The sequence below is a fragment of the Aeromonas sp. OTU364 genome (genome assembly GCF_038440395.1).
Lineage (GTDB): Bacteria > Pseudomonadota > Gammaproteobacteria > Enterobacterales > Aeromonadaceae > Aeromonas.
This window is the reverse complement of the sequence record NZ_JASATR010000006.1, coordinates 1-184,042: the sequence shown is the minus strand read 5'-3', so window position 1 is coordinate 184,042 and position 184,042 is coordinate 1. Positions and strand designations below refer to the sequence as shown.

At 62.0% G+C, this 184,042-nt stretch carries 159 protein-coding genes and 2 pseudogenes; 82 read left to right on the top strand and 79 right to left on the bottom strand.

From position 1 onward, the window contains the following. Together AAHB08_RS09115 and AAHB08_RS09110 are read right to left on the bottom strand one after the other, a co-directional pair. A partial coding sequence (locus tag AAHB08_RS09115) for a cadherin domain-containing protein (protein ID WP_342058741.1) occupies positions 1 to 2,003 on the bottom strand: 2,003 nt, incomplete at its 3' end. 88 nt (positions 2,004 to 2,091) lie between these two features. After that, complete coding sequence (locus tag AAHB08_RS09110; RefSeq protein ID WP_202045592.1) at positions 2,092 to 2,418, bottom strand: PilZ domain-containing protein; 327 nt, start codon at positions 2,416 to 2,418, stop codon at positions 2,092 to 2,094. A 174-nt stretch (positions 2,419 to 2,592) separates the two neighbouring features. Here AAHB08_RS09110 and AAHB08_RS09105 point away from each other — a divergent pair, with 174 nt between their 5' ends. Beyond that, positions 2,593 to 3,264 (top strand): response regulator transcription factor, encoded by a 672-nt coding sequence (locus tag AAHB08_RS09105; RefSeq protein WP_202045593.1) that lies wholly within the window; start codon positions 2,593 to 2,595, stop codon positions 3,262 to 3,264. 155 nt (positions 3,265 to 3,419) lie between these two features. Here the strand turns inward: AAHB08_RS09105 and AAHB08_RS09100 are convergent, their stop codons facing one another. After that, complete coding sequence (locus AAHB08_RS09100) at positions 3,420 to 3,788, bottom strand: TraR/DksA family transcriptional regulator (RefSeq protein WP_202046188.1); 369 nt, start codon at positions 3,786 to 3,788, stop codon at positions 3,420 to 3,422. Positions 3,789 to 3,884: 96 nt separating this feature from the next. Next, positions 3,885 to 4,829, bottom strand: a complete 945-nt coding sequence (dusC, locus tag AAHB08_RS09095; RefSeq protein ID WP_342058740.1) for a tRNA dihydrouridine(16) synthase DusC — start codon at positions 4,827 to 4,829, stop codon at positions 3,885 to 3,887. Positions 4,830 to 5,006: 177 nt separating this feature from the next. Here dusC and AAHB08_RS09090 point away from each other — a divergent pair, with 177 nt between their 5' ends. The 4 genes from AAHB08_RS09090 (at position 5,007) to AAHB08_RS09075 (ending at position 9,230) form a co-directional block, all read left to right on the top strand. After that, on the top strand, positions 5,007 to 5,384 hold the full coding sequence (locus AAHB08_RS09090) for a YbaN family protein (protein WP_041205744.1): 378 nt from the start codon (positions 5,007 to 5,009) through the stop codon (positions 5,382 to 5,384). 132 nt (positions 5,385 to 5,516) lie between these two features. Then, a complete protein-coding gene (gene apt, locus AAHB08_RS09085; protein ID WP_042650168.1) occupies positions 5,517 to 6,062 on the top strand; it encodes an adenine phosphoribosyltransferase in 546 nt (181 codons plus the stop codon). 173 nt (positions 6,063 to 6,235) lie between these two features. Further along, positions 6,236 to 8,770: a DNA polymerase III subunit gamma/tau gene (gene dnaX / locus AAHB08_RS09080; RefSeq protein WP_342058739.1), complete on the top strand. Its 2,535-nt coding sequence runs from the start codon at positions 6,236 to 6,238 to the stop codon at positions 8,768 to 8,770. 130 nt (positions 8,771 to 8,900) lie between these two features. Next, positions 8,901 to 9,230: a YbaB/EbfC family nucleoid-associated protein gene (locus AAHB08_RS09075; protein ID WP_011706069.1), complete on the top strand. Its 330-nt coding sequence runs from the start codon at positions 8,901 to 8,903 to the stop codon at positions 9,228 to 9,230. Positions 9,231 to 9,345: 115 nt separating this feature from the next. Here AAHB08_RS09075 and ycaC read toward each other — a convergent pair whose 3' ends face one another. Genes ycaC through AAHB08_RS09060 form a run of 3 tightly spaced genes read right to left on the bottom strand, consistent with a single transcriptional unit; the run spans position 9,346 to position 11,573 of the window. Then, the gene (gene ycaC / locus AAHB08_RS09070) at positions 9,346 to 9,972 is read right to left on the bottom strand and encodes an isochorismate family cysteine hydrolase YcaC (protein WP_202045688.1); all 627 of its coding nucleotides are present in this window, start codon (positions 9,970 to 9,972) and stop codon (positions 9,346 to 9,348) included. A gap of 28 nt (positions 9,973 to 10,000) precedes the next feature. Beyond that, on the bottom strand, positions 10,001 to 10,678 hold the full coding sequence (locus tag AAHB08_RS09065) for a hydrolase (RefSeq protein WP_342058738.1): 678 nt from the start codon (positions 10,676 to 10,678) through the stop codon (positions 10,001 to 10,003). A 28-nt stretch (positions 10,679 to 10,706) separates the two neighbouring features. Next, positions 10,707 to 11,573, bottom strand: coding sequence for a pirin family protein (locus tag AAHB08_RS09060; RefSeq protein WP_342058737.1), 867 nt, complete (start codon positions 11,571 to 11,573; stop codon positions 10,707 to 10,709). A gap of 97 nt (positions 11,574 to 11,670) precedes the next feature. Here AAHB08_RS09060 and AAHB08_RS09055 point away from each other — a divergent pair, with 97 nt between their 5' ends. Continuing rightward, complete coding sequence (locus AAHB08_RS09055) at positions 11,671 to 12,561, top strand: LysR family transcriptional regulator (protein ID WP_342058736.1); 891 nt, start codon at positions 11,671 to 11,673, stop codon at positions 12,559 to 12,561. Between the two features lie 85 nt (positions 12,562 to 12,646). On the opposite strand, the gene AAHB08_RS09050 is transcribed toward AAHB08_RS09055, so the two are convergent. Beyond that, positions 12,647 to 13,969 (bottom strand): YjiH family protein, encoded by a 1,323-nt coding sequence (locus AAHB08_RS09050; protein WP_265435274.1) that lies wholly within the window; start codon positions 13,967 to 13,969, stop codon positions 12,647 to 12,649. Between the two features lie 452 nt (positions 13,970 to 14,421). On the opposite strand from AAHB08_RS09050, the gene AAHB08_RS09045 reads away from it, so the two are divergent. From AAHB08_RS09045 to AAHB08_RS09015, 7 genes are all read left to right on the top strand, one after another. Next, a complete protein-coding gene (locus tag AAHB08_RS09045; RefSeq protein ID WP_139434553.1) occupies positions 14,422 to 15,492 on the top strand; it encodes a helix-turn-helix transcriptional regulator in 1,071 nt (356 codons plus the stop codon). Positions 15,493 to 15,574: 82 nt separating this feature from the next. Beyond that, a complete protein-coding gene (locus AAHB08_RS09040; protein ID WP_106886806.1) occupies positions 15,575 to 15,997 on the top strand; it encodes a CBS domain-containing protein in 423 nt (140 codons plus the stop codon). 176 nt (positions 15,998 to 16,173) lie between these two features. Then, on the top strand, positions 16,174 to 20,088 hold the full coding sequence (hrpA, locus tag AAHB08_RS09035; protein WP_342058735.1) for an ATP-dependent RNA helicase HrpA: 3,915 nt from the start codon (positions 16,174 to 16,176) through the stop codon (positions 20,086 to 20,088). Between the two features lie 69 nt (positions 20,089 to 20,157). Next, a complete protein-coding gene (locus AAHB08_RS09030) occupies positions 20,158 to 21,000 on the top strand; it encodes a hypothetical protein (RefSeq protein WP_342058734.1) in 843 nt (280 codons plus the stop codon). 163 nt (positions 21,001 to 21,163) lie between these two features. Then, complete coding sequence (gene rplY, locus AAHB08_RS09025) at positions 21,164 to 21,451, top strand: 50S ribosomal protein L25 (RefSeq protein WP_041205748.1); 288 nt, start codon at positions 21,164 to 21,166, stop codon at positions 21,449 to 21,451. A 206-nt stretch (positions 21,452 to 21,657) separates the two neighbouring features. Beyond that, complete coding sequence (locus AAHB08_RS09020) at positions 21,658 to 24,828, top strand: hybrid sensor histidine kinase/response regulator (RefSeq protein WP_342058733.1); 3,171 nt, start codon at positions 21,658 to 21,660, stop codon at positions 24,826 to 24,828. Beyond that, positions 24,825 to 25,841, top strand: a complete 1,017-nt coding sequence (locus AAHB08_RS09015) for a response regulator (RefSeq protein WP_202045702.1) — start codon at positions 24,825 to 24,827, stop codon at positions 25,839 to 25,841. Before AAHB08_RS09020 ends, AAHB08_RS09015 begins: the two co-directional genes overlap by 4 nt. On the opposite strand, the gene AAHB08_RS09010 is transcribed toward AAHB08_RS09015, so the two are convergent. The 4 genes and pseudogenes from AAHB08_RS09010 to AAHB08_RS08995 form a co-directional block, all read right to left on the bottom strand. After that, positions 25,817 to 26,461: an MBL fold metallo-hydrolase gene (locus AAHB08_RS09010; protein WP_139434544.1), complete on the bottom strand. Its 645-nt coding sequence runs from the start codon at positions 26,459 to 26,461 to the stop codon at positions 25,817 to 25,819. The two genes, AAHB08_RS09015 and AAHB08_RS09010, sit on opposite strands and share 25 nt — an antisense overlap. Beyond that, the gene (gene mnmH, locus AAHB08_RS09005) at positions 26,455 to 27,585 is read right to left on the bottom strand and encodes a tRNA 2-selenouridine(34) synthase MnmH (RefSeq protein ID WP_342058732.1); all 1,131 of its coding nucleotides are present in this window, start codon (positions 27,583 to 27,585) and stop codon (positions 26,455 to 26,457) included. Before mnmH ends, AAHB08_RS09010 begins: the two co-directional genes overlap by 7 nt. 52 nt (positions 27,586 to 27,637) lie before the next feature. After that, on the bottom strand, positions 27,638 to 28,675 hold the full coding sequence (gene selD, locus AAHB08_RS09000; protein WP_342058731.1) for a selenide, water dikinase SelD: 1,038 nt from the start codon (positions 28,673 to 28,675) through the stop codon (positions 27,638 to 27,640). 368 nt (positions 28,676 to 29,043) lie between these two features. Next, positions 29,044 to 30,228: pseudogene (locus AAHB08_RS08995) on the bottom strand (acyltransferase family protein). Between the two features lie 262 nt (positions 30,229 to 30,490). On the opposite strand from AAHB08_RS08995, the gene AAHB08_RS08990 reads away from it, so the two are divergent. Continuing rightward, a complete protein-coding gene (locus tag AAHB08_RS08990) occupies positions 30,491 to 31,135 on the top strand; it encodes a glutathione S-transferase family protein (protein ID WP_342058730.1) in 645 nt (214 codons plus the stop codon). A gap of 418 nt (positions 31,136 to 31,553) precedes the next feature. Here AAHB08_RS08990 and AAHB08_RS08985 read toward each other — a convergent pair whose 3' ends face one another. Next, positions 31,554 to 32,747: a class I SAM-dependent methyltransferase gene (locus AAHB08_RS08985; protein WP_139434534.1), complete on the bottom strand. Its 1,194-nt coding sequence runs from the start codon at positions 32,745 to 32,747 to the stop codon at positions 31,554 to 31,556. A gap of 285 nt (positions 32,748 to 33,032) precedes the next feature. Between AAHB08_RS08985 and AAHB08_RS08980 the strand changes: the two genes are divergently transcribed. Next, positions 33,033 to 34,607, top strand: a complete 1,575-nt coding sequence (locus AAHB08_RS08980) for a flagellin N-terminal helical domain-containing protein (protein ID WP_342058729.1) — start codon at positions 33,033 to 33,035, stop codon at positions 34,605 to 34,607. A gap of 322 nt (positions 34,608 to 34,929) precedes the next feature. On the opposite strand, the gene AAHB08_RS08975 is transcribed toward AAHB08_RS08980, so the two are convergent. Next, positions 34,930 to 36,360 carry a methyl-accepting chemotaxis protein gene (locus AAHB08_RS08975; RefSeq protein ID WP_342058728.1) on the bottom strand — a complete coding sequence of 477 codons (1,431 nt, stop codon included), beginning with the start codon at positions 36,358 to 36,360 and terminating at the stop codon, positions 34,930 to 34,932. Positions 36,361 to 36,443: 83 nt separating this feature from the next. On the opposite strand from AAHB08_RS08975, the gene AAHB08_RS08970 reads away from it, so the two are divergent. Then, positions 36,444 to 36,716, top strand: a complete 273-nt coding sequence (locus AAHB08_RS08970) for an acylphosphatase (RefSeq protein WP_342058727.1) — start codon at positions 36,444 to 36,446, stop codon at positions 36,714 to 36,716. 19 nt (positions 36,717 to 36,735) lie between these two features. After that, on the top strand, positions 36,736 to 37,479 hold the full coding sequence (locus AAHB08_RS08965) for a CHAD domain-containing protein (RefSeq protein ID WP_342058726.1): 744 nt from the start codon (positions 36,736 to 36,738) through the stop codon (positions 37,477 to 37,479). 66 nt (positions 37,480 to 37,545) lie between these two features. Here the strand turns inward: AAHB08_RS08965 and metG are convergent, their stop codons facing one another. Continuing rightward, on the bottom strand, positions 37,546 to 39,579 hold the full coding sequence (metG, locus tag AAHB08_RS08960; protein WP_342058725.1) for a methionine--tRNA ligase: 2,034 nt from the start codon (positions 39,577 to 39,579) through the stop codon (positions 37,546 to 37,548). A 185-nt stretch (positions 39,580 to 39,764) separates the two neighbouring features. On the opposite strand from metG, the gene apbC reads away from it, so the two are divergent. From apbC to AAHB08_RS08940, 4 genes are all read left to right on the top strand, one after another. Then, positions 39,765 to 40,847, top strand: coding sequence for an iron-sulfur cluster carrier protein ApbC (apbC, locus tag AAHB08_RS08955; RefSeq protein ID WP_342058724.1), 1,083 nt, complete (start codon positions 39,765 to 39,767; stop codon positions 40,845 to 40,847). Positions 40,848 to 40,955: 108 nt separating this feature from the next. Next, positions 40,956 to 41,600 carry a uridine kinase gene (udk, locus tag AAHB08_RS08950; protein ID WP_139434523.1) on the top strand — a complete coding sequence of 215 codons (645 nt, stop codon included), beginning with the start codon at positions 40,956 to 40,958 and terminating at the stop codon, positions 41,598 to 41,600. A gap of 63 nt (positions 41,601 to 41,663) precedes the next feature. Continuing rightward, complete coding sequence (gene dcd / locus AAHB08_RS08945; RefSeq protein WP_139434521.1) at positions 41,664 to 42,245, top strand: dCTP deaminase; 582 nt, start codon at positions 41,664 to 41,666, stop codon at positions 42,243 to 42,245. Between the two features lie 350 nt (positions 42,246 to 42,595). Then, positions 42,596 to 44,068 (top strand): inorganic phosphate transporter, encoded by a 1,473-nt coding sequence (locus AAHB08_RS08940; protein ID WP_139434519.1) that lies wholly within the window; start codon positions 42,596 to 42,598, stop codon positions 44,066 to 44,068. 639 nt (positions 44,069 to 44,707) lie between these two features. On the opposite strand, the gene rne is transcribed toward AAHB08_RS08940, so the two are convergent. Next, positions 44,708 to 47,881 (bottom strand): ribonuclease E, encoded by a 3,174-nt coding sequence (gene rne / locus AAHB08_RS08935; protein ID WP_342058723.1) that lies wholly within the window; start codon positions 47,879 to 47,881, stop codon positions 44,708 to 44,710. A 413-nt stretch (positions 47,882 to 48,294) separates the two neighbouring features. Here rne and rluC point away from each other — a divergent pair, with 413 nt between their 5' ends. Then, positions 48,295 to 49,239 (top strand): 23S rRNA pseudouridine(955/2504/2580) synthase RluC, encoded by a 945-nt coding sequence (gene rluC / locus AAHB08_RS08930; RefSeq protein ID WP_342058722.1) that lies wholly within the window; start codon positions 48,295 to 48,297, stop codon positions 49,237 to 49,239. Next, positions 49,239 to 49,886 carry an HAD-IA family hydrolase gene (locus tag AAHB08_RS08925; RefSeq protein ID WP_247626136.1) on the top strand — a complete coding sequence of 216 codons (648 nt, stop codon included), beginning with the start codon at positions 49,239 to 49,241 and terminating at the stop codon, positions 49,884 to 49,886. Before rluC ends, AAHB08_RS08925 begins: the two co-directional genes overlap by 1 nt. A 77-nt stretch (positions 49,887 to 49,963) precedes the next feature. Here AAHB08_RS08925 and AAHB08_RS08920 read toward each other — a convergent pair whose 3' ends face one another. Continuing rightward, positions 49,964 to 50,545: a Maf family protein gene (locus tag AAHB08_RS08920; RefSeq protein ID WP_342058721.1), complete on the bottom strand. Its 582-nt coding sequence runs from the start codon at positions 50,543 to 50,545 to the stop codon at positions 49,964 to 49,966. Between the two features lie 172 nt (positions 50,546 to 50,717). Between AAHB08_RS08920 and AAHB08_RS08915 the strand changes: the two genes are divergently transcribed. The 16 genes from AAHB08_RS08915 (at position 50,718) to AAHB08_RS08840 (ending at position 63,824) form a co-directional block, all read left to right on the top strand. Next, positions 50,718 to 51,371, top strand: a complete 654-nt coding sequence (locus AAHB08_RS08915; RefSeq protein WP_342058720.1) for an START domain-containing protein — start codon at positions 50,718 to 50,720, stop codon at positions 51,369 to 51,371. 270 nt (positions 51,372 to 51,641) lie between these two features. Further along, a complete protein-coding gene (gene yceD / locus AAHB08_RS08910; protein WP_025326977.1) occupies positions 51,642 to 52,163 on the top strand; it encodes a 23S rRNA accumulation protein YceD in 522 nt (173 codons plus the stop codon). A gap of 20 nt (positions 52,164 to 52,183) precedes the next feature. Further along, positions 52,184 to 52,351 (top strand): 50S ribosomal protein L32, encoded by a 168-nt coding sequence (gene rpmF, locus AAHB08_RS08905; protein ID WP_005300935.1) that lies wholly within the window; start codon positions 52,184 to 52,186, stop codon positions 52,349 to 52,351. Between the two features lie 9 nt (positions 52,352 to 52,360). Continuing rightward, the gene (plsX, locus tag AAHB08_RS08900; RefSeq protein ID WP_041205769.1) at positions 52,361 to 53,380 is read left to right on the top strand and encodes a phosphate acyltransferase PlsX; all 1,020 of its coding nucleotides are present in this window, start codon (positions 52,361 to 52,363) and stop codon (positions 53,378 to 53,380) included. Positions 53,381 to 53,386: 6 nt separating this feature from the next. After that, complete coding sequence (locus AAHB08_RS08895; protein ID WP_139434511.1) at positions 53,387 to 54,346, top strand: beta-ketoacyl-ACP synthase III; 960 nt, start codon at positions 53,387 to 53,389, stop codon at positions 54,344 to 54,346. Between the two features lie 67 nt (positions 54,347 to 54,413). Further along, the gene (gene fabD, locus AAHB08_RS08890) at positions 54,414 to 55,349 is read left to right on the top strand and encodes an ACP S-malonyltransferase (RefSeq protein ID WP_205641755.1); all 936 of its coding nucleotides are present in this window, start codon (positions 54,414 to 54,416) and stop codon (positions 55,347 to 55,349) included. A 13-nt stretch (positions 55,350 to 55,362) separates the two neighbouring features. After that, positions 55,363 to 56,097, top strand: coding sequence for a 3-oxoacyl-ACP reductase FabG (gene fabG, locus AAHB08_RS08885; protein ID WP_025326981.1), 735 nt, complete (start codon positions 55,363 to 55,365; stop codon positions 56,095 to 56,097). Positions 56,098 to 56,254: 157 nt separating this feature from the next. Beyond that, entirely contained in the window at positions 56,255 to 56,491 is a 237-nt protein-coding gene (gene acpP / locus AAHB08_RS08880; RefSeq protein ID WP_005300909.1) for an acyl carrier protein, read from the top strand. An 82-nt stretch (positions 56,492 to 56,573) separates the two neighbouring features. Further along, complete coding sequence (gene fabF / locus AAHB08_RS08875; protein WP_025326982.1) at positions 56,574 to 57,815, top strand: beta-ketoacyl-ACP synthase II; 1,242 nt, start codon at positions 56,574 to 56,576, stop codon at positions 57,813 to 57,815. 67 nt (positions 57,816 to 57,882) lie between these two features. Continuing rightward, entirely contained in the window at positions 57,883 to 58,689 is an 807-nt protein-coding gene (pabC, locus tag AAHB08_RS08870; RefSeq protein ID WP_342058719.1) for an aminodeoxychorismate lyase, read from the top strand. After that, the gene (gene mltG, locus AAHB08_RS08865) at positions 58,679 to 59,680 is read left to right on the top strand and encodes an endolytic transglycosylase MltG (protein WP_247626140.1); all 1,002 of its coding nucleotides are present in this window, start codon (positions 58,679 to 58,681) and stop codon (positions 59,678 to 59,680) included. The genes pabC and mltG overlap by 11 nt, the downstream gene beginning before the upstream one ends. Further along, complete coding sequence (gene tmk, locus AAHB08_RS08860; RefSeq protein ID WP_342058718.1) at positions 59,680 to 60,306, top strand: dTMP kinase; 627 nt, start codon at positions 59,680 to 59,682, stop codon at positions 60,304 to 60,306. Before mltG ends, tmk begins: the two co-directional genes overlap by 1 nt. Further along, a complete protein-coding gene (gene holB, locus AAHB08_RS08855) occupies positions 60,291 to 61,238 on the top strand; it encodes a DNA polymerase III subunit delta' (RefSeq protein ID WP_342058717.1) in 948 nt (315 codons plus the stop codon). The genes tmk and holB overlap by 16 nt, the downstream gene beginning before the upstream one ends. Before the next feature lie 18 nt (positions 61,239 to 61,256). Next, positions 61,257 to 62,036 carry a TatD family hydrolase gene (locus AAHB08_RS08850; RefSeq protein WP_139434493.1) on the top strand — a complete coding sequence of 260 codons (780 nt, stop codon included), beginning with the start codon at positions 61,257 to 61,259 and terminating at the stop codon, positions 62,034 to 62,036. 287 nt (positions 62,037 to 62,323) lie between these two features. Next, positions 62,324 to 63,352, top strand: a complete 1,029-nt coding sequence (locus tag AAHB08_RS08845) for a site-specific integrase (protein WP_446699519.1) — start codon at positions 62,324 to 62,326, stop codon at positions 63,350 to 63,352. 214 nt (positions 63,353 to 63,566) lie between these two features. After that, the gene (locus AAHB08_RS08840; protein WP_202045724.1) at positions 63,567 to 63,824 is read left to right on the top strand and encodes a RepB family protein; all 258 of its coding nucleotides are present in this window, start codon (positions 63,567 to 63,569) and stop codon (positions 63,822 to 63,824) included. A gap of 195 nt (positions 63,825 to 64,019) precedes the next feature. Here the strand turns inward: AAHB08_RS08840 and rsmF are convergent, their stop codons facing one another. The 4 genes from rsmF to AAHB08_RS08820 all read right to left on the bottom strand — a co-directional run bounded on the left by rsmF (position 64,020) and on the right by AAHB08_RS08820 (position 69,418). After that, complete coding sequence (rsmF, locus tag AAHB08_RS08835) at positions 64,020 to 65,450, bottom strand: 16S rRNA (cytosine(1407)-C(5))-methyltransferase RsmF (RefSeq protein WP_342058716.1); 1,431 nt, start codon at positions 65,448 to 65,450, stop codon at positions 64,020 to 64,022. Between the two features lie 129 nt (positions 65,451 to 65,579). Beyond that, positions 65,580 to 68,132: an MlaD family protein gene (locus tag AAHB08_RS08830; protein WP_342058715.1), complete on the bottom strand. Its 2,553-nt coding sequence runs from the start codon at positions 68,130 to 68,132 to the stop codon at positions 65,580 to 65,582. 55 nt (positions 68,133 to 68,187) lie between these two features. Next, positions 68,188 to 68,796 (bottom strand): paraquat-inducible protein A, encoded by a 609-nt coding sequence (locus AAHB08_RS08825; RefSeq protein WP_342058714.1) that lies wholly within the window; start codon positions 68,794 to 68,796, stop codon positions 68,188 to 68,190. Next, entirely contained in the window at positions 68,774 to 69,418 is a 645-nt protein-coding gene (locus AAHB08_RS08820) for a paraquat-inducible protein A (RefSeq protein WP_342058713.1), read from the bottom strand. The genes AAHB08_RS08825 and AAHB08_RS08820 overlap by 23 nt, the downstream gene beginning before the upstream one ends. Positions 69,419 to 69,674: 256 nt before the next feature. Between AAHB08_RS08820 and AAHB08_RS08815 the strand changes: the two genes are divergently transcribed. The 4 genes from AAHB08_RS08815 to fabA all read left to right on the top strand — a co-directional run bounded on the left by AAHB08_RS08815 (position 69,675) and on the right by fabA (position 74,365). Further along, positions 69,675 to 69,980, top strand: coding sequence for a YebG family protein (locus AAHB08_RS08815; RefSeq protein WP_139434480.1), 306 nt, complete (start codon positions 69,675 to 69,677; stop codon positions 69,978 to 69,980). Positions 69,981 to 70,269: 289 nt separating this feature from the next. Continuing rightward, on the top strand, positions 70,270 to 71,547 hold the full coding sequence (locus AAHB08_RS08810; protein ID WP_342058712.1) for a tyrosine-type recombinase/integrase: 1,278 nt from the start codon (positions 70,270 to 70,272) through the stop codon (positions 71,545 to 71,547). 202 nt (positions 71,548 to 71,749) lie between these two features. After that, a complete protein-coding gene (locus AAHB08_RS08805) occupies positions 71,750 to 73,726 on the top strand; it encodes a Lon protease family protein (protein WP_202045767.1) in 1,977 nt (658 codons plus the stop codon). Positions 73,727 to 73,804: 78 nt separating this feature from the next. After that, a complete protein-coding gene (gene fabA, locus AAHB08_RS08800) occupies positions 73,805 to 74,365 on the top strand; it encodes a 3-hydroxyacyl-[acyl-carrier-protein] dehydratase FabA (protein WP_042648253.1) in 561 nt (186 codons plus the stop codon). Between the two features lie 83 nt (positions 74,366 to 74,448). Here the strand turns inward: fabA and rmf are convergent, their stop codons facing one another. The 14 genes from rmf to AAHB08_RS08730 form a co-directional block, all read right to left on the bottom strand. Then, positions 74,449 to 74,628, bottom strand: a complete 180-nt coding sequence (gene rmf / locus AAHB08_RS08795; protein ID WP_005315693.1) for a ribosome modulation factor — start codon at positions 74,626 to 74,628, stop codon at positions 74,449 to 74,451. Between the two features lie 158 nt (positions 74,629 to 74,786). Continuing rightward, on the bottom strand, positions 74,787 to 76,433 hold the full coding sequence (locus tag AAHB08_RS08790) for a DUF3466 family protein (RefSeq protein ID WP_342058711.1): 1,647 nt from the start codon (positions 76,431 to 76,433) through the stop codon (positions 74,787 to 74,789). An 8-nt stretch (positions 76,434 to 76,441) separates the two neighbouring features. Next, complete coding sequence (gene uup / locus AAHB08_RS08785) at positions 76,442 to 78,352, bottom strand: ATP-binding cassette ATPase Uup (protein ID WP_265435244.1); 1,911 nt, start codon at positions 78,350 to 78,352, stop codon at positions 76,442 to 76,444. Positions 78,353 to 78,420: 68 nt separating this feature from the next. Further along, entirely contained in the window at positions 78,421 to 78,651 is a 231-nt protein-coding gene (locus AAHB08_RS08780; protein ID WP_005329597.1) for a glutaredoxin family protein, read from the bottom strand. Continuing rightward, complete coding sequence (rlmKL, locus tag AAHB08_RS08775) at positions 78,651 to 80,822, bottom strand: bifunctional 23S rRNA (guanine(2069)-N(7))-methyltransferase RlmK/23S rRNA (guanine(2445)-N(2))-methyltransferase RlmL (protein WP_342058710.1); 2,172 nt, start codon at positions 80,820 to 80,822, stop codon at positions 78,651 to 78,653. The genes AAHB08_RS08780 and rlmKL overlap by 1 nt, the downstream gene beginning before the upstream one ends. Positions 80,823 to 81,107: 285 nt before the next feature. Continuing rightward, the gene (locus tag AAHB08_RS08770; protein ID WP_342058709.1) at positions 81,108 to 81,644 is read right to left on the bottom strand and encodes a cell division protein ZapC; all 537 of its coding nucleotides are present in this window, start codon (positions 81,642 to 81,644) and stop codon (positions 81,108 to 81,110) included. A gap of 85 nt (positions 81,645 to 81,729) precedes the next feature. Next, positions 81,730 to 82,740, bottom strand: a complete 1,011-nt coding sequence (gene pyrD / locus AAHB08_RS08765) for a quinone-dependent dihydroorotate dehydrogenase (protein WP_005329600.1) — start codon at positions 82,738 to 82,740, stop codon at positions 81,730 to 81,732. A 46-nt stretch (positions 82,741 to 82,786) separates the two neighbouring features. Next, positions 82,787 to 87,628 (bottom strand): NAD-glutamate dehydrogenase, encoded by a 4,842-nt coding sequence (locus AAHB08_RS08760; protein WP_342058708.1) that lies wholly within the window; start codon positions 87,626 to 87,628, stop codon positions 82,787 to 82,789. A 448-nt stretch (positions 87,629 to 88,076) separates the two neighbouring features. Next, on the bottom strand, positions 88,077 to 88,298 hold the full coding sequence (locus tag AAHB08_RS08755) for a DUF2835 family protein (protein ID WP_139434462.1): 222 nt from the start codon (positions 88,296 to 88,298) through the stop codon (positions 88,077 to 88,079). Positions 88,299 to 88,361: 63 nt separating this feature from the next. Continuing rightward, positions 88,362 to 90,986, bottom strand: coding sequence for an aminopeptidase N (gene pepN / locus AAHB08_RS08750; RefSeq protein ID WP_342058707.1), 2,625 nt, complete (start codon positions 90,984 to 90,986; stop codon positions 88,362 to 88,364). A gap of 139 nt (positions 90,987 to 91,125) precedes the next feature. Next, the gene (gene prc, locus AAHB08_RS08745) at positions 91,126 to 93,138 is read right to left on the bottom strand and encodes a carboxy terminal-processing peptidase (protein WP_342058706.1); all 2,013 of its coding nucleotides are present in this window, start codon (positions 93,136 to 93,138) and stop codon (positions 91,126 to 91,128) included. 8 nt (positions 93,139 to 93,146) lie between these two features. After that, positions 93,147 to 93,785 (bottom strand): RNA chaperone ProQ, encoded by a 639-nt coding sequence (gene proQ / locus AAHB08_RS08740; RefSeq protein WP_139434456.1) that lies wholly within the window; start codon positions 93,783 to 93,785, stop codon positions 93,147 to 93,149. Between the two features lie 101 nt (positions 93,786 to 93,886). Continuing rightward, positions 93,887 to 94,345, bottom strand: coding sequence for a GAF domain-containing protein (locus AAHB08_RS08735; protein ID WP_005329612.1), 459 nt, complete (start codon positions 94,343 to 94,345; stop codon positions 93,887 to 93,889). 111 nt (positions 94,346 to 94,456) lie between these two features. Further along, on the bottom strand, positions 94,457 to 94,915 hold the full coding sequence (locus AAHB08_RS08730) for a hypothetical protein (RefSeq protein WP_342058705.1): 459 nt from the start codon (positions 94,913 to 94,915) through the stop codon (positions 94,457 to 94,459). 282 nt (positions 94,916 to 95,197) lie between these two features. Here AAHB08_RS08730 and ccoN point away from each other — a divergent pair, with 282 nt between their 5' ends. From ccoN to ttcA, 11 genes are all read left to right on the top strand, one after another. After that, positions 95,198 to 96,622 (top strand): cytochrome-c oxidase, cbb3-type subunit I, encoded by a 1,425-nt coding sequence (gene ccoN / locus AAHB08_RS08725; RefSeq protein WP_106886751.1) that lies wholly within the window; start codon positions 95,198 to 95,200, stop codon positions 96,620 to 96,622. Between the two features lie 18 nt (positions 96,623 to 96,640). Further along, the gene (ccoO, locus tag AAHB08_RS08720) at positions 96,641 to 97,255 is read left to right on the top strand and encodes a cytochrome-c oxidase, cbb3-type subunit II (RefSeq protein WP_106886750.1); all 615 of its coding nucleotides are present in this window, start codon (positions 96,641 to 96,643) and stop codon (positions 97,253 to 97,255) included. An 11-nt stretch (positions 97,256 to 97,266) separates the two neighbouring features. Next, positions 97,267 to 97,446 carry a cbb3-type cytochrome oxidase subunit 3 gene (locus AAHB08_RS08715; protein WP_005329633.1) on the top strand — a complete coding sequence of 60 codons (180 nt, stop codon included), beginning with the start codon at positions 97,267 to 97,269 and terminating at the stop codon, positions 97,444 to 97,446. After that, entirely contained in the window at positions 97,446 to 98,423 is a 978-nt protein-coding gene (ccoP, locus tag AAHB08_RS08710) for a cytochrome-c oxidase, cbb3-type subunit III (RefSeq protein WP_319913519.1), read from the top strand. The genes AAHB08_RS08715 and ccoP overlap by 1 nt, the downstream gene beginning before the upstream one ends. Positions 98,424 to 98,548: 125 nt before the next feature. Beyond that, complete coding sequence (locus tag AAHB08_RS08705) at positions 98,549 to 99,037, top strand: FixH family protein (protein ID WP_139434448.1); 489 nt, start codon at positions 98,549 to 98,551, stop codon at positions 99,035 to 99,037. Positions 99,038 to 99,126: 89 nt separating this feature from the next. Further along, positions 99,127 to 101,511, top strand: a complete 2,385-nt coding sequence (locus tag AAHB08_RS08700) for a heavy metal translocating P-type ATPase (RefSeq protein ID WP_342058704.1) — start codon at positions 99,127 to 99,129, stop codon at positions 101,509 to 101,511. A gap of 136 nt (positions 101,512 to 101,647) precedes the next feature. Beyond that, positions 101,648 to 101,836, top strand: a complete 189-nt coding sequence (ccoS, locus tag AAHB08_RS08695; RefSeq protein WP_342058703.1) for a cbb3-type cytochrome oxidase assembly protein CcoS — start codon at positions 101,648 to 101,650, stop codon at positions 101,834 to 101,836. Next, positions 101,820 to 102,506, top strand: coding sequence for a sulfite exporter TauE/SafE family protein (locus tag AAHB08_RS08690; RefSeq protein ID WP_342058702.1), 687 nt, complete (start codon positions 101,820 to 101,822; stop codon positions 102,504 to 102,506). The genes ccoS and AAHB08_RS08690 overlap by 17 nt, the downstream gene beginning before the upstream one ends. A 68-nt stretch (positions 102,507 to 102,574) precedes the next feature. After that, complete coding sequence (locus AAHB08_RS08685) at positions 102,575 to 103,330, top strand: FNR family transcription factor (RefSeq protein WP_025327016.1); 756 nt, start codon at positions 102,575 to 102,577, stop codon at positions 103,328 to 103,330. 135 nt (positions 103,331 to 103,465) lie between these two features. Then, positions 103,466 to 104,413: a universal stress protein UspE gene (gene uspE / locus AAHB08_RS08680; protein WP_139434442.1), complete on the top strand. Its 948-nt coding sequence runs from the start codon at positions 103,466 to 103,468 to the stop codon at positions 104,411 to 104,413. Between the two features lie 67 nt (positions 104,414 to 104,480). Further along, positions 104,481 to 105,389 (top strand): tRNA 2-thiocytidine(32) synthetase TtcA, encoded by a 909-nt coding sequence (gene ttcA, locus AAHB08_RS08675; protein WP_025327018.1) that lies wholly within the window; start codon positions 104,481 to 104,483, stop codon positions 105,387 to 105,389. Positions 105,390 to 105,461: 72 nt separating this feature from the next. On the opposite strand, the gene AAHB08_RS08670 is transcribed toward ttcA, so the two are convergent. Next, positions 105,462 to 106,139 carry a DUF2987 domain-containing protein gene (locus AAHB08_RS08670; RefSeq protein ID WP_342058701.1) on the bottom strand — a complete coding sequence of 226 codons (678 nt, stop codon included), beginning with the start codon at positions 106,137 to 106,139 and terminating at the stop codon, positions 105,462 to 105,464. A 16-nt stretch (positions 106,140 to 106,155) separates the two neighbouring features. Continuing rightward, positions 106,156 to 106,914 (bottom strand): hypothetical protein, encoded by a 759-nt coding sequence (locus tag AAHB08_RS08665; protein WP_162519124.1) that lies wholly within the window; start codon positions 106,912 to 106,914, stop codon positions 106,156 to 106,158. Positions 106,915 to 107,192: 278 nt separating this feature from the next. Between AAHB08_RS08665 and AAHB08_RS08660 the strand changes: the two genes are divergently transcribed. From AAHB08_RS08660 to AAHB08_RS08630, 7 genes are all read left to right on the top strand, one after another. Further along, positions 107,193 to 107,810 carry a glutathione S-transferase family protein gene (locus tag AAHB08_RS08660; RefSeq protein WP_202045783.1) on the top strand — a complete coding sequence of 206 codons (618 nt, stop codon included), beginning with the start codon at positions 107,193 to 107,195 and terminating at the stop codon, positions 107,808 to 107,810. 208 nt (positions 107,811 to 108,018) lie between these two features. After that, on the top strand, positions 108,019 to 108,438 hold the full coding sequence (rbsD, locus tag AAHB08_RS08655; RefSeq protein WP_139434432.1) for a D-ribose pyranase: 420 nt from the start codon (positions 108,019 to 108,021) through the stop codon (positions 108,436 to 108,438). A 21-nt stretch (positions 108,439 to 108,459) separates the two neighbouring features. After that, positions 108,460 to 110,031 (top strand): ribose ABC transporter ATP-binding protein RbsA, encoded by a 1,572-nt coding sequence (rbsA, locus tag AAHB08_RS08650; RefSeq protein WP_342058700.1) that lies wholly within the window; start codon positions 108,460 to 108,462, stop codon positions 110,029 to 110,031. After that, positions 110,028 to 110,993, top strand: a complete 966-nt coding sequence (rbsC, locus tag AAHB08_RS08645) for a ribose ABC transporter permease (protein WP_025327024.1) — start codon at positions 110,028 to 110,030, stop codon at positions 110,991 to 110,993. The genes rbsA and rbsC overlap by 4 nt, the downstream gene beginning before the upstream one ends. A gap of 21 nt (positions 110,994 to 111,014) precedes the next feature. Further along, complete coding sequence (rbsB, locus tag AAHB08_RS08640) at positions 111,015 to 111,890, top strand: ribose ABC transporter substrate-binding protein RbsB (protein WP_342058699.1); 876 nt, start codon at positions 111,015 to 111,017, stop codon at positions 111,888 to 111,890. A gap of 105 nt (positions 111,891 to 111,995) precedes the next feature. Continuing rightward, positions 111,996 to 112,928, top strand: a complete 933-nt coding sequence (rbsK, locus tag AAHB08_RS08635; protein WP_342058698.1) for a ribokinase — start codon at positions 111,996 to 111,998, stop codon at positions 112,926 to 112,928. Then, positions 112,928 to 113,956 carry a substrate-binding domain-containing protein gene (locus AAHB08_RS08630; protein ID WP_342058697.1) on the top strand — a complete coding sequence of 343 codons (1,029 nt, stop codon included), beginning with the start codon at positions 112,928 to 112,930 and terminating at the stop codon, positions 113,954 to 113,956. Before rbsK ends, AAHB08_RS08630 begins: the two co-directional genes overlap by 1 nt. A 61-nt stretch (positions 113,957 to 114,017) precedes the next feature. Here AAHB08_RS08630 and AAHB08_RS08625 read toward each other — a convergent pair whose 3' ends face one another. The 13 genes from AAHB08_RS08625 to thrS form a co-directional block, all read right to left on the bottom strand. Then, positions 114,018 to 115,676, bottom strand: a complete 1,659-nt coding sequence (locus tag AAHB08_RS08625) for a GGDEF domain-containing protein (RefSeq protein ID WP_342058696.1) — start codon at positions 115,674 to 115,676, stop codon at positions 114,018 to 114,020. Then, positions 115,673 to 116,155, bottom strand: coding sequence for a hypothetical protein (locus AAHB08_RS08620; protein ID WP_342058695.1), 483 nt, complete (start codon positions 116,153 to 116,155; stop codon positions 115,673 to 115,675). Before AAHB08_RS08620 ends, AAHB08_RS08625 begins: the two co-directional genes overlap by 4 nt. A gap of 85 nt (positions 116,156 to 116,240) precedes the next feature. Next, a complete protein-coding gene (gene cobB, locus AAHB08_RS08615; protein ID WP_202045789.1) occupies positions 116,241 to 117,014 on the bottom strand; it encodes a Sir2 family NAD+-dependent deacetylase in 774 nt (257 codons plus the stop codon). Between the two features lie 72 nt (positions 117,015 to 117,086). Next, positions 117,087 to 117,701 carry a GNAT family N-acetyltransferase gene (locus AAHB08_RS08610; RefSeq protein ID WP_319917619.1) on the bottom strand — a complete coding sequence of 205 codons (615 nt, stop codon included), beginning with the start codon at positions 117,699 to 117,701 and terminating at the stop codon, positions 117,087 to 117,089. A 3-nt stretch (positions 117,702 to 117,704) separates the two neighbouring features. Beyond that, positions 117,705 to 118,955 (bottom strand): response regulator, encoded by a 1,251-nt coding sequence (locus AAHB08_RS08605; protein ID WP_342058694.1) that lies wholly within the window; start codon positions 118,953 to 118,955, stop codon positions 117,705 to 117,707. Between the two features lies 1 nt (position 118,956). After that, positions 118,957 to 122,880, bottom strand: coding sequence for an ATP-binding protein (locus AAHB08_RS08600; protein WP_342058742.1), 3,924 nt, complete (start codon positions 122,878 to 122,880; stop codon positions 118,957 to 118,959). Between the two features lie 54 nt (positions 122,881 to 122,934). Continuing rightward, positions 122,935 to 123,231 carry an integration host factor subunit alpha gene (gene ihfA / locus AAHB08_RS08595; protein WP_005300715.1) on the bottom strand — a complete coding sequence of 99 codons (297 nt, stop codon included), beginning with the start codon at positions 123,229 to 123,231 and terminating at the stop codon, positions 122,935 to 122,937. A gap of 3 nt (positions 123,232 to 123,234) precedes the next feature. Beyond that, on the bottom strand, positions 123,235 to 125,622 hold the full coding sequence (gene pheT / locus AAHB08_RS08590; protein ID WP_342058693.1) for a phenylalanine--tRNA ligase subunit beta: 2,388 nt from the start codon (positions 125,620 to 125,622) through the stop codon (positions 123,235 to 123,237). Between the two features lie 12 nt (positions 125,623 to 125,634). After that, positions 125,635 to 126,618, bottom strand: coding sequence for a phenylalanine--tRNA ligase subunit alpha (gene pheS / locus AAHB08_RS08585; protein ID WP_342058692.1), 984 nt, complete (start codon positions 126,616 to 126,618; stop codon positions 125,635 to 125,637). 323 nt (positions 126,619 to 126,941) lie between these two features. Then, positions 126,942 to 127,298, bottom strand: coding sequence for a 50S ribosomal protein L20 (gene rplT / locus AAHB08_RS08580; RefSeq protein WP_010674800.1), 357 nt, complete (start codon positions 127,296 to 127,298; stop codon positions 126,942 to 126,944). 14 nt (positions 127,299 to 127,312) lie between these two features. Next, positions 127,313 to 127,510 (bottom strand): 50S ribosomal protein L35, encoded by a 198-nt coding sequence (gene rpmI, locus AAHB08_RS08575; protein WP_005315535.1) that lies wholly within the window; start codon positions 127,508 to 127,510, stop codon positions 127,313 to 127,315. Between the two features lie 85 nt (positions 127,511 to 127,595). Continuing rightward, positions 127,596 to 128,126, bottom strand: coding sequence for a translation initiation factor IF-3 (gene infC / locus AAHB08_RS08570; RefSeq protein WP_205597183.1), 531 nt, complete (start codon positions 128,124 to 128,126; stop codon positions 127,596 to 127,598). A 21-nt stretch (positions 128,127 to 128,147) separates the two neighbouring features. Beyond that, the gene (gene thrS / locus AAHB08_RS08565; protein ID WP_342058691.1) at positions 128,148 to 130,076 is read right to left on the bottom strand and encodes a threonine--tRNA ligase; all 1,929 of its coding nucleotides are present in this window, start codon (positions 130,074 to 130,076) and stop codon (positions 128,148 to 128,150) included. 373 nt (positions 130,077 to 130,449) lie between these two features. On the opposite strand from thrS, the gene AAHB08_RS08560 reads away from it, so the two are divergent. Next, positions 130,450 to 130,665, top strand: a complete 216-nt coding sequence (locus tag AAHB08_RS08560) for a hypothetical protein (RefSeq protein ID WP_139434406.1) — start codon at positions 130,450 to 130,452, stop codon at positions 130,663 to 130,665. A gap of 4 nt (positions 130,666 to 130,669) precedes the next feature. Here AAHB08_RS08560 and AAHB08_RS08555 read toward each other — a convergent pair whose 3' ends face one another. After that, entirely contained in the window at positions 130,670 to 131,260 is a 591-nt protein-coding gene (locus AAHB08_RS08555; RefSeq protein ID WP_202045793.1) for a tetratricopeptide repeat protein, read from the bottom strand. Positions 131,261 to 131,435: 175 nt separating this feature from the next. On the opposite strand from AAHB08_RS08555, the gene AAHB08_RS08550 reads away from it, so the two are divergent. Further along, positions 131,436 to 132,491, top strand: a complete 1,056-nt coding sequence (locus AAHB08_RS08550) for a PA0069 family radical SAM protein (protein ID WP_342058690.1) — start codon at positions 131,436 to 131,438, stop codon at positions 132,489 to 132,491. Positions 132,492 to 132,500: 9 nt separating this feature from the next. Here the strand turns inward: AAHB08_RS08550 and AAHB08_RS08545 are convergent, their stop codons facing one another. Both AAHB08_RS08545 and gyrA read right to left on the bottom strand, forming a co-directional pair. Continuing rightward, the gene (locus AAHB08_RS08545) at positions 132,501 to 132,671 is read right to left on the bottom strand and encodes a hypothetical protein (RefSeq protein WP_342058689.1); all 171 of its coding nucleotides are present in this window, start codon (positions 132,669 to 132,671) and stop codon (positions 132,501 to 132,503) included. Positions 132,672 to 132,951: 280 nt separating this feature from the next. Next, positions 132,952 to 135,750 (bottom strand): DNA topoisomerase (ATP-hydrolyzing) subunit A, encoded by a 2,799-nt coding sequence (gyrA, locus tag AAHB08_RS08540; protein WP_342058688.1) that lies wholly within the window; start codon positions 135,748 to 135,750, stop codon positions 132,952 to 132,954. Positions 135,751 to 135,949: 199 nt separating this feature from the next. On the opposite strand from gyrA, the gene ubiG reads away from it, so the two are divergent. The 5 genes from ubiG to yfaE all read left to right on the top strand — a co-directional run bounded on the left by ubiG (position 135,950) and on the right by yfaE (position 141,897). Beyond that, on the top strand, positions 135,950 to 136,666 hold the full coding sequence (ubiG, locus tag AAHB08_RS08535; RefSeq protein WP_342058687.1) for a bifunctional 2-polyprenyl-6-hydroxyphenol methylase/3-demethylubiquinol 3-O-methyltransferase UbiG: 717 nt from the start codon (positions 135,950 to 135,952) through the stop codon (positions 136,664 to 136,666). Further along, positions 136,666 to 137,349: an HAD family hydrolase gene (locus tag AAHB08_RS08530; RefSeq protein ID WP_342058686.1), complete on the top strand. Its 684-nt coding sequence runs from the start codon at positions 136,666 to 136,668 to the stop codon at positions 137,347 to 137,349. Before ubiG ends, AAHB08_RS08530 begins: the two co-directional genes overlap by 1 nt. Before the next feature lie 669 nt (positions 137,350 to 138,018). Then, entirely contained in the window at positions 138,019 to 140,286 is a 2,268-nt protein-coding gene (nrdA, locus tag AAHB08_RS08525) for a class 1a ribonucleoside-diphosphate reductase subunit alpha (RefSeq protein WP_162519121.1), read from the top strand. Positions 140,287 to 140,369: 83 nt separating this feature from the next. Further along, the gene (gene nrdB, locus AAHB08_RS08520; protein ID WP_139434395.1) at positions 140,370 to 141,503 is read left to right on the top strand and encodes a class Ia ribonucleoside-diphosphate reductase subunit beta; all 1,134 of its coding nucleotides are present in this window, start codon (positions 140,370 to 140,372) and stop codon (positions 141,501 to 141,503) included. Positions 141,504 to 141,576: 73 nt separating this feature from the next. Beyond that, entirely contained in the window at positions 141,577 to 141,897 is a 321-nt protein-coding gene (yfaE, locus tag AAHB08_RS08515) for a class I ribonucleotide reductase maintenance protein YfaE (RefSeq protein WP_342058685.1), read from the top strand. A 115-nt stretch (positions 141,898 to 142,012) separates the two neighbouring features. Here yfaE and mltA read toward each other — a convergent pair whose 3' ends face one another. Continuing rightward, positions 142,013 to 143,164 carry a murein transglycosylase A gene (mltA, locus tag AAHB08_RS08510; protein WP_342058684.1) on the bottom strand — a complete coding sequence of 384 codons (1,152 nt, stop codon included), beginning with the start codon at positions 143,162 to 143,164 and terminating at the stop codon, positions 142,013 to 142,015. Positions 143,165 to 143,314: 150 nt separating this feature from the next. On the opposite strand from mltA, the gene AAHB08_RS08505 reads away from it, so the two are divergent. Then, positions 143,315 to 143,566, top strand: coding sequence for a DUF1289 domain-containing protein (locus AAHB08_RS08505; RefSeq protein WP_139434392.1), 252 nt, complete (start codon positions 143,315 to 143,317; stop codon positions 143,564 to 143,566). Positions 143,567 to 143,640: 74 nt separating this feature from the next. On the opposite strand, the gene fruA is transcribed toward AAHB08_RS08505, so the two are convergent. The 3 genes from fruA to fruB are packed head-to-tail and all read right to left on the bottom strand — an operon-like array spanning position 143,641 to position 147,463. Next, the gene (gene fruA / locus AAHB08_RS08500; protein WP_342058683.1) at positions 143,641 to 145,377 is read right to left on the bottom strand and encodes a PTS fructose transporter subunit IIBC; all 1,737 of its coding nucleotides are present in this window, start codon (positions 145,375 to 145,377) and stop codon (positions 143,641 to 143,643) included. Then, positions 145,374 to 146,363, bottom strand: coding sequence for a 1-phosphofructokinase (gene pfkB, locus AAHB08_RS08495; RefSeq protein ID WP_342058682.1), 990 nt, complete (start codon positions 146,361 to 146,363; stop codon positions 145,374 to 145,376). Before pfkB ends, fruA begins: the two co-directional genes overlap by 4 nt. Further along, positions 146,360 to 147,463: a fused PTS fructose transporter subunit IIA/HPr protein gene (fruB, locus tag AAHB08_RS08490; protein WP_342058681.1), complete on the bottom strand. Its 1,104-nt coding sequence runs from the start codon at positions 147,461 to 147,463 to the stop codon at positions 146,360 to 146,362. The genes pfkB and fruB overlap by 4 nt, the downstream gene beginning before the upstream one ends. A 306-nt stretch (positions 147,464 to 147,769) precedes the next feature. Between fruB and cra the strand changes: the two genes are divergently transcribed. From cra to AAHB08_RS08475, 3 genes are all read left to right on the top strand, one after another. Continuing rightward, complete coding sequence (gene cra / locus AAHB08_RS08485) at positions 147,770 to 148,768, top strand: catabolite repressor/activator (protein WP_342058680.1); 999 nt, start codon at positions 147,770 to 147,772, stop codon at positions 148,766 to 148,768. A 303-nt stretch (positions 148,769 to 149,071) separates the two neighbouring features. Beyond that, positions 149,072 to 150,265, top strand: coding sequence for an aromatic amino acid transport family protein (locus tag AAHB08_RS08480; RefSeq protein ID WP_342058679.1), 1,194 nt, complete (start codon positions 149,072 to 149,074; stop codon positions 150,263 to 150,265). Between the two features lie 205 nt (positions 150,266 to 150,470). Beyond that, positions 150,471 to 150,857 (top strand): MAPEG family protein, encoded by a 387-nt coding sequence (locus AAHB08_RS08475; RefSeq protein ID WP_342058678.1) that lies wholly within the window; start codon positions 150,471 to 150,473, stop codon positions 150,855 to 150,857. A 91-nt stretch (positions 150,858 to 150,948) separates the two neighbouring features. Here the strand turns inward: AAHB08_RS08475 and AAHB08_RS08470 are convergent, their stop codons facing one another. Continuing rightward, positions 150,949 to 152,349, bottom strand: a complete 1,401-nt coding sequence (locus tag AAHB08_RS08470; protein WP_139434368.1) for a DEAD/DEAH box helicase — start codon at positions 152,347 to 152,349, stop codon at positions 150,949 to 150,951. A 318-nt stretch (positions 152,350 to 152,667) separates the two neighbouring features. Between AAHB08_RS08470 and AAHB08_RS08465 the strand changes: the two genes are divergently transcribed. Further along, positions 152,668 to 153,480, top strand: coding sequence for a substrate-binding periplasmic protein (locus tag AAHB08_RS08465; RefSeq protein ID WP_404838538.1), 813 nt, complete (start codon positions 152,668 to 152,670; stop codon positions 153,478 to 153,480). Between the two features lie 83 nt (positions 153,481 to 153,563). Here the strand turns inward: AAHB08_RS08465 and aroC are convergent, their stop codons facing one another. Together aroC and prmB are read right to left on the bottom strand one after the other, a co-directional pair. After that, the gene (gene aroC / locus AAHB08_RS08460; RefSeq protein WP_319918159.1) at positions 153,564 to 154,652 is read right to left on the bottom strand and encodes a chorismate synthase; all 1,089 of its coding nucleotides are present in this window, start codon (positions 154,650 to 154,652) and stop codon (positions 153,564 to 153,566) included. A gap of 16 nt (positions 154,653 to 154,668) precedes the next feature. After that, positions 154,669 to 155,604, bottom strand: a complete 936-nt coding sequence (prmB, locus tag AAHB08_RS08455; protein ID WP_139434364.1) for a 50S ribosomal protein L3 N(5)-glutamine methyltransferase — start codon at positions 155,602 to 155,604, stop codon at positions 154,669 to 154,671. A gap of 65 nt (positions 155,605 to 155,669) precedes the next feature. Between prmB and smrB the strand changes: the two genes are divergently transcribed. Continuing rightward, complete coding sequence (smrB, locus tag AAHB08_RS08450) at positions 155,670 to 156,194, top strand: endonuclease SmrB (RefSeq protein WP_042650147.1); 525 nt, start codon at positions 155,670 to 155,672, stop codon at positions 156,192 to 156,194. 40 nt (positions 156,195 to 156,234) lie between these two features. Here smrB and AAHB08_RS08445 read toward each other — a convergent pair whose 3' ends face one another. The 7 genes and pseudogenes from AAHB08_RS08445 to AAHB08_RS08415 all read right to left on the bottom strand — a co-directional run bounded on the left by AAHB08_RS08445 (position 156,235) and on the right by AAHB08_RS08415 (position 161,600). Then, entirely contained in the window at positions 156,235 to 156,645 is a 411-nt protein-coding gene (locus tag AAHB08_RS08445) for an SRPBCC family protein (protein ID WP_202045810.1), read from the bottom strand. A 129-nt stretch (positions 156,646 to 156,774) separates the two neighbouring features. Continuing rightward, positions 156,775 to 157,374: a histidine phosphatase family protein gene (locus tag AAHB08_RS08440; RefSeq protein WP_342058677.1), complete on the bottom strand. Its 600-nt coding sequence runs from the start codon at positions 157,372 to 157,374 to the stop codon at positions 156,775 to 156,777. A 73-nt stretch (positions 157,375 to 157,447) separates the two neighbouring features. Then, on the bottom strand, positions 157,448 to 157,657 hold the full coding sequence (locus tag AAHB08_RS08435; protein ID WP_202045812.1) for a DUF4287 domain-containing protein: 210 nt from the start codon (positions 157,655 to 157,657) through the stop codon (positions 157,448 to 157,450). A 30-nt stretch (positions 157,658 to 157,687) separates the two neighbouring features. Next, on the bottom strand, positions 157,688 to 158,086 hold the full coding sequence (locus AAHB08_RS08430) for a GFA family protein (protein ID WP_202045813.1): 399 nt from the start codon (positions 158,084 to 158,086) through the stop codon (positions 157,688 to 157,690). Positions 158,087 to 158,243: 157 nt separating this feature from the next. Beyond that, complete coding sequence (locus AAHB08_RS08425; RefSeq protein WP_202045814.1) at positions 158,244 to 158,609, bottom strand: VOC family protein; 366 nt, start codon at positions 158,607 to 158,609, stop codon at positions 158,244 to 158,246. A 156-nt stretch (positions 158,610 to 158,765) separates the two neighbouring features. Further along, positions 158,766 to 160,211, bottom strand: coding sequence for a chitinase (locus tag AAHB08_RS08420; RefSeq protein ID WP_202045815.1), 1,446 nt, complete (start codon positions 160,209 to 160,211; stop codon positions 158,766 to 158,768). Positions 160,212 to 160,371: 160 nt separating this feature from the next. Next, positions 160,372 to 161,600, bottom strand: a pseudogene (locus tag AAHB08_RS08415) (methyltransferase). A gap of 156 nt (positions 161,601 to 161,756) precedes the next feature. Here AAHB08_RS08415 and AAHB08_RS08410 point away from each other — a divergent pair. Together AAHB08_RS08410 and AAHB08_RS08405 are read left to right on the top strand one after the other, a co-directional pair. Next, positions 161,757 to 162,335 (top strand): PhnA domain-containing protein, encoded by a 579-nt coding sequence (locus AAHB08_RS08410; RefSeq protein WP_319918164.1) that lies wholly within the window; start codon positions 161,757 to 161,759, stop codon positions 162,333 to 162,335. Between the two features lie 601 nt (positions 162,336 to 162,936). Then, positions 162,937 to 163,572: a LysE family translocator gene (locus AAHB08_RS08405; RefSeq protein WP_342058676.1), complete on the top strand. Its 636-nt coding sequence runs from the start codon at positions 162,937 to 162,939 to the stop codon at positions 163,570 to 163,572. A 122-nt stretch (positions 163,573 to 163,694) separates the two neighbouring features. Here AAHB08_RS08405 and AAHB08_RS08400 read toward each other — a convergent pair whose 3' ends face one another. Continuing rightward, a complete protein-coding gene (locus tag AAHB08_RS08400) occupies positions 163,695 to 164,564 on the bottom strand; it encodes a PhzF family phenazine biosynthesis protein (RefSeq protein WP_342058675.1) in 870 nt (289 codons plus the stop codon). A gap of 201 nt (positions 164,565 to 164,765) precedes the next feature. Between AAHB08_RS08400 and AAHB08_RS08395 the strand changes: the two genes are divergently transcribed. Further along, positions 164,766 to 164,969, top strand: coding sequence for a hypothetical protein (locus tag AAHB08_RS08395; RefSeq protein ID WP_106886705.1), 204 nt, complete (start codon positions 164,766 to 164,768; stop codon positions 164,967 to 164,969). Between the two features lie 187 nt (positions 164,970 to 165,156). Further along, the gene (locus AAHB08_RS08390; protein WP_342058674.1) at positions 165,157 to 165,747 is read left to right on the top strand and encodes a hypothetical protein; all 591 of its coding nucleotides are present in this window, start codon (positions 165,157 to 165,159) and stop codon (positions 165,745 to 165,747) included. 111 nt (positions 165,748 to 165,858) lie between these two features. On the opposite strand, the gene AAHB08_RS08385 is transcribed toward AAHB08_RS08390, so the two are convergent. The 9 genes from AAHB08_RS08385 to cmoM form a co-directional block, all read right to left on the bottom strand. Continuing rightward, positions 165,859 to 166,353, bottom strand: coding sequence for a SixA phosphatase family protein (locus AAHB08_RS08385; protein ID WP_342058673.1), 495 nt, complete (start codon positions 166,351 to 166,353; stop codon positions 165,859 to 165,861). 157 nt (positions 166,354 to 166,510) lie between these two features. Further along, entirely contained in the window at positions 166,511 to 166,834 is a 324-nt protein-coding gene (locus tag AAHB08_RS08380) for a putative quinol monooxygenase (protein WP_342058672.1), read from the bottom strand. Positions 166,835 to 167,038: 204 nt separating this feature from the next. Then, complete coding sequence (locus AAHB08_RS08375) at positions 167,039 to 167,506, bottom strand: GNAT family N-acetyltransferase (protein ID WP_342058671.1); 468 nt, start codon at positions 167,504 to 167,506, stop codon at positions 167,039 to 167,041. 35 nt (positions 167,507 to 167,541) lie between these two features. Beyond that, complete coding sequence (locus AAHB08_RS08370) at positions 167,542 to 168,015, bottom strand: cupin domain-containing protein (protein ID WP_342058670.1); 474 nt, start codon at positions 168,013 to 168,015, stop codon at positions 167,542 to 167,544. A gap of 177 nt (positions 168,016 to 168,192) precedes the next feature. Further along, entirely contained in the window at positions 168,193 to 168,591 is a 399-nt protein-coding gene (locus AAHB08_RS08365; RefSeq protein WP_247626203.1) for a septal ring lytic transglycosylase RlpA family protein, read from the bottom strand. A 132-nt stretch (positions 168,592 to 168,723) separates the two neighbouring features. Further along, positions 168,724 to 173,151, bottom strand: a complete 4,428-nt coding sequence (gene mukB, locus AAHB08_RS08360) for a chromosome partition protein MukB (protein WP_342058669.1) — start codon at positions 173,149 to 173,151, stop codon at positions 168,724 to 168,726. A 45-nt stretch (positions 173,152 to 173,196) separates the two neighbouring features. Next, positions 173,197 to 173,934 carry a chromosome partition protein MukE gene (mukE, locus tag AAHB08_RS08355; protein WP_139434340.1) on the bottom strand — a complete coding sequence of 246 codons (738 nt, stop codon included), beginning with the start codon at positions 173,932 to 173,934 and terminating at the stop codon, positions 173,197 to 173,199. Next, on the bottom strand, positions 173,915 to 175,234 hold the full coding sequence (mukF, locus tag AAHB08_RS08350; protein WP_202045826.1) for a chromosome partition protein MukF: 1,320 nt from the start codon (positions 175,232 to 175,234) through the stop codon (positions 173,915 to 173,917). Before mukF ends, mukE begins: the two co-directional genes overlap by 20 nt. A gap of 139 nt (positions 175,235 to 175,373) precedes the next feature. Next, entirely contained in the window at positions 175,374 to 176,150 is a 777-nt protein-coding gene (gene cmoM, locus AAHB08_RS08345) for a tRNA uridine 5-oxyacetic acid(34) methyltransferase CmoM (protein WP_342058668.1), read from the bottom strand. Positions 176,151 to 176,278: 128 nt separating this feature from the next. On the opposite strand from cmoM, the gene elyC reads away from it, so the two are divergent. The 4 genes from elyC to AAHB08_RS08325 all read left to right on the top strand — a co-directional run bounded on the left by elyC (position 176,279) and on the right by AAHB08_RS08325 (position 181,633). Beyond that, complete coding sequence (elyC, locus tag AAHB08_RS08340) at positions 176,279 to 177,049, top strand: envelope biogenesis factor ElyC (RefSeq protein ID WP_342058667.1); 771 nt, start codon at positions 176,279 to 176,281, stop codon at positions 177,047 to 177,049. Between the two features lie 135 nt (positions 177,050 to 177,184). Further along, a complete protein-coding gene (gene tpiA / locus AAHB08_RS08335; protein ID WP_139434336.1) occupies positions 177,185 to 177,940 on the top strand; it encodes a triose-phosphate isomerase in 756 nt (251 codons plus the stop codon). Between the two features lie 142 nt (positions 177,941 to 178,082). Next, positions 178,083 to 179,054 carry a 6-phosphofructokinase gene (pfkA, locus tag AAHB08_RS08330; protein ID WP_005326082.1) on the top strand — a complete coding sequence of 324 codons (972 nt, stop codon included), beginning with the start codon at positions 178,083 to 178,085 and terminating at the stop codon, positions 179,052 to 179,054. Between the two features lie 1,322 nt (positions 179,055 to 180,376). Beyond that, the gene (locus AAHB08_RS08325; RefSeq protein WP_319918181.1) at positions 180,377 to 181,633 is read left to right on the top strand and encodes an amidohydrolase; all 1,257 of its coding nucleotides are present in this window, start codon (positions 180,377 to 180,379) and stop codon (positions 181,631 to 181,633) included. A 72-nt stretch (positions 181,634 to 181,705) separates the two neighbouring features. Here AAHB08_RS08325 and yjjG read toward each other — a convergent pair whose 3' ends face one another. Both yjjG and AAHB08_RS08315 read right to left on the bottom strand, forming a co-directional pair. Continuing rightward, positions 181,706 to 182,386, bottom strand: coding sequence for a pyrimidine 5'-nucleotidase (yjjG, locus tag AAHB08_RS08320; protein WP_202045828.1), 681 nt, complete (start codon positions 182,384 to 182,386; stop codon positions 181,706 to 181,708). Positions 182,387 to 182,415: 29 nt separating this feature from the next. Further along, positions 182,416 to 183,900 carry a M17 family metallopeptidase gene (locus AAHB08_RS08315; RefSeq protein ID WP_342058666.1) on the bottom strand — a complete coding sequence of 495 codons (1,485 nt, stop codon included), beginning with the start codon at positions 183,898 to 183,900 and terminating at the stop codon, positions 182,416 to 182,418. Between the last annotated feature and the right edge of the window lie 142 nt (positions 183,901 to 184,042).

Sequence of the window (184,042 nt, the reverse complement as noted above, 5' to 3'; positions counted from 1 at the left end):
CCGTCGCTGGCCAGGACGCTGAAGCTGTAGCTGGACTGGGTCTCGTGATCGGGGTTGCCGAGCAAGGTGACCGCGCCGGTGGTGGCGTTGATGGTGAACTTGTTGGCATCGGGACCGGCGAGGCTGAAGGTCACGCCGGCGCTGATGTCGGCGCTGTCGTCGGCGGTGGCGGTGTAGACCACCTGGCCAGCGCCGCTGTTTTCATTGAGAGCGGCAGCGGTGCCGCCGGAGGTGATGGTCGGTGCGATCTCGTCGAGGTTGTTGACCGCGAGGGTGACGGCCTGCTCGGTGGCCGGGTTGACACCGTCGCTGGCCAGGACGCTGAAGCTGTAGCTGGACTGGGTCTCGTGATCGGGGTTGCCGATCAAGGTGACAGCACCGGTGGTGGCGTCGATGGTGAACTTGTTGGCATCGGTACCGGCGAGGCTGAAGGTCACGCCGGCGCTGATGTCGGCGCTGTCGTCGGCGGTGGCGGTGTAGACGACCTGGCCGGCGCCGCTGTTTTCATTGAGAGCGGCCGCAGTGCCACCGGAGGTGATGGTCGGTGCGACCTCGTCGAGGTTGTTGATGGTGATGGTGAAGGTCTGCGCCTTGCTGGAGCCATCGGCACTGGTGGCGGTGACCTCGATATTCACGCTGGCACCGAGGGCTTCACGGTCGATGGCGGCTGCGACGGTGATCACGCCGGTGGCGGGATCGATGTCAAACAGGCCGCCGGGATTGCCGGACAGGCTGTAGGTGACGGCGTTGGTGGTGGCGTCTGCGTCGCTGGCAAAGGCGGTGATGCCGGCCAGGGAGCCGATGGCGATGTTCTCGTCGATGGCATTGGCGGCAGAGTTGGTGTCGGTCGGGGTAGTGACATCGAACTCGTCGACATCGTTGATGGCGATGGTGAAGGTCTGCTCATCGAAGGCACTGCCATCGGAGACGCGCACCACCACTTCATAGGTGTTGTCGCCGTTGCTGTCGCTCGGATTTTCCCGGTTGGGCGCGTTGACAAACGACAGGGCGCCGGTGTTGGGATTTATGGTGAAGAGTCCTGCATCGGCGCCACCGACTATGGTGTAGGTCAGCAGCGCACCGACGTCCGGGTCACTGGCCGTCACTGTGGTGACCACAGTGGTGTTTTCGTCGATGGCCAGAGCAGCAGAGCTGCCGCCCCCGTCGGAGGTGATGGTGGGGCCGTTGTTCTGCACACCGAGGAAGTCGGTGTTGCTCAGGTCCTTGAGACCGTCGAGTTTGATCACCAGATCGGCCTGGCCATCGCCGTTGGTATCGGCCTTGATGTAGGTGGCATTCTGACCGGCGTTCTGCTCGTACCAGACACCGTTGATCAGGGAAGTGGTGCCTCCCCACTTGAGGTCGGTGGAACCCAGCAACGGACGCAGGTCGATCTTGTCGTTGTCCGAGTTGGCGTCACGCACACCGGAAAAGTCACGGATAGTATCCATCCCGCCACTATTGGATTCCATCGCGCTCTGGTAGACGAAGAGGTCATTGCCGCTGCCGCCGCTCAGCAGATCGGCGCCATTGCCGCCCTGGATGGTATCGTCACCGCCTTCACCGTAGACGGTGTCGTTGCCGTTGCCGGCATAGATAGAGTCGTTGCCACCACTTGCATGGCCATCGCCGTTGTCGCCATAGATGGTCTCCGAGCCATTGCCGCCGTAGATGGTGTCGCTGCCGGCGATGGCCCGGCTCTGCTGCCGGTAGTCATCCCAGCCGTCGCCGTAGATGACGTCGTTACCGTTCTCGCTGTTGACGAGCGATGTCCCGATGACGTCATTGCCGGATCCACCATAGACGAGGTCTTGGCCGTTTCCGCCGGAGAGGGTATCGTCCCCGAGCCCGCCGTAGAGGGTATCCTCGCCGTTGCCGCCCAGCAGGGTGTCGCTCCCGCTGCCGCCGTCGAGCATGTCACTGCCATTGCCTCCATCTATGAGGTCGGTTCCTGTGCCGCCAATGAGCGAGTCGTTTTTATTGGTGCCGCTGATGTCAGCCATGGGTCTGCTCCTTCAGAAAGCGGGAAGATGATTCGGTATGGAGACAAGATCGCCGTCCTGGCCATCTGCTCTTGTACCGCGTAACACTTCACCTGGTGCAACTGTCGGGGATCTCTTTCACCAGCAGTTGCAGGTCTTTGATTTTGATGGCCATACCGGTGAGAGGGCCGTCCCGGTCTCGCCGCACTATCTGCCCGCAACACCGGATCTTCATGGCACCGTGCGTCACCCCGGGATCGAGATCGAAGCAGACGTCACTCCCTTCGTTCTCAGGCGTGGCAGCCTCCTCGAGTTGCAGGTAGCAGCCCCCGATGCTGATGTCCCGGGTGAACCCTGTCTGGCCCGAGAGCCGGACAGGTATCACCGTCCTGATGCGATCATGCTGACGAGCATGGATATGTGTGGGTGTTGTCATGCCGATTAGCCTAGGCCAGAAGGGGAAGATGAAAAATGGAAGAATCAGACCGATTTATGTGGGACAAAGTGACGATCGACCCAGGACAAAACCAGGATATTTCGACTAATTTGAGAGGGGACCATTGTCAGGCAGGATGCCTGTCACGTTGTCGTAGGTGTTGGGGAGCGGGGTATGGATACCAGAATCAATGTCATCGTGATCTGCGACTTGCCGATAGTCGCATGGGGTTTGCGCGGGGCCATTAATGCACAGCCCAACGAGATGGACGTCATCGCCTGCGTGGCCGATCCCGTCGAGGCCGTGCAGTGGATGGTGCCAGGCAAGACATGTGTCGTCCTGTTTGATCTGGATGGTCGCAATGGCATCGACCAAATACCTTCCCTGCTGTGCGATACCCACGTGCGCGTGCTGGTGATCGCCACAGCGGAGGGCACTGAACTGCAGGAAAGAGCGGTATTGGCCGGGGCCTGCGGCGCCATCAGCAAGCGGGAACCGGTGGAGGTGCTGTACAAGGCCATCCGCAAGGTGCACGGGGGCGAGTACTGGGTCGATCGCGCCGCCACCGAGCGGATCCTGATGGCCATCGCGAGGGAAAAGGGGGCTCACCATGCCGAGCAGGCGAAGATAGCGCGGCTGACCCGCAAGGAGAGACTGACCATCGCGGCCATTACCCTGGGCGTTGATGCCAATACCCTCGAGATCGCGCGGCGCCTCAACATCAGTGAGCACACCCTGCGCAATCACCTGACATCCATTTATGCCAAGTTGGGCATTCGCAATCGAATGGGCCTCTATGCCTATGCACAGAAGCATGCGCTGACAGAGCAAGGCTCCCAGACCTGAAACGCCTGTCGGCCTCCCAAGGCAGCGATGCTCTTGCCGCAGGCCACCGGGGCCCGCGTGATGAAGGGGGCCGGGCGCCCTTGTCGGGTGGAGAGTCAGCTATGGCCTTGGCAAGAGGAGGAGGACATGGATGGCTGTGGGCAGGGGAAGGCCCATCAGAGTTCGTGGGCGTGGAATCCCTTGCGATAACGGGCTTCGCAGCGCGGGCAGCGTTGCAGGCTGGGATCCTGATCCAGCTGCTCGATGGCGAGCGGCTCCTCGCAATCGGAGCAGAGGCCATAGAGACCCAGTTCCATCTGGCAGAGCGCCGCGTCGAGGCGCTTCAGCCGTGCCACGCTCGACTCCACCTTGGGCAAGTCGAGGCGACCGGTCAGGTCCACCAGCTGATCCCGCTCGCAGGATGCCACCTTCTGTGCCCAGTCGTCACGTCGACAGGCCTTGAGCTGACCTATCAGCGCTTCTCTTGTTTGTGCCCAATCGGTCAGCAGGCGCTCACGCCATTCGGCCAACCGGGCTTGCGTCACTTCACACACAACAGCCCCCAAAGACGAGTGATAAAACTCGGCCAGTATAGGGAGGCGTGTGGATTATCAAGATGACATGAGTCAAGTAAAGGTCGGTTAGCTCACAGTTTTCGCGGCTTGCAGCAAGGCGTCCCGGATAGGTCCCGTCTCCTTGTGCAGACGAATATCCTGAAAAAGTACGGCTGCCTGGGGATATTCACGCTTGAGGTAGCTGAACCACTGCTTGATGCGGCTGGGGTAGTAGTCGGCCTTGTCGCTCGCCAGATCCTGCTCGGTATAGGCCACCATCAGCTGCAGCACCTCGGCCCAGTTCATGTGGGCACAGCCGGTTTTCATCACGTTGGCCAGGTTGGGCAGGGAGATGGCGCCGCGGCCCACCATGAGGGCGTCGCAGCCGGAGACGCTGGCGCAGGCGAGGGCATCCTTGTGATCCCAGATCTCGCCATTGGCGGTCACCGGAATGGGCAGGGCGCGGCGGATGAGATCCACGTATTCCCAGTGCGCCGGCGCCTTGTAGCCTTCCCGCTTGGTGCGGGCATGGACAGCGAGCTCGTTGGCACCCCCCTGATAGACCGCCTGGGCGTTGTCCATGTAGAGCGCCTTGTCGTCGTACCCCAGACGGATCTTGGCGCTCACCGGCAGGTGGGCAGGGACGGCTTCGCGCACCGCCTTGACGATGCGATAGACGGTCTCTGGCTCCTTGAGCAGCACGGCCCCTCCCTTGCTCTTGTTGACCGTGGGGGCGGGGCAGCCGAAGTTGAGATCGACCCCGGGGGAGCCCAGCTCGATGGCGCGCACCGCATTCTCTGCCAGCCATTCGGGGTGCTGGCCCAGCAGCTGCACCCGCACCGGGGTGCCGGCGCGGGTCTTGCCATCCTGCTTGAGTTCGGGGCAGAGGCGATGGAACACCTTGGCGGGCAGCAGCTGATCGACGACCCGGATGAACTCGCTGACACAGAGGTCGTAATCGTTGACGGAGGTGAGTACCTCCCGCATCAGGTGATCCAGCACCCCCTGCATGGGGGCCAAAATAACGCGCATAGCTGCTTCCGAAGACAAGGGGAGAAAAAAGAGCGCAGATTGTAGTGGCAATGGCTGGCGTTGTCAGCCGTCTGCCCACTCGATGAGCCTAATCGACTGCCGCTGCATGGGCCGGACTGTCAGCTTCCGGGCCAACTCTGTTAGGCTAAAGGCAGAGATGCATTCAGAGGAGTACCCATGAAACGCTGGTGTCTGATGGCCCTGGGCTGGCTCGCCTTCGCCACCGGGATAGTCGGGATAGTCCTGCCCCTGCTGCCGACCACCCCCTTCATGTTGCTGGCGGCGGCCCTCTTTGCGCGCTCGTCGCCCCGTTTTCACCGCTGGCTGCTGGCGCACCCCTGGTTCGGGCCCCCCATCCATGACTGGCAGTTGTATCGCGGCATTCGGCGCCATGCCAGACGCCGTGCCATCCTCTTCATCCTGCTCTCCTTCTCGGTGTCGCTGCTGGTGGTGCCGCTGCCCTGGGTGAGGCTGCTGCTGGTTGTCATAATGGTGATCCTGCTCACCTGGTTAATGCGTCTGCCAGTGCTGGAGCCGGTTGCAATGGAGAAGTGAAATCCCTAAGCTATTGCGGCAATAATGCTATGGAGTCGGCCTGTCATTTTTTGCATGACGGGCCTTTTTATTGCCCGCTGGCGGGCAGCGCAAGAGACGCCACGCCTGGGCTCAAAAATAAGCGGTCAAATAATGAATCCGGATACCCTGAAGTTTATCGAAGCGAGCATCAAGACCATTCCCGACTATCCGAAGCCGGGCATCCTGTTTCGCGACATCACCAGCCTGATCGAGAATGCCGAGGCCTTCAAGGCCACCATAGATCTGCTGGCCGAGCATTATCGTGATCAAGGGATCACCAAGATCGTCGGCACCGAGGCCCGCGGTTTCATCTTCGGCGCCCCTGTGGCCTTCGCCATGGGACTGGGCTTCGTGCCGGTTCGCAAGCCGGGCAAGCTGCCCCGCGCCATCATCGAAGAGTCCTATGCCCTCGAGTACGGCACCGACACCCTGCAACTGCACACCGACGCCATAGTGCCCGGTGACAAGGTGCTGGTGGTGGACGATCTGCTGGCCACCGGCGGCACCGTCGATGCCACCGTCAAGCTCATTCGCCGCGCCGGCGGTGAAGTCGCCGATGCGGCCTTCATCATCTCCCTGCCGTCGCTGGGTGGTGATGCCCGCCTGACCGCCGCTGGCGTCAAGGTGGTCTCCCTGGTCGAGCTCGCGGGCGAGTAAGGCCCTCTGGCAGGCGGGCCTCGTCAACCCGCCAATGCCCCGAACCGGTGCCTGAACGGGCACCGGTTTGAAAATCAAGCGATCCCTCCCACGGCGGCCGATAGCCAATACAGCCCGCCCTCCATTTGTGTTAGCATCCTGCCTCAATGCCTCGTTTTCCAGCATCGAGATCTATGAGCTATCAGGTTCTGGCGCGTAAATGGCGCCCCCATACGTTTGAACAAGTGGTTGGCCAGCAACATGTGCTGACCGCCTTGACCAATGCCCTGGATCAGGGACGGCTGCATCATGCCTACCTGCTGAGCGGCACCCGCGGGGTCGGCAAGACCACCATAGCCCGCATCCTGGCCAAGAGCCTCAACTGCGAGCAGGGGATCAGCAGCCACCCGTGCGGCGTATGCGACACCTGCCGCGAGATCGATCAGGGCAACTTCGTCGATCTGCTGGAGATCGATGCGGCGTCCCGCACCAAGGTGGAAGACACCCGGGAGCTGCTCGACAACGTGCAGTACCGCCCGGCCCGCGGCCGCTTCAAGGTGTACCTCATCGATGAGGTGCACATGTTGTCGCGTCACAGTTTCAATGCGCTGCTCAAAACCCTGGAAGAGCCGCCTCCCTATGTGAAGTTCCTGCTGGCCACCACGGATCCGCAGAAGCTCCCCATCACCATCTTGTCCCGCTGCCTGCAGTTCCACTTGAAGAGCCTGGATCAGACCCAGATCGCCAGGCAGCTCGAATGGGTACTGGATCAGGAGGGTCAGCCGTTCGAGCCCCGCGCCCTGCTGGCCCTGGCCAAGGCCGCCGACGGCAGCATGCGCGATGCCCTGAGCCTCACCGATCAGGCGCTGGCCCACGGCAACGGCAGCGTGCGGCTGGAGAGCGTGCTGACCATGCTGGGCACCCTCGACCATCACCACCTGCACCAGTTGCTGGAGGCTGTGCTGCGCCAGGATGCCCCGGCCACCATGGCCAAGATCACCGAAATCGCCACCCTGGGACCGGACTTCGATCAGCTCCACGCCGAGCTGGAAGCCTTGCTCCATCGCGTCGCCATGGCCCAACTGCTCCCTGCCAGCGTGCAGGAGCAGGGGGCGGATGCGGATGCCTTGCTGCAGCTGGCGGGGGCCATGAGCCCGGAAGAGGTGCAGCTCTGCTACCAGATAGTGCTGGGGGGCCGCAAGGACTTGCCCTGGGCACCCGATGGCCGCACCGCGCTGGAGATGACCTGCCTGCGGATGCTGGCGTTCTCGCCGCGCCGCGAGGCGGTGCACCCCGCCAATCTGAGTGCCTTGCCCGTGTCCATGGGCGCACAGCCCGGGGCGGGGAGGGAGGCCGTATCGGCCCTGCCGGGAAAGCCGTCAGGGGCTGAGCCAGCCCCGCATCAGGCCGTAACGGCGGCCAGCATGGCCGCGTCCGCAACCCTGGCGCCGACAGCGCCGCTCTTGGCTGTGCAGGCAGACGAGCCGGCTGCCGACAACGATGAGGCGAGCGCTGCCCTCTTTGCCGAGCAGCAAGAGCTGCTGCAAGCCGCCCAGCGGATGGGGTACGAGGCGCAGCCGATGCAGCCTGAGCCCGAGATCGGTGGCGCCCCCCGGACACAGGAAGCGCAGCCCCCTGAACCCGAGCCGCCGGTTGCCTCCCACGAGGAGGCCCTGCCGACGGCGGCTCCTGCCATAGCCCCTGAACCCGAGGCGGCCCCCTCGGCGGCCTCCAGCATGCAGAGCCTGCTGGGCAAGCGCAATCTGCTGCGCAGCCGGCTGCGGGGGGACGCCGGGGCGGCGACCGTCTCTGCGCCCCCCAGGGCGACGCCGAGCAAACCGGCTGCGCCCATGGCCATTCCCGCCGTGCCACCCGTGGCACCAGCACCCTCTGCGCCTGCCAGGCAGGCCGCTGCGGCGCCCGCCTATGCCGGGCCCATGACGGGCTATGAGGATCTGCCGCCCCTCGAGGCCTATGACGACAGCAGCAGCGATTACGAGGAGTATCTGAGTCAGGGCTTTGGCTACGGGCCGGCCAGTGCCCCCGCAGCGCAAGCGGCGCCAGCGCCCAGTGCAGCGCAGAAGGCCAATTCCGCCTCGGATGACCTGCCCCCCTGGGATCTGGATGGCGCCCCCGCTAGGGCTGCCGCTGCTACCGTCGCCGCGGCACCGGCAGCGCCGGTTGCGACGCCTCTTTCTGTGCCCGAAATTGCTGTGCCCGAAAATGCGCAGCCCACGACCGCCCAGGTGATGGAGACCATCGACTGGGATGAGCTGGAGAGTGACGCCCAGCCGGCGGAGGGGGAGGAGATCGCTCGCCTGATCCCCTCTTCCCTGCTGGTCAATTGCGGCGACGCTTGGGCAGAGCTCATCGCCCGCACCGGGGTCGGTGGCCGGTTGCGTCAGCTCGCCATCAACTCTGTGATGACCCGCCAGGGGGAGCTGGTGTCCCTGGTGCTCAAGCCGGAGCAGCGCCACCTGGTCAGCGACAGAGCCCTGGCCGATCTGGCCGGTATCATAGGCCCGGAGTTCGGACAGCCGGTGCGTGTCGAGGTGACCCTGGGCACGGATCCGGCGCGGGAGACGCCGCTCGAGATCGAGCATCGCCTCTATCTGGGGGTCCGTGAGCAGGTGAGCCGGGATCTGGCAGACGATCCCAATGTGCAGTTCCTGCAGCAGCGATTCGGCGCCGTGCTCCATCCCGAGAGCATCGAGCCCCTGAGCCGTTGAGCGCTATGAGTTAAATCCCATGCCGGGACCCGAGTCCCGGTTGAAAAATCTTTTGGCTGCCCCCATATCCGGGGTAGAACAAGCCCACAGCCCGGCGCTGGATGCCGGATTTCAAGACGAGAGACGACCTATGTTTGGTAAAGGTGGAATGGGTAACCTGATGAAACAGGCCCAACAGATGCAAGAGCGCATGCAGAAGATGCAAGAGCAGCTGGCTCAGATGGAAGTCGTCGGCGAAGCCGGCGCTGGCATGGTCAAGGTCACCATGGCCGGCAGCCACAGCGTGCGCCGTATCGAGATAGATCCGAGTCTGATGGAAGATGATAAGGAGATGCTGGAAGATCTGGTCGCCGCCGCCGTCAACGACGCAGTGCGCCGGGTGGAAGAGCAGAACAAGAGCAAGATGGGCGAGCTGACTGGTGGCATGCAACTGCCCCCAGGCTTCAAGATGCCCTTCTAAGGGCTGAACGCCTTTCACATCTGGATGCCATGTCCATGGCGATGACGCAGCTGACAGGGTGCCTGCCCTGTCAGCTGCGTTTTGTTTTTTCCGTCTCCCGGTTTCCCGGGGCGTATTACTTGCTGCTCTGGACTGTGGTGTAGCTGTTGATCAGATTGCGATAGTCGGGGATGTGGTTGGCGAACAGGGTGCCCAGGCCCTCCACGTCATTGCGCCAGTCGCGGTGCAGTTCACAGGCGGCCCCAAACCAGGTCATCAGCTGTGCCCCGGCGGATGACATCCGATCCCAGGCCGAGTGGCGGGTTACCTCATTGAAGGTCCCCGAGGCATCTGTGATGACAAACACCTCGTACCCCTCCTCGAGGGCGGAGAGGGCCGGGAAGGCCACGCACACCTCGGTGACGATGCCGGCGATGATCAGCTGCTTCTTGCCGGTGGCCTTGACCGCCTTGACGAACTCCTCGTTATCCCAGGCGTTGATCTGCCCGGGGCGGGCAATATAGGGGGCGTCCGGGAAGCTCTCCTTGAGCTCCGTCATCAGTGGGCCGTTGGGCCCGTTTTCGAAACTGGTGGTCAGTATGGTCGGCAGCTCGAAGTACTTGGCCAGCGCGGCCAGCGCCAGGACGTTGTTGCGAAACTTGTCCGGTTCGATGTCCCGTACCAGGGAAGAGAGACCGGCCTGGTGATCCACCAGCAGCACGGCAGCCTTGCTCTTGTCGAGTTTGACGTAGGGCTTGTTCATGACTTTTCTCCAGATTGATGGCTAAGCGTTAACGTTGGGAATCCAGCACTTCGTTGTGTTGCACCACGGCTTGTGCCTTGCCGTAGCTCTCGATCAGCAACTGATAGGCGGGGAAGATCTTCGTATAGATGGCGGCCCACTCCATCGCATCTGCCCGGTTCCAGCTGCCTTGCAGCTCGGAAGCCACCGCCGCAGTGTCCATGGGGACCACGCCCGCCTGAACCACGCGAGCCAGGGTGATCTCCTGGGCCATCTTGGAGTAGGTGCCCGAGGCATCGACGACCGCAAACACCTGATAGCCCGCATTGACGGCGCTGATGGCAGGGAAGGCCATGCAGACGCTGGTGATGGTGCCGGCGATGATCAGCTGCTGCTTGCCGGTGGCCTTCACCGCCGCGACGAAATCGGGGTTGTCCCAGGCGTTGATCTCGCCCTTGCGCGCAACATACTGTGCGTGCGGCGCATGCTCGTGGATCTCCGGTATCAGCGGGCCATTCGGCCCTTGCGGGACAGATGCCGTGGTGATCACCGGAATATTGGCCAGTGTCGCCATCCTGGCGAGGGCGGCCGCGCGCTGGCGCAGTTCCGGCATCGGCATGTCGCCCACGGTCTGGAACAAGCCGCTCTGATGGTCGATCAGCAGCATGGCAACGTCATCTGGGTTGAGGACGGGTCTGGCGCCGCCGAAATTGGCTGGATTGCTCATGATAGTCTCCATTTGTTGGGGCTGAGGTTCAGCGTCCGATCTGGCCAAAACGGCCACTGTTGTAGTCATTGATGGCCTGCACAATCTCTTCCTGGGTGTTCATCACGAAGGGACCGTGGCCGACGATGGGTTCATCGAGGGGGGCGCCATTGAGCAGCAGCAGCGTGGTCTCCTCCTCGACCTCGATCACCAGTTTGCTGCCACGGCGCTCCATGACGGCCAGCTCGGCGGTGCGGACCGCGTGGCGGTTGCCGAGTCGAATGGCGCCTTTGAGCACAAAGAGGGCCGTGGTGTGCCCTGGAGGCAGTTCCAGCGTCACCTGATGATGGGCCTTCAGGCGCATGTCCCAGACGTTCATCGGGGTGAAGGTGCGGGCGGGGCCGCGGGTATCGCCGAGTTGCCCGGCAATGATGCGAGCCTCTCCTGCGCCCTCTGGCAGTGCCACGCGAGGGATCTCGTTGGCTGTGATGCCCTGGTAGCCAGGAGCCGCCATCTTCTCTTTGGCGGGCAAGTTCACCCACAGCTGCACCATTTCGAAGGCGCCGCCCGTTTGGGCAAAGGCCGGGCTGTGGTACTCCTCGTGGATAAGGCCGGATGCGGCCGTCATCCATTGCACGTCACCCGGGCCTATGGTGCCGCCGCCCCCCGAGGAGTCCCTGTGGGAGACGCCCCCTTCATAGACGATGGTCACCGTCTCGAACCCGCGATGAGGGTGCTGGCCGACGCCAAGCTGATGGGAGGTGGCCGGGAAATTGGCCGGGCCCGCGTAGTCCATCAGCAGGAAGGGGGACATTTCCTCCGCGATATCCTGGTAGGAGAAGATGCTCCTCACGGGGAAGCCATCGCCGACCCAGTGCCTCTCGTTGCTGCGCTTGATAAATGCCAGTTCTTTCATCTCAATGCCTCCGTTGAATCAATGGACACAGTGTAGAAAGTCGCCATTTACCGGACTAGATGGTTAAATAAGAAAACACTTTCTAATGAGTTGGAAAATGGACTTCAATCAGGTCGTCGTATTCGTCAAGGTGGTGCAAGCCGGCAGCTTCAGCGCGGCGGCGCGTCTGCTGGGGTTGCCAACCTCCACCGTCAGTCATCGGGTGGCCATGCTGGAGAAGCGTCTGGGCGTCACCCTATTGCAGCGAACCACCCGTCGGTTGCACCTGACCGATGCCGGGCAGATCTATTTCGAGCACGCCTCGGCCGGGCTGGCGCATGTGTTCGATGCCGAGGCCGCCGTGACCGAAGCGCGGGAGGAGCCCTGCGGGCTGCTGCGGATCACGGCACCCGTGGACATCGGCAACCTGATCCTGTCGTCCATCCTGGGGCAAATGCGCAGCCAGTGGCCAAAGGTCGACGTGGAGCTGGTGTTGATGAACAGCTACGTGGATCTGGTCGCGGAGGGCGTCGATGTGGCCATTCGTACCGGCCCTCTCAAGGACTCGACGCTGATCGCCAAGCAGGTGGGCATTGCGCGCTGGGCCCTGTTTGCGAGCCCCGATTACCTCGCCAGCGCCGGGATGCCAGATGCACCTCAGGCGTTGCGGCATCATGCCTGCCTGCAGTTCACGCCACTGGGCAAGGAGGCCTGGGTACTCCACGACGGGGTCGCCAACAGTGTGACCGTCTCACTGGCCCGGCAGACACTGATCAACGATGTCGGCCTGATCATGACCATGGTGCAGGCCGGCGGTGGGGTGGCACTGTTGCCCTCCTACCTGTGTCGCCAGGCCTGCGAGGAGGGGAGGCTGGTGCCTGTCCTGCCCGAATGGCATGGCAAGGCGGATCCCATCCATCTCGTCTATCCCAGGCAGCGCTTCATGCCCCCCAGATTGCGCGCCTTTGTGGATCTTGCCACGCTGACCCTGCGACAATGGCTCGAATGACAGGTCGCCGATGTGGTGACGGCTGCCAGCCCGCACAAAGAAACAAAGCGCCTGATGGCGCTTTGTTTCTTGATATCACGTCAACCTAGCTGAGCCAGCCTGTCGCCATGGCCAGTCGGCCGCACAGGGCCGCCAGCAGGATGCCAAGCAGGGTGCGCAGCAGCCAGATCACCACCAGCTGCCCCAGGCTCACCGGGATCTTGGTGGCCAGGATGCAGGGGATGGAGGCGGAGAAGAAGAGCACTGAACTCACCGAGACCACGGCGGTCACATAGCGCACCAGCAGATCCGCATCCTTGAGCAGAATGGCGGGCAGGAACATCTCAGCGAGCCCCGCCGAGAGCGCTCTTGCTGTCTCCAGCGGCTCTCCCAGATCCAGCAGCCAGGTGAGGGGCCACAGCAGCCAGCCCAGCAGATCGAACAGCGGCGTGTGCTGCGCCAGCAGCAGCCCCAGCAGGCCGACGGACAAGATGGTGGGCACCACGGCGGCGGCCATGTAGAGGCCATCTTTGAGGTTGTCCTGCAACTGCCGCAGCACGGGATCCGCCTGGCTGGACTGGGTGAGCCCGGAGGCGAGCGCCGCTTGCCAGCGGCTCATGCCTGCCGGCAGCGGCTCGTCGGTTTCGCCCTGGTGCGCCATGGTGCTGATGGGGGGGACCCGGGCCAGGATGGCGGTGATGACGAAGGTGATCACCAGGGTGGACCAGAAGTAGAAGTTCCAGTGCCCCATCAGGTTGAGGGTCTTGGCCACAATGATCATGAAGGCGGCGGAGACGGTGGAGAAGCCGGTGGCGATGATGACGGCTTCCCGTACCGTGTACTTGCCCGCGAGGAAGACCCGGTTGGTGATGAGCAGGCCCACCGAGTAGCTGCCGACGAAGGAGGCGACAGCATCGATGGCTGAGTGGCCCGGGGTGCGCCAGAGAGGGCGCATCACCGGCTGCATCAGCACGCCGATGAGCTCCAGCAGGCCGAAGCCGAGCAGGAAGGTGAGGGCCATGGCGCCTATGGGCACGATGAGCCCCACCGACATGGCCAGCTTGTCAAAGAGGAAGGGCAGGCGATCCGGCGTCATCAACCAGGCGGGGCCCCAGCCTGCCACATACATGATGGCCAGCCCCAGCCCGAGCAGCTTGAACAGGCTCAGTACCCTGTCAATGGGGCGGGCGCGCCAGCGACCATCCAGCAGCGGACTGATGGCGCCATAGGCGATCAGCAGCAGGATGAGCCCCAGGGCGAGCGGGCGCTGCGCCATCAGGAAGCCCGCCAGGTGATCCACCAGTATGGTGCTGCGCCCCGCGAGCTCGAAGGGCACGAAAAAGATGGCGATGCCGAGCACACTGGTCAGCAGCAGTTTGATGCCAGCCCCTGAGCGGGCAGGGGCGGCAAGTGCGTGTTCAGGTTCCATTTCCTCTCCTTGTGATCCACATGGTTCAACTCCCTTGATGACTGCATTTGTATATACAATATCGACGCAAGCTCAAGATTGAAACAACAAATACACTAAAAAGCAACATTTGGCGGGGTGGAATCCGTATGAGGCTTTTCTATGGAAGAGGGTGATGGCGGCACCCTGGGCAGCTCTCTGGCCGCGACAGAGCGGCCGCACAGGGACCGTCATGGCAAGAGAGGCGAGGTGGCAGGAAGGGCAGAACGGGTAAATAAAGCTTTTTCATAACGACCAAAAAAGCGGAAAACCTGAGCCCGGATTTAAACATTTTCACGGCCCTCATCGAGGGAGGCTTTCTTATAACTATTTATGAAATGGTCATAAAGCCTTTGTTCATTTGACTACTTTTCGAGTATCTCATTGCGGAGTAAGATGCCACTTCAATAAAAATAAGAATTAGGAGTTCGGGTGTGAAGGCATTAGAGAAAGAAAGGATATCGCCCTATATCAGCCAGTTATACGAGTGCGGTATTAATGATTCTGACATTAAGTTGGTGGTGGACCAATTTCGCGCCGACCTGTCCGGCAGTTCATCCCTGTTTTTATTGCGGGATGATGACAAGAGCGACGGAATAAAGCTCTTCTCCAGCGGTCTGACCGAGGCCCAGCAGCAATTTTATGTGCAACACCATCGCCAGGATGTGTGGTTCAATCATTACCTGGACAAGGGCTGCCAGGGGATCGTCAGTGCCAATACCATCTCCAGCTCGGTGGGGCTGCTGGCCAGCTTCGGTGCCCAGTTTGCGGCGGGCGGCGTCTGCCGGGTGAAGGGGCGGGGTCTCAGCACCCTGTGCAGTTACCGCGGCGCCACCCAGGATGACTTCAGCAGCCGGGATCTCACCTCGTTGACAGAGATCTATTCTGGTCTGGCCGCCTGGAGCCAGCATTATTGGAACCTGCTGGCCCTGGAAACCCAGAACTATCAGCTGCAGCAACTGGTGAAAAACCATAATAAACCCAGCGCCATCATAGATGACAAGGGGCATATTCATTATTCCAATGTGGCGTTCAACCGCATCGCCGATGAAAACGTCGAGCTGCGGGCGGTCAATGGTATTTTCTCTTTGCAAAATAAGGAGCAGCAACGCCAGCTCAAGGAGACCTTGAATGGCTTTGCCTATTTGCTGCCGGGCGCCAGCGCCTATATGTCGATTCCCCGCCAGTCCAACCTCAGGCCCTTGCTGATCCAGTGCACCCTGATGAGCGGCCTCAGCCGCTTCGAGCGTTACGTGGAAGTGGTATTGCGCGATCCCGAGCACTCCTTCAACCCGGACATAGAGGCGCTGGCCAGCCTCTATCCCTTGACCATTGGCGAGAAGGAGCTGCTGGTGCTGATGAGCAAGGGCTACAGCAGCAACGACATCGCAGAACTACGGGGCGTCAAGGTGGAAACCGTGCGCTCCACCCTCAAGGGGGTGTTCAAGAAGACCGATTGCCACAGCCAGAACGAGCTGCTGCTGTTGCTGCAATCCATCTCCTGATAGGCACCAGCTATGCTTGGAGTGAGCCGGACATAGTGCCCGGCTCGCGCCTCCCGTCGGGAGGCATGTCGGGGGAAGCGTCATGGAATCACTCAAGGCAAGGGATTATATGCAGACCAAGCCCATCACGTTCAGCGCGGACATGATGGTGCAAAATGCGGTCACCAAGTTTCTCAACAGCCATCAGCTCGGCGGCCCCGTGGTGGACAGCCTGGGGCACCTGATTGGCTGGGTGTCCGAGCAGGACTGCATTGCCGTCATGTTGAAAGAGGCCTATCACTGCGAACAGGTGGCCCAGGTCAAGGATGTGATGCGCAAGGAGGTGCTGGCCGTGGGGCCGGACACCAGCATCCTGGATCTGGCGGAGATGATGATGGGCCAGAAGCCGAAGATCTATCCCGTGGTGGAGGAGGGTCGCCTGCTCGGGGTGATCAGCCGCCACAACGTGATGCAGGCCATTCACGCCCAGCTTGGTACCTGCTTCGTGCATCAGGCCAGGGTCTGATCCGGTTTCGCCGGATCATCGGGAGCAGGCCGGGTGCCTGCTCTTTTTATTGCCCGCCGCGGCTTTGAACCTGGCAGGTGCCGCTTTAAGGCTTGCACCGCCCCCGCTCGCTCTTTAGGATCGCTCCCAGCTAATCGATATGGCCCCTCTGGGCACTTATTTAAGGAATTCCTACCTTGTCTCTCTCTATCGAGGCGCTGCGCCGCCGTCTCTCTGCCTGCATGAACCTCGACGCCCGCCGCCTCTCCAGCCGTCTGCACGGGGTCAAGAAGCTGCCGGAAGGCAAACAAGCTGCCGTGCTCGAGACCATAGCCGCCGATCTGGATGTTGCCGAGGGGCGCTACCAGTCCCGTCTGGCGGGCGTGCCCAGGGTCACCTATCCGGACAACCTGCCGGTCAGCCAGAAGCAGGCGGAGATCGCCAAGGCCATCAGCGAGCATCAGGTGGTGATCATCGCGGGCGAAACCGGCTCGGGCAAGACCACCCAGATCCCCAAGATTTGTCTCTCGCTCGGGCGCGGGGTCAAGGGCTATATAGGCCACACCCAGCCGCGGCGTCTCGCGGCCCGCACGGTCGCCGCCCGTATTGCGGAAGAGATGGAGTCCGAGCTCGGCCACTACGTGGGCTACAAGGTGCGCTTTACCGATCAGGTGAGCGAGCAGACCCACATCAAGCTGATGACAGACGGTATCCTGCTGGCGGAGATCCAGCACGACCGCATGCTGACCCAGTACGACACCATCATCATCGACGAGGCCCATGAGCGCAGCCTCAACATCGACTTCATCCTGGGCTACTTGAAGCAACTGCTGCCAAAACGCCCGGATCTCAAGGTGATCATCACCTCGGCCACTATCGATCCCCAGCGCTTCTCCCGCCATTTCAACCAGGCGCCCATCATAGAAGTTTCAGGGCGCACCTACCCGGTGGAGGTGCGCTATCGCCCGCTGTTTGCTGATAAAAAAAGCGGCGACAAGAGCGAGGGGTTGGAGGAGCGCGACGAGCTGCAGGGTATCTTCGATGCGGTGGAGGAGCTGGCCCGGGAGGGGCTGGGGGACATCCTCATCTTCATGAACGGCGAGCGGGAAATTCGCGATACCGCCGATGCCCTGCGCAAGCTCAACCTGCGGGATACCGAGGTGTTGCCGCTCTACGCCCGACTCTCCAACGCCGAGCAGAACAAGGTGTTCCAGCAACACGCCGGACGGCGCATCGTGCTGGCCACCAACGTGGCAGAGACCTCGCTGACGGTGCCGGGCATTCGCTACGTCATCGATCCGGGTACTGCCCGCATCAGCCGCTACTCCTGGCGCACCAAGGTGCAGCGCCTGCCTATCGAGCCGGTCTCCCAGGCCAGCGCCAACCAGCGTAAGGGTCGTTGCGGCCGGGTGGCGGACGGTATCTGTATCCGCCTCTACTCCGAGGAGGATTTCAACAACCGTCCGGCCTTTACCGACCCCGAGATCCTGCGCACCAATCTGGCATCGGTCATCCTGCAGATGCTGGCACTCGGCCTTGGCAACATGGAGGCGTTCCCCTTCGTCGAGCCGCCGGAGTCGCGTCATATCAAGGATGGCCTGACCCTCTTGAAAGAGCTGGAGGCGGTCAAGGAACTGCCCGGTACCCGCGAGCAGGAACCCAGGTTGCAGCTGACCGAGACCGGTCGCCAGCTGTCGCGCATTCCGCTCGATCCGCGGCTCGCCAAGATGGTGATCACGGCTTCGCAAACCGGCTGTCTGAGCGAGGTGATGGTGATCACCGCGGGCCTCAGCATTCAGGATCCCCGCGAGCGACCCATGGAGAAGAAGCAGGCCGCCGACGAGCAGCACAGGCGCTTCGAGGACAAGGATTCCGACTTCCTCGCCTTCGTCAATCTCTGGAACTACCTGAAAGAGCAGCAGGATGCCCTCGGCAGCAACCCGTTCCGCCGCATGTGCCAGAAGGAGTTTCTCTCCTACCTGAGGGTGCGCGAGTGGCAGGATATCCACTTCCAGCTGCGCCAGACGGTGAAAGAGCTTGGTTTTAAAGCGAACCATGAACCGGCGGATTTCAAGACGGTGCACTGCGCCCTGCTGACCGGCCTCTTGAGCCATATCGGCAACAAGGATCTGGAGAAGCCCGAGTTCCTCGGCGCCCGCAACGGCCGCTTCCACCTCTTCCCGGCCTCGGGTCTGTTCAAGAAGCCGCCCAAGTGGGTGATGGCCGCAGAATTGGTGGAGACCTCCCGCCTCTACGCCCGCATCAACGCCAGGATTGAACCCGAGTGGGTGGAGCCGCTGGCGGCGCACCTCATCAAGCTGCACCACAGCGACCCCCACTGGTCGAAGAAAAACGGCGCCGTCATGGCCAAGGAGAAGGTGACCCTCTACGGCCTGACCCTGGTTGCCGAGCGCACCATCAACTTCAGCCGCATCGATCCGGCCCAGTGCCGCGAGCTCTTCATTCGTCGCGCCCTGGTGGAGGGGGACTTCGAGACCCGCCATCGCTTCTTTGGCGAGAACCGCAAGCTCCTGGCCGAGGTGGAGGCGCTGGAGCACAAATCTCGCCGTCGCGACATCCTGGTGGATGACGAGGATCTGTTCCGCTTCTACGACGCCCGCCTGCCGGAGGAGGTGATCTCCGCTCGCCACTTCGACAAGTGGTGGAAGGAGGCGCAAAAGCAGGATCCCGAGCGGCTCAACTTCGAGAAAGAGATGCTGATGAAGGGGGATGCCGCCCACATCAGCGATCTCGACTACCCCAACTTCTGGCAGCAGGGGCGCCTCAAGCTCAAGCTGACCTACCAGTTCGAGCCGGGGGAGGCGGCGGACGGTGTGACGCTGCATATCCCGCTGCCGCTCTTGAACCAGGTGGAAGTCAAAGGGTTCGAGTGGCTGATCCCCGGGCTGCGTCATGAACTCTTGGTGGCCCTCATCAAGTCGATGCCAAAGCCGATGCGCAAGAACTTCGTGCCGGCGCCGAACTACGCCGATGCGCTGCTCGCCACCCTCAATCCCGAGCAGGGGCCGCTGCTGGACGAGATGGAGCGTCAACTTCGCCGCATGACAGGTGTCACAGTGCCCCGGGAAGCCTGGGACTGGGCATCGGTGCCCGATCACCTGAAACTCACCTTCCGGGTGGTGGACGACAAGCACAAGCCCATCGCGGAAGGCAAGGATCTGGAGGCGCTGAAAGAGTCGCTGCGCGGCAAGGTACAGGAGACCCTCTCCCAGGTGGCGGACGATGATATCGAGCAGTCGGGCCTGACCCTCTGGAGCTTTGGCGAGTTGCCGAAGGAGTACAGCCAGAAGCGCAGCGGCTTCGAGGTGAAGGCCTATCCGACCCTGGTGGATCAGAAGGACTCGGTCGCCATCCAGCTGGTGGAGAGCCCGGTGGCCCAGCAGCAGCTGATGTGGGCGGGCCAGCGCCGGCTGGTGCTGCTCAACGTGCCGTCCCCCATCAAGTATCTGCAGGAGAAGCTACCCAACAAGGCCAAGCTCGGGCTCTATTTCAACCCCTTCGGCAAGGTGAGCGATCTCATCGACGACTGCATCGCCTGCGGCTGTGACAAGCTCATCGAGCAGCACGGTGGCCTGGCCTGGGACGAGGCCGGTTTCGAGGCGCTCAAGGAGTATGTCCGCGCCGAGCTAAATGATGCGGTAGTGGAGGTGGCCAAGCAGGTGGAAGCCGTGCTGACCCTCTCTCATGAGATCAAGAAGCGGCTCAAGGGCAAGATGCAGCTCGACACCGCCTTTGCCATGTCCGACATCCAGCAGCAGCTCGGCAACCTCATCCACAAGGGGTTCGTGACCGAGACTGGCTGGCAGCGGCTGCCTGACTTGCTGCGCTACCTGCGCGCCATCGAGCGGCGCCTGGAGAAGCTGGCCATCGATCCCAACCGGGACAGGGTCCATATGCTCAAGGTGCAGAGTGTCGAGAGCGACTACAAGGCGCTGCTCGCCAAGATCCCGAAATCCCAGCCGATCCCCCCCGAGGTGGCCAATATCCGCTGGATGATAGAGGAGCTGCGAGTCTCCTTCTTCGCCCAGCAGCTGGGGACACCTTACCCCATCTCGGATAAACGGGTGCAGAGCGCCATAGCCCAGTGCTAAGCTGCTATCTATCTGTTTTATTGGATAGAGTGAAAACAGACCGGGTTTGAAGGGAAGGGAGGCCGTCATATGCTGGGGATCTGGTTGGGGGTTGCGCTGGTCAACATCAGCGGCTATCAGCCCATTGCGGAGCAAACCTGGGTGCAGCTCAACCCGGAGTACTACCCGGTGCACAGGGCCGTGCCTCCCATCTTCGTGGCCTGGCGGGGCAACCAGTTCCCGCCGCTCGAACAAAAGAAGAAGAACGGCCACTGGCAGATCCTGTTTCCCGCCCGTCTGGTGCCCCCCTTCGATCTGTTCGAAGGGGAGGCCCAGCTCTCCAAGGCCTATCTGGCCAGGCTCAAGCGCATCGATGAGATGGCCTATGGCATGGCCCCCCATTCGGCCGTGCAGCCCGTCGCCAGTGGCTCTCTCGCCCCTGAGGATCAGGGAGGGGCGGCCTTTATCACCGAGTTCTCCTTGCCGGGTTCGAATGCGGGGAGGGGGCGGATGCCCCAGAGCGAGCCGCTGCTGGCCAACCTGATGGGGCGGGCTGCACCCATCCCCCTGGGGGCTTCAGCTCAGAGTGGTGCCGTGCAACTCGCCACCCTCGGCCAGGGCGCCGAGGGAACCACGTTGACCCTGTCCGCGACCGCGGCGGGAGGGGCGTCGCGAGTCTGTCACCAGGTGGCGGCGGGGGAGACGCTCTGGCGCATCGCCAGCCAGCTCCAGGCACAGGTGGGCAGCGGGTCTGATACCTACAGCTATCTGCTGGCGCTGGTGGAGGAGAATCGCCCCGGGATGGGCAAGGGAATAAGGGTACAGACGGGCCAGCGCCTCTACTGCCCCAAGGCCGAGACCCTGGCCCAGTTTGACGCCATGAGCCCGGCCCAGCGCCAGCAGCAGTTTGCTCGTCTGGAGCAGGGGCGCTGAGGCGCGTTCGGATAAGATCCGATGCCGCTGTGGGGAGGCGCGAATGGCGAGTCGCGCGTCCCTTGTATCCACCCCGGGCCCATGCTAGTATTCGCGCTCGTTTTGCGAGGTGCTGACCGGTCGCAGTCAACACCATATATTCATCTTAAAAGAGATAACCACTATGTCTTTCGTATTCCAAGCTGAAGTCCGTTCTGACCTGGGGAAAGGTGCGAGCCGCCGCCTGCGTCATGCTGACCAAGTTCCTGCCATCGTTTACGGTGCAGGCAAAGAAGCTGTGTCCGTTACCCTGGACCACAAAAAGCTGATCCTGGCCCAAGAGAAGCCGGAGTTCTACTCCTCCGAGCTGACCCTGGTCATCAACGGTGAAGAAGTCAAAGTGAACGTGAAGGCTATCCAGCGTCACCCGGTTCGCTACAAGCTGGTTCACCTGGATTTCGTTCGCGTCTAATCGACAACGAACTTTCCTGTAAAGAGGCCACCCAATCGGGTGGCCTCTTTGTTTTTACAGCATTTTTACCCACAAAAATAAAATACTCAAACAGCACTATTGGTCTTTACTTGAAGGCATGATTGACAGCAGGACACCCGTTGTGGTGCTCTGATGTCCACAAGGTACTCGGGCAAGTCCACTTTTTTGGGGTGATGTTGACCGTTATGAAGGGAATCGTACGGGCATATTTCCTGCTGTTTTCACCTATCCTGCTGCTGGTCCTGGCGGGGGGCTATCTGCTGGGCAATGCACTGATCGAGCGCGAGCTCTACCGTGTTCGCAGCGATGAGAGCACCTTCCTGGCGCTCGCCAGCGGTCGCCTCGACGACGAGCTGGCGGTGCCGCTGCGCCATGTGCGTAGCATGTCTGAAGAGCCTATCCTGCTCGAGGCGGCGGGTCGCGACGAGCGTGACAACATTGCCGCCCAGTTTACCGTTCTGATGAACCGCAATCCCGACTATGCCCAGGTGCGTTGGCTGGCGCCGGATGGCATGGAGCTGGTGCGGTTCAATCGTCAGGGCCAGCATCTGCAGCGTGTGGCTGACGACCAGCTGCAAAACAAGGGGGAGCGTTACTATTTTCGTGACGCCATGGCGTTGCCCTGGGAGCGAGTCTACGTCTCGCCGCTCGATCTCAACGTCGAGCAGGGGGTGATCGATCGCCCCTTCAACCCCATGATCCGTATTGCCAAGCGTCTGCGCCTGGGGGATCGCGATCTGGGCTTGCTGCTTATCAACGTGCAGGCCAGCCGTATGCTCAAGGTGTTCGCCAACAGCAGTGGCAAGGCCGCCGATCACACCATGTTGTTCAACCAGGACGGTTATTGGCTGCGTAGCCCGGATCCATCCCAGGAGTGGGGCTTCATGCTCGAACGCCCGGATCTCACCCTGAGGCACGCTTCCCCCCAGGCCTGGCAGGCACTCTGGGGCGCTTCCAGCGGCCAGATGGAGTCTGCCGACGGACTGTGGAGCTGGACCACCCTGTACCCGGCGCAGAATCACGATCAGCTGATCTGGAAAGCCGCTTCCCTGGTGCCGCGCAGCGAGCTGCTGGCCATTCGTACTCACATCTGGGGGATCATCTCGGCCACCTGCGCCATCTTGCTGTTGCTGTTCGGTGCCGGAGTAGCCTCGCTGGTGCGCAGCCGGCATCGAGAGCAGCTGGCGCAGCAGGAGGCGGCCAGGCTGGCGCAGGTCAAAGGGGATTTCATCGCCAACATGAGCCACGAGATCCGTACCCCCATGAACGCCATCATGGGACTGACCTACCTGCTCGAGCAGGGAAGGCTCGACGATGGTCAGCATGCTCTGGTGCGCAAGATCCACCAGGCCGGGCAGGCGCTGCTCGGGATCATCAATGACATCCTCGATTTTTCCAAGATTGAGTCGGGCCGGCTCGAGCTCGAGCGGGCGCCATTCAGCCTGGAAGAGGTGCTCGATCACGTGGCGGCCATCATGTCTACCTGTGTCGGCGACAAGCACCTCGAGCTGGTGGTAAGCAGCGCGCCCGAGCAGGCGGCCCATCTGATTGGGGATGCCCTGCGCCTCGAGCAGGTGCTGCTCAACCTGACCGGCAATGCCATCAAGTTCACCGAGCGCGGGGAGGTGGAGGTCAAGGTCGAGTTGGAGGCCGAGCAAGACGGCATGGCCACCTTGCTGTTTCGGGTGCGCGACACCGGGATCGGCATTCCCCCCGAGCAGCAGGCTCACATCTTCAATGCCTTCTCCCAGGCCGACTCCTCCACCAGCCGCCGTTTCGGGGGGACCGGGCTTGGCCTGACCATCAGCCGTCGTCTGGTGAACCTGATGGGGGGCGACATTGGCGTCACCAGCGAACTGGGCAAGGGGAGCGAGTTCTGGTTCCGCGTCCGGCTGGAGCAGGTGGAGCGCCCCGAGGCCTTCAATGAGCGACTGCAGCACGTTTCACTGCTGATTGCTGACGACAATCAGGTGACCCGCGACACCCTGGCGATGACGGTGGGCTCCCTCGGTTGGCAGTCACGGGTGGTGGAATCCGGTGAGCAGGCCCTGCACCATCTGCTGCGTCAGGGTGAGCGTTTCGACGTGATCCTGCTTGACTGGATCATGCCGGGCATGGACGGGCTCGAGACCTGCGTGGCGATTCGCCGTGCCTTCGAGCTACAGGAGCGCTCACCCATCATCATCATGGCGACCGCCTATTCCCAGGACGAGCTGATGCGTCGCCCCGGCTCGGAGCAGGTGGATCTGGTGTTGCACAAGCCGGTGACCGGCTCCAGCCTCTACAACGCGGTGGCACGCCTCATCCACGAGAAGCGCGAGCACGTGGAGCCGCTGGAGAGCGGTCAGCGCCGTCTGCGCCTGCCGGATGTACAGGTACTGCTGGTCGATGACAGCGACATCAACCTGGAGGTGGCGACCCGCCTGCTGCAACGGGAGGGGGCCGAGGTGATCACCGCCATCGACGGGGAGCGGGCCCTGGCTTGTCTCGCCGATCCGGCGCGGCGCATCGATCTGGTGCTCATGGACGTGCAGATGCCGGTGATGGATGGCTACGAGGCGACCCGTCGCCTGCGCCAGCTGCCGGGACGGGAGGAGACTCCCGTGCTGGCTCTCACCGCCGGGGTGTTCAAGGATCAGCGCGAGGCGGCGCTGGCCAGTGGCATGAACGATTTCATCGCCAAGCCGCTCGATGTGGAGCAGCTCATCGCGACCCTGCTGCGCTATCTCCCGGACAGCGTCTTGCCGCTCGCCGTGAGCGACGAGCCACTCGCCCAGGAGCCGGTGGCCGGCATTGATATCGATACCGGACTTCGCAACTGGGGTGAAGCCTCGGTCTATCTCAAGTACCTGCGCCGTTTTCGCGATGACTACATGACGGTCGGCACCGTGTTGCCGGACTACATCGCCCAGCACGAGACCGATGCGGCCGCGAGCCTGACACACAAGATAAAGGGGGTGGCGGGCAGCCTGTCGCTCACCGATGTGGCGCGCATCAGTGCCGAGTTGAACGAGGCCATCGAGCAGGGGGGCGACACCAGTCAGCTCATCGCTCCCTTCCTCGAGGCGCTGGAGCGGGCACAACACTCCATCGACACCTATGCCGGGCGCGAGCCGGGCGCCGTCAGCTCCCCGCTGGCCCAGGGGGAAGTGCGGGAGGTGTGTTTGCACGCCCTGCATCAAGCCTTGGTGAGCGAGGATCTGGATCTGATTGAGCCGGCGCTGAGCCAGGCCAGGAGTTACCTGCCTGGCGAGCTGGTGAGCGAGATAAGTGCGGCCCTGGAGCTGTTCGATATCCCGTTCGCCACCCGCAAGCTGGAGGATTATCTGGAGGATCGGGAGGAGCCTGCCCCATGAATCGACCGCGAGTGCTGATCATCGACGACGAGCCGAGCAACCTCGGGCTGCTGCGGCAAATCCTCAAGGAGGAGTACAACCTCTTCTTTGCCAAGGGGGGGGAGGAGGGGCTGGCCGCAGTGGGGCGCCACGAGCCGGCCCTGATCCTGCTTGACGTGCGCATGCCCGACATGGATGGCTACGAGGTGTGCCGTCGGCTCAAGGCCGATCCGGCCCACGCCGGGATCCCTGTGCTGTTCATCACGGCGAGCGACAACGCAGACAGCGAGAGCCAGGGGTTCGAGGCGGGCGGGGTGGATTACATCTACAAGCCGGTCTGCCCGAGCACGGTGCGTGCCCGGGTGCGCAACCACCTCTCCCTGGTGCGTCTCGATCAGCTCGAGCGCAGCTATCGCACCGCCATCGTGATGTTGAGCGAGGCGGGTCACTACAACGACACCGACACCGGGGTTCATATCTGGCGCATGGCCGCCTATGCCCGAGCCCTGGCCGATGCGCTTGGCTGGAGCCCGGAACAGTCGGATCTGCTGGAGCTGGCGGCCCCCATGCACGACATGGGCAAGATTGGTATCCCCGATCATATCCTCAAGAAGCCCGGTCCCCTCACCGAGGAGGAGTGGGTCATCATGCGCAGTCACCCGCGCATCGGTTACGAGATCCTGAAGCGCTCCGACGCGCCCATCTTTCGCATGGCGGCGGACATTGCCCTGCATCACCATGAGAAATGGGACGGCTCGGGGTACCCCGCCGGCGAGAGCGGCGAGGAGATCCCCGAGGCATCGCGGATCGTGGCCATCGCCGATGTGTTTGACGCCCTGAGCGTGCGTCGCCCCTACAAGGAGCCCTGGCCACTGGACAGGGTGCTGGCCACCATGCGCGATGGCGCCGGCCAGCACTTCGATCCCCGGCTGCTCGCCTGCTTTCTCGAGATCATGCCGGAGATCTTGCGCCTCAAGAGCCAGTGGGACACCCGCGAGGAGCGGGGGGATTACCAGATAGGCTGTGTCAGGTAGGGATTGCTCACCTTCTCGCGGCCCAGGGTGGAGCTGGGGCCGTGACCGGGCACGAAGACGATGTCATCCCCAAGGGGCAGCAGGGTCTCGGTGATCGACTTGATCAGGGTTGCGTGATCGCCACGGGGAAAGTCGGTGCGCCCTATGCTGCCGGCAAAGAGCACGTCTCCCACCCAGGCGAGTCGCTCGGCCTGGCTGAGCAGCACTATGTGCCCCGGGGTGTGGCCCGGGCAGAAATAGACCTCCAGCTCGCACCGCCCCACCTGCACCTTGTCGCCTTGCTCAAGCCAGCCATCCGGTGTAAAGGCCGGAGCATGGGCAAAGCCGAACATCTGGCTCTGCTGGGGCAACATGTCGAGCCAGAAGGCATCCTCCCTGTGGGGCCCAGTAATGGCCACGCCGGTTTTCTCGCGAAGCTCGGCCGCCGCCCCCACGTGATCCAGATGCCCGTGGGTCAGCAGTATATGGGTCAGGGTCAGCCCCCGCCTGGCGATGGCCGCCAGCAGCTTCTGTGCCTCGCCACCGGGGTCAATCAGCGCCGCCTGATGGGTCTCGTCACACCAGATGAGGGAACAATTCTGGGCGAAAGGGGTGACCGGGATCACCTCGAACTTCAACATGTGGGACTCTCCTGATGGGTCTGACGGGCGTGCAGCTCGGCGAAGTAGGCGAGGCAGGCCTGCTTGTCACCGCGAAACTGGATCCGCTCGCGCTTGTTGTTCAGCTGATAGAGGTACATGGGGTCATAGTATCGGGTCAGCAGCAGGCGGATCCAGGCGAGGTGCAGCGCCGTATCTCCCGTGCTGGCCTGCTCCTTGAGGGCGGCCTGCATCAAGCCATCCAGCTCCCGGTGATCCTTGTCCCCCAGGCGGCGTTTGAGCCGGGCAAGGGCATCGGTCAGGTAGCCGGCAAACAGCGGCCAGCCCGCCTCGCCGCCGTGCATCTCCAGATAGCGTTGCCAGAGATCCTGCACGTAATCCCCCCGGATCTGCTCGGCTCTCTCCTCCTGGGGTACCTCTACCACCACCAGGGGGGCCTGGCACATGGCCTCATAGAGGTTGAGAGGCAGGGCGCAGCGACCGATGAGGCGGCTCTCGTCTTCCACCACGAAGGCATGTTCACCCCTGTGCCGGCGCTTGAGCAGCTCTATGGCCAGCCGGTTCTCGAAGTTGATGTTGCTGGGCTGCCCCCCCGGCAACTGACCAAAGGAGGATCCCCTGTGGTGGGCGTGTCCTTCCAGATCCACCGACTGGGCAATGTCGGCCAGCATGTGGGTCTTGCCTGAGCCTGTCATGCCGGTCAGCACGTGCCAGTGGCACTGGGCGCTGGCGCTCTCCTGGGTATCGATGAGAAAGCGGCGCAGCTCCTTGTAGCCGCCGGCCACCCGCGGGCGGGTGACCCCGGCCTCATGCAGCCACAGCTGCACCGTCTGGGAGCGCAGGCCGCCGCGGAAACAGTAGAGCAGGGCATCGGGCTGCTGGCGCAACTGCGCCAGCCATCCTTCGATACGGGCGGCGCGCACGGCGCCCCCCACCAGCTTGTGGCCGAGTTCGATGGCCGCCGCCTGACCCTGCTGCTTGTAACAGGTGCCCACCTGGGCGCGTTCGTCATCCGTCATCAGCGGCAGACTGACGGCGTTGGGGAAGGCCCCTTCCTGGAATTCGACGGGGGCGCGCAGATCGATGAGGGGCACGTCTTCCAGGAAGATGCGCGCCAGGTTTGTTTCGAGCGGCAGCTCACTCATCGCGCATCCCCCTGAGAGATCAGACCCGTCCGGGCAACAAACCGCAGGGCACTCATTGGATGACCTCGATAAAGCGTGCGCCATCGCGTGCCTGCAAGCGGCCAATGGGGGAGAGGCTCAGCCCGGCCTGCTCGGCAATGGCGAGGAATTCGGCCTCGGTTTCCTGACCGACGGCCACCAGCAGGCCGCCGCTGGTCTGGGGGTCGCACAGTATGTTGCGGGTGCGATCGTCCATGGCATCGAGCTTGTGACCATAGGAGTCGTGGTTGCGCAGGGTGCCGCCCGGCACGCAGCCCTCATTCAGGTAGTGATCCACCTCGTCCAGCAGAGGCAGCGCCTTGAAGTCGAGGCGGGCGCACACCCCTGATCCTTCGCACATCTCCAGCAGGTGGCCGGCCAGCCCGAAGCCGGTGACGTCCGTCATGGCGTGCACGCCGGGCAGGGCCGCAAACTGCTGGCCAATCTTGTTGAGGGTGCACATGGCCTCGGGGGCCAGCTGCTCGTGCTCGGGTTTGAGCTTGCCCTTCTTCTGGGCCGTGGTGAGGATGCCGATGCCAAGGGGCTTGGTGAGATAGAGCACGTCACCCACCTGGGCTGTGTCGTTCTGCTTGATGGCACCCAGCGGCACTATACCGGTCACCGCGAGGCCGAAGATGGGCTCGGGGGCATCGATACTGTGACCACCGGCCAGGGAAATGCCCGCCTCGTGACACACCTGACGACCGCCGTCGATCACCTGCTGGGCCACTTCAGGCGCCAGCGTGTTGATGGGCCAGCCGAGGATGGCGATGGCGACGATGGGCTTGCCGCCCATGGCATAGATGTCGCTGATGGCGTTGGTGGCGGCGATGCGACCGAAGGTGAAGGGATCGTCGACGATGGGCATGAAGAAGTCGGTGGTGGAGACGATGCCCTGACCGTTGCCTATGTCCACCACGGCGGCGTCATCCTTGCTGCTGTTGCCGACGATCAGGGTCGGATCGTCAAAGCCCGGGATCTGGCTCTTCAAAATGGTGTCGAGCACCTTGGGGGAGATTTTGCAGCCACAGCCAGCGCCGTGGCTGTACTGGGTCAGACGAATGGAAGACATGCTTACCCCTTGTTTGTGCAAACAGTGCAGAGGCTCTGTGGAGCCGTCAAATGCGCGCTCAAGCGCGTGAAATTCGGGTGGCCCTGGTTGCCTTGGGAGGCTGCGATGTCACGCAAGGCTGCCGGACAGGACGGGGAAGGAGGGGCGACATGGTGCGCCAGCGCAGCCCCGCCAAGGGCCACAGGACGGGGCATTATGCCACAAATGCCCTCTCTGGTTCGAACTGGAATTCACACAAAACGCAGGGGATTGGTGGGCAAAAAAGAGAGGGATCGGCCTTATGCCACGAGCTGGCGGCAAGGCATCTCCCCCTGTGTTGCCCCGAGGGCGAGCCATGCTCAGGTCGGGGCCATCTTTATACCGGGCTCTTACCCGGCTTGCTCCATCGCTGGCGGGCGAGCCTTGCCGAGCCGGCGCAGACGCCGCTGCAGCGGCCGCTCCAGCAGGGTGTAGCTCAAGGACGAGAGGCCGATCAGCACGGCGAGCATCAGCAGGGTGGCCAGCACACCCAGCAGCGGGTTGGTCTGGGCATACCACCACTCGGTGAGCTCCGGCGCCAGATAGTGGATGAGCTCGCAGCCGGTGAGCAGCACCAGCGCGTGGAGCAGGTAGATGGAGTAGGAGAGATCCCCCAGCCAGTTGGTGAAGCGGTTATCAAGCAGGCGCAGCAGCGGGCTCTGGCGATCGCCCTGGCAGGCGGCAATCCAGATCAGCAACACGTAGGCGCTGATCAGCAGCAGGGTCAGCTGCGGCGTCATGGTGAACTGCATCAGCGCGAAGGGGAGCAGAAAGGCGAGCAGCAGCGGCAGATCCTGCTGCATCATGGGCCACTGGCGGGCAGCCTTGACCTTCGGCAGCAGCCAGAGCCCGAGCACGAATTCACTCACCCCGCGCCCGATGGCCAGCGCCCCGCTGGTGACATCCAGGGTACCCCGGCTGTGCACGATAAAGGCCAGCACCGTCAGGGCCAGCAAGGAGGCGAGGTTGCTCCAGCGGCTGCGGGTGACGGCGAGGGGAATGAGCAGCGGAAACAGCAGATAGCTAATCCACTCCACGCTCAGGGACCAGGCGGCGAAGTTCCAGGTCAATCCGTGATCGGTCACCACCTGCAGAAGCAACAGACTGCTTGGCAGCGCCTCGGCCGGGGTAAAGGGCGAGCCGAAAGGAGGCATCCCTTCCCACTCTCACATCTTGAACAGGGGGCCGGCGTAGAAGCCAATCCCATGGTTGGCCTTGTAGAGCTCCCAGCCAACCAGCAGCAGCAGAGTGACCAGATAGAGGGGATAAACCCGGGTCAGCCGCAGCCAGAGGAAGCGGCCATAACTTATGGTGCGGGGCGTGCGGGCGAAGGCTTCCCCGTAGACATGGGCCAGCACCAGCCCGCTCAAAATAAAGAACAGATCGACCCAGAGGTAGCCGTTCTCGATGAGTTGGGTGTGGCCTGCGATGGACTCCATCCACTGGGGAAAGAGCAACAGGCGGGCATGGAACAGCACCACCATCAGGGCAGCCATGCCCCGCAGCGGCGTCAACAGCGGCAATGATAGATTCATGGCGGGATCCTTGTGATGTTCAGCTTGGCCTGACATCGATTTTTTGTTGTGGTGCCGCCCCTCAACCCTGATGGGTCGGCTGCCTCGGCTTGGCTGCCGCAGGCGGGATCATCCTACCCAAAAGAGATCCATACGGGCGTGATTGTCGTCATGAATGTGCGTTTATCACGCAAAAATCGCCTGCTCTCTGGGGGAAGGTCAGGAGCAGACACGGGGATCTAGACTAGGAAGGTCGCCCACATGAATGCAAGGAGCACGCCCGATGAAACTCTATGCCCATCCCTTTTCGTCCTACAGCCAGAAGGTGCTGATCGCCCTCTACGAGAATGACGTCCCCTTCGATTACCTCAACCTGGAGGCGGCGACGGTGAAGGAGGAACTCGCCAGCCTCTGGCCCCTCAAGCGCTTTCCCGTGCTGGTGGATCAGGGGCGCACCCTGATAGAAAGCAGCACCATCATCGAATATCTCCAATGCGCGCATCCCGGCCCCCGTTGTCTGGTGCCCGCAGGGGAGGAGGGGATCGAGGTTCACATGCTCGATCGCCTGTTCGACAACTATGTGATGACGCCGATGCAGAAGGTGGTGCTGGACAGGATGCGCCCGGCGGGGGATCACGATGGTTACGGCGTCGCCCAGGCCAGGGAGCTGCTGGACAAGATCTACCCCTGGCTGGACCAGCGCCTCGCCGGACGCACCTGGGCGGTAGGGGAGGCGTTCACCCTGGCCGATTGTGCCGCCGCCCCTTCGCTCTTCTATGCCGATTGGGCCCATGAGATCCCGTACTCACTCACCAGGCTGCGTGCCTACCGTGCCCGTCTGCTGGGTCACCCCTCCATAGTCCGGGTGGTGGATGAGGCGAGGCCCTACCGCCACTACTTCCCCCTGGGGGCGCCGGCCCGTGACTGAGCCGGGCGCGAGATCCCGGCAGAAGGCAGCGAACCTAGCACAGAAACCGGACGGGGAATGGTCGGGAGGGGGGGGGAGGGGAAGAGTATTTTATGCAGTAAAATGAGTGTTGATGCGTTTGTGTCTGATATTTTCCCGAGGATTTTCCAAGTATCGTGATTTTATTTTCATGTTTTTGCATAAAAGCATCGCCATGTTCACCGCTGGTGAGTGCCATCTGCCGGTGAGCATGAAGCTTGGCTAAGGCGAGGGGGCGGGAGGAGTGGCGGCCAGTTGAGGAGGGCACAGACGGAGTGAGCCTCGTTATCTCTTGGGCGCACAAGACAGAGAAGGCCCGCTATCGCTAGCGGGCCTTCTCTAGGGTATGGCTTGTCATCAAGCCCTGGTCTGGCACTGTGCCAGCGCTGGTTGGCGCGGCTTAGCGGGCACGCACCACCAACCCCTTGAGGTAGAAGCCTTCCGGATAGGCGGTCCCTATGGGGTGATCGGAAGCCTGGGACAGGAGCTCCAGGATCTGGGCATCGCGACCGGCATCGAGCGCGGCATCGGCCACTATCTTCTGGAACAGGCTCTGCTCCATCAGGCCGGAGCAGGAGTAGGTCAGCAGTACGCCACCCGGCGCCAGCAGCTGGAACGCCAGCATGTTGATGTCCTTGTAGCCGCGGCAGGCACCCAGCAGCTGGGCCTTGCTCTCGGCAAACTTGGGCGGATCCAGCACGATCACATCGAACTTCTCGCCCTTCTCGCGGTATTCCCGCAGCAGCTTGAACACGTCGTGGCGCACGAACTGGGTGGTGCTGGTATCCAGGCCGTTCAGCTCGGCGTTCTGGCGGGCGATGTCCAGGGCGTTCTGGGAGAGATCCACGTTGACCACTTCCCTGGCGCCGCCCTTGAGGGCATAGACGCCAAAACCACCGGTGTAGCAGAAGCAGTTGAGTACCCGCTTGCCTTCGGTGTACTTGGCTGCCGCCTGGCGGTTGTCACGCTGATCCAGATAGAAACCGGTCTTGTGACCGTTGCGGATGTCCACCAGGATCTTGACGCCGCCGTTCTCCTCGATCACCACAGGTTCGGTCGGGGTCTCGCCATGGATGACGCCGGTGCGCTCTTTCAGCCCTTCCTTCTTGCGCACCGCCACGTCGGAGCGCTCATAGATGCTGCACTCAGGGTAGAGGGTACGCAGGGCCTGGGTGATGAGTTCCCGCTGGAACTCGGCACCGGCAGAGAGGATCTGGCACACCAGGAAGTTGGCGTAACGGTCTATGGTCAGGCCCGGCAGGCCGTCGGATTCGGCGGCGCACAGGCGATAGCCGGTGAGACCCTGACGCTTGATCAGCGGATCGCGAGACTCCTGCGCATATTTGAGGCGGCGGATGAAGAAGTCGAGATCGACGGTTTCGTCCTTGTCGAAGGTCCAGACCCGGGCACGGATCTGGGAGCTGCCTGACCAGGCGCCCCGGGCGAGCCACTTGCCATCGTTTGAGTAGATCTCGACGGTATCGCCATCGATGGGGTTGCCCTGCACCTTGTCGATCCCCTTGGAGAAGATCCAGGGGTGACGGCGCAGCAGGGATTTTTCGCGGCCTTTGACGAGATAGATGGAAGCGCTCATGGGAGTTGCCAGATGGTCAAAAGAAAAGGGGCCACATTCTATGTGCAACGGCCTCGCTAAGCCAGAGTTTGCTTGCAGGGTTAACGATCGGGTATTGCAGATGGTCAATAGCAAGGAAAATACGTGAGGAATCCTTCAAGGTACCAGCAAGGGTAGTACTGCTAGTCATGAGCACCTTTCATCTCGCCTCAGAGTGTCATGTACTTGAGAGTACGGACTTTTTTAACATCTTTCATCTTGTCAGTCAGTTTTTCATAAAGATTCATATGGTGATGTCGATAGTAATTGAAGACCAAATTGAATCTTATCTTCTCCGGTGGGCACATAATGTCACTCTCTGTTCGTACCAATGTTTCTGCGATGACGGCACAGCGCAATCTCAGTGGTGTATCGGGTACTTTTGACTCTGTATTCAAGCGTTTATCCTCGGGTCTGCGTATCAACAGTGCAGCGGACGATGCGGCGGGACTTCAGATCAGCAATCGTCTGACAAGCGAAATCAATGGTACCAATGGGGCTATTCGCAATGTCAACGACGCCATCTCCGTGATCAATGTAGCCGATGGAGCGATGGATGAATCGATGAATCTCATGCAGCGAATGCGGACGCTTGCTCTGCAAGCCGGCAGTGGCATCAATTCGACGGATGACCGCGCCGCACTCAATGCTGAATTCCAGCAGATGCGCCTGGAAATGGATCGCATCGCGACCAAGACGACCTTTGCCGGACAGAGTCTATTGGCCGGGACATATAAAGGGATATTTTCCGTCGGGGCTTATGCAGGCCAAAACATGGTCATCACGGATATGAATGCACAGACCAAAAATCTCGGCGAAATGGTGTGGCAGTCCCGCAGCCCGGCCAGCAGCAAACCCGGTGCTCACAGCATTGATGGTTTACAACTTGGGGCACAGCCTATCACGCTCAATGGCGTGACGTTTGACAAGAACTATCCGTCGCTGGAAGCTTTTATCTCTGACATCAATAGCACCAGCTTTCCCAATAATCAGGGCCCGGTAGAGGCTGTACAGCATCCATTTTCGGTAAGGTCGTCAATCGATCTGTCCACTCTTCCTTCCTATATCGATATCGAAGGACAGACGGTTGATTTGACGACGGGCATCGACATGACTGGCTGGGATCCTGTGAACCCGACATCGGAGAATAGTGGGTTGATGGCAACGGTTGTCCATCGGATCAACATGGCGGCACAATCCGCTGGTCTTGGATTTTCCGTCAGTGGTTCATATAACAACAATCCTGCCAATAATCAGCTCACTATCTTTAGCTCTCAGGGCAATAGTCTTACTCTGGCGAATGGCACTACTCATCCACCCCAACCACCCCAGCCACCTCCCCCAGCACCCCCAGTTCCACCTATCTCGGCCAACCCGTCACTCTCGGCCTTGCTCACGGATGTGAGCAGTACGACCTATATTGGACAACTTGAGCTCATCTCATCGGGTACTCAATATTCAAATATTGATATGGAAGGTAACACTTTGGGTTCCCTTGGCTTTTTCCTTCAAGACAAGCAGAAGTATACGGTCGACAACATAGATGTACTGAACGAGAGCAACGCCAGTCGTGCCATCAGGACACTGGATGCAGGCATGACGCAGCTCGGTGTACAGCGCTCTCAGATTGGTGCTCAAGCCAATTCACTGGAGGCGAGGGGACGTTATTTGAGCACGAGCAATGAAAGCCTGAGTGCTGCCCGCTCACGGATCCGGGATGCCGACATGGCGAGTGAGTCTGCGCGCATGGTTCGGACCCGAATCATGCAACAGGCCAGTACCAGCATATTGAGTCAGGCCAATAGCCGCCCCAAATTGGCGCTGAGTTTGTTGCAGTCCTGATTCTGCCGAATAAAAGCTGTAATACCCTAACCTCATTGGTATTGCTCTGGTTGTGAGCCTGATCGCGGCACAGTGACCTTAGTGTAATGTTTGGTGAGAGGCGATATCCAAAACGTGGGCTTAGTCAGGTGGTCAACCACGATCAAGAGCTCCAAAGATTCACGACTAAGGCGTCTGAAGACGCTCGGCCGAGCGGCTGAACGAAATACGGGGGATTGGGGGTTGCTGCAGGAGCTAAAAAAATTCCCCGATGCGGAACATCGGGGAATTTGATGACTCAGGGCAAGTTAAAAGAATGCAGGTCCATCCTAACTCAGAGCGTTCAGATCCGCAGGCCCGTCATGGCCTGGCCGAGTTCGGTGGCGGTGGCCTTGAGGCCAGTGGTGCCGGCGACTGAGGCGCTGGCGGACTCTTCCACCCGGCTGGCCTCGTGGCGCACCTGATCCAGGTTGCGGGTGATCTCTTCTGCTACCGAGCTCTGCTGTTCGCTGGAGGTGGCGATCTGGGTGCTCATCTCCAGCACGGCGTCGCTGTGGCTGCTCAGCTTGTCGATGTCCTGCCCCACTTCTGTGATGAGCTGCTGGCTGCTGGCGGCACGCCCGACCGTCTTCTCCATGATGTCGTTGAGCGCCCCTGTGCCGGCCTGCAACTCTTCAATCATCTGCTGGATCTCCACCGTGGCCTGCTGGGTACGGCTGGCGAGGGTGCGTACCTCGTCTGCCACCACGGCAAAGCCGCGGCCCTGTTCGCCGGCCCGGGCGGCCTCGATGGCGGCGTTGAGCGCCAGCAGGTTGGTCTGCTGGGAGATGGCGTTGATGACGTTGACCACCTCGTTGATGCGGTTGGCATTGTGGGTCAGCCGCTCGACGGCGCCTGAGGCGTTGCCTATCTCGTCCGCCAGGGTACGGATGGCGGCTATGGTGCGAGCCACCCGCTGGGCGCCGTTGGCTGCCTCTTCGCTGGACTGGCGGGTCTGCAGCAGGGTGTCGTTGGCGTTGCGGGCCACTTCGCGAATTGCCGCCGACATCTGCTCCATGGCGGCGGCCAGGGAGTCCATGTGCTGGCGCTGGGCGCGGGCCAGGGTCTCTCCGTCGCTGGCGTGCTCGCGGAACTCGTCGGCGGCCAGGGTGAGCGCCTCGGCGGACTCCTCCACCAGTCGCACTATCTTGTGCTGGCGATCGGTGAAGCGGTCTATGCTGCCCGCCAGGATGGAGAACTCGTCCCGCACCGGGAAGAAGTTGAGGCGGAAGGTGAGATCCCCGTTCGCCACCGTCTGCAGCGCCTTGTTGGTGGAGTAGAGGGCCCCGGAGACGAAGGTCATCAGATAGTGGGTGATGAGGGCAAGCAGGGCGGCCAGCACGGCTATGATGGTGAGGGTCGTCCCCTGTCCATCCCACATGGAGAAGTTACCGGCATCCAGGGTGCCACTGACAAAACCGGCCTGACCGGCCTGGGCACTATATTGAAAGCGATCGCCCTGCTGGGTCAGACCGGCACTGCCGGAGGGCGCCAGGGTGAGCTCGGCCGGCAGGGTGAGGGTGGGCTGCTGGGTGATCAGCTGGGCCGTGGTCTCTACCCGTTGCTTGAGTTGATCCAGCCGGATCTGCATCTGCTGATCATGGCCGTCGGCCAGCAGGTACCAGGTGAGAAAGGCGATGAACAACAAGGGGCACCAGAAGGTGATGAGAAATTTTTCGCTGATCGTGAGGTGAATGAGATAACGGTCAACCCACCGGAATTTAACTTCTTTCATAATGGTATTGCGTCCTGCAAGGGAGAGAGTGTCGTGCTCATTATCGCCTTGGGGGAAAATTTCTTAAGGGGAAGGTGTGATAAATGGGAGAGCAATCGTTTGTCGTGCGAGTGTGGGGCCAGGTACAGGGGGTGGGGTTTCGTTACTTCACCCGGGAGCGGGCACTGCAGCTGGGGCTCAGGGGGCATGCCTACAATCTGGAGGATGGCTCTGTGGAGATCCTCATCGCCGGCCCTGAGCAGAAGGTGCAGATGATGCTGGGCTGGCTGGAGCACGGGCCCCGAACGGCCACTGTGACCAAAATGGAGTGCACCCGGTCATTGCCCCCCACGGGCTCCGGTTTTCATACCAACTGAGCAGGCAGGAGGCCGGCAGATGATGGATCAGAGCAAGGGGCTAGAGCAGGCACGCCGTCTCATGGATCAATACTGGGCCGCTACCCTGGCCCTGCGCCAACGGGCAGGATCGGAGGAGGTCCATGGCTACCGGATTGCGACCCGTCGCCTGCTGGCCCTGCTCGCCCTCTGGCGTCCCCTGATCCATGACCCCGGGCTGGAGCGGCGACTGATGCGCGCTGTGGGTAGACTCTCCGCCCTGCGGGACGCCCAGGTCTATGCGGCGCACTTTGGCGGCAAGCCCCTCCCTTTGGCCATGCCCCGGGTGCCCATGCTGACGGTGCGACTGGCGCGCTGGCTGGATCGGCTGCTGCAAGTCCCTGCCGACTTCAATCCCCTGCCGTTTTTTCAGATGCATCTGGCGCTCGGTCTGGCGGATTGCCTGGCCGAGCCCGGACTGGAGCTACCGTCGGCCGGCAACAGGCTGCGGCTGCGCCACTGGCACAGGTTGCGGCTGGTCCTGAAGCAGACCCGTTATGGGGTGGAGCTGCTGGTGGGGCAGGGGGGGGGCGATCCGGCCTGGCTCTCCATGCTGATCGAGTGGCAGGACAGGCTGGGTCAGCTGCAGGATGCCCGGCAATGGCGCAGGCGGCTGCGTCGCCAGAAGGGGCGAAACAAGCAAGTGCGCGCCCTGCGGGAGGCGATACGCTGCCAGTTGCGCCAGCTGGACTGTCGGCAGGCAGAGCTGATTGGTCTGCGGATGGCGTTGCTGCGCCAAGATTAGCGGGAAGAAAAAGGGATAAAAAAGAGAGGCGCCGGGCCTCTCTTTTCAATGGGATGTCGGCTGCGCTTACTTGACGCGCATGCCCGGCTGGGCGCCTTCCTGGGGCTCCAGGATCCAGAGATCCTTGCCACCCGGGCCTGCGGCCAGCACCATGCCCTCGGACATGCCAAAACGCATCTTGCGCGGGGCCAGGTTGGCCACCATCACGGTCAGCTTGCCTTCCAGATCTTCCGGGTTGTAGGCGGACTTGATGCCGGCAAACACCTGACGGGTCTCACCGCCGATGTCGAGCTGAAGTTTCAGCAGCTTCTCGGCTTCCGGTACCGCTTCGGCCTTCTTGATCAGCGCGACGCGCAGGTCAATCTTGGCAAAATCCTCGTAGCTGATGGTGTCGCTGATGGGGTCGTCTGCCAGCGGGCCAGTCGCTTTTGGCGCCTGCTCCTTGGCGAGATCTTCCTTGGAGGCTTCCACCATGGCTTCCACCTTGGCAGGCTCGATACGGGAGAACAGCGCCTTGAACGGGGCCAGCTGGTGGTTGGTCAGCGGCTTGGCCACCCCTTCCCAGCTGAGGGTCTCGCCCAGGAAGGCTTCGGCGCGCTCGGCCAGGTGCGGCATGACGGGTTTGAGGTAGGCCATCAGCACCCGGAACAGGTTTATGCCGACGGTGCAGACGTCCTGCAGCTGTGCATCCGCCCCTTCCTGCTTGGCGATGACCCAGGGGGCCTTGTCGTCCACGTAGCGGTTGGCCTTGTCGGCCAGGGCCATGATCTCGCGGATGGCGCGGCTGAACTCGCGGGCCTCGTAGGCATCGGCGATGGAGGCGCTGGCGCTCGCGAACTCGCTATAGAGCTCGGGCTCGCTGCAGCTGTCGGCCAGCTTGCCGTCAAAACGCTTGGCGATAAAGCCGGCATTGCGTGAAGCCAGGTTGACCAGCTTGTTGACCACGTCGGCATTGACCCGGGAGACGAAGTCTTCGAGGTTCAAGTCCAGATCGTCGATGCGGCTGTTGAGCTTGGCGGCGTAGTAGTAACGCAGGCACTCGGGATCCAGGTGCTTGAGGTAAGTGGAGGCCTTGATGAAGGTGCCCTTGGACTTGGACATCTTGGCACCGTTGACGGTCACATAGCCGTGCACGTTGACCTTGGTCGGCTTGCGGAAACCCGCCCCCTCCAGCATGGCCGGCCAGAACAGGCAGTGGAAGTAGGCGATGTCCTTGCCGATGAAGTGATAGAGCTCGGCGTCGGAGTCTGCCTTCCAGTAGCTGTCGAAGTCGATGTCGCCGCGCTTGTCGCACAGGTTCTTGAACGACGCCATATAGCCGATGGGGGCATCCAGCCAGACGTAGAAGTACTTGCCCGGGGCACCCGGGATCTCGAAGCCGAAGTAGGGGGCGTCGCGGGTGATGTCCCACTGCTGCAGGCCGGATTCGAACCACTCCTGCATCTTGTTGGCCATCTCTTCCTGGATGGCGCCTGAGCCGCGCACCCAGTCGGCGAGCCAGGCTTCGAACTGGGGCAGATCGAAGAAGTAGTGCTCGGAGTCCTTCATCACCGGGGTCGCACCGGAGACGGCGGATTTCGGATCGATAAGCTCGGTCGGGCTGTAGGTGGCGCCGCACGCGTCGCAGTTGTCACCGTATTGCTCCGGGGACTTGCACTTGGGGCAGGTACCCTTGACGAAGCGGTCCGGCAGGAACATGGACTTTTCCGGATCGAACAGCTGGGAGATGGTGCGGATCTTGATCTTGCCGGACTCCTTGAGGCGGCCATAGATAAGCCCGGCCAGCTCGCGGTTCTCGTCGCTGTGGGTCGAGTGATAGTTGTCGAAGCTGATGTTGAAGCCGGCAAAATCCCCCTGATGCTCCTGGGATACGGCGGCGATCATCTCCTCGGGAGTGATCCCCATCTGCTGCGCCTTGAGCATGATGGGGGTGCCGTGCGCGTCATCGGCACAGACGAAATGCACCTGATGGCCACGCATTCGCTGATAACGAACCCAGATATCGGCCTGGATGTGTTCCAGCATGTGGCCAAGATGGATGGAGCCGTTGGCATAGGGGAGGGCGCAGGTTACCAGCATTCTACGAGGATCAGTTGCCATAATACGTTCTTGATGTGCCTGTTGGGATGATACAGTGCCGAGCATGTTACCCGAATTGGGGGCGGCCTGCCTAGGGTTGTGGCCCCCGGGGCCTTGGCTGACGGCATCAGCAAGGCGTCGGCAAGCCACTGATTTGTGTGCGGTAACCGTTCACCTCAGGATAACGACAACATAATGGGGAGTTAATGGTGATTGATTCAGTAAAACAGATCCTTGCCGAATTTAAGCCGGCTGGATGGGGCCAGGATCTGGTGGCGGCCGGTTTTGTGCGTGCCGTCGAGCAGCATGGGCAGAGCCTGACCATCAAGCTGGTGCTGCCCTTTGCCGGCCAGACCCTGTTTGAACAGATGAAAGAAGCGTTCGATGCGCAGATCAGGGCCGCCACGGGCGTCGCCATCGTCGACTGGCAGTGCGACATCGAGGTGGCGAGCATGCCCCGCGCCCAGCAACTGGCGGCGGTACAGGGCATTCGCAACATCCTGGTGGTGGCCTCCGGCAAGGGGGGGGTGGGCAAGTCCACCACCGCCGTCAACCTGGCGCTGGCCCTGCAAAAGGAGGGGGCGCGGGTCGCCATTCTGGACGCGGACATCTATGGCCCCTCCATTCCGACCATGATGGGGACCCTCAAGGAGCGCCCCCACAGCCTGGATGGCAAGTTGATGGAGCCCGTCATGGCCTGCGGTCTCAAGACCAACAGCATCGGTTACCTGGTGGCGGAGCAGGATGCCACCATCTGGCGCGGCCCCATGGCGAGCAAGGCGCTGGCGCAGATCCTCCACGAGACCCGCTGGGGCGAGGTGGATTACCTGGTGGTGGACATGCCCCCGGGCACAGGGGACATCCAGCTCACCTTGGCCCAGCAGGTACCCACCACTGCGGCGGTGATCGTCACCACACCGCAGGATGTGGCGCTGGCGGATGCCCGCAAGGGGATCGCCATGTTCAACAAGGTCAATGTGCCCGTGCTCGGCATCGTCGAGAACATGAGCTATCACGTCTGCAGTGCCTGCGGTCATCACGAGGCGCTGTTCGGTACCGGCGGCGGCCAGAAGATGGCAGAGCAGTATCAAGTGGCGCTGCTTGGCCAGTTGCCGCTGCACATCGACATCCGCCAGGACATGGACGATGGCTGTCCCACCGTGTTCGGATCACCGGAAGGCGGGCTGGCTGAGGCCTATCTGAAACTGGCTCGTCGGGTGGGGGCCGAGCTCTATTTCAGCGGTAAACCGATTGCGACCCCGCTCTACACGGTGGCACTGGACGAATAATCGGCTGTCGGCCGGTTGCAACAGATTTAGGGTGGGCATGGCCCACCCTTTTTTATATAATGGATCGGTTTAAACAATCCCCAGTGCTCTTCTCTTTAGGTATTTTCAATGTCTGATACTCAACATTCGTGTGTGATCATCGGTATTGCTGGTGCATCCGCATCCGGCAAGAGTCTTATCGCTCAAACCATCTACGAAGAGCTGGTGGCCGAGCTGGGCGCAGGTCAGATTGGTGTGATCACCGAGGATTGCTACTACCGTGATCAGACCCACCTGACCATGGAAGAGCGGGTCAAGACCAACTATGACCACCCCAATGCCCTGGATCACGATCTGCTGGTGCAGCATCTGACCCAACTGGTGCAAGGGGATGCCGTCAATATTCCCCAGTACTCCTATACCGAACACACGCGCATGAGCGAAGTCACCACCTTCGCACCTCGCCGGGTCATCATCCTGGAAGGCATACTGCTGCTGACCGACAGTCGTCTGCGTGAGCTGATGGATGCCTCCATCTTCATGGATACCCCGCTCGACATCTGCCTGCTGCGCCGTCTGGTGCGTGACGTGCAAGAGCGCGGCCGTACCATGGACTCCGTCCTCAAGCAGTATCAGAAGACGGTCCGCCCCATGTTCATGCAGTTCATCGACCCGTCCAAGCAGTATGCGGACGTGATCGTGCCCCGTGGCGGCAAAAACCGCATTGCCATCGACATGCTCAAGGCGCGTATCCGCCACATGTTGATTGGTTGATATGAAACAAGCCGGGTGATGCCCGGCTTTTTTAAATGAAACTTTTGTCAGGAGAGTCGCCGAATGCGTCTTTGTGATACCGATATCGAACGCCATCTGGATGAAGGCAAGATCGTCATTGAGCCGAGGCCCGGTGTTGAGCGGATCAGTGGCGTCAGCGTCGATGTGCTGCTCGGCAACGAGTTTCGGGTGTTTCGCGATCATACCGCGCCTTATATCGACCTCGGCGGTACCAGTGCCGAGATGGCCGATGCCATCGAGCGGGTGATGAGCGAGGAGATCCACATTCCGGACGGGGAAGCCTTCTATCTGCACCCGGGTCAGCTGGCGCTGGCGGTGACCTACGAGTCCGTGACCCTGCCTGCGGACATCGTCGGCTGGCTGGACGGACGCTCCTCCCTGGCACGGCTCGGCCTCATGGTCCACGTGACCGCGCACCGCATCGATCCGGGCTGGTCCGGTCGCATCGTGCTGGAGTTCTACAACGGCGGCAAGCTGCCGCTGGCGCTGCGCCCCAAGATGAAGATAGGGGCGCTGAACTTCGAGATGCTCTCCGGCGCCGCGGCCCGTCCCTACAACAAGCGGGAAAACGCCAAGTACAAGAGCCAGCAAGGCGCGGTGGCCAGCCGCATCAACCAGGACTGATGTCCGCCTTCATGCTGCTTATATAGAGGGTGCTTCGGCACCCTTTTGCCTTTTCTGCAAAGGGGAGGGGCGTGCGGTTACGGCGGCCAACGACCTGGGAACCTGATGGCAAAACGCGTGTAAAATCGCCAGCTTGGCGGTGCACTGAGGGATGGTTGGTGTTGATTGACACCTACCCATGAGGTCTGAACGGGCTTTAATTAATCCACGACAAGCCCGATCCCTGCTGGGCCTAAGTCATTTTCTGTCGGAATGCCCTTTTTTTTTCTTACTGAAATATTTCAACAACGGGTATGGCGCACCGAGCCTTCTGGCATAATCCGCCGCAACTCATAAACAGGTTCGTTTTTATGTTTGAAATGTTTAGTGGTTTGGGTTTGTGGTGGTCAATCGGTTTGGTATTGGCCGTTTTTTTTGTGCTGGCCTATGAGTTCATCAATGGCTTTCACGATACCGCCAACGCGGTAGCAACGGTTATCTATACCAAGGCCATGCCCGCGCACACCGCGGTAGTGGCTTCCGGCCTGTTCAACTTTGCCGGGGTCATGATGGGAGGATTGGGAGTGGCCTATGCCATTGTCCATCTGCTGCCCATCGATCTGCTGCTCGGGATGGATTCGACCCAGGGTCTGATCATGGTGTTCTCCCTGCTGTTCTCGGCCATCGTCTGGAATCTGGGAACCTGGTACTTCGGCATCCCGGCGTCCAGCTCTCACACACTGATCGGCTCCATTCTGGGGGTAGGCGGTGCCTATGCCCTGATCAGTGATCAGCCTCTGAAAGAGGGCATCAACGTCGGCAAAGCGATCGACATCATGCTCTCCCTCATCATCTCTCCCACTGTGGGCTTCATCATTGCCGCCTTGCTGCTGTTCGCCATGAAGCGAGTCTGGCTTGGCAGCAAGATCCACAAAACCCCGGAAGAGCGACTGCTGGTGGATGGCAAGAAGCATCCGCCGTTCTGGGCCCGCCTGACCCTGGTGGCGTCCGCCATGGGGGTGAGCTTCGTGCACGGCTCCAACGATGGCCAGAAGGGCATAGGTCTGGTGATGCTGGTGCTGATCTGCATGGCGCCCGCCTACTTCGCACTGGACATGAGCAGCCGCTCCTACGATCTGGACCGCACCCAGGATGCCAACCAGCGCATCATGGAGATCTACCAGCGCAACCAGGAGCAGGTCTCCACTGTCGTGAACTTCAGCGTGCCTGCCCATGCCCAGGAAGAGTTGATGACTCACTGCGAGGCCGGTGAGGCCCTCGAGGCCATGGCCACCCTGGACAACCGTCTGGGCCAGGTGCGTACCTACGAGGAGATGAGTCTGACCGATCGCCGCGAGGTGCGCCGTCTGCTGCTCTGTATCGACGACACTGCCCGCAAGGTATCCAAGCTGCCGCTGCCGGCCAAGGAGCTGACCGATCTCGCCAAATGGCGCAAGGACCTGACCGCCACGGCCGAATACGCGCCGACCTGGGTCATCGTCTCCATCGCCCTGGCGCTGGGTTGCGGCACCATGGTGGGCTGGCGTCGTATCGTCTACACAGTGGGCGAGAAGATAGGCTCTTCCGGCATGACCTACAGCCAGGGGATTGCCGCCCAGATCACGGCTGCTGCCTCCATCGGGGTGGCCAGCTTGACCGGCATGCCGGTATCCACCACCCATATCCTCTCCTCTGCGGTGGCGGGGACCATGGTGGCGAACAAGTCGGGCCTGCAGAGCCAGACCATCAAGACCATCTTGCTGGCCTGGGTGCTGACCCTGCCGCTTACCATGCTGCTCTCCGGCGGGCTGTTCCTGATCAGCAACAACCTGTTTGGTGGCTGATAGCCAACACATTGCATCAATGACAAAGGGCCTGCGGGCCCTTTTTTCATGGCTGGGATTCGGCTGATGCTAGCCGTCATGCTCGGCAACCGGCAAAACAAGCCTCATATGCCATCAAACAAGAATGCTGATCTACTGCTAGTTCCCTGCCAACTTTCATCTTCCTCATTTACCGTCCTTGTCAGCAGAAGGAGGTGAACGCAGCCCATCTCGCCTGTCAGGGGCTAAGCCATCGTCTCACCCTCTCATCTGGGCTTCGGCTCTCGTCCTTCATTCCTTGAATCCAGCAGCTCATGACGCTCGCCGTCGGTATGCCGACAATGGTTCCTGGCTGTGGTCCCGTGGCAGGCTGGGCTTTGACGATCCTTGCCACTAAGTTGTCACTAAGCATGGGGACCCGCATGTGGGGTGCAAGGGCGACGCTGCCTGACATGGTTCCTGGGGGCTTGGTTGCCCCAAGAGCAGAGGCGAGGGGGAGGCTGGCAGAGAGTACCGGCTCCCGCGTCGGCCTCGGCATGCCGCTTGTGGTCTCTGCAAGGAGGAAGTAGAGGAGGGGGAGAGGATTGAGGGGCCGACCCTAGTGGCAAAAAAAGAGCCACACAAGGTGTGGCTCTTTTATCAGACCAGACAGGCTAGGGATCAGGGACGACCCGCCGGGCTGGTTGCTACATTGACGGCGGCTGTGCTGCCACCGTGGCGGCCTGAGCTCGCAACTTCGCTACGCTCCAGCGGAGTCTGCTCAACCGGCTCACGGGGGGCCGGGGCGGGCACGGCTGCCGGCGTTGCCATGGGGGCAGAAGCCTTGCGGGCACGAGCCAATACGCCAGCGCCTTTGGCAACCGGTTTGGTGGCCGGGGCGACGACAGGCTCGGGCTGTGCAACCACAGGGGCAACAGGCTCGGCGGCAGGAACCACGTCCTCGGCTTGCGGGGCCGGAACCGGCTCCACCACAACGGGGGCGGCTTCTACCACAGCCTGGTCAGCGATGCTGGCCTCGACCACAACCGGAGTCTCCTCGGCAACCACTTCGATCACCGGCTCGGCAACGACAGGCGCTGCTTCGATTGCAACAGGGGCTGGCTCGATGGCGGCAGGAGCCGCTTCGACTGCAACGGGAGCCTCAACCACGTCGGCGACCACAGGGGCGGCGACCTCGGCGGCCACAGCCGCTTGAGCCTGCTCATGAGCCTCTTCGGCCACGGCTTCGGCGACCACGTGCTCGGTCAGGGCGGCAGAGGCTTGCAGCGCGGCGGCAACGGCCTCGGCACTCGGGATGGTGATGACAGGCACGGCGGGCTCTTCCACCTTCACCTGAGCAGCATCCGCCTGGGCGGCTGTCGTCAGTTGCACTTCGGCCTGAGGTTCATCATCACGCTGGCCACGGGCATCTTCATTGATGCGCTTGCGACGCTGCCCTTCGATCCGCTGGCTGCGCGGAGTGCGGCGAGAGCGGCGCTGACCTTCGGTCTGCTCCTCTTGCTCACCGACCACGGCCGCAGTCTCGACCAGATCAGGAGCCTGCTCGTCTACCGGCAGGGCAGGAGTGTCGGTGGCGGCGACATCGACCCGAACCTGCTTGCGCAGTTGGCGACGTTCGCGGCGCTCGGCCACTTTCTGCTCTTTTTCCTGACGCGGCTCGGCGCTGACGGCGGCGGTCTCGACGGTTTCTACCGCGTCAACCACGACCTCGGCACGGGGCTCGCGCGGAGCACGGGGTTCGCGAGCCGGGCGCGGGGCGCGGGGTTCACGTTCCTGACGGGGCTCACGGGGTTCGCGATCCGTACGCGGCTCGTTGCGAGCTTCGCGAGGCTCACGTTCCATGCGCTGTTCGCTGCGCACTTCACCACGGGCTTCACGCTCCTGACGAGGCTCGCGCTCTTTACGCGGACGACGGTTGCGGCTCTCGCCACCCTCGCGGTTGGCGGCGCCTTCACGCTTCTCGCCAGCGTCGGCCGGGTTGCGGTTGCCGCGGTTGTCATCGCGACGACCACGCTGGCCACGGCTGCGGGTTTCGTCACGTTGATGACGGTGACCCTCATCCTTGCGCGCTTCCCGTTGTGCGGCCGGTTTCTCGGCAGCAGCCTTCACGTCCGCAGGGGCTGCGTCTGAGCCGAACAGACCGGAGATGGCCTTGAACAGCTTGCCAAACAGACCCGCTTCGGCGGCGACAGGTGCAGGTGCTGCGACGGGGGCCGGAGCGGCAACAGGGGCGGCCGGTTGAGGCGCCTGGACGAAGCCTTGCAGCAGCGGTTGCTCGCGCTCGATGACCTGAGCCTGCTTGGGCTGGTAGACCGGCTTGGCAATCTCGGTTTTCAGCTCGTAGCTGGCCGCTTCCGGGATCTCGTTCTGACGGATGCGGGTCACTTCGTAGTGCGGGGTTTCCAGATGCTGGTTCGGAATGATGTAGACACGAACATCATTGCGCTGTTCCAGACTGGCGATGGAGGCACGCTTCTCGTTGAGCAGATAGGCGGCAACATCGACCGGCACTTGAGCATGAACCTGCTCTGTGTTGTCCTTCATGGCCTCTTCTTCGATGAGACGCAGGATGGACAGGGCGAGGGATTCGTTGTCACGGATGACCCCTTGACCCTGGCAACGGGGGCAGATGTGACTGCTGGACTCGTTGAGGGAGGGGCGCAGACGCTGGCGAGACATTTCCAGCAGACCGAAACGGGAGATCCGGCCCAGCTGGATGCGTGCCCTGTCCTGGTGGACAGCTTCACGCAGACGGTTTTCCACTTCGCGCTGATGGCGAACCGGCGTCATGTCGATGAAGTCGATGACAATCAGGCCTCCCAGGTCGCGCAGACGCAATTGACGGGCAATTTCGTCGGCCGCTTCCAGGTTGGTCTGCAGCGCCGTCTCTTCGATATCGCCGCCCTTGGTGGCGCGGGAGGAGTTGATATCGATGGAGGTCAGCGCTTCGGTCGGATCGATGACGATGCTGCCGCCGGAGGGCAGACGCACTTCACGCTGGAAGGCAGACTCGATTTGGCTCTCGATCTGGAAGTGGTTGAACAGGGCGACATCACCCTTGTACAGCTTCACGCGATTGAGGAAATCGGGGCGAACCAGCTCGATATGCGACTTGGCGCGCTCGAAGATGACCGGATTGTCGATCAGGATCTCGCCTACATCGCGACGCAGATAGTCACGAATGGCGCGCACGATGACGTTGCTCTCCTGGTGGATGAGCACGGGCGCGGTACGGTCCTGTGAGGCCTTGTGGATGGAGTCCCAGTGGTTGAGCAGAACGTTCAAGTCCCATTCCAGCTCTTCCGGGGATTTGCCGACACCGGCGGTACGCACGATGAGGCCCATGCCGTCCGGCACGGTCAGTCCGCTCAGGGCTTCTTTCAACTCGGTCCGCTCGTCACCCTCGATACGACGGGAAATGCCGCCAGCACGGGGGTTGTTCGGCATCAGCACCAGGTAGCTGCCGGCCAGACTGATGAAGGTGGTGAGGGCTGCACCCTTGGTGCCACGCTCTTCCTTGTCAATCTGGACGATCACTTCCTGGCCTTCGCGGACCACTTCTTTGATGTTGGGACGACCCTGATAGGAGTAACCGGAGGGGAAGTAATTGCGGGCGATTTCCTTTAATGGCAGGAAACCGTGGCGCTCGGCGCCATAGTCAACAAAAGCAGCTTCAAGACTGGGTTCTACGCGGGTGATCTTACCCTTGTAAATGTTCGCTTTCTTCTGCTCGTGTCCCGGACTTTCAATATCCAAATCGTAGAGCTGTTGTCCGTCAACCAGCGCTACGCGCAACTCCTCTTCCTGAGTCGCGTTGATTAGCATTCTTTTCATTGAGTTCTCATTATTTTGTCATTTTGATTCCTCCACAGGATCCTGCCGGTGCCGGCCTCGGGTCTTCAGCATGCTTGGGCAACCTCCCGGTTGGGACATGCATGAGGCGCAAACTAAGGGCACTCTGGTTCAGTCTTCTCGAGAAGGCATGAATTAAGGATACCGGTGTGGAGACAATTAAATCGGTTCTGTTTGCGTTCTCCATGCGTTGTACCTCGCACCCGGGAACCGTCATGTTCTTGTATACACGGTGTTTCGGGATTGGGTGGCATACTTTTTGGCCACTTAGTACAAGGCTTGAACACAATGACAAAACCTTGTTTATTATCCCATTTAAACCACTTTTATAGCAAGACGCCATTTTTTAACAAAGCATGCAGCCAAGGGCTGCCGGCGGTGTTAAAATCCGCGCCATGACACAGATACATCAACAAGTGCAGCTGCTCACCATCGAAGCTGAGCATGAAGGGCAGCGCATCGACAATTTTCTCAAGACTCAGTTAAAGGGCGTCCCCAAGAGCCTGATCTATCGCATCCTTCGCAAAGGAGAGGTGCGCGTCAACAAGAAACGCATCAAACCGGAATACAAGCTCTGCCCGGGCGACGAGGTGCGGGTCCCCCCCGTGCGCGTGGCCGAGAAGAACGAATTGCCCTCTGCCAACCTCGGCAGCATCCAGCGTCTGGAGAGCCAGATCCTGTTTGAAGACGAGGCCATGATAGTGCTGAACAAGCCATCCGGCATGGCGGTGCACGGCGGCAGTGGCTTGAGCTTTGGCGTCATCGAGGGGCTGCGTGCCCTGCGCCCGGAAGCCCGCTTCCTGGAGCTGGTGCACCGGCTCGACCGCGACACCTCCGGCGTGCTGCTGGTCGCCAAGAAGCGCAGTGCCCTGCGCAGCCTGCACGAGCAGCTGCGGGTCAAGACCATGCGCAAGCAATACCTGGCGCTGGTGCGCGGTCAGTGGCAGTCCCACGTCAAGGTGGTCAATGCGCCGCTGCGCAAGAACGATCTGCAATCCGGCGAGCGGGTGGTGCGGGTCAGCAGTGACGGCAAGCCTTCCGAGACCCGTTTCCGGATTGCCCGTCAATTTGCCGAGGCCACCCTGGTGGAATGCAGCCCGATCACTGGTCGCACCCACCAGATCCGGGTTCATACCCAGCACGCCGGTCACCCCATCGCCTGTGATGACAAATACGGCGAGGCGGCCTTCGATGAGAAGATGCGGACCCTGGGGCTCAAGCGCCTCTTCTTGCATGCCTGGAAGCTGAGCTTCACCCATCCGGCGGATGATCGCGAGATGCAGGTGGAAGCGCCGCTCGCCCCCGAGCTCGATGCCTTCCTGAACAAGCTGGCACGCTGATGCAGCACATCCGACTCGCCATTTTCGATTGGGACGGTACCCTGATGGATTCGGTGGGGCGGATCGTCGCCTGCGTGCAAGCGGCCGCCCGCGACTGCGGCGAGGGCGTGCCTGCGCCGCCGTCAATCCATCAGATCATCGGGCTCAGCCTGGAGGTCGGCATTCCCCGCCTGTTCAACCTGGCAGAGGGGAGTGAGCGGGCCCAGGCCCTGATCGCCCGGTATCGTCACCACTATCTGCATGACAAGACACCCAGTCCGCTGTTTGCCGGCGCTCGCGAGCTGCTTCATGGCTGGCAGGCGCAGGGCATTGGCCTCGCGGTCGCCACGGGCAAGTCCCGCAGGGGGCTCGACAGGGTGCTGGACGAAACGGGTTTGCGTCCTCTCTTTGCCGCCAGTCGCGGTGCGGATGAAGCCAACTCCAAACCCGATCCCCTGATGCTGGTTCAGATCCTGGCGGAACTGGGCTGTGAGCCGGCGCAGGCGGTGATGATAGGGGACTCCATCCATGACATGGCGATGGCCGAGGCCCTGCAGATGCCCCGCATCGGCGTGACCTGGGGTGTACATGACAGAGAACGCTTGCTCCGGCATGCTCCTCTTGCCGTGGTCGATACCATGGACGAGCTGAAACAACTGCTGGGCTAGCACGCACCGGGTTGATGAACACTAAGACAACAATGGGAGCCTTGGCTCCCATTGTTGTTTCTGCTTCCTGCTTAGGCTCAGGGCAGATTGAGGCCGTGGCGCGCCAGCAGCTCGATCAGGCCGATCAGGGGCAGGCCGATCAGGGCGTTGGGATCCCGCCCTTCCAGCCCCTTGAACAGCATGATCCCCATGCCCTCGCACTTGAAGCTGCCGGCGCAATCGAGGGGCATTTCCGCCGCCACATAACGGCGCAGGGCCGCCTCGTCCAGGGAGCGAAAATGCACGGTGAAGGGCTCCACGAGCTGCTCGGCCCGGCCATTTGCGGCATCGAGTACGCATAGGCCGGTATAAAAGGTGATGCTCTTGCCCTGGGCCATCATCAGCTGCGCCACTGCATTATCCACCGTGCCCGGCTTGCCGAGGATGCGGCCGTCACAGACGCACACCTGATCCGAGCCTATGATCAACCCCTGATCATGTTGGCGAGCGATGGCGCTCGCCTTGGCATGGGCCAGACGGCTGACCAGTGTGTCGGCCGACTCCCCGGGCTGCGGGCTTTCATCGACCTCGGGGGAGGCGCTTTGGAACGGCAGGCCGAGTTTTTCCAGCAGCGCCTTGCGATAACGGGAAGTGGAGGCGAGGATCAGAGTGGTCTGCATGTGTTGATGATATCCATTTATAAATCAATTGGTTGATTCTAACTGTGGCAGAAGGCCCACGCAAACCTCCCCGAGCGCTCGTGTGCCGGCCTGGGTTTACCACGAAAAACCCCGGCAACATGCTGGCGACCCGAGCGCGGCGTAACATAGGTTGATGGGACAGGAGTGCGACATGACAAGATACGGTGTGCTGACCCTGATGCTGCTCTCCCTCGCGAGCTGGGGGCAGGAGTGGCAGCCCGAGAAGGGGGAGGGCGGCGTACAGCTCTGGACCCAGGCACGCCCTCCGTCCCCTTTTCTGGCCTTGCGCCTGGAGATGCGGGTCAAGGCGGATCCCATGGCGTTGCTGGCCGTGCTGCGAGACACGGCGCGCCATCGGGAGTGGTTGCCGTCCAGTCGCGAGGTGCGGCTGCTGGCAAGATCCGGCCCCGATGATGACCTGGTTTACACCCGCCTGGCGTCCCCTTGGCCGGTGCAGGACAGGGAGCTCATCACGCGCTCCCACCTTAGCCGGCGGGCCGGTTGCGCGCTGGTGCTCGAGGTGTGGGCCGAGCCGGACGCCCTGGCGCCTCGCCCGGGCCTGTACCGGATCCGGGAGAGTGCCGGTCGCTGGGAGGCACTGCCACAACGCGATGGCAGCACCCTGATCAGGCTCGAAAGCCATACCAACCCGGGCCGCCATTTGCCGGGCTGGCTGGTCAATCCGATGGCCATCAAGGCGGCGCTGGGCAGCTTTCAGGCCATACGTCGCCTGATGGAGGCCCAACCCAGAGCCGCGCCTCGGCAACAGTTGTTCGGTGGCGGAGGCTGCCCTGCCACGCCCTGAATCCGGTCATGGAGGTCAAGCCCGGTGCCGGGCGAGCGAGGCACGGGATGGGGGAGGGGCGTGCAACGGCATAAAGGGCGCACTGACCCCGCGTTCCTGACCAAGGGGGATGACGGCACAGGATCCTGTGCGGGATCCCGCGGTTTATGGCATAATCGGCCACCGATGAACACAAGTTCCTGCATGCAGGGCCTTGTGCAGGTAAAATCATCGGCGGTAAGGACTTTTTCCTTTGACTATCCCTTGTTGGACCTATAATATTCGCGCCCTATGCAAAAGGTGAAGTTGCCCGTTAAGGTTGATCCAGTCCGTAATGCCTTGAAGCTACTCGATTATGTCGGGATAGTGGAAAAGTCGCAGATGCCCAGACTGGAAGCATCAACCGAAGGCTTGCGAAGTGATGTGGACGTCACTCTGCAGTTTGGCAAAGATGTCCAGAAGTTGACCGTTATGAAAGGCACTGCCCATGCCAAGGTCGACCTGGTTTGCCAGCGTTGTGGAGAGGCTTTCGAGCACCTTTGTGAAGCTAGTTTTATTTACACTCCGCTGTTCGAGAGAACAAACGAGGAAGAGCTGCCGGAAGCTTATGAGCCCATTGAGTTGGACGAAAACGGCGAGATAGATCTTCATCAAATCCTGGAGGATGAACTCATCCTCTCGTTGCCTCAGGTGGCCATGCATCCCATGGATGTCTGCCCCAGAGGAAACATGGAGATGACCTGGGGTGATATCGAACCTGCTGATGAGCGGCCGAATCCCTTTGCAGTTCTTGAAGAGCTCAAACGTAAGTGAATTTTAGGAGTTAGCCTACCATGGCCGTACAACAGAACCGTAAAACCCGCGCCAAGCGTGGCATGCGTCGTTCCCACGATGCGCTGACCACTGCAGCCCTGACTGTTGATCAGACCAGTGGCGAAATTCATCGTCGTCACCACGTGACTGCCGATGGTTTCTACCGCGGTAAAAAGGTAATCGCTTAAGGATTGCCTTTGTCTACGCAAACTGTCGCGCTAGACATAATGGGGGGAGATATTGGCCCCTCTGAAACAGTGCCTGCCGCCGTGCAGGCACTGTCTCTTCTGCCTCAACTAAATCTTGTTCTGGTCGGTGACCAACACCTGATCGCCCCTCTGTTGCAGCAACACGGCTTGCTGACTCATCCCCGCGTTCGTCTCGTACATGCATCCCAGGTCGTCGGCATGGGCGAAAAACCGATCGTGGCGCTGCGTACCCTGAAAGACTCCTCCATGCGGGTTGTGCTCAATCTGGTGAAAGCCGGTGAGGCCGATGCCTGCGTCAGTGCCGGCAATACCGGTGCCCTGATGGCCATGGCCAAATGCGTGCTCAAATCCCTGCCCGGAGTCGACAGGCCCGCCCTCATCAAGGCGCTGCCGACATTGAGCGGAAAGCGCACAGTGATGCTGGATCTGGGGGCGAATGTGAGCTGCGATGCCGACACCTTGCTGCAATTTGCGGTGATGGGCTCCGTGGTGGCCGAGCAGGTCGAGGGAATAGCGTCCCCCCGGGTGGCGCTGCTCAACGTGGGGGAGGAGGAGATCAAGGGCAATGACCTGGTACGCCACAGTGCCGAGTTGTTGCGCCAGTGCGCCGCGCTCAATTTTGTCGGTTTCATCGAGGGGGACAGGATCTTCAGCGGTGACAGCGACGTCATCGTCTGTGACGGTTTCGTGGGCAACGTGGCGCTCAAGACCGCCGAGGGCGTGGTGCGAATGATGGCCGAACTGGCCGGATATCCTCGCAAAAAACGCAGTTTTCTTGGTCGACTCGCCGGATTTATGTTCAAACGGCGTTTTTCTTACCTGAACCCCGACCAGTATAATGGCGCGAGTCTGTTAGGATTGCGCGGCATTGTGGTAAAAAGCCATGGGCGGGCCGAGCGCCGCGCTCTGTGTCATGCGATTCTGCTGGCCGCACAAGAAGCCAAACACCAACTTCCATTGCAAATTGCAGATCGCCTTGAATCTGTCTTTTCCGACAGGGATTTATAAAACTCTATGCATAGCAAAATTCTGGGTACTGGCAGTTATCTGCCGAGTTCGGTTCGTACCAACGCCGATCTTGAGCAGATGGTTGAAACCAGTGACGAGTGGATCGTGGAACGTACCGGGATCCGTGAACGCCGCATCGCCGGGAGCGACGAGAGCGTCGCGACCCTGTCTCATCAGGCGGCCTTGCGGGCGCTGGATGCCGCGGGTCTGACCGCCGCCGATCTGGACATGATAGTGCTGGCGACCACCAGCGCCGAGAACGCCTTCCCGGCCGCAGCCTGCGAACTGCAGGGGCTGCTCGAGGTTCCGGGGATCCCGGCCTTTGACGTGGCGGCGGCCTGCGCCGGTTTCACCTATGCGCTCTCCATTGCCGATCAGTTCGTCAAGTCCGGCGCCGCTCGCCACGTCCTGGTGGTCGGTGCCGACGTGCTCTCCCGCATGTGCGATCCGGAAGACAGGGGCACCATCATACTGTTCGGTGATGGGGCCGGTGCCGTGGTGATAGGGGCGAGCGAGACGCCCGGTATCCTCTCCACCCACCTGCATGCCGACGGCCGTTATGGCGAACTGCTCAAGTTGCCGCAGCCTCGTCGTGGCATGCCGGGGGCCGAGCTCGAAGCCTACATGTACATGAAGGGCAACGATGTCTTCAAGGTCGCGGTGACGCGCCTGAGCGAGATCGTGACCGAGACCCTGGCTGCCGCCAACATAGCGCCGAGCGAGCTGGACTGGCTGGTGCCGCATCAAGCCAATTTCCGCATCATCAACGCCACCGCCAAGAAACTCGGCATGGGGCTCGACAAGGTGATCCTGACCCTGGATCGCCACGGCAACACCTCCGCTGCCTCCGTGCCCATCGCCTTCGATGAAGGGGTACGTGACGGCCGTATCAAACCGGGCCAGCTAGTATTGCTGGAAGCCTTCGGCGGCGGTTTTGCCTGGGGTTCGGCGCTGGTTCGCCTCTGATACCAAGCGGCGCCGCGAGTCTCGGGCGCCCGCTTACCGATTTCGTCTTACCTTAAAGGAATCAATGATGACCCGATTTGCCATTGCCTTCCCGGGACAAGGCTCCCAGAGCGTCGGCATGCTGGCGGAGCTCGCCGAGCAACACGCCGTGATTAAAGAGACCTTCGCCGAGGCGAGCCAGGTGCTGGGTTATGACCTGTTTGCCCTGGTATTGAACGGTCCCGCCGAGGATCTGAACAAGACCTGGCGCACCCAGCCGGCACTGCTGACCGCCTCAGTCGCCCTGTGGCGCCTGTGGCAACAGCAGGGTGGGGCAACCCCCGCCGTCATGGCCGGTCACAGCCTGGGCGAGTATTCCGCCCTGGTGTGCAGCGGCGCCCTGGCCTTTGCCGATGCGGTCAAGCTGGTTGAACTGCGTGGCCTCGCCATGCAGGAAGCCGTGCCGGAAGGCACCGGCGCCATGGCCGCCATCATAGGGCTGGACAACGACTCTATCGCCGCCAACTGCGAGAAAGCGGCGCAAGGCCAGGTGGTCTCTCCGGTCAACTTCAACTCCCCGGGCCAGGTGGTCATCGCCGGTCACAAGGAAGCGGTTGAGCGCGCCAACGTGCTGATGAAAGAGTCAGGCGCCAAGCGTGCCCTGCCGCTGCCGGTCTCGGTGCCGTCCCACTGCGCCCTGATGAAACCCGCAGCCGAAAAACTGGCCGCCGCGCTGGATGGGATCGAGATCAAGGTTCCAACCATCGCAGTCATCAATAATGTCGACGTCTCCTGTGAACAGGATCCGGCCGCCATCAAGCAAGCCCTGGTGCGCCAGCTGTTCAGCCCGGTCCGTTGGACCGAGACGGTAGAGCGGATGGCAAACGACGGCGTCACCCTCGAGATCGAGATGGGACCGGGCAAGGTGTTGACCGGGCTGGCCAAGCGCATCGACCCGCGCGTGGAAGGCATTCACGCCAACGATGCCGCCTCTTTCGAGCAGGCCCTGGCCCAAGTCAAATAAACAGGAGCAAGTCATGAGTTTTACCGATAAAGTTGTGCTGGTCACCGGCGCCAGCCGTGGCATTGGTCGTGCGATTGCCGAAACTTTTGCGGCCCGTGGCGCGAAAGTGGTGGGAACCGCGACCAGCGAGAGCGGTGCCGAGGCCATCAGCGCCTATCTGGGTGAGCAGGGCTGCGGGATGGCACTGAACGTGACCAGCCAGGAATCCATCGAAACCGTCTTTGCCGCCATCAAGGAACGTTTTGGCGACATCGACATCCTGATCAACAACGCCGGTATCACCCGCGATAACCTGTTGATGCGGATGAAGGATGACGAGTGGAACGAGATCATCGACACCAATCTCACCTCCCTGTACCGTCTGAGCAAGCCGGTGTTGCGTGCCATGATGAAGAAGCGCCATGGTCGCATCATCAGCATAGGTTCCGTGGTCGGTACCATGGGCAACGCCGGTCAGGTCAACTATGCTGCCGCCAAGGCGGGCCTGGTGGGCTTTACCAAGTCATTGGCCCGTGAAGTGGCTTCCCGTGGCATCACGGTGAATGCGGTGGCCCCCGGTTTCATCGAAACCGACATGACCAAGGCGCTCAATGAAGAACAGCGTGCCGGCATCATGAATCAGGTGCCTGCCGCCCGTTTGGGTGATCCGAAAGAAATTGCTGCCGCTGTGGTATTCTTGGCGTCTGACGACGCTGCCTATATCACCGGCGAAACCCTGCATGTTAATGGCGGGATGTACATGGTGTAATCAATTTGTCGTGAGATCTGTTCAAATTTGCGATAGTACGCCGAAGTTTGGCGAATTTCGTGGTTTGACCAGCGGCAAGTCACTTGCAAACTCACGTCAATTGAATACACTACCCCAACCAGACGCAATAGCGTATTTTTAAAGGAAAATTCAGGTCATGAGCAACATCGAAGAACGCGTAAAGAAAATCATCATCGAACAACTGGGTGTTAAAGAGGAAGACGTCAAGAACGCTGCCTCCTTCGTCGACGACCTGGGCGCTGACTCTTTGGATACCGTTGAACTGGTAATGGCGCTGGAAGAAGAATTCGATACCGAAATTCCTGATGAAGAAGCCGAGAAGATCACCACTGTTCAAGCGGCTATCGACTACATCACCGCTAATCAGGAATAAGTTCCTGTTCTGAAAGAAGCGGCCCAAGGGCCGCTTCTTTTATGCTTACTCCCTTTCAAAATACCTCTCGGAGACTAGCTCAGTGTCAAAACGCAGAGTCGTGGTAACCGGCCTGGGGATGCTTTCCCCTGTGGGCAACACTGCCGAATCAAGCTGGCAAGCCCTGCTCAACGGGCAGAGCGGCATTTCTCTCATCGATCACTTTGATGCCAGCGAGTTTGCGACCCGTTTCGCAGGCCTGGTCAAAGAGTTCGATCCCGAACAATACGGCATCAACCGCAAAGAAGCCCGCAAGATGGATCTCTTCATCCAGTACGGCGTGGCGGCGGGGGTGCAGGCACTGGATGATTCCGGCCTCGTCATCAACGAAGAGAATGCGGAGCGGGTCGGCGTGGCCATCGGTTCCGGCATCGGCGGCCTGGGTCTCATCGAGCAGAACCACAGCAGCCTCGTCAACGGCGGCCCGCGCAAGCTGAGCCCCTTCTTCGTGCCATCCACCATCATCAATATGGTGTCCGGTCATCTCTCCATCATGAAGGGGCTGCAGGGCCCGAACATCGCCGTGACCACGGCGTGCACCACGGGCACCCACGCCATCGGCATGGCCGGCCGGATGATCGCCTACGGTGATGCGGACGTGATGGTCGCCGGTGGCACCGAGAAAGCCTCCACCCCCATGGGGATGGGCGGCTTTGCGGCGGCCAAGGCGCTCTCTACCCGCAACGACGAACCGCAGAAGGCGAGCCGTCCCTGGGACAAGGATCGCGACGGTTTCGTGCTGGGTGATGGTGCCGGGGTTCTGGTGCTGGAAGAGTACGAACACGCCAAGGCCCGTGGCGCCAAGATCTATGCCGAGCTGGTTGGCTTTGGCATGAGCGGCGACGCCTACCACATGACGGCCCCTCCCTCCGATGGCAACGGTGGCGCTCGCGCCATGAAGAATGCCATCAAGGATGCCGGCATAGCGCCGGAGGCGATCGGTTACATCAATGCCCACGGCACCTCCACCCCGCTGGGGGATGTGGCCGAGCTGCGTGGCATGAAAGAGGTGTTTGGCGAACATGCCAGCGCCCTGATGATCAGCTCCACCAAGTCCATGACCGGCCACCTGCTGGGGGCGGCCGGGGCCATCGAGGCGATCATCACTGTGTTGGCCCTGCGCGATCAGGTGGCACCGCCCACCATCAACCTGGACAACCCGGATGAGGAGTGCGATCTGGATCTGGTGCCCCATGTGGCCAAACCCGGCCAGTTTGAATATGCCCTCTCCAATTCGTTTGGTTTCGGCGGCACCAATGGCTCCCTGATCTTCAAACGCGTATAATTCGCTTTGGGCGAAATGATAAGGCCCGATACGACTGTATCGGGCCTTTTTTATCGGAGGGATCCCCTTGCTGATTAATGGAATACCGACAGAAGCAGTGTCCGCCAGGGATAGAGGGCTGGCATACGGGGACGGTCATTTCACCACCATGCTGGTGAAGCAGGGTGCAGTGGTCTGGTGGCCGGCACACCTGGCCAGGTTGCAGCATGCCTGCGCCAGGCTCGGGTTTGCGGAGCTTCCCTGGGAGACCCTGGCCGCCGAGGTGGCGCAATTGGCAGCAGGGCAGACGCAGGCTGTCGCCAAGATAGTGCTGACCCGTGGCAGCGGGGGACGGGGCTATGATGGCGCGGGATGCAATATTCCCACCCGCATCGTCTCCCTGTCACCATACCCGGACCACTACCTCGGCTGGCAGCAAAACGGCATCGCCGCCCTGGTCTGTCAGCAACAGCTCGGCGATGCTCCCATGCTGGCAGGGCTCAAGACCCTGGGCCGTCTGGAACAAGTTCTGCTCAAAAGCGAACTTGCCGCGCGAGGCGGGGTCGAAGGTATAGTATTGAACAGCCGTGGATTTCTGGTAGAAGGAGTCAGCGCGAATCTGTTTTGGCGTCGTGGCAAGACGGTGTTCACACCGGATCTCACCCGCGCAGGGATAGATGGCATCATGCGCAAGCGCGTGATCATGATGCTTAAACAGATGGGCATTGAACTGCGTGTCGTGGAGGCTCCGCTGGAGTCACTGTGGCAGGCCGAAGAAGTCTGGTTGACCAATACCCTGATGGGCATAGTGCCGGTCACCAGCATTGGGGATGTGCATTATCCCAGCCCGGTATTGATCCGCCGTTTACAGGAGCGTTTGGTCATTGAAGTTTAATCGGCTCTACACCCTGCTCGCGGGGGCAGCCCTGACCGTTGCCGCCGCCGGGGGTTATGTGTATTACAAATGGCAAGAGGTGGAGACGCTCACCAACAAGGGGCCGACGCGCCTCTTTACCGTCGAAAAAGGCGCCCATGCGGCGCGCCTGATTGCCGAACTGGGGGAGGGGGAAACCAGCCCCTGGGCGGTGCGGCTCTGGCTGCGTGGCCACCCTGAACTGGTCGCCATCAAGTCTGGTACCTATGAGATCAAGGAAGGGGCCCCGCTCAAGGAGACCCTCTCCCTGTTTGCCTCCGGCAAGGAGTTTCATTTCAGCCTGACCTTTGTCGAGGGTTCCCGTTTCGAGGACTGGTTGAAGCAGCTCTCGAGCGCCCCTTACCTGGAGCGGCTGACCGTGGAGCAGAGCGAGACCGAGCTGGCGCAGGAGCTTGGCATCGACAACGGCAAGCTGGAGGGGTGGTTCCTGCCGGAAACCTACGCCTACACCACCCATGCCAGCGACATCTCCATCCTGCGCCGTGCCTATCAGGACATGAAAGCCTTCCTGCAGGAGTGCTGGGAGAAGCGGCAGGCCAATCTGCCCTACAAGACCCCCTATGAGGCGCTCATCATGGCCTCCATCATCGAGAAGGAGACGGGCCAACCGGACGAGCGGGCGCAGATCGCTTCCGTGTTCGTCAATCGGCTGCGCCTTGGCATGAAGCTGCAGACAGATCCCACCGTCATCTACGGGGTGAAGGATCGCTACGATGGCAATATTCGCCGCAGCGATCTCACCGATGTGAACCCCTACAACACCTATGTGATCGATGGCTTGCCGCCGACCCCCATCGCCATGCCGGGCAAGGCCTCCATCGAGGCGGCGCTCAACCCCAAGTCGACCGACTACCTCTATTTCGTCGCCAAGGGGGGCGGGGCCCACTATTTCTCCAAGACCCTCGATGAACACAATCGGGCGGTTCGCGAATACATATTGAAGAAACCCTAATGTCTAAATTTATCGTGATTGAAGGACTGGAAGGGGCAGGGAAGAGCTCCGCGGTGCGCTATGTGACCGACTATCTGCATGCCCACGGCATCGACAGGATTGAGTGTACCCGTGAACCGGGTGGCACCCCCCTGGCGGAGCGAATGCGCGCCATCGTCAAGGAGATGCACGACGAGCGCCTCACCATCGAAGCCGAATTGCTGCTGATGTATGCCTCCCGGGTGCAACTGGTGGAGACCCGGATCAAGCCGGCACTGGCCGAGGGCATCTGGGTGGTGGGTGATCGCCACGATCTCTCCTCCCAGGCCTATCAGGGGGGCGGTCGCGGCATCGATGCCCAGCTCATCGGCGCGATCAAGCAGGCGGTGCTCGGCGACTTCAAACCGGATCTGACCCTCTACCTCGATATCGATCCCGCCCTCGGTCTGCAACGAGCTCGCCATCGTGGCGAGCTCGACAGGATAGAGCTGGAGCAACTCAGCTTCTTTGAGCGCACCCGCGCCCGCTACCTGGAACTCGCGGCCAGGGATGACAGCATACTGGTGATCGACGCTAGCCAGACGCCGGATCGGGTCAAGGCCGCCATCGAGGCTGCACTGGACAGCACCCTATGTATCCCTGGCTGATCCCGGACTGGCAGGCCCTGAGCCAGACCGTCCAGGCCGGTCGCCTGGGCCACGCCTGGCTGCTGCTCGGGGATCCCGGCCTTGGCAAGGAGCAGCTTGCGGAACGATTGGCGCGCCTGCACCTCTGCCAGCAGCCGGATCGCGGTGAACCCTGCGGTCACTGCCACGCCTGCCAGTTGTTCGACAAGGGCCATCATCCGGATCTCGGCACCATAAGCGCCGACAGCAAGAGCATAGGGGTCGAGGCGATTCGCGAGATCTGCGGCCGCCTGCAGAGCACCTCCCAACTGGGGCGCGGCAAGGTGGTGATCATTCCGGACGCGGAGCGGATGACGGAGTCCGCCGCGAACGCCCTGCTGAAAACCCTGGAAGAGCCGGCCGGCGACAGTCTGCTGTTGCTGATCGCATCTCAGGTTTCTCGCCTGCTGCCCACCATCCTCAGCCGTTGTCACAAGCATGTCTGTCAGCTGCCGACGGAGGGGGAGACCCTGCGCTGGCTGAGTGAACAGGGCCATCAGGCCACCCAGGCCCAGGTGCGGATCTGTCAGGGGGCGCCGCTTCGGGTACTCAGTTACCTCGAAGAGCAGCAGGATGGAGCCAGACGGACGCTGCTCGAGAGCTTCGTCTCCCTGTCGCAGACGCCGACCCGGGCGGCGAGTGTCTGCTCCCAGCTGGCGGAGGAGAGCCAGATCAGATTGCACTGGTTGCAACTCTTCCTGTGCGATGCCCTCAAGACCCAGGCGGGCTGTGGCCACCACCAGCTGGCGATGCCGGATCTGGCCGCCCTCAGCGAGCAGCTGGCCAAGCGCCACTCCAGCGAAAGGTTGCTGGAGGCGGAGCAGCAGCTCGTTGCCCTGAAAGCCGCCTGCCAGCCGGGTCAGCTCTCCAATCCCACCATCCATCTGATGAACTGGCTCAATCGCTGGTTATGACAAGATACAAGGTTGTCTATGTTACTCGTTGATTCCCATTGCCATCTCGACCGTCTCAGCTACGGCAGCAAGCAGACCGACATGGCCGATGTCTTGGCCAAGGCCGCGAAACTGGATGTGGGATATTTTCTCTGCGTCAGCGTGACCCAGGCGCAGTTCCCGTCCATGCTGGCGGCGATCGCTCCTTATCCCCAGGTGTTTGCCTCCTGTGGCGTCCACCCGCTCAATCAGGATCCCGGTGTGGATGCCCCCTTGCTGCTGACCCAGGCGGCGGATGAGAGAGTGGTGGCCATAGGCGAAACCGGGCTCGACTACTTCTATTCGCCGGAAAACAAGGAGGTGCAGCAAGCCTCCTTCCGGGAACATATCCGGGTAGCCCGGGCATTGAACAAGCCCCTCATCATCCACACCCGGGATGCCCAGCAAGATACCTTGCAGATCATGCGCGAAGAGGGGGCCGAACAGGTGGGGGGCGTGCTGCACTGTTTCACTGAATCTCTCGAGATGGCCCAGGCCGCCATGGAGATGGGCTTTTACATCTCCATCTCGGGGATAGCCACCTTCAAGAATGCCTCGGCACTGCAGGCCGTGGTCAAGGCATTGCCACTGGAGCGATTGCTGATAGAGACGGACTCTCCGTATCTTGCCCCTGTTCCTCACCGGGGGAGGGAGAACGAGCCCGCCTTCGTGCGAGACGTCGCGCAATTTATTGCCGATCTGCGGCAGATATCGCTGGCCGAATTGGCAGAGGCCACCAGCCACAATTTCTTTGAGCTATTCAAGCTGGCGAAAAAATAACCCCAAGGAGCCCCGACAGACGGTGCTCTTTATTTAAAATCATCAGCCTGATTACCCCCGGCAATATCAATCACACACCTCGTTATCTCTCACTCGATATCCGATACTGGGCCATCTTCTGGAAAACACTTTCTCCGGATATAGAGTAAGCCTGCTTATTATCCCTGAGAGGCTGGATGCATTGAATCAATACCCTATAAGTATCGATAATGAATATTATCGATACTTGATGGATCTGAAAGATCCTGTAAGATCCTCCTAAACTCCATATCGAATCATAGACTTACGTGGCCTATCCAACCATTTCACCACCTGCTCATCAGTCACTGCAGACGGTATTCGATCCTGCGCTCAATAGCCGGGCGCGCCGTTTCCTGCGCAGCGCAAAAGCGGATTCCACCCTCAATGCCTATCAGGCAGACACCCGTATCTTCGTATTCTGGTGCCAGTTGCATGGGCTGGATCCGCTACAAACCAGCCATCACGACATCATGAACTTTCTGGCAGATCAGGCTGACGGCATATTGGCGGACTGGGTATGGCTGGATAAAGAGGAGGGGAAGGGGGAGCTGCGCAACGGGGAGCCTCGAAAACCGGCCACCCTGGTGCGGCGGCTCGCCGGCATCCGCTATGCCTTCAAGCAGAAGGGCATTCATCCCATGCCGACCGAGCATGCGGAAATAAAGGAGATGATGCGGGGCATAGTGCGCCTCGGGGATAACCGCAAACGCAAGACGGGAGCCCTGACCCTGCAACCCCTGACCCGGGTGCTCGACGAGATAGACACCTCCTCCCTGGCGGGGCTGCGGGATCACACCCTGCTGCTCTTGATGTTCAGCGGTGCCCTGCGCCGTTCGGAGGCGGCTCGTATCGAAGTGGGCGATCTCGACTTCGTGGGGCAGGGGATCCGGCTCCGGCTCAAGCCGAGCAAGCATCAACTCCATGAAACCGAAATCGCGCTCATTCCCGGCAAGCACTATTGCCCGGTAACCGCCCTCGGCCGCTGGTTGAAAGCGAGCCGCATAAGCCAGGGCCCGCTGTTTCGCCGAATGACCCGCTGGGGGCAGCTCACAACAGATCCCCTGGGCCCGCAAGGCATCAACCTGATGATCAAGCGGCGAACCGGCCAGGTCATCGACGATCTCTATGTCAGTGGCCACAGCCTGCGCCGAGGCTTCATCACCTCGGCGGTGACCGCGGGCAAGCCGATGAACAAGATCATCGAGGTGACACGGCACAAGGACATGCGTACCCTGCAGGAGTATTTCGACGATGCGCACAAGTTCTCCGATCATGCCCTCGCAGGCTTGCTGTAAGATAACCGCGCCACGGTATTTTTTATGTTAAATACCATCTGATTGATTTGATGATATATTTCTCGCACCCCGACGCGGTGCCGGTGAAGGGTCACCATGAAGGGAAAAGTGCCAGGCACAGCAGGCGGCTCTCACCCCTGACAGGGGAGTGTCATTCCGGCGCCCTCCATAGTGAGAGATAACAAACCCCACTCTCTTATTTAGCAAGGTCATAATGAGCCAGGAAATGAAGATGAATGTGGCGCAAGACAATGCCGAGCGGCAACGCCAACACGTGAAACGCAAGCAGGAGACCCACAGCAGGCTGCAATGCTGGATCAGCAATCGCCACGCCGAGCGGTTGCAGGAGCTCGGTCAGCACCTGGAAGACAATCAGGCTTCCCTCATCGAGCAGGCGATCGATCTGCTGTACCAGCACGAGCTGGTGCCCCAGGGGAGACCGGAGAAAGCCCTCGCGGAGATCAGCGAATAAAAAAAGCCAGGTACGAATTCCTTGTACCTGGCATAGGGGAATTGGCTCCTTGCAGAGCCGTGCGCTAATTGATAGGCGGATTGCCTTAAGCTTAGACAAGGCGCGAGGCATTTCAAGAAGTGACTAAAAGTTCAACCAGAGTGTGGGTTTTCCAGACTCGAACAGGTGTCAGTCCTTGAAATGGCCACCGGCATCTCACTCGTTGAACAGGTTGTTGTCCCGCACCAGCTCACGGGGCAGGGCATTCTTGATGCGGCTCCCGACCCATTTCCCCATCCCTAGCGGGTAACCCTGATAGCGGACGATCACTTCCCCCGTTCCCGGGGCCAGCTCGGGCCAGACATCCCGTCCCATCATGAATTCACGCCCGTTGGAGGTATCCAGCTCGACACATCCCCGAGTAGCCAGGCTGCCATAGGCCAGCGCCCATTCGTGGGTGAGGCGATAACCCTTCTTGAAAGTTTCCGCCAGCTTGATGCCGATGCGATCGAAGCGCAGCTTGCCCTGCACCTGCTCGAAGGCGTGGGGGAAGAGCCAGATCTCGTCATTGCGGCCAAACAGCTGGCCCCGCGCAGCGACCCCGAAGCTCGCCTCTATCTCCCGCAACATGGGCTCGGCCTCTTTCGCCGGCAGAGGGGAGAAGGGGAACTTGCCGAGCTTGCCCGGCTTGAACATGGTGTTGGGCACTGAGTGATGCTTGCTGATCCTGGCGACGAAGAAGCCCTCGCTGTCGAAGATCTGGGGCCAGACATGCAGGTAACCCTCTGGGGTGCAGGCCTGCCCGGCACCGGGGAAGAGAGAGGCAAGGGAGTCGATGCTCAGGGCGTCGCCGAACTTCTCTTGCAGCGACTGACAGACCGCCTGGTTCTCCTGAAGGCTCAGGGTGCAGGTGGAGTAGACCAGCACGCCACCGGGTTTGAGGGCGTGGAAGGCACTCTCCAGCAGCCCTTGCTGCACAGCGGCGATCTCCTCGATGCTCTCGAGACTCCAGTTGCGCAGGGCATCTTCATCCTTGCGCACCGTGCCTTCCCCCGAGCAGGGGGCATCGAGCAGGATGGCATCGAAGGTTTCCGGCAACCACTGGCCAAACACCTTGGCATCGAAATGGGTCATGCCCACGTTGGTCACGCCACAGCGCTGGATATTGGCGCTCAGCACCTTGAGCCGGCTGCTGGAAAACTCATTGGCAACCAGCATGCCCTGGTTGCCCATCAGGGCCGCCACCTGGGTAGTCTTTGAGCCGGGCGCCGCCGCCGCATCCAGCAGCATGCCATCGTGCTTTATCCGCTCGCTGGCAAAGAGCGCCGTCACCGGCAGCATGGAGCTGGCCTCCTGGATGTAGAAGAGGCCGCACAGGTGCTCGGCGGTGTTGCCAAGGGGCACGCTCTCGTCGGCCCGGGTCAGCCAGAAGCCGGTCTCGCACCAGGGCACGGGATCCAGCTGCCAGCCCAGTGGCGCCATGCGTGTCACGAAGTCGGGCACGGAGATCTTGAGGGTGTTGACCCGGATGCTGCGCCGCAGCGGCCGCCGACAGCTCGCCACGAACGCATCCATGGAGAGATGGGCCGGCATGATGCCCGCGATATGACGCAGGAAGTGTTCGGGAAGGTAGGTATTGTCGTGCACAGTGCCGTCTCGCTGACCCAAAAGAGGGGCAACATAATACCACAGGGGTCGGAATATTCTGAATGGGCGATGGGCAAAACGAACAAGCCCGGCACTGGGCCGGGCTTGGGTCATAGGGTCAGGACAACATCAGGGCTGGATGCGGGGGCTCCACTCCAGCCACTCCTTCTCCGCCTTGCCATAGAGCGGGTAGCTGTGGCCGGCCTTGACAGTCGGCCCCATCTCCCGCTCCGGGGTGTTGAAGGCGATGCCGCCGGCCAGCAGGCTCTGGACGGTTTCCACCTCTATGGTGCCGCCGGTCAGGCCGATGTCGGCCTTGACCCCGGACACGTTCCAGAAGCGGCTGTTGGCGCGCACCAGGTGGGCGTATTCCTGAGCGACGTTCACCTCGATCAGTACCTCGCTGCCATCCCGTGCCAGCGCCACATCGCTGACGCTGCCCACCACCATCTTGCGAAACAGCAGGGGGCTGCCGACGCTGATGCCGCTCACGGAGGGGCTCTTGAGGGTCAGGGCCAAGCCGATGGGGGTGTTCTGACTCAGGGGGAAGCGCTCCTTGCCCGCGCCCTGGCCCGGGCTTGCCTCCACGAAGGCGCCCTTGATCAGGGTATCCAGGTGGGAGACGCCCCCCAGCCCGAGCTTGGCCTGCACCAGGGTGTAGCGTGCGCCGCTCTGCAGGAAGCGGGCGGCGTATTGCCCATCCAGCTCGGCCCTGAAGCTCACCTGACCCAGGGCGGGATCCAGTTCAATCTGCTCCACCTTGCCGATGTCCACCCCGCGGTAACGGATGGGGCTGCCCACCCCGAGCCCGGGGTTGCTGTCGGCGGTCAGGGTCAGGGTGCGCACCTGGGTGCCGGCCTGCTCCTTGCTGTCAAACAGCTGATGGCTGCTGCGGCCGGTACCAAGCCGGTCAAATTCGATGGCCCCCCGCAGCAGGGTGGCGAGGTTGCCCATCTTGACCTGCACCCCGTCGAGCCGGATCTTGCCGTCGATGGCCGCCTTCTTCCAGAACTGGGGCTGCTGCTTGAGCAGGGGCGCATAGACGGCGTCTATCTCCAGGGTGATGCCCACCCCGCGCTCCTCGGCTTTCAACGCCTTGACCTTGCCCGCTTCCAGCCCCAGATAGAGAACGGGAGAGCCTACGCCTATCCCGTCCGCTTGCTCGGCGCGCAGTGTCCAGCGCTCGGGTCTTGCATCACGACTGCCGAGCAGGGCCAGCTCCTGACTGGGATAGAGGCGGTCGATACGCTCCCCCACGGTGGCCTGGACAAGCTTGATCCCGCCCGCCAGCCAGGCGCTCGCCGGGCTGGTCTCCACCTTGAGGCCGCTCAGATCGGCCTGGACCTGCAAGGGGGCGGCGCGATAGAAACGGGCCCGCTTCAGCAGGTGCTGATAGCGCTCGTTCACCACCAGGCTGACGCTGGCATTGCCGCCGGCATCCAGGGTCAGTGCCCCCAGCTCACCTATCTGCAACCCCTTGAACCAGAGCGGGGCCCCCTCGTTCAAGCCGGCGAGATCGTCCGCCTGCAGGGTCAGCTTGATGCCATCGCGCGGCTCCTGGCTCGCCAGCGTCATGGTGCTGACCTTTTCCCCTGCCACATAGTCGAGACGGATGGCCGGTCCGGCCAGCAGGCGATCCGCGTGCTTGACCCCGGTGGGGGAGAGGGAGACAGTCTCCCAGACCAGGCGGCTCTTGCCGGTCATTCGAAATGCCTGCTCTGGGTTGATCAGCGCAGTGACGACTCGGCCCTGCTCGGTCAGGCGAATGGGGTCTATCCTGCCAATCTCTATCCCTTCATAGAGGATGGGCATGCCTTCCTTGACTGGCAGGGAACCCGCCTGGATGGTGATGCGCTCCCCTCTGGCCGCCTCAGCCAGCCCCTTGTAGAGAGTGAAATTGAGCCCCTTCTGCGCGACAGGCGACGCCTTGGGGGAGTCAAACGCTATGCCGCCGCTCAGTATGGAGGTGAGGCTGCCAGCCTCCACGCTGACACCGGCCAGGCTGAAGGAGCCCTTGATGCCGCTGATGTTCCAGAAGCGGGTATCCACCTTGACCAGGTGCTCGAAGCGCGGCTCTATCACCAGATCCAGGATCACATTCTGGTTGTCTTCGCCCAGGCGGGTATTGATGACGCTGCCGACCTCGATCCCGCGGAAGTAGATCTTGGCCCCGATGCCGACCGATCCCAGGGAGTCGGCGGTCAGGTGCAGGGTGCGCCCCTGGGCCTGATAACCGGGGGGAGGGCCGTCCAGGGCATCGAACTCGTCCTCCAGCGGGTTGTTGTCCCGACCGGGTTGCAGGTTGATGTAGTTGCCGGAGACCAGGGTATCGAGACCGGAGATCTCGGTCAGCGACGCCTTGGGACTCACCAGCCAGAAGTCGGAGCCCTTGCGGATGAGCGGGCGGGCGCGGCTGTCGACCTTGGCGAGCACGGCTATCTTGCGACCGTCCTGTGCCAGCTCCAGATCCTGGACTACCCCTATGGCCACCCCCTGATAACGCAGCTGGGTCTTGCCCGGCAGGATGCCATTGCCCTGGGCAAAGTTGATGCGAATGAGTTGACCGCTGCTCGTCCACTGTTGGTAGATGAAACCACCCGCCAGCAAGAGGGCGATGAAGGGCAACAACCAGACTGGGGATAACCAGCGATGTTTCTCAATGACGGGTTCAGCCCCGATCATACCGACTCCTTAAATTGGCTGTGATGCACAGCACATCCGATACAGAAAAAATGCATTAACGGGCCGCCTTGTCCCACAGCAGACGGGTGTCGAGCATCCGGGCCGACATCATGGTGAGGATCACCACGCCGGCGAAGGCGGTTGCCCCGGGCCCGGCCCGCACGTTGAGCAAGACCCCGCGATCCACCAGGGCCACCATCAGCGAGATCACGAACAGGTCCAGCATGGACCAGCGACCGATGAAATCGATGATGCGATACATGATGAGCTGACGCTTGCGCCGCACCGGCTTGCTGCGCTGCAACTGCCAGCAGATCCAGCCCAGCCCCAGTATCTTGCCGATGGGGACTATGATGCTCGCGGTCAGCACTATGGTGGCTATCCCTGACATCTTGCTGCGATAGAGCGCCATGATACCGCTGAAAATGGTATCGGACTGCAGTAATCCCTTGTTGTAGAAATGGGTGATGGGCAGCAGGTTGGCAGGGAGCAGCATGAAGGCGGCGAGCGCCAGCAGGCCCCATGACCAGGCGAGCGAATGGGGGATCCGCATCTGCAACGGGCTGTGGCAGCGGGGGCAGCGCATGGCACTCTGGTAACGCACCAGCAGTCCGCAGGTGTGGCAGCGGCAGAGCCCGAGTTCACGGGCGCTGGTCGGTATCATGAGCCGGCTCCTGCGAGGCGTTTTGCAGCGGTATCCGCTCCCAGTAGGGGGCGGGGTCAAAGAGGATGAGCAACGTCATGTTGAGCAGCATCAATATCCCCAGGCTGAGCAGACCGCCCCCCAGGCGCACGTCGGCGATGTCGATGAGCTTGAACAGGGCGACCAGCAGGCTGACGATGTAGACCTCCAGCATGGCCCAGTGCCGGAACACCTCCACGGCCTTGAGCGTCGGGGCCAGCATGTGCCAGCGTTTGGCAAGGCCGGAGGCGAGCGCGAAGATGCCGAGCAGCAGCCCCACCGGCGCCAGCACGGCGCACCAGAGCACCAGACTCGCGACCCAGAGTTCGCCCTCCTCAAACAGCATCAGAATGCCTTTGAGCAGGTTGGCATCGGAGTTGACCCCCGCCAGGCGCAGGTAGAGCAGGGGTTCGAAGAGGGCGGAGGGGAGCTGCAGGAAGCCGGTGATGGTGAGGGCCATCAACTGGGAAGGACGAAAAGCATAGCGCCCATAGAGATGCTGGTGACAGCGCGGACAATGGGCGTGACGACGCAGGGGCAGCAGCTTGCGTTCGATCAGCAAGTCACACGCCGGGCAGACGATCACGGAGTGGGGATCCGACATACGATTCAACCTGTTGAAGGAATTGATAAAATTTACCCTAAAACGCCTTCGCTGTCTTGCCGCAGCTCAGCCTCTGGTCAAGAAAAGATGGCTCGGCCGGCCAACTTCCAGGGCCATGGAGAGAAACACGGGACCTTGTTGCCACATAAGGGATGCCCGATAAAGCGATGGGCGCGGTAGCGGATCCTGAGTGTTATTTGCAACACTGTATATTCATACATATACTTGCAGTCACTATCATGAGGAGGACGCCACTATGGCCGTTGAGATCAAGTATGTTGTCGTGCGTGGGGGAGTGGAGAAGATGACCTTTGCCAGCAAGAAAGAGGCGGATGCCTATGACAAGCTGCTGGATACCGCCGATGAACTGATGACGCTGCTGGCCGGGGCACCTGTCCAGTTGGCGCCAGAGCAGCAGGAGAGCCTGGCCTTTTACCTGGCCGAGCAGCGGGATCTGCTGCAGAACGTGTTGCGCGGCGGCAAGGGGCAGGGGATCAGCCCCAGGGAGGACAAGGTGGACGCCGAGAAGCCCAAGGGAAAATCCCTCAAGAGCGTGGCCTGACAAGGGAAGGGCGGGGCAGGGCGTCCAGCCCTGGGCCCCGCACCACAATATTCATGCAGAGCCGATTTTAAGTCACTCTTGTCGCTATTTACCCCGAGAAATTTCCAACAAGAGTGCATATTCATTGAATAATAACCATGTTCTATCCTGACCTGTGTCCGACAGGGGAAGCCTTGAAGACTCATCCCCGGACCATCTGGCATCTCCTGATGCCGATAACCCCATTTATCGGCATCAGGATTGCGCGGCACAGGGCCAGCCTCACTCAACAAGACTCACAAGCTCTATCATGACTCATCCGTCACTTCCGCCCGCCATGCCGCTGTTCGACAATCTGCTCCATCTGGAGGCGGGCAACCCCCAGGTCAACCAGTATCTGGCCACCCTCAGCCTGGGCAATGTCCCCGATGCCGGCCTCGTCTATGAGCTGGCCGTCGACTGGCTGCTGGAGCAACGCCACAGCGAGAACAACTACAAGACCTACCGCAGCGAGCTGACCACCTTCCTGCATTGGTGTTTCTGCGAGGTGGCCATCAGCCCCAAGGATCTCACCAGGCGCATCATGATGCGCTATCTCGACTACTGCCAGGCACCGCCACAAGGGCTTATCGCATACCGAAACGTGGCTCAGTTCGTGCTCGACAAGGAGTGGGGAGAGCGGTTGCCCAACCCCTTGTGGCGACCGTTTCTCGGCAAGCGGGAACTGGGCCGCGAGCTGCCATACCGCCTGAGCGAGCAGGCGATGAAGACCAAGCTCGCCATACTGTCGGCCTTCTTCCAGTTCCTTATCCAGGAGGAGTACATGGATCGCAATCCGGCGCTCCTACTGCAGCGGATCAAGCGACCGGACAACCAGGATGCCGGTGAAGAGGCCCAGTCCTTTACCGAATTGCAGTGGTCCTATGTGATGCAGGCCACCGAGCGGTTGGCAACCGAATGCCCGGCCCAGCATGAGCGCAGCCGGTTTCTCATCTGCCTCATGTACGCCTGTTATCTACGTATCTCCGAGGTGGCGGCCAGACCGGGCTTCAGCCCCGTCATGAGCCAGTTTCGCCGCGACAGCAAGACCGGGGTCTGGGGTTATGACATTCCTCGCAGCAAAGGCGGCAAGCGCCGTACAGTGGCCGTCTCCCAGGCCTTGCTGGATGCATTGGCACGCTATCGCACCTTTCTTGGGCTCTCGCCGCTGCCAACCCCGGGCGAACAGACGCCGCTCTTCGTGCGCCACAAGGCGGCGGCCCATGGCCGGGAGCAAGGCGAGCTCAACGCCAACCTGGGGATCCGCCAACTGCGGGATCTGGTGATGGCGGTCTTCGAGCAGGCCGCCAACCTGGCCGAGCAGGATGGTTTTAATCAGGACGCAGCCGAGATGCGCTCCCTGACGCCGCACTCCATCCGCCATACCGGCATCACCCACGACATCAACCTGCATGGCCGACCGCTGTCACACGTGCAGGCCGACGCGGGACACGACAGCATAGATACCACGTCCAAATACCTGCACACCGGCAACAGCGAACGTCACGAGAGTGCCAACCATAAGCCGCTGGATCGCCTGCATGAATGAGTGCTCGTGTACAGACCGTGCAAAGTGTGGCCAAGTGCATCAGTTAAGCCTGAGGTGGCGGGAAAACATGCCCGCCAGTCGACCCAGACTCAACCGCGCATAATGTATATTATGTTAAATGAAATGTGCTTGTTTCCTGTTACCGCCAATTGAACTGTGTATAATGGAAACAATTGATCCTATCCCCGACCGGATGTCTTAAGTGGCTGAATTAACATCAGAACAATTAAAACCCGCTTTCACGATTGAGCAGTTCCCCACACTCAGCGAGCTCGAACCCATCCCTTTTGCCGCCCTGCAACCCAGAGCCATTTCCGGCATCAAGCGACTGGCCAGTTTTGATGGTGACTGCCCGGTCATGCTGCTCAACGGCTTCCCGGGTGCGGATTATGAGAGTGTCTGCCAGACCTTGATCGCCTCTTCCAATGGCAAGGATGGCGACCTGTTCGATCTCTGCTACACCGAGAACCTCAACAACCCGTTCAAGCCTATCTGGCTACGCCTGCAACCCGGTACCGGGTTTGAATTCTGCGAGATGGTTGGCGAGCTGCTCAAGCTGATGAGCCATCATCTGGATGCCGAGCGCCTGGTCACCCGCATCATCCGCAAGCAGGAAAATGACCCCAAGATCGTGGACTTTCTCTCCGATCTGGCGGCGCACGTGGCCCAGGGGCTCGAATTCCAGCACCCGGTGCTCATCAACCTGCTGATCCATCACGAAGAGCAGCAAGCGCCCGTCATCTATGGCCGGGATTTGAACTGGGACACTCTGTTTGGCTCCATCAACTACCAGACCGAGCAAGGCTCCGTCTATGCCAACCAGCACTTGCTGGAGCCGGGCCTGCTGCGGGAAGCCAACGGCGGCTACCTCATCTTGCAACTCGACGAGCTGCTCGATCAGCCCCATCTCTGGTTCAAGCTCAAGAACGCCATGCAAAAAGGCGAGCTGGACTGGAATGCCTATCAGGAAGGCAAGACCCTGACCCCCTTCTTCACCCCAGAGGCCACGCCTATCCGGTTCAAACTGATCCTGGTGGGTGACCGGCTGGATGTGGCCGAGTTCCAGATGCTGGACAGGGACATGTCCGAGCGCATCTTCCTGCGCGCCGATCTGGTGTCCGAGGTGAACATCGAAGAGGACTTGCCCGAGTTTCTGCAATATCTGGCCTGGCTGCGGCTGCGCTGGAACCTGCTGGACTTCACTCCGGGTGCCCTCCTCGCCCTGTGTCGCCATGCCAGTCGTCTCTGTGACCATCAGGAGTGGCTCTCCCTCTCGGAGGTGCAGCTCAGCGCCATCATGCGCATGGCTGACAGCCTGGCCCGGGAGCTGGAGGCGGAGAAGGTGACCGACGAGCACATACTGCTCGCCCTGGAGGAGCAGGATTACCGTCTCAACTACCTGGTGGAGCAATCCGATCAGGGGGTCATCGATGGCCAGATCCTGCTGCAGACCGACGGTGAAGAGGTGGGCCAGATCAACGGCCTCTCCGTCATCCAGGTGGCAGGTCATCCCTATGACTTCGGTGAACCGGTGCGACTGACCGCCACTGTGCATCTGGGGGATGGCGATGTGGCCGACATCGAGCGCAAGGCTGAGCTCGCCGGCCACATTCACGCCAAGGCGATGATGATCATCCACGGCTATCTCTCCAACAAGTTCGGCGCAGAGAACCCCTCGCCCCTCTCGGCAAACCTGGTGTTCGAGCAGTCCTATCACGAGATTGACGGCGACAGCGCTTCTCTGACCGGTCTGTGCGCCCTGCTCTCTGCCCTCGCCCGCCAACCCATCTCCCAGCGTTTCGCGGTGACCGGCGCGGTCGATCAGTTCGGCAACGTGCAGGCGGTGGGTGGCGTCAACGAGAAGATCGAAGGCTTCTTCCGGGTGTGCAAGATCCACGGCATCACCGGCAAGCAAGGCATCATACTGCCCGGTACCAACGCCCAGCAGCTCAACCTCTCCGATGAGGTGATTGCCGCCGTCGAAGCGGGTCAGTTCCATATCCACCCGGTGGATCATGTGGAAGAGGCCATCGAATTGCTGACTGGCTGTGTGGCTGGCGAGCCTGACATGCCGGATACCCTGTTTGGCCGGATCCAGGACAGACTGGATGAACTCAATGGCACTGCCCCCAAGAGTGGCGTGCTGCGCAACCTGCTGGGCCGTCTATTCGGCCTCTAAATAAAGTGATCGGAGTTGTTTAGCGAACAACTGTAAGCTAAATTGGCCCGGCTTTGACCCATATGAAGGATAAACAGCGTGACCCTAGATAACGACACCACTAATACCCACCTCTCCCTGTGTGAACAAGGTAAAGAGTCGTTTACCCGTGAAGAGCTGCTTGCCTGCAGCCGTGGCGAATTATTTGGTGAGGGTAACAGCCAACTGCCCGCCCCCAACATGCTGATGATGGATCGCATCGTCAAGATCAATGACAACGGTGGTGAACACGGCAAAGGCGAAATCCTGGCCGAACTCGATATCACCCCGGATCTCTGGTTCTTCGACTGCCATTTCCCTGGCGACCCCGTCATGCCGGGCTGTCTGGGTCTGGATGCCATGTGGCAGCTGGTCGGTTTCTTCCTGGGCTGGAAAGGCGGTCCGGGCAAGGGACGCGCTCTGGGCGTTGGCGAGGTGAAATTCACCGGCCAGATCCTGCCGACTGCCAAGAAAGTGACCTACAAGATCACCTTCAAGCGCGTCATCAACCGCAAGCTGGTGATGGGCATTGCCGACGGCGTGGTCGAGGTGGATGGTCGTCCCATCTACAGCGCGACCGACCTGAAAGTGGGCCTGTTCAAAGACACCACCGCATTCTGATCTGCTCTGACCCGGTCAGAGAGTGACAACGTAAAGGGGCCGCCATGGCCCCTTTCCTTTTGTAATGAGTGATGAAGTCTCGGTTACTTCATGAAGAGGCCTGAGCCTCGCCCCTCCATGGCGTCGCGCCAACCACCAAGCCAGTGCCCTCTGGCATCCAGGCATTGATACGGACACGCTTCTTTCTGTTTGCCGACTACGCCAGCCTGATAACCACGAGCGCGAGCTCTCTCCAGACGGTCCCGTTTCTGTCTCTTCATCATCTACGACCCTCTTCGTGGAACAAAAAAAGCGACCAAGTTTTCACCGGTCGCTTTCATCTTTACCCCAGGGGGGGAGCAGGGTCAAACAAAAAATTCCATGCTATTCAGACGTTGTGACACAAGATACTGAACTGCATTAATTTTTGATGACACATTTTTTATCGCTGGTAACGGCGCAGCCAGGCGAAAGGCAAGGCCAGCAGAGTCAACCAGAACAGGCTGCCACCACCGCCATCTTCACCATCCTGACCGGTCTGGTTGTTGACCGGCGCATTGCTGACCACGTAGTTGGCTGGCGTATTGCCCTGATAGCCCGCCACGGCCGGCATCAGCTTGACGGCGACCACGGTCGCGTTGGTGCGCAGGTTCAGATCGCTCTCGCTGTTGTAGCGATAGGCGGTGGCGGCTATGGTGCCATCACTGCTGATGCCGCTGGCGTAGGCGATGTGGTAATACTTGCCATTCTGGGCACACTGCTTGGCGCCAGCATCATCCAGACCACAGATCAGATCGTTCAGGTACCAGTTGTTGCTCGGGGACGCCGCATTGAGCAGGAAGGCTTCCTGCATGCGGTTGGTGCCGTTGGCCACAGGCTGGGTCTGATGGCGGGAGTCACGCCAGCCGACCACCATGTTGTGATCGTTGATGGCCGCGCCCTCTGAGCCGGAGCCGGAGAGCGGCTTGTCCTGCAGGGGGATGCTGGCTGCCGTGCCCGGGTTGTTCAGATTGAACAGGAACATCTCGGTCGGCCGGTTCTGACCCTTGTTGATGCTGTAACGCTGGTTACCGATCACATAGCCATTCTCGTTGACAGATACCGCCCAGCTATTTTGCAGCACACTGTCATCCTTGCCCGGCTCGCCATCGGGCAGCGGGATGATCTTGGTGGCCCCCACAGTGCCGGCATCGAGGTTCAGGGTCCAGTAGCTGGCCAGGTTGCGGCCGTCGAGATCCCCCGACCCTACCTCACCGGTGGAGCTGTAGCCCACGCCGTACAGGGTGCCATTGAAGGTCGCCGCACCGAATGCAGAAGCGGTCTGCAGCACTTCGTCGCGCTGACGACCATAGTCGGGGGCCTGTATCAGCTTGTTGAAGCCGCCCGAGCCATTGAGCAGCCAGAAGCTGGCCTGGGTATCGAGCCCGGGGCAGTAGCGGAAGTCGCCATACTCATCGTCATTGCCGGCGAAACACCAGTTATAGAAGTCACCGCCCACGTTGTGGCGGTACTTGCCGCTGGCGGCAGTCCCGGTCACCAGGTACTGGCCGTTGTCCAGCTTCTTGATGCTGGTCGGGACGCTCAGGCTGTGGGTGCCGGCGGCATCTTTCAGCTCGACCGGGTTGCCGTCATTGACGATGGCAAAGGCGGTGCGCAGCTTGCCATCCATCTTGTAACCCGCGCGATCGGTCGGGGCATCCCCCAGGGCCGTCACCAGGCCATCGGTCTGGGTGGTGGCGACATAGCCGATGCCGCTGCGCTGATCGACACCATCGAGGAAATCGCGGCGCCACTGGTAGGCAAAGCCTGGATTCTCGTCCCAGAAGGAGTCACAGACGGAGCTTGAAAGGAAGCAACCCTGCTCGAAGCGGAAGCGATCGACCAGGAAGTCGGCAGAGCGCACGGTCGAGAAGTACTCGGCCATGTTGTTCTTGGTGTTGATCCCGATGAGTCCGCTGCCATCGGTACTGATCCCGCTGGCATATCCTTTGACTTCGTCATCGACAATGGTGAAGAAGGAGCTTTGTGCCGCCTGCGCGTTGAGGCTGGCGCCGACCAGGATGGCCAGCATGGATAATTGCTTTTTCATCTACTTCCTTAGTCTTGATGTTTCAACGCTTCCAACTCCTCCCAACGGGAGAAGGCGTGTTCCAATGCGGACTCTGCCGCATGCAATGCATCCAGTTTGGACTGGGTCTGCTCCGCCGGCAGGGAGAAGAACCCGGGATGGTTGATCTCCGCCTGCAGGGCATCGAGTTCCGTTTCCAGCTGTTCCAGCCGGGCTGGCAGATTATCCAGCTCCAGTTGCAACTTGTAAGAGAGTTTGCGTGTTTTTTTCACCGGCTCAGCCGCCAACGCGACAGGCTCTGCCACCTTGGCCGCAGCCGCCTTGGTCGCCTGTTGCTGACTCTGCTGGGCCCGAGTGGCCATCATGTCGGCATAGCCGCCCACGTAGTCGCTGATCCGCCCATCCCCTTCAAACAACCAGCAGCCGGTTACCGTATTGTCGATGAAGCGGCGATCGTGGCTGACCAGCAACAGGGTACCGGGATAATCGGTCAGCAGCTCTTCCAAAAGTTCCAGCGTTTCGACATCCAGGTCGTTGGTTGGTTCATCCAAAATCAACAAGTTACTGGGTTTGAGGAACAGCTTGGCCAACAGTAGACGGTTTTTCTCGCCCCCTGACAAGGCCTTGACCGGGGTCCGCGCCCGTTTGGGTTCAAACAGGAAGTCCTGCAGGTAGCCCAGGATATGGCGGGAGCGGCCGCGCACCATCACTTCCTGCTTGCCCTCCCCCACGTTGTCCACCACGGTCTGCTCGGGATCGAGCTGCTCGCGGTACTGATCGAAATAGGCCACTTCCAGGTTGGTGCCGCCCTTGACCCGCCCACGGCTCGGCTCGAGCTGACCCAGCAGGAGCTTGATGAGGGTGGATTTGCCGCAGCCGTTGGGGCCGACCAGGGCAATCTTGTCGCCCCGCAGCACTTGCAGATCCAGCCCCTGGAACAGGGTACGATCGCCAAAGTCCAGCCCCAGCCCTTCGGTCTCGAACACCAGCTTGCCGGAGCGGTTGACGTCGTCCAGCTGCAGCTTGGCCTTGCCCTGCAGCTCGCGGCGCTGGCTGCGCTCCATGCGCATCGCCTCGAGGGCGCGCACCCGGCCTTCGTTGCGGGTGCGACGGGCCTTGATGCCCTGACGTACCCACACCTCTTCCTGGGCCAGCTTGCGGTCGAACTCGGCGTTTTTCAGCTCCTCGACCCGCAGCCACTCCTCCTTCCCCTGCAGGTACTGATCGTAATTGCCGGGCCAGGAGGTGATGGCGCCCCGATCGAGATCGATGATCCGGGTCGCCAGCTTGTGGATGAACTCCCGATCGTGGGAGATGAAGACGATGGCGCCGCGAAAATCCTTGAGGAACTCTTCCAGCCAGTTGATGGCGTCGATGTCCAGGTGGTTGGTCGGCTCGTCCAGCAGCAGCAGATCGGGGTCGCAGGCGAGCGCACGGGCCAGGGCCACCTTGCGCAGCCAGCCACCGGATAAACTGTCGAGGGTGACGTCGGGATCCAGCCCCAGCAGGGTCAGCACCTGATTGATGCGGGTCTCGAGCTGCCAGCCGTTCTGATAGTCGAGCTGCTCCTGCAATTCGCTCATCTTGCGGATGTTGGCGTCGGAGGGATCGTGCCCCAGCTCCAGGGAGATGTGGTGGTACTGCTTGAGCAGCTCCCCCACCCCGGCCAGCCCTTCGGCGGCATAGTCGAACACGGTCAGCTCGCTCGAGGCGGGCGGATCCTGCTCGAGACGGGTCACCTTCAAGTCCTGCTGCAACACCAGACGGCCGTCATCCAGAGACAATTCGCCCGCGATGACCTTCATCAGGGTGGACTTGCCCGCCCCGTTGCGTCCCACCAGACAGAGGCGCTCGCCGCGCTCTATGGTCAGCTCGGCATTGTCGAGCAGCGGGAAATCACTGAACGACAGACAAGCGCCGTGCAATGTCAAAAGTGCCATGTTTGTTCCTTGTTACTTATGAAAAAACGGGCGGCAGATTCTGCCCCCGTTTCATCGTCAAATCAGTCTCACCCCTGACGGGCAAGCCAGCCCTTGAGCTGTGCCAGGGTGAAGGGCCAGCCCAGTTCGCGGCCGGCGTCGTCCCGCAGCACCGGGATGCGCACCCGGTAGGCCGCAAGCCACTGCTCGTCCTCCAGGATGTCACACTGGCGAGTACTGGCGGCAAGGCCGGCCTCCTCCACCAGCGCCCAGGCCTGTTCGCACAGGTGGCAGCCGTCGGTGTGAAACAGGGTCAGCATCAGGCCTGCGTCTCGGCGTGAGTGATGATCCAGCAGTTGTGGATATGCTGGTTGCGCTCGAAATCCTTCGGCCGGGTCTTGTCGGTGATGTTCTGGGCCTTGAGGCCAGCGGCCTCGAGACCGGCCAGATCCATCTTGAAGTGACGCTTGTTGTTGGAGAACACCAGGGTGCCGTCCGCCGCCAGCAGGCGCTTGAGGTGCTGCATCAGCAGCAGGTGATCCCGCTGCACGTCGAAGCTCTCGTCCATCCGCTTGGAGTTGGAGAAGGTGGGCGGATCGATGAAGATGAGGTCGTACTGCTCATCCGCTTCCGACAACCACTTCAGGCAATCCGCCTGGACGAACTTGTGTTGACGGCCCACCAGCGAGTTGAGGCGCATGTTGTCCTGTGCCCAGTTGAGGTAGGTGTGGGACATGTCCACAGTGGTGGTTTCGCTCGCCCCGCCAAGGCCCGCGTGCACGGTGGCACTGCCGGTGTAGGCAAACAGGTTCAGGAAGCGCTTGCCCTTGGCCATCTGACCCAGCATGCGACGGGTCTGACGGTGATCGAGGAAGAGGCCGGTATCCAGGTAGTCGTAGAGGTTGACCCACAGACGGGCGCCGTACTCCTGCACTTCCATCCGGTGCTGCTCTTCGGAGAGCTTCTGGTACTGCTGCTTGCCTTCCTGACGCTCACGCACCTTCAGGATCACCTTCTCGCCGTCCATGCCGGTCACCTTGATGGCGGCCTGCACCATGTCGAGCAGACGCTGACGGGTCTTCTGGGCGGGGATGTCCTTGGGCGCGGCGTACTCCTGCACCACCAGGTAGTCCCGATAGCGGTCGATGGCGGCGTTGTATTCCGGCAAGTCGGCGTCATAGAGGCGATAGCAGTCGATCCCCTCCTTGCTGGCCCACTTCTCGAGGGTCTTCAGATTCTTGCGCAGGCGGTTTGCAAAGTCCTGGGCGACCTCTTTCTGGGAGGCCACGGAGTCGAGGGCAATCTGGTAGTTGCGCAGCTGGCACTCCAGCGCCCCGTTGAACAGGCGATACTGCTTGTCGGCCCGCAGGCGCAGGCAGCTCAGGAGCTCAGGGGAGGCAGACAGTATGGTGACCTTCCAGCCCTGGAAGCTGCGGCGCAGGGCATCGCCCAGGGCCTGGTGCACTTCCAGCAGGGCCGGGAACTCCCCCAGACGCTCGCCATAGGGCGGGTTGGAGATCAGCATCCCGATCTCGCGGGCCTCCCCTTCCACAGCAGGCATCGGCAGCGGGTTCTCGAGCGCGGTCACGTCGGCCTGCTTGAAGGTGATGAGGTGGGCCACCCCGGCCGCCTTGGCGTTGTCGCGGGCCTTCATCAGCACGCGAGGGTCGGCATCGCAGCCAAACAGCTTGGCTTCGCAGCGTTGCATGCCGCGCTTGGCACGCACCTGGGCTTCCATCATCAGGCTCTGCCACAGTTCGCCATCGTGTTGCAGCCAGCGATCGAAACCGAAGCGCTCGCGGCGCAGGGCCGGCGCCATGTCGGCGGCGATGAAGGCCGCTTCGATGAGCAGGGTGCCTGAGCCGCACATGGGGTCCATCATGGGCTCGCCGGTCCAGCCGCTGCGGGCAATCATGGCGCAGGCCAGGTTCTCTTTGAGCGGCGCCTCGCCTGTGCCCTGACGGTAGAAGCGCTGGTGCAGCGCCGGGCCGGACAGGTCCAGGGTGATGTTGGCCTTGCCCTTGCCCAGGTGCGCCATGATGCGGATGTCCGGCGACTTCTTGTCGACGTCCGGGCGCACATGGCCGCGCTTGGTGAAGCGGTCAACGATGGCATCCTTGATCTTGAGCGCGCCGTACTGGGTGTTGCGAATGGCCGGGTTGGTACCGGTGAAGTCCACGGCTATGGTGGCGGTGCCGGGGAAGTGCTCTTCCCAGGGAATGGTGTGGGCGCCGAGATAGAGATCCAGATCGTCGTTCATCTGGAATTCGGAGAGCACCAGCACGATGCGGGAGGCAAAACGGCTCCACAGGCAGGCCTTGTAGCCGATGGCCAGTTCGCCTTTGAAGTGGACGCCGGCCACGGTCTCACGGACCTGCTCCGCGCCCAGGGTGGTCAGCTCGACGGCCAGCAGGTTTTCCAGCCCCTTGGGGCAGGTTGCAAAAAATTCTTTCATCACGCTCACGGGGATGCCATAAAAATAGTGCCGCATTATACCTTATCGGCCCGCACTCGGCATCCGAACCTTGGGGTTCGCGCGAATATAAAGGGGGCTGGCCGGCGCAATTCCCTCCGTCCTTGCTCTTGTCACCGGCACAGAGGGCGCGGGCAAGACGATGCAACTCAATATCCAGTGCAGAAGGGAGCACGTCAAACGGCGACGAAGTGACCCAAGGAAGCTGCCGCAACGGCATGGGAGAGACGAGCAATAAATAACCGGTTTCGGTTATTTCAAGGGCGTGTGAATATCAACCAAAAATAACGTGCAGAGGCAGTATCAGCTGACCTGTCGATATTGTGCCTGGGCACGGGTCCTGGTCTGCATCCGGTTATTCATCACCTTGATCACCGCGAACCTTGGCAGGATCTTGCTGGCGGTCAGCACCAATTCCTCGGTCAGGTTCAGGCAGACACTCGCCTGATCGCCAGCCTCGATGACCATGAACTCTCCCCTGCCATGGGGAGTCTCCATCCACACCAGGGAGCCCATATCAGGCAAGCAATGAGTCTGCTGTTCATGAAAGAACCAGCTTTGTGGCATCAGGGGTTTATAAAAGCGGCTGACGGCGATGGCATTGAGTACCAGCTGAACCTGATGGGGAACACTCCAATCGAGTTCGGCGGCCTTGTCCATCAGCTGATAATAGAGGGCGGCATCGTCGACACAAAAAGGCTGGGTCGTGAAGGAGCTGGGTACGAGTTGTCGCCCCTTATATTCGGTGGCGAATATCATGCGATCGGATAAATCCAGCATCAGACGGTCATCCTGAGCATCATAATGCCACTGCCAATTGTCATTGGGTTGGATACACATGGAGTTGCCCTTACTTAAGCCGTTCCTCGACTTTATTCCATGTCGAGAATTTGAGCAACTTTAAATAAGGGCAACCGGTTATCTTTTAAATATGGGTAACGATCTCTTTGACCAGACTCGGGCCCTTATAAATAAAGCCACTGTAAATCTGGACCAGACTGGCACCCGCCGCTAATTTCTCCCGGGCGGCCATGGCGCTGTCAATACCACCCACCCCTATGATAGGCAGAGCCCCATTAAGGGCCTTGGCCAGCAGGCGGATCACCTCCGTGCTCTTGTGCTGGAGCGGACGACCACTGAGCCCCCCCGCTTCACCGGCATGGGGCATGTCATAAATCATGTCGCGCTCCAGGGTGGTATTGGTGGCGATGACTCCATCGATCCCGTTTTTGATCAAGGAGGCGGCAACCTGATTAATTTCATCCAGGCTGAGATCGGGGGCAATTTTAACGGCAAGGGGAACGTACTTCTTATATTGCGCGGCCAGCTCCTGCTGGCGAACCTTGAGGGCAGCCAGCAATTCATCGAGCGCCTCGCCATATTGCAGCGAACGCAGCCCCGGGGTGTTGGGGGACGAGATATTGACGGCAATATAACCGGCATGATCATAAACCTTGTCCATGCAGATCAGATAATCGTCCTTGCCCTGCTCGATGGGGGTGTCCTTGTTCTTGCCGATATTGATGCCGATCACCCCCTGATATTTGGCCTCTTTCACCTTGGCCACCAGATGATCGACCCCCTTGTTGTTGAATCCCATGCGGTTGATGATCCCTTCCGCCGGAATTACCCGGAACAACCGCGGCTTGTCATTTCCGCTCTGGGGCTTGGGGGTCACAGTGCCTACTTCAATAAAGCCGAACCCCATGGCACCAAATGCGTCGATACACTCCCCGTCTTTATCGAGGCCGGCCGCCAGTCCCACCGGATTGGCAAAATTAAGCCCCATGACAGTGACGGGGCGTTGGGGGAGTGAATGACGGAAGAAACAATCGAGCGGTGTACCGAGAAGGCGGGGCAAATACTTGATGGAGAGATCGTGTGCCTGTTCGGGATTGAGTTTGAACAGAAAATGCCTGGCGAGGGGGTACAGCATGTTTGCTCCTTAAAAAAGCCCCGGCAACTGGCCGGGGCTTTTGGGGTTATGCCGAGGTTCGGCAATTCAACTGGAGCAGGTTCAACTCTCGCAAGGCCACCGAGAACTTGGCGAACTCGTGGGTGCTCGTGGTCTTGAAGTCGGCCAACATATGGGTCCAACGGGACAAGAGTTGCTCATGCTCCGAAATCCAGTCGGCCAGTATGGTAGCGCATTCTCCCTGCTCTTTGCACCCTTCCAGTACCACTGAGGTGAGGCTGCGTTGCTGCCAGTCCAGATCCTCGCGGAAGGAGGCCCGGGCCATCGCCTGCCAGTGGTTGCCCACCGGCTGATGGTTGATCTGCTCGAGGAACCAGTGCAGATCCAGCTTGGCACCGAGGCGGTAGTAGACATTGGCGGCGCGCAGTATGTCGGTCTTGTGCTCCGCGGCAATCTGGGCCAGATCCAGGCTGGAGAAGAGGCTGCTCATGTGAGCCACCTGACGGGCGATGGCTTCCGGTACCTGTTTGGCCACCAGGGCGGCGACGGCCTGGCGATGCTCGGCCACTTCGCTCTCGTCCATCACCTCGTAGAGGTGCTCCCCCAGGGTCTCGAAGGCCGGGCGGAAGAAGGCGATGTTCTCGCCGATGCTCCAGCTGCGGTTGCGGGCACGCAGGAACCAGCGAGTGGCGCGGCGCACTATGCGGCGGCTGTAGAACATCAGCTCGAGCTGGGTGTTGGCGTCCACCAGGTTGTCACACCCTTCGATCTCGCGCCACAGGGTACCCAGACCGAACACCTCCCGGGCCATGGCGAAGCAGCAAGCCACTTCGGCCACAGAGGCACCGGTCTCGTCCTTCATCCGGCTGGCGAAGTTGAGCCCCATGTCGTTGACCAGCATGTTGGCCACCCGGGTCGCGATGATTTCGCCCCGCAGCGGGTGCTGAGCCAGCTCGGCACCGAACTGCTGCTGCAACTGGGCCGGGAAGCTGGTGACCAGCATGTTGGCGAGGAAGGGCTCCTCGGTCACTTCCGGGCAGTTGAGCTGCTCTTTCAGTACCATCTTGCCGTAGGCCACCAGCACCGCCAGCTCGGGACGGGTCAGCCCCTGCCCTGCCGCCATCCGCTCGGAGAGCTCCTCGTCGGAGGGCAGGAACTCCAGCGCACGGTCCAGCTTGCCTTCCCGCTCCAGTCCCTGGATGAAGCGTTGCTGCTCTTTCAACTGCTCGGCACCACGGAAGGCGGTGACCGAGATGGACTGGGACTGGCGATAGGCGTTGGTGATGACGATCTGGGCCACGTCGTCCGTCATCTCGTACAGCATCTGGTTGCGCTGCTTGAGGGTCATGTCACCTGCGGCCACCAGCTGGTTCAGCAGTATCTTGATGTTGACCTCGTTGTCGGAGCAATCCACCCCGCCCACGTTGTCGGTGAAGTCGGTGTTGATGTGACCGCCCTGGCTGGCGTACTCCACCCGGCCAAGCTGGGTGAAGCCGAGGTTGCCGCCCTCGCCCACGATGCGGGCACGCAAGTCACGGCCATTGACCCGCAGCACGTCGTTGCTGCGATCCCCCACGTCGGCGTCGCTCTCGCGGGCGCTCTTCACATAGGTGCCGATGCCGCCGTTCCAGAGCAGGTCCACGTTGAGGCAGAGCAGCGCCTTGATCAGCTCGTTCGGGGCCATGCTGGCCTTGTCGGTGCCGAGCAGGGTCTGAATTTGCGGGCTCAGCTTGATGGACTTGGCGGAGCGCAGGAAGATGCCGCCCCCTGCCGAGATGAGCTCCCGGTTGTAGTCATCCCAGCTCGAACCCGGCAGCTCGAACAGGCGCTTACGCTCGACGAAGCTCCTGGCCGCATCGGGAGTCGGGTCGATGAAGATGTGCATGTGGTTGAAGGCGCCCACCAGCTGGGTGTGCTCGGAGAGCAGCATGCCGTTGCCAAACACGTCGCCGGCCATGTCACCTATCCCCACGCAGGTGAAGTCGGTGGTCTGGCAGTTGACGCCGATCTCGCGGAAGTGACGCTTGACCGATTCCCAGGCGCCGCGCGCCGTGATGCCCATCTTCTTGTGGTCATAACCGACCGAGCCGCCGGAGGCGAAGGCATCGCCCAGCCAGTGGCCGTATTCCTGGCTTATCTCGTTGGCGATGTCGGAGAAGGTGGCGGTGCCCTTGTCGGCCGCCACGACCAGGTAATAGTCATCCTCGTCGTGACGCACCACGGATTTGGGCGGGATCACCTCTCCCTTGATGATGTTGTCGGTGACATCGAGCAGGCCGCGAATGAACAGGCGATAGCAGGCCTTGCCCTCTTCCTGGATGACGGCACGGGGCGCCCCCGCCGGCATCTGCTTGCAATAGAAGCCGCCCTTGGCGCCGACCGGCACTATGACGGTGTTCTTCACCTGCTGCGCCTTGACCAGACCCAGCACCTCGGTGCGGAAGTCTTCCTTGCGATCGGACCAGCGCAGGCCGCCACGGGCCACCTTGCCCCAGCGCAGATGCACCCCTTCCACCCGCGGCGAGTAGACGAAGATCTCGAATTTCGGCAGCGGCAGCGGCATGTCGGTGATGCTGGAGGGGGCCAGCTTGAAGGAGATGTAGGGCTTGGCCTGACCCTCCTGATCCGGCTGGTAGTAGTTGGTGCGCAGGGTGGCGTCGATCATCTCCATGTAGCGGCGGATGATGCGATCGTCGTCCAGGTTGGCCACCTGATCCAGCTTGGCGGCGAGCTGCTCGTGCAGCTTGGCCTGTACCTTGGCATCCTGCTTGATGGCGGGATTGAGGCGCTGCTCGAACAGGGTGAACAGCAGCTCTGCGATGTCGGGGTAACGGGTGAGCGTCTCCTCGATATAGGACTGGCTGAAGGAGACGCCGGTCTGGCGCATGTATTTCGCATAGGCGCGCAGCACAGAGACCTGACGACCGGTGAGGCCGGCCCCCAGCACCAGACGGTTGAAGCCGTCATCTTCCAGGGTCTTGTTCCAGATGGCGGCGAAGGCCTGCTGGAAGCGCTGCTGGCTCTGGGCCAGATCGAATGGCTGATCGCCGCGCAGCAGCATGGAGAAGTCGAGGATCCAGAAGATCTCGCCGCTCGGGGTCCGTACCTGATAGGGCGTCTCGCCGATGACGCGCAGCCCCATGTTTTCCAGCATGGGCAAGACGTCTGAGAGGTGGATGGGCTCGGTGCGGTGGAACAGCTTGAGGCGCACCCGGCGATCGTTCTCTTCTTCCTGGGCGCGGTAGAACAGCATGCCGAGCGGCTCGGCTTCACTCAGGCCATCGAGGGCCATGATGTCAGCCACGGCAGAGCCCGGCAGCACGTCTTCCTTGTAGGCGCGGGGGAAGGCGGTGCTGAAACGGCGGCGCAGTTCATTGCCACGGGCCTCCCCATAATGGGAGAGCAGCACGGAATCCAGGCGGTCATCCCAGCTGCGGGCCGCTTCAATCAGGTTGTTCTGTACTTCGTTCACATCCACATCCACGTTGTTGTTGTTGACCCGCACTATGTAGTGGGTCCGAGCCAGCACGCCTTCGGTGAAGTAGACGTTGAACTCCACCTCTTCGCTGCTGCCAAAATACTTCTGCAAGATCTGCTGGGTCTTGACTCGCAGCGCCGTGTTGTAGCGCTCCTTGGTGACATAGACCATGCAGGAGAAGAAGCGGCCGTAGACATCCCGGCGCACGAACAGGCGCAGCATGTCGCGCTCCTGCATCTCCAGCACCCCAAGACCTGTGGCCAGCAGCTCCTCTTCCCGGGCCTGGATCAGCTCGTCGCGGGGATAGGTCTCCAGCACGTTGAGCAGCGCCTTGTAGGCGTGGGAGCCCTTCTCGTGACCGGAGGCGGCCATGATGCGCTCGAGGCGGTGGCTGATGAGGGGGATCTGGGTGGCGCTGGTGTTGTAGATGGAGGAGGCGTAGAGACCGATGAAGCGATCTTCCCCCACCACCTTGCCGTGTTCGTCGAAGCGCTTGATGCCGATGTAGTCCACATAGGCCGGGCGGTGTACCCGGGACTTAGCGTTGGACTTGGTGAGGATCAGCAAATCGGAGCTCAGGGCGGCGTGACGGGCGCTGGCGGGCATGTTGCCAAGGCGTTGCCCCTCGTCCTTGATGGAATTCTTCATCAGCCCCAGGCTGGAGTCCGGCAGCGGCAGGATCTCGTGATCCCCCTCCACCGCCTTGACGTCATAACGGCGATAGCCCATCAGGGTGAAGTTGTGGGCGGCGACCCATTTCAGGAAGGCGACACAGGAGTCGACGTCTGCCTGGCTGACCGGGTTCTTGCGCTTGGGCAGCTCCTCGATGATCTCGTTGAGGCGACCCAGCATGGGCTGCCAGTCCCCGACCGCCAGGGCCACTTCCCTCGCCACCGAGTTGAGCTCGGCGGTCAGGGCATCCATCTGTTCCTCATCCGTCAGATGATCGATCTCGATGAGGAAGGCGGTCTCGACCGAGGTCTGGGAGGCCGTGTTGTCGAGATCCAGGATGGCGCCTATCTTGCCATCGCCGCCGCGAATGAGGTGTAGCGGCTGGTGCAGCATCATGTGGGCCGTGATACCCCGGCGCTTGAGCGCCATGCGGATGGAGTCCACCAGGAAGGGAGAGTCCTGCAGGATGATCTCGACGATGGTATGGGGAGACTGCCATCCGTGGCGGGTCAGCTCGGGGTTGTAGACCCGGATATAGGGCTCTGTGCTGGTGCGCTGGTTGAGCGCATTCCACAGGCTGAGCGCCGCCCCGTAGAGATCGCTGTCATTGCGATCGTGCAGGTCGGTGCTCGCCATGTTGCCGTAGAACTTGGCGACGAAGCACTCGACCAGGGAGGCACTGTTCTTGGGCAATTTCTGATGGATCAGGCTGAGAACGTTTTCGAGCAGAACTGAGGTAGGGGCGTCTTTCAATGCCATTGCTAGTTTCCTTATCGGACGACATCACAGACACGGCGACATCCACCCAGGATGCGCGCCGGTACAGAGTTGCTGCGAAGTGTAATGACTTGGATCGCGGAAGGCGAGCAAAGGTGATAACGGGATGTTAAAAACAAGGGGCAGATCACGGCTTGGGTTGTGATAAATTTTGCCAAGTCGCTAAAATTTAGAAAATCGCACTGGTTGTAAGGCAATTTACCGGATAGATAGTGACTTAAAGCAGATATTTACCCGGAATATTGTTCATGTTTTGTTAATTTATGCGTTTTGGGCTGACGGGGCGCTCATCCTCCTGTATTTGGCGCCGCAAGCAGGCGTATTCCCCTCTACAGGAGGCTTACACCAGGGGATCGACTACGGAAAGCTACCCTTTCGAGACAGAGGCCACCGGGATGAGCCGAGAAGGGCCCGCTCTCTTCGACTCGCCTCAGGCGAGCCTCTCCAGGCGAACAAAGCGGTGATCTTCCTGGGTAACCAGCCGAAAGTGACCGTGTACCCCGTTGACGCTGACGAAGGAGCGGATCTTTTCCAGGCCCAGCTCTATGGTCAACCCCTGCTCGGTGCGCACCACCAGGCGTCTGGCCTGGCCCTGGTACATCAGCATGATCTCGTCGCGGCTGAGGGCCAGCCGAAAGGTGTACTGCCTCATTCCCCCTCCTCTTGATGAAAAACGGGCAGGAGAGCCTGACTCCCCTGCCCGTGACCGGCACCCTTACTGCGCCAGTGCCTTGCTTACCTTCTCGAACAGATCCCGCGCCAGCCCCTCGAGGTTGGCCAGACGGGTCAGCTCGGCCCGGACGAACGCCTTGCGCCCCTCATCCAGTCGCTTGAACTGGATGAGGGGGGTGATGAGGCGGGACGCCACCTGGGGATTGACCTCGTTGAGCGTGATCAAGAGATCGGTCAGGAAGCGATAGCCGCTGCCATCCACCGCGTGGAACTGCACCTGGTTGTTCATGGCGAAGCTGCCGATGAGCGCCCGCAGCCGGTTCGGGTTGCGGATGCTGAAGGTGGGGTGGCTCATCGCCTGTTTCACCTCATCCAGCACGTCGGCGGCAGGCTTGCAGCCCACCAGGCGCAGCCAGTTGTCCAGCACCAGGCCGTCATGGGCCCACTTGCCCTCAAAATCGGCCAGCAGCGCGGCGCGGCACGGCAGCAGATAGCCGTTGGCCACCTGCAGCGCCGCCAGGGTGTCGGTCATGTTGTCGGCGGTGGCATACTGCTCGCGCACCAGTGCATCGGCCTGCTCCGCATCCAGCGCCGCCAGATAGCCGAGTACCACCCCCTTGAGGGCGCGCTTGGCGGTGTCGGCATGGATCACCCTGTACCCCGTCAGCCGCAGGCTCTCATAGGTAGCCGCCAGACGCGCGCCGAAGGCCTCGGCGAGCTGGCCATGGATGGCATCACGCACCCGATGGATGGCATCGATATCGGCCACCTCGAACAGCTCGGCCAGGGTCGCCTCACCGGGCAGCGCCAGGATCTCCGCCTTGAGGGCCGAGTCCAGCTCGGCCTCGTCCAGAATGGCGACGAAGGCCGCCAGCAGGGTTGGGGAGAGCGCAACCCCCTGCCCTTGCTGCACCCGTGCCACCCCGTCGATGACCGCCTTGTTGATCAGCATCTGGGCCGCATCCCAGCGGGCAAACTCGTTGCGGGCATGGCGCATCAGGAAGGCCAGGGCCTCGTCGCTGTAGTCATAGTGCAGCTTGACCGGGGCGGAGAAGTCCCGCAGCAGGGAGGGCACCGGCTTGACCTGCACCCGATCGAACAGGAAGGTCTGCTCTTCTTCCAGCACGTCGAGCACGTTGCCGATGGCCTTGCCCTGGTACTGCAGCGCAATGACGTCACCCTGCTCGTCATAGAGTTCGATGTCGAGGGGGATATGCAGCGGCAATTTTTGCGGCTGATCCTGGGTCGGCGGCGTGTGCTGGCGCACGTGCAGGCGATAGACGCCGCTTTCGGCATCGTAGTCGTCGGTCACGGTCAGCTCGGGAGTGCCGGACTGGCTGTACCAGCGGCGGAAACGGCCGAGATCGACCCCGGAGGCATCCTCCATCGCCTGCACGAAGTCATCGCAGGTGGCGGCCGAGCCGTCGTGACGCTCGAAGTAGACGCGCATGCCGGCCTGGAACTTATCCTCCCCCAGCAGGGTGTGCAGCATGCGGATCACTTCCGAACCCTTCTCGTAGACGGTCAGGGTGTAGAAGTTGTTCATCTCTATCACCACATCCGGGCGAATGGGGTGAGCCATGGGGCCGGCATCTTCGGCAAACTGCGGACCGCGCACGGTGCGCACGTTGTTGATGCGGTTGACGCCGCGTGAGCCCAGATCCGAGGAGAACTCCTGATCCCGGAACACCGTCAGCCCCTCTTTGAGGCTGAGCTGGAACCAGTCGCGGCAGGTGACACGGTTGCCGGTCCAGTTGTGGAAGTATTCGTGGGCGATGACCCGCTCTATGCCGTGGTAGTCGCCGTCGGTGGCGGTGGCCGGGTTGGCCAGCACGAACTTGGAGTTGAAGATGTTGAGCCCCTTGTTCTCCATGGCGCCCATGTTGAAGAAGTCCACCGCGACGATCATGTAGATGTCGAGGTCATACTCGAGGCCAAAACGCTGCTCGTCCCAGCGCATGGCGTTGATGAGGCTCTCCATGGCGAAACCGGCTCTGTCCAGGTTGCCCTTGTCGACGAAGATCTCCAGGGCCACCTTGCGGCCGCTTTGGGTGGTGTAGCTACCCCGCTCCACGTCGAAGTCGCCGGCCACCAGGGCAAAGAGGTAGCTCGGCTTGGGGAAGGGATCCTGCCACTGCACGAAGTGGCGACCGCCGTCCAGCTCGCCGCTCGCAACCTTGTTGCCGTTGGAGAGCAGATAGGGGTATTTGGCTTTGTCGGCGGTGATCCGGGTGCTGTAACGGGCCAGGATGTCGGGCCTGTCCAGGTAATAGGTGATGCGGCGAAAGCCCTCCGCCTCACACTGGGTGCAGTAGGCATCGCCGGACTTGTAGAGCCCCTCCAGCGCCGTGTTGGCGGCGGGATCCAGATCCGTGACTATGGTCAGCACGCACTCGGCGGGCAGGTTGAACAGGGTCAGGCTGCTCTCCCCCAGCTCGAACCGGGTGAAGGGGACGCCGTCCACGCTGACGCTGTGCAAGACCAATCCTTCCCCGTCCAGCACCAGGGGCTCGTTGTGCTCGCCGCTGCGACGCAGCCGGGAGATGGCGGTCACCCGGGTCAGGGGTTCCTGCAGCTGAAAATCGAGATCGATGCTGTCGATCCAGTAGAGGGGCGCCCGGTAATCCTGGCGATACTTGGCCGTCATGGCCTGGGAGTGATCGGTCATTATTGTCTGCTTCCACGCATTGTTATCAACGTGTCAGAGGCTGTCACAACGATCCCGCAGGGTCAAATAGTTTGCATTCAGCCAAAAGAGAGGGCGACCTGAGTCGCCCTTGCATTCATGTGGATGTCACCCTGGACATTCAGCCCTTGCTGAGTCTCGCCAGATCCGCCGTGATGTTCGCGGCTTCGATCTGATACTCGTCAGGGGCCTCGAAGTCGGCAGGCAGTTCATCCAGGCTCTTCACCGTCGGCTTGCCAAGGCGGGTCAGTCGCTCGTTGGCTCGCGCCAGCGCCTTCTCGTCCTGCTTGGCCTGATCCGCCAGTCGCTCGGCTTCGTTCAGGGAGACCGACTTCTTGTCCTTGTCCTCCTGATACTCCTTGATGTCCTGCATCACGTAGGCAAATTCAGGATCCTTGGCGATCCGCGCCTCGTGAGCCGACTTCAACCTGGGCAGCAGACTGGAGAAGTCCCCCAGCTTGTCGTAACTGGCCGAAGCTATCTTGTCCCAGGGCAGGGCGTTGAACTCCCGGCTCTCCCCGGTCTCGTCCGGCGAGACGGCGGTCGGGAAGTCGATGTCCGGCGCCACCCCCTTGTTCTGGGTGCTGCCGCCATCAATCCGGTAGAACTTGGCGATGGTGTACTGCACGTGACCCAGCGGCTGCTCGTAGAAGTCGTAGACCTTGGCGAGGCTGCGATGCTGCTGCACCGTGCCCTTGCCGAACGAGTTCTCGCCGAGGATCAGGGCGCGGCCGTAATCCTGCATGGCGGCGGCGAAGATCTCGGAGGCCGAGGCGCTGTAGCGGTCGATCATCACCGACATGGGGCCGCCATAGTAGACGTTGCCGTCATCGTCACCGTTGACGGTGATACGACCCATGTGATCACGAATTTGCACCACGGGACCGCTGGCGAAGAAGAGGCCGCTCAGGGCGGAGGCTTCCGTCAGGGCACCGCCGCCGTTGCCGCGCAGGTCGACGATGAGACCATCGATCTTCTGCTTGTTGAGGCTGGAGAGCTCCTTGATGACGTCGTCATGGAGATTGACGTAGAAGCTCGGGATCTCGAGTACCCCAATCTTCTTGCCTTCGGCGTCGATCACCTTTGACTTGGCGGCCCTGTCTTCCAGGCGCACCTTGTCGCGGGTCAACTCCACCAGCTCGGTCTTGGCGGTCGCGCCCTTGCCGCGCTGGATCTCCAGCTTCACCTTGCTGCCCTTGGGTCCCTTGATGAGTTCGACCACGTCATCGAGACGCCAGCCGATCACATCGACGATCTTGCCATCGTCCTGCCCTACCCCGGTGATCTTGTCATCGGGTTTGAGGTGGTTGGACTTGGCCGCCGGGCCGCCGGGCACCAGGGAGCGGATGACGGTGAAGTCATCTTCCGCCTGCAGCACGGCACCTATGCCCTCCAGCGAGAGGTTCATCTCGGTGTTGAAGCGATCGGCGCTGCGCGGCGAGAGGTAGCTGGTGTGGGGCTCGATGGCACGGGCGAAGGAGTTCATGAAGAGCTGGAACACATCCTCGCTCTCGGTCTGGGACATCCGCTTGATGGCGTTGTTGTAACGCTTGCCAAGCAGCTCCTTGATCTCGGGCCACTCCTTGCCGCTGAGCTTGAGGCTCAGGGCATCGAACTTGACCCGTTGACGCCACAGCTCGTTGAGCTCGGCCTCGTCTTTGGGCCAGGGAGCCCCTTCCCGATCGAAGATGTAATTGTCAGGCTGGGTGAAATCCAGGGGAGTGTCGAGCAGTTTGAGGGCGTATTCGAACCGCTCGTAACGCCGCTGCTGACTCAGGTTGAACATCTCGTAGGCCGGAGCCAGACGCCCTCTCTCGAGGTCGGTGTCAAAACCGGTACGGTACTTTTCAAAACGGCTGATGTCAGAGGCCAGAAACAGGTTGCGGCTGTAGTCCAGATTCTCCAGATATTTGTCAAATATCACGGAGGAAAAGGCATCGTCCAACTTGAACTGTTTGTAGTGAGAGCGGGTAAACAGATTGGCAATTCGCTTGCTGGCCGTAGCATGTTGGCTCTCCTGAGCCAACACAGGCAAATCACTTTCCTTGAGCACCGGCTCGATGGCCTGTGCGAGCCCGGCGAGCGCCAGGCTACAGGCAACGAGGGAAAAACGAATCACGCCATGCTTCAACATTCGTCTCCTTAGAGAACCAGATGCTCGAACTTGACCCGCAACATCATGCCGGTCTGCAATTGAACCTGTACGTCATCCTTGGTCACTTCCTTGATGGTCGCAGGCACGGGAGACTTGCCCAGCACGACGCGCACGCCTTGATCCACTTTCAGGGTGGCGGCATCCACTTTGACCAGGGGAGCATCGGCTACAGGCGCGGCCTTGGGGGCGGACCTGGGCTTGTCGGAGCGAGGAGCATCGGCCTTGCGCGGCGCGTTGCGGCGCGGCTGCTTGGGCTTGTCTTCCTTCTCCTTGGTGTTGGTGCGGCGGCTGGCAAAGACACGCTCTTTGCTCTCCTTGAGGGCCTGTTTGGCATGTTCGATGTGCTCTTCGGTCAGCAGCTCACCGGGGTTGCCATCCAGATCGACACGGGCCTGGCCAGCCTTGAGGCCATGCAGGTAACGCCAGCTGGAGGTGTATTGACGCAGAGCAGAGCGCAGCATGGTCTTGGAGACTCTCTCGTCATCAGCAAGACGCGCGGCCAGATCCTGGAAGATGCCAATCTTGAGTGGCTTGGCCTCTCCTTCAGCGATGAAGCAGGCCGGGAATTTCTCGACCAGGTAGGCAACGATCTCTTTACTGTTCTTCAGCTTTTCAGTGTTTTCCATGTATAACCTTGGCTTTCATATAGACGCACGGGCATGCCCGAACACAACAAAGGCCCTATTATAGAGAGCTTGGGACCTTTTGCGAACCATCTAGCAATGACTTAGAGCATGCTTTCCAAAATTTGCACCGTTTCTTCGAGGCCAATCCGGTCCTCCTGGTCGAAACGGTTAAAAATCGGACTATCCACGTCCAGCACCCCGATGATCTCACCACCGCGACGCAGCGGAATCACGATTTCCGAATTGCTGGCGCCGTCGCAGGCGATGTGACCCGTGAACTGGTGTACGTCGTCCACCAGCTGGGTCTTGCCCTCGGCCACCGCCGTGCCGCAGACGCCGCGGCCCACCGGAATGCGCACGCAGGCCGGCTTGCCCTGGAAGGGGCCGAGCACCAGGGTCTCCCCTTGCAACAGATAAAAACCGACCCAGTTGATGTCGGCCAGCTCCTGATTGAGCAGGGCAGACAAGTTCGCCAGGTTGGCAATCAGGTCGGGTTCACCCTCCAGCAGCGCCTGGGCCTGTTGGTTGAGGGTGCGATAAAATGCTTGTTTTTCAATCATGATTAAATGAACTTCACTCCTTGATAATGAATGCAAGGTACCGACCTGCCTGAAAAATTCAAATCAAATTTCACTTCTCCCCCCTCCTGGGCCGCAAACGGCAGCCTGCTGTCAGGGGGAAACCCCCAGCGCCAGTTGCTGGCGCTGGCCATTGCTCCACTCGATATTGAGCAGCCACTCCATGGCATCTGTGGTGCAACTTCCTACCTGAGCGGCCCCCTGCCAGCCCCCCTCCTTCGCCTCGAGCTGCACCGGGATGACCCCCATGAACATGGTCCTGCCCTCCAGCCAGGCCTTGATGGGGGTGATGGCGGGGGAGCCCCCCTGAAGGCGCAACACAAAGTCATGTTCAGGACGGATCGGCAAGCCGTCTATGCTGGCCGTCAGGGGCTTGTCACCGACCAGAAGGGAACAGCTGCTGTGGGACAGATCACAAATCTGATCATTTGTTCCCGTCGCCTCCCCGCCCGGCGGGGCCGAAAACCAGGTTCGATAGGCCATCAGGGAGAGCAAAATGGCCAACACCATGGTCAAGTGCACGATTTTGCGTGAAGTGAGTCTCTCTTTCATGAAAAAACAGCCCTGTAAGGTACTTTAAAAATGCGATTTTCGTGATCTCGCGCAAGGTAAAAAACCAGATAGCGCGGGACCCGCTGGAGCCAAATATATCACTGTTTGTACTGTTATTTTACCGGTCAGTTCAGTATCATTCTCAATGAATTTTCATTTAACCACCTTTTGCTTTTCCTTTTATTAACAGATGTTAACGGGAGGATTTGGCAAATCAGGGGTGAAAATGGCCCCGATTACCGGGCGAAAAACAAACAACAGCATCGGAAGCGGAATACAACGATGAGCCATACAACAAACCACCCTGAGTACAACTACACCGTTGTGCGCCAGTTCACCGTCATGACGATTGTCTGGGGAATTGTCGGTATGTCGGTTGGTGTACTGATCGCAGCCCAGTTGATCTGGCCTGCCCTCAACTTTGATACCCCCTGGCTGACCTACAGCCGCCTGCGTCCCCTGCACACCAACGCGGTCATCTTCGCGTTTGGCTGCAGCGCGCTGATGGCCACCTCCTTCTACGTGGTACAGCGCACCTGTCAGGTCAGGCTGTTTGGCGGCCCACTCGCCTCCTTCGTGTTCTGGGGCTGGCAGGCGATCATCCTCGCCGCCGCCATCACGCTGCCACTGGGATACACCACTTCCAAGGAGTATGCCGAGCTGGAGTGGCCCATCGACATCGCCATCGCCGTGGTCTGGGTGAGCTATGCCATCGTCTTCTTCGGCACCCTGGTCAAGCGCACCACCTCCCACATCTATGTGGCGAACTGGTTCTTCGGGGCCTTCATCATCACGGTGGCGGTGCTGCACATCGTCAACAACATGGAAGTGCCGCTCTCGGGCATGAAGTCCTACTCCATGTACTCAGGTGCCATGGATGCCATGGTGCAGTGGTGGTATGGCCACAACGCGGTCGGCTTCCTGCTCACCGCCGGCTTCCTCGGCATGATGTACTACTTCGTACCCAAGCAGGCGGGGCGTCCGGTCTACTCCTACCGCCTCTCCATAGTGCACTTCTGGGCGCTGATCTCCCTCTACATCTGGGCAGGCCCGCACCATCTGCACTACACCGCCCTGCCCGACTGGGCCCAATCGCTCGGCATGGTGATGTCCCTCATCCTGTTCGTCCCCTCCTGGGGCGGCATGATCAACGGCATCATGACCCTGTCCGGTGCCTGGCACAAGTTGCGCTATGACCCCATACTGCGCTTCCTGATCGTCTCCCTGTCGTTCTACGGCATGTCCACCTTCGAAGGCCCCATGATGGCCATCAAGACGGTCAACGCCCTCTCCCACTACACCGACTGGACCATAGGTCACGTCCACTCCGGTGCCCTGGGCTGGGTTGCCATGGTCTCTATCGGCGCCGTGTATCACCTGATCCCGAACCTGTTCGATCAGGGCCGCATGTACAGCATCCGCCTGATCAACGTCCACTTCTGGCTGGCGACCGTGGGCACAGTGCTCTACATCGTCTCCATGTGGATTTCCGGGGTGATGCAGGGTCTGATGTGGCGTGCGGTCAACGATGACGGCACCCTGACCTACAGCTTCGTGGAGGCGCTGCAAGCTTCCTATCCCTTCTACTTCGTGCGCTTCCTGGGTGGCTGCTTCTTCGTCACCGGCATGCTGCTGATGGCTTACAACGCCTATCGCACCGTCACTGCGCCCAAGGGTTCCCTGGAACCCGTCGCACAGCCAGCCTGATCTGAAGGGGTTTAAAGCATGAGCAACAACAACCGTCACGAAATTTTTGAAAAGAGCGTCCCCATGCTGGTGATAGGCATTATCTTTGCCATCAGCCTGGGGGGCCTGGTCGAGATCACGCCGCTCTTCTTCCAGAAGCAGACCAACGAGCCGGTGGAGGGCCTCAAGGCCTACACCGCCCTGCAGATGGAAGGACGCGACATCTACATCCGCGAAGGCTGCACCGTCTGCCACAGCCAGATGATCCGCCCGTTCCGCGCCGAGACCGAGCGCTACGGTCACTACTCGGTCGCCGGTGAGAGCGTGTGGGAGCACCCCTTCCTGTGGGGCTCCAAGCGCACAGGTCCGGATCTGGCCCGGGTCGGCGGCCGCTACTCCGACGACTGGCATCGCGCCCACCTCATCAACCCGCGCGACGTGGTGCCGGAATCCAACATGCCCGCCTTCCCCTGGCTCGAGACCAACGTCCTGACCGGTGAACTGACCGGCAAGAAGCTGGCGCTGTTCCGGGATCACTTCGGGGTGCCCTATACCGATGCCGACATCGAGGGTGCGGCCGAGGCAGTCAAGGGCAAGACCGAGCTGGATGCCCTGGTGGCCTATCTGCAATCACTGGGTCATGCCCTGAAATAAGGAGTCGGGATATGGATTACGGCACATTTCGCGGCCTGTACACCCTGCTGCTGATGATCATCATGATCGGCATCATAGTCTGGGCATACAGCAAGCGCCGCAAGGCCTCCTTCGATGAGGCTGCCAACCTGGTCTTTGCCGATGACGAGCAACCCAGTGCTGATAACAAGAACGCAGGAGCGAAGCAATAATGAGCACTTTGTTTAGCATTTTTGTGACCGTCATAAGTCTGGGCACCATACTCGGCTGCTTCCTGCTGCTGATGTGGTGCATGAGGGACAAGATGGGGACCGAAGAGGGCAAGCCCATGGGGCACACCTTCGACGGCATAGAGGAGATCAACAACCCCCTGCCGAAGTGGTGGTCCTATATGTTCCTCTTCTTCATCGTCACCGGTCTCATCTACCTGCTCGCCTTCCCGGGTCTGGGCAACTTCAAGGGGTTGCTGGGCTGGCAGAGCTCCAACCAGGACGTCCGCTCCCTGGCAGAATCCAAGGCGGCGGCAGCCTCTGCCAAGGATGAAGGGCGCGCGGTGGAGTACGATCGGGAACTGGCCAAGGCCGACGAGGTCTATGGCGCGAAGTTCCGCGAGCTGACCTACCAGGCCGATGGCAAGAGCTACAAGGAGATCACCGAGATCGCCAAGGACCCGGAAGCCCTGAAGGTGGGTCAGCGTCTGTTCCTGCAGAACTGCTCCCAGTGCCACGGCTCCGATGCCCGCGGTGGTCGCGGTTTCCCGAACCTGACAGACAGCGAATGGCAATGGGGCGGCGCGCCCGACCAGATCAAGACCACCATCATGGGCGGTCGCCAGGGGGTCATGGCCGCCTGGGGCGAGATCCTGGGTCAGGACGGGGTAAAGGAAGTGGCCTCCTATGTGCTGAGCCTCTCCGGCCGCAAGGTGGATCTGGTGGAAGCCAAGAAGGGTGAGGCGCGCTTCGCCATGTGCGCCGCCTGTCACGGCCCGGATGCCAAGGGCGGCATCGCCTTCGGCGCGCCGGATCTCACCAACAACACCTGGTTGTACGGCGGCTCCCGTCAGGTGGTCGAGCAGACCATCACCCACGGGCGTCACGGCGTGATGCCGGCCTGGAAGGATATCCTGGGGGAAGACAAGGTCCACCTGCTGGCGTCCTATGTCTACAGTTTGTCCCACCAGGCGCAGTAAAATAAGCAGTAACATGTGATAAGCACGTGATTACTCAGCAAAAAGCCTCGACTCTTCGAGGCTTTTTGTTATCTTGTGTTGGCTAGAATCCCTCCATTTCGTTAACCATTTGTTTCGGTAGCACCATGACTCAACCCTGGTATCGCCAATTCTGGCCCTGGTTCATCATCGCCCTCCCCTGCGCCGCCGTGGTAGGCAGCATCGCCACCGCCATCATCGCCAGCAAGGATGGGGTCAACCTGGTGGCGGAAGACTATTACAAGCAGGGCAAGGAGATTAATCAGGATCTCAGCAAGTTCGATCGCGCCGAGGCCCTTGGCATCCGCGTCGAGCTCTCGGTCAGCGACAAGGAGCTGACCCTGAAGCCGCTGTCGGGGGAGATCCCCGCCGGTCAGGCGCTGCACCTCTCCCTGTTCCACCCGACCCTGGCCGGTCTGGACAGCGATCATCTGCTCACTGCCGATGGCAAGGGAGTCTATCGCCTGATGCTGGACAAGCCCCTCAGCGGCAAGTGGCACATCCGGGTCGATGCCTTCAACCACGAGTGGCGCCTGCAAGAGACGGCCCAGCTGCCGACCAAGGCCCCGGTGGAACTCGATCCCAGGGGACGCTGAGCCCGGGATGAGCGGCAGCGTTCATCCAGGCATGACGGCGTCCTCCCTTATCTCGCCCGCACGGGCAGCGTCCAAGAGGGTTAATGACCATGACCGGCTGTTTTCACTGTGGTGAACCGGTTCCCACTGGCAGTGACTTTACCCTGGAGATCAAGGGGATAGTGCAACCCATGTGCTGCCCTGGTTGCCAGGCCGTGGCACAGACCATTCTCGAATGCGGCCTTGCCAGTTACTACGAACACCGCACCGCCCCCGGCATCAAGGGGGAGCTGGTTCCCAGTGAGCTGGCGGCCCTCACCCACTACGATCTGGCCGAAGTGCAGCAGGAGTTTGTCACCGAGACCGGCACCCTGCGGGAGATCCAGCTCAGCGTGGAAGGGCTGACCTGCGCCGCCTGCGCCTGGCTCATCGAGCGCCACCTGATGGGGCTCGCGGGTCTTCACTATGTCAACGTCAACACCACCACCCACCGCGCCCGCATCAAGTGGGATCCGGACAGGCTCTCGTTAAGCGACATCCTCAAGGGATTCGCCAAGATTGGCTATCGCGCCTATCCGTTCCAGACCCACAGCCAGGAGGCCCTCTACGCCCGCGAGGTGCGCAGCTACATGTTCCGCATGGCGCTGGCCGGCCTCGGCTCCATGCAGGTGATGATGTGCGCGGTGGCGCTCTACATGGACCTCTTCATCAGCGTGGAAGAGGAGTTCATGATCTACTTCAAGTGGATAAGCCTGTTGCTCTCCACCCCCATCATGATCTACTCGGCCCAGCCATTTTACGCAGGGGCCTGGCGCAGCCTGAAACAGGGCCACCTCTCCATGGATGTCTCTGTGTCGCTGGCCCTCATCGGCGCCTTCGTCGCCTCCATCTGGGCCACCGTCTTCAACACGGGTGAGGTCTATTACGACTCCATCACCATGTTCGTCTTCTTCCTGCTGCTGGGGCGCCTGCTCGAGTTGAGGGCGAGGCGCAAGGCATCCGAGTCCAGCTCCAACCTGGCGCGCCTGGTGCCCATCATGGCCACCCGCATCGATGCAGATGGCGAACACGAGGTGGCCGCCAAGACGCTGCGGATGGGGGACAGGGTCCGGGTGCTGGCCGGGGCAACCCTGCCGGCAGACGGCATCATCACCCTGGGGCAGGCCAGCCTCAACGAAGCCATGCTGACCGGCGAGCAACTGCCCCTGCTCAAGCAGGCGGGGGATCCCGTCTTCGCCGGCACCATCAGCACGGATGCGCCGCTGGAGATCCGGGTCAGCCACCCCATCGAAGAGTCGCGCCTCGCCCAGATCATGCGGCTGCAGGACAGCGCGCTGGACGACAAACCCGCCATCGCCCAGCTGGCGGATGTGCTCTCCCGCCATTTCATCCTGGTGCTGCTGCTCATCGCCGCCGCGGTCTGGACCTTCTGGCACTTCCATTCCCCGGAGCGGGCCTTCTGGGTCACCCTGTCGGTGCTGGTGGCCACCTGCCCCTGCGCCCTGTCGCTGGCGACACCGACGGCGCTCACCTCGGCCACCGCCCACCTGACCCGCAGCGGCATACTGCTGCGCCGCGGCCACGTGCTGGACGTACTGACCCGGGCCAACCGCATCGTGATGGACAAGACCGGGACCCTGACCACGGGCAACATCAGCCTGGTGGGCGTCCAGCCCCTGGCGGAGCTTGGCGAAGACGAGTGCCTGGCCATCGCCCGCGCACTGGAAGCCTACTCAGAACACCCCATAGCCCGCGCGTTTCGCGGCAAGGGGGCAGACGATGCCGTGCTGCCGGCCGCCAGCGAAGTGACCCCCGTCATCGGCCACGGCATCCAGGGCAGGATAGCGGGCAGGCATTACCGCATCGGCAGTGCCCGCTGGCTCGGGCTGGCTGCTGAGCAGGAGGCGACCCAGGGGTTGTCCATCTATCTGGCCGACGAGACAGGGCCGCTGGCCCGCTTCACCCTGGCTGACACGCTGCGTGCGGATGCCGGTGCCCTGATCCAGGCCTTCAAGGCGGCCGGGCTGCAGACCACCATCCTCACCGGCGACAGCTCCCCTCAGGCCGACGCCGTGGCCCGTGAGCTCGGAGTCGATGAACTGGTGAAAGGGGTTACCCCCGATGGCAAGCTGGCCTACCTCAAGGCCCGGGAAGCGGCGGGAGAGATCAGCATCATGGTGGGGGATGGCATCAACGACGCCCCCGTGCTGGCCGGTGCCCATGCCTCCTTCGCCATGGCGGGCGGCACGGATCTGGCGAAAAACAGCGCCGACGCCATACTGCTGGCGGACGATCTCTCCCGTCTGCTGGCCGCCCGCGCCCTGGCGCTGCGCACCCGCAGGATCATCCAGGAGAACTTCGCCTGGTCCATCGGATACAACCTGCTGGTGCTGCCGCTTGCGGCCAGCGGCTGGCTGCCCCCCTATCTGGCGGCGGCGGGCATGTCGCTGAGCTCCCTCATAGTCGTCACCAACTCCATGCGCCTCAATCGATGAGGCTGCACTGGAAAATGCTGAAAATGTGGCCAGCCTCCGATGCAGGCCACATTTCTCGCCGATAGCGGCTGGCCCCCTGCCCGAACAGGGTTACCATGGGGGTCGATTGCCACGGATGAATGCCAAGGTAGCTCCCATGAACATCATTTTTGTCCTGATCCCCATCGCCATCCTGTTCGTCATCATCGCGGGGGCCGTCTTCTTCTGGGCCATTCGCTCGGAGCAGTTCGAGGATCTCGACCGCCAGGGCTCCAACATACTGTTTGACGAGGAGCAACCCGCCACCAAGGGCAAGGATCAGCCGAACGATGACAAGCAGCCTTGATCTGATGGGGGCCCTGCTGGTGGGACTGGCAGGCTCAGGCCACTGCATCGCCATGTGCGGCGGCGTCTCCGCCGCCCTCTCCATGGCCATCCCCGCCGGGAAGCAGCACTTCTGGGGGCGCCTTGGCTACCTGCTCAACTACAACCTGGGGCGGATCCTGAGCTATGTGCTGGCTGGCGCCCTGGTGGGCGGGCTGCTGGCCACCACCAGCGAGCTCGGGGCCGGCAAGCACGCCATCGCCGGCTTGCGCCTCGTTGCGGCCCTGCTGATGATAGCCCTGGGCCTCTATCTCGCGGGCTGGTGGCGGGGAGTGCTGTTGCTCGAGCGCATAGGTGCGAAGTTCTGGCCTCTTATCAAGCCGCTGGCCGGCAAGTTCATCCCCTTCAGGTCGGCCTGGCAGGCCCTCCCCTTTGGCATGGTGTGGGGCTGGCTGCCCTGCGGTCTGGTCTACTCCATGCTGACCTGGAGCGCGGCGGCAGGCTCCGCCGGGGGCGGCGCACTCATCATGCTGAGCTTTGGTCTTGGAACCCTGCCGACACTGTTCGCCCTGGGGGGGCTGGCAGACAGATTGCGCTACTGGCTGACCCTGCGCAGCCTGCGCCTCGGCGGTGCCTTGCTGCTCATTGCCTATGGCCTGCATACCCTCTGGATCGGGTTGGCATCCTTTTGAAACCCTATCCAAAACGGATGAGTTGGTGGTAAACTTGTTTGATATAAATCAATTATTCATATGAGCCTATGATCCCGGACAAGAAACCTGGCAGACGTATTCAGAGCGGTGGCTGTGCAATTCATTGCCAGGATTGCAGCATCAGTCAGCTCTGCATCCCCTTCACCCTGAACGACAGTGAGCTCGATCAGCTGGACAGCATCATCGAGCGCAAAAAGCCGATCCAGAAGGGCGAGGAATTGTTCAAGGCCGGCGATGAACTGAAATCGCTCTACGCCATCCGCTCCGGGACCATCAAGTCATACACCATCACCGAACAGGGTGACGAGCAGATCACCGCCTTCCACCTCGCAGGGGATCTGGTCGGTTTCGATGCCATCCACAAGCAGGCACACCCCTCCTTCGCCCAGGCGCTGGAAACCGCCATGGTGTGCGAGATCCCGTTCGATGTGCTCGACGATCTCTCCGGCAAGATGCCCAAGCTCCGCCAGCAGATCATGCGCCTGATGAGCAACGAGATCATGGGCGATCAGGAGATGATACTGCTGCTCTCCAAGAAGAATGCGGAAGAGCGCCTCGCCGCCTTCCTGCACAACCTCTCGGTACGTTTCTCCGAGCGCGGCTTCTCCGCCAAGGAGTTCCGTCTCTCCATGACCCGGGGTGACATCGGCAACTACCTCGGCCTCACCGTCGAGACCATCAGCCGCCTGCTCGGTCGTTTCCAGAAGTCCGGCCTCATCAGCGTCAAGGGCAAATACATTACAGTGCTGGATCACGTGGCCCTCGGCGTCATGGCCGGCGCCACTCGCCCAGCCTGCGGCTGATCACCCCTTTCCCCTCTGTTGCCGGATCGGTTCACCCTGAAATTTGATCCGGCACACCTTCCCGTCTCCCCCCTTGGGCTAAGCTGTAATGGCTAAAGAGTTGCCATCATTGGCGTTTTTGCCAAGGAGGAGAACATGGTCAAGTACCGAAACATTCTGGTGGTGATCAACCCGGAAGAGGAGCGCCAGATCGCGCTCGAACGCGCGGTCAAGGTCGCCGAGCTGGACGAGGGCGCCCAGCTGACCCTGCTCCTGACGATTTACGACTTCTCGTACGAGATGACCGCCATGCTGTCGGTGGATGAGCGGGAAGAGATGCGCCACGGCGTCATTGCCCAGCGCCGGGAGTGGCTGGACGAGATACTGCAACCCTATCGTGCCAGGGGCCTGGAGTGCGAGATCAAGGTGCTGTGGCACAATCGTCCCTTCGAGTGCGTCATCCAGGAAGTGCTGGAGCATCGCCACGATCTGGTGGTCAAGGCGACCCACAAGCACTCCTTCCTGCAAACCTTCATCTTCACCCCCACCGACTGGCACCTGCTGCGCAAATGCCCCTGCCCCGTCCTGCTGGTCAAGGAGGGTCACTGGCAGCGGGGCGGCAACATCATTGCCGCCATCAACTGCTCGAGTGACGATATGGAGCAGAAAGTCCTCAATGAGCGCATCACCCGCGAAGGGGTCGCCATCGCCGACTTGCTCGGCTCCAACCTCTATCTGGTCAACACCTATCCCGGCACGCCGGTGAATGTGGCCATCGAGCTGCCGGAGTTCGATCCCAACGCCTACAACGACGCCATCCGCAAGCATCACGAGGATCTGCTGCGAGAGCATGCCGATCAGTTCGGCATCAACCACATGTGGACCAAGGTGGCGGAAGGATTGCCGGAGGAGGTGCTGCCGGACATGGCGGACGAACTCAAGTCGACCCTGATGATCATGGGGTGTGTCGGTCGTACCGGTCTCTCCGCCGCCCTGCTCGGCAACACGGCAGAGCATGTGGTCGATCGGCTCAACTGCGACATCCTGATCCTCAAGCCCGATGATTACAGCTGCCCGGTAGATGACAGACGTCATCCTGCATAAGCGTTTCTTGCCCTCCCCCGGGACATGGCTATAATAAGCCGCTTATTTTTGTCCCGGGTTTGAGGCCATGCTAGAAGAGCTTAACGCCAAAGAGAAATACAGTTTCAACAAGCTGCAGAAACGCCTGCGGCGCAACGTGGGTCAGGCCATCGCCGACTTCAACATGATTGAAGAGGGTGACAAGATCATGGTGTGCCTGTCTGGCGGCAAGGACAGCTTCGCCATGCTCGACATCCTGATGAGCCTGAAAGCCAGCGCCCCCATCCATTTCGATCTCGTGGCCGTCAACCTGGATCAGAAGCAACCCGGCTTCCCCGAGCACGTGCTGCCGGAATACCTGGCCGCCCTCGGCGTCGACTTCAAGATCGTCGAGGAAGACACCTACTCCATCGTCAAGGACAAGGTGCCGGAAGGCAAGACCACCTGTGCGCTTTGCTCCCGCCTGCGCCGCGGCATTCTCTACCGCACCGCCCAGGAGCTGGGCTGCACCAAGATTGCCCTCGGCCATCACAGGGATGACATCCTCGAGACCCTGTTCCTCAACATGTTCTACGGCGGCAAGCTCAAGTCCATGCCCCCCAAGCTGGTGAGCGACGATGGCAAGAACGTGGTGATCCGTCCCCTGGCCTACTGCAAGGAGAAGGATCTGGTGCGCTATGCGGAGGTCAAGGCCTTCCCCATCATCCCGTGCAACCTGTGCGGCTCCCAGGAGAACCTGCAGCGCAAGGCCATCAAGCAGATGATGCAGGACTGGGATCGCCGCTTCCCCGGCCGGATAGAGACCATGTTCACCGCCATTCAGGACGTGATCCCGAGCCACCTGCTCGATCACAAGCTGTTTGACTTCAAGAGCATCAACCGCGACTCCGGCATCATAGATGGCGGTGACAAGGCGTTCGATCCCCCCGAGCTGCCGACCGCGCCCCTGCTCAACATCGACGAGATGGACGTGCTGGATGTGATAGAGGTGCGCTGAGCACCCTGCCAGCCACCACGAAAAAGGAGCGCCATGCGCTCCTTTTCTTTACCTCTCCGGCACCCGCCGTCTTCAGCCCTTGTGCAACCAGGGGGTCAGTCGCAGTATCTCCCCCTCAAGCTGCAACCTACCCGCCGCGAAGTCGGCGAGTTGCTCGTTGCGAAGCAGCAGCTGGCCATCCTGCCAGGAGAGAGGCTGCTGATGGGCACCGTCGATGAGGTAGGCGGTGCCGCTCGACTGCACCAGGGTCACCCGCACCCCCGCCATCTCCGGCAGGAAGTGCTTGCCGACCATGCCGGCCAGCTTGTCCAGCAGCGACTGCATCTCCTGCTGGCGTGTCACCACCTCGCTCACCCTGAACCCCTGGCCATCCGACACAGGGGGCGCATCGGCCATCACCTGCACCGACATGTCGCAGGCAGCGTGTGGTTCGGTCAGCTCCACCACCACGGTCGCCTTGTCGAGATTGAGATCGTCGTCATAGGGCAGGCGCAGCTCGCTGTCTATGGTCACCTCGGCGGCAACCTCCCTGTCCAGGGTCGAAACCCGGGCCGAGGCGAGCCCGCAGCGCTGGCCACTTTGCGGATCGGTCAGATAAAAACCCAACCTGGCATCACCAAACTCGCCCTTGGCAAAGGTTTTCATCTGGCTGTAGAAGGTGCTGTACTGCAGATCCAGCGAGGGTGCAGCCACGCACAGCGCCGGCACTATCAGCAGACTTGCCGCCATGCCATGTCGAACCAGCTTCATATGCCATCCTTTTGCATCACGCGTTGAAATGATCGGGCCCTTGCCCGGTGGCGGCATTGTCCGCCACTTCGGTCACCTCCACGGCGACCCCGCACAGATCCCGATAGAGGATCCCCTTGAGATTGAAATAGAGGGGGGCAACCCAGATGAGGCCTATGCCCATGGGAATGATGGCCAGGAAGAACAGCGCCATCATGACGCCATGCAGCAGCACTATGCTGGGCCAGCCGCGGGCGAACAACTTGAGGGAGACCAGGATGGCCTGGGCCGGCGACAGGCCGCGCTCCAGCACCAGGGGCACGGTGAACAGCAGCCCCATGCCCACCAGGCCAGAGGGAATGAAGGCCAGCATCACCGGCAGGCCGAGCAGCTCGAACAGGGGGCCGAACAGGCTGGTGATCAGGCTGCCGAGCAGGCTCAGGGAGCCCAGACGCAGGAAGTGACGGAAGAAGTCGAACACCTGGTTCGGGCGGGCCCGCACCCCCACCGACTGCTGCAACCCCAGCATGTCGAGGGAAGAGGTCATGGGAGACATGATGACGGTGATGAGCAGGCTCAATATCAGGGCCATGTCCATGTCACCCCCTTCCTGGGCGACATAGGGGGCCAGCAGGGTGTTGCTCAGCAGGATCCAGATTGCCATGACCCCGGCGATGGCCAGCGTCAGACCGAAACCGGTGCGGCGGGTCTGTTGCCAGGCCTCTTTCAACACCCCTTGCAGGTCCAGACGGTATCCCTGGCTGAGGGACTGTTCGAGGGTTCCACCGATCCGCATTCTATTACTCAATTGACTATCCAACATTCAAAAGCGACTGTTCCGAGGTGGCACATTATAGCGGTTTGACCGGGCATGCGTAGTCGTTTTTCCTGTTATCTTCCGTTCAGAAAGCCATTGATTTCACTGACAGCCGCCCTGTCGTGCGGCCCTCTGCCAGCCCCTCCGTTACCTGACTTGGCCCTGGCCCGCCATGGGCGTAGGATGGATGGCCAAGACTCGACAGACTCGCTCTCTCGCGCACTTCATCCCGGATCACCCACACAAGGAAAGCTGCAATGTCCGAACTGACGCTCTATCTCGCCCCCGGTACCTGTGCCATGGCGGTGCGCATCGCCCTGGTGGAAGCCGGTGCCCCGCACCAGATCAAGCGCCTCGATCTCGCCGCCGGGGAGCAACGCACCCCCGCCTACCTTGCCATCAACCCCAAGGGGCGGGTGCCAGCCCTGGTGACGGAGCGCGGCGTGCTGACCGAAACCCCGGCCCTGCTGCTCTACGTGGCCCAGCGTTTCCCCGATGCCGGGCTCGCCCCCCTGGACGACCCCTTCCTGCTGGCCAGGATGCAGGAGGTGCACAGCTTCCTCGCCTCGACGGTGCACGTCTCCCATGCCCATGGCCGCCGCGGCAGCCGCTGGGCCGATGACGAACAGGCCATCGCCGCCATGAAGGCCAGGATGCCCCAGAACATGCGTGAGGGGTTTGCCGAGATAGAGCACCACTATCTGGCCGGTCCCTGGGTACTGGGGGAGCGCTTCAGCCTGGCCGACATCTACCTGTTCGTGGTGGCCAGCTGGCTCGAGAGCGACGGGGTCGCCATCGACGAGTTTCCCAAGGTGGCGGCCCACACCAGGCGCATGCTGGCGCGCCCCGCCGTGCAGCAAGCCCTCCTCCTCTGACCCCTTCTTCCCGTGGTACGGGTGCTCTTCTGGCACCCGTTTTTCCCTCCGACAGCCGGATCACTGAGATCGTTTTCACATTTTCGCCATCTGTTCCTAGACCCGTTAACGGTTAGCGCCTATCTTTCGCCTCAACGACGCAACCGGTTGCGTAACCGGTTGCCCAGATAAATATCCACATGCGGTTCCCATGCCGCCGAGGTGTTGTATGAAACGAGGCAAGCTGCTCAATGCTCCCCTGAGTGCCCTGGTGGCACAGATGGGCCACACCGACGAGATCACCGTCTGCGATGCGGGCCTGCCCATTCCGGCGGGGCCTGAGCGCATCGATCTGGCGCTGATGGCGGGCACCCCCAGCCTTGCAACCGTGCTGACCGCCCTGCTCACCGATCTGGTGGTGGAGAAGGTGATCATGGCGAGCGAAATAAAATTGATCAGCCCAGATGCCCATCAAGCGCTTGTGGATCAGCTGGAGGCGCACGCCCTGGCCCAGGGCAAGCCCATCGCCATCGAGTACTGCCTGCACGAGGCGTTCAAGACCCGCTCCCGTCAGAGCAAGGCGGTGGTACGCAGCGGCGAGGTGACTCCCTATGCCAACCTGATCCTCTGCGCCGGTGTGGCGTTTTAAGCCTCTTCAAGGAAGCTGCAAATGAGCACAACCTCCCCCCTCTCACCCCTTGCTGGGCTCACCGGGAGCGTCAATACGCTCCCCTCGCCCATTCTGGAGCTCACCGGGATCGTCAAGACCTTCCCCGGTGTACGCGCCCTCGACGAAGCGGGACTGCGGGTCTATCCGGGCCAGGTGATGGCCCTGCTCGGTGAAAACGGCGCCGGCAAATCCACCCTGATGAAGGTGCTGACCGGCATCTATCAGGCCGATGCGGGCAGCGTCAGCTACCGCGGTCAGCCGGTGCACTTCAAGGGTCCCCGCGACTCCCAGGATCAGGGGATCAGCATCATCCACCAGGAGCTGAACCTGCTGCCGGAGCTCTCCATTGCCGCCAACATCTTCCTGGGCCGCGAGCCGCGTACCCGCTTTGGCAACATAGACCACAAGCAGCTGCGCGAGCGGGCCAGCACCCTGCTGGCCCGTCTGGGCGTCAAGCACGGACCGGACACCCGGCTCGGGGATCTCTCCATCGGCGAACAGCAGATGGTGGAGATCGCCAAGGCGCTGTCGTTCGATGCCAGCGTCATCATCATGGACGAGCCCACCGATGCCCTGACCGACACCGAGACCGAGCAGCTGTTCGTGGTCATCCGCGAGCTGCGCCAGCAGGGCTGTGGCATCGTCTACATCTCCCATCGCCTCAAGGAGATCTTCCAGATCTGCGACAGGGTCACGGTGCTGCGGGACGGCAAGTGGATCGGCGAGCAGGCGGTGAGCGAGCTGGACGAAGACAGGATCATCGAGATGATGGTGGGCCGCCGGCTGGAGGAGCAATACCCGCGCCTGGCCCGCGAGCTCGGCCCGGTCAGCCTGCAGGTCAAGGATCTGGCCGGCCCCGGCGTGCGCGGGGTGAGCTTCTCCCTGCGTCAGGGGGAGATCCTCGGCTTCAGCGGCCTGATGGGCTCCGGTCGCACCGAGCTGATGAAGCTCATCTACGGCGCCAGCCCCATCAGCAGCGGCGCTGTCGAGGTCGATGGCAAGGTGCTGGTGCCGCGCACCCCGGCCGACGGTCTGGCCGCAGGCATCGCCTATATCTCAGAGGATCGCAAGGGGGATGGCCTGGTGCTGGAGCTCTCGGTGCGCGAAAACATGAGCCTCTGCGCCCTCGACGAGTTCATCACTCACGGCAAGATAGACGGTAAGGCCGAGCGCCAGGCGGTGAGCGACTATGTGCGCCTGTTCAACATCAAGACTCCGAGTCAGGATCAGCTGATCAAGCTCCTCTCCGGCGGCAACCAGCAGAAGGTAGCCATCGCCAAGGGGTTGCTGACAAGGCCCAAGGTGCTGATCCTCGACGAGCCGACCCGCGGCGTCGACGTGGGGGCGAAGAAGGAAATTTATCAACTCATCAACCAGTTCAAGAAGGAGGGGATGAGCATCATCCTGGTCTCCTCCGAGATGCCGGAAGTGCTCGGCATGAGTGATCGCATCCTGGTGATGCACGAAGGGCGCATCAGCGCAGAGTTCAACACCCGCGATGCCAATCAGGAGAAACTGATGGCAGCGGCAGTCGGCAAACAGTGGCAAGCAGAGCAAGAGGCAGCACAATGACAACCCAAACCCTTCCCCGCCGTGGCGTCATGAGCAAGGCCTGGTGGATCGAGAACAAATCCCTGGTGGCGCTGCTGGTGCTGATCGGTGTGGTCTCCTTCCTGAGTCCCAACTTCTTCACCGCCGACAACCTGCTCAACATACTGCGTCAGACCTCGGTCAACGCCATCATGGCGGTCGGCATGACGCTCGTTATTCTGACGGCCGGTATCGATCTGTCGGTCGGCTCGGTACTGGCCCTGTGCGGCGCCCTGGCGGCGACTATGGTGGCCATGGAGCTGCCCATCTGGTTGGTAGTCCCCCTCACCCTGGGGGCCGGTGCCCTGCTCGGCGGCGTCAGCGGCCTCATCATTGCCAAGGGCAAGGTACAGGCCTTCATCGCCACCCTGGTCACCATGACGGCCCTGCGCGGCGTCACCATGGTCTACACCGAGGGGCGCCCCATCTCCACCGGCTTCAGCGACGGCGCCGATCACTTCGCCTGGCTGGGGACCGGCTACCTGTTCGGTCTGCCGGTGCCCATCTGGCTGATGGCCATCGTCTTCCTGCTGGCCTGGTACCTGCTCAATCACACCCGCCTCGGCCGCTACATCTATGCTCTGGGCGGCAACGAGTCGGCCACCCGCCTCTCCGGCATCAACGTGGCCCGGGTCAAGCTCGCCGTCTATGGCCTGTGCGGCATGCTATCCGCCCTGGCCGGGCTCATCGTCACCTCCCGCCTCTCCTCGGCCCAGCCAACTGCTGGCATGGGGTACGAGCTGGATGCCATCGCCGCCGTGGTGCTGGGAGGCACCAGCCTGATGGGGGGCAAGGGTCGCATCATGGGGACCCTCATCGGGGCCCTTATCATCGGCTTCCTCAACAATGCCCTCAACCTGCTCGACGTCTCGTCCTATTACCAGATGATCGCCAAGGCCAGCGTCATTTTGCTCGCCGTGATGATCGATAACAAAAGCAAGTAAGCACACACAAGGAATGAAATGATGAAAAAGCTCAATACCCTGCTCGCTGCCGCCATCATGTCCGTGCTGGGCACCGCCCAGGCCGCCGATCACACCCTGGCCATGGTGGTCTCCACCCTCAACAACCCCTTCTTCGTCACCATGAAGGAGGGAGCCGAAGCCAAGGCCAAGGAGCTTGGCTACGAGCTGGTGGTACTCGACTCCCAGAATGATCCGGCCAAGGAGCTCTCCAACGTGGAAGATCTCACCGTGCGCAAGGTCAACGCCATCCTGATCAACCCCACCGACTCCGAAGCCGTGGGCAACGCCATCCGCCTGGCCAACAAGGCCAACATCCCTGTGCTGACCCTGGACCGCGGCGCCGCCCAGGGTGAGGTCAAGGCCCACATCGCCTCCGACAACGTGGCCGGTGGCAAGCTGGCCGGTGACTTCATCACCGAGAAGCTGGGGGCCGGCACCAAGGTGATCCAGCTCGAAGGGATAGCCGGCACCTCCGCCGCCCGTGACCGTGGCGAGGGCTTCGCCCTGGCGGTCGCAGCCAACAAGCTGCAGGTGCTGGCTTCCCAGCCCGCCGACTTCGACCGCACCAAGGGGCTGAACGTCATGGAGAACCTGCTGGCGGCCCACCCGACAGTGCAGGCGGTGTTCGCCCAGAACGACGAGATGGCGCTGGGTGCCATCCGCGCCGTGCAGGCGGCCGGCAAAGAGGTGATGATCGTCGGCTTCGACGGCACCGACGATGGCAAGGCGGCAGTGGCCAAGGGTAAACTGGCCGCCACCGTGGCCCAGCAGCCGGCACTGATCGGTGCCATCGGCGTGGAAACCGCCGACAAGGTGCTCAAGGGCCAGCCGGTGGAGCAATCCATCCCGGTGCCGCTGCAAATCGTCAGCAAGTAAGCATGACGGGGGAGGCTTGCCTCCCCCTTTGTCTCCGGTGCGCAGGCAGAGCCTCCCGGCTTGGGCTCACTCAAGCCAAGATGTTCTCAATCAAGGGTGATCGATATGAATCGTCTCGTAGTTCTCGGCAGCGTCAATGCGGATCACGTGCTGCGCGTCCCCCACTTTCCCCGTCCCGGTGAAACCCTGACCGGTCACAGTTACCAGGTCGTCCCCGGTGGCAAGGGGGCCAATCAGGCGGTGGCCGCCGCCCGGTTAGGAGCAGAAGTCTCCTTTATCGCCCGCATCGGCGACGACGCCATCGGCCGCCAGATGAAGGCGGGCTTCGCCGCCGATGGCATAGAGGTGAGTGCGGTGGAGCAGGACGAGCGCCTCCCCACCGGCATCGCCATCATCTATGTGAGCGACGAGGGGGAGAACAGCATAGGCCTCTCCACCGAGGCCAACGGCGCCCTCGACACTGCCATGGTCAGACGCCATGAGGCCCTGATCGCGGGCGCCCACACTCTGCTTCTGCAGCTGGAAGTGCCGCTGGAGAGCGTGCTGGAGGCTGCCCGTCTGGCCCGAGCCCACGGCACCCGGGTGGTGCTCAACCCGGCACCCGCCCAGCCGCTCTCGGCCGACCTGCTGGCGCTGGTGGACCTCATCACCCCCAACCAGACCGAGGCCGAGCTGCTGACCGGCGTCAAGGTCACCGACGAGGCGAGCGCGGCCCAGGCGGCGGCCCGTTTCCACCAGATGGGGATAGCGGACGTGATGATCACCCTGGGCTCCCAGGGGGTCTATTGCAGCAACGGCCGGCAGCAGGTGCTCATTGCGGGCTTTCGGGTCGAGGCGGTGGACACCACGGCCGCAGGCGATACCTTCAACGGCGCCCTGCTGGCGGCCGAGCTCGCCGGTGCCAGCTTCCAGGACGCGGTGCGCTTCGCCCACGGGGCGGCTGCCCTCTCGGTGACCCGCTTCGGGGCCCAGAGCTCGATCCCGGTCAAGCAGGAGGTCGACACCTTCCTCCACTCCCAAGCGGTGCAGGGACACTGATGGCCAACATCAAGGAGGTGGCGGCGCGGGCGGGGGTCTCCACCACCACAGTCTCCCACGTCATCAACGAGACCCGCTTCGTGGCCGAGGAGACCCGGGAGCGGGTCTTCGCCGCCATGCGCGATCTCAACTATGCCCCCAGCCTGGTGGCCCGCAGCCTCAAGGTGAAGGAGACCAACAGCATCGGCATGCTGGTCACCACCTCCAGCAACCCCTTCTTCGCCGAGGTGGTGCGCGGGGTGGAGCGCTACTGCTTCGAGCAGGGCTACAACCTGATGCTGGGCAACACAGAGGGGCAGGCCGAGACCGCCCTCTCCTACCTCAAGATGATGCTCAGAAAACGAGTGGATGGCCTGCTCATCATGTGCAGCGAGGGGCAGCAGGAGGTGTTCAACCAGCTCGACTGGCTCAAGAGCCTGCCTGTGGTGGTGATGGACTGGGGCATGGAAAACAAGGAGGTGGATCTCATCGCCGACAACTCCCATCGCGGCGGCTATCTGGCGACCCGCCACCTGCTGGCCCTGGGTCACACCGAGATCGGCTGCATCACAGGCCCCCACAGCCGGGCCCCGGCCAATCAGCGCCTGGCGGGTTTCGAGCAGGCGATGGGAGAAGCGGGGCTCACCGTCAATCCGGACTGGATCCAGGAGGGGGACTTCGACTGCGCCAGCGGCGCCGCCGCCATGACCCGCCTGCTGGCATTGCCCAGGCGCCCCAGCGCCCTCTTCGTGTGCAACGACATGATGGCCATGGGGGTGATCAGCGCCGCCCACCGGGCGGGACTTGTCATTCCGCGGGATCTCTCCCTGGTCGGCTATGACAACGTGGCACTGGCCGAGTTTATGTGCCCGCCGCTGACCACCATCAATCAGCCCAAGGAGGAGCTGGGTCGCCTCGCCGTCACCCGGTTGCTGGCGCGGATCAACGGCGAGCAGATAGATAATCGCATGATCACCGTGGACCCAGACCTGGTGATCAGGCACTCCTGCGCCCCCTTGCAACCCTCCACTGCCACCCATCAGTCCTGATAGGCGCAATGACAAGGGCGGCCTCGGCCGCCCTTGTCATGCTCTATCCGCCACCACCGGCTCAGCGGGGCTCCCGCTGCCTCCTCATATCCCCTTCCTGCGCCTCTGCCGGACTGCCCAGGCGCAGCAGCCCCAGCTGGTGCGCCAGGGGCTGCAGCAGGGCATCGTGATCCGAGGGGTCGGGCAACCAGTAGCGCACCGGCCAGCCCGCGCGCAAGAGTGCGGGGGCGCGACTGCCCAGCTCACGCAGGGCCAGCACGCAGCCGCGCTGGATCAGCTTCTCCAGCAGCAGGGCATCCTCCGTCAGGGTCGGCAACGCCAGGATGAGCGTCCGCTCTCCCAGGGGCGGCAGATAGGCCAGCACATGGGCCAGCTGGGACTGCTCATGGAGCACCAAGAGCAGCGGCAGCCGCTGCTCGGCGTCCGTCAGCAGCCGTGCCACCACGGGGCCCAGGATACCGCGCTCCTGCATCCACTCCATGTCGCACCCCTGCTGACCCACCCGCCAGCGCAGCGTGATGCCCAGCACCTGTTGCCCCCGCTCGTCTTCCAGGGTCTCCGAGAGGGTCTCCAGCGGCGAGGGCGCCGCCCCCGCTAGCCACTCCCGCAGCTGATGCAGCTGGCGCTGGCCCATGCTCAGGGAGGCCTTCATCGCCGGCTGGTACCAGATCAGGGTCGCATTGTCCCGCTTGGCCTGATTCAGCGCCAATATGGCCAGCTCCAGCAGCTGATCCCCATCCTCCCCCTCCCCGGCCTTGGCCACCCCGAAGCGACAGGCCAGATCGAAGCTGCTCTCCCGGGTCACGAACTCGAACTGCAGCAGGTCCACCATGGCCTCCATGCGGGAGGTGATCGCCTCCTGCCCGGCGGCCAGCACCACGGCAAATTCATCCCCTCCCAGCCGGTAGGCCCGACCTGGATAGGCTTGCCGCAGCCTGGCGGCAACCGCCTGCAGCAGGCGATCACCGACCTGATAGCCGAGCAGATCATTGACCTGCTTGAACCGCTTCAGATCGAGCACCACCAGGGCCTGGACATGGTTGCGCTGCAGGGACTGCCTGAGCTGGCCCTGCAAGGCGCGGCGATTGCCGAGCCGGGTCATGGGGTCGAGCAGGGAGAGGCGGCGATTCTGCAGATTGGTGCGGATCAGGGCGAAGACCAGCACGCCCCCCATCACCAGCAGGATCAGTTGCCAGATCTGGATCCAGAACAGGCTCTGGCGCAGCTGATTGAGGGAGGCTTCCCGCTCCTGCCCCGAGAGGATCTGATCCCCTATCTGCTCCACCTGGCGGGTCAGCTCGGCAATCCGGATCAGCGACCGATCGAGGGCTTCCCCCTGTTGCAGCGCACCGGCCTGCATCTGGGGCTCGAGCGCCTTGATCTCGTCAAACAGCCCGGCCAGCACAGTCCCCAGCCCATGACGGGCGCGTGCATCTGCAGTCTCGCTGCTGATCAGGAACACATCCAGCCGGTTCCACAGCAGATCGTAATCCAGGCTCAGGGTCTCCATCTCGAGGGCACCCGCCCGATAGAGGCGCAAATCGTAGAGAAAACGCTGGGATTCCTGCATCACCTGGCTGATGTTCCAGTGGATGTTGCGGTAGAAGACATCGACCAGCTGCTCGTGGCGGCTTTGCAGCAGCAGGCCCCAGACGGAGGAGAACAGAAACAGCAGAGAGATGGCTGCGAGCAACAGATTGTGGCGCTGTCGGCGGGTCACTTGACGACCTCGATGCGGATAGTCTGCCAGACCATGTTGTTGTGGATGGCGGAGACATCCATCTCGGGATGGGCCGAGAGCGGGATCAGCAGCCAGAGCGGCCCCTTGTTGCGGCGGGTGAGCGGCTTGTCATCCTGATAGCGCACCAGGGTCAGCGGCACCTTGGCAAACAGGGAGAGATCGACTCGTTGCCGATAGCCATTGAGCGCCACCACATCGAGCACGCTGGCCTCGGCGACCCCTTGCGCCGCCAGCATCGCCTTCAGGTCCGGGCCACGATAGCGGTGCACGCCGACCGTCCAGGGGGTCGCCGTCTCGAACTCGGTCTGCGGCAAGGCGGCCAGCGCCGCCTCATCCAGGCGAACCTCCCGCTTGTCTGGCAGGATCAGGTGCAACAGGGGTGAAGAAGAGGTTGCCTGAGTGCCGAACGTCGTCAGCACCAGCAGAAGAAAAGCGGTTCCATGCTTGAAAATATTCATATCCCTTGCGCCAGCTGCATCCTCTATTTTACGGGTCAGTTTGGCGGCTTCATTGAGCCAATGCAACTATGTCATTTCTCAATAGCTATGGCCCACGCATCTCCATCCAGTTATGACCGTCGATCTGTTTGGGCTGGTGTACGCCGCAGCGTTGCAGCAATTCGTCCACGAAGGCCGGCACCAGCAGGGAGGCCGGGCCATAGCGCTTCTCGTCAAACTGGCTGCCTACCTCGCTCGGCTCCAGGTTGAGTTCGACGGTGTGGGCACCGTTGAGGCCCGCCTCATGGACAAAGCCTGCCGCAGGATAGACGGCCCCCGAGGTGCCGATGGAGATGAAGAGGTCGCATTGCGCCAGCGCCGAGTAGATGCGATCCAGCCCGAGGGGCATCTCGCCAAACCAGACCACATGAGGCCGCAACGGCTGGGGCAGCTGGCAGCAGGAGCAGAGCTCCTCCTGGTGGAGCTCCCCGCGCCACTCGATCACCTGCCCGGACACCGGACAGCGGGCCTTGAGCAACTCGCCGTGCATGTGGATGAGGTGCTTGCTGCCCGCGCTCTCGTGCAGGTTGTCGATGTTCTGGGTGATCAGGGTCACGCGCCCCGGCAGCAGGCGCTCGAGGCGCGCCAGGGCATAGTGGGCAGGATTGGGGTGGATCTCGGCGCGTTGCAACTGATGGCGCCGCGCGTTGTAAAAACGCTGAACCAGTTCGGGATCCCGGGCGTAGCCCTCGGGGGTGGCCACGTCTTCCACCCTGTGCTCCTCCCACAGGCCGTCGCAGGCCCTGAAGGTCTTGATACCGGATTCAGCCGAGATGCCGGCGCCGGTGAGGATCACGATATGTTTGGCTGACTGCACCATGGTTGATTTCCTCCAACGGATCACAGGCTGACCTTAGCACAACCGGCTGGCCCGGCACATTCGCCCTTGGTCTTAGGAATGCCGGGGCACCAGGGTGTCGAGAACGCTCAAGTCCAGCCGCACAAACACCATCTCCCGCCCCGTCACCAGGGTCAGCGGCAACCCCAGCCCCTTCAGCAGGGCCAGCATGGGCCTGTTCTGGCCGAGCACCTCGGCGGTCCACTCGCGGATCCCCTCCCCGTGCGCCAGCAATGCCAGCGCCAGCAGGATGCGGCGACCGGCCCCCCTATGCTGAAAATGATCCGCGACTATGCAGGAGAACTCCGCCCTGTCGGGATGCAGGCGCCGCCGGATGGACTGGGCCATGGCCAGCGGTGCGCCCTGCTCGTCGGTGAGCAGCAGCCCTATCTGGGGCGCTCTGGGGTAGTCGAGAAAGAAGGCGAGTTGCTCGGCGGTGGCAGGCTGCTTGGCGCGCATGAAGCGCAGGTAGACACTCTGCTCGCTCAGCGCCTCGTAGGCCGCCTTCAGCCGCTCGGGATCGGATCCTGCCAGCTCCTGCAGCCGGCAGGGAATGCCGCCCACCTCCATCATCAGGGGCAGAGATGCCCGCGAGCCGGGGTGTACCCAGCCCGCCAGCGCCCGGTGCAGGCGCGCCTCATCGGGGGGCCAGCAGAGGTAGCGCGGCACGGGCTACCAGCGCCCCGCCATGCCGAGATCCTGCCACTGGGCGGCATCCTGCAGGTTGAAGGGGTCGTCGAGATAGAGGGCTATGCCGAGCTCGCGAGCACGCCCGATGAAGCGGGCCAGCAGGGCGTCGGCGGCCATCGCCTCCAGCTCCGGCAGCAGATGCTGCCCCAGCAGCAGGCTCTGGATCGGCAGCCGCTCCAGCTGATCGAAAGGCAGGTGCTGGGCATTGTCGAGCAGCAGGGCCAGCCTGGCCCCGGCAAGACTCGCCTGCAGCACCAGGGCGAAGCGATCCGCCTGGTTCAGCAAGTTATCCCGCCGATGGATGACCAGGGTCAGCTCGTTCGCCTGCCTGCCATGCTGCTCCAGCCATGCCTTGAGGGGATCCCAGTGAGGGGGCAGGCTGCTCACGGCCAGCCAGATTGGCAGGGGGCTGGAGGCCGCATCCGCCTGCAGGCCAAGCTGACCCCGCGCCTCTCCCTGCCAGCTGCGAATAGTGCGCTTCAGGCCACCCAGCCTGCGCTGGCGCTGCGGCCCCAGGTAGAGCGCCTTGAGCAGCCGCAGCAGATCGTCGCTCTGCAGCGGCTTGGCCAGAGCGGCCAGCACGTTGAAGCCGGCGTCGTGCAGCAGTCGCCTGGCGCCGTCGATCAGGGTCTGATCGTGGGCGGAGAGCAGTATGATGGGCAGGCCGCTGTGACGGTACTGGGGATGGCTCATCAGGAGACTGATGGCATCCTGCTCCGCCAGGCTGAGATCGCAGACCAGCAGCCCCACAGCCCCCTCTTCCAGCGCCTTGAGACAACCTTCGCCGTCCTGCACCCAGTGGCAGGGCAGCCCCAGCGCCTGGATCTCCTGCTGGATGCAGGCCCCCTGGAAGGGGTGATCCTCGAGCAGCAGGATCTGGAGCCGGGCGAGCCAGTCCCGCCACCCCTGCTCCCGCGCCTGCAACCCCTCAAGCCAGGGATCCGACAGGCGGTAGATCCCCACCCCCGGGGTCTGCAGCCGCGGCAGATAGTCGGCCCCCTCGTGGGAGGCGGGATCGAACAGGGCGATGGCCCCGGCGGCGAACAACCCCTCCCACTGCCAGCTCGCGTCCGGCCGGGTACGGTGCAGACTGGCATAGGCCGGCAAGCCCGCCTCCTTTGCCGCCTGATGGGAGACGGCGTCCAGGGCATAGACGCTGACGGGGTGAAATACCGGCTCCTGGCTGACATCTGACTCCAGCAGGGCCAACAACTCTTCATCTGTGATAATCATCTCATGCTCTCTTGCCCAGTTGCCGGCAGACCTCTTCCACGGCCTGCTGCAATTCTTCCACCAAGGGGTGCCCGGGGGCTCGCTGCCAGCGCTCGATCACCTGTACCAGGGCGGCGGCCCCCACCATTTTGGCGGCCCCCTTCATCTTGTGTAAAGCCGTATTGAGGGCGCCTTCATCTCCTGTCGTGACGCATCCCTCAATCTCGGCCAGATCCTGACGAGCCGACTCCAGATAGAGGTTGATGAGCGCCGGGTTGAGCAGTGTCGTCATGGGGGTGATCTTGACCGAGCTCTCCACCAGTGGCGCACTGCTACGACCGGAGACGGTGCGCAGCAAGATGGCCAGCTCCTTCAGCAGGACGGGTTTGTCCAGATGACCCTGGCAGCCGCAATCCGCCAGACGCTGGGCCGCCTGCTCGCTGAGGTCGGCGGTGATCACGTAGACCGGCAGCTGCTGCCAGCGCGCCGAGGCCCGCAACTGCTTGCAGAGCTCGGCACCGTCCATCACCGGCATCTGCAGATCGGTCAGCACCAGATCGACAGATTCCCGCGCCAGGATCTCGAGGGCCAGACGGCCATTGGCGGCGCTCAGCACCCGGGCGCCCAGCTGACTCAGCTGCATGCTGATCAGCACCCGGTTCACCTCGTGATCTTCCACCAGGAGGACCCGCATGCCGGCGCCCGGCAGATCCGCGACCTCCCCGCTCCCCTGAACCAGCCTGGGTTGCAGCAGACTCACCACGGCGCCCGGGATCCAGGGCTCCCCCTGCCAGGACCAGGCACGCAGTCCCTGTTCATCCTGGGTGGCGGCAAGGGCGGGCGCCGTCGCCTCCTCGGTCACACCAAACTCGGCGAGCCAGGCCCGCACGTACGCCAGCTCCTCGGGAGGAAGCTGCAGGGACATCTGTTTGAACCTTGGCTGCCAGGGCGCCTTCTCCTGCGTCCCTTCGAGGGGCCATGCGCAGATGAAGCGGCTGCCGCCGGTGGCCACCGGCTCGACCCGGATCTCCCCTCCCATCTGCTCCATCAGCTGGCGACAGATGGCCAGCCCCAAGCCGGTACCCTGGGCCCTGAGCTGGCCCAGCTCCTCCCCTTGCTCGAAGGGCTGGAACAGCCGGGGCAGCAGCTCGGCACTGATGCCGGGGCCCTGATCGTCCACCCCGCACCAGACCCAGTCCCCGTGCCGGCGGGCCCAGAGCACCACCTCCCCCCGCTCGCTGAACTTGATGGCGTTGGAGAGCAGGTTGTGCAACACCTGCTGCACCCTGTGGGGATCGAGCGCCATCAGGGCGGGCAGCGCCGGATCCAGGTTGAGGCGCAGCTGCAGGTGTTTGGAGCGCGCCTTGGACCAGTGCACCGCCGCCACATGCTCGCACAGCTCCACCAGATCGGTCGGCTGCAGGGAGAGCCGCAGCTGACGGCTCTCGTTGCGGCTGAAGTCGAGTACGTCGTTGAGCAGCCCGAGCAGCTCGTTACCCGCCTGCCTGACGTGTGCCAGCACCGAGGCCTGCTCCGCGGAGAGCTCGGTCTGATCCAGCCACTCCAGCAAGCCCAGGATGGCGTTCATGGGGGTGCGGATCTCGTGGCTCACGGCGGCGAGGAAACGCCCCTTGGCGAGCACGGCCTGCTGGGCCTGCTCGTGGGAGAGCTGCAGGGAGTGCTCCTGCTCCACCCGGCTGGTCACATCCTGCACCACCCCAAAGACGCGCCACCCCTCCCCCTGACGGCGCCCCCTGCCGGAGAACTGCAGCCAGCGCGTGCCCTTGCTCGGATGCTGGTAGCGCAGCAGATGGGAGAAGGGGCGCCCGGCCTGCAACATGGCCAGCATGGGGGCGCGCATCTCCCGCCTGTCCTGGTGGGAGATGCGGGTCAGGGTCTCGTTGGGATTGAGGCGGATCTGCTGGCTGGCCAGCCCCAGCAGCTCATGGCTGCCGCGACTGACGAACTCCACCCGGGTGATGGCGCCCCCTTGCAGGGTGAACTGCAGCACCACCCCGGGCACCGTATTGGTGAGGGCCCGCAGGCGGCGCTCCGCCTGGCGCAGCAAGCGGGTGCGCTCGCGCAAGGCGCTGATGTCGGACAGGGCGATGAGATCCCCGGCCGGGGCCTGAGGCCCCAGCCGCAGCGGGATCTGGGCATAGGAGTAGACCTGATCCCGCAGGGCTATCTCCCCCTCAGCCCCCTGCAACTGCGGGGACGGCAGGACGAGATCGGTGGCGTAGCGCGCCTCCATCCGCTTGGCCCGCTTGTTGCGCTTGATCACCTCCCCCTTGTCATTGCGCAAGAACACCGGCACCGGCAGCGCCTGGAACAGGGACTCCCTGAACTTGCTCTCCAGCGCCAGCGCCTGCTCCGCCTTCTGGCGTTCGCGCGCCTCCTGGGCCAGCTGCTGGCGGGAGCGCCAGACTGACCAGATCACCCCAGCGCTAATAAGGAGTGCCAGCAGGACAGAGCCAAGCCAGAAGCCGTAACTGACCCCCTCTTGCTGGTTCAGTACCAGGCGCCGCCAACGCTGGACCAGCTCGCTCACCTGGCGATCGTTGATCGTCATCAGGCTCTGCTCCAGCACCCCGGCAAGCCTTGGCTGATCCAGTCTGATGGCAAAGCCGAGGCCAAACACCTCAGGCAGCTCCGTGATGCTCAGCTCGCTCAGCTGGTTGTTGCGCAGCGGATATTGCAGCTGATAGAGCTCGGCCAGCATGGCATCGGCCTCACCGCTCTGCACCGCCGCCAGCCCTTGCAGCAGGCTGTCGGTCACCCCCCAGTCCTGTTGCCCGAACCGGGCCAGCAGGCTGGTGTCGTACAGCATGCGGGGCACGACCACCCTGCCCTTGACCGCGGCAAGGGTTTGATAAGCTCCCCGCTTGCGGCTGACCAGGGCATAGCGACTGGTTGCCACCGCACGGGTGAACTCGAACTCCTCGTGCAGTGCCGGCGACTCCAGCAGACCGGCCATCATGGCGGCCTCCCCGCTGCGCAGCCTGGCGAGCGCCTCCTCCTTGCTGGCAACGGGGATCAGCTCAAAATTCAGCCCCGTCTGGCGGCTCACTTCCCGCAGCACATCGCCGCTCCAGCCGATGAGCTCCCCCTGCTGGTTGACGCCGCTGTAGGGCATGAAGTCGGGATCCGCCACCAGCTTGATGGTGCGCGCGCTGCCGACCAGCCAGGCCTGCTCCTTGTCGGTGAAGTGCAAGGGGTTGATGTCCTGCTCGCTCTGGGGCAGATAGCGCCCCAGATCCCGGTAGAGGCTGCCCGGCGGCAGGAAGCGGATCGCCGTGTCTATCAGCTCCTGCAACTGCGGCTTGTCGTCCATCATCAGCCGGTAGCTGATCACCAGATCGTCGCTGCGCAGCCGCCGCAGGCGCAGCCCCTCGTCCGGGAACTCCCGCATCAGGTAACGCAGTTGCAGATAGTCACCGAGGTAGGCGCTGCCCCTGCCCGCCACCAGGGCCCCGTACCAGTTCTCCGCATCGGTCAGGAGCCGCTGGGACGAGTGGGGATAGAGCCGCTGCAGGGTCTCCTCTGCCTGCCAGATGGGCGAGACCAGGAAGGTCGCCTGCTCGAGCTCCCCCCGATAGAGGATGGCGGACTCCGCCTCCAGCATGGCCCGGCTCAAGGCTGTGCCGGGCAGGGTCTCCCGGGTTGGGCCCACATGGGGGATGAGATCGCACTGCCCGCGCTGCAAGCCCTGCAGGGTCGCCGGCCAGTTGGGCAGTTTTTCAAAGCGCAGCGGCACCGGCAGTTGCCGGGCCAGGCGTTTCATCTGATCGATGAGCAGGCCCCCCTGCGCTTCTAGGTAGGGAGGACGCTGCAGGGCCGGATAGCAGAAGGTCAGCCCGGTGAGCGTATCGGCATAGGCCTGGGTCTCGGCTGACAGGGGGAGCGTGGCGGCACGCAGCGGCAAGGCCAGCAACGCACCAAACAGGAAGAGGGTCTTTATCATCGAAACGCAAAAGCCAGGCATTTGCCTGGCTTTTCTTTACTCATTGGGTTCAACATTTTCTACCCTGGCCTTGAGCTTCTGGCCAGGCCGGAAGGTCACCACTCGACGGGCGCTGATGGGAATATCCTCGCCCGTCTTGGGGTTACGTCCGGGACGCTGGTTCTTCTCACGAAGATCAAAGTTACCGAAGCCTGAAATCTTGACTTGTTCACCGCGCTCGAGCGCCTGTCTGATTTCCTCAAAGAAGGCTTCCACCATGTCTTTGGCTTCACGCTTGCTCATCCCGAGCTGGGTGAACAGGTGCTCTGCAATGTCGGCTTTGGTAAGCGCCATAGATCAATCCCTCAAGGATGCATTCAACTCTTCACCAAGGGCCCGCACGACATTGTCCACGGTCTCGGCAATCTCTTTCTCCTCCAGGGTGCGCTGGGTGTCTTGCAACACTAGACTGATGGCCAGGCTCTTCTTGTCCTCTGCCATACCAGCACCCTGGTATACGTCGAACAAGTTTATTCCAACTAACTGATTTCCGCCAACTTTTTTAATTACTGCCAGGACGTCACCGGCCAGAACCGCAACGTCGACCACCACGGCGATGTCACGGCGGTTGGCCGGGAAGCGGGAAACTTCGGCCGCAACCGGCACCTTGGCCGGGGTCAGCTTGTCCAGTTCCAGCTCGAACATCACGGCACGGCTCTTGAGACCCAGCTTCTTCTCGAGGCTCGGGTGGATCACTCCGATGTGGCCGATGACGGCGCCATTACGCAGGATGGCGGCGCTCTGGCCCGGGTGCAGGGCGCTGTGCTCGGTACGCTCGAAGCTGAAGGTGGCCCCTTCGGCGGTGAGATCCAGCACGGCTTCCAGATCCCCTTTCAGATCAAAGAAGTCGCTGCCACGGCTCTTGACGTCCCAGTGCTCGTCGCTCTGGTTGCCGGTGATGATGCCGGCCAGCATGGGCTCCTGACGGATGCCGTTCTCGGCGCTTGCGTCCTTGATGAAACGCAGGCCCTGCTCGAACAGACGCACACGGCCCTGCTGACGGTTCTGGTTGTAGACCACCGCCTGCACCAGACCCGGGAACAGGGAGACACGCATGGCGGACATCTCGACCGAGATGGGGTTCGGCAGAACTATGGCGTCGCTCTGGGGGAACAGGGTCTGCTGGGCCTTGGGATCCACGAAGCTGTAGGTGATCGCCTCCTGGAAACCTCTGTCGACCAGCAGGTCACGCACCCGCTTCAGGGTCACCTGGCCTTCGGCCTGCTCCACCATCGCCAGGGAGGCGGCGGGTTTGAGGTTCGGGATGTTGTTGTAGCCGTAGATGCGGGCCACTTCCTCGATGAGGTCTTCCTCGATGGCGATGTCGAAACGCCAGGAGGGGGCCAGCGCGGTCCAGCCGTCGGCGTCCACGGTCACCTGCATGCCGAGGCGGGTCAGGATCTCGAGCACCTGGGCGTCGGCCACGCTGATGCCGATCACCTTGTCGAGCTTGGCACGACGCAAGCGGATGGGGGCAGCCTTGGGAAGATGGGCATCGGATTTGACCTCGATGACCGGGCCAGCTTCACCGCCGCAGATATCCAGCAGCAGGCGGGTGGCTCTGTCCATCACCTTGGCCTGCAGCTCGGGATCGACCCCGCGCTCGAAGCGGTGGGAAGAGTCGGTGTGCAGACCGTAGGCACGGGCGCGGCCTGTGATGGAGAGCGGCGCGAAGAAGGCGCACTCCAGCAGGATGTCGGTGGTGGTCTCGGACACACCGGTGCGATCGCCGCCGAAGATACCGGCCATGCAGGCAGGGCCTTTGGCATCGGCAATCACCAGGGTGTTGTCTTTAAGCTTCACCTCGGTACCGTCGAGCAGGGTCATCGGCTCATCGCTACGGGCGCGGCGCACCACCAGCTCCCCTTCCAGCTTGGCCAGATCGAAGGCGTGCATCGGCTGACCGTATTCCAGCAGCAGGTAGTTGGTGATGTCGACGATGGCGTCGATGGAGCGGATGCCGCCACGGCGCAGCTTCTCCTGCATCCAGAGCGGGCTCTGGGCGCTCAGGTTCAGCCCCTTGATGACGCGACCCAGGTAACGTGGGCAATCGGCGGGCGCCTCGACCCGGATCGGGAAGCTGGCGTCAATGGTGGCGGCGGCAGGCGTCCAGCTCGGCTCGACCACGTCCACGCTGTTGAGCACGCCAATCTCGCGGGCCAGACCCGCGATGCCGAGGCAATCGGCCCGGTTCGGGGTCAGATCCACGTCGATGCTGACGTCGTTGAGCGCGAGGTAGTCGCGGATATCGGTGCCGATGGGGGCATCGGCTGGCAGCTCTATGATGCCATCAGCTTCAACGTCGATACCCAGCTCGCTGAAGGAGCAGAGCATGCCGTGAGACGGCTGGCCACGCAGCTTGGCTTTCTTGATGGTGAAATCACCCGGCAGGGTCGCGCCCACCTTGGCCACACACACTTTCAAGCCCTGACGGCAATTCGGCGCGCCGCAGACGATGTCCAGCAGCTCGGCCTCCCCCACGTTGACCTTGGTCACCCGCAGCTTGTCGGCGTCCGGATGCTGGGCACACTCGACCACTTCACCCACCACCACGTTGTTGAACTGGCCGGCGACCGCTTCGATGGCGTCGACTTCGAGGCCGGCCATGGTGATCTGCTCGGCCAGTGCGTTGTCACTCAACTCGGTGCGGACCCACTCCATCACCCAGGATTTACTGAATTTCATGTTCTCTCGCCCTTACTTGAACTGCTTGAGGAAGCGCAGATCGTTTTCGAAGAAGGCACGCAGGTCGTTGACCCCGTAACGCAGCATGGTCAGGCGCTCAATGCCCATGCCGAAGGCAAAGCCGGAGTATTTTTCCGGATCGATGCCGACCGAACGCAGCACGTTCGGGTGCACCATGCCGCAGCCCAGCACTTCCAGCCACTTGCCGTTCTTGCCCATCACGTCCACTTCGGCGCTAGGCTCGGTGAACGGGAAGTAGGAGGGGCGGAAGCGAATGGTGAGATCTTCCTCGAAGTAGTTGCGCAGGAAGTCGTGCAGTATCCCCTTGAGCTCGGTGAAGCTGGCATGCTCGTCCACCAGCAGGCCTTCGACCTGGTGGAACATGGGGGTGTGGGTCATATCGTAGTCGTTACGATAGACGCGGCCCGGCGCTATGATGCGGATCGGCGGCTGCTGATGTTCCATGGTGCGGATCTGCACGCCCGAGGTGTGGGTACGCAGCATCAGATCGGGATTGAAGTAGAAGGTATCGTGATCGGTACGCGCCGGGTGATGAGCCGGAATGTTCAGCGCATCGAAGTTGTGGAAGCCATCTTCAATCTCGGGACCGCGCTCGACCTTGAAACCCATCTCGCCAAACAGGCGCTCGATGCGCTCAATGGTGCGGGTCACCGGGTGCAGGCCACCGTTCTCGATGCGGCGACCCGGCAGGCTGATGTCGATGGTCTCGGCGGCCAGCTTCTGGTTCAGCACGGCAACTTCAAGGGCTTCACGACGCGCGTTCAAGGCATCCTGAACCAGCTGCTTGGCCTGGTTGATCACGGCGCCTGCGGCGGGACGCTCCTCAGGCGAAAGGGCGCCCAGGCCCTTCATCTGCTCGGTAAAAAAGCCCTTTTTACCCAGATATTTGACCCGGATTTCGTCGAGGGCGGCGATGTCGCTTACGCCCTCAATTTCGGCCTTGGCCTGGCCGACTACTTCTTCAAGCTGTTGCATGTCTTCCTCGTCACCACTCCCGAAACAGGAGCCTTTAGGCTAAATAAGGTCAAGAGGGGAATAATACAAAAAAAGCCCCTTCGCTGACCATAGTTATGGCCGGCTTTTCTCCCTATAAATCATTTTGTTATATCAAGCGAGTCTCAAGCCCTCCCCTGCTCGCTTCAATTTTTGATGTCAGGCCTTAGTTTGTTGGCATATCAGACATTTTCGCGTCGGCCACCAGGGCAGATGGCGTTGTGCGGCACAACACACTGAAAGCAAAAAGCGGGCAACAAAAAAGGAGGCCTGAGCCTCCTTTTATCTTTCATAACAGAACCGGATTAAACCAGCGCTGCTTTGGCCTTTTCAACCAGGGCGGTGAAAGCCAGCTTGTCGTGAACGGCGATATCGGACAGGATCTTGCGATCGATCTCGATGGAAGCCTTCTTCAGACCGTCGATCAGACGGCTGTAGGACAGACCGTTCTGACGGGCTGCAGCGTTGATACGCGCAATCCACAGCTGACGGAACTGACGCTTCTTCTGGCGACGGTCACGGTAGGCATACTGACCAGCTTTGGTTACCGCTTGTACCGCTACGCGGTAGACACGGGAACGGGCGCCGTAGTAACCCTTGGCGGCTTTCATTACTTTCTTGTGACGAGCGCGAGCAGTCACACCACGTTTAACTCTTGGCATTTTTCACATCCCCCTTATGCGTACGGCAGACAAGCGACAACACGTTTGTGGTCGGCAGCAGAAACCATGAACTTCGGCCCCAGCTTACGCTTACGCTTACTGCTCTTCTTGGTCAGGATGTGACGCAGGTGGTTGTGCTTGCACTTGAAGCGACCTGAGCCAGTCTTCTTGAAGCGCTTTGCAGCACCCCGGTTGGTTTTCATCTTCGGCATTTCATACTCCGCATTGTGAGTGACAACAAAATCGCAAGGCGAACCGACTCATGGGGCGAACCCATGAGTCAATTTCTTGTGGGCCTTAAGATTTCTTCTTGGGTGCGAGGACCATCACAGCTTGACGGCCTTCGACTTTCGGGAACGACTCGACTACGGCCAACTCTTCCAGATCGTTCTTGACTCGCTCCAGAACCTTGATACCAAGATCCTGGTGGGCCATTTCACGACCACGGAAGCGCAGGGTGACCTTCGCCTTGTCCCCGTCTTCCAGAAAGCGAACCAGGTTGCGTAGTTTTACCTGATAGTCGCCTTCGTCAGTGCCAGGACGGAATTTGATTTCCTTCACCTGGACGACTTTCTGCTTTTTCTTCTGTTCTTTGGTGGTCTTGCTCTTTTCGTAGAGGAATTTGCCGTAATCCATGATTCGGCAAACGGGCGGCTCAGCGTTAGGACTGATCTCGACCAGATCCACTCCGGCTTCAAGGGCCAAGTTCAGGGCATCCTGGATGGTGGTGATGCCAATGGCCTCACCGTCCAAACCAGTCAGACGAACTTCTTTCAGACGGATCTCTTCATTGATCCGGTGAGCGCGGGCTTGCGGTTGCTTGCCCAGTTTTTTTCCGCCTTTTATAGCTTATTCCTCCACTTTCTTTTGTCCGCGGGTCTGAACTTCCTGGGTTAACAGAGCTATCAGCTCTTCAACAGGATAAGAGCCCAGGTCAGCCCCTTTACGAGTCCGTACTGCAATCTTGCCGGCTTCTACTTCTTTATCGCCGCAGACCAGCATGAAAGGCACTCGCTTCAAAGTATGCTCGCGGATTTTAAAGCCAATCTTCTCATTTCTCAAGTCCGCTTTTGCGCGAAGGCCCGCATCATTCAATGCCTTGGCAACTTTCACCGCATAATCGGCCTGATTATCCGTGATATTCATGACCACGGCCTGAGTCGGTGCCAGCCAGGTCGGGAACAGTCCGGCGTACTCTTCGGTCAGGATACCGATGAAACGCTCGAGGGACCCGAGAATGGCCCGGTGGATCATCACGGGTACGTGACGTTCGTTGTCTTCGCCCACATAAGTGGCGCCAAGACGGCCCGGCAAGGCAAAATCGAGCTGCACGGTACCACACTGCCAAGCACGATCAAGACAATCGTGCAGGGTGAATTCGATCTTGGGACCGTAGAAAGCCCCCTCACCCGGCTGCAGATCGTACTTCAGGCCGTTGAGCACCAGGGCTTCCGCCAGGGCGGCTTCCGCGCGATCCCAGGCTTCATCGGAACCGATGCGCTGCTCGGGACGGGTGGAGAGCTTGACCACGATGTTTTCGAAGCCAAAGGTGCCGTAGACGTCATAGACCATGCGAATACAGGCCGAGACCTCTTCCATGATCTGATCTTCGGTACAGAAGATGTGGGCGTCATCCTGGGTGAAGCCGCGCACCCGCATCAGACCGTGCAGGGAGCCTGAGGGCTCGTTGCGGTGGCAGGAGCCGAACTCGGCCATGCGCAGGGGCAGATCCCGGTAGGACTTCAGACCCTGGTTGAAGATCTGCACGTGGCCCGGGCAGTTCATCGGCTTGATGGCGTACTCGCGGTTCTCGGACTGGGTGGTGAACATGGCCTGGGCGTATTTCTCCCAGTGGCCGGAGCGCTCCCACAGCACGCGATCCATCATGAAGGGGCCTTTCACCTCTTGATAGTCGTACTCCTTGAGCTTGCCACGGATGAAGGTTTCCAGCTCACGGAAGATGGTCCAGCCATCGTTGTGCCAGAACACCATGCCGGGGGCCTCTTCCTGCATGTGGTACAGGTCGAGCTGCTTGCCAATCTTGCGGTGGTCGCGCTTGGCGGCCTCCTCGAGACGCTGCAGGTAGGCCTTGAGCTGCTTCTTGTCGGCCCAGGCGGTACCGTAGATGCGCTGCAGCATCTTGTTGTTGGAGTCACCACGCCAGTAGGCGCCTGACATCTTCTGCAACTTGAAGTGGTGACAGTGACGCATGTTGGGCACGTGGGGGCCGCGACACATGTCGACGTACTCTTCGTGATGATAGAGACCGGGCTGATCATCGCGGGCGATGTTCTGATCCAGGATTTCGACCTTGTAGGTCTCGCCGCGGGCCTCGAACACGTCGCGCGCCTCATGCCAGGAGACCTTTTTCTTGACGACGTCGTAATCCTTGGCGGCCAGCGCCAGCATGCGCTCTTCCAGGGCAGCCAGATCTTCATCGGTCAGGGTGCGGTCGAGATCGACGTCGTAGTAGAAACCGTTGTCGATGACAGGACCTATGGCCATCTTGGTCTGGGGCCAGAGTTGCTTGATGGCATGACCCAGCAGGTGGGCGCAGGAGTGGCGCAGAATGTCCAGACCGTCTTCGTCTTTGGCGGTGATGATGGCAAGGGAGGCATCGGCTTCGATCAGCTCGCACGCATCCACCAGTTCACCGTTCACCCGGCCGGCAATGCACGCCTTGGCGAGACCGGGACCTATGTCGGCGGCGACGTCCATGACGGAAACGGCGTGGGGAAATTGACGTTGGCTGCCGTCAGGCAGAGTAATGATTGGCATTAGGTGTTTCCTTATACAGTGGTGCCCCGTACCAAAGGGCACATGCAGATTGGAGAAAACCTTTCATTTCAAGCAGTTCACCCCTGAGTTTCACCGTTCACAATACGGTTGCTACACAGCAGTGGTACACACCCTCTTGGGTGCGCAAGGCCATCAATTGACAGGTACAGCGGAGGATTGTATCAGACGTCACGACCCAGACAAGTTGCCTTGCCGATTTTGTATACCATGAAGGGGAAAGCGAGGTGCGCCGTCATCAGTTGATTTGCCTGGCGTCACAGAGGCAATCGGGACGACGCATATGCGATACGGGTCCCGCCGCGCCCTCTCTGTGCTAGGTTTCCAGTGAGGCGTCTGCCTAAATGAGGAGAGCATGATGTACACCTATGACATTTCGTTTCCGGAGCATGCGGAGAAGATTGTCCACCCGGATCACCTGTTGACGACACACTGCCCCGTTCATCTCGGGGAGCTGGTGATCCTGAGCGATGGCAGCAAGCGCGAGGTATGCAGCATAGTGCACAGCGCCGATCGCAGTACCCTCTACGTCACCGACGTGACACCGGGCAAGATCACCGCCAGCCGCTGAGGGGCTAACCCTCCCCCAGCAGTGACTGGCCGTTGAAATCGAAGGCGCTGCGACCCTCCTCGGCCAGCGCCAGCTCCTGCAATACCGTCAACGCCAGCTTGTTGCCCTTTTGCGAGGCCTGATAGAGCCACTGCTTGGCCTCGGCCATGTCGACCCGACCGTTGGCCCCCATCAGATGCAGCACCCCCACCTTGAGCATGGCGGGCACGTCTCCGTTGCGGGCCGCCCGCTCCATCCAGTGAAAGGCGATACGCAGATCCCGTGGCACCCCTACCCCGCGCACATAGAGCTCCGCCAGCCGGTACTGGCCAAACGCATCCCCCGCCTCGGCGGACTGGCGATAGAGGCGGATGGCCTGCGCCAGATCCTGCTCGCTCCCCTGCCCCAGCTCATGGCTCCACCCCATCAGGGCCTGCGCCCTGGGTTGACCCTGCTCGGCCAGCGGCTGCCAGATACCGGTCGCCTGCTCGAAGTGGCCCACCCGCCAGGCGCGGTTGGCCGCGGCCAGCTCCTGCTCGGTGGAGAGCGGTAGCAGACGCCAGGCGACCAGGGCAATGACGCCGATAAACAGCCAGCGGTAAGTGGTGGGACTCATGATGATTTCCGTGATCCAGTTCGCATTTTGTCTATGTAAACGAAATGTAGCGACAGATCAAGCAGGAGATCCCGTTCTTTGGCCGAGTGAAATAAGGGAAGAGTGGCCGGACTTGATGTTTGGCACTATCCCGAGCAGAATGACTGTATGTATAAACAGTATATAGTGTGATGAGATGGCAGGACGAGGCAGCACCCACAATATCGAGCACCGTTTCAGCGGCCCGCAGATCGATGCCGTCGACGATGGCTGGCAGGCCGTGGAATGGGAGGCGGCATTTCGTGCGCCCCAGCCCCGAACCGAGGTGCGGGAGATCCAGGCCAAGAGCATCATCAGCCACAACCTCTCGCCGGACGTCCCCTTCGGCCGCTCCATCAATCCCTATCAGGGGTGCGAGCATGGCTGCATCTACTGCTATGCCAGACCCAGCCACGCCTACCTGGAGCTCTCCCCCGGCCTGGATTTCGAGACCCGGCTGTTTGCCAAGCTCAATGCCGCCGCGCTGCTGCGCCGGGAGTTTGCCAAGCCAGGCTATCAGCCGCAGACCATAGTGCTGGGAGCCAACACCGATCCCTACCAGCCCATAGAGCACCACTATCGCCTCACTCGCGAGCTGCTGGAGGTGATGCTGGCCCATCGCCATCCGGTGGGGATCATCACCAAGAGCGCCATGATATTGCGCGATCTCGATCTGCTGGCCGAGCTGGCCCGGGAGGGGCTCTGCCAGGTGATGGTGTCGGTCACCACCTTGAACGAGACGCTGAGGCGACAGCTGGAGCCCCGCACCAGCACGGGAGCGGGTCGGCTCAAGGTCATCGAGAAGCTGGCACAGGCCGGGATACCTGTGGGAGTGCTGGCGGCCCCCATGATCCCGCGGCTCAACGAGCCCGAGCTGGAGCAGATCATCAAGGGCGCCGTGGAGGCGGGCGCCGGCTGCGCCGACTATATCCTGCTGAGACTGCCCCACGAGCTGACCACCCTGTTTTGCGACTGGCTGGAGGAGCACTACCCCGGCCAGAAGGAGGCCATCCTGAACCAGTTGCGGGCAAGCAGAGGGGGGGCGCTCAACAGCCCCGCCTTCGGGACTCGTATGCGCGGAGAGGGGCAATTCGCCGACTTGCTCGCCCAGCGCTTTCGGCTCATCAGCAAGCGACTGCAACTGGGCAAGCGCCATATCGCGCTCAACACCTCTGCCTTCATTCGCCCCAACGAGCAGCTGCGCCTGTTCTGATGGCTGCGGCTATCGCCGCTCAGCCCCTAGGCCTTGGCGGGGCTTGCCCTGTGCGATCAGCTCCGCGGGCAGGCGCGAGGGCTCATAAGCCACCTCCTCCTGCTCGTCATGTGACAATGCCCTGGCATCCTCTCCCCACATCCGGCTCCACCAGATCTCCCACATGATCCAACTGGTCATACCCTGCTCCTTCTGGATGATATTGCCAACGCCGGGCTCGGGCATGGTCGTGCCCTTGCCCCACCTGAACAGCCGCAGTCTGTCCCGCCGGGATGACAGCCAGATGACGCCGGGATGAAGGATTGAATGAGCAAGAGAGCCCGGAGCGGGAAAATCCGGCGCCAGCACAGGAGATGAACGCAGGCAGTTTCGGATGACCGACGCCGCAGGAGGGAGTGAAGGCAGAAGAAATAAAAAGAGCGACCCAAGGGCCGCTCTTTTTTATCGAGGCAGGTAACGATTATTCGTCGTCAGCCGCACCCGCTTCGCTGGAGCCTGCGTCGTCGGCAGCACCGGCGTCTGGCGCAGTCTCTGCACCTTCCGCCTGCTCGCCGTCGATGGCCATGCCCTCGGCGACCAGAGCGTCGTTCTCTTCCTCGTCGCTCTCGGCAATGCGCTGCAGGCCGACCACTGTCTCGTCTTCACCGGTACGGATCAGACGGACACCGCCGGTGTTACGGCCGATGACGCTCACCTCGGCAACACGGGTACGCACCAGGGTGCCGCCATTGGTGATCAGCATGATCTGGTCGGTATCCTCGACCTGGATCGCATCGATCACCTTGCCGTTGCGCTCGTCCACCTTGATGGAGCGAACGCCCTGGGTACCACGGCTCTTGGTCGGGTACTCGTCCAGTGCGGTGCGCTTGCCGTAACCGTTCTCGGTGGCGGTGAGGATGGCACCTTCACCGCGCGGCACGATGAGGGAAACCACCTTGTCACCGGCGCCCAGCTTGATGCCGCGCACACCGGCTGCAGTACGACCCATGGGACGCACGCCCTTGAAGGTACCCTTGCTCTCGGTGCCTTCAGTGCCTTCGCCGTTGTCGCTGCCATCCTCGTCGTTGCCGGCGTCATCGTCGGTCTCGACGTCATCGCTGGCATCCGCATCGGCTGCATCGGCGCGGCCGCTACCTTCATTGAAGCGAACCACCTTGCCCGCATCGGAGAACAGCATGATCTCGTTGCTGCCGTCGGTGATGTCCACCCCGATCAGCTCATCACCCTCCTTGAGGTTGATGGCGCGAATACCCGAGGAGAGCGGACGGCTGAAGTCGGACAGGCTGGTCTTCTTCACGGTACCGTTGGCGGTGGCGAAGAAGACATACTTCTCGGCATCATACTCCTTCACCGGCAGGATGGCGGTGATGCGCTCACCCTCGTCCAGCGGCAGCAGGTTGATGATGGGACGACCACGGGCGCCACGGGACGCTTCCGGCAGTTGGTAGACCTTGAGCCAGTAGACCTTGCCACGGGTGGAGAAGCACAGAATGGTGTCGTGGGTGTTGGCCACCAGCAGACGCTCCACAAAGTCCTCTTCCTTGATCCGGGTGGCCGACTTGCCACGACCACCGCGGCGCTGGGCCTCGTAGTCGGAGAGCGGCTGATACTTCACATAGCCCTGGTGAGACAGGGTAACCACCACGTCTTCCGGGGTGATCAGATCTTCGATGTTGATCTCGGCACTGGACATGCTGATCTCGGTGCGACGCTCGTCGCCATACTGCTCGCGCACGGCCAGCAGTTCATCGCGGATCACTTCCATCAGGCGTTCCGGGCTTGCCAGGATGAACAGCAGCTCGGCGATCAGATCCAGCAGAGATTGGTACTCTTCCAGGATCTTCTCGTGCTCGAGGCCGGTCAGCTTGTGCAGACGCAGGTCGAGGATGGCCTGGGCCTGGATCTCGGTCAGGAAGTACTGCCCTTCACGGATGCCGAACTCCGGCTCCAGCCACTCCGGCCGTGCCGCGTCGTCGCCCGCTTTTTCCAGCATGGCGGCCACGTTGCCGAGTTCCCAGCCCTTGGCAACCAGGCCCGCTTTCGCATCCGCCGGGGTCGCACTGTGGCGAATGAGCTCGATGATGGGGTCGATGTTGGCCAGCGCCACCGCCAGGCCTTCCAGGATGTGAGCTCGATCCCGCGCCTTGCGCAGCTCGAACACTGTCCTGCGGGTCACCACCTCGCGGCGGTGCAGCAGGAAGGCATCCAGGATCTCTTTGAGGTTCATCACCTTGGGCTGGTTGTTATCGAGCGCCACCATGTTGATGCCGAACGTGGTCTGCATCTGGGTGTGCTTGTAGAGATTGTTCAGCACTATCTCGCCGGACTCGCCGCGCTTGATCTCGATAACGATGCGCATGCCGTCTTTATCAGACTCATCACGCAGGGCACTGATGCCCTCGACCTTCTTCTCTTTGACCAGCTCGGCGATCTTCTCGATCAGCCGCGCCTTGTTCACCTGATAGGGGATCTCGTGAACGATGATGGTCTCGCGACCGCTCTTCTCGTCCACTTCCACCTCGGCCTTGGCCCGCACATAGACGGAGCCGCGACCGGTCCGATAGGCCTGCACTATGCCGGAGCGCCCGTTGATGATGCCGCCGGTGGGGAAATCCGGGCCGGTGACATAGGTCATCAGCTCGTCAATGGTGAGGGCGCCATTCTCGATCAACGCCAGACAGCCGTTGACTATCTCGGTGAGGTTATGAGGAGGAATGTTGGTCGCCATGCCCACCGCGATACCGGAGGAGCCGTTGATCAACAGGGTGGGTACCTTGGTGGGCATGACAGCCGGGATCATCTCGGTGCCGTCGTAGTTCGGCACCCAGTCCACGGTCTCTTTGTCCAGATCGGCCAGCAACTCGTGGGAGATGCGCGCCATCCGCACTTCGGTGTAACGCATGGCCGCAGCGTTGTCGCCATCGACCGAGCCGAAGTTGCCCTGACCATCGACCAGCATGTAACGCATGGAGAAATCCTGCGCCATCCGGACAATGGTGTCATACACGGCGCTGTCGCCGTGCGGGTGATATTTACCGATTACGTCACCGACCACACGGGCCGATTTCTTATAGGGCTTGTTCCAGTCGTTCCCCAACTCGTTCATAGCAAACAGAACGCGGCGGTGAACCGGTTTCAAGCCATCACGCACATCCGGCAGAGCTCGTCCTACGATCACGCTCATGGCGTAATCCAGATAGGAACTCTTGAGCTCTTCTTCGATGTTGACCGGCGTGATCTCTCTGGCCAGATCGCTCATAGAAAGCCTTAATCCCTAATTAGTTGTTCTTTGGCTTAAACAGCGCGACATGGTAACACACTGAGCCAAATACCTTAAGCCACAAATCCGGGTAACACGTCGGGCTGGTGTGCCCAAGTCCGTCCGTTATAATGCCCGCCAGGACAATAGATTGCGCGCGCCCTGCCCGCTGCGCGCCCTGCCACAGGATCATCAAAAAATGAACAGTGATGCCAATGTCGATCTGACAGAAATCGCCAAATTTGAAGCCATCGCCTCCCGCTGGTGGGACATGGAGGGCGAGTTCAAGCCCCTGCACCAGATCAACCCGGTGCGCCTTGACTGGATCACCGACAAGAGCGGCGGCCTGTTTGGCAAACGCGTGCTCGACATCGGCTGCGGCGGCGGCATCCTCTCCGAGAGCATGGCGCGCCGGGGTGCTCGCGTGACCGGCATCGACATGGGCAAGGAGCCCCTCGGGGTCGCCCGCCTGCACGCCCTGGAGCAGGGTGTGGAGCTCGAGTATCGCCAGATCACCGCCGAAGCTCATGCCGCCGAGGCCCCCGGCCAGTATGATGTGGTCACCTGCATGGAGATGCTGGAGCACGTGCCGGATCCCGCCTCCGTGCTGCGGGCCATCGCCACCCTGGTGCAACCGGGAGGCAAGGTGTATGTCTCCACCATCAACCGCAACCCGAAAGCCTACCTGATGATGATCCTGGGGGCCGAGTACCTGCTGAAGATGGTGCCCAAGGGCACCCACGATCACAAAAAGTTCATCACCCCCGCCGAGCTGTGTCGCATGGGGGAAGCCGCGGGCCTCTTGGTGCGGGACATGAGCGGGGTGCACTACGCGCCGCTCTCCAACAGCTTCAAGCTCGGCAGGAACGTCGACGTCAACTACATGGTGGCCTTCGTGCGCCCGGAGTCAGTCTGATGAGCACCGACAAGGCGCCCCTGCGCTGCGTGCTGTTCGATCTGGACGGCACCCTGCTCGACACGGCCCCGGATCTCGGGGCTGCCGTCAACCATGTGCTGGTGAGCGAAGGCTTTGCCCCGCTGCCCGAGGCCATCATCCGCCAGACCACCTCCCACGGGGCCCTTGGGCTGCTCAAGGCGGGCCTGGGGGAGGATCTGCTGGAAGAGCTGGGGGCCACGCGCCTGCGAACCGCCCTGCTCGACCATTACGCCGCCAACCTCTGCGTCGGTACCCGTCCCTATGAAGGGATGCTGGATCTCATCGAATGGCTCGATGAGAAGAAGCTGCCCTGGGGCATAGTCACCAACAAGCCGGGCTTTCTCACCGAGCCGCTGCTGGCCGCCCTGCCCGAGCTTGCCAGCTGTGGCGTCACCGTCAGCGCCGACACCCTGCCGGTACGCAAGCCAGACCCGGCCCCCATGTTCTTTGCCTGCGAGCGGCTCGGGGTCGAGGCGAGCCACTGCCTTTATGTGGGGGACCATGTGCGCGACATCGAGGCGGGGCGCAACGCCGGCATGCGCACCGCGGTGGCGGGCTGGGGCTATCTGAGCGATGACGAGGATACCGCCGACTGGGGCGCCGACCTGCACTTTGATACGGTACAGGCTCTGCACCACTGGCTGCGCTACGAGCTGACCTGAGCCAAACCAGCACTGCACTGCATAAACGGTATAAGTGGACCATCGGGGTGCGGATCTGCAGTTCGATGCCGTACGAGGCAGGCCCTGCACCACTGGCTGCGCTACGAGCTGACCTGAGTCAGCCCTGTTCCGCATGACGTTATAGATGGATCATCCGGGCAGCTTTAACGCCAAATGGTTCCCAGATGAGCACGATGCTCACTCACCGGGCCGCACAATGGCAATGACAAGGGGCGCAGATGCGCCCCTTGTTTTGAGAGGATGACAAGTGCGCGCCTGCGGGGGACAGGACAGCTTTTGACCCTGGCTGCACAAGGGATAACCAGGCTGAATTTGCTAGTAAAAACACCCCCTTTTCGCAAGCAAAAAAAGTTATTTAAATTTTCCATCTTCGATCATCGGACTTGCATTTGCCGGATCGGACGGATGAAAACCCACTCACTGTGAGCAGTCACTAACTCTGGCCCGAACACCCACAATTTATCCACAGCTAATGCGTTATCCACAGATTGCAATGCCGTGCCGACCTCACTATCTTGTAGTTCGAATTTAAAATAACACTATATCTTGTGATTCATGGCGCACTTCGCCCCCAGGCCACCCTACAGAAGGGAACCCTGGATGCTGGGCGCCATGGTTTTTCGGGAATCAACTAAAGGTCATCAGCCAATGAACTTGTTTGTGACGAAGCGTAACGGCCACAAAGAACCCATCGATCTGGATAAAATTCACCGCGTGCTCGACTGGGCCGCCGAGAAGCTCGACAACGTGTCGGTCTCCCAGGTGGAGCTCAAGTCCCACATCCAGTTCTATGACGGTATCCGTACCGCCGACATCCACGAAACCGTCATCAAGGCCGCTGCTGACCTGATCTCCGAACAGAGCCCGGATTACCAGTACATGGCCGCCCGCCTGGCCATCTTCCACCTGCGCAAGAAGGCCTACGGCCAGTTCGAGCCGCCCCACCTCTACCAGCACGTCGCCCGTCTGGTGGACATGGGCAAGTACGACAAGCACCTGCTGACCGACTATACCCAGGCCGAATTCGAGGAGCTCAACGCCCACCTCGACCACTGGCGTGACATGGACTTCTCCTACGCGGCGGTCAAGCAGCTCGAAGGCAAGTACCTGGTGCAGAACCGCGTCACCGGCGAAATTTACGAGAGCCCGCAGTTCCTCTACATCCTGGTGGCGGCCTGCCTCTTCTCCAAGTATCCGAAAGATACCCGTCTGGACTACATCAAGCGTTTCTACGATGCGGTCTCGACCTTCAAGATCTCCCTGCCCACCCCCATCATGAGCGGCGTGCGCACCCCGACCCGTCAGTTCAGCTCCTGCGTGCTGATCGAGTGCGATGACAGCCTGGACTCCATCAATGCCACCGCCAGCGCCATCGTCCGTTATGTCTCCCAGCGCGCCGGCATCGGCATCAACGCCGGCCGCATCCGTGGTCTGGGCAGCCCCATCCGTGGCGGCGAAGCCTTCCACACCGGCTGCATCCCCTTCTACAAGTACTTCCAGACTGCCGTGAAGTGCTGCTCCCAGGGCGGCGTGCGCGGCGGTGCGGCCACCCTCTTCTACCCCCTGTGGCACACCGAGGTGGAGAGCCTGCTGGTACTGAAGAACAACCGCGGCGTGGAAGAGAACCGGGTCCGTCACATGGACTACGGGGTGCAGATCAACAAGCTGATGTACCAGCGCCTGATCAAGGGCGGCGACATCACATTGTTCTCCCCGTCCGATGCACCGGGTCTGTACGACGCCTTCTTCGCGGATCAGGACAAGTTCGAGCAGCTCTACGTCAAGTACGAGCAGGATCCGTCCATTCGCAAGAAGACCCTCAAGGCGGTGGATCTCTTCTCCCTGATGATGCAGGAGCGCGCCGGCACCGGTCGCATCTACATCCAGAACGTGGATCACTGCAACACCCACAGCCCGTTCGATCCGGCCGTGGCCCCGGTGCGCCAGTCCAACCTCTGCCTCGAGATTGCGCTGCCCACCAAGCCGCTCAACAACGTGGATGACGAAGAGGGCGAAATCGCCCTGTGCACCCTGTCTGCTTTCAACCTCGGTGCCATCGAGAAGCTGGAAGACCTGGAAGAGATGGCGGACCTCGCCGTGCGCGCCCTGGATGCCCTGCTCGACTATCAGGACTACCCCCTCAAGGCCGCGATGAAGGGCAGCATGAACCGCCGCACCCTGGGGATAGGCGTCATCAACTACGCCTACTACCTGGCGAAGAATGGCGCCCGCTACTCCGACGGTTCCGGTCTGGCCCTGACTCACCGCACCTTCGAGGCGATCCAGTACTACCTGCTGAAGGCGTCCGTGCAGCTGGCCCGCGAGTTCGGCCCCTGCCCGGCCTTCAACGAGACCACCTACGCCCAGGGGATCCTGCCCATCGATACCTATAAAAAGGATCTGGATGTGCTGTGCAACGAGCCGCTGCATCTGGACTGGGAAAGCCTGCGTGAAGAGATCAAGACAGTGGGTCTGCGCAACTCCACCCTGACTGCCCTGATGCCGAGCGAGACCTCCAGCCAGATCTCCAACGCCACCAACGGCATAGAACCGCCGCGCGGCCTGGTCTCGGTCAAGGCCTCCAAGGACGGCATCCTCAAGCAGGTGGTGCCCGAGTACCATCGCCTGAAGGACCAGTACGAGCTGCTGTGGAAGCAGCCGAGCGTCGATGGCTACCTGCAGCTGGTTGGCATCATGCAGAAGTTTGTGGATCAGGCGATCTCAGCCAACACCAACTACGACCCGGCCCGTTTCGAAGGCAACAAGGTCCCGATGAAGCAGCTGCTCAAGGACTTGCTGACCGCCTACAAATATGGCCTCAAGACCCTCTACTATCACAACACCCGTGATGGTGCGGACGACGCCCAGACCGATCTGCAAGACGACGGTTGCGCCGGCGGGGCTTGTAAAATATAAGTCGCAGCACGATCTGATGAACCGGGCGGGAGCATGAAGCTCCCGCCCTCCTGTTTCCTCTCATTCAAGACATTCAAATCACCATGGCTTATTCAACTTTCTGCCAGACCCAGAACGACCAGCTCAAGGAGCCGATGTTCTTCGGCCAGTCGGTCAACGTGGCCCGTTATGATCAGCAAAAGCACGACATCTTCGAGCGGCTGATCGAGAAGCAACTCTCCTTCTTCTGGCGTCCGGAAGAGGTGGACGTGTCCCACGACCGCATCGACTACCAGGCCCTGCCGCCCCACGAGCAGCACATCTTCATCTCCAACCTGAAGTACCAGACCCTGCTGGACTCCATCCAGGGCCGCAGCCCCAACGTGGCACTGCTGCCCCTGGTCTCCATCCCGGAGCTGGAGACCTGGATCGAGACCTGGGCCTTCTCCGAGACCATCCACTCTCGCTCCTACACCCACATCATTCGCAACATCGTCAACAACCCGGGACAGGTGTTCGACGACATCGTCACCAACGAGCAGATCCTGAAGCGCGCCGGCTCCATCAGCCACTTCTACGACGATCTGATCGAGGCAACCGCGCTCTATCACCTGCACGGTGAAGGGAGCCACAAGGTGGGCGGCCGCGAGGTCTCCATCAGCCTGCGGGAGCTGAAGAAGAAGCTCTATCTGTGCCTGATGAGCGTCAATGCCCTGGAGGCGATCCGCTTCTATGTGAGCTTCGCCTGCTCCTTTGCCTTCGCCGAGCGCGAGCTGATGGAGGGCAACGCCAAGATCATCAAGATGATCGCCCGCGACGAGGCCCTTCACCTCACGGGGACGCAGCATATGCTGAACCTGATGCGCACCGGTCAGGACGACCCCGAAATGGCCGAGATTGCCGCCGAGTGCGAGCAGGCCTGCTTCGAGATCTTCAAGGAAGCGGCCGAGCAGGAGAAAGAGTGGGCCGAGTACCTGTTCCAGGACGGCTCCATGATCGGTCTGAACAAGGACATCCTCTGCCAGTACGTGGAGTACATCACCAACCTGCGGATGGCGGCGGTCGGCCTGCAGCCAGCCTTCATTGGCGCCAAGCAAAACCCCATCCCCTGGATCAACACCTGGCTTTCGTCCGACAACGTGCAGGTGGCCCCCCAGGAAGTGGAGGTGAGCTCCTACCTGGTCGGCCAGATCGACAGCGAAGTACACGCAGACGATCTCGGTGATTTCGAACTGTGAGTCAGCTGCCCGGACCGCTGGCCAGTCGCACTCGCAGCGAAGTGCACCCAGACGTTCTGGGGTACGCCGCGCCGTGAGTGACGCCACCAACACGCTGACCCCCGCCCCCTGCTCTGCCCCCGCGCAGAGCGAGGCGGGCTCGCCACGGGTGCATACCCGGGATGACGTGCTGCACGCCCATCCCGACGAGAGCCTGCTGGAGACCCTGGAGCGCCACGGTCACAGGGTGGAGTTTCAGTGCCGCAGCGGCTATTGCGGTGCCTGCCGCACCCCCTTGCTGGCAGGCACAGTGCACTACCCCAGCGTGCCGCTGGCGTTTGTCTCCCCAGGGGAGTGCCTGCCCTGCTGCTGCCAGCCGGTCGGGGCCATCCGGCTGGATATCCAGAAGGGCTGACGCCGCCACAGACTGGCAACTCGCGCAAAACAAAAAGCCGCCGGAGCAATCCGGCGGCTTTTTGTTGCGTCATCTGCAGAGGGCGCCCTGTGCAGGCGCCCGAGCCATCAAAGGGTCACAGCCAGGGGGCGGCGGTCGGCCCGTGATGCAGGCCCAGCTTCCAGACCCGGCCGAAGTGCTTGTAGTGACCGGCGGCCACCCCTGCCTTCTCCCCCATGCCGTGATAGAGATCGAGGTGACCCTTCTTCACGGCGCCGCCCACGTCCAGCGCGATCAGCAGGCGCAGCTGGTGTTTGCCGGTCCAGTTGCCCGCCTTGTCGAGCAAGGGCACTTCCGCGAGGATCGGGGTCCCCATGGGCAGCAGGGTCTTGTCGGCGGCCACTGCCGCCATGGGTAGCAGCGGAATGCCGGCGGCGCCCACCACATCGTTGGTGGGGCGACGCTCGAAGAAGACGTAGGAGGGGTTCTGCTCCACCAGCTCCTTGACGTTCGCCTCCGGCTGGCGGCTCGCCCACTCCTTGATGGCCTTCATGGACATCTGCTCCTTGGGCACCTCGCCCCGGTCGATCAGCACCCGGCCTATGCTCACGTAGCCGTGGCCGTTCTTGCCGCCGTAGCCCAGGTATTGCAGCCTGTCGTCATCCCCGTAGTGGACGAAGCCGGAGCCCTGCACGTCCATCAGGAAGTTGTCGATGAGGGACTTGCTGTAGCCAAGCTCCAGCCCACGGTTGGCCAGGGCCCCCTGATGGATCTCGGCACGGCTCGGGCAACGACCGCCACATCTGGGCATGGCATAGATGGGGTACTTGTACTTGGCATCCGGGCGGTGACGCACCTCCAGCACCGGCGAGTAGTAGCCGGTGAAGAGCACGTTGCCCATGCGATCGGCGCCGCCGAGCTGGGCCAGGCTGATGCCGTAACGGGTGATCTGAGCGGGATCGCCGCCATTGGCCACCCAGCGGGAGAGCTGGCGATAGAGCTCGCCGTAGCGACGGGTCATCTTGCCGGAGCGCTCCAGCACCAGCCTGCTCTGGGGGCCGAACTTGCTGTAGTCGGCGCGCTGATGGCTGTTGACCCGCTCCACCCGCACCAGATCCCCGGGCAGGGCACCATCCAGATACTGCTTGCCCAGATTCTCCGGCACCTCGCAGTTCAGAAAACATCCGGATCCCGCCTTCTTCTGGGGCACCTTGGCGGGTTCAGGGTTGCCCGCACAACCGGCCAGCCCCACCACGGCGGCGGCCAGCCAGTACGCATGTTTATTCATATGTCCTCATATAACACCGAGCATCATGTTCGGCGGGGAAGATGCCAAATTTGCCGGGGGAAAGCAAACGCCATCCGCCCCCGGACGCCCTATTTCTCCAAAGGGGCTCTTCTGGGTTATAACAAGGTGACAAGATGTGAGAGGTCGTGGATGGAACAGCTCGAAATCTTCCCCCTGACAAGCCCCTGTGTCGGGGTCTGTGAAGTGAACAACAAGGGATATTGCAAGGGGTGCCTGCGCAGCCGGGAGGAGCGCTTCAACTGGCTCGTCATGACCCCGACCCAGCAGCAGGAGGTGATGCGCCTGTGCCGCAATCGCAAGGCGCGGGTCGAGGCCGCCCGTCGCAAGGCCAGAGAGGGTGAGCCCGTCGAGCCGCCATCGCAACCTGGCTGGGATTTCTGACCCCTTCCCTCTTTCTGCCCACCAAAACAGAGGCGGCCCGCAGGCCGCCTTGTCATTCATCGGATGGATGCCAGTCAGGCCGTTGCCAGCCTGGCCTGCTCCTCGCCGCGCTTGAGCATGGCGTAGGAGACGCCGGTCAGGAGCGACCCCGCTGCAATCGCCAAGATATACATCATCACGTGGCTGATGGCGTTCGGGATGAAGAGCACGAACAGACCGCCGTGGGGCGCCACCAGTTCGCAGCCGAACAGCATGGAGAGCGCACCGGTAAGAGCGCCGCCCACCATGCAGGCCGGGATGACCCGCATCGGATCCTTGGCCGCGAAGGGAATAGCCCCCTCGGAGATGAAGCACAAACCCAGCACGAAGGAGGCCTTGCCCGCTTCCTGCTCCGCCTTGATGAACTTCTTGCTGGCCAGGAAGGTCGCTATCCCCATCCCCAGGGCCGGCACCATGCCGGCGGCCATCACCGCAGCCATGGGGGCATAGGTCTTGGAGGCGAGCAGGCCGACCCCGAAGGCGTAGGCCGCCTTGTTGACCGGGCCACCCATGTCGAAGCACATCATGGCGCCGATGATGACACCCAGCAGCACGGCGTTGGCGGAGCCCATGTTGTTGAGGAACTCTGTCATGGCATTCATGATGCCGGCCACCGGGCCGCCCACCACGTAGATCATGACGAGACCGGTAAACAGGCTGGCCACCAACGGAATGATGAGGATGGGCTTGAGCGCTTCCAGGGTCACCGGCAGGCGCACCTTGTCGCTCAGGTACTTGGCGCTGTAACCGGCGAGGAAACCAGCGACTATGCCACCGAGGAAACCGGCGCCGAGCGAGCTGGCCAGCATACCGCCAATCATGCCAGGGGCGAGACCCGGACGATCGGCGATGGAGTAGGCGATGTAACCGGCCAGTACCGGGATCATCAGGGCGAAGGCGGAGCCGCCGCCGATCTTCATCAGGGCCGCCGCGAGCGTCCCCTCTTCCTTGAACGCCTCGATGCCGAAGATGAAGGAGAGCGCGATGATAAGACCACCGGCCACCACCATGGGCAGCATGAAGGAGACACCGGTCAGCAGGTGCTTGTAGGGGCCAGCCTTCTCCTCTTTCTTGGCCGCGGCAGCGCCGCTGTGACGATAGGTCTTCGCCTCTGTCCACGCCTTGTCGAGCTCGGCGCGGGTCTTCTTCAGGGCAGCGCCCGTGCTGGTGCGATAGACGGGCTTGCCGTCGAAGCGGGCCATGTCCACCTCGATGTCGGTGGCGAGGAACACCAGATCGGCGGCGGCAATCTCATCGGCGGTCAGGGCGTTCTGGGCACCAACCGAGCCCTGGGTTTCGACGCGGATCTGATGACCCAGCTGCTTGGCCATGGTCTCCAGCGCTTCCGCCGACATGAAGGTGTGGGCCACCCCGGTCGGACAGGCGGTGACCGCAACGATGCGCTTGGCACCGCTGGCCGCCTTGGCGGCGGCATTGGCAACGGCGGGCGCGGCCTGGTGGCGATAGAGGCTGGCACCGCTCGCGGCGGCCTCCAGCAGGGCGGCAGGATCCTGCAGCGCCAGATCCATGCTGCCCTGATAGAGGCGCTTGCTGTCATAGGCCGCGAGATCCACAGGGGCGCTTGCCACCACCAGCACCAGTTCGGCGGCGGCAATCTGCTCTTTCGAGGGAACCTGACGGGGTTGTACGCTGGAGCCGACGTCGAGGATAAGCTCCCAGCCCGCCAGTTTGGCCTGCTGTTCTATCCGTTTTGCAGCGAGAAAGCTGGTGGCAATGCCCGCCGGGCAAGCCGTAACCAGAATTGCTTTCATTGGGCATCTCCTGAGTGTGTCATCGAAAGGGGATTGGATTGAGCCGGTGCCAGCGCATCCAGACGCTGTACGCGCACCTGCTCGAGTAAGGGGTTGAGCACCTTGATATCGTCAAAGCCGACCGCCACCTGGCTCACCGCCAGGGCAGAGACGGCGGTGGCCAGACGCAGGGTCTGCTCCGGCGCCCAGCCAAGGCTGAGGCCATGGGCCAGCCCCGCCACCAGAGAGTCGCCGGCACCGACGGTGCTGACCACCTTCATGCGCGGCGGAATGGCCTGCCAGACGGCATCGGGCGCAAACCAGATGAGGCCGTCGGCGCCATTGGAGATCACCACATGGGGGATCCCGCTGGCCTGCAGGGCACGGGCACACTCGGCCTGATCGGCGAGGGTCTTGATGGGGCGACCTGCCCACTGCTCAAGTTCTTCCAGGTTCGGCTTGACCAGGGTCGGCGCCGCCTTGATGCCCTCGCTCAGGGCCGCACCGCTGCAATCGAAGATCACCTGCTTGCCCTTGGCCTTGAGCAGGCGAATAAGCCGGGCGCAGTAATCGGGGGCAACTCCCTTGGGCAGGCTGCCCGCCAGCACGAACCAGTCGGCGTGCGGCGCCAGCCGCTCTATTTCGGCCTCCAGCGCGGCCACTTCCCCCTGATGCACGTCAAGCCCAGGCAGATTGAGATCCGTGACCCGGCCCGATTGCTCGGAGATCTTCACGTTGATGCGGGTGCTGCCCGCCACGCGCACGAAATGGTCTTCCAGAGCGCGCGTCTCGAACAGGGAGACGAAGCTCTGCTGGTTGTCCTCGCCGAGCCAGCCGGTCAGGCCCACGTCGCGGCCGAGATCTTTCAAGACCATGGCGACGTTGATCCCCTTGCCCGCGGCGCGCAAGTTGGCTTCGCTCACCAGGTTCACCTCGCCGAGGCTCATGGCGTCCAGGCGGGCGGTGAGATCCAGCGCGGGATTGAGGGTGATGGTCATTAGTGTCATGAGAGCGCCCCCTCGCCCAGACCGGCGGCAATGGCCTCACCTATCCCCTTGAGGGCCGCCTCGGCATCCGCCCCTTCGGCGCGAAACGCCAGACGGTGACCACACTTGACGCCCAGACCGATGACCTTCATCAGGCTCTTGGCGGAGACGGCTTCACCGCTGCCATCCAGGTTCGCCACGCGAATGTCGGATGCATACTCCTTGGCTACCTTGACCAGCATGGCGCCCGGACGGGCGTGCAGGCCATGGGGGTTGATGATGGTGAAGGTGTCGGAAAGCCCGCTCGCCGGACCTGCCTGCAACATGGCCAGACCGTCGCTCCCTGCGAGCGTCCCGAGCTGACCGGCGGCAGCCAACTTGGCCAGGTTGTCGAGCTGCGGCAGATGGCTGCTATCTGCGGCGCACAGCAGCAAGAGGACGCTGACCGGTTGATCCCCTGCGTTCAGTGCAGTGCTAGGCGTTGCCAGTACCCAGCCGGTCTGGGCCGCTTGCGCACGGGCCAGCCAGACCCCATCCCCCAGATAGGCGGGCTCGCTTGCCAGCAGGGAGGTCACCATGGCGGCCTCCCCCCAACCGGCAGATTTGGCGCGGGCGGCGGCCCCCAGCAACAGCTGGTCGCGATCGTCGGCCGGGAAGTCGGCCAGGGTCAGGAATTGCACCTCTTTGGCCGCGCTCGCACCGGTGAGGATGTTGATGATGGTCTCTTCATCGGTGGCCTCTCTCAATTGCGCGGCGGCCTGCTCGTCACCCAGCACATGGGTGAGCTGGCGCAATATGCCCAGATGCTCGTCCGACTTGGCGGCGATGCCGATGGCGACGTAGGCAGTCTGCCCCTCATCCCACTCGATACCCTGGGGGAACTGGGCCACCATGACGCCGGTGCTTTTCACCAGATGACGGGTATCCGTGGTGCCGTGGGGAATGGCGATGCCGCTGCCAAGGTAGGTGGCGTGCTGGGCTTCCCGCGCCAGCATGCCGTCCACATAACCGGCCTCCACCAGACCCGCGTCGGTCAGTTTGCCTGCCAGCAGGGCGATGGCGTCCGCCTTGGTCGCCACCGATTGTCCCAGCAGGATTTGCTGTCGCGCCAACTTCAACATAGAGATTCTCCATCAGGTCCGGCTTCGCCTCGCGGCACACCGGCTCAACTCAACTTGGATTTCGGGTAATTTGCCTGCTGACAATAGACGGGAATCTCCCCCCGGGTAGGCCGTCTCGGCATTTCCTGGTCGAACATTCATCGTTTACTGACAAGCTGAATCGTTTCACTTACACTCAGACTGAATCGTTTCAGCCAATTGTTCAAGATCCCACTGAGAGTGCTTTTCAATGATATGATCCCGCGCACACTTTTCGGTGCCCCCACCTGAAACCGTCGCGGGCCTTGCAACTCAAACAGAGCCAATATGATGAAACTGGATGAAATCGCCGCCCTGGCCGGTGTCTCGCGTACCACCGCCAGCTATGTGATCAACGGCAAGGCGGATCAATATCGCATCAGCCAGGCCACCCGTGACAAGGTGATGGCCGTGGTCCATGCCCACAACTATCAGCCGGACAGCCGTGCCGCCTCCCTGCGCGGCGGCCAGACCAGGACCCTGGGCTTCATCCTGCCGGACCTTGAGAACGCCAGCTACGCCAAGCTCGCCAAGCGCCTCGAGCAAGGCGCGCGGGCCCAGGGCTATCAGCTGCTGATCGTCTGCTCGGAAGACGAGCCACAGACCGAGAAGGAGCTGGCCCGGATGCTGGTCAGCCGCCATGTGGATGCACTGCTGGTGGCGAGCTGCCTGCCGCCGGCGGACCCTTTCTATCGGGAGCAGCAGGCCCGTGGCGTGCAGATCCTGGCCATAGACCGGGCCCTGGCCGCCGACCACTTCATCACGGTGGCCAGCGAAAACCAGAAGGCGAGCTGCGATCTCACCGCCTCCCTGCTCACCCCCGCCCTTCGCCATGTGGCCCTGATCACCGCCCTGCCAGGCCTCACGATAAGCCAGGAGCGCCGCGCCGGTTTCGAGCAGGCGCTGAGCAGCCACGCCAGCACCGCCCTGCTGACACCCCATGTCTGCGAGGGGGCCCACTTCTCCCGCGCCGAGGGTTATCGCCTGATCAAGGCGCTGCACCAGCGGCTCGGCCAGTTTCCCGAGGCGCTGGTCGCCACCTCCTACATATTGATGGAGGGGGTGCTCGACTATCTGCTGGAGCTGGAGGCCGACATGAGCCGGATTGCCATGGCCACCTTCGGGGACGATCGGCTGCTGGACTTTCTCCCCTTTGGCATCAACTCCCTGCCCCAGCAGCACGACGCTCTGGCCGCCCAGGCCCTTGCCCTCGCCTTCGAGGCCATCAACGGCCACTACCGCGCTGGCCTGCACTGTGTGAGCCGCACCCTCAAGCGTCGCCGCTGACGCCCCTCACGTGCCGGCGCTCTCCTGCCACGCCGGCGCGCTTTTTCACCAGTCAACACCGCCTGCTGTCATCTTTTATTTCCACCTATTGCCACCTTGCAGTACAAAATCCGCCTTTACAGGCTTGTTTCCACTTTTTTGATCCGTTAACGTGGCAACCATCTTTTACAACCCACGGATTTTTCGTAACGATGCGTCCACTCCGATATTGCTAGCCTCCGGTCCCGCCCCCGGAGGCACCTGGCCGACACCGCCACTGGCTCGCTTTTTTTACTACGCAGTTTCTCTATCTGGATGGACACCATGAATACCAAAACCCTGGGTTGCACCCTGCTCATCGCCGGCACCACCATAGGCGCCGGCATGCTGGCCCTGCCGCTGGCCTCCTCCTCCCTGGGCGGCCCCGCCACCCTGGCGCTGATGGTCGGGCTCTGGGCCCTGATGGCCTTCACCGCCATGCTGCAGGTGGAGGCCAGCCTCAATACCGGCAAGTGGTACCTGCACCAGCTGGCGGATCACCTGCTCGGCCCCTGGGGCAAGCGCATCGCCTCCTTCTGCATCCTGATGCTGTTCTACTCCCTGGCCTCCGCCTACATCAGCGGCGGCAGCAGCCTGCTGGCCCAGGCGCTGGCCGATGCGGGCACCACCGTCAGCCAGGAGCAGGCGGCCTGGGCCTTCACCCTGCTGTTCGGCGGCATGGTGTGCGTGGGCACCAAACAGGTGGATTACCTCAACCGCCTGATGTTCACCGTGAAACTGGTGATCATGGTAGGGGTGCTGGCGCTGCTGCTGCCCCGCGCCGAGGGGCAGCATCTGCTCTCCATGCCGCTCGGCCAGGGCTTGCTGCTGGCGGGCCTGCCGGTCATCTTCACCTCCTTCGGTTTCCACGGCTCCATCCCGAGCGTCATGCTCTACCTCGGCGACTGCCCCAAGCAGCTGCGCCGGGTCTTCGTGTGGGGCTCTGCCCTGCCGCTCATCCTCTACGTGCTGTGGCAGGTGGCGATCCTGGGCCTGCTCGGCCAGCAGAGCCTGATCCAGACCGGCGGGGCGCTGGACAGCCTGCTCGCCAGCGTTGGCAACCTGGTGAACTGGCCTGCCTTCAATCAGGCGATGCACCTGTTCGCCGATCTGGCGCTCGCCACCTCCTTCCTCGGGGTGACGCTCGGGCTGTTTGACTTCATGGCCAAGGTGACCCGCCGCAAGGACAACTGGCAGGGCCGCAGCCAGACCGGCATGATCACCTTCGTGCCCCCCCTGCTGTTTGCCCTCTACTTCCCGCAAGGTTTCATCATGGCGCTGGGCTACGCCGCCATCGCCCTGGCGGTGCTGGCGGTGCTGCTGCCGGTGGCCCTGGTGTGGCAGAGCCGCAAGCAGGCCGAGGCGCACCATTACCGTGTCCCGGGCGGCGTGATTGCGCTCGGTCTCGCCGGCGCCATGGGGGTGCTGATCGTCGGCGTCCAGGTGAGCGTCAGCCTCGGCATGCTGCCCGCGCTCTGATCCTTACCGGCATTGGATGCCCCACATTGAAAAGCCCCGCCAGCATAAGTTGGCGGGGCTTTTTATTCTTCGGGTCCAGGCGCCGTCGGCAGCTGGTTGCGCCCTGGTTCGCCTATTCGCCACATACTGCTGCTACCCTCAGAGGCAAGCCATTGAGGCGCCAAGCAATATCCAGGCAGACACATCCACTCGAGAGCCAGATACCATGACCATATTGCCCATCTACGCGGCCCTGCTCGCCCTGCTCTTCGTCTTGCTGAGCATACGCACCATTCGCACCCGCCAGAGCCGCGGGGTGGCACTGGGGCACGGGGATGACCCCGCCATGCTGCGGGCCATGCGGGTGCACGCCAACTTTGCCGAGTATGTTCCCCTGGCCCTGCTGCTCATCTATTTTGTCGAAACCTCCAGCCAGACCCCCTGGCTTGTCCATCTGCTAGGGGCCAGCTTGCTGTGCGGCCGCCTCTGCCATGCCTTTGGCATGAGCCGCACGCCGGAGAACTTCCGCTACAGGGTAACGGGAATGGGGCTGACCTTCGGCGTGATCCTGATAAGCGCGGCCCATATCCTGCTCGCGGCGCTTATCCCCTGACCATTTCACTGCCAGCCAGAAAGAAAAAGCCCCGCCAGATTGGCGGGGCTTTTGTCAACCGAACAGCCTGGGAGCCTGGCTCCCGAGCCGCTTACTGGTTGTGGCTGGCGCGGCGCGGACGACGAGCCTGGGCCGGTTTGGCGGCACCATCGGCGGGACGCTGGCCACCTTGCGGCTTGGGCTTGCCACCGTTGCCGGTGCGGGCACCGCCTGCGTTGCCACCATTGGCGGAGCGACCCGCACCCTGACGCTGGCCCTGACCCTGCGGGCGCGGCGCACGGCGCTGCTCGCTCGGATCGCGGGGCTCTTTGCGCAGGGGCGCGCCGATACCACGGCTTATGTTATCGAGCGTCTCGCGGGAGGCTTCAAAACCGGCCACCTGTTCGCAGGGGATGTTCTGCTTGGTCAGACGCTCGATCGCCTTGATGAGCTTGCCTTCATCGGCAGCCACCAGGGAGATGGCATGACCAGCGGCGCCGGCACGGCCGGTACGGCCGATGCGGTGCACGTAGTCTTCCGCCACGTTGGGCAGCTCGAAGTTGACCACCTGCGGCAGCTTGTCGATGTCCAGACCACGGGCGGCGATGTCGGTCGCCACCAGCACCTTGACACTGCCTTCCTTGAAACCGGCAAGGGCACGGGTACGGGCACCCTGGCTCTTGTTGCCGTGGATGGCGGCGGCGCTGACGCCGTTCTTGTCGAGGGTCTCGGCAACGCGGTTGGCCATGTGCTTGGTACGGGTGAACACCAGTACCTGCTGCCAGTCGTTGCTGGTGACCAGGTGGCTCAAGAGCGCGATCTTGTTGGCCTTGTCGCAGGGGTGCACCAGCTGCTCGATGCGCTCGGCGGTGCTGTTGCGCGGGGCCACTTCGATCACCGCCGGGTTGTCCAGCAGGCCGGTGGCCAGCTCGCGGATCTCTTCGGCGAAGGTGGCGGAGAAGAGCAGGTTCTGGCGCTTCTTCGGCAACAGGGCCAGGATGCGGCGGATGTCACGGATGAAGCCCATGTCGAGCATGCGATCCGCTTCGTCCAGCACCAGGATCTCCACTTCGTCGAACTTGACGGCGTTCTGGTTGTAGAGATCCATCAGGCGGCCCGGGCAGGCCACCAGCACGTCCAGACCACGGCGGGTTGCCATCATCTGCGGGTTGATGCTGACGCCGCCGAACACCACGTGGCTGCGGATCGGCAGGTGCTTGCCGTAGTTGCGCACGCTCTCGCCCACCTGGGCGGCCAGCTCGCGGGTCGGGGTCAGCACCAGGGCACGAATGCGGTTCGGGGATACCTTGCGCTTGCTCTCGGTGAGGCGCTGCAGCATCGGCAGGGTAAAGCCTGCGGTCTTGCCGGTCCCGGTCTGGGCGGCGGCCATCAGGTCACGGCCAGCCAGGACGGCCGGGATCGCTTGTTGCTGGATGGGAGACGGGGTGTCGTAGCCTTGTTCGGCAACGGCACGCAACAAGGGTTCGGCCAGACCGAGGGAAGTAAAACTCATAGTTACCTGCTAGGGATAGGGGCGCCGGGGATCTGTGGTGGGGCTCCTCTGCTGAGCCGATGCCATCTCACAGGATCTGGGCCTATAGAGAAAACAACGATTTCCCCGGGGAGCAGAGCAAAGGGGAAAGAATAGAGGCGCAGTCTAACGGAGTTGGCGCACTTACACGAGGAAAATGTGATGCGCCTCCCAGCACGGCTGGAAATACCGGCGTTGGCGGGGCAGAATGGCGATGATGATGCTCGCCAGGGTCCGTACCTGCCCCTCCTGGGGCGCGAATTCATACCCTCACGACACGGAACAGGGAGGTTCTGCTTGATCAGGAGACATATTCAGGTCGCCATGCGCTCTGCCTTGAGCCTGGGCCTGCTGCTCACACTGAGCCTGCCTCTGGGCGCCAGGGAGACACTGTCGGTGGCCTGGAGCCACTGGCCCCCCTTCAGCCAGATTGATGCCGATGGCGAACTCGGCGGGCTGGACGTGACCCTGACCCGCCAGATCCTCCGCGGCGCCGATCTTGAGCCCGCGTTTCGCAATCTCCCCTGGGCCCGGGCCCTGCACCTCATGGCGCGCCAGCAGCTGGATGTCGCCATGGGGGCTCTGAAGACCCCGGAGCGGGCACGTTTCGCCCGCTTCTCGGCCCCCTACAGACGCGCCAGCTTCGTGCTGCTCAGCCACAAGGCGGCCCCCGGGAGCCCAGATCGCTGGCAGGGGATAACGCACCTTGCGGATCTGTGCCAGCAGACGGGGCTGCGCCTTGGCAAGCTGAGGGGCACCCGCCCCCTGCCCCTGAGCGACGCCTGCCCCTCCCTTCGGCAGGCGAGCGAATACAACTCGGACGACAGGCTGATCGCCCTCCTGCTGGCGCGGCGCCTCGATGGGGTCATCATGGAGTGGCAATACGCCCGGCATCGGCTGGCTCAGCTGGGGGCCGAGGAGTTCACCCTGTGCCAGGTGCTGCTGCACCAGCAGCCGGTCAGCCTGATGTTCGCCAGCCAGGCGGTGAGCGACGCAGAGCTCGCCCGCATCGATGCCGCCATCGCCGCCCTCCCCCCGCCAGATGCAACCTTTGCCCCGCCGGTGTGCCGCCTCGATGGCAGCCAGCCCCGGGAGAAAGGCGCTCAGGGCTGAGACCCCCGCACAAACGAGAAAGGCGACCCTGGGGTCGCCTTTTTTGCAGAGCATGATGATCAGCCGACCGCGCGGCTTGCAGATCAGCGCAGCTGCGGGGTCTGGGTATGCACGCCCTGGTTCTGGGCGCGGTGGCGCAGCAGGTGATCCATCAGCACCAGGGCCAGCATGGCCTCGGCGATGGGCACGGCACGGATGCCGACACAAGGATCGTGACGACCCTTGGTGATCATCTCGGTGGCCTCGCCGCTGGTGTTGATGGTCTTGCCCGGCACAGTGATGCTGGAGGTGGGCTTGAGCGCCATGCTCACCACTATGTCCTGGCCGGAGGAAATGCCTCCCAGGATGCCGCCCGCATGGTTGCTGGCAAAGCCAGCCGGGGTCATCTCGTCGCGATGCTCCGAGCCTTTTTGCTCCACCACGGCGAAACCGTCACCAATCTCGACCCCCTTCACCGCATTGATGCCCATCATGGCGTGGGCGATGTCGGCGTCGAGGCGGTCGAACACCGGCTCCCCCAGGCCCACCGGCACGTTGCGCGCAATGACAGCCACCTTGGCGCCTATGCTGTTGCCCTCTTTCTTGAGGGCCCGCATGTACTCGTCGAGGGCCTCCAGCTTGCCCGCATCGGGGAAGAAGAAGGGGTTCTGCTCGATCTGGCTCTGGTCGAACGCCTCGGCCTTGATGGGGCCTAGCTGGGAGAGAAAACCCACTATCTCGATGCCGTGCATCTGCTTCAGGTATTTCTTGGCGATGGCCCCCGCCGCCACCCGCATGGCGGTCTCGCGGGCCGAGGAGCGGCCGCCGCCGCGGTAGTCACGCTGACCGTACTTCTGGTGATAGGTGTAGTCGGCGTGGCCCGGGCGGAACAGGTCCTTGATCTCGGAGTAGTCCTTGGAGCGCTGATCGGTATTCTCGATGAGCAGCCCGATGGAGGTGCCCGTGGTGCGCCCCTCAAACACCCCGGCCAGGATCTTCACTTCGTCCGCCTCGCGGCGCTGGGTGGTGTAGCGGGAGGTGCCGGGCTTGCGCCTGTCCAGATCGATTTGCAGATCCGCTTCGCTTATCTCAAGCCCCGGGGGGCAGCCGTCGACCACGGCGCCGAGCGCCAGGCCGTGGCTCTCGCCAAAGGTGGTGACCCGAAAGAGTTGGCCAAAACTGTTCCCTGCCATGGGTGCTCCTTGCTGCTTAGCTCTTGTAAATCGCGAAATGGGCCTGGTACTGCTCGAGCTCTGCCTTGGTCATCACGAAGACGCCGTGACCACCGTTCTCGAACTCGACCCAGGTGAAGGGCACGTCGGGGAACTGGGCTTCCAGGTGGATCATGCTGTTGCCCACCTCGACCACCAGCACGCCGTCATCCTTGAGGAAGTCCGCGGCATTGGCCAGGATGCGCTTGGTGAGCTTGAGGCCGTCGGAGCCCGACGCCAGGGCCAGCTCCGGCTCGTGACGAAACTCTTCCGGCAGATCCGACATGTCCTCGGAGTCCACATAGGGCGGGTTGGAGACGATGAGATCGTACTTGTCGCCGGCGGGCAAGTCGCGCATCAGATCGGAGCGGATCGGGATGACCTGCTGCTCCAGACCGTGATCGTTGATGTTCCGCTCGGCCACATTGAGGGCATCGACGCTGATGTCGATGGCATCCACTTCCGCATGGGGGAACTCGTGGGCCATGATGATGGCGATGCAACCGGAACCGGTGCACAAGTCCATGATCCGGGTCGGCTCTTCCTTCAGGAAGGGAGCGAAACGGTTCGCCACCATCTCGGCGATGGGGGAGCGCGGAATGAGCACCCGCTCGTCCACGTAGAACTCCCAACCCGCGTACCAAGCCTTGTTGGTCAGGTAGGCGGCAGGCACCCGCTCCTGCACCCGGCGGATGATGAGCTCGGCAATGCGGTGGCGCTCGCTGGTGGTCAGGCGGGAGTGGCGCATGCCGGGATCCACGTCCGGCGGCAGATGTAACGCGGGCAGCACCAGTTGCACGGCCTCATCCCAGGCGTTGTCCGTACCATGTCCGTAGAAGATCCCGGCGTCGTTGAAACGACTCATGGCCCAGCGCAACATGTCCTGGATGGTGTGCATTTCGGCAACCACCTCGTCGATAAATATCTTGTCCAAATCCACCTCCAAGTCGAGTAATATCCGGCCCGAGAATTCTATACAGCGAGCAAGACGAGTACCTGATGAAAAAAACGCCCTCACCCACAGACGAGGAAAGCCTGCTGTTTCGTGATGCTGTCAAAGGTACCCGGAAAATTAAGCAAGATACCATAAGGGCCTCCTCAAGCCCGGTCAAGCAGAAACGCGAACTGCGTGAAAGCCGCGAAAAGCTTGGGGTTGACCACTTTTTCAGCGACGAGTACCAGCCTCATCTGGACGAAGAGGGCCCGACCCGTTTTGTGCGTGAAGACGTGTCAAAATTCGAGCTGAAAAAGCTCAAGCGCGGCCTCTATCCGCCGGAGATTTATCTGGATCTTCATGGCATGAGTCAGCTCCAGGCCAAGCAGGAGCTGGCCGCCCTGCTCACCCTGTGCCAAAAAGAGAACATTCACGTCGCCTCCGTGATGCACGGCATCGGCAAGCATGTGCTCAAGCAGCGCATTCCAAGCTGGCTGGCCCAGCATCCCAATGTGCGCGCCTTCCATCAGGCCCCGCGGGAATGGGGGGGCGAGAGCGCCATCCTGGTGCTGCTGGATATCGAGGAGTAACCCGGCGCCGGGCAGGAGACGGTTGAACGAAAAGCGCGCCTCAGGGCGCGCTTTCCATATAGCGTTTGAAGTTGTCGAGTATGCTCTGCCAGCCGGCACGCTGCTGCTCGCCGCTGTGTTCGGATTCGGCGTCGAACTCCTCGTGCACCCAGGTGCCTCCCTGATCCTCCACGAACCTCACCCTGACGGCCCGGCCGTCGTCCATGACGTAACCCAGGGAGGTTGGCGGCACCACCTCGGTGAAGGTGCCCTCGAAATCGAACCCCATGCTGCCATCCCGGGCGGCCATACGGTGACAGAAAAGCCCGCCGACCCGCAGATCCACCCTGCTGCCGGGGCAGTGCCACTCGGGGGAGGCTGCATTCCATGCCATGATGCTGGCGGGGGTGTTCCACCCCTCCCATACCAGAGCGACTGGCCGCTCGACCCGGACGCTGACGCTTATCTTCATCGATCTTCTCCTCTTGTCTCGATTCCCGACGCCCATGTGAAGCATGGGTGTCGCCCCTTGACGGTTGTGTCCCGTGAAACCCGGCCACAGATGGTCGCCTCCCCTCGTCTGCGCAGGGCAAGGCGCGGGTTAATCCTGCCCGGCCGGACGGTGAAACCGGATCGGTGACTGAGCCCGGGGAATATTGATCACCAGTCTGCCACCGTTATGCAGTTGCCACTCGAAGAAGTCGGCAAACCCCTTGGTGGTGACGGCCCGGATCACCTTGGCCACCACCCCGTGTGCCACCAGCAAGACCCGCTCGCCCTGCGCCTGATCGGCGAGTGCGATCAACCCTGACGACACCCGTGCTATCACCGCATCCAGCGACTCACCGTTGGGCGGCCCCTCGGCCCAGCGCCGGGTGATGTTGCGCATCCATAGCTCGGGGTAACGGCTCCTCGCTTCTGCCTGGGTCAACCCCTCGAACACCCCCACATGACGCTCACAAAAGGCGGGGACTATCCGGGCAGGCAACGCCAGTGCCCCGGAGATCAAGTCCGCACTCTGCCTCGCCCGCAACAGGGGAGAAGTCAACAAGCGCTGAAACGGCGCCCCCTTGGAAAACGCCTGCGCCAGCGCGTCGACCTGCGCCCACCCCGTTTCGTTGAGCCCCATATCCAGCGCCCCCAGATAGCGCCCCTCGGCATTGGCCCGGGTTTCACCATGGCGGATGACCACCAGTTCCATCTTCTATCCTTGCTTCTTCAGCAGTGGTCGAAAACCCTGACACACGAAAGCGACCAGGGCCGATACGGGCGGTTCAACCCTGCGCCAGATGGTGGGCCACCAGGGCATTGGCATGGCCGTGGCCCATGCCGTGCTCGGCCTTGAGCCAGGCCACCAACGCCATGTGTTTGCGCTCCTCCCGCCCCGCCAGCAGGGCCAGCCAGTGGGCAATCGGCTGACCATAGGTTTTCTCGATGGCGGGGAAATAGGAGGCAGGCCCCCTCACCTTCTGTTGTTCATCCATGATTGGCTCTCCAGAGTTGCGGCGACAGGTTCAGGGCTTGGGGGCGAACTGCTCGAACACCTGCTGCCCGGTCAGGGTCGGGGTGTCGTTCTTGAGCGCATAAAAATCAGGCTTCTCGTCGATGAAGATCTGCCCGGTGAGCTCGAACCCCTGCTCCTGAAACAGGCCGGCACAGAGGATGTACTCGTCCGTCGGCAACAGATGGTAGAAAAGGTGGGTGCCGCAGGTGGGGCAGAAGCCGCGCTCCGCCCACTCGGACGAGCGGTAGGCCACAGGGGTGAGCCCCTTGAAACTGACCCCCTTGCCACCATGCACCGCGAACATGGGACCCCCGGACCAGCGCCGGCACATGGTGCAGTGACACAGGTTGACCTCCTTGTGATCGCCGCTCGAGACGGTGATACCGCCGCACAGACAGGTTCCTTGCATATCCAGCTCCTCTCTTCAAGGTGCGAGCCGGCAGTATGCCGGCCGCATTTAGCATCATATGAGTAGCCGCTCCCCCCGGGTTTCGCCACTGCCGAGGGGACATCTCCCCCCACCTGGCAGGCGGACCCATCGAGGGATGCCCTCATCGGCATCAGGTTCAGCTCTGCTCCTGCAGGGCGATGCGATTGCCTTCGGGATCCCTGAGCTCGGCCACCCGGATCCACTCGCTCACCCGGGTCACGGGATAGAGACACTCCCCTCCCGCTGTCAGCGCCCGGGCCATGGCCAGCTCTATGTCCGCGACCTTCAGATAGACCCGGGTGCCGTCCAGGCTCGGCACATAGCTCTCTCCCTTTGCCAGGGCGCCGGAACAGCCGGGCGCCTGCTCATCGAGGGGAAACAGCGCCATCTCGTTGCCATCTATGTGCGCCCGCTCGAGGGCTATCTCGAAGAGCGCCTCATAGAAGCGGATGGCCCTCTCCAGATCCTGTACCGGGATTTCAAAGTGGATGGCGACATTCATGTGTCACTCCTCTGTGCGGGATAAGCACCCGAACACTCTCGACTTGTTCCATGTGCCAGCGGGCCCGTCATAGGCCCCTTGCGCCGGCCCCCCATGAAAGAGGGGAAGAGAGGCCCCCCCTTCCCCATCATGACCGATGACGCACCCTCGCCGGGATCAGGTCACCGGCGCCCAGGGGTCTCCCTTGCCCGGCTCGTTGCCCTGGGTCCACCACTTGGCCTGATACACCACGCCCTTATGGCTCACCTTGTTGCCGGCGGTGTAGACCTTGCCTGCCTCCCAGGCGGGCACCCCGCCCACCGGCGGCGTGGTCGGATCGACGGGCGCAGGATCGAGTTTGGCTACCACCCGTACCTTGGGCCAGTTGGCGTGGGAGCCGTAGACGTTGGTCACGCACTTCTCGTAATCCCCCGGCACCAGGGCCGAATAGGCGGTCTGGAATCCCACCAGCTCGCACTCGAACGAGTAGCCACCTGGCCTGTCGGCATAATATTTCCAATTGCCGTCCCAGTTGGTGTAGAGCACGTCGGTGGCGCCGTTCAGGTTGAGGCTGCCATAGGGAGTCTGCTGCCAGCAGGTGTTCTTCTCGTCCGGGAGCAGCGGGATCCCGTAATGGGCGGCCAGCCCTTCCCAGTAACGGATGCGGTTGACCGGCTGCCCCTTGTTCTTGTTCTGCTCGCCACACTCTATGCCACCGTTGATGACGTTGATGGTGGTGCCAAAGCCATAGCCGATGCCGGCCGCGAGCTCGCGCTGGGAGGGGACCCAGGTTCTGTCGATGACGTGCAACATGGCGGGTTTGGGGGCTTGCGGTGTCAGGAAGAACCAGATGGCGGAGGCGAGGTTGAGCCAGGAATCGGCCACCAGGCCGGGGTTGTTCAGCAGCACGGTGGCGTTGCCGTCAAACATCGCCTCGGAGAAGGCGCCGTAGTTGAAGTGATAGGAAAGCTGTTTCGCGCCACGGCCAAAGTAGCCCTGCCCCGTGCTGCAGGGCCACTTCCTGTTCTGCCAGTCATTCTGGCCACAGCCGGTGGTATAGCCGAGTTGCCCCTCGGCCCAGCCCATCTCGCGCACATGCACCAGCGCCTGCTGCCACTCCTCTAGCCCCAGCGGGTTGTCGGAGACATTCTCCCTGGCGATGTGGCCGCCCGTCTCCTGGGCGAAGTGGGCGAAGGCGGTGACGATGGATTTTTTGCAGATGGCGTCCGCATTGCGCCCGTCCGTGTAGTCGCCGCAGAAGGCGGGGAACTTGCCGACCGCCCGCAGGAAGCGCTCATAGGTATATTCAGGGGCCGCCATCTGGGTCAGATAGTCCCAGTCCGACTCGGTAAAGACCCGCTCGACCCGTTTGACGTTGTCCGGGTTGTCGGCTCGCCTCGGCACAATCGCATCCACCAGGATGTTGGGTCGGGTGGCCAGTGCCTTTGACCAGATGCCGTACATGGGGTTGGCCGTCTTGGCCTTCTCAACGGCCGCTATATCGGAGGCGGCAATCACATAGCCACCGCTGTTTTGTGGGTCGGGCTGAATAGTCATGGCCGCATAAGCTGGCGAGGCGCAGAGCCCCGCAACCAGCCAGGCGGTGCGCTTGAGCATGAACATGGGTAACCATCCTTGTCTTGAAAATGTCAGGGCGAGCATAGGCACCCTGACAACTAAATTCACGACAAGAATTAAGAGTTTGGCGATTTTGTGAGCCATTTCACCCTGCACTCAGATGAAACCGCGCAACAGCCTCATTTTGACCTCAAGGTACTCGCTTTTATGCGCCGTGAACGCGCACCGCCCGGATCAGCAGATTGCGAGGGGTCATGGGTTTGTCGCAAAACGCCCCCAGCTCGACCTGGTAGCCCTGCTCTTCGAGGAAGAGGGCCCGATCCAGGGCGAGCCAGATCTCCAGCGGACGGCGAAACAGATGGCGCACCAGCTCCATCCGGGCGACGTCCCCAAAGCGCCGCTCCCCCCTGGCGAGGAGGTCGCCATGGTCTATTCCCTCAGGCAGCACCACTCCCTTGCGCTCGGCGGCCCAGTCACAGAAGGCCTCGAAACTGCCCGCCAGCAGGCTCTTTTGCAGGTTGGGTACCGGCAGGTACTCATCCACCCCGCGCACCTCACGCTGCAGGCAATCGAAGGCGAGACGCCAGATCACCTCCTGCTCGCGCAGGCGGGAGATGCGGGCGCCGCCGGTCACCGTCTCCTGCAGCGGCAGCTTCAGGTCGCTCTTGCCAAGGTGCAGGGCGCTGGCCTTGGCGGCCTGCGACAGGGGGCGGTAATGGCTGGTGCGGATCAGGTGATAGCAACAGGGGGAGAGGGTCACGCCCTGGGCACCGCGCTCGGCCACCTGCTCCAGCAGATGAGTATGCAGCTCACCGCAGGCATGGAGCGCCATAGCGTGATGGTGCGGGGCGATGAGCGCCCCCGACTCGGCGGCGAAGGCGTCGGCCTCCACAAACTGCATGCGGGCACCATCGCGCGCCGCGAGCTGCCGCCCCTCCTCACACAGCGTGCGCTGCAATTCGAGGCTCAGGATCTCTGCCCCCCGGTGCAGGGAGACCAGGCGTCCCAGGTGGCCCTTGCCGGCGCACCACTCCAGATAGGGGCCCTGATGGGCGGGCAGACAGCCGGTGAAGGCTTCTATCTGCGCCTGCTTGCGTCCCGGCATGTACATCGCCATGGTCCTGGCACAGTGAATGGGTTCGGGGACAAAGGTGTCGAGCTCGCTCAGAGCATGGAGCTCGGCCCCTGCCGGGATCCAGGGGGCAAGCAGGGTGCAAAGCGCCCCCATGTCGGCGTCGAGCCGCGCTATCTCGTCAAGGCCGAGGCCATTGAGGCAGGCGGCAAGCTCGGGGGCCTCATCGGCGAAGGCCAGGCTCAGATGATGATAGGGCTGGTATTGCCACCAGCGTCTCTCGTTGGTCAGCAAGCAGTCCAGTTGTCGAAAACGGTGAGCCAGCACGGTGAGCTTGTCCTGCTATCAAAAGGGAGGCTCATTCTAGCGATCTGCCATCAAAAAGCACTCGCCAGCGCGCCTGCCCCCACCCCTTGCTGGTAGCCTGACAAAAAGCAGGGATTTGTGCTATATTCCGCCCCCTCATTAGCGCGACTCGCCCACGCGGGTCGTTTTACCCATATGAACGGAACCAAAACATGACCATCAATGCCATCCTGCAAGCGCGTGCGGACGCCAAGTGTGAGCTGTGTGGAGCAGAACATGCGCTGACTGCCTTCCCGGTGCCACACTCCCCCGCCAGTGACGATGACCACAGCGTGGCGCTGTGCGCCACCTGCCGTGGCCAGCTGGAGCAGCCGGACACCACTGAGGTCAACCACTGGCGCTGCCTGGGTGACAGCATGTGGAGCCAGGTGCCGGCGGTTCAGGTGATGGCATGGCGCCAGCTTAAAAACCTGTCCGCCCGTGGCGAGATCTGGGCCCAGGACATGCTGGACATGATGTACATGGAAGAAGAGACCAAGGCCTGGGCCGAAGCGGGCAGCGCCAGCGACGATGACGACAGCGTGCCCACCGTCGACTCCAACGGCGCCGTGCTGCAGGAGGGGGATTCCGTCACCCTGATCAAGGATCTGGAGGTCAAGGGCGGCGGCTTCACCGCCAAGCGTGGCACCCTGGTCAAGGGCATTCGCCTCACCAGCAACCCGCTGCACATCGAAGGCAAGGTCAACGGCGTGCAGATAGTGCTGGTCGCGGCCTACCTGAAGAAGGCCTGATCCTTTCGCCTGTGTTCGGATGATGCAAGAAGCGCCCCCAGGGGCGCTTTTTTATTGCCGGGCCACCGCCTATGTCGGCACGGCCGAAGTGGCGCCACCGGGAAACTGGACTATCCTGCAAACCAGCCCCGATGAGCGAGCCACCCCTTCGCCGGATCTGTGTCAGGGGAGCATCCGCTCCCGACGCCCTGATGCACTGGCCCGAATGGAATTCATGTGGCACTCTGGGCTCTTCAGATGGAGAGATCCTGAACATCATGATCCCATGATGTTCTCTTGACACAAGGAGCACGACCTATGGCCAAAGCCAGCAAGAAAGATATCAAGAAGAAAATCGCCGCCCGCCAGGAGAAGATTGCCAAGCACGAAGGCAAGATCAAGAAGCTGAAGAAAGCCCTGAAATAAGGGCCGGCAGCCTGGATAAACCGTCCTTCGTGGACGGTTTCTTATTTTTCCGGGCAGCAAAGCCCCCTGAGCCCCCCTTCCCCCCATGGCAACCACTTAAGTTAAGCACCTGAAAAACCGCCACATCCTGGTGGCAGTCGTCACTGGACGCGGCCCCGGGGGCGGAGCATGATGAGCTCTTTACCAAGGAGAGATCATGAACCTGGATACATGGATGTTGTTCCTGCTGGCCTATCTGCTGGCGACCCTGACCCCGGGGCCCAATGTGCTGCTGGTGATAAAGAACGGCCTGCAGCTCGGCTGGCGCCCGGCCCTGCTCACCATAGGCGCGAATCTGTTCTGTCAGGCCATTTTCATCTGTCTGGTCGCCATGGGGGTCGGGGCCCTGCTGCAGACCTTGCCGCCCCTCTTCCTCGCCCTCAAGCTGGCGGGCGGCGGTTACTTGATCTATCTCGGCTACAAGGCGCTGCGGGCAACCGACGCGGGGAGTCAGGAGGCGCAACGAGTTGGCGCCAGCCGCCCGTCCCGGAGCAAGGGCTCCCTGCTGCGGGAAGCCTTCCTGGTGTCGGCCAGCAACCCCAAGACCATCATCTTCCTCTGCGCGCTGCTGCCCCAGTTTCTCGATCACCAGAGCCCGCTGCCCATCCAGTTCTTCACCATGTACCTGACCATCTGCGTCATCGTCACCCTGGTGCACCTCTGCTATGTGGCCCTGGCCAGACGCGCCGGCAGCTACTTCAAGCCAGCGCGCGGCCAGCGTCTGTTTAGCCGCATCACCGGGGGGATCTTTATCTCTCTGGGCGGCGCCATCTTGCTCAGCGGTCGACCCTGAGTGCCCCATAGGCCCCTGATCCGCGGATGATCAGGGGCCTATCTTGCCCTCCAAGGGGCTCTTCCCCTTCACTCCCCAGCCAAGGCAGCGGCCGGACAGGCCGTCACTCTCGCATCACGGCATCACATCAGCCGCGCCCCGCCGGACACCCGCACAGAGCTGCCGGGTTCGGCCGGGATCTCGGCGTACAGCCGCGACGGCATACCCATGTCTTCCCCCTGCACTATGTCGATGGCACCGCCGTGGGGCCAGTGCAGGTCGCGCAAGTAGCCGGCGAAGGCGGCGGTCGCGGCGCCCGTGGCCGGATCCTCATAAACGCCGCCGTAGGCGAAGGCATTGCGGGTGTGGAACAGCCGATCCCCTTGCACATGGACCAGCAGAATGGTCACCAGCCCCTCCCGGCGCATCAGCAGGCGACCCTGCGCCAGCGAATAGTGCATGGCCGAGAGCGCTGCGCGATCCTTGAGCGCCAGCACCAGATGATCGGCGCCGCCGTGGATGAGCGCTGGGGGAATGCGGGGATCCAGGCTGGCCGCGTCATAGCCAAACAGCGCCAGGGCTTCGCGCATCAGATCCGCCTGCGCCGGTTTGCTGCGGGTCGACGGGGATTGCAGCGCCGCCTGCCATTGCCCCTGCTCATCCTGCCAGCCCGAGACCCGGATCTTGGTCTGACTGAGGCACAAGGCATGGTCCCCTGCCCCGAAGCGGCGCGCCAGCGCCACCCCGAGGGCGATGGTGGCATGGCCGCAAAACGGCACCTCCGCCTCGGGAGAGAAGTAGCGCACCCGCCATTGGGGCGCCTCTGCGCCTTGCTCCTCGCTGTGCAGCGGGGCGGCGAAGGCCGTCTCCGAAAATCCGACCTCTGCGGCGATCCGCTGCATCTCCTCCGGCGTCGGCAGTTGGGCCCCGATCCAGACACCGGCGGGATTGCCCCCCCGGGGTCCATCGGAAAAGGCGGCGATCCGCACCAGCTCAGTGACCAGCTCCGTCATGACAACTCCTTGGCTTCTTGCTTCATGAAAAGTGGGGTTCATAGGCTCATCCTGGCGGCCCCTTCCGGGGGCACGCATCAGGGGTTCAGCTTACCCATAAAATTAACGGCCGCACAGGTGCCGCTTGAGCGCCGCGGATCCGGGCACTGGCGACTAGAGTTGGGAAACGTGTCTGTATATGCGCCTGCAGTGGAGTGCCATATGTATTCATACACCCTCATTTTCAGGGAAGAGGTCGACAAGCTGACGGCCCCCGAGCACGAGATCCTGTTGCAAAGCCCGGCCCAGGCCGGGGATTTCGTCATCCTCTCCGACGGCAGCCGCCACCAGGTGATGTTCGTCACCCATCGCGCCCACTACAGCAGCCTCTACCTCGACAAAGGAATAAGAGTGCCCCAAAGCTGAGCTGGCGGGCTCAGGGGTAAGGTGGATGGCACCGATTTGGCTGGCTCCCCTGTGCGAGTCCAGCGCCAGGTGCTAACGTGAAACAGGCCTGCCATCTCGCACCCAGGATATGCGCAAACCCAGGCCGTTGCTCATGGCCGCCGAGGCTGAACTGAATCGGCAAGACTCACATTTTGAGGGATGAATTATGTCCAGGAATGCTGCTCTGATCGTGACCCTGACCCTGCTTGGCATGGCCCCGGCGCACGCCATCAACGCAAAATATGCCCAGCAGCTGGAACGCTCCGGCTGTACCCAGGTGACCGAGGCCCAGGGCTGCGATATTCACAAGACCAAGGCGGAGAATGCCAAGGCGGGATTCGGAGCTGCCGCCCCGGCTGCCGACAGCGGTCTGAACATGAGCTACGCACAGAAACTGGAGCGATCCGGCTGCACCCAGGTGAGCGAGCTCAATGGCTGTGACATCAACAAGACCCAGGCCGAGAACGCGGCCGCCGGATTCGGTGATGCTCCGGCGGCCACCAGCGCCAGCCCCTACGCCGGCAACTGGGTCGCCACCTTCCCCGAGACGGGCGCCACCGTCGCCACCATCCGCATCGATGACAAGGATCAGGTGTGGGTCAACGACAAGAAGGTCAGCGCCAGGAAATCCGACGGGGCCCTGGTGTTCAAGGAGGGCATGGTCATCTACACCATACAGGGGGATCGTCGCCTCAAGGGGGAGGATGGCTGGGTCGACAACGACGCGGGCACCAAGGGTCCGATCGCCGCCAAATAAGCGACATCACCAGAATGTGAAGGGGAGCCTGGGCTCCCCTTCTTGTTTTATCTCTTGCCCATGGCTCTCCCCGGCCCCGGTGAGCGGCAACCCTGCACTTCCTCTTGCTATTCACTTACCCTTTTTCGGATAGTCCAGCACGGCCGTCACCGGCCTTTGCGACGCGGCGGCCGACCAGGAGGGGGCGTCGAAGGTGAAGCGGGCGACGGCGCAGGTCGGCATCCGGGTGATCCTGCCGGAAAAGCGGTGGGCAAGGTCGGTGAACTCGGGATCGTGACCAAAGAGCATGACGCACCTGAACGCGTCCCCAAGCTCAGCCATCACCTCAAGCAGGGTCTCGACATCGCCGCCATAGAGCCGCTCGTCCGTGACTATCTCCTCTGGCCGGTAGCCGAGCACCTCGGCGATGATGTTCGCCGTCGACAGGGCCCGGCAGGCGGGGCTCGACAGGATAATGTCGGGCCTCACCCCCTCCCTCGCCAGGCGCACGCCCATCAGGGGAGCGTCGCGCAGGCCCCGTGCGGCCAAAGGCCGCGCCCTGTCAGGCAGCCCCTGCTCTTCCCAGCTCGACTTGCCGTGGCGCACCAGTACAAGGGTTCTCTTCATGACGCCTCCCATGAGGGCCGACGATTGGCCCAGTGTCACCTTTGGCCAGTGACAGATAGGGTTTGCCTGCCGCGCCCTCAAGGCCTGTCACTACGCCCTCCCAATCATAGCGAAGCCGCACCGTTCGGGAATATGGGACAAGCGAGCGGGCAGGCGCTCAGCCCGGCCCCATGGCCGGGCTCACTTCCTCCATGAAGATGAGGCGAAGGGGCTCGGCCAGCAGGTCGTCCGCCTGGCGGGCGAAGGCCTGAAAATAGTCGCTCGCGCAGTGGGCATCCAGGGCGGCCTGGCTCACGAAGGCTTCGCGCATGTAGAAGGTGCCGGGTTCCTCCTTCAGCTCGAACAGCACGTAATCGAGGTTGCCAGGCTCCTGGCGGGTGGGCGCTATCAGCGCGAGCAACCCCTGGCGCAGGCGCTCCTTCATGCCGGCGCGGGCCTTGAGCACGGCGATCGACACTATCTTGTCCGATTCTCTCTTCATCCCTGTTTCTCCACTGTCACATCATCAAGAGACCGGGAGGTGCCTGCCTTCTCATGGCAGCCGCCTCCCCCAACATGGTGCCCAGTGTAGGCATGGCGGTCAGGCCGATATAGATGGCCAGGATGGACAGAGTGTTCAACCGGGTGAACAAAGAGGCGACGGCAGGGACAGATGCGCGGCCAGAGGCGAGCGCCTGGCTCACCGTCAGGGCCTGCTCCAACTCTGAACCCTGAAGTAATAGCTGGTGAAGGAGTGCCCGGAGAGTGTCGTCTTCTTCACCCTGGTGGCGCGCCTGGCGAGGGATCTGTATGGGGGGCGGGTGCCCAGCAGATGAAAGACCACCTCCTGATGGCCCATGGTGCGCGCCCAGCCCATCATCTCGTTGAAGATGGCGAGCCCCCTGCCCCAACCCGCCCTGGCGATGACGATGGCTATCTCGATCCCCTCCTCATCGGGCTGAAGACCGCACCACCCCACCAGGGCGCCATCGATGAGGACGGCACGCACGCGGCAGCCGGGCAGCGCGTCTATCGCCAGCTTCTCATCCATCCAGGCACGCACCCCGGCGGCATCGAAGGTGGGGTGGTCAATCAGGTGTTTTCGCAGCGTCTCGTCGTTGACCAGGGGCAGAAAATCCTCTGCGGACACGTCACCAAAGGGGAGGAATTTCATAGGCTTGTCATGCTTTCCCAAAGAGTGAGGGGTCCCTAATAGGGGGACCCGTCCTTGTGTCTGGCAACCCAGGCGCCATCGGTGCCCTGCACCAGGGCCAGATCGTCGTCAGGATATTGGACTGTGTCCCCCGCCAGCCTGTCCCCCACCTCGAGATAGACGGCGTCCACCTCACCGTGGTTGAGCAACTGGTGGGCCAGGCCGTTGCCGCCCTTGAAGCCGATGCACTCCCCCGGCGACATCAGATACTCCTCCTCCCCATAGCGCAGGGTGGGGTTGCCCGAGAGCACATAGACGAACTCGTCCTGCAGACCATGATGGTGTTTGAGCGCCGAGATGGCCCCCGGTGCCAGGGTCGTCAGGTTGACCCCAAGATTGGCGAGACCGAAGTGGTCCCCCAGCCTGCGCCGGGTGCGGTGCTTGACCAGGGAGGCAAAGGGCTCCGGATAGAGGGACCTGGCCTTGTTCTCCGGGATCTGTGTGGCCTGAATGGGCGTGCGGTTCGTCATCTCAACAACCTCCGTATTGGCGCCCTGGCGAGGGCAGCAAGAGATCAGCCGGGTGCCTGCCTGAGTGGCAGTCACGCAATCACACAGATACGGCTGAAGGCGGGAGGCTGTCAACGCCGAGATGCAAAGAGCGGGCTCCCGCCATCTCCCGCTGCGCAATGATCCGCCTGCAACCCCCTACAGCACCTCGACCTTGACCTTGATAAGGCCGGATCGGGTGTTGCCTATGGTACTGAATGCAGCCCTTGAGAGATCGATCACTCGCCCCCTCGGGAAGTTGCCCCTGTCGTTGACCCGCACCACCACGCTCTTGCCGTTGGCAAGGTTGGTCACCCTCACCATGGCGCCGAAGGGCAGCGTCATGTGGGCGGCGGTGTTGGCGCTCTTCTGGTAGGGCTCGCCGCTGGCGGTTTTCTTGTTGTGATAGCGATCGGCATAGTAGGAGGCCAGCCCCGTCTGGGTATAACCCCGCCAATTGCCCGCACTGCCTGCATCAGGCTGGCTGCTGCAGGCCGCAAGCAGCAGGCACAGGGAGGCCAGCAGCCCTCTTTGTACCTTGCCTCTCATATCTTCCATCGCCACTCTCATCATCACTTTCAGCACCAATCTGGATCCCGCAAACAGGGGCCTACTCTCTCATATTTCCCATGGAAAACGGGAGGCCCAAGCCTCCCGTTTGTGTGTTCACCCGTCAGTCTGTGTCAGGGTTCAGGCGATGAGCTTATCATCGGCGAAACCGAAGCCCCGCAGCCCCACCACATGCACGTGCTCGTGCTTGCCCTGCACCTTGCGGATGAGCTTGTAGGTGGTGCCCTTCTCGGGGCTGATGTTCTCCGGCGCCGCGATGAGCAGCTGCATGTCCTGGCGCTCGCACAGCTCGAACAGGGTAGCGATGGACTTGCCATCCAGGCGCGCCGCTTCGTCCAGGAACAACAGGCGGCAGGGGGCGATGTCCTTGCCGCGCAGACGGCGGGACTCCTCCTCCCAGCTGATCAGCACCATCAAGAGGATGGCCTGACCGGTGCCGATCGCCTCACCGGTGGAGAGGGCCCCGCTCTCGGCACGCAGCCAGCCATCGGCACCGCGCTGCACCTCGATTTCGAGCTCCAGGTAGTTGCGATAGTCCAGCAGCACGTCCCCCATCACCTGATAGTTGCGCTCCCCCTGCTCTATCTGCGGGTTCAGGCGCTGGAACAGCTTGGCCATGGCCTCGGAGAAGCTCAGCTCCTTGTCGGCGAACAGATCGTTGTGCATGGCGCTCTGATCGGCGAGCGCGGTCAAAAGCCGGGTGTGGGCTTCGCGGATGTTGACGTTGAGGCGCACCCCGCGCACCAGGCCGAAGGCGATGTTCTGCAAGCCTTGGTTCAGCACCCGGATGCGGTTCTGCTCGCGACGGATGATGTTGGTGATCTTGGCCGCCACCTCGTGGGAGGAGAGGGACAGGTGATTTTCCCGCTGCTTGAGCTCGTCAGCCAGACGGGCCAGCTCGATCTCCATCTCCTCGATGGCCTCCACAGGATCGTCCGAGCGGATGATGTCGTTGCGGATGCGATCTTTCAGGTAACGGTAGACCTGCACGTAGAAGGCGACTTTCTGCTCTGTGCTGCGGTTGCCCTCGGAGAGGCGCAGCGCATCGCGCAGGGCCTCGTCGTGAGCCACGGCGACCCGCAGGGCGCCGAGGGCCTTGTCCGACATGGAGCGCAGCTCGTCACTGTCGAGATACGCCAGCTCGCGCTTGTTGAGGCGCTTCTCGACGTCGGTCTCCCGCGCCAGACGCACCACCCGCGACCAGCTGGCCTTGTGGCCCACCAGGGATTTGCGGGCACCGAAGTAGTCTTTGCCTTCCAGCTTGAGACGCCCGCCCAAGGATTCGATCTCGCGCTTGGTCACCTGCAACTGGGCCTCGGCGCTGGTGCGACGGGAGCGGGTACGGATGAGCAGCTCTTCGATCTCCTTCTTGTGGGCGCGGGATTTCTCCTCCATGTCGTCCGACAGGGTGAGCCCCATGGCCCCCAGCTCCTGCTCGAACTCCGCCAGGGTCTGGCCCTTGGCCGAGGCACTGGAATCGAGCGCCGTGCGCAGTTGCAGCGCCTCGGTGTGACGCAGGGCTATCTGCTTGTGCTGCTCGCCGGCGGTGCGGGCGGCCAGCTCGGCGGCTTTGAGCTTCTCTTTGAGGCGCTCGCTCATCTCGGAGGCCTTGCCGAGCAGGTCTTGTGCGTCCTGATAGGCAAAGTGCGGCAGCCGGGCCACCAGCTGATCCAGCGCATAGGCACGGCGCTTCTGCTCCGCCAGCAGGTCGCTCGCCTCGTCGAAGGCCGCCTGCAGGGCAGAGAGATCCTGGGGATCCTGGCGCAGCACCTGCACCAGGGTCTCGAGCTTCTCCAGCCCCTTGCCATGCTGGGCTACAAAGGCTTCGGCGGTTTTAAGTGCCTCCACATCGGCGCGGGCCGCCTCGAGGCGGGTCGCCAGCTCCGTCTCGGCAAAGAGGTGGGCAAAGGGCAGCATCCCCTGCACCAGCTGGATATGGCGGGTCAGCTGGGCGGCGGCCGCCTTGGCCTCGGCCAGCTGCTTGTCGCACTCGGCCATGGTTTCTTGCAGCTTGCGCTGCTCGGCCTGCTTGGCCTGCACTTCGGCCTCGGGGTCCGGGCGGAAGGCGATATCCAGATGCTGGCCGATAAAGTCACGGAAGTGGCCGTAGAGGCGGTGGTACTTCTGCTGCTCGAAGGCGGCCTTGGCGTAGCCCTCGATAAGATTTTCCCGCTCAAGGTCGAGCTGCTCGATGCGTTTTTCCCGGGCGGCGCGGCCAAAGAGCGGCAGCTCGGGGTAGCGGGAGAAGCGCACCTGACGTTTGCTGGTGCGCACCAGCACGGCGTCGCCGAGCTCGTCCGCCTCCACCAGATCCTCGTCAAAGGAGTCGGGGTTGCCCTGGATGAGGTAGATATCTTCCGGGCAATCTTCCAGCTTTTTCAGCCGCTCGATGGCCCCCTCCAGGTCGAGCACCACCAGGGCGCTGCGGGCCGGGCCGTAGAGGGCGGAGTAGTAAGGGGCATCGTCGCTGGAGATGTCGTCGTAGACATCGGAGAGCAGCACGCCCCCCACCTGCTCGGCGACGCGGGCCAGGCGCGGATCCGCCTCCCCGGCTCCCAGCTGGAGGTTGCGAATTTGCCGCTCCAGGGCCTGCTTCTGCCCCTGGATGCGGTTGCTCTCCTGCTCGAACTCCCGCTCCTTGTCGAGCACTGTCTGCATGCCGGCCGAGAGCGCCTCGGCAGTGTCCAAGGCCAAGCCACTCTGCTCGCGCAACTGCTCGAGTTTCTCGAACGACTTGAGCCAGCGCGGGGCCAGCTTGGTGAGATCGCTGATATCACGGCCCAGCTGGGCGCCCTGATGCTCGAGGCTGGCGCGGCGCTGATTGGCCTCCGCCTGCTGATCGGCGAGCTCCTCCTGACGGGTGCGTTGGGCTTCCAGGAAGATCTCCAGCTCGTCCTGGCTGGCAATAAGCTGGCCAGAAGCCTGCTGCAGCTCGTCGCGCAACTTGAACAGCGCCTGCTGGCTGTCGCTCTCTTTCTCGAGGCGGGCCAGCGCGGCGCGCAGTCCCTGCCCCTGATTGACGCGGGCCTTGTCTTCGATATGACGCTTGAGCAGTGCCTGCGCCGTGGGCCAGGCCGCCTCGCGAGCGGTCTCGGGGGCAATGCTCAGCAGCAGCGTCAGCGCGGCCTGATGCTCGGCCACCGCCGCCTTGGCCAGCGCCAGTTGCTGCTCGGCCCCCAGCACCCTGCTGGTGAGGCTCTGCTCGGCGGCACGGAACTGGTGCAGGGTGTCGCTCGCCTGCTCGGCGCTCAATCCCGGCAGCTCGCACTGCGCGCGGGCCGTCTCCAGCGCCTGCACCGCCTGGCGGTACTGGATGGCGCGGGTCTGCTGAATGTCCAGCGCCTGCTGATAATCGGCGAGCTGGGTCTTGAGGCTATCCACCTCTGCCTGGGCCAGCTCCTTGCGCTCTTCCACTTCCAGCAACTGGCAGTGGATCTCTTCCACCACCGCCTGCTGCTGCTCGAGCTTGTCGTTGAGCTCCCGCAGATCGGCACGATACAGCTCTATCTTCTTTTGCAGCGCCACGGCGGCCATCACCTTGGCCAGGTGTTCGGCGGCGGACTCCAGCTCGTCGGTCAGGAGCTTCTCGCGGTTGGTGAGCTGATCCACCTCGTCCGCCAGATAGATGGCGCGCTGCTTCTCTTCCGCCAGCAGGCGACGCTTGCCGGCGAGCTCGGACCTGGCTTTGAGGGCCAGCTCGGAGAGACGGCTCTTCTCGGCGGCGCCCCGCACATACTCGGCCGCCACGTAGTGGGTGGTCTCGGTGATCAGGTTCTTGAACAGATCCCGCTGGCCCTGGGTCTCCTTGATGGCTTCCAGGGTGCGGCGGTTCTCGTAAATGGCCGCCTCCATGTCCTGGAACGCCTTGCGCACCCCGGAGTTCTCCGGCAACAGGTATTCCCGCAGGGAGCGGCTGATGGACGAAGAGATACCGCCGTAGAGGGAGGCCTCGATCAGGCGATAGAACTTGCCGCGATCCTTTTGATCACGCAATTTTTTGGGCGTGATGCCGAACTCGAACATGAAGTTGTGATAATCGGTCACCGTATTGAACTTGGCGACCTTGATGGCCCCCAGCTCGGCGGCGGCCCCCTTCAGATCGGCGAAGGCGCGCACCCGCCCCTTGCCGTCATGGAGTTTTTCCAGCAGCAGATCCGTGGGTTGCAGGCTGTCTGGCACGTCCACCAGGGCGAAGGGGGTGATGTTGACCTTGTTGTCCCGGTTCGCCACCTGCTCCAGGTGCACGCCGACCCAGATGCGCTGCTCGCGGCTGTTCATCACTTCCAGCAGCGAATAGCAGTGACCGCGCTGCAACTTGCCGTAGAGCCCCTTGTCACGGGACGCGCTGGATGAGCCCGCCTCTGTGGTGTTGCGGAAGTGGAGCAGGGACTGATCCGGGATAAGCGCCGCGATAAAGGCCGCCATGGTGGTGGACTTGCCCGCGCCGTTGCCGCCGGACAGGGTGGTGACCAGCTGGTCGAGATCGAAGGTCCGGGCGAAGAAGCCGTTCCAGTTGACCATGGTCAGGGATTTGAATTTGCCTCTCACGCCGCACTCTCCATCAAACCGGCCGACGCCATCGGTGCCAGAACATTAACGTTGCAGATCATCTTCCACCTCCAGCTCCAGCTGCTCTTCGTCCAGATCCTCTTCAATATCCTCGAACAGCGAGTCGCTGCTCGGCATCTCGTCGTCGTGGAAGATGGCCTCCCCCTCCTGGATCATCCGCAGCTGCACGGCGCGGGGATCCTCGTCGGAGCGCACGTCCGCGGCGAAGCGGAACACGGATTCGTTGACCCGGAATTTGTCGCTGTTGCCAAGGGCTGTGATCATCCCGAGGCGCTTTAGACGGCGCATGGAGGTGCGGATCTTCTCGAGCAGCTTCTTCTTGTCGAGATCGGTACCGCCGGAGCGGCTGTTGACCATGCGCAGCAACTGCTTTTCGTCCGCCAGACTCAGCACCTCCTCCTGCAACTCGCCCATGGTGAAGACCCCTTCGGATGCGAGGCGGTCCGGGCTCAAATAGAGGTAGCAGAGCACCTTGCCCACCAGCATATCGAGCTCAGATAAAACGGTTGTTCCGATGTCGGCGCTGGGGCGCGGGCGCAGGTAGAAGAAGCCCTCAGGCGCCTTGATGAGCTCGACCTGATAGCGGCCGTAGAAGATCTCGAGCTCGCCATGGAACTCCACCAGGGCCGAATGCTGTTCGAAATCGTCGGCACTGATGTGGCGCCCCGAGCGCAGGGCGGTGTCGATGCGCGGAAACAAGGGGTTGGCGATGGCCTCTGCGAGCCGCAGGGGCAAGGGAAACTCAGAATTGATCAATGACATAGGCCTGAACCTTGGATCCAGCTTGGTTAATGGGTTTCCATGCGGGTTGGCGGTGCAGCTCGCGCTCACCGCTGGCATGGCCGAGGCGCACCGCCTGGTCTATCAGCAGACGCGCCACGTCGAAGTGGGCGTGGGCCGGGAAATCGAGCAGGTATTCTCGCAGCACGTCGGCGAGATCCAGCTGCTGCCCCTGCTCGGGGTAGCGGGCCAGATAACGCTCGATGCGCTCCGCCAGCGCCTGGTTGATGTCCACCATCTCCATGAACTCCATCTCGAGGGGCACCTCGCCGGTCACCTCCTCGTCGTGGATGGCGATGGTTTCGTCCCTCAGCTCCAGGAGGCGCGGCTCCTCGGCGACTCTGAGCAAGAAGTTGTGCTGCTCGAAGTTGCGGATGGATTCCCGCAACCGCTGGCTGAAGGCGCGGTTCTTGTCCATGTCGATGGCATTGCGGATGAACTTGTGGACGTGCCTGTCATAGCGGGACCAGAGCTCGATGCACTGCTGGCCCCAGGAGGTGATGACGTCGAGCCGCCCCTGCAGGGCATGGGTCAGCTCCTCGACGTGGAGGAGATCGTCGCGCCCCTGGGCCGCTTCCTGAATGTTGAGCAGCCCCGCCTGCAGGCGGTGGCCGGCGGCGTCCAGGGTATCCTGCAGCTCGCGCAGGGTCTGGCCCGTCTCGCGCAGCAGCTTCTCGCAGCTGTGGATGGCGTCGATCCAGTTCTGGGTCAGCAGGGCCGCAATCTCGTTCTTGACCTGATTCTGCTGCTCGTCCATGGCGCGCTGGGTGAGATCGATGCGCCCGAGCGTCTCCTCCAGGGAGAAGGTGAGGCGCGGCAGCACTTCTGCGTCCCACTGCTCCCGGGTATTGGTCTCGAGCGCCGCCTCGCGGGCAGTGTCGAGCTCGGCCGCCAGGTGTTCGAGCAGGATGGAGAGCTTGATGGAGTCGACCTGGCGGTTCTCCATGAAGAAGTCGACGATGCCGACCCCGAGGCGTGACAGGCGATAGAGGCTCTCCCCCGCCACCATGTCGGTGGTGAAGCGCGACAGCAGCTGCTGGCGAATGAGATCGTTGATGGCGTTGTTGGCGCGACCCGAGAGGGTTTCGTCCATCTGGCCGAAGGCGCTGCTCACATAACCGAAGGCGTCGTGCAGCGCGGCCTCCGAGAGATCAGACTCGTCCTCGGACAGCGTCTTGATCGCAATCAGAAAGGCCAGCCTGTCGGTGGGCAGATTCAAGGAGAGGCCCTCCTGTCTGACCCATCCCACCGTCTCTGGCAGGGTACGGGATGTACTCATCATGACGTTATCATCTCGTTGTTATAAACGGGGGTACCAGACCCCTCGTGGTGATTCGGACCCGGGGATGGGCAACCCCGGCGGCGGTATCCCGACCGCATAAACCCTGGCATCCCGGCCATTCAGGCCCCCATGACAGCCCTCAGCCGACCGGCTTCTGGGCCATCACATGGATGTAGCGCCCAAGGGAGACAAAGGGTTCCTGACGACAGTAGTACTGCTCCATGGCCAGCAGATCATCGAATTTCTCGACCTGCTCCTGCTTGTGGCGCATGTAATCGTGAATGACCCGCACCCCTGTCTTGCCGATGATCTTGAGGCCCCCCCGGCCTATCCAGTCATAGACCTGTTCCGGCAACTGGGGGTTGGTGGGCGTGAGCGCGGTCTGACGCTTCTTGTTCAGCCCCTGGCGCACGTAGTCGAAATTGCCCACCACCAGGCTCTGGAACAAGAGGCCATGACGATTGTAAAAAAGCAGCGACAGTATGCCCCCTGCATTGACGAAAGGGAACAGACCGAGCAGGGTCTGGCGGGGCTCGGCGAGCCACTCCAGCACCGCATGGCAGAGCACCAGATCAAAGGTGCCGGTCACATGGGCCTTGAGATCCTGAATGGGGCAATGGATGAGACGAATTCTGTCTTCCAGCCCCTTCTGGGCAATCTGCTCCCGGGCGAGATCCAGCATCTCTGCCGAGAGATCGCACAGCTCCACCTGGTGGCCCATGGCCGCCAGCTTCTGGGCGAAATAGCCAAAACCGCCGCCGGCATCCAGGATGCGCAGGGGCCGGTTGCCAAGGCGCGCCAGGCAGGCTTCGATGTCGCTCCACACCACGGCGGTGCGGATGCGCCCCTTGGTGGAGTCATAAATGTTGCGGGCGAACTTGTCGGCGCGCCCGTCAAAACTCTGATCTTGCTTCAAGACACACTCATCTTCGGCCGCCCCGCTGTGGGGCTCGCAGGAGAAACCACACAGGATTGGGCCACAGGAAAAAAGAGGGGTATTCTGTCACATCCCGGATCCGCTGAAAACTCAAGGACGACACCACAGTGTTTGAGCTTAAAAAATGGTTGGGCCAGTTGCTGATGCCGCTGCCCTTCTCCCTCTCCTTATTGCTGCTGGCGTTGCTGCTGCTCTGGTTCACCCGCTTTCAGAAGAACGGCAAGCTGCTGGCGACCCTCTCCCTGGTGATCATCGCCCTGATGGGGATGAGGCCCGTCAGCTATGAGCTGGCCCGCTCACTTGAGCAGACCTATCCCCCCTTCGAGATAAACCAGCACCCGGATATAGAGGCCATCGTGGTGCTCGGCAACGGTCACGTGAGCGATCCGGCGGTGCCCGAGCGCGCCTGGCAGAACAACATAGCCCTCGCCAGAACCCTGGAGGGGGTGCGCCTCGCCCAGGCCTATCCAGAAGCCGAGCTGGTCTTCTCCGGTTATGTGTCGGGTGATCCCCTCTCCAACGCCGAGGTCAACGCCCGCATGGCGACCAGCCTCGGCATCCTCCGCTCCCGAATGACGTTGTTTGAAAACAACAAAGACACCCATGACGAGGCGGTCAGCATCAGCGCCCACCTCAAAGGCAAGCGGGTCGCGCTGGTGAGCTCGGCCACCCACCTGCCCAGGGCCATGGCCCTCTATCGCGGTCAGGGACTCGATGCGGTGCCGGCCCCCACCGACTACACCGCCAAGCAGAGCCAGGAGCCGCAGCCCCTCTACAGCTACCTGCCCAAGGGGCGTTATCTGATGTATTCCGAGGCTGCCATTCACGAGTGGATTGGGGTATGGTGGGCCCGTTTGCGGGGGCAGGTTAACGAATGAGCGATCGGTTCTTGCATTCCTGATTTGGATCAGGAAAGCGAAAAAAAATTACGTCATTTGCCGCCGGGTCAGCTATCTTGGGCTCGGTTCAATTCATATAATGTTGCGCAATCAAATGCCTAGGAGATTGAGAAGATGAGACAGCACCTGGTAATGGGTAACTGGAAACTGAACGGCACCAAAGCTTCTGTCGAAGCTCTGATCAAAGGACTGACCCCGGCTGCTGCCGCTCATCCTTCCGTGCAAGTCGCCGTCTGCCCGCCGGTTATCTTTTTGGGTCTGGTTGAACAGCTGACCGCTGGCAGCAAGATCGCTTACGGTGCCCAGAACGCCGACGTTCACGAGTCCGGCGCCTTCACCGGCGAGAACGCCCCCTCCATGCTCAAAGCCTTCGGTTGCACCTACTCCCTGGTCGGCCACAGCGAGCGTCGCACCCTGCACGCAGAGACCGACGACGTGGTGGCTGCCAAGTACGAAGCCATCCAGAAGGGCGGCCTGATCCCGGTACTGTGCATCGGTGAGACCCTGGAGCAGTTCGAAGCCGGCGTGACCAAGAACGTGGTCGAGACCCAGCTCAAAGCCGTCATCGACCGTTGCGGCATCGCCTCCTTCGCCAACGCCGTCGTGGCTTACGAGCCGGTATGGGCCATCGGCACCGGCAAGACTGCCACCCCGGAAATCGCGCAATCCGTTCACGCTCACATCCGTCAGTACCTGGCCGGTTTTGACGCCGCCGTGGCTGCCAAGGTACAGATCCTGTACGGTGGTTCCGTCACTGGCGCGACCGCTGCCGACCTGTTCGGTCAGCCGGACATCGACGGTGGCCTGGTGGGTGGTGCGTCCCTGAAAGTGGACGACTTCTCCCAGATCATCGCTGGCGCCGCCCAGTAAGTGACGCAAGAGAGGGGCCTGGCCCCTCTCTTGATATCGCTTTCCTATGGGTCCCCTTCTTCCATAGGAAAGCCGATATAGTAAAAACGGCTGGCCCCATTTTCAGATATTGATATTCGACAACTCAGATCCAGAGGCACTCATGACCAAACAAATCAAACGTATTGGTGTTTTGACCAGTGGTGGTGACGCACCGGGTATGAACGCAGCCATTCGCGCCGTGGTGCGCGCCGGTCTGCATCATGGCCTGGAAGTCTACGGCATCTATGATGGCTACCTCGGTCTGCATCAGGACAGGATCGTCAAGCTCGAGCGCCACAGCGTCTCCGACGTGGTCAATCGCGGCGGCACCTTCCTGGGCTCTGCCCGTTTCCCCGCGTTCAAGGACCCGAAAGTGCGCGCCGAAGCGATCGAGAACCTTAAAAAACACGGCATCGACGCCCTGGTGGTGATCGGCGGTGACGGCTCCTACATGGGTGCCAAGAAGCTGACCGAAGAGGGTTTCCCCTGCATCGGCCTGCCAGGCACCATAGACAACGACATCGCCGGTACCGACTTCACCATCGGCTTTGACACCGCCCTGAACGTGGTCGTCGACGCCATTGACCGCCTGCGCGACACCTGCAGCTCCCACCACCGCATCTCTGTGGTCGAAATCATGGGCCGCCACTGTGGCGATCTGGCCATGTCCGCCGCCGTTGCCGGTGGCGCCGAGTACGTGATCGTGCCGGAAGTAGCGTTTGACAAGGAGAAGCTGCTGCAACAGATCAAGGAAGGCGAAGCCAAAGGCAAGAAGCACGCCATCATCACCATCTGCGAGCACGTCACCGACGTCAACGCCCTGGCCAAAGACATCGAAGCCATGACAGGCCGCGAAACCCGCGCCACCATACTGGGTCACATCCAGCGTGGCGGCTCGCCGACCGCCCGCGATCGCATCATGTCCAGCCGCATGGGTGCCTTTGCCGTCGAGCAGCTGCTCGCCGGTCAGGGTGGCCGCTGCGTCGGTATCCAGGGCAATGAGATGGTGCACCACGACATCATCGACTGCATCGAGAACCTCAAGCGCCCGTTCGATCAGGAGCTGTACGATCTCTCCACCACCCTGTTCTAAGCCACTCGGCTTTTTACCGGCTGTTGATGACAAAAACCCTCCGATGGAGGGTTTTTTTATGCCTGCCGGTTGTCATCAGCCCCCTGCTGACAGGCACAGGCCACCGCCTTCCAGCCCCCTCCGTGTGCCAGCCTGCCGAACCGCACCCTGTTGCGCTGCTGCCGGATAAGTTGGCGATACAGGCGCTCCCTTTCGTTTCGCCACGCGCTACTGAGGTTTCCCCCTCTCCCGCAGACTCTTGCCCCTCCCCTTGCCCGCACTCTCGCTTATCCCCCCGTCATAAAGCCTGAACTTGCACCCCACTCTCTCACCACAACGCCTCTCAAGGCGCCTCGCGCCCTGCGTCCTCTGACAATGGGCGCCCCATGCCTGAGTGCCTGTCTCTGCGTGCCTGTCTTTGTGCTGTGATGCAAGCTCACGCCTCTTGCCATGATGCCCCCCAAAAAGCGCGGCTTGGCGGGCGGGGCTGGGGGTCTTTTCCCAGCCGAATGTCTGCTGTTTTACCCTGTTTTCCCCTGTGAATTGAAATTCTGCCTGAAGGTGATGACGATAAAGCACCGTCCCGACAGGGTTTACCCCATGGCGGGCAGATAAAAATGATGAGATAAAGGAAATGACACTACCAGCCAGCCAACTCATCATTGGCGACACTTACAGGCGCATCATACTGCCATTTTTCGCCACAAAAGTTGATGATCACCAAAACAGTCTCGTACAAACCCCATCAAAAAATGCAAACGAAAAACCATAAGTGACTGTATATAAACAATATAGTGATAAATATCATGAGATAGAAATCCACCACCCCCTGAGCGGGTGATAAAACGGCCACAAAATTACAAAAACACAGCACTACGACACCGCCAACCTGATTTTGCCACATAATTACATTTTTCATTGTTATCCCCTGTCATTGTGGTATCTTGGTCTCATCATCAGTCAGCCAAGGGAGACAAAATAATGAAAGAGTTCGTTGTTACCGCCATTTTTACCGTGTTTTTCACTCTAGTTGCCGTCTCTCTGCCCTCGCTGGCACAGCTCTAAGGCGGTTAATCGGTCAGGCAGCCGCTTGACCTGCGTCTTGATAGCGCCACCAGGCCGCAAAAACACCCGCAAAGGTAGGTTTTTGAGGGCTTGCTCAGGAACAGGATGCCAGTCAGAAGTTATTGACCATCAGTGAGCATTTAACGACCTGATCGTCATGATCGCCGTTCTTGCAAGGGGAGCCTCAGTGCTCCCCTTGCCGCATCTGTCTCTGCGGGATTTACTCTTGCCCCCCCGCCCGTCACAATGTCCGCTGGATTTGCCATGCAGGAATCACCATGACTCAGGATGCTCTGCGCCACTGGCGCCGTGACCTTCACCGTCTCCCCGAAGCCGCCTGGTGTGAATTTCGCACCAGCGCCCTCATCGCCCACCACCTATCCGAACTCGGTTTTTCCGTCATGCTGGGGGACAAGCTGCTGGCCAGCAACCTCATCATGGGACGGGAGATAGACGTCGCAGCCCAGAAGGAGCGAGCCCTGCGTCAGGGGGCCCACCCCGACTGGCTGGCCCGCATCGACGAGATCACCGGTGTGATGGGGGTCTGGGACAGCGGCCGCCCCGGCCCCACCCTGGGCTTTCGCTTCGACATAGACGCGGTAGAGGTGGAGGAGAGCCGGGAGCCGGCGCACCAGCCCTGCCAGGAGGGGTGGCACTCAGCCAACCCGGGCTGGATGCACGCCTGCGCCCACGATGGCCACACCGCCATCGGGCTGGTGCTGGCCGAGCGGATCGCCGCCCTGACCGAGCGGCTCAACGGCCGCATCAAGCTCTTCTTCCAGCCTGCCGAAGAGGGGTGTCGCGGCGGCAAGGCGCTGGCAGCAGGCGGTCAGCTCGATGATGTGGATGCCCTGCTGGCGCTGCACATCGGCATTCATGCCAACAGCGGCGAGCTGGTGATCAACCCCACCGAGTTTCTCTGCTCCACCAAGTTCGATGTGGAATTTATGGGGCGCGCCGCCCACGCGGGGCTCGAGCCCAACGCCGGCAGCAACGCCCTGGCGGCGGCCTGCATGGCCACCACCGCCATGCTCGGCATCGCCCGCCACCGGGACGGCATGACCCGCATCAACATAGGCCAGCTCAATGGGGGCAGCGGTCGCAACGTGATCCCGGGTCACGCCCGCCTGATGGGAGAGACCCGGGGCGCGACCCCGGCCCTCAACGACTACATGTTCGGCCAGGTGCAGCAGATAGTGGAAGGGGCCGCCATGATGCAGGGGGCCAGCTACCTCATTCGCAAGCAGGGGGAAGCCATCGGCATAGAGAACAGCCCGGCCCTGCTCGAGGAGATAGTGCCCCTGGCCGAGGCGCTCAAGCTTGAGACCATCCACACCCGCCGTTTCGGCGCCAGCGAGGACGCCGGTTTCCTCATTGAGCGGGTGCAGCAGCACGGCGGTGAGGCCGCCTACCTCATTCTGGGGGCCAATCTGGCGGCGCCTCACCACCATCCGGAGTTCGACTTCGACGAGGCCGTGCTGGCCCCCGGTGTCGCCCTGCTCGAGGCCTGGCTGCTCAGCCGCCTTGGCACCTGAGAACGCCAGCGATGAAAAAAAGCAGCCCGAGGGCTGCCTTTCTTGTCTTTGCGAAGTCGCCTGGCGCCGGGCTCAGCGTCCCAGCACTATGTCAGAGAGGTGGGCGAAGTGATGGATCTCGTGGGTCGCCTCGCAGGGCCCCTGCTGGCGGGCGGGGTTGTACCAGCAGGTCGCCAGCCCCTGGGCGGCGGCACCGGCGATGTCGGTCTTGGGGTTGTCCCCCACCATCAGCACCCGCGCCGGGCTCGGTTGCCCCATCAGATCCAGGGCGTGCTGGAAGATGGCGGCAGCCGGCTTGGTCACCTGCACCTCGTCGGAGATAACGAGGGGCTCAAACCACTCGTTCCAGCCCAGCTTGTCGAGACGACCGCGCTGGGGCAGGCTGAAACCATTGGTGATGATCCCCATCCTGACCCGGCTCTTCAGGGCCAGCAGGGTCTGCTCCACCCCCTCCAGCGGCACGCTCAGGGCGATGATCTGCTGCAGGAAGGTGTCATTCATCGCCATGGGCGCCACGTTCACCTGCTCGGCAAACATCGAAAAACGGGTCTGCTGCAGTTGGGTGGCGTCTATCTCACCTGAGTTGTATTGCTGCCACAGCCTGTGGTTCAGCTCGTGATAGGCCGCCATCCTGGGGGGCGTCGGCGTCACGCCATAGATCTGCAGGGTGCGCTCCAGTGCCTGGGCGACCGGGAAATCGAGCAGGGTCTCGTCCAGATCGAACAGCACCCAGTCATAGCTTGCTTGTTTCACGCTTGTCCTTATTGGTTGTACTTGGCCATTCATGTGGCGGGCTTGACCATGCCGAGCTGGCTGGCAAGCAGCGTCAGCGACAGCCTGACGCCAAACCCGGTCACTTCTCTGCCGACCACGCCGTTGCCCCCCTTGTTGCGAAAACCGCTCAGGTCGAGGTGCAACCAGGGGGTCTGCCCGGGCACGAAGCGGCTGAGGAAGCGGGCGGCGTCGATGTGATCCGGCGAGCTACCCGGGGCGCACTGTAACAGATCGGCCCACTCGCTATCGAGGTTGTCGTCGAAATCCTCGTCCAGCGGGAAGGGCCAGATCCGTTCACCGCTCTGCTGCCCCAGGCGTATCAGCTCGGGAAGCCAGTCGGGGCGATTGGTGAAGGCGCCGCTGTAGCGGCTGCCGAGCGCCCGCTTGCAGGCACCGGTCAGGGTCGCGTAGTCGATCAGCAGATCGGGCTCCCCTTGGGCCGCGAGCGCCAAGGCATCCGCCAGCACCATGCGCCCCTCGGCGTCGGTGTCCACCACCTCTATGGTGGTGCCATTGAGGGCGGTCACCACCTCCCCCGGTCGGTAGGCTTTGGGGCCTATGTGGTTCTCGGCGATGGCGAGCCAGCAGTGCACCTCAACGGGCAACCTGGCCCGGCTGATGGCATGCAGGGTTCCGAGCGCCACCGCGCTGCCCCCCATGTCCAGGTGCATGCCATACATGCTGCCACCCACTTTCAGGTTATAGCCCCCGGAGTCGTGGCAGATCCCCTTGCCCACCAGCGCGATGCGGCGCACCGGATTGGCCGGGCAATAGCTGAGCCTGACGATGGCAGCCTGGTTGTCCTCCGAGCCCCTGGCCACCGCCAGGAAGGCGCCGGCACCGAGCTTGGCGAGGGCCGCCTCGTCGAACTCCTGACATTGCCAGCCCTCCTGTTGCGCCAGCTGCCGCGCGAAGGCACGGTAACTGCTGGCATTGAGCTCTGAGGCGGGCAGCACGGCCAGGTGACGGGCCAGCCCGTTGCCCTGCGCCTCGGCCTCGATGCGGGCCAGATCCAGGACGCAGGGGGGAGACAGGGTCAGGCTCTGATAGCCGATGGGCGCCTCGTCGGCGCGTTTGTGGGTGGGCAGCGGCACATCGGCCGCCAGCAGAGTGGCGAGCACCAGCTCGGCCAGCAGCGCCCGGGGCGCCTCATCGAAGCCCTCCAGGTGCAGCGCCAGTTGCGCCACCTTGAGACCCGCAAGGGGGGCTGTCCAGGAGCGGAGCTGCTTGTAGAGCCGGTGATCCAGAACGGGCGCCGAGTCCACGAAGATCACCAGTTGCAGACCCTGACCATCCGCCAGCCGGTAAGGGGCCGGCAGACCCAGGGCTATCTGGGATGCCACCCCGGCGAAGGCCGGTTGCGCCAGCAGGGCGTCGCGCCCGGTCTCGGCGACCAGCAGCAGTTTGACGGGAATGTCGCTCGCCATCACCTCGTTCAGGGTGGTGGTCTGCATGGTTATCTTGGGAGGAAGGTAGTTGAAAGCGTGCATCACAGGGAGAGGCCTCATCCATGAACAGAAGCCAGAATGATACCGAACAAATGGGACTATGGATCGCCACCATATAAATTAATGTGCTGGATCAGGCTGATACACGGGAGGATCGGGAGTGATACAGGGAGGAGAAAAGAGAATA

Bases quoted from the DNA above. Each gene is read 5' to 3' on its own strand.
- thrS (WP_342058691.1), bottom strand. From the start codon at position 130,076: ATGCCAATCATTACTCTGCCTGACGGCAGCCAACGTCAATTTCCCCAC.
- nrdA (WP_162519121.1), top strand. From the start codon at position 138,019: ATGAACTTGTTTGTGACGAAGCGTAACGGCCACAAAGAACCCATCGAT.
- mnmH (WP_342058732.1), bottom strand. From the start codon at position 27,585: ATGAGTGAGCTGCCGCTCGAAACAAACCTGGCGCGCATCTTCCTGGAA.
- fruA (WP_342058683.1), bottom strand. From the start codon at position 145,377: ATGAAAGCAATTCTGGTTACGGCTTGCCCGGCGGGCATTGCCACCAGC.
- AAHB08_RS08715 (WP_005329633.1), top strand. From the start codon at position 97,267: ATGGATTACGGCACATTTCGCGGCCTGTACACCCTGCTGCTGATGATC.
- AAHB08_RS08375 (WP_342058671.1), bottom strand. From the start codon at position 167,506: ATGAAATTCCTCCCCTTTGGTGACGTGTCCGCAGAGGATTTTCTGCCC.
- cobB (WP_202045789.1), bottom strand. From the start codon at position 117,014: ATGGTGCAGTCAGCCAAACATATCGTGATCCTCACCGGCGCCGGCATC.
- AAHB08_RS08665 (WP_162519124.1), bottom strand. From the start codon at position 106,914: ATGCGGATCGGTGGAACCCTCGAACAGTCCCTCAGCCAGGGATACCGT.
- AAHB08_RS09050 (WP_265435274.1), bottom strand. From the start codon at position 13,969: ATGGAACCTGAACACGCACTTGCCGCCCCTGCCCGCTCAGGGGCTGGC.
- AAHB08_RS08630 (WP_342058697.1), top strand. From the start codon at position 112,928: ATGGCCAACATCAAGGAGGTGGCGGCGCGGGCGGGGGTCTCCACCACC.
- AAHB08_RS08385 (WP_342058673.1), bottom strand. From the start codon at position 166,353: ATGAAGAGAACCCTTGTACTGGTGCGCCACGGCAAGTCGAGCTGGGAA.
- apbC (WP_342058724.1), top strand. From the start codon at position 39,765: ATGGTGATTGATTCAGTAAAACAGATCCTTGCCGAATTTAAGCCGGCT.
- AAHB08_RS09065 (WP_342058738.1), bottom strand. From the start codon at position 10,678: ATGAGCAATCCAGCCAATTTCGGCGGCGCCAGACCCGTCCTCAACCCA.
- AAHB08_RS08755 (WP_139434462.1), bottom strand. From the start codon at position 88,298: ATGAGGCAGTACACCTTTCGGCTGGCCCTCAGCCGCGACGAGATCATG.
- fabG (WP_025326981.1), top strand. From the start codon at position 55,363: ATGAGTTTTACCGATAAAGTTGTGCTGGTCACCGGCGCCAGCCGTGGC.
- AAHB08_RS08815 (WP_139434480.1), top strand. From the start codon at position 69,675: ATGGCCGTTGAGATCAAGTATGTTGTCGTGCGTGGGGGAGTGGAGAAG.
- uup (WP_265435244.1), bottom strand. From the start codon at position 78,352: ATGGCACTTTTGACATTGCACGGCGCTTGTCTGTCGTTCAGTGATTTC.
- AAHB08_RS08705 (WP_139434448.1), top strand. From the start codon at position 98,549: ATGACTCAACCCTGGTATCGCCAATTCTGGCCCTGGTTCATCATCGCC.
- AAHB08_RS08555 (WP_202045793.1), bottom strand. From the start codon at position 131,260: ATGAGTCCCACCACTTACCGCTGGCTGTTTATCGGCGTCATTGCCCTG.
- pfkB (WP_342058682.1), bottom strand. From the start codon at position 146,363: ATGACACTAATGACCATCACCCTCAATCCCGCGCTGGATCTCACCGCC.
- rbsB (WP_342058699.1), top strand. From the start codon at position 111,015: ATGAAAAAGCTCAATACCCTGCTCGCTGCCGCCATCATGTCCGTGCTG.
- rplT (WP_010674800.1), bottom strand. From the start codon at position 127,298: ATGCCAAGAGTTAAACGTGGTGTGACTGCTCGCGCTCGTCACAAGAAA.
- AAHB08_RS08780 (WP_005329597.1), bottom strand. From the start codon at position 78,651: ATGCTGACCCTGTTTCACACCGACGGCTGCCACCTGTGCGAACAGGCC.
- AAHB08_RS08970 (WP_342058727.1), top strand. From the start codon at position 36,444: ATGGGAGAGCAATCGTTTGTCGTGCGAGTGTGGGGCCAGGTACAGGGG.
- AAHB08_RS09105 (WP_202045593.1), top strand. From the start codon at position 2,593: ATGGATACCAGAATCAATGTCATCGTGATCTGCGACTTGCCGATAGTC.
- AAHB08_RS08915 (WP_342058720.1), top strand. From the start codon at position 50,718: ATGACAAGATACGGTGTGCTGACCCTGATGCTGCTCTCCCTCGCGAGC.
- mltA (WP_342058684.1), bottom strand. From the start codon at position 143,164: ATGAATAAACATGCGTACTGGCTGGCCGCCGCCGTGGTGGGGCTGGCC.
- AAHB08_RS08505 (WP_139434392.1), top strand. From the start codon at position 143,315: ATGGAACAGCTCGAAATCTTCCCCCTGACAAGCCCCTGTGTCGGGGTC.
- AAHB08_RS08400 (WP_342058675.1), bottom strand. From the start codon at position 164,564: ATGACGGAGCTGGTCACTGAGCTGGTGCGGATCGCCGCCTTTTCCGAT.
- rpmF (WP_005300935.1), top strand. From the start codon at position 52,184: ATGGCCGTACAACAGAACCGTAAAACCCGCGCCAAGCGTGGCATGCGT.
- AAHB08_RS08735 (WP_005329612.1), bottom strand. From the start codon at position 94,345: ATGATTGAAAAACAAGCATTTTATCGCACCCTCAACCAACAGGCCCAG.
- ihfA (WP_005300715.1), bottom strand. From the start codon at position 123,231: ATGGCGCTTACCAAAGCCGACATTGCAGAGCACCTGTTCACCCAGCTC.
- proQ (WP_139434456.1), bottom strand. From the start codon at position 93,785: ATGGAAAACACTGAAAAGCTGAAGAACAGTAAAGAGATCGTTGCCTAC.
- AAHB08_RS08810 (WP_342058712.1), top strand. From the start codon at position 70,270: ATGACTCATCCGTCACTTCCGCCCGCCATGCCGCTGTTCGACAATCTG.
- AAHB08_RS08405 (WP_342058676.1), top strand. From the start codon at position 162,937: ATGAACCTGGATACATGGATGTTGTTCCTGCTGGCCTATCTGCTGGCG.
- rne (WP_342058723.1), bottom strand. From the start codon at position 47,881: ATGAAAAGAATGCTAATCAACGCGACTCAGGAAGAGGAGTTGCGCGTA.
- AAHB08_RS08445 (WP_202045810.1), bottom strand. From the start codon at position 156,645: ATGAAGATAAGCGTCAGCGTCCGGGTCGAGCGGCCAGTCGCTCTGGTA.
- rluC (WP_342058722.1), top strand. From the start codon at position 48,295: ATGACACAGATACATCAACAAGTGCAGCTGCTCACCATCGAAGCTGAG.
- rbsA (WP_342058700.1), top strand. From the start codon at position 108,460: ATGAGCACAACCTCCCCCCTCTCACCCCTTGCTGGGCTCACCGGGAGC.
- rpmI (WP_005315535.1), bottom strand. From the start codon at position 127,510: ATGCCGAAGATGAAAACCAACCGGGGTGCTGCAAAGCGCTTCAAGAAG.
- AAHB08_RS08435 (WP_202045812.1), bottom strand. From the start codon at position 157,657: ATGGATGAACAACAGAAGGTGAGGGGGCCTGCCTCCTATTTCCCCGCC.
- AAHB08_RS09020 (WP_342058733.1), top strand. From the start codon at position 21,658: ATGAAGGGAATCGTACGGGCATATTTCCTGCTGTTTTCACCTATCCTG.
- AAHB08_RS08895 (WP_139434511.1), top strand. From the start codon at position 53,387: ATGCATAGCAAAATTCTGGGTACTGGCAGTTATCTGCCGAGTTCGGTT.
- AAHB08_RS09015 (WP_202045702.1), top strand. From the start codon at position 24,825: ATGAATCGACCGCGAGTGCTGATCATCGACGACGAGCCGAGCAACCTC.
- dusC (WP_342058740.1), bottom strand. From the start codon at position 4,829: ATGCGCGTTATTTTGGCCCCCATGCAGGGGGTGCTGGATCACCTGATG.
- AAHB08_RS09060 (WP_342058737.1), bottom strand. From the start codon at position 11,573: ATGAAAGAACTGGCATTTATCAAGCGCAGCAACGAGAGGCACTGGGTC.
- rbsK (WP_342058698.1), top strand. From the start codon at position 111,996: ATGAATCGTCTCGTAGTTCTCGGCAGCGTCAATGCGGATCACGTGCTG.
- AAHB08_RS08850 (WP_139434493.1), top strand. From the start codon at position 61,257: ATGTTACTCGTTGATTCCCATTGCCATCTCGACCGTCTCAGCTACGGC.
- AAHB08_RS08560 (WP_139434406.1), top strand. From the start codon at position 130,450: ATGATGTACACCTATGACATTTCGTTTCCGGAGCATGCGGAGAAGATT.
- AAHB08_RS09030 (WP_342058734.1), top strand. From the start codon at position 20,158: ATGCTGGGGATCTGGTTGGGGGTTGCGCTGGTCAACATCAGCGGCTAT.
- pheS (WP_342058692.1), bottom strand. From the start codon at position 126,618: ATGCAACAGCTTGAAGAAGTAGTCGGCCAGGCCAAGGCCGAAATTGAG.
- AAHB08_RS08605 (WP_342058694.1), bottom strand. From the start codon at position 118,955: ATGATTATCACAGATGAAGAGTTGTTGGCCCTGCTGGAGTCAGATGTC.
- AAHB08_RS08965 (WP_342058726.1), top strand. From the start codon at position 36,736: ATGATGGATCAGAGCAAGGGGCTAGAGCAGGCACGCCGTCTCATGGAT.
- AAHB08_RS08830 (WP_342058715.1), bottom strand. From the start codon at position 68,132: ATGATCGGGGCTGAACCCGTCATTGAGAAACATCGCTGGTTATCCCCA.
- mukE (WP_139434340.1), bottom strand. From the start codon at position 173,934: ATGTCATTGATCAATTCTGAGTTTCCCTTGCCCCTGCGGCTCGCAGAG.
- AAHB08_RS08700 (WP_342058704.1), top strand. From the start codon at position 99,127: ATGACCGGCTGTTTTCACTGTGGTGAACCGGTTCCCACTGGCAGTGAC.
- AAHB08_RS08690 (WP_342058702.1), top strand. From the start codon at position 101,820: ATGACAAGCAGCCTTGATCTGATGGGGGCCCTGCTGGTGGGACTGGCA.
- acpP (WP_005300909.1), top strand. From the start codon at position 56,255: ATGAGCAACATCGAAGAACGCGTAAAGAAAATCATCATCGAACAACTG.
- AAHB08_RS08760 (WP_342058708.1), bottom strand. From the start codon at position 87,628: ATGGCATTGAAAGACGCCCCTACCTCAGTTCTGCTCGAAAACGTTCTC.
- ccoN (WP_106886751.1), top strand. From the start codon at position 95,198: ATGAGCCATACAACAAACCACCCTGAGTACAACTACACCGTTGTGCGC.
- AAHB08_RS08840 (WP_202045724.1), top strand. From the start codon at position 63,567: ATGAGCCAGGAAATGAAGATGAATGTGGCGCAAGACAATGCCGAGCGG.
- apt (WP_042650168.1), top strand. From the start codon at position 5,517: ATGAATCCGGATACCCTGAAGTTTATCGAAGCGAGCATCAAGACCATT.
- AAHB08_RS08990 (WP_342058730.1), top strand. From the start codon at position 30,491: ATGAAACTCTATGCCCATCCCTTTTCGTCCTACAGCCAGAAGGTGCTG.
- AAHB08_RS08365 (WP_247626203.1), bottom strand. From the start codon at position 168,591: ATGGAAGATATGAGAGGCAAGGTACAAAGAGGGCTGCTGGCCTCCCTG.
- AAHB08_RS08440 (WP_342058677.1), bottom strand. From the start codon at position 157,374: ATGGAACTGGTGGTCATCCGCCATGGTGAAACCCGGGCCAATGCCGAG.
- AAHB08_RS08395 (WP_106886705.1), top strand. From the start codon at position 164,766: ATGTATTCATACACCCTCATTTTCAGGGAAGAGGTCGACAAGCTGACG.
- ubiG (WP_342058687.1), top strand. From the start codon at position 135,950: ATGAACAGTGATGCCAATGTCGATCTGACAGAAATCGCCAAATTTGAA.
- dcd (WP_139434521.1), top strand. From the start codon at position 41,664: ATGCGTCTTTGTGATACCGATATCGAACGCCATCTGGATGAAGGCAAG.
- AAHB08_RS08620 (WP_342058695.1), bottom strand. From the start codon at position 116,155: ATGAATATTTTCAAGCATGGAACCGCTTTTCTTCTGCTGGTGCTGACG.
- cra (WP_342058680.1), top strand. From the start codon at position 147,770: ATGATGAAACTGGATGAAATCGCCGCCCTGGCCGGTGTCTCGCGTACC.
- nrdB (WP_139434395.1), top strand. From the start codon at position 140,370: ATGGCTTATTCAACTTTCTGCCAGACCCAGAACGACCAGCTCAAGGAG.
- AAHB08_RS08545 (WP_342058689.1), bottom strand. From the start codon at position 132,671: ATGACCAGTTGGATCATGTGGGAGATCTGGTGGAGCCGGATGTGGGGA.
- uspE (WP_139434442.1), top strand. From the start codon at position 103,466: ATGGTCAAGTACCGAAACATTCTGGTGGTGATCAACCCGGAAGAGGAG.
- holB (WP_342058717.1), top strand. From the start codon at position 60,291: ATGTATCCCTGGCTGATCCCGGACTGGCAGGCCCTGAGCCAGACCGTC.
- AAHB08_RS08670 (WP_342058701.1), bottom strand. From the start codon at position 106,139: ATGAAGCTGGTTCGACATGGCATGGCGGCAAGTCTGCTGATAGTGCCG.
- AAHB08_RS08685 (WP_025327016.1), top strand. From the start codon at position 102,575: ATGATCCCGGACAAGAAACCTGGCAGACGTATTCAGAGCGGTGGCTGT.
- rmf (WP_005315693.1), bottom strand. From the start codon at position 74,628: ATGATGAAGAGACAGAAACGGGACCGTCTGGAGAGAGCTCGCGCTCGT.
- AAHB08_RS08430 (WP_202045813.1), bottom strand. From the start codon at position 158,086: ATGCAAGGAACCTGTCTGTGCGGCGGTATCACCGTCTCGAGCGGCGAT.
- selD (WP_342058731.1), bottom strand. From the start codon at position 28,675: ATGTCTTCCATTCGTCTGACCCAGTACAGCCACGGCGCTGGCTGTGGC.
- AAHB08_RS08390 (WP_342058674.1), top strand. From the start codon at position 165,157: ATGTCCAGGAATGCTGCTCTGATCGTGACCCTGACCCTGCTTGGCATG.
- AAHB08_RS08475 (WP_342058678.1), top strand. From the start codon at position 150,471: ATGACCATATTGCCCATCTACGCGGCCCTGCTCGCCCTGCTCTTCGTC.
- rbsC (WP_025327024.1), top strand. From the start codon at position 110,028: ATGACAACCCAAACCCTTCCCCGCCGTGGCGTCATGAGCAAGGCCTGG.
- tmk (WP_342058718.1), top strand. From the start codon at position 59,680: ATGTCTAAATTTATCGTGATTGAAGGACTGGAAGGGGCAGGGAAGAGC.
- AAHB08_RS09075 (WP_011706069.1), top strand. From the start codon at position 8,901: ATGTTTGGTAAAGGTGGAATGGGTAACCTGATGAAACAGGCCCAACAG.
- AAHB08_RS08940 (WP_139434519.1), top strand. From the start codon at position 42,596: ATGTTTGAAATGTTTAGTGGTTTGGGTTTGTGGTGGTCAATCGGTTTG.
- AAHB08_RS09040 (WP_106886806.1), top strand. From the start codon at position 15,575: ATGGAATCACTCAAGGCAAGGGATTATATGCAGACCAAGCCCATCACG.
- AAHB08_RS08470 (WP_139434368.1), bottom strand. From the start codon at position 152,349: ATGAGTTTTACTTCCCTCGGTCTGGCCGAACCCTTGTTGCGTGCCGTT.
- prc (WP_342058706.1), bottom strand. From the start codon at position 93,138: ATGTTGAAGCATGGCGTGATTCGTTTTTCCCTCGTTGCCTGTAGCCTG.
- AAHB08_RS09055 (WP_342058736.1), top strand. From the start codon at position 11,671: ATGGACTTCAATCAGGTCGTCGTATTCGTCAAGGTGGTGCAAGCCGGC.
- ccoS (WP_342058703.1), top strand. From the start codon at position 101,648: ATGAACATCATTTTTGTCCTGATCCCCATCGCCATCCTGTTCGTCATC.
- fruB (WP_342058681.1), bottom strand. From the start codon at position 147,463: ATGTTGAAGTTGGCGCGACAGCAAATCCTGCTGGGACAATCGGTGGCG.
- AAHB08_RS08530 (WP_342058686.1), top strand. From the start codon at position 136,666: ATGAGCACCGACAAGGCGCCCCTGCGCTGCGTGCTGTTCGATCTGGAC.
- AAHB08_RS08925 (WP_247626136.1), top strand. From the start codon at position 49,239: ATGCAGCACATCCGACTCGCCATTTTCGATTGGGACGGTACCCTGATG.
- AAHB08_RS08420 (WP_202045815.1), bottom strand. From the start codon at position 160,211: ATGTTCATGCTCAAGCGCACCGCCTGGCTGGTTGCGGGGCTCTGCGCC.
- AAHB08_RS08425 (WP_202045814.1), bottom strand. From the start codon at position 158,609: ATGAATGTCGCCATCCACTTTGAAATCCCGGTACAGGATCTGGAGAGG.
- AAHB08_RS08985 (WP_139434534.1), bottom strand. From the start codon at position 32,747: ATGAGCGCTTCCATCTATCTCGTCAAAGGCCGCGAAAAATCCCTGCTG.
- AAHB08_RS08790 (WP_342058711.1), bottom strand. From the start codon at position 76,433: ATGAAAAAGCAATTATCCATGCTGGCCATCCTGGTCGGCGCCAGCCTC.
- ttcA (WP_025327018.1), top strand. From the start codon at position 104,481: ATGCTAGAAGAGCTTAACGCCAAAGAGAAATACAGTTTCAACAAGCTG.
- AAHB08_RS08975 (WP_342058728.1), bottom strand. From the start codon at position 36,360: ATGAAAGAAGTTAAATTCCGGTGGGTTGACCGTTATCTCATTCACCTC.
- dnaX (WP_342058739.1), top strand. From the start codon at position 6,236: ATGAGCTATCAGGTTCTGGCGCGTAAATGGCGCCCCCATACGTTTGAA.
- rlmKL (WP_342058710.1), bottom strand. From the start codon at position 80,822: ATGCGGCACTATTTTTATGGCATCCCCGTGAGCGTGATGAAAGAATTT.
- AAHB08_RS08770 (WP_342058709.1), bottom strand. From the start codon at position 81,644: ATGTGTATCCAACCCAATGACAATTGGCAGTGGCATTATGATGCTCAG.
- pyrD (WP_005329600.1), bottom strand. From the start codon at position 82,740: ATGCTGTACCCCCTCGCCAGGCATTTTCTGTTCAAACTCAATCCCGAA.
- ccoP (WP_319913519.1), top strand. From the start codon at position 97,446: ATGAGCACTTTGTTTAGCATTTTTGTGACCGTCATAAGTCTGGGCACC.
- AAHB08_RS08410 (WP_319918164.1), top strand. From the start codon at position 161,757: ATGACCATCAATGCCATCCTGCAAGCGCGTGCGGACGCCAAGTGTGAG.
- rplY (WP_041205748.1), top strand. From the start codon at position 21,164: ATGTCTTTCGTATTCCAAGCTGAAGTCCGTTCTGACCTGGGGAAAGGT.
- yceD (WP_025326977.1), top strand. From the start codon at position 51,642: ATGCAAAAGGTGAAGTTGCCCGTTAAGGTTGATCCAGTCCGTAATGCC.
- fabD (WP_205641755.1), top strand. From the start codon at position 54,414: ATGACCCGATTTGCCATTGCCTTCCCGGGACAAGGCTCCCAGAGCGTC.
- pfkA (WP_005326082.1), top strand. From the start codon at position 178,083: ATGACCAAACAAATCAAACGTATTGGTGTTTTGACCAGTGGTGGTGAC.
- AAHB08_RS08480 (WP_342058679.1), top strand. From the start codon at position 149,072: ATGAATACCAAAACCCTGGGTTGCACCCTGCTCATCGCCGGCACCACC.
- AAHB08_RS08825 (WP_342058714.1), bottom strand. From the start codon at position 68,796: ATGATACCGACCAGCGCCCGTGAACTCGGGCTCTGCCGCTGCCACACC.
- AAHB08_RS08325 (WP_319918181.1), top strand. From the start codon at position 180,377: ATGACTCAGGATGCTCTGCGCCACTGGCGCCGTGACCTTCACCGTCTC.
- ycaC (WP_202045688.1), bottom strand. From the start codon at position 9,972: ATGAACAAGCCCTACGTCAAACTCGACAAGAGCAAGGCTGCCGTGCTG.
- AAHB08_RS09010 (WP_139434544.1), bottom strand. From the start codon at position 26,461: ATGTTGAAGTTCGAGGTGATCCCGGTCACCCCTTTCGCCCAGAATTGT.
- AAHB08_RS08370 (WP_342058670.1), bottom strand. From the start codon at position 168,015: ATGACGAACCGCACGCCCATTCAGGCCACACAGATCCCGGAGAACAAG.
- AAHB08_RS08730 (WP_342058705.1), bottom strand. From the start codon at position 94,915: ATGAAAGAGAGACTCACTTCACGCAAAATCGTGCACTTGACCATGGTG.
- udk (WP_139434523.1), top strand. From the start codon at position 40,956: ATGTCTGATACTCAACATTCGTGTGTGATCATCGGTATTGCTGGTGCA.
- pheT (WP_342058693.1), bottom strand. From the start codon at position 125,622: ATGAAATTCAGTAAATCCTGGGTGATGGAGTGGGTCCGCACCGAGTTG.
- AAHB08_RS08660 (WP_202045783.1), top strand. From the start codon at position 107,193: ATGTCCGAACTGACGCTCTATCTCGCCCCCGGTACCTGTGCCATGGCG.
- aroC (WP_319918159.1), bottom strand. From the start codon at position 154,652: ATGGCAGGGAACAGTTTTGGCCAACTCTTTCGGGTCACCACCTTTGGC.
- smrB (WP_042650147.1), top strand. From the start codon at position 155,670: ATGAAAAAAACGCCCTCACCCACAGACGAGGAAAGCCTGCTGTTTCGT.
- ccoO (WP_106886750.1), top strand. From the start codon at position 96,641: ATGAGCAACAACAACCGTCACGAAATTTTTGAAAAGAGCGTCCCCATG.
- AAHB08_RS09090 (WP_041205744.1), top strand. From the start codon at position 5,007: ATGAAACGCTGGTGTCTGATGGCCCTGGGCTGGCTCGCCTTCGCCACC.
- rbsD (WP_139434432.1), top strand. From the start codon at position 108,019: ATGAAACGAGGCAAGCTGCTCAATGCTCCCCTGAGTGCCCTGGTGGCA.
- tpiA (WP_139434336.1), top strand. From the start codon at position 177,185: ATGAGACAGCACCTGGTAATGGGTAACTGGAAACTGAACGGCACCAAA.
- AAHB08_RS09110 (WP_202045592.1), bottom strand. From the start codon at position 2,418: ATGACAACACCCACACATATCCATGCTCGTCAGCATGATCGCATCAGG.
- gyrA (WP_342058688.1), bottom strand. From the start codon at position 135,750: ATGAGCGATCTGGCCAGAGAGATCACGCCGGTCAACATCGAAGAAGAG.
- metG (WP_342058725.1), bottom strand. From the start codon at position 39,579: ATGGCAACTGATCCTCGTAGAATGCTGGTAACCTGCGCCCTCCCCTAT.
- AAHB08_RS08820 (WP_342058713.1), bottom strand. From the start codon at position 69,418: ATGTCGGATCCCCACTCCGTGATCGTCTGCCCGGCGTGTGACTTGCTG.
- mukF (WP_202045826.1), bottom strand. From the start codon at position 175,234: ATGATGAGTACATCCCGTACCCTGCCAGAGACGGTGGGATGGGTCAGA.
- AAHB08_RS08380 (WP_342058672.1), bottom strand. From the start codon at position 166,834: ATGAAGAGAGAATCGGACAAGATAGTGTCGATCGCCGTGCTCAAGGCC.
- pepN (WP_342058707.1), bottom strand. From the start codon at position 90,986: ATGACCGATCACTCCCAGGCCATGACGGCCAAGTATCGCCAGGATTAC.
- AAHB08_RS08550 (WP_342058690.1), top strand. From the start codon at position 131,436: ATGGCAGGACGAGGCAGCACCCACAATATCGAGCACCGTTTCAGCGGC.
- AAHB08_RS08920 (WP_342058721.1), bottom strand. From the start codon at position 50,545: ATGCAGACCACTCTGATCCTCGCCTCCACTTCCCGTTATCGCAAGGCG.